This window comes from Leisingera sp. ABD4_442 (assembly GCF_056160905.1).
Window position 1 is genome coordinate 1 of sequence record NZ_JBSWYB010000004.1, and the last position, 208844, is coordinate 208844.

The following is a 208844-nucleotide window of genomic DNA, read 5'->3' on the forward strand; positions in this document are numbered from 1 at the left end:
CTCGGTGAAACGGCTCTTACGCATTCGTCTGCTCCTACATAGGTTGGGCAGACTCTACTTCATGGTGAGGGATTTTGCGGGGGGCAGGTCAACTTGTTTCGCAGGGTGCCGAGTCTTGTCTACTTCCTTTAAGTGAACAGCTTTTATGGCCTCCGCTTCATCGGAGTCTGCTTTGAAAAACTGAATGGCCGTGTCGGCAGCACTCTCTCTTTGCTTTACAATCGGCACAAAGGCGACCCGATAACGATAGGCTGGATCGCCATATTCTGCTTCCGTAAGTGTTGCCTCGAAATTGTCAATCGAGGCCTCAATGTTTTGAGGGAGATTCGATGCGCGCTTCAATGCTGCACGTTGACTAGGGTCGAAGGTCACAAATTGGAGAGCGATTGGCAAGCGCTTTTCCAAACCATATTGTATGCCAAACCACTCTTTGATAGCGTCATTGAAATTTAGGCAGGAAGCTTGGAGCTTTGCACTTAAGTAACTGTCAATGCGTGACGTTGAGCGGTGCTCGATTTCATGGCGAATTTCCAATAAAAACTCCAAATTTTTTTGAGCACCCGAGTCCACCGGTGAATTCGCATGCCTTAGGCAGGCGCCAAGTTCTAAATATTTATCAGCCCCCTCCTTTGTTTTTTGCACCTCACCACCTATGAAATGTCGATATTCAATGCCTTCGCGCTTAAACCAAGCGTGAAGCAAGTAAGTCCAAGCAATGATGCTAGTGACGATAAATATTTCACTTCGAAATGTTAGACCTGCGCCATTGAATGTGTGCACAGCGGCGATCATGGCTTCCCGAGCTTTGATTAAGAGCTCATCACCTTCTGAACTTAATCCAGTCTCAGGGTCCAGATTCGGCCAAAGGGAAAGGAACTGCTGAAGCTCTTCTTCGGAAGCGGTTACCACCAATTTGTGCTTTGTTTTGTCCCTAATTTCCTTAATACGAGCGTGATTAACTGTTCGCGTTGGTCTTGTGAAATAGGACTGAATATCCTGATCATTGTAGCGATCCGATTCAATCATCGCCTTGACGATGCTAATTTCCCACCGCTTCAATTTGTTACCACGCCTTCTCGTCACCATAAATCACAACCTTCCATAAATTAGTTTTTTGTCCAAATCTACATGCAATGACACACAATTGCAGGGCTTCATTTTGACAACTCATATCGTTACCCGAACCCCATTTTCAAAAAATACCTCCAAAGGTGCACTAAATTTACTTCGGTGGAGTAATAATGTTGTCGCTATTTCTAACAGCTACAAAATCAGGATCGTTTTTTCCAATTTCCCAAGCTTGCCGAACATGCAAGTTTCTGCTCATAATAACACTCTCCAGCAAGAGTTCCGGCTTGCCGCCACTCTTTGACATCACAGCGGGAGCCAAAAAGAACATGCCAAACTTTTCGAATTGCTCCAAAAATCCCTCCAGATTCTTTGAGCTAGCAGGCTCCATAGTATTCAAACGCGACACACATATTACTGTTTTCGACGGATCGAGAGATCCATCGCGCTCATCAATCGATTGCATAATATGGACGCGGTAGTGATGAGGATCATCCGCGCTTATCCCTCTGACAATGGAAATTCTAATTTTGTCATTTTCGTCAACGCGACCAAACTTTTCGTTCCACTCCGAAAATATAGACAAGGCCATTTCCCTACTTTCGAAAGACAGTCCAAGCAAGGGAGGTTGAGTATCTTGAGGGCCCATATGAGCATACAAAACCCCCATCCAACCAGCTTTGTCCCACAGATGAGTGTTGATAACACTGCTTACAGCTAGATCACTATGCCGACTGGGAGGCGAATACTCATGTTCATTAGGCTTGTTTTCATTGCTGACTGGTTTGGAAATCGTTTCTTCGCTACCCCCTTTGACATCCAACGGAACTACCGTGGGCAATGGTTCAACTGGTGGATATGAACGCGACACAAGGTGGGACAAATCGTTTAGAGAAGAAAGGTAATTTCCAAAAACTCGACTTTGGGCAAAATGTGAAAAACTAAAAGATACGGTTCTCTCTAGAAGACTCTCTTTTGTGATCATGTGTTCGAAAGATGCTTCTAAATCTGGGAGAGCTGCAATTGCACCCATCGCATGCGTGCAAAACTCTATCAGGTATTTTCCAAAACCTGCCACCGCCGACGCATCCAACAATGAAGCTCCCTTAGGCCAAGCAAGGTTAAGCGTCATTGACACTGGATCAAATTCAAACTCAGGCTCAGAAAGGCCATCTCTTATTCCCACACGAACCTTTAAATTTTCAACTTTTGGCCAAACTCTATTCGAAAATGCCGTAGCAAAGAAACTCTCAATCGCAGTCACACACGCCTCGCAAAGAACGATATCCTCTACGGAATCGCCGCCGCTAATTTCCACCTGAACTCCAATTATTGACGTCAAAGTCAAAAACTCCTGACTTTGATTGACAACAGGAGTTCTTGGAAGGTTAGAGCTAGCAGGCTGTGATGCAGCAGCATTGACCATGTTTGCCAACTCTGAAACATCCGCCCCCTCTGGAATTAAGCCATGCTCATCCAACTCAGTCGCACGGCCTAGGCGGTACATAAGAATTATTTGAGAGCTAAATAATCCCAACGCTTCAAGCATGTCGGGTACATCTGCAAGTAAGAAAAGAGACTCACCTTCAACACCAGCAATGAAACATGAGGTCAATGCGTCTAACTCTTGAATCTTTTCGTCAAGGCGCAGTTTGCTCGCTTCATCTAGTGGAAGTGAGTGTTGCAACCCCCGCATCCAGAAAACACACAACAACAGGTCAGAGACACGCCCCATCTGCAAAGAGAGAAGAGCCAACAGGGAAACGGTTGGTATCGTTTCGATTTTTGTTTCGGCATCTTCAGCAGAGATCGCATTAGCTTGTACTAGTGCCGCAAGGCAAGCTGCCCGAGCGGCCCAAAGCAAACCTGCACCACGGTATGCTACTGCCAAGCAATATAGCGTCTCAAACTGCTCTTCCTTGTACTCGTCTTTCATGAAACAGATAGACGCTTTCCCTAGCCAGCTAACAGCTTCGATAGGCAATTCGTGATCCAGTTTTTGACTGCCCCTACGTAGATAAATCTCACCTGCCTTCCCTTCTTTTTGCCGTTGCCCCATGAATTCAGCCAGATTTTCAGCTAAATCATCCAGAGCCACGCTCTCGGGAACCAGCGAGGACATTGCATCAACAACTTGGTCAACTAATTCGGCAGGGAACTCCCCGAGCCCCTCTGCTCGATCAATGATCCCTGACAAATCCCCCCAAACTTCATCCAAAGCTTGCTCGTTGCCCTTAACATCTGTTTCGGTCAACCTGCTGATCACCAAAAGTGTCTCCGCATATAGGGCGTTATTTGGACGGGATTTATCGTGACTCAGATCAGATAGTTTTTGCCTCATGCGCTTTCTTCTAGCATCTAAGCATAGATGATCAGAAGTCTCCCATCCTTGAAAAACGCGTGCTGCCAACACCTGCAGAAGGTTGCAAAGTTTTGAAATATTCGCCGCGTGATCAAATTTTAAAGCAGTTTCTTCTATATCCTCGTACGTTTCGTTTATTGGCTCGATATCATCGTGCCACCAAAGCATTGTCCATGCATACTCATACTTTGCTCTAAGTATCTGATCGTGAGATCCGTTTTTTTTGCAACATCGATTGCGCGCCTAAACCGTCCCTCAGTTTCGAATCGTGGGCGTTCTAACTCTCGCGACAACCTCGCAGCTTCGTAGGCATCCGATACAAGTTGGGTTTGATCACTTTGTTCGCTGCCCAACCGCAGTATGCGCTCCTCGATCTCTTCCAACTCTTGATTGCGACCGTGATCGCGCGGCCCGAAAATGAGCTTACTTGGATCATGGCTACCAGCCCGAAGATCATTGAACGCGAGATCTTCAAAACCGTTATCAATAGTCTTCTCGATGATCCATTCACGATCCAAGATGGTGACGGGGACGCCGTATTTTTCGGTTAGCGCTCGCTCTTCGTCATGACATTTGTTCGCTTTCACAGGTCGACTAGTCAGAAAGTAGATGCGATCGTATTTGCGACCCGTTTCAATAATGCCCTTTACATCACTGCGAACTTTTGGAGCCCATTTCTCTTTAGTACTTACAGCAAAACCCCAGCGCTCCTTTCCCGCGTTGGCTTCTCCAACGAACCAACGTAGAGCGATTTCATCGGATACGGCATAGGTCTCAGTATCAACCTTTCCGTCTCCACCACCTTCAGGACCTGTTTGTGTTCTCAGATTGGGACACAAAACTCTTTCGCAAAGATGGCGGCAAAAAATCTCAAAATCTTTGTGCTGATTCCGTTCAGTCAGCGTATCCAAGAAGTGACTGAACTCTGATCGACTAAGTGAATAGGCACCAACCTTGGAGCTATCAGAATACAAGTACGGCCGCTTTGCTCTCATTATTTCTGACGGCTTAGGAAAATCACTCATTGTCACCTCCTGTTATTAAGGAGAGACTATCTTCAAAACAGGAACATTCCAAGAACTTAGAAGCATTTTTCCCCATGAGAATCCTCCCTGCAAACTCAATGTTCACTGCTGGTTGCCTGCGAGATGCTATTTCATTGGTTGAGCAAGCTAGTGGCAGCTCTCCTGTTGTGGAATGTTGCCTTGAGATCGTTGTAAGTAAAGAGTTTTTTGCAACCTTCAACGGTAGAATACTAAGTGTTTCTTCTGGGCTGGTTGAGAGGCTTGATGACTGGAAAAAATTGGTTTCTGGCGAATACAATCTACGCTTCGCGTACACATGGCTTTTCCTGCACGAGCTATCGCACTGCACTCTTCGCCACTTTGGTTTGGCGGATGTGACTTGCCTTGTCCGACGCGCATCGCACACCCCCAATCCAATGGTACTCTTACCACCAGAACTGCGCGCGCTTGCCCCCCTATGCTTAGAGATGCAAGCGGATCATGAAGCGTCGGAAATGTGTCTGGGGGCTTACTCGAAGGAAGGGTGGCAGGAGCTGCGCCAAACTGTCTTAGCAGTTTCAAGCATAATGGTTCTCATCGAACTTGAAGATACCAAGAATTGCGCTGAAGGGCGAACGCACCCCAAGGCTGCGACACGGATTTTCCAACTCCTAGCGCATCTAGCAGAGATGCCTTTGATCCAAGCACAAGTTCAACAGGATAACTCGCTCATACCGTCAGAGGACGAACTTCAGGCCTTTGCCCGTGACGTGACTATCCCCTGCTTCTTTGACGCGATCCAACTGGCACAGGCCGCTAGGGCAGTATCCATCGCAAACGACCTCGGCAGTCCAGAGGATTTCTTCAAGGATTTGGAGATAGTCAAACTGGGCGATCCATCCCGATACGACGAACTCAAAACCGAAGGCGCTCGAGAGTGGGCAAAGCTATGGCCGTGTAATGAAGCGCTCAAACCAATCTTGGGCGTTCATTTTATGACTTGAACCCTAACGCGATGCAGCTCGCATCTGTTGCCTGCGACCCAAGCGATGAGGCCTTTTACTTCCACGGGTATGTTTCCTGTTGGCGCTGTGACCAATACAAACTCGTGCAGTCCTTCATCATGACTTTCTGTTAGCGGATCAAGCTGTCCTCCACTCAATCGCGGCAAGTGGTTTGCGCTTCCTTGGATCGGCGCACTGGCTTCACCATCTGGGCCAAGGGGAATGTTGTGCCATTGCCCTCGCACGCCCTGCAAAGCGATCACGAACCCCTCTTCCTCGCTCTCCACCTCAAAGCAAAACCGCTCGCCTAACCGTATGGTCGTGTCGACTGACTTCAACTGACTTTCCCGTTCAAGAATGCCCATGACCAGAGGAACCTGAACAAGCCTGAATTTGTCGGTTCTGGCGCGTTTATTGAGGATCGCCTGCCAACGTTGTTCTGTAGTTTCTGGGAAGACTTCAGCCGCAAGGCGGTGTGCTAACTCGAAGTGATTATCTACCAGCCATTGGTGGATCAGCGTAGCATAGGTTGCCGCTATCTCCCCTCTTCGCATGTTGCGCACGTAATCCTGCCCCCGCGCTACAGGATGGCCAATAGCGTCATCCATAAGCAGTTCTGGCGTCTTGGTGGGATCAAGTTCGGACAGTGCTTTGAGCACGGGATACAGCTTTGCCTTGTCGGCCTTATTCTTTGGATCAAATGACACTTGCTAGTGCAAACACCAAGCAATACCAAAACCACTCATTGCGTACCTTCAGTGAGTGCCGACGGGTTTTCACATTTTATAGCTGCGCAGAGCAATTCAAAATCAATTTTTTGTTCTGCACCTCCACCAAAAAAGGCTGTTGCTTGAATCAAAAAACCACCTACAGCACTTAGCGAAGCGAGAATAGCAAACACTCCGACCCAGAAACCGAAAGTTCTAATCTCACTTGGTATCGAAGCTTCTAACTTGAGACGTTCACCTCGCCAATAAAGGTTGTTGTTACTGTCTAAAGACATCTGGTGAGATTCACCGTCAAATGGGCGATGCCCATCAGGCAATCGATATGGATCACTTTGGGACATTTTTCATGGCTCTAATAAGTGTATCAATTTTTTCTTCAATTCTATTTACATCCTGTTTTCTCGCCATCTCTGTTTGGACGGTGTGCATAGTAGCGTCCAATTCAGATGTTGCAAAAACATTTGACGTCAACCTCGGAAGGACTGATTTCTCTAATACTTTTTTCACATACTCCTCTACATTCTCCATGCGCCTATTATAACGACCAACATCTGATTTATGGCGATGGTATTCATCTATAAATTTTGAGATAGAATTTGCATCTATTTTAATACAATCAGTCACACTACCATCTACATGATCTTCTGTCAATTCATCAAACTTTGTTCGCAATTCTTTGCCTAGCAGCTCATCAAGAGTAAATGCTGCAACAATTATCTGATTTCTGATCGTCGCGTAAGTTTCCGTAAAAACAGAATGCCGAATTGCATCGAAAAGAGTGGATGCAGCAAGTCTTCCGCCAATCTCAGCATTCTTGTCCAAAAGGTTCTTTATTCGTGATTGAATTACTGGATTTTTGTAAAAGGCGCAGGCCGCGTACTCGACTTCCACACGCAACACTTCACTTTCAATATCTAAAACTTTGCTCCGTAATGGATCTGTCAACCACCTAACTGCGAGTAGAAGATTATCTACTTCAAGTTCTCGCGCATCCACCTTAATTGCAATATTTTGCATTAAATCCAGTCCACTTTCTTGGCTTATCAAAGAGCCTCTACCGAAATCGCAGAAGTAGCACCGCTATGTGCTTAGCATCAAGCCCATCTGGCAACCTCGCCCGACCTTTTGACAATCTGTTGCCTGTGGGCGTCCTTCATTTAGAAAAAATGTGGCCCCCAATCACGGTTTAGCCTTCAGCTCAGGATAGAGCTTTGCCTTGTCGGTCTTATTCTTTGGATCAAATAACATGTTTTTTCCATACACCCGTATTCCCCCTCTGAACACCCGAGATAGGCACAGCCCCAAAGTGCTACTCACAGGGTAAGCGCATGGGATAACAGGAATATTTTCCTTGCGTGATCGTAGGAGGATGTGTTTCAATGTTCCATATTTGTTCCACACGTGCGCTGCCGAACATCTGGCGACGTGAGACACACATTTTCCAAAAACCTATTTAAAGAAAGGAGTGCGCGCATGACCTGTCCGCCCGAACCATTTGATATGCCTACCCGCCCCAGCCTCTCCGTTGACTGGGAGGTTTACGCAGCCATGCTTGATACGAGCGATATGCCGTTGGATCAGCAAAAGGAGCTGATCGAAACCCTGTGGTCGATTGTCGTGATGTTTGTCGATCTCGGCTATGACCTGAAACCCACCACGCAAAACTGTGGAGAAGATCAGGAAGCATTGGATCAGGATTCTGCTGATTTGGTATCCTTGCTGAACAGAGAATGGGCACAGACCCGTTCAGAAGAGGAGAACCAATGGCAGGAGTAAGCAAAACAAGACCAAACAAAGCAGTGATCTACTGCCGCGTTTCTGGGGCAAAGCAGGTGCGCGAAGGCGATGGCCTCGCGTCTCAAGAAAACCGTTGCCGCGAATACGCCACCTACAAAGATTATGACGTGGTGGAAGTGTTCAAGGATGACATGTCGGGCAAATTTGAACGCCGCCCTGCCATGGACAGGATGTTAGCGTTTCTGCGCCTGCACCCCAAAGGCAATGTTGTTGTCATCATCGACGATATCAGCCGCTTTGCCCGCAATGTGCAGGCACATATCGCTTTGCGCGAAACATTGAGCGATGCAGGCGGCGTCTTGGAAAGCCCGTCGATTGAATTTGGCGAGGACAGTGACTCGCGCCTTGTCGAGCACATGCTGGCCTCTGTTGCACAGCATCAGCGCGAGAAGAATGCAGAGCAGACCTCCAACCGCATGAAAGGTCGGATGATGAACGGCTATTCCGTCTTCGCTGCACCCGTTGGCTACACATACAAAAAGACAAAGGCGCACGGGAGACTGCTCACCCGAGATGAGCCTGTTGCCTCCATCGTGAAAGAAGCTTTGGAAGGTTATGCCTCTGGTCGGTTCTCTGGGCAGGCAGACATCAAGCGATTTTTGGAAAGCCAGCCTGAGTTCCCAAAAGACCTGCCGAACGGCCTGATCCGTCAACAGAAGGTAACGAATATCCTCAACCGTGTGATCTATGCAGGATACATTGAGCATGAACCATGGGGTATCACGCGCCGCAAAGGCCATCATGAAGCTTTGATCTCTTTGCAGACTTACGAGATCATCCAAGAGCGAAGAAACGGCAAAGGCATCGCGGCCAAGCGGCCTGATATCAATGAAGACTTCCCTCTGCGTGGATCTGTTGTCTGCGCTTGCTGTGACAAGCCAATGACGGCGTATTTTGCACGCAGCGCCACAGGTAAACGCTACCCCTACTACAACTGCCAGACCCGCGATTGCTCAGAATACCGCAAAGGTATCCGCGCTGAGAAGATCGACACGGGGTTTGAGGCGATCCTGCGTGCCATGGCACCCACAGAGAAAATGCTCTCTATGGCAACCTCGATGCTTCACGATGCGTTAGGGCAAAGCAAGGAACAGGTAGCACAGGCTAAATCTGCGCTTAAACGCCAGATCAAGGAGCTGGATAAGCAGCAAGATGCTTTGGTTGAGCGTTTGGTTGAAACCTCGAATCCAAAGGTCATTACCGCGCTCGAAACTAAGGTCGCCAAACTGGAAAACGACAAGCTCCTGCTGAACGACAAACTGTCTCAGGAGACACAATCGGTTTTCCCCCTAGGTGAAATTATCGAACTCTTGAGAGATTTCCTGTCAAACCCTTGGAATATTTACGAAAAGGGTTCGCTCTTGGTACGCAAAACCATCCTGAAAGCAGCCTTCAAAGCACCATTAGCGTACGACCGTAAAAACGGTTATCGAACTCCGCAAGTATCTGAAATTTTTGAGTTTTTGGGGATATTCACATCAAAATGTGAAATGGTGCGGTCGAGAAGACTCGAACTTCCACTCCGGTTAAGGAACAGCGACCTCAACGCTGCGCGTCTACCAATTCCGCCACGACCGCACTGTCTTAGGCTTGGTGTAGCGGCGTATAGACCAGCCTGCCGGGGATGTGAAGCTGAAAAATGCTGGTGAGAGACAGAATATTTTCCGGCGGCAAACCGGTCGGCACAGGTCAGGCTGACAGGCGGGATTCACACCGGAAGACAAGCATGATTCACGCTGGTATCAGCAATGATGGCTGGCTGACGCGAAACCTGATGCAAAGCGGGAAACGAACCTTTTGAACGGTTCACCCTGGGATCGCGCACCGCATGGGATGGGCTCAGATGCCGCATTCCAAGGCCTGCAAGTTCACAATCTGAGAAAAGCACTCGCCACGCCCACGGTCTCCGTTGCAGACGGCGCAATAATATATTTAAATCACCACCTCATCCCAAATGTTGTGCGATCCCTGCCAAAACTGGCATTGAAACTTGCTAAATAATATATTATTCAAATGCCAGTCCAAAATTTTCAGGAACCTTCGATGGCCCGGAACTGCGCACCTTTGATCAACGGCACCTGGCAACAGCCAGAGGGCCGTGACGTTAGAAACAATCTGTGCCCGTCTACAGGTGAACCCATAGGAACCGTCGTCTGCGCCACTTCCGACGATGCGCGATTGGCAGCCGGCGCAGCGGCTGAGGCTTTCCCTGTCTGGTCCGCCCTGCCGCCGGACCAGCGGGCACGGTTTCTGGGCGGCATTGCGCAGCGGTTGCAGGACGTGCACGAGGACATCTCCTCCCTGATCACAACCGAACAGGGTAAGCCGCTGGCTGAGGCGCGGATGGAGATGGACGGGGTGGTTGAGATGTTTGAGCATTTCGCCTCTGTCGCTGAGACCATGCCGTTCCGGTATGAGCGCCCCGGCAAAAACACCAGCCGCACCATCGATATGATCCCGACCGGGCCGGTGATCATCATTACGACCTGGAATTTTCCCGTGGAGACTGCCGCGGTGCATCTGGCTCCTGCGCTGGCTGCAGGCTGTACGGCGGTTGTGATCGCCAACAACTCCACCCCGGCCTCCGTCGCCCGGCTCGTTGGAATCATGCAAGAGGCCGGCCTGCCGCCGGGTACAGTGAACCTGCTGATGGGGTCGTCGGCGATGCTGTCGGAGACACTGATCAAACACCCGGCCACCCGGCATCTGTCTTACACCGGCTCGGTCCGGGTGGGGCGCCAGCTGGCGGCGCAATGCGGCGCCGAGATCATGCGCTGCACGCTGGAGCTGGGCGGCAACGCACCCGCTATCGTGCTGCCTGGCACGGATGTGGAGGCGGCAGCCAAGGCACTGATTTCCAAACGCTTCTGGAATGCGGGCCAGGTCTGCACCGCCCCCAACCGGATCTTTGTGAACCGGGCCCAGCATGACGCCTTTGCCGCGGCCGCAGGCAACTATGCGCGCAATCTGGTGCTGGGCAACGGGCTGGAAGACGGCACCACCATGGGGCCGCTGGCGACCACGGAGCGGGTCGCGTCGATGCAGCGCATTGCCGGGGATGCGGTGGCAAAGGGGGCCGAGGTTATCGTCGACGATCCAGTGGCACAGAACGCCGGCAACTGGGTCACGCCCAAGGTCTTTGCCAATGTGCCCTGGGACGCCTTGGGCCTGCGCGAGGAGATCTTTGGCCCGATTGCCTGCATCACCCCCTATGACGACCTGGAAGCAGTAATTGCCGAGGCCAACAATTGCGAGCTGGCGCTGTCCGGCTATGTCTATGGCCCCGACCAAGGCGAGGCCGAAGCCGTAGCTGCCCGGCTGCAGGTTGGCAGCGTCGCTGTCAATCAGCTGACGACTGCCTATATCGACGTGCCATTTGGCGGCATCAAGCAAAGCGGGCTGGGCTGCGTCGGCGGCGAGGCGGCGGTGCAGGAGTATCTCTTCCCCCGGCTGACAGCGGCTGCGCAATAGGCCGGATACTCCCCCGACTGGAAAGGGCGCCCAAACGGGCGCCCTCTTTTTTCGCCTAGCGCTGGGAACTGAACAACTGAACCGCCCGGCTGATAGGGCGGGCAGCACCCGGCCCTCCCGTTTTGCCATAGGCAAACCTGCGGTTTGACGGGAGGCTGCTCCGCCCCCACCCAGGGTCGGGCAAGCCCTCTGCAAATTAACCGGCACAGCTGAGCACTCTAGCGCTGGGAGGTCTCCCAATTCGGATCGCTGTAATAGGGCAGGTTCGATGGCGGCAGCGGGTCCTTGCCGGCGATCATGTCGGCGGCCTTCTCGCCAATCATCATCGACGGACAGTTGAGGTTGGCCGAGGGGATGATGGGCATCACCGAGGCATCCGCCACCCGCAGGCCCTCGACGCCATGCACCCGGCATTCCGGGTCGACCACCGCCATTGGATCGCCGCCCATCTTGCAGGTGCCGCAGGGGTGATACGAGGAATGACAGGTTTCGCGCAGCCAGGCTTCCAGGTCCGCATCGCTTTCGACTTTTGAGCCGGGGAAGATCTCCTTGCCGGTAAAGGCCGTCAGCGACGGCTGCTGCACCAGTTCCCGGCTGAGGCGGAAACCGGCCTTCAGCTCCTCCACGTCCTCCGGGTGCTCAAGCAGGTTGAACCGGATCCGCGGCGCGGCGAAAGGATCGTTTGACGCCAGCCGCACATAGCCACGGCTTTGCGGGCGCTGGTTGGCGAATTGCAACTGGAAGGCGTGTTCCTTGACGAAATCTGCCGACCCCTCGGCCACCGCGATCTGGAACAGGGCAATCTGCAGGTTGGGGAAGCGCACGCCTGCCTTGGTGCGCACAAAACCGACCGCGTCGAAATGGTTGTTGGCCAGCAGCCCCTTGCGGGTCAGCAGCCAGTCCAGCACGCCCTTGGCCTGCGAGAACAGGTTCAAGTGCTTGTAGAGCGTTACCGGCTGGGTGCAAGCCACCTGCAGCGAGGTCAGCGGGTGGTCCATCAGGTTTTCGCCTACACCCGGAAGGTCGTGCAGCACCTCAATCCCCTGCTCGCGCAGCTGCGCCGCCGGTCCGATGCCGGAGTGCATCAGGATCATCGGGCTGTTGAAGGCGCCCGCCGACAGGATCACCTCGCGGTTGGCCTTGACCGTCACCTCCTGGCCGTTCTGCACCATCCGCAGGCCTGTGGCCTTGCGCCCCTCCATCATGATGTTGCGCACGTGGCAGCCCGTTTCGATAGTCAGGTTGGCCGGCGGGTTGCGCAGGTAGCATTGCGCGGTGGAGGAGCGGCGGCCATCGGCTACGTTCTTGGGCAACAGCCCAAAGCCATCCTGCTGGCCGCCGTTCACATCATCGGTGCGCAGGTATCCCGCCTCGCTGCCTGCTTGCAGGAAGGCCTGGGTCAGCGGATTGTCCGCCCCCATCGTCGAAGCGCGGATCCTGCCCTTGCCCCCTCGGTAATCGCTGGCGCCATCCACCCGGGTTTCCAGCCGTTTGAAGTAAGGCAGCACATCGGCATAGGACCAGCCGCGCGCGCCCGCCTCGGCCCAGCCCTCGTAATCCATCGGGTGGCCGCGCAGGTACAGCTGGCCGTTGATCGAACTTGAGCCGCCCAGAACCTTGCCGCGCGGCTGCACCAGCACCCGGTTGTTCAGGTAAGGCTCCGGCTCGGTCTGGTAATTCCAGTTGTATTTCGGGGCATTGTAGGCATAGCGCATCGCCGCCGGGACATGGAACAAGGGGCTGCTGTCCCTTGGCCCCGCCTCCAGCAGCAGGACAGAGACCGAGGGGTCTTCCGCAAGGCGTGCAGCAATGATGGCGCCAGCACTGCCGGCTCCCACCACGACATAGTCGCAGGTCTTCATCTGTTGTCTTCCCTGTTGAGGGCTTTGTCAGCCCTTGGTCGCTTTCGCGGCGGCGCTGCCCGCAGCCGGGCCCGCCTCCACCGCTTGGCTCAGCTCGTGCTTGGCACGCACTGTTGCGTGATCGATATGGCGGGTCATCAGCACCACCGCCTTTTCCACATTGGCCACCCGGACCGCATCCAGGATCGCCTCATGCTCGAAGTTATGCTTGCCGACCATGCCGCCGTGATCGACCACCCGGAACTGGGTGATGCGGGCGATGCCGTCATACTGGTCGCCAATGATCGCCAGCGAGCGCTTCATGATCGAGGGTTCCAGCAGCGCCAGATGGAACTGGCGGTTCAGTTCCACCTTTTCCCAAAGGTCGGTGGAGCGCTCGTCCTCTTCGATCAGCGCCTGGCAGGCGGCGATGGTTTCATCGGTATGGCGCGGCACCGCATCGGCCAGCACAATGGGTTCCAGCGCGCCGCGGATTTGGTTCATCTCGATCAGCTCGCGCTCATTCATCTTGGCGATGATCGGGCTGCGGCGGGGGCGCAGCTCCACCAGGCTTTCGGCCGCCAGCATCCGGATCGCTTCGCGCAGCGGCACAATGGAGATGTCCATCTCCTTGGCCAGCGGCATGATCTTCAGCTCCTCGCCGGCTTTCAGCTCACCCGCGATGATCTGCTGTTTCAGAACCTCATAGATCGCCTTGGGGCCATCACCGTAGTTGAGGATGTTCTTCATTCTGAAACCTCCCAAAGCCCGGATCCGGGCAGGACTGCTGCACGGACGGCGGCAGAAACAGCACGCTCTGCCCCCTTATGCCCGTAGGACATCGAAAAGCCTGGTGCAAGACGCTCGCTCATCCGGCCTCCAGCACTTTGGACAGGAACTGCTGCAGCCGCGCGTTCTGCGGGTTGTCGAACAGCTGCCCCGGCGCGCCCTGCTCGACCATGCGGCCGCCGTCAAAGAAGCACACCCGGTCAGACACTTCCTTGGCAAATCCCATCTGATGGGTGACCAGCAGGATGGTATAACGCCCCGATTTGGCCAGATCACGGATCACTTCCAGCACCTCGCCGACCATTTCCGGGTCCAGCGCCGAGGTCGGCTCGTCGAACAGCAGCACCTCGGGGTGCATTGCCAGGGTGCGGGCTATTGCCACCCGCTGCTGCTGGCCGCCCGACAGCTGGCTGGGATAGTGGCCCGCCTTGTCGGCCAGCCCGACCATGGTCAAAAGGCGCATCGCCTCCTCAGTGGCCTCGGCCTTTGATTGGCCCAGCGTATGCACCGGCGCCTCGATGCAGTTTTCCAGCGCCGTCATATGCGGGAACAGGTTGAAGTTCTGGAACACCATGCCGATTTTCGAGCGGATCCGGCGCACATGCGCGGTGCTGGCATCGACCAGCGTGCCGTTCTTCTGCATCCGGTTCAGCGGCTCGCCGTCCACATACATGGTGCCGCCCTGGATGCCCTCCAGCGTCATCAGAACCCGCAGCACCGTGGTCTTGCCCGAGCCGGAGGGCCCGATGATCGAGACCACCTCGCCCTTGCCGACGCTGAAATCGAGATCTTTCAGAACCTGCAGCGCGCCATAGGCTTTCAGCACCTTGTCGAATTGGATCATGGGATGGGTCAATGCAGGATGCTCCTCTTGACGTAGTTCTCCACCAGGCGGATCAGGAAGGCGGCGATCAGGCTCATCACCAGGAAGAAGATCCCGGCAATGGTGACGGCTTCGGTAAAGCGGTAGTATTCCGCGCCGATCAGCTTGGAGATTTGCATGATTTCCGCCACGGCCACAAAGGACAAGAGCGGCGTTTCCTTGAAGATCGCCACCAGGTAATTGCCCAGCGCCGGCACAATGGGGGGCAGCGATTGCGGGATGATCACATCCCGGAAGGTGCGGTAGGTCGACAGGTTAAGCGCAATGCAAGCCTCCCACTGGCCCTTGGGCACCGCCTGGAACCCGGCCCGGTAGACCTCAGCACACAGGGCAGAATTGTAGATGCCGATGGCCAGAATGCCCGTGGTCAGCGGCGGCAGTGTGATGCCGAAGTCTGGCAGCAGGAAGAACATGAAGAATATCTGCACCAACAGGGGCGTTGCCCGGATGAACTCGATGAACTCAGTGGCCGGCCTGCTGATCCAGGGCGAGCGGTGCGTCTTCAGCAGCATCAGGATCAGCCCGCCGATCAGCGCCAGCCCAAAGCTCGCGACCGTGGCCCAGACAGTGACGCCTGCGGCTTCCCACATTTTGGGCAGCACCACGTCGAATGTGAAATCCCATCTCCAGTCCATGGCTCAGACCCTCTTGCTCAGATGGCGGGAGAAGCGCTCTTCCAATGCGTCGCCGCCAAAGCGCACGAACTGGGCAAAGCAGTAGTAAAGCATCAGCGTGATCGCGAAGATCTCCACGGTGCGGAAATGCAGCTGGTTCTGCTGCACGCTGGCATAGGTGATGTCGACCAGGGTAACGGCAGAGACCAGCGCCGTGGCCTTGATCAGCTCAATGGTGAGGTTGACCATGCCGGGGATCATAATGGCGATGGCCTGCGGCAGGATGATCCGCACCATCCGGTTCCAGGGCGAGATATTGAGGGCAATCGTCGCCTCGGTCTGACCCTTTGGCACTGCACCGATGGCGCCGCGGGCGATCTCTGCACCATAGGCACCGAAGTTCAACCCGATGCCGAGCACACCTGCCAGAACCGGCGACATGGTAAGGCCGAATTCGGGCATCACAAAGAACAGCCAGAACAGGATCACCAGCAGCGAGGTGCCGCGGAAGATCTCGATATAGCCAACCGCCAGCCACAGCACCGCACCCGAAGCCTTGGCCCGGGCAACACCGGCAATCAGCGACATGGCCATGAAGACAAGCCAGGACAGCACCGAGATTTGAACCGTCACCACCGCGCCTTTCAGGATCGCGGGCAGAAACATCTTCAGCTCGGCAAAGGTCGCCACCGACAGGCCCGCCAAAAAGGCAGCCAAGCCAATGACAATGGCAATTCTTGGTACCATCCGGCCCTCCCCATCCGTCATGCCTCCCCCGGGTCCGGAGCCGGAGGAGACTGTTGGTTTCAGCTGCCGCAGAGTTCGGCAGTGGCGCTGATCGGCAGTTCGTCGGCAGTCATGCCGTGTTCCTGCAAGAGCGCGATATGCGCGTCGGAGCCGATGAACTTGGTCAGCTCGGCATTGAAGGCTGCGACGAAGTCAGCATCCGCCGGGCGGAAGGCAAAGGCGCCGTGCGAAACCGCTGCCTGGCCTGCCACCTCGGCAAAGGGCGCGGTGGATTCGATCGGCGCATCCGGCAGGCTTTCGATGATCTGACGCACGCCGGGGGCCGAGACCGCCCAGGCATCAATGCGGCCCGCGCGCAGGGCAGCCACCCCGGTCGGGTTGTCGGGCAGCTGCGAGATGCTGGTGTCGGTCAAACCGACGGCCTCGGCATAGCCTTTCTGGGCAGAGCCCGATACCACGCCGATCTTCAGCCCCTGTTCGGCCACGGATTCATAGTTGGTGACGCCCTTTGGGTTGCCCTTGGCCACCACCATCGCCTGCTGGATGCCGAAGGTCGGCTCAGAGAATTGCACCTCTGCGCAGCGCTTGGGGGTGACGAACATGCCGGCAGCCACGACGTCGAAACGGTCGGCCTTGACGCCGGGGATCAATGCGCCCCAGTCGGTGGACTTGGCCTCGGCGATCTTGCCGCCCATGGCGTCCAGAACCGCGCGCAGGGTTTCGACGTCAGTGCCGGTAAGATTGCCGCTGTCGTCCTGGTAAGCATAGGGTTTGAAGTTGTAGAAGGCGACGCGCAGCCCCTCACCCTTGGCGCGGTCCATCAGGCTGCCGGCTTGGGCCGCCATCGCGGGCAGCATTGCCACGCTTGCCGCCAGGGCGCCTTTCAGCACGGTTCTGCGGATCTTGTTGAATGTCATGTTTTTTCTCCCTGTATTATTGTGTTGTCAGTCCGGTGTTCCGCGGAGCAGCCGGCCATAGCCCGGCACCCCTCCCGGCACCCCCAGCGAGGCCAGGACATCCCAGGCCATTGCCTGGTTGCTGGACACCGCGGGAATGCCGGTCACTGTCTCAATCCGCTCCAATACCCCCAGCGACTGGAAATCCGTGCAGGAGACAAAAGTAGCCTCTGCCCCGTCGCCGCCCAGCCGGGCGGCAGCTTCGAGGATGGCTTCAGGCCGGACCCGGCTGATGTCCGCGGAGGCAGTGATGCCGAAGTCGAACCTGCGGTTGATGGAAAAACCCGCCGCCTCGAACTGCGCCGCCATGCGGGCCGCGATTTCCGGCTCGTACGGCGTCACCAGGTTGATGCGGCCTGCGCCCAGGTGGCGCAGCGCGCCTGCGGCGGCCTCCACCGGGTTCACCAGCAGCGCACCGGGCCGCACAGTTTGGATGGCATCGCGGATCACGTCCGGACCAATGGCAAGGGTGCCGGATGTGCAGCCAAAGATGACCGCATCCAGCGCCACCTCCGGGTTCAGCAGCTGCGCGGCCTCCGCCAGCTGCGGCGCCATCTTGGCCAGCTGCTCCACGGTGCAATCGCCGGCAAAGGCAATGCGGGTGGTGAAGGTCAGCACGTTCCGAGGCAGAAGCAGCCCCAGGTCGCGTTCGATCACCTGATCATTGGCCAGCGCCAGCACGCCCACCCGGAACGGGCCGGGGCTTTCGCCCAGCACGGTTTCGGTCAGCGGGATCTGGTCTTGCGTCGTCATCGTCCGGCCTTGGGCAGTGAGGGAACGGGAGCCGGGGAGGCCCCCTTCCGGGTTAGCCTTTGCAAAGATCGGCAGTGCTGCGCGAGGGCAGCTCGCTGGGTTGCAAACCATGCGCCTCCATGATCTTCAGATGTTCCGGCGTGCCGATGAACGCGGCCAGCTTGGCGTTGAACGCCGCGACAAAATCCGCCTCATCCGGGCGCACCGCATAGGCGCCATGCGGACTGGCTGGCTTGCCATCCACCTCGGCAAAGGGCTGCAGCATTTCAAACGCACCGTCTTCATTGCCGGCCACCGCCAGCCGCGCCCCTGGCGCATCAATGGCAAAGGCATCGGCCCGGCCGGCGCGCACCGCTGCCAGCCCGGTCGGCGTATCCGGCACCTGCATGATGCTGGCTTCCTCCACGCCGACGCTCTTGGCCCAATCGACCTGAGCAGTGCCGGAGATCGCCGCCATGGTCACGCCCGCCTCGCGCACGCTTTCATATGCGGACAGACCCGCAGGGTTGCCGCTTTTCACCACCAGCGCCTGCTGAATGCCGAAGGTAGGTTCGGAAAAGGCGACTTCGTTGCAGCGCTTGGGCGTCACGAACATCGCTGCCGCCACGATATCAAACCGGCCCGCCTTCAGCCCCGGGATCAGGTTGCCCCATTCGGTCGAGGTTTCCGAAGCAATGCTCAGACCCATTTCGCCCAGAATATGGCGCAGGATTTCCACCTGCTCGCCGATCACCTTGCCGTCGCCATCGACATAGGCAAAGGGGGCAAAGTTGTAATAGGCGACCCGCAGGCCATCCGCTTTGCCGCGCTCTTCCAGCGTTTCGGCCATGCCCAGCGCGGGCACCCCGGCCAATGCAGCTGCCGCCACTGTCTTGAGCAATGTCCGGCGCAATCTGTTGAGTTTCATGTTGTCCTCCCTTGGTGCGGCACCGCGGATTTCCCCGCGGCGCCCATGGTTCACTTCCTCATCAGGCTTCGATGACCGGGATCTCCCATTCGGCAACCGGTGCCGACAGCAGGTCCGGCTCGCCTTCCGTCACCGCCCAGTTGTCCTCAGCGTTGATGAAGCCCAGCTCATTCGAGAAGTTGGGGTTGCAGGCAAAGACATTGCCAACCTCGAACTGGATGTCCTCAAACGCTGCCAGCGACGGGTATTCGGTGGTCTCGATGCCGACACCGTGGCCGACCCGGCCCACGCCCATGGTCTTGAGGCCCCGTTCAGCCAGGTATTTGTCGACCACCTCGATCACATGTGCAGGGGTATTGCCCGCGGTCAGCTGCATGTTGCAGTCATGGCGCAGCTGCATGGCCCAGGTGTAAAACTCGCTCAGCGCATCCGAGGGTTTGCCGATGGAGGCGGTCCGGGCCAGGTCGGACCAATAGCCCTTGTAGCTGACACCGACGTCAAACCCGAGGGTCTCGCCCTTCTGGATCACCCGGTCGGTCGGCAGCAGCACGATGCCCTTTTCATTGGCCCCCGACAGCACGCACAGAAGCGAGATCTTCTCGGCACCGTTGGCTATCAGGTTCTGGCGCAGGATCTGGGCAACCTCGTTTTCGGTCATGCCCGCGCGCACCTCCTGGAAGGTCTTCTTCTGCGCTTCGGCGGAGATGATCGAGGCGCGGCGCAGGTATTCAATTTCCTGCGGCGACTTCACGTTGCGCACCTTCAGGATAATGTCGGCGGCATCGATGAAATCCGCCTCGGGCAGGCCTTTCATCACTTCCTGCAGGCCCAGGTAGGAAATGCCCAGATACTGCTCGCGGCCCAGTTCGGCGCCGATGCGGGCCTTGGAAAGGCCCAGATCCTTCAGCACACCGATGATGAACTCCGGGTGGCCCATCAGCCCGCCGGTGGTGCGGATATCGGTGATGAAGGAGGTCTGCTCCACCTGTGCCACTTCAAAGGGCATGGTGATCAGGGTCGGGTCGCCATCCTTGGGCAGGATGAACATATAGGAGCGGATCTTGTCCACGGCGCACTGCTCAGAGCGGTGGCCAGTGTAATACTGATAGTTCAGACGTTCGGTGATCAGCATGGCGTCGAGGTTCTTCTCGGCCATCAGCGCACGGGTTTTGGCGTAGCGTGCTTCGAACTCTTCTTTGGTGAAATCTGCGTATGGGGCTGTCATGTCGTACCTTACACGAGCTGTGTTTGCGTGCCGCCATACTAGATAATATATTATTCAGGGCAAGAATTTTCTGCGAATTAGACAGACGCAGTATCCGCACGGGGTCAATCGCCCAAGAAAACAGGGGTTCTCAGCGCCCCACAGTCCCAGCCCTGCCATCGGTTGAATCACATCACGCCCAAGGGAATCACAATATTGAATCCCCAATCCGGCAAGGCTGATTCTCAAAACGGCATCACAGCCGCAATGGCAGCAGAACCGCCGCCCGGCCTTGCTGCGCAGGGCCAGACCGGTGCTTTTACGCGGGCCGTCACAACGCTTGACGCCGCTTGATACTAGATAATATATTATCCCACAAAACCGGCAGCGGGAGGATAGCCAGTTGAAATTCTTCACCGACAGCGACATGCAGGCCGCCCTGCCCTGGGAGGCGCTGATTTCCGAACTGAAAGGGGCATTTGCCAAAGGCGTCTCGCAGCCCCTGCGCACCGCGCATGCGGTGCCGGTGCCGGGCGAGCCGGATGCCACGTTCCTGGCGATGCCCGCCTGGGAGGAAGGCGGCAAGCTGGCAGTGAAGATCCTGTTCATCGCCCCCGGAAACTCGGCCCGCAACCTGCCCGCGGTGAACGCCAGCGTGATGGTGTTCGACGCGGTGACCGGCCAGGCGGAGGCGGTGATGGAAGGCGGCGAGCTGACCGCGCGCCGTACTGCCGCCACCTCTGCGCTTGCTGCCGATCAGATGGCGCACAAAGATGCAAAATCGCTGCTGATCGTCGGCGCCGGCACCATCGCTGCCAACCTGATCCCGGCCCACCGCGCCGTGCGCAGCTATGAAACGGTCAGGATCTGGGCCCGCCGCCCCGAACAGGCCCAGGCGCTGGCCAATCAGTTCGACGAGGCCGTCACCGTCGCCGCTGACCTCGACGCCGCCGTCGCCGAAGCCGACGTCATCGCCGCCGCCACCATCACCAACGATCCGCTGATCAAGGGCGCGCTGCTGAAAGAGGGCGCGCATCTGGATCTGGTTGGCGGCTTTACAACTGAGATGCGCGAGGCCGACAGCGAGGCGCTGAAACGTGCCGCGGGCGGCATCATCGTAGACACCTATGACGGCGCCATGGCCGAGGCCGGCGACATCACCCAGCCGCTGGCTGACGGCACCATCACCCGCGCCGACATCGCGGGTGACATGGCCGAGCTGTGCCGCGGCGAAGCGCAGCCCCGCACCTCAGACAGCCAAATCACCGTTTTCAAATCCGTGGGGGCCGCGATTGAGGACTTCGTCGCCGCCCGCATGGCCGCCGCATCCTGAACCTGACTGGAAAGACAATGACTGATTTCAGATTCGCCCGCCGCTCTGCCATTCTTGGCAAATCGGTGTTTGACCACGCGCCGGGCACCATCGCCCTGAATTCCGGCGCCGCCTACCCGCCCTGCCTGCCCGACGTGGTGCGCGAAGCGACCGAGGCCGTGGGCCCCCTGCGCGAAGAAGCCATGCAGTATGCGCCGCTGATGGGCCTGGATGACCTGCGCGACGAGATCTGCAACTTCGTCGCCGAGGACGGCATCAAGGCCAGCCGCGAGAACGTGCTGGTCACCTACGGCTCCAAAAGCGCCTTTGATCTTGCCCTGCGCACCTTCTGCGAGGCCGGCGACACCGTGATCGTCACCCGCCCGACCTATATGACCGCCGTCCACATCATGCGCACCCACAACGTGCGTTTCCTGGACATCGGCCAGGACGGCGAGGGCTTCTGCGCCGATGAGCTGGAAGAAAAACTGCAGCGGATGGAAAACAACGCCGAGCAGATGCCCAAGCTCTTGTTCGACGTGCCGGACTTCCACAACCCGACCGGCGTCACCACCTCGCTGGCACGGCGCAAGAAGATGCTGGCGCTGGCGCAGCGCTATAACTTCGTGATCTGCGAGGACGACCCTTACCGCCGTATCCGGTTCGAGGGCGAAGTTATCCCGTCGATCAAATCCATGGACACCACCGGCCATGTGATCAGCCTCGGCACCGTCTCCAAGATCCTCGCCCCCGGCCTGCGTGTCGGCTGGGCGATCGGTGATGCCGGCGTGATCCGCCGCATGGCGATGCAGAAGGCCGATGGCGGCTCCAACGCCTTTGCCCAGCGCATCGTGGTGCAGCTGATGCAGTCCAACAAGATGGCGCATCACATCGACGAGATGATCCACCAGATGCGCATCCACCGCGACGCGATGATCGAAGCCTTCGCCGAGCACATCCCCGAAGCCAAGATCCGCGCGCCCCATGGCGGCTATTTCCTCTGGGCGACCCTGCCCGAGGGCACCGACGCGGAACGTCTGGTCGAACTGGGTATTGAGGAAGGCGTCGAGGTTTCCTCCGGGCGGCTCAGCTTCCCCAATGACGATCCCGGCAACTGCATCCGCATGGCCTACAGCTTCATCACAGTAGACGAAATCAAGGACGGCATCGCCAAGCTCGGCGCGGCCTGGCGCAAACTCCAATCCACAGCACAAGCGGCATAAAACAGAAGGAATTAACCCATGCCCTGCCCCAAAGTCTCCCTCGCCCCCAGCTGCGAGATCGATCTGGACGCCGAAGGCAAACAGCACGGCTACGTGCGTATCCAGTTCTCCTCGGACCGCTCTGCCTATGGCTGGCTGCCGATGCCGATCATGTCGATCAAGAACGGCGACGGCCCCGTTGCGGTGGTGATCGGCGCCAACCATGGCGATGAATACGAAGGTGTCTCGATCTGCAACGGCCTGTACCAGGAGCTTGAACCCGAAGACATCAAGGGCCAGATCATCTTCCTGCCCGCGGCCAACGCCCCGGCCTTCTATGCCGGCCGCCGCACCTCGCCGCTGGACTGGACCGGCGAAGCCAACCTGAACCGGATGTTCCCGGGCAACCAGTACGGCTCCCCGACCGAGATGATCGCCTGGTACATCACCAACCACATCGTGCCGCGCGGCGATGCGTTCTTTGACCTGCACTCGGCCGGCAAATCCATCGACCACCACCCCTCGGTCAAAATCCGTCTGATGGGCGACGCCCAGAAAGACGCGATGCAGATGAAGTTCCTGGAGCTGTTCGGCGCGCCGCTGGGCATCGTCGGCGACCGGGTGCATGAAACAACCCTGTCGGGCGAGATCCTGCCGCAGGACAAGATCTACCTGTCCACTGAACTGGGCGGCGCCGGCAAGATCCGCCCCTGGATCCGCGAATTCGGCTTCAACGGCATGAAGCGCTGCCTGCGCGAGCTGGGCGTGTTCACCAAGGACGAGCACCTGCCCGACCCCGAGCACAAGGTCTCGCTCAAGGCGATGCAGACAGGTGACCATTACATCTTTGCAGGCAAGGACGGCATGTTCGAGCCGGTTGTGAACTTGGGCGACGTGGTCGAGGACGGCCAGCTGGCCGGCTACATCTGGAACCTGAAAGAGCCCTGGGAAAAACCGGAAGAGCTGCGCTTCAACAAGGGCGGCGTAGTGTTCTGCAAACGCACCCCTGCTTTGTGTGAAATCGGCGATACGCTGTTCTTCACCCTCAGCGATTATGAAGGCTGACCGGCCCCTCTCTGCACGGCCCCCTGGCTCCTTGGGGCCGTGCGCAGCTGGAAGCGCTAGGCCTGGCACAGGCCGCGGGCGGGCGCCCTCCCCCTCTCTCCCCGGGAGCCTGCCCCAAAAAACCTTTGCATTTTTCTTTCTGCCCGGCGCTTCCATGCTCAGCTTCAGCTCCGCAATCGAGCCCTTGCGGATTGCCAATCAGCTGGCGGCAGCGCCGCTTTACACCTGGCACACCCTGTCCGAAGACGGCGGCGGCGTAACCTGCTCCAACGGAACTGAACTGGCCGTTGACGGGCCGCTCTCGAATGCGCCGCGGGCCGACTATTCGCTTATCGTTGCCGGCCCGGCCGTACAGCATTTGCGGCAAACTCCGGTCGTCAGCTGGCTGCGGCGCAAGGCGCGGTTTGGCGGCACGGTTGGCGCCGTCTCTGGCGGGACCGGACTGCTGGCTGAAGCCGGGCTGCTGAAATCCGGCGGTTTCACCCTGCACTGGGAGGACCGGCTGGGGTTTTGCGAACGCTTCCCGGAACTGGCGCCGCTGGACCAGCTGTTCTGCGCGGATGGCCAGGTCCTGACCTGCAGCGGCGGCACTGCGGCGCTGGACCTGTCGCTGCATCTGATCGCCAGCCATCACGGCCAGCGCTTTGCCCGCACCGTGTCGGACATGTGCGTCCACACCGGCCTGCGCAGCAGCCAGGACCGGCCGCAAAGCTCGCTCTCCTACGTGCTGGGCAGCCGCAGCCCGCATTTGGTCAAGGCAGCCGGCATCATGGCTGAAAACCTGGAAGACCCCCTGCTCCTGCAGGAAGTCGCCCGGCGCGCGGCCATTTCACGCCGCCATATGGAGCGGCTTTTCAGCTCCTATACCGGGCGCACGCCCGCGCAATACTACCGCGACCTGCGGCTGGAGCGCGGCCGCAAGCTCTTGAGCGAAACCGACTACCGGCTGCCGGCGATCTCCGCCGCCTGCGGGTTCTCCAGCACCACCACCTTTGTGCGCAGCTTCAAAAGGAAATTTGGCATTGCTCCAGTCGAATACCAGTCCCGCAGGCAGCCCGGCAGCCGCCACGCCTGATGCCCCGTCAGTTTACGCCCTGCCGGAGATCGCGCTCAATCCCGATGGGTTCGGTGATTGGACCGGTCTGCTGGGGCTGTTGCGCCATGCCTTTGCCCATACCGTCGGCAAGGTCGATCCACCCAGCACTGTTTATAGCTGCACTGCGGCCGATCTGGCCCGGCGGGCTGAGTTCGAACATCTTATGATCGCAAGAGATCGTGCCCGCCTTGCCGGATGCCTGTTTCTGAAAGAGGCAAAGGACGCGTTGTTTCTGGGCCGGTTTGCCATCCGCGCCGAACACAAGGGCAGCGGCTTGGCCCGCGGTATGATTGAGCAGGCCAGCGCTTTGGCCCGCCAGCGCGGCAAGTCCTGCCTCGTGCTGGAGACCAGAACAGCATTGAAAGAGAACCAAGCCAAGTTCCGTGCCATGGGGTTTGAGATCACCGGCGGCCGCGCACATGCGGGCTATCGCGGGATCACAACCTACCGGATGGCGCACCGGCTGCGCTCTGCCGCAATCCTTGCGTGAATGCTGATGGGCATTATCGCTTTACCTGCGTATCCTGACCCCAGCATTCAATACCCGTCTTCAAGCGAGTTGCTAAGGGGGCTGCACGCACTCAGAACATTACTGGTCTGGTGCCTCTGTAAGTATCTTCGCCGGATTAAGCATAGATTGGGAATCAAAGGCTGCTTTCAGTTGCCGCATCGCTGCGAGAGCAGCTCCGGGCCGGCTGAGCGGCAAATGTGCGCGTTTCTCCAGCCCGATACCGTGTTCCGCTGAAACCGTTGTGCCGGGAAAGTTCTGCAGCGTGCCATAGACCGCGCCGTCGATTGCGGCGTGGCCGGCGGGATCGGGGGCTGGCCCTGCCATGATGTGCAGGTTGCCGTCGCCCATGTGGCCGAAGACATAGCAGCTGACGCTGGGGCAGTCCGCGGCGATCCGCTCCTGCAGCTGATTGACGTAGCCCGGGATATCGCTGAGGCGCAGGCCGACGTCGTAGGACAGGCAGGGGCCGTTCAGGCTTTCGATCACATCCGCGTCCTCGCGCAGCTGCCAGATGGTGCGGCGCTGGCTTTCGGATTGGGCGGCGACGCCGTCCAGCAGGAGGCCGTCTTCGAAACATTGGGCGAGGAAGGCTGTCAGGGCCTCTTCCTGTTCCGAGCCGCCCCATTGGCCGGTTTCGATCACCCCGTAGATGCCGCATTCGGATGATACCAGGCTGCTGCCGAGATGCGCGGCAATTTGGCTGAAGAACTCCGGCCACATGGCCTCAAACGACAACAGGCTGCCGCCAAAGGTTTTGCGGGCCTGAGCGAGCACCTCGAACAGATCTGCGGGTCCGGCGCAGCCGATCAGCGCGGTTTGCACCGAGGACGGGCGGCTGTGCAGGCGCAGGGTGAGTTTGGTGATGATGCCCAGCGTGCCTTCCGAGCCAATGAACAGCTGTTTCAGGTCATAACCAGCGTTATTCTTGAGCAGCGTGTTGTTGAGGTCCAGGAGAGTGCCGTCGGCCAGCACCGCCTCCAGCCCCAGGATATTGTCCCGCGCCATGCCATAACGGATCGCCTGGATGCCGCCGGCATTGGTCGAGGCGATGCCGCCCAGGGTGCAGCTGCCGCGCGACGGCAGGTCGACACCGGGGGCGAGGCCGAGGGGTTCGGCGGCGTCGATTACCTGCTGCAGGGTGGCGCCGGCCTCGGCGGTGACGACGCCCTGCACCGGATCGAGGTCCAGAATGCGGTTCATCTTTTCCAGCGACAGAGCCACCTGTCCGGATGCGGTAGCGGTGCCCTGCACCAGGCCGGTGAGACCGCCCTGCGGCACGATTGCCAGGCAGTGTGCAGCGGCCAGGCGGCAGATCTCGCTGACCTGCTGCGCCGTCTCCGGCGTCAGCAGCACGCCGCCGTCATAGCTCGCGGCGCAATAGCCGGTGTTTCGCAGGGCGAGCCGCTCTCCGGTGATCACGTTCTGGGCGCCGGTCACCGGGGTGAACAGAGCGGAAATCTGGTTGATGTCCATTAGGGGTGCTTTCGTTTCGCCCGGTCTTAGCTGCCGGACTTGCCTTTGCGGTGCTCGTGCAGGGTCTTGGCGACGATGGCGATGGTGGTCAGCACCATCAGGATCACCGAGACTGCGGCAATGATCGGGTCGACGTTCAGCCGCAGCCCGTCCCAGATCCGTTTCGGCAGGGTGATCACGTCGATACCGCTGACAAACAGGGTGACGGCGATTTCCTCCCAGGACAGCACCAGGCTGAGAAACCAGGCCGAGAACAGCCCGAATTTGAGGTTCGGCAACACCACCCAGAAGGTGGTCTGCATCCGCGACGCACCTAGGTTGCGGGAGGCGAGTTCGAGCGATTTATCCAGCCGCGAGGTGGCGGTCAGCATCACGATGACCGCAAAGGGCGTCACCATAATCACATGGGTCAGGATCAGCCCCGGGTAGGTGTCGATCAGGCCGATGCGGGCCTGCAGGAAATAGATGATCACCGCCGAGACCACCGGCGGCACCGCCATTGGCAGCAGCGCCAGTCCGACCAGCGCGCCGCCATAGCGGGGCTGGCGGAACCACAGGCCAAGCGCAAAGGCGGCGGCTAAGACGGTGGCAATCACGCTGCTGGCCAGTGCGACAAGGATGCTGTCGGAGATGCTGGCAAGCCAGGCCTCATCCGTCAGCAGCGCCTGGTAGTGGCGCAGGGACCAGTCGCCCTTGGGCAGCGACAGGAAGCGCTTGGGGGTGAAGGAGACCGGGATCACCGCCACCAGCGGCATCAGCATGAAAAGGCCGGTGAGCACGGCAGCAAGTTTCAGCAGCCAGCCTTGCAGGTTCAGGGGCTTGCGCATCATTTGACCAGCCTTTCCGGGCGGATGACTTTGAACAACAGGCCCGCCATGGCAGCGACCACCGCCAGCACCCCGATGCTGAGCGCGGCGCCAAATCCCCAGTTTGAGGTCTGGAACATCTGAATATAGATGTATTCGGCAATCATCACGATCTTGCCGCCGCCCAGGATCGCCGGCGTGATGAAGAAGCCGAGCGCAAAGACAAAGACGATTATCACCGAAGCCAGGATGCCAGGCACGGTGAGCGGCAGGAACACGTTCCAGAAGGTGAAGGCGAGGCTGGCGCCCATGCCGCGTGAGGCCAGGAGCACCCGGCTGTCGATCTGGCGCATCACCGAGGCGATTGGAAAAACCGCAAAGGGCACCAGGAAATGCACCATGCCCAGGATCACCGAAAACTCGGTGCGCACCAAGGTTAGCGGCTCTGCTATGGCGCCGATGGATAGCAGGCTCTCGTTCAGAATGCCCTTGTTGCGCAGGATCACCACCCAGCCGAAGGCGCGGATCAGAACCGAGATCCAGAAGGGGATGAAAATGCACAGCTCCATGAACAGCTTGCGCGCCGGAGATCCGAAGACCCAATGATAGGCCAGCAGATAGGCCAACAGCACGGAAATGCCGGTGACTAGGATGCAGACCCGTGCGGTGCGCAGCATGATGTTGAGTGCATCGGCATCCGTCAGCATCCGCACATAGTTCTCGGCGCCCGGCTCCGGCCGGGAGACGGACCAGCCGAAGACGCCCAGAAGCGGTGCCAGATAGACCGCCAGGAACAGGGCGGGCAGCAGCCACATGGCTACGGTGTGTATATTGAGCCGTGCGGCCATCCTGCTGCTCCTCCCCAAGTGGTTTAGCTGCTGACCAGGGCCAGATATTTATCCAGCGCGGTGCCGTAGTGGTCGGCGTACCATTCCGCCTGCAGCACGATCTGGCGCTCCAGGTTTTCCTTGGAGCTGGCATCCACCGGCTTCATCTCTTCCGAGACCAGCGCGTGGGCGGCAGGGTTGGCCGGGCCGTTGCCCAGCTCGTTCAGCAGCGTCACCTGATTGTCCGGGTTCTGGGCCAGGGCGATGAACTCCATGGCGGCCGCAGCACCGGCGGGATTGCCCTTGATCACGGTCCAGCCTGAAGGCGAGACCAGACCCTGGTCAAAGGTCCAGTCGACCTCGCCTTCGGTATCCTGTTTGGTCAGGTTGGCGCGGGTGTGCCACAACAGGCCCATCGAAGCCTCGCCGTCGCGCAGCAGCTGCTGGCTTTCGGCACCGGAAGACCAGAAGCTGACAATATGCGGCTTCAGCGCTTCGATCTTGGCCAGGGCGCGGTCCACGTCTAGCGGGTAAAGCTCGGCAGGGGCGACGCCATCGGCCAGAAGTGCGGCCTCCAGCACGCCGGTCATCCATTTGTAAAGGGTACGCTTGCCCGGGTATTTTTCCAGGTTCCAGAAATCGGCCCAGGTGCTGGGCGCGTCACTGCCAAAGCGGGTGGCGTCATAGGCGATGACGTTGCTGTAGAAATAGGAGGGAACGTAAAATTCGCCGTCAAAGCCCGGCTCGATCTTGCTGCGGTCGACGATGGAATAGTCGATCTTCTCCATCATGCCTTCGCGGCCCAGGCGGATCGCGGAATAGGGTTCTGCGTCGCAGACGTCCCAGCGGACCGAGTTGCTTTCGAACTGGGTTTTCATTGAGCCTTCAAGCGGGCCGGAGCCGTCGATTTTCAGCGTGTTGCCGGTGGCGGCCTCATAGGCTTCGGCAAAGGCAGCGGAGTAGGCGTCGATCGCATCGCCGCCCCAGTTGACCACCACCAGTTCTTGGCCCGCGGCGCGGGCGCCAGGTGCTGCCACGGTGGCGGCACCCAGTGCCACCAGCCCGGTCAGAAAGCCGCGGCGGTCCAGCTTGCCGGAGCGGAAGCGTTCGGCCAATAGCTCGCAGCAGTCTCGTTGAAAGTTGTTCATGATCTTCTCCCTGGTCAGTCGTCGCCGGGTCCGAAGGCCGCCTTGCGCGGTCCGGCCCGGGTCTTGTTAATCGGCAATCACGATGCTGTTTTCGGGCGACCAGCCGACCCACAGGTCGCTGCCAACCGATGGCAGCGCGCCATTGGCGCTGTGGGTCGAGGCGCTGATGCTGTGGCCTTGCGGCGTCTGCAGCACCAGGTCGCTGTGGGAGCCCTGATAGGTGGTCTGGATCACCCGGGCGGGCAGCACATTGGCCTGATCCGCGGGGCGCTCGGCGCTGAGGGTCATATGCTCGGGGCGCACCGCGATGCTGGCGGTGCCGTTCACAGGGTTTCCAGGGTTGGCGGCCGACAGGGTGGTGCCGTCCAGATTGCCGCGCAGGAGCCCGCCGTCCATGCCGGGGCTGGCCACCGGGAAGATGTTGATCTGGCCCAGGAATTCCGCAACGAATCGTGAGTCTGGCGCGTTGTAGATCCGGTCAGGCGTCGCCAGCTGCATCAGCCGGCCCTTATTGAAAATGGCGATCTTGTCGGACATCGCCAGCGCCTCGCCCTGGTCATGGGTGACAAAGACAAAGGTGGTGCCGGTTTCCTCATGCACCCGTTTCAGCTCGCTCTGCATCTGTTCGCGCAGGTTGCGGTCGAGCGCCGAGAGCGGCTCATCCAGCAGCAGCACATCCGGCTGGAACACCAGCGAACGGGCCAGCGCCACCCGCTGCTGCTGACCGCCAGACAGTTGCGAGGGTTTCTTGTGCGCATGTTCGGCAAGGCCGACGGTTTCGATGATCCGCCCCACCTTCTGTTTGCGCTCGGCGCTGCCCATCTTGCGCACCCGCAGCGGGTAGTCGACGTTCTGCCAGACGGTCATATGCGGAAACAGCGCGTAGCCCTGGAACACCATGCCGAAATTGCGCTCTTCCGCGGCCATCCGGCTGATGTCCTGGCCATCCTTCATCAATGTGCCGGAGGACTGTTCGGTAAAGCCTGCAAGGATCATCAGGAAGGTGGTCTTGCCGGAGCCGGAGGGGCCCAGAAAGGTCAGGAACTCGCCCTTGCTGATCTCCATGCTGACGTCGTGCAGCGCCTTGAAGTCGCCATAGGACTTGCAGATGCTGCTGGCCGCGATTTGTGACACTGACTGGCTCCCCGTCGTTCCTGGCCCGGGCAAGGCCCTAGGCATTGGCGGGAGGATTGCAGTCAGTTTTTTTCACGTCAAATGAAAGTAATTGCCGTGTTATGGTGAAAATTTCTCACGATTTTGCGGCAGTCTAACCCTGTGTTTGCAGCGTGTATTCCTGGAACCAGCGCGACAGCCAGTCGATCGCCAGCTGGCAGACCCGGCGCTGCATCCGCTCTTTCTGGGCAACGATGTAATAGGCGTGGGGGCCGCGGATTTCGGTGTCGAACAGCCTCACCAGCTTGCCCTCGCTCAGCGCGTGGCGGCCCAGGATGTCGTCGCCGATGGCAATGCCGGCGCCGGCAATGGCTGCGTTCATGTTGTGGGTCACATCCGAGAACACGATGCCCTTGCTCAGCTCAAAGCTTTTCTTGCTGGCGGCGGACAGCCAAACCACCCAGTCGCTTTGATTGCGGTGGTGCAGCAAGGGCAGCTTCACCAGGTCCTCGGGTGTGCGGATGCGGCCGTGGCGCTCCAGAAAGGCAGGCGAGCAGACCGGGAAGGCGCGCGGTGTGAACAGGTGCTGAACGTGTTTACCGGGCCAGGCGCCGTCGCCGTAGATGATCGAGAAATCGGTTTGATCGTTCAGGATATCGTTGCGGTCGGTCTCGTTGGTGATTTCCAGATCGATGTTGGGAAACAGATCCAGGAACTCGGTGATGTGGTAAGCCAGCCAATAGCTGCCCAGGCCGGACGCGCAGTTGATGCGCAAGGGGCCGAAGGGCTCGCTGTCGCCCAGCGGCGCATTGGCACGTTCGACGATTTCCAGCGCCTTGCGGATGTCCTGCACATAGCGGTTGCCGGCCGAGGTCAGCTCCACCTTGCGGCCCGCGCGGCTGATCAGCTTGACCCCCAGCATTTGCTCCAGGTTGCGCAGCTGGTGCGAGACCGCGCTGGGGGTCACGAACATCGCCTCCGATGCCTTGTGCAGGCTGCCCAGCCGCGACACCGCCTCCAGCATCCTCAGCGCCGTCATCGACGGGTAGACACGGCGGGCGTCGCTTGCGTCTCTTTCGGCCATGCTGCCCATGTTCGGACCTCTCTGTGCGGGTTTGCCGGCAGACTACATGAGAAAAATTGGGAAATGCATCCGAATTTCTTTCATTTGACGTGAGAAATTCTGCGTTCTTACTGTGCCCGGACAGGTGCGGGGCTTGGCCTCGCGGCAGGGAAAGGACAGACGCATGGTTTCGAGCGCCGGAATCCGGTCGACCAACACACCCGAGGGGCTGCCTGCGGCGGATATGGTGCTGCGGAACGGGCGGATTTACACCGTCGACGCGGATCAGCCCTGGGCCGAGGCGGTGGCGATCAAGCACGGGCGGTTCATGGCGGTGGGCAGCAATGCCGAGATGGAGCCGCTGATTGCGGATTACACCCATGTGCATGACCTGAATGGTGCCTTTGCCATGCCGGGCCTTTATGACATGCACACACATCCCGATTTGGCTCTGGGTCCGAAATACTCCGACTATCTGGATGTGGGGCTGGAGACACCCACCCCGGATCAGGTGCGCGAGGCGATCCTGCGCTATGCCGCGGAAAACCCGGACCGCGAGTGGATTTTCGGCAAGCATTTTGTCCACTACGCCTTTCGCAAGGCGGGGCTGAAGCCAGGGCGCGACTGGCTTGACAGTTTCATTCCCGACCGGCCGGTTGCGATCATGGACCGGATGTGGGGCAGCTGCATGGCCAACTCCAAGGCGCTGGAGCTGGCGGGGGTCAGCAAGGACACCGTCGACCCCAACAACGGCTACATCGTGCGCGATCCACTGACTGGAGAGCCGGACGGCATCCTGGTGGATGGCGCCTATGCGCTGATCATGGCAGCAATGCCGCCACCACCGATGCACGCGCTGACCCGCGCCTACCGCGAAGGCGCGCGGTTCCAGTCCGCCCGCGGGGTGGTGGCAACGAAATACGTGCATGTCTGCGAACAGCGTCTGGATGCGCTGCGCGCCATCGACCTGGCAGGTGAGCTGCCGGTGCGGGTCGAGGCCGCAATCAGCTGGCAGGACGACATCTTTCCGGTGCGCCGCCGCTGGGAACTGCTGGCGGGGGAGCGGCATTACTACCGTTCCAAGCGTCTCAATGCGAATGCGGTCAAGTTCCACTTTGACGGCACCGCCGAACCGCGCACCTCTTACCTGATTTCTCCCTGGCCGAACGAGAAGACCTGGCAGGGCTCGCTGAATCTGACGCCTGAGCATATCTATGACATGGTTGCGGAAATGGACCGCAAGCGGATCCGGGTGATTGCCCATTGCACCGGTGACGGGGCATCGGACATCTTCCTGGATGCGGTGGCTGAGTGCCGCCGCCGCAACGGTCCCGGTGGCATGCGCCACCAATGCGCCCATTCCACCCTGCTGGACGAGGGCAACCTGGCCCGGTTCGCCGAGCTGGACGTGATTGCCGAGTTCTCGCCGGTGGGCTGGTTCCCGTCCGAGTTCACCATCGGCGCGCGGTCCTCGTTCGGAGAGCGTCTGCAGGAGGCCTATAACGTCCGCGGGGTGCTGGATGCGGGCGGGGTTACGGTGATGGGCACTGACTGGCCGGTTAGCAGCATCGACCCCTGGTTCGGGTTCGAAACGCTTGTCACCCGCGAAAACCCGCGCGGCGAGATGGAGGGCAAGCTGGGCCAGCCGATCACACCTGAAGAGGCGATCCGGATGCTGACCCTCAACGGCGCCTATGCGATGGGCTGCGAGGATGTCTCGGGCTCGATCACCGCGGGCAAGACCGCCGATCTGATCGTACTGGACCGCAACCTGCTGGAGGTTGAGGCCAAGGGCAATTGGCACAAGACGCAGGTGCAGCTGACCATAGTCGATGGCGAGATTGTGCATGACCCCGATGGCTGGATGCAGGGCACGGAGTTTGAAGCCCGCATCACCTCTCCGGTTCCCGATTTCACGCCAAAGGACATCTGATGGACACGCGCGTTCCGGTTACAATCGTTGCGGGCTTTCTCGGCTCTGGCAAAACCACGCTGATCAACACCCTGCTGCAGGGAGATCACGGGCTGAACATCACCGTGCTGGTCAACGACTTCGGTGCGGTCAATATCGACGCCGACCTGATCCTGAAGCGCGAACGCGAGGTGATGGAGCTGTCAAACGGTTGCGTCTGCTGTTCGATCCAAAGCGACCTGGTAGCGCAGTTGCAGGCGCTGTTCCGCTCTGGCAACCCGCCCGAGTATCTGCTGATCGAGGCCAGCGGGGTGTCCCAGCCCGGCCGGATCGCCTCTGTCTTTGGCTATCCGCAGCTGCGGAATTATGCCCGGCTGGATGCAGTGGTAACGCTGATTGACGCAGCAAATACGGAAAACCTGTCAGCCTCATGCCGGCTGCTGGTGCAATCTCAGATCGAAGCGGCGGACATTGCTATCCTGACCAAGACGGACCTGGTGACGCCCCTGGATCTGGAGGCGTTCCGGGATCAATGGCTGTTTCCGGATCTGCCAGTCTATGAGGCAATCCAAGGCCAGGTGCCTTTTGAGGTCCTTCTGGACACAGGGCGCCATTCGCAGGAGGGCAAAGAGCTTCTGCTTTCTCACCCAGGCACCGGTTTCTGTTCCGCCAGCTGGAGCACAAGCGAAGCACATACCTATGAGCGTTTCCGCAAAGCCCTCAGCGCCTTGCCCAAAGCGGTTTTCAGAGCAAAGGGAATTCTGTTCTGCTCCGATTTTCCCGATACCCCAATTATCTTCCAAAAAGTTGGCAGCAGGATGAATTTCTCAAAACAAGGCACCTGGGGCAGCGCTCCGGAAACCCGGATTGTTGTTATTGGGGAAAACGCTCAGTGCGCGGATGGCTACAGCAACGAGAGTGCCCAAGACTGGATTCGGGACCTGATGTTGAACACTGAAGCTCTGCCCGAATAGACGAAGGTCTCAACCAGGCGCGCGTCAAGGACGGAGCGGTCTCGCACCATATCGCAAGCAGCCTCAAATCTTGCTGCTTCGTGGGGGTGGCGGCGCTATGAGGGCAGTGTGCGCTCCGGGCAAGCACGCCGGCCCGCTGCACCCGCTGTTTCTTTGACGGCGCTAGTCCCTCTTGCCGCCCTGCTCTACCGGATGCACACCTGCGTGTGGTGGCGGGATGCCTGCTTTACCGCTGAACCTGTTGGCAAAAAGGCCAGCGCAATGCCATACTCTGAGGAGGAGTGTGTCATGAAACCCAAGACCGAAAGTACCGCATCGCCCGGCAAACTGACGCCGCCCCCGCAGGACATGCCCCAGATTAATAGGCTGTCCGCTGGTGATATCACGGCATCGCTGCAGGCCGGGTTTTCAGACTTTCTGGCGCGCCCTTTCATGAGCGCATTCTTCGGCCTGTTCTATGCGGTTTTCGGGCTCTTGTTTGTCTGGTGCCTGGTTTGGCTAGGCAAGATCTGGATGATCATTCCCGCCGCTGTGGGTTTCCCGCTGGTCGCACCTTTCGCTGCGGCCGGCCTGTATGAGATGTCCCGCCGCTTGCAGGAAGGAGAGAGTTTCAGCTGGTCGGAAATCCTCACAGTAATGGCCAATCAGCGCCAGCGCGAAATGGGCTGGATGGCTTTTGTCACCCTGTTCATTTTCTGGGTATGGATCTACCAGGTCCGGCTTTGGCTGGCGATCATTTTGAAAGATGCGTCCTTCTCGGATTTTGATGGTTTCCTGAACATCGTATTCTTCACGCCGCAAGGCTGGGCCTTTCTTGCAATCGGCACCTGCGCAGGCGCATTTCTGTCAGCGGTTCTGTTCTCGGTGACTGTTGTTGCCATGCCCATGCTGCTTGAGCGGGAAACCAATTTCATTTCAGCCATGCTGACGTCCATTCGCGTTGTCACGGAAAACCCGGTGGTCATGCTCACCTGGGCAGCAGTTATTTCAGTGACCATGCTGCTGTCGCTGGTTCCGGCGTTTCTGGGCCTGATCTTCACCTTGCCGATCCTTGGCCACACCTCATGGCACCTCTACCGGCGGGCCGTACAACCAGCTGAAGCATAATCGCCCGGCCGTTCACCGCCGCCCAATAAGACCTATCGGGAATATTCGGCCGTCAGAAGCAGAGGCCAATTTCTATGCAGCTATGGAAATTGAGAAAGGAGCCGCGCAATTTGCTGAAGCTATGCCAATACTGCACGCCTTCGAAAGCCGTTTTGCACTTAGGAGAAGCGACTGATCGCTCAACTCAGCCTTCATCCCTTGGCGCCAAGCGGGACAGAGCCCCCCTTACCGTGCCGCCCTATACTCAAACACAGGCACAAAACTAGCCGGCGCCAATGACTGCTCCAGGATATCAGCGTCCAGCGTGCTTTGATCAAAAATCCGGATTTCAGGGCCTGCGTGTTTTACGCGAAGCTTACCTTCAATCGCGCGCACTGCCATTTCGATGGCCAGTCTCCCCTGCAGCACAGGGAAATCTGTTGGCGCTGCTACAATACGATCCCGCAAAACGCCCCGGTAGACAGCATGGGTCATATAGTCCGAGACAATCTGAACTTTGCTTTGCAGGCCCCGGGCACGCAGAACCGACACAGCTGCCTCGGCCGCAGGCGCTGATCCGGCGATATAATCCAGGTCCTGTTCCTCGTCCAATGCATCCTCAACGAGCCGGACCTGGATTTCCCGGCCGGTATCGCCGTATTTTGTCACCGCAACAATTGCGGAACTTTCCGCTAAGGCTGCGTGGAATCCTTGTTCTACAAACTTGACCCACCCTGCTTTTGCCGGACCTGGAAACCAGGCGACCTTCACCGGCGGCGTGCCCTTGGGGTGGCGTGCCGCGATAACCCGTCCTGCATTGGCCCCCATTTCCACCCAGGAAACCCCCACTTTGGCAGTAATTCCGGCATCGGCGATGTCATTCACTGCGGCAATCACCGGCAACGAAGCCGAAATCCGTTCCACTGTGCTTGTGAAGCCAGCAAAGGAAACTGTTCCAAGGACCAGGGCATCGGCGCCCGCTGCCACGCACTCTTCGACTTGACCGATTTGGCGCTGCAAATTCGGATAGCCGCCGGCCTCAACCAGCTGGAAAGACACTCCAAGCCGGTTGGCTTCGGACACCATTCCATAGTTGACGCTCAGCCAATAGGCATCCTTCAGATGCGGGTAGGCGATGCACAGCTGCCAGTCTTGCGACGCCCTATTTAGCGGCTGGTACCCGATGGTTTCGTATCCGCTGCCATAGTCGAACGGGATCCGCGGTGCTTGCAAGTGCCAGATCTCCGCAGCCGCAGCGGTGCTAAGAAACGCGAAAATCATCAGCCAGAATGCACGCATAAACTCCCCTTTCCGGGACGGAGAATAGGCAGCAGGATGCAAAAGGGAAATTCAAAATTGCGCTGCGCCCGAATGCGCGCGAAAGTTCGGGAATGATAGGAAAGCTCGGCCTTGGCGGAAAGTTGAGCCTCGCATTCATCGTGATTGCGGGTTTGCCAACCCTTGCAGGTATCCTTGGGCTGGTTGAACTGCGGATACTGGCCCGGCGTCAGGCCGAAGTGATCAGCCAGACAATTCCCGCCATTGCTGAAGTGCGCGGCATGGCTGAAGAAAGCACACGCATCATTGCCATCGCTCCTGAGCTGGCCGCGGTGAACAGCCAAGCTGAACGGAAGAACCGCGCGAAGTTCCTGTCTGATCAGGTTGAGGCGCTGACCGAGAGGCTGGAAGCATTGGAACAGGCTGGTGGTACCGGCTCCGCCCGGCTGCGGGAAACTGTTTCCGAAGCATCCCAGGTTCTTTCACTACTGAATGATCTGGTGGAGAGCCGTATTGCCTTGCGCAGTCAATTCAAGGAGCTGACTGACCGGAATCTCGCGGCTGCGGGCAACCTCCTGAGCATGGCAGATACCCTGGTGGCCAATGCCGAAATGGGCACGACTGCAGTGATCTCCAGTCTCTATGGCCCTGGATCCTCGCCGGTTGAGGAGCAGGCCCGCACCGATACTCTGGACAAGCTGCTCGAGGTAGATCTGTTTCAGCTGGGTCTGATGTTCGAACTGCGCTCGCAAACCGCTGAAATCGGTTTGCTGATCAACCGGATCGAAGACGTCGGCAGCGAAATCGAGCTGGGCGAGATCGAGGCTTCGCTAATCAGCCGCCTATTGATTGTGGCACGCCGGATCAAGGCGATCCGCGATCCAGGCCGCCGCCAGCAGGCCGAAGGCTATGCGGCGCAACTGCGGACTGTTCCTAACGAAAATGAGGGATTGTTCGTGCTGCGCGACCGGATCCTGGCCACCGAAAAACGCATTACCGCGCTGCAACAGGAACTGCAGGACGCCGCTCTGCGTCTTGGTGATGAAGCCGCCGCGGTAGCTGATCAGGCACAGGCCAGGGCAATTTCCTCCGGAAATGCCGCTGCCCTTGATGTACGGACAGCGCAGCGGCGCAATGGCTTCGCTGCCCTTGCTGGGTTTCTCCTGTCGCTGGCGGTCTTGTGGTTCTACGTCCGCGGCAGCATTACCAGCCGTCTCAACCGGCTTTCAGGCATCATGGCGGCCCTGATGCGGGGTCAGCTGGACCGGCGGCTGCGCCCCGAAGGCCAGGACGAGATTGCCCGGATGGAAGCAGCCGTTGAGGTGTTCCGCAAGCAGGCCATTGAAAAACTGGAGCTGGAACAAGTTCGAGACAGGAACGAACTGGAGCTCCGCGAGCACCGCAACAACCTGCAAAACCTGGTTGATGAGCAGACCGAACGCCTGCGCGAGGAAGTTGAAGCACATGACGAGGCCCGGCAAAAAGCCGAGGCAGCGGATCAGGCTAAATCTGAATTCCTCGCCATGATGAGCCACGAAATCCGCACACCGATGAACGGAGTGCTGGGGATGCTGCGCAGCCTGTCTGATGACGGGCTGCCGCCCCGGCAGATGGAACGGTTGCGGGCGGCGCTGGTCTCGGGCCAGAACCTCTTGAAGATCCTCAACGACATTCTGGACTACTCGAAAATCGAAAGCGGCGCGCTGCAGGCGGAGGAAACCACCTTTTCGCTGCATGGGCTGGTGCGCGATATCGTCGTGCTGCTGCGCCCCGGCGCGGATGCCAAGGGCGTGCACCTCTGGCTTGACACCCCCGCTGACCTGCCCGACGTGGTCCGGGGCGACGCGGCCAAGCTCAGGCAAATCCTCTTTAATCTGCTCTCCAATTCGCTGAAGTTCACCGAGGAAGGCGAGGTCATCCTGCGGGTCCGCACCAATGGTGAAAGCGATGGACGCCACCAGGTTGCCTTTGAAGTCAGCGATACTGGCATGGGTATTTCGGACGAGGCAAAAGGCCGGATATTCGAGGCCTTCGAGCAAGAGGACAGCGATACCGCCCGCAGGTTCGGCGGCACCGGGCTGGGATTAGCAATCAGCAAGCATTTTGCCGGGACCATCGGCGCCCGGCTCTCGCTGGAAAGCGCACAGGGCATCGGTTCGGTTTTCACCCTAGCCCTGGAGCTTGAAAGGGGTAATCCCGCCGAACTGGATCCGGAAGAAACCCCGGCCCCGGTGCAGAAGGCGGAGACGCCGTTGTCCGTCCTGGTCGTGGAGGACAACGAGATCAACCAGATGGTTGCCCAGGGCTATCTGGAGCGTATGGGCCATTCCTGCCTATGTGTTGCCAGCGCCGAAGAGGCACTGGAACTGCTGCCAGGCTCCGGGTTCGATCTAGTACTGATGGATGTGAACCTGCCCGGCATCAGCGGAACCGAGGCCACCCGCCGCCTGCGCGCCCTGCCCGACCCGAAACTGGCCAGCCTGCCGGTCATCGGCATCTCCGCACATGTGCAGGAAGAGCAGATCGAAACCCATCTGCAGGCCGGGATGAACGGCTTTGTCGCCAAGCCGGTCTCGCCCGAGCGGCTTGCCAAAGCGCTCGACAGCGTCACGCAGGGCCGAAAGGGTGCGATCTACCTGTCTGCGCGGCAGGCCGCGGCTGAACCGCCTGACCGCTACGCCAGCCTGCGGCAGCAGATGCAGGAAAACATCCGGGACCTCGGGGAAACCCAGGCTCTGGACATCGCTCGGATGTTCGAACGGGAACTGCCTCATAGTCTCGCACAAATGAAAGCGGCGCTTGAAGCGCAAGACTTCACGGCCCTCGCCAAGGAGGCGCACAGGGCCAAAGGGGCTGCAGCGACATTCAGCCAGAAAGATCTGGCGGCGCTGCTGGCAAGCTTAGAAGCCCGGGCCGGAGACGGCGGCCGTTCGGGTGCTGCGGAGAAGCTGGGCGCGCTCAACCGGCTGGCACCGCAAATCCTCGAGGCGCTTGCCGTGGTGCTGCGGGAGTGCGAGGCCGTCAGGTCAAAGGCGCGGTGAATACATAGCCTTCGCCATGCACGGTGGTAATCACCCGCGGGTTGGCCGGGTCTTCCTCCAGCTTGCCGCGCAAACGCCGGATCAGCACATCAACAGTGCGGGGATTGGCGCCATACTGCCGGTGGGTGACCCGGCTCATCAGCGCATCGCGCGTGGCCACTTCCCCTGCCCGGCTCACCAGCATATCCAGCACCTCGAACTCGGCCCGGGTCAGCGAAATACTTTCGCCTTCCGCGGTCTGAAGATGCCGGGCGGCCACGTCGAACTGGAACTTGCCAAACTTGTAGATCCGCCGCGACAGCCGCCGGATGTCCTGTGTCCGCCGCAACAGATTTTTCAAACGCGCCAGCAGTTCCCGCCGGTTGAACGGCTTGCAGACATAATCATCCGCACCCAGCTCCAGCCCGACAATCCGGTCAATCTCATCATCCCGTCCGGTCACCAGGATGATCCCGATCTCCGATTTGGCGCGCTGCTCGCGGGTGATCTGCAATCCATCCTTGCCGGGCAGGTTGATGTCGGCCAGAAGCAGGTCAACCTCCTGCTCCTCCAGGATTTTCTCCGCCTCTTCCGCGGTTTCGGCCTGCGAGACATCATAGCCCTGCGCATCCAGGTAACTTGCGAGCGTGGCCCTGGTGACCGGCTCGTCCTCGATGATCAGAATATGCGCCATGAACGCTGTGCCCCTTCGCGAAATATTCCTATCGGTTAACAAATTTTAACATCACTGACCAGCCTGTTCATCCCGCCGGGCTGACCTGTTCACATCTGCTGCCTAGCCTCTCCCCCGAAAGCACGCGCTTTCAATACGCGAAAAGCTCAGGCCATCCGGACCCGGGCTGCGACAACAGGGAGACACACATGAAATACCGGCAAACCCTTTTGGCCAGTGCAGCGGCCATCGCCATGACAGCCCCGATGGCAATGGCAGAAGACTCCTCGGACCCCATCATAATCCCGGTCCACAACTGGTCCAGCCAGATCGTGATGAGCCACGTTGTCGGCCAGATCTTCGAGTCGATGGGCAACAATGTCGAATACGTCTCGACCGACAGCCAGGCGGTTTACGAATCCGTGCGCCTGGGCGACGTGACGCTGGAGCTGGAGGTTTGGGAAGGCGCTTTTGGCAAATCCTTCAACGAGGCGCTGGCCAAGGGCGGCCTGCACGACGCGGGCGACCACAACGCGGTAACCCGCGAGGACTGGTGGTATCCGGCCTGGACCAAGGAAGCCTGCCCGGGTCTGCCGAGCTGGGAAGCGCTGAACGACTGCGCCGCCGTCTTTGCCACGCCTGAAACCGGCGACAAGGGCCGTTTCCTGGGCGGCCCGGTGGACTGGCTCAAGCATGACGCCGAGCGGGTCGAGGCGCTGAACATGAACTTCACCGTGGTGAATGCAGGCTCGGCCTCGGCACTCTGGGCCGAAGTGGCCGCGGCCGAGAAGACCAAACGGCCTGTCGTGATCTTCAACTGGACCCCGAATTTCGCCGAAGCGGTCTGGCCCGGCGAGTTTGTCGAATTCCCAACCTGGGTCGAGGGCTGCGACAAGGACCCCTCGGTCGGCCCGAACCCGGATGCCACCTATGACTGCGGCAACCCGGCCAATGGCTACCTGAAAAAGGCTGCCTGGGACGGCATGAAGGACAAGTGGCCTGCCGCTTATCAGACGCTAACCGAAATCAGCTTCACCAATCCGCAGATCGCCGAGATGGCCAAGCTGGTCGACATTGACGAGATGGAGCCCGAGGACGCCGCCGCCGAATGGCTGGAGGCCAATGAGGATCTCTGGAAGCCCTGGACCGGCTCCTGAACCCTGCATTCCTCTCCAACTCGCCGGGGCGGCCTGCTGCCCCGGATTTTTACTAACGAAAGTAGACCCATGACCGCCGCCACCCCCGTCATTTCCTGCAAAAACGTCTGGAAGCTGTTTGGCGCCAATCCGGAACAGTACCTGAAGTCGCTGACCGGCAACCCGGGCTTTGATGAAATCCGCCAGGCCGGCTACATCGCCGCGGTGCGCGACGTTTCCCTGGATATTGCCAAGGGGGAAATGCTGGTGATCATGGGGCTCTCCGGCTCCGGCAAATCGACCTTTGTGCGCTGCCTGTCCCGCCTCATCGACATCACCGGCGGCGAGGTCCGTGTCGAGGGCCAGAACATCGGCGATATGTCCGAGAAAGAGCTGATTGACCTGCGCCGCAACAAGATGGGCATGGTGTTCCAGAGCTTCGGCCTGCTGCCGCACCGCACCGTGCTGGACAACGTTGCCTTTCCGCTCGAGATGCGCGGCCAGGACCGCCACGAACGCCGTGCCCGCGCGCTGGAGGTGATCGAGCTGGTGGGACTCTCGGGCCGCGAAGATTACTTCCCGCGCGAGCTGTCCGGCGGCCAGCAGCAGCGTGTCGGCATCGCCCGCAGCCTAGCAATCGAGCCCGACATCTGGTTCCTGGACGAACCCTTCTCCGCCCTTGACCCGCTGATCCGCCGCGAGATGCAGGATGAATTCCTGCGCCTGCAAGAGATGCTGGGCAAAACCATCGTCTTCATCACCCATGACTTTGACGAGGCCCTGCGCCTTGCCGACCGCATCGCGATAATGAAGGACGGCGTGGTCGAGCAATGCGACACCCCCGACCAGATCGTGCTGAACCCGGCCACCGAATATGTCGCCAAATTCACCGAGGATATCGAGAAATCCCGCGTCGTCCATGCCGGCGTTCTGGCACGCGAGGTGAACGGCCACAGCCTGACAGGCACCCCGATCGGCGAGAAACAGACCATCTCGGAACTGGCCCGGCTGCTGGTTAATGACAACCGCGACTTCCTGCCCGTGGCCAACACCGCCGGCAGCCTGATCGGAGCCATGAGCCGCCAGGAGGCGCTCGACGTGCTTCTGGGAGAGGCGTCATGACAGACCAAACCATGACACTTGCCGGAAAAACCCACAGTTGGACACGGGCCAAGACCGGCTGGGCGATCCTGGCCGCAGCCTGCTTGCTGGCCATTGGCAACTCCGTTCTGCCCGCGGGGCTGGTGCGGCCGCCGGAATGGCTGGTGCTGCCCTTTGCCGACTGGATCAATGCCATCTTTGCCTTTTTGCGCGATGACCTGGGCCTTCTCTACCTGACCCGCGCCTTTGCTGATGGTGTCGAATGGCTGCTCGATGTGACCGCCAACCTGCTCTACGGCAAGAACCGCTGGCCCCGCATCGGCCCGGTCCCCTGGACCGTGATTGCCAGCATCGGCTTTGTCATCGGCTACGCGCTGCAAGGCTGGCGCCTGTCGCTGCTCACTGGCGGCACCTTTGTCTGGATCGCCGTCATGGGGCAGTGGAAATGGGCGATGGAGACCCTTTCGGTCATCGTCGTCACCGCCCCCTTCTCGATCCTGTTCGGCCTGGTCATGGGCATTTGCGCCTGGCGGTCCAAGACGTTCGAGCGGATCCTGAACCCGATCCTCAACATCGCGCAAAGCCTGCCGCATTTCGCCTATATGATCCCGGTGGTTGTCTTCATCGGCGTCGGTCCCAAGGCAGGCGCCATCGTCACCATCATCTTCTCGGTGCCGCCGATGATCCGCATGTCCCTCCTCGGCCTGCGCAAGGTCCCGCATGAGGTGATCGAAAGCGGCCACATGTGCGGCTCCACCCGTTGGCAGCTGCTGCGCTACGTGCGCATTCCCACCGCCCGGACTGAGATTCTGGTGGGCGTGAACCAGGTAATCATGCAGTGCCTCGCCATGGTGGTTCTGGCCAGCTTCATCGGTATGCCGGGGCTCGGCCAGAAGCTGTTGCAGCTGTTGCAGGCGCTGAAGATCGGCCGCTCGGTTGAAATCGGCATCACCATCGTGCTGCTGGCGGTCATGCTGGACCGCTGCACCAAGGCCTGGGCCACCAAACAGCCCGAGCATTTCGAAAAAGGCACCTCATTCGCCGTGCGCAACAAGTTCCTGTTGCTTGGCGCCGGCCTGTCGCTTGCCTGCCTGGTGCTGGCGCAGTTCGTCCCGCTGCTGGACCAGATCGGCCGCCGCGACGCCTTCACCATTTCCAAGCCGATTGACGCGGTTGCGGACTGGTTCATCGTGCTGATCGACCCGATCACACAATGGCTGCGCTGGTTCCTGATCACCTGGGTCCTGATTCCGATCCGCGATGCCTTCCTGTGGATGCCCTATGCCGCGGTGCTGGCACTGCTGGCGGCGGTCGGCTGGGCCATCGGCGGCTTGCGCTCTGCCCTTGTCTGCCTCGCCTTCTTCGGCCTCATCGCCATGTCCGGCTGGTGGGACCGCGCGATGATCACGGTCTATACCGTGGTGGTTGCCGTCTCGATTGCTGCCGTGATCGGCTTCCCGCTGGGCATCTGGGGCTCCATCCACGAGAAACGCGCCGCCCTCGCCCTGCTGATCTGCGACACGCTGCAAACCTTCCCCAGCTTCATCTACCTGATCCCGGTGGTGATGCTGTTCGGCGTGAACGACGTGGCAGTGATCGGCGCCGTGGTCCTCTTCGCCGCCGTGCCGCTGGTGCGCTACACCATCGAGGGCCTGCGCCAGGTGCCGGAAACCCTGATCGAGGCCGCCGATATGTCCGGCGCCACCCGGGCACAGACCCTGTGGAAGGTCCGTCTGCCGATGGCCCTGCCCACCATCATGGTCGGGGTGAACCAGTCGGTCATGTTCTCGCTGTTCATGGTCATCATCGCCGCCTTCATCGGCACCCAGGACCTGGGGCAGGAGATGCAGCGCGCACTGTCCTCCACCGATGTGGGCAAAGGGCTGGTCCTTGGCCTTGCCGTCGCCTTCATGGGGCTGATGGTGGACCACCTGGTCACCACCTGGGCAAAGACCAAGAAAGAAGCGCTGGGGCTGGAGTAACAACCATGACCATCCATTCAAACGACTTCGGCCCCGCCCCCCACACCCGCATAGGCTTTCTGCTGTTTCCAGGCTTTCCCATGGCCTGCCTGACCTCGGCAATGGAGCCCTTGCGTGCCGCCAATGAAATCGCCGGGCACCAGGTGTTCTCCTGGTCCCTGGTGAGCGAAACCGGCGCGGACGCAAAGGCTTCTGCCGGGGTCCTTTTTCCAGCGGAAACCAGCCTGGCAGAGGCCGAAGGGTTCGACTGCCTGTTCCTTCTGTCAGGTCCGGAAGCCGAATTTGAAGACCCGGTCTCCAGTCCCGGCAGGCTGCGCTACCTTGCCCGCCACGGCGTAACCCTGGGCGCGGTGTCCGGCGGGGTCTTCCCGCTCGCCCGCAGTGGCGTGCTGGCCGGGCGGCGGACGGCGGTAAACTGGTGCTACCGCAGCGCCTTCGAGGCAGCTTTTCCGGACTGCACAGCCGTCGACCGGCTGATCGTGCGTGACGGCAATATACAGTCTGTTTCAGGCGCTACGGCGATGTTCGACCTTTCGCTTGAGCTGATCGGCAACGCCCTCGGCGCGGATGCGATGAACGAGGTGGCTTGCTTGTTCCAGCATCCGGTCATCCGCAGCGGCAGCTCCAGCCAAAAGGTTCCGGTGCTGCAAAGCGACCGTACAGTCGATCAAATGCCTCCTGCGGTGAAAGAAGCCATACGCATTTTCTCGGAAAACCTCGAAACACCGCATGGCATCCGCGACGTGGCCCGTATGGTCGGCATTTCGCCGCGCCAGCTGGAACGCAGTTTTCAGGCTGCGACCAGATTGAGCCCCGGCGAATACTACCGGAAGAAAAGGTTGCAAGCCGCCCGGCAGATGGTGCTGTTTTCCTGGGACAGCATTTCGAGCATTGCACATGCCGTTGGATATGCCAGCTCCTCCACCCTCACGCTGCACTACCGCAGGCTATACGGCCTTACTCCCATTCAGGATCGCAAATCAGCTTTCCGGCAGGCCACAACGCAATTTGGAGAAGCCAGGCTGCAGGGGCAGGTTACATAACCGGCTTGCACTTGAAATTGTGCCCCCACAGACGCCGCTATGCCTAACTAAAACACTGACAGGCTGGGTATCTTCGAGAAAACAATCACATCATCGGCGAGGGAATGAGGACCGAGAAGAGCCTGGATCCTGGAACCTGAGCACTGACCGAACTGACGTTTTTCCCCGCTGCGTTGTATATTGGGAAGGCAAGCTTGCTGCCGGCCTCTTGCACATGGACACGCTCGGCCGCACACCTGGCAGAACGGACAAGAAGACCCAGCCGCTCACTGCCGCCCGTCTTAAGGCTCCGCTGCGGGCGGGGAACAATTCTAGGCTAGCCACTGCCTCTCATCGTCCTGCAAGGTGTTTTCTCTAAGCAGGCCAGCAGCTTCAGCCAGACGCATGCCAGTATCGGCCACGACGGCCACAAGCCAACGCATTTCTTCGTTGATCTGACGGCATTCCCGCTGAAGGGCAAGGATGACGCCCTCGGAGATAGAGCTAGCCCCGACACCCTTGCGTTGCAGTAGTAATAGACGTTTGCGAAGAGAGACATGATCGAAAGCCCTTCATCCGCCACAGCAAAGTTCTATACGGCACTGGCGGTGCCGAAGATCCGCGGGAACCCTGCGGGTGAAGCAGAAGATGCCTTCCTTCACGAAGACATAGCTGCGCGAAATGTTCTCCAAATTATTCTGCGCCTCGCCTGGCCATATGCAAAATCTGATGCAGAACAATACTTTAGGAAAGTTGATGGTGCGCTCTACCGGACAAAGTTCGAACCAGCTTTCTGCTGTTTTTGATGAGCTGTCTCGGTGGGATGTAGTGCTAAGGGACACCAGCTTGAGCAGTAAGCGGCCCTCTCCCTAGCATCTCCGTTTCTTGATTTTCCTGTAACTTTAAACCCAGCGCATGCAGCTTAGCCAGTTGCATGTGCTCGCACACGTTCCCTTATCATCATGCCAAATCAATCTTTATCGTCGCGCAAGTCGCGGCCTGTCTCTGTACGACTAACGCCGGAGGAGCGAGCTGCGCTAGAACGCGAGGCCGGATGTGCCTCCCTAAGCCAGCACATCCGCGCCAGCCTGTTTTCAAATGCCGCATCTTCGACGCCCCTAACACGACTTTCACCGGAAATGCGTCAAAAAATGCTGGCGGAGATTCTCTCCCAGCTGGGCAGCATGAATGCAGGAAAGAACCTTCAGGAACTGGTTGAACTCGCTCGTCTTGGTTTGCTGGAAATGACACCAGAAACAGAAAACACCTTGCAGAATATCCAGCTGGAGTTTCGAGACCTTCGCCACGACCTGCTTAAAGCTCTCGGTCTGCGCCCAAACAAAGGTAGTGAGCGATGATATTGAAGGCATCCCAACGCGGCGGGGCAACAGCACTTGCGTTGCATCTGCTCAATGCAGATGACAACGAACATATAGATGTACACGCGATCAACGGCTTCATGGCTACTGATGTGCACGGTGCTTTGCAGGAAATCGAAGCTATCGCCCGTGCTACCAAGTGCAAACAGCCGCTGTTCTCGCTTTCGCTCTCACCGCCAAAAGACGCGATAGTATCCAATCAAAACTTCGAAGATGCGATTGATCAGGCAATTGCCCGCACTGGTCTTGCTGGGCAGCCATATGTGGTGATCTTCCATGAAAAACATGGCCGCCGTCACGCGCATGTCGTGGTCAGCCGGATTGATACGGATGCAATGAAGGCCATAAACCTGTCCTTCTTCAAGGATCGGCTGATGGAACTATCGCGCGAACTCTACATCACGCACGGCTGGAGTATGCCGAAAGGCCATGAAGACCGGACGCTTTCCGAGGCACTGAATTACTCACTTGAAGAATATCAGGTGGCGCAGCGTGCTAAGCGCGATCCCCAGGTTGTGAAGGCTACATTGCAGGCGGCGTGGGCTCAATCGGATAGTAAGTCAAGCTTTGGTGCCGTACTACAGGAGGCTGGGTTTGCACTGGCGCGCGGAGATCGGCGAGGGTTCGTCGCCATTGATGCAGACGGAAACATCTATTCTCTGAGCCGTTGGCTTGGGGTGAAGACCAAGGATCTGAAAGCACGTCTTGGCGACCCGGCTCAGCTACGTTCGGTGGAAGAGGCTGCCGCTTCTCTTGAAGCTGGGCCTGCTGTTCATTCTGATGACGACCGCGCCGCTCGGTTATCGGCTATCGAAATCCGCATTCAGAAGCTAACTGAAGAAAAGGTCTCGGCGATCAGGCAACACCGTTCCGACCGATCTGTTTTGAAAGCCAAACACGACACGGAAGTTGCCGATCTCATCCGTTCCTTTTCCCATTCACAAAGATCTCTGCGCGGTTTTTTCAATCTGATCTCAGGCAAGCGATCGCAGGTCATTGCCTCTCATAAAGCGGAACTGAACGCTCTTCGCGAAAAACATGATCTCGCAGACCTGGCTCTTTCCGCCCGGCAATGTGCGGCAGTTCGATCCCTCCGTGAAGACATCAAAAGGCTGGAACGCCAACGTGATGAATTGACTGGCACTACAACCGAAGCGCAAAACTTCGACCTCGTTCGCCCGCGCAACAACAGCGCGCTATTTACTGCTGCACAAATACTAAAGAAGCCGCAACGTATCCTGGAGGTACTGACCGATACAAAGGCCACGTTTTCAAAGAACGACATTCGCTGGGAATTGACGCGCTTCATCTCAAACTCACATGACCAAAAAGCTGCTCTTGACGCAGTCATGACCTCACCGCAACTGTTTGAGTTGGATGCTGACTTGTTCACCTCGATAGCCTTCCATGAACTGGAGCGTAGTCTATTGGCACGTGCCAAGTCGATGACTGGCACCAAAGCATTCGGAGTCAACGTGGCGCACCTGAAGGGAGCCATCGAACGCCAAAATCAGACGTTACAATCATCGGTCGGGGCAAACCTCAGCGACGAGCAATGCAAAGCCATAGAACATGTCCTGAATCGCCGCCAACTTTGCGCCGTGGTCGGCTATGCGGGTGCCGGAAAAAGCACAATGCTGGCAGCCGCTAATGATGCCTGGACCAGGCAAGGATATCGTGTCGTCGGCGCGGCATTGGCAGGTAAAGCGGCGGATGGATTGCAGGAAGCCTCTGGCATTCCGAGCCGCACCCTCGCTTCCTGGGAAATGAGCTGGAAGAACGGACGCAATTTGTTGCGGCCCGGGGATGTGCTTGTTGTCGACGAAGCCTCAATGGTTGGTTCTGCTCAATTGTCTCGTGTGATCAAAGAGGTGCAGAAGCGCCAAGCAAAATTGGTGCTTGTTGGTGATCCCGCACAGCTGCAATCAGTCAACGCAGGCACGCCATTCGCAAACATTGTCGCACATGTTGGAGCCACACGACTGACCGAAATCCGTCGTCAGAAACTGGGTTGGCAAAAGCGGGCTTCAATTGATCTGGCTGAAGGTCGGACCGATGACGCAATGCAGGTTTACGAAAAGCACGGTGCAGTCTCTCATGCGGCTTCCACTGACGAAGCCATTGTAGCTCTTGTTGAAGCTTACATGGCTGATCACGAACTTTACGGCGCTGAAAAATCCCGCCTAGCATTGGCGCAAACGCGCGTAGATGTGCATGCGATCAATGAAGCTATACGGCACGCACGAAAATCAGCAGGTGACTTGGTGAATGAGCATGTTATCGAAACGATCCATGGACCTCGCGCCTTCGCTCCCGGAGATCGAATTGCATTCACCAAAAACAATCCTTCCCTAGGCCTTAGAAATGGCTCTCTTGGAACTGTCATATCGGTGGAAAAGGGGAATGTGCTTGTAGACTTGGACACATCGGAAGTGAAGAGTGTTGATTTAAGTGAATACAATTCAGTGGATTACGGCTACAGCGTTACTATCCATAAAGCCCAAGGTATAAGCGTAGACAGTTCCTTCGTGCTCCTGAACAATCGAACGAACGACGCGTTGAGGTATGTGGCACTGACCAGGCACAGGGAAAAATGCGTCGCGATCCAAGCTAAACCTGATGATCGAAGCGCTGTGAGTGGCTTTGGTTTGCAGCCTCGGTCTGAAACGCACTGTAGAGAAAAGGAACGCGCTCAGGAACAAAATGTGCTTTCCGTATGACCGTCCTGCAAATACCGTCCACCAGTGGTTGCTGCACGCGACACTTTGTAAGCGACTTGTCCAACCTTCACCCAACCGCTAAGCTCGAGGGGTTTCCGAAAGCAGAGGCGTCGCCTTGACCGAAGAGCGCTCAGTCGCAGGACTTTTTATTCGTCGTGACCTGGTGTATGCGACAAAGTCTTGCGAGGATTTTGGCCCTAGGACGACCACAAAGCACCAAATTTCTGCTGCAGCCCTTGCGAAAGCCGAACATGCGATCTTTCCGGTCGACCCCGATGCACCTCTTGAAGCGATTAAGGAAGCCTGCGCTTGGATAAAAGAAGAGGCGAATTGCCCCGTTACTATTGGCATCGCTTCCTACGGGCCGTTCAAATCGCTCCGGTTCGCTTCTAGAGATCATGATGGCCATGACTATGGTTATGTAATTGGACACGATACGGGGGGACCAATTGGCGATATCTCTCTGCGGGGATTGGTAGCGGAACAATTCGCAGAATTTTCCGCTCCTCCTCTTGTAATTGTGCAAACTGATGTTGCCGCGTGTGGTCTAGGAGAGTTCTATTATCGCGTTTCGAATACGGCTGACCCAATTCCCTCTGAAAGACTAAGCATCCAAGATACACTGATTTTTCTGAACTTCACTGAGGGTGTTGGTGGCGCAATCATCACAAAAGGGAATGTGATGGGAGGTCGGCACCACTCAGAAGTCGGACAAATATCTGTGACCCCTCACGTCGATGACATTAGCGAAGCTAACCCCCTAACATACTTCGATGCGCGACTTGAAGAGCTCGCATCAATGCAAGTGTTTCGGACACGAATGTCAGATGCACGAGAAGATCAGTATGCAAAAGATGTCGCTCGTACGGTCCAAGCCTTCTACATTGCGCAATTGTGTTTGGCAGTCAGCTACATTGTCGCTCCGTCAAAAATTGTTGTTTCGCTGGACTTGGAAGAAAATGATCTTCTCAAGAGGACAAGAATAATATTTCGAAAGTTCCTTAAAAGGAATAGTCTGCGCGAAGGATGGTACGAAGCGCTAACTAAAGGTAATTCGGAGTTCATTCAAAGCCCTGCATTTGGGTCAGGGCCAATGGGAGCTTGTGGTGCAGGTGCTGCGGGAACGTTATGCCTAGCGGCTTATGCGTACCGGAAGGCACTTAAACCAGGGGAGTAGATCATGCCAATCAATGCAGACATACCGCCTGAGAACCCTGCCACGTCTTTCAAGTCGAAACTCGAAAAGACCTGGAGGCAACTCGAACTCGATGAAGATCAATGTGCGCAGGAATCGACCAATTCACCCAAAGTTGACAAATCGGGAAAATATGTCAATAATGCTGACCATAATATTGATGAACAACTCGATAGAGAAATATCGGAGATATTGGGGGATGCGTTAGACGCACCTCTTATTTCGCCTGTAATTTTAGACGAACCCTCCTTGTTAGGAGGCGAAAGAGAAGGAAACATAGAGGAAGAATTATCCGAAAGGCACGGCGATCAACATGACGCGGAAATTCAAGCTGCGCAGCGCCAAATAGTGGACGAGTTTTCGAAGGCATTGGTAGCTGAGGGGCTTTCTCTCGAACAGCTCAAGAATATGGCCATGGACATTGCAGAAACCCGTTTGGCCGGGCGCTTTCTTCAAGTGTCGGAATACTTCGACGAACTTGCACAACTTCCTCCAGCACGCGCACCGGAATTGTGGCCAGGCATGGAGGCGTCAAACGAAACTCCTGCAACCTTCATCGAGCGTGTGTACGAAAGGTGGTTGTCCACGGAGCGCATGCACCGTGGAGCACTCCGCAAAATCGACAAGCAGCTTTCTATCGATTTTGTCAGTTGGAAACGTTCGAATGAAGTGTCTCCTGAACTCGAAGAGAATTTACCCACAATTCAGGATTATAACACTCGCCAGATTGAAAAGCGAAAGCAGTTAAAGGGACAGGAGGCACGGCGGGTCGCTCGTGTCGCGGCCGATCGAAAACACACAATGTAAAAAAACGAACTCGACCGTAGACATCACCTCAACCTGTTCCTATATTTCTTCTACAGCCAACCCATCTTGAGTGACCTGAGCGCTCATGCATCTGCGTTCGCAGGGCATGATCAGGTGAGGTGTATTTTGTGGAAGGAAAGATGATGCAGAGAGATCATTGTGTTGACTGCTGTTACCGTAACGGTGGGGCTAAGCCTGCTCGCGGAGTGATTGCCGCAGAAGACCTTGTTGCTTTGATTAAGCTTGTGCGTGAGCCGGGCGCTATTGCCGGACTTTACGCAATGTACAAAGAAAAGCAGGATAGCGAAAAATTGCTGGCCGCGGTGTTTGGCCCCTCTATTGAGGAGGGCCCGAAGTGAACATTCAAACTTTTCAAACCTCGCGTAAGGCGTCGAATGATCCCGTAGGTGACCACACTGTACGCACCATTCGCTTGGAATTCGAGAACATCCATACGGGACTGAGGCTGACGAGCTATAGCCCCGAGGAAGACCTGCGATGTCTTGAAATGCAAATGCAGCAATTCGATAGAACAATGGCGGGAGAAGATCGAAAACACCTGATCAGGTACAAGCCGCAGGATCTTTTCGAAAACGCCGCACATTGCATTGTAGCTGAGCATGAGGGGCAAGTTGTAGGATCAATGTACGCGCACCTGGATGATGCTAAGCTTCTCTGGATCAAGGGAGTTACAGTTGATGCGGGACGCTACCGGGGCAACCGTATCGCTTCGGCAATGGCTGCACTGTCAATACTTCACGGAACAATTGCGTCGCCGAGCATAAGGGGCGCCACCTGCGCCTATCGAATCCAAGCCGACGGCACGGAGAACCACGCCTCTGCGAAATCGCTCTCAAAAGTCGGGTTCCACCGGTCAGATGAAATTGGCTTCACCAAAATTTCCGGAACCTATAAAGACAGACACCTAGCTGAATTCTCAGAGCATGGTTCGTCCGGTCCGTTCTTTCGTTACCGCCGGATGTTCGCGACAAAGCGAAGCGTCTTGTCGAGCATGTTTTTTCTGCAAAACTGGTGCAACCACGTTTTGCCGATGCATCAGGCCTGAAGTTACCAAACTCACCTGGGCAAAACGCCGAGAAGGAGTCTAGCGAGCACTCTCTAGTTCACCTGCCGCGTCAGAAAATCCTCTTCGATGACGTCGATCAGCTTGCTTGCGTTGTCGGAGAGGTGTGCCCCCACCTGATCGCTAAACTCGATCAGCACCTTTAGCCCTTCATTTTTTTCGATCTGCTTCAGAAGCACGCTGATTGCCATCCGCGCCAGATCACTGCTTTCGATCTCGTGACGGGATTTCAGTTCAGAAAATGTAGCGAACAACTCGCCTTTCAGCCTGTCTCTCGGGTCGGCGGATGCGCCTGAGTATGGGTCACTTCTATCCAGCATCTGCAATTCCTTTCTCTGAAATATGGAGTGAAACAATGCCTGACAAGGATACCAAAACCGATGGCCTCAACGCAAAAATAACCGGCCTGATTGCCCAGGAGTTTAATGAGGACAATCGGTTAGGGGCAGCTATAGCCAATGCCAGCCCCGAAGCTCAGCAAGAAATTCAAAAGCAGATACGTCTCGCTGAACGGGTGCTGGAAGACAAGATCAAGTGGCAGAGAGAAACCCGCGGAGACCGTCTCACGAAAGAGCGCACCCGCATGCTGGAACGGTATATGAACGATCCCGCGCCGCGTCCGAATACGGCGGAAGCCCGTCAGAATGATATGAAGATCATAGAAGAACAGGCAGAACGAAAGATAACTGAGCGGGATGATTTCAGCCTAGAGAACACCAAGCGGGAAGCGAAGTCTTATGTCTATCAGATCTTGCGGAATGACCGTCAGCAGGCGCAGGAGCAGTCCCAAGACTACGATCACAGTCAGGGCTATTGAGGATGGGCCGGGCCCCGACACCTACTTTGACCTTGATTTCAGCGGTATTGTGTTGGGTAACTTCCCGCGTCCTCGATATCTGGGGAGTGGGAGAACTCACTACCGGACTGTTTCAGCTCTTCTTTTGGTTTTGCATTGCCATTGTAGGGTTGGAGCTCGTCAGAAGCCTGCGATTGTGGCGGATAATCCAGACAGCTATGCGCCCGACCGGACTACACGGGCGCACTTATCTGCCTTCGGTCAACACCGATCACGAAAGCACACTCAGCTTTGACAACAGCGATGGCGATGGCATTCCGCTGGGTCTCCTAGACAGCAAAATCCTCTACTGGCGCGGCAAAGGACATGCCTCTGTGCGCGCCCCTACGGAAGCAGGCAAGTCGGAGTCGTTTTCTGCGGGGGTCGGATTCAGCCTTGGTGCGCACCGGAACCTGATTACCACGGCAAAAGGGCCAGAACTTGCTCTTTTGACCACGCCCTACCGACGAGATGTTTTGGGTCAGGACGTGATCTGCATTGATCCCTGGCGAGCACTGAAGGGCACCGATCTCAAGAGTTATGACTTCAACCCCTGTTTCAACCTCATTCGCCTAGCCGAACAGGGCGATCACGAGATTTTCGACGAGGCACGCGGCATTGTTCATGCCCTCAAACCTGAGATGAATGCTGGTGGTGAGAACGCGATCTTCCGCTCACAAGGCAACGACTTCCTAGTCGCCAGTCTGGCCTTCACAGCTACTCAGGAGGCCGAAACCGGAGAACTGGTTTGCAACTTCGCCCATGTGGGTCGCGTTGTTAGCGGATCACTCGAAGAGGTCGAAGATTTCCTCTACGAGATGTGCCAATGCTCAGATTTTGACGGCGAGATTGCGCGCATGGGGCGGCGGTTCCTGAGCAAGATTAAAAACGTTCCGAAATTCGCCGAGTCCTTCATCACCGAAGCCAGCGATGCCCTGAAAGTCTTCACCACTGGGCCACTTGCCAAGAGCATCGAATATACAAACTTCGACCCCAGGACCCTGAAGCGCCCGGGCAAGGGTATAACTATCCATATAGTCATCCCCCCGGAAAAGCTCCTGACCCACGGTGTCTATGGCGGCCTTGTCTTAAACGCGCTGGCGATGCTGTGCATCCGCGCCAGTTGCTTCAATCCTCGGGTCACCATGCTTTGTGACGAGTTCGAGGCGCTGTGCAATGGGGCCAGTCTTCCCTTTGTGATGCCCGCGCTCAAAGTTGGCAGGTCACTGGGGCTGCAAGTGATAACCTTGGTGCAAGATACCCAAGGATATCGAACCTGCTTTGGCGATGACGCAACGGCCTTCACGACCCAAGCAGAAACCGTCATGGCCTGGGGAATCCGCTCATACGAAGACGCGCTAACCTATTCCCAACGCATCGGGCCTAAGTCGGTGATCACGGAATCCGCGTCGATACCGATGCTGGCAGATAATCAGGGCGGGCACAGCATCTCATCAAATGAGACCGGCGTTCCGGTTTACCGGCCTGACGAACTCATGCAGATGCCCAAATACACAGCAGTCCTGTTCCATCAGAACGATCCAGGGCGGCTGATTGACCTTCTAAGCTATCGCAGTGTTGATCCATGGGTGAAGCTGGCGGGTGAAGTACCAGGGGCGCCGCCCAAATCCAAAATGCGCGTTCGCTTCAAGGTCTGACGCGCGGGCTCAAACGCGTCTTTCCCTAACGATCAAATTCTTAAAATCAACCAGCATTGGAGAGAAACCATGCGCTTTTTCCGGCGCGGGGAGCCCCGCGTTGAAACAACTCCGCATCTGCGGCGCAGGCTCAAAAATAACCCTCTGACGATGCTGATCAAGCTGGCAATGGTGCCGCTGATCCCGCTTGTTCTGCTGTGGTGGTTCGGCAGTCCGGCACTGCTGACCACTTACAAATACTACGGATCACGCGCTGATCCGGTGATGAGCAAGTGCAATTACATCGCACTTGACGGCTGGCATGTCGTGACCCCGCGTTATGGGACCCGCCGTTGCCCTTACCTCACCCTGCTTCCCATTGATGTCAGAGTCTTCGTGGAGAACTTGCTATGATCGGTGCCAAGACCAGAGCCACAATTTCTGCTGCTGCGGCTGTTTCTGGGCTGCTGACCTATTCTGGTTTCACTTTGGATGCCGCTGTCGATGACTGGTATTTCAAGACGGTTTGCGCGTTGACAGCCATCGTGATCTCACTGGCGATGTCGACATTCTGGGCACATGCCTTTGGGATTATGCCTTACCTGAGCAAAGGCCGGGCGCGCTGGTCGGGATGGTCAACGACGCTTTCCGGTGTTCTGCTCATTCTTGCCTTCTCCACATATTGGAACCTCGTTTTTTTGTCGGGGGGCATAATCTCACAGGAAATGAGTAAGGGAGTTACAGCGCGCGCGGAGGCCGCGCTGGCCCTGTCAGCGGAACGCAGCAACCGTTTTGGAAGTTATTTGACTGACCTGCGGGCGTTTGAGAATGCCACCAAGTCCATCCGCCAGCGCGAAATCCGGGGTCAGGGTCTTAGTGATGTCCCAGGCGAAGGGCCGCTGTCGGATTTCATGGGCCAGGCGGTGGATGCGATCTCGACGGTACTGGCCTCGGTGCAAACCGCCACCGGGACGATCAACGCGTTGCAAGCCGAAGGAGAAACCTGCCTGTCTGATCTGAGGCGTCACTTGAGTGTATCTGACATGGAAGCTGCCGGTAGAGCGCTGACCTGCGTCAATCGCACGATTTCCGGGATCGCCGGGCAGGATGTGCTGGCATCAATCGAGCGGTCGTTGCGCAATCTGACCTCGGGCATTGTCGTGCCTTCTACGATCCGCACGGCATCGCAGAGACAGAATGTCCGAAACTTCATTGCAAAACGGCAGGCACAGGCAAACCGGATCGCGGATCAGATTGCGGCGGAACCACCGATTGCCATTCCATCGCTGAGCCTGCAACGCGACAGTCTGATGAAGGGCATTCTGACCCATTGGTCGTCGATCATTCCGCAGATTGCCACGGCGACCTCTGTAGATTTGTTGCCGCTAGTCCTGCTATTCTTCCAGACCGTTCGTGGCGACGATCAGCGAGGCCGTGGTAAGCCGCGTCAGGTCTGGACCGCCGCTGATCTGGAAGATGCGCTGCTGCAAATGGACTCTCTGCGTGGGACGCGGTCGGCCAATCCCATGCTGGACCTGCCGGAAGACGGTTTTATCGATCTTGGCGAGGGTGAGTATGAAGATGTCGATGTAACCGCGCGGGCCAACGACAGCGATGATCGGGGGACGTCGTGACACGCGCGGCGTTTCTCTCCCACTGGCAAGATGCCCGGACGAAAGCCCGGTCGTCTTACCTGATGCAAAAAATCGCATCCGCTCTTTACGTCACTCTTGGCGCGGCGGTGGCGGCCACAGCCATCGCTCTACTGGTGTATGATGTTCTGCGTGGTGGTGACTTCGGCCTGCCGTGGGACGACCGGGCGGCAAAAGGTGAAGACAGCCCTGAAGCAGCAGGAGAAATCCGCCATTATTCGGAGTTCGTCACGGTTAAGCATACATCGCTCAACTTCAATATCACCACGGGCATCAGGTACGACAACTCGGCGGATCAGAACATTGAAGCGCAGTGGTGCTATGCCCAGAAGAACAAGAGCGGCGGCGATGGGTTTGCCGTTCAGCTTACAATTCAGGAAATCCGCGCTGGCAAAGCCCTGACATACGCGCCTTTCTCAGTACAGACTTTGCGCGAATTTGGCCTGACGCAGGCCCAGGCCAAAGGGCTGGTGGGTTATTGCCGGTTTAGGTAGCGGCCGTCTTCCTCATCCGCGTTTCGTCACCAGGTGCCGCCAAAGTCATCTTCTGTCTCCCTCTCCTTTCGCCTTCGATTTGAATTGACTGCCTCATTTGATCGGGCGGTCCGGAGGAAGCTCCATGCCAACATTTTCCAAGTATCTAAGACGGTTCACTTTGTGTCTGGCATCGATTGCCGTGCTCCCAGCACTTGCCGAGCCCAAATATGAACCGGTTCATGACTACCACCCCACATCGATCTTTGCGCAGGTCGGGCAACCAGTAGGTAGATTGAGAGTAAGAACAGATCGCGGCGCGAGTGGATGCACCGGCTTTTTGATCTCATCGCGTCACATGATCACTAATGAGCATTGTGTTGGTGGGCGGTACTGGAACCGCGACAGCGAAGAATGGCTGCCTCGTCAGGTTCTAGACGTCACATTTGAGATGGGAGTTGTCGATCCCAACGACCCGCAGCGTATCGAAACCTTTGCTGTCCATATGCCTCCGGTGGAAATGGATGAGGCTTTGGACTATGCGATTTTGACCATTGCGGGAAGTCCAGCGGAAACATTCGGGTTTTTGTCGATTTCCGCTGAGACTCCGCAATTCAAAACACCGCTCTGGATCATCGGGCACCCCAAACTGAGAGTGCAGCAGATCAGCCGCCTGCATTGCAGGGTGATTAAGCACCCAAGACCGCATCCGCGCCGACTGCATCACACTTGCCCAACAGAGGGTGGGAATTCAGGCTCGCCGGTATTTGACGCCTCAACCGGCGACGTCATCGCAATCAACAACGCGCACTATTCTGCAGAAGTTCGGGACATCGGCCTTGCTGTGCCCTTTTCCCTGATTGCTGAGCAGTCACCCATCCTGCGCTCCATCATAGATGGTCAATAAGTTTCCCTGGCAGCGACCATCCTTTGGTCTCGCAGGACCAGGTTTCAATCTCACTCCAAACTCAAGACAAAAGAAAGGACAGCTATGTTCGACACTCTTCTGACGCGCCTGTTTCCGCCAGCTATACTGGGTGGAGTTGCTCTTTATCTGTTAGTGACGGTGATCTGGCTTCAGCCGCTCGTGGAACGGCGCATGGCAGAAATCCAGCTTATCCCAGCCTGTGAGGCAGCCTTGGCGAGTGATCACGCTGAAGCAATGGGACGAAGGAATCAAAGCAAGTCCGAAGCGCAAATCGCACTGGGCATTCTGGATCAGGTTCTTAGGGAAACCGGCTTGGATCAACTGCCTGCTGTTGATGACACGCTGGATATGGCCAGGCAGGTGGCCGATAACGGTAAACCCGCACCACCGCGCATGTCGGCGTTAGACAAATCCTCGGTTTGCGGATGCAGCGTTGATCTGGCCTACTCCGATCTTGGGTTTGCGCTCACGCTGCATGTTGCCTCTGCCAGAACCTATTCCGGCTCAAGAATCAACGCTCTGCAGCAGTCGGTACTCAGCAAAGCCTATTCTGGTCAATGCGGTGAACTCCCATGGAGGAAAGGATAAGAGATGGCGGAAACCATATATTTTGAACGTGGCAAAATCCGTGTCACAAACACGTCGCTGAGTACCCGATTCAAAGACGAACCGCTGCTTGCAGATCAATCAGTGATCGTCGGGCGCGATCCTGTTTGGATGAGCGCCATTGTCGCTGTCGGACTGATGCTCTATGCAATCAGCTTTGGCGACTTGCTCTATGGCTACGAGCAAGCCTTGCTGATCGGATGTGGTCTGCTTGCTGTTCTGGTCGGCGCATGCACAGCCACGTTGCAGATTGGTCAATATATGCGGGAACGTACCGTGTTGGTCTCTACGATTTGGACCGTGAACAAGGTGCGCCGCGCAATCGCGAAAGCCAAAGCCGAAAACCCCAGACAAGTTGCGCGGTCAGTCATACCTGACGACGCAGAAAGCTAGATCGAATTATTTGATCCTATTGAAGCTGTGCCGGTGCCGGGGAAAGAGCCTCGGCGCTTCGCGTCTGCAGTCCAGGCAACCGACCTGTTTCATGAGGCGGCGCAGAAAGATCTGGATCGGGTTCCTGAGGCTCTAGCCCAGCATGTTGTCGCACACGCTCAGGCATGTCATCCAGAATACCCGTTTCCAGCTCTTCCAAGTCAGCCTCAGTTATCTCACCGTCATCAACTTCGCTACGCGCCGCATCCAGTCGCTCCTGGAATTCCAGTAGTTCGGTGCGTTCAGCGATCAGCTGTTCTTCGAGTTGAAGACCGGCTGAATAGTCTTCCCAGGTTGGGCGGTGATCTTCGATCAGCGCTGGATCAAGAACATCTGCCGAGACTTCGGCCCCATGTTCGTCAAAGACTTGCGTTCCATCTTTGGTCTTAAACACACGACGCCCGTCTTCCATGACATATGCACGGTCCAACATGCCTTCAATCCTGGCACGTGCGGCATCAAGAAGCTCCTGGTTTTCCATCAACGCATTCACCGTGGCAGTGTCGTATCTATCCAGCTTCAGCTTGAACTCTCTGATCTGCGCGTCTGATGCGACGGCGGTTGCTGCAGCAATAGACGACATGGAATCTTCTGCTTGGTCTGCCAGTTTCTCGCGGCGCTGTTGATCGTGCCTTGCCCGAATGAACCATTTGCGCTGACGCAGCCATTCCGAATGGCGTCCACGTTCGTCGCTCGCAAAATGTTCACGCAGTTGCACCATCTATTCCCCGCATTCCTTTCTGATCATCGCAAATATCAACGCATCGACATGCTTGTCCCTGTGCCGTCCAAACCAGTCGTAAAGCTTTTTCTTCTGAGCGGCATCCTGGGTATAAAACCAATCAAAGATGCATTGTGTTCCACTCTCGTCCGGCTTGTCAGCCCGCCACCGCGCGAACGCAAAGCCATCGACGAGCCCGGACAAATAGCCATGTCGCTGCTCGCTCGACATTTTAGTCAGCACATCATCGGCTGTCAGCGCGGCTGCTTCTTCTGCGGAAGATGCAAACATCGACGCCGACAATACCATCGCAGAAAATTGTGAATATTTCTTTAATCTTAACGATTTGTGCGTGCGCATAACCGACCGGTTATGTGAAATTTGCGCTCTCTCTATCAGATTTGGTAGAATGGACAAAGAAGTTTGAAAAAACAGTAGCTTGGCAGAATTGTCATAGGACAAAAGGCAAGCTCGCAGCCTCAACGCAGAAAGGGTCGGTTTCGTGCATTCAAGTGCGTGGCCGGCCAATTCTGGTAAGGCACTGAAACAGAATGAAAATAGGGTATTTACGCGTCAGTACGAAAGATCAGTGTGAGGATCGGCAGATCGATGCCCTTCGGCCCATTTGCGACGAGTTGCACATAGAAAAGCTGCCCGCCACTGCCGAGGCGCGGCCTGTCTATAAAGACGTGCTCGCAAAGTTACAGCCTGGCGATGTCTTCGTGGTCTGGGATTTGGATCGGGCGTGGCGTTCAGCGATGGATGCACTGGTCGAACTGCACGAGCTTCGTCGGTGTGGGGTAGAAATACAGATTGCGAGCATGAATATCGACACCAGCACACCGATTGGAAAGTTGCTTTTCACCTTTATCAGCGGGCTTGCCGAGTTCGAACGTGACACACTCCGGCAGCGAACCAAACAAGGGCTGGAAGCCGCCCGCAGGCGAGGCAAACGCATCGGCAGGCCTCCAAAGGTTAGTGAGCGGCAGGTCCGACGCGCACAAAAAAAGCTGGAGAACGGCGAAGCTAGCGTTGATGAACTAGCGGCGATGCATGGAATTCATCCGTGGACGTTGCGGAGGCGGATCAGCGAGCTGGAGACTGAGGGCACCTAGTTTTGACAAAGATTGCCAATTCATGTCATACTAAGAATATGGAGGATCGAGACGTGGCAACAATGAATGTATCCCTGCCAGACCCAATGAAGGAATGGGTGGAGGCACAAAGTCAAACCGGACGTTACAGCAATGCCAGCGACTATGTGCGTGATCTGATCCGGCGTGACCAGGAGCGCAGCGACAAGATCGCCCAAATACAAAGGCTGATCGACGAGGGCCTAGTCAGCGGGATCAGCGACAAAAGCGCGGACAAGATATTTGACGAAGCGCGCGCGCGAGTTGAGGCGCGAAACAACGAGTCATAATGGGATACCGCCTTACGCGAGACGCAGAACGTGACATCGGATCAATCGCTGAGATCGGCATTGAACTTTTTGGCACGGAGATAGCCCGCGCCTATCATATGGCATTATTTGACGTCTTCGATTTGATCGCTGACAATCCCCGCTTGGGACGCGAACGAACGGAACTTACTCCACCGGTTCGGGTGCATCCGTTTCGTTCCCACATCATTCTCTACAAGATCGAAGAAGCCGACGTACTGATCATCCGGGTGCGCCATGCGCACGAGGACTGGATCAGCAGTCCAATGTGACAGAATCGCCAAAGCAAAGTGAACAGATCTCCTTGCTTGGCCAATGTGTTCAACCTGTGCAAGTTTGAAAAGTCGCTAAGCAATAATAGACTTCACGCGGACAACTCCACCCGGGCCGCCGCGGCACCGCCGAAAGGCAATAAGGCACGCGGCAATTCTCTTTGAAAGGAAATAGGCCAGATGGGCTCAAACGGTTGTCACAACAAGACTCTGGAAGAAGATGCGACGATTAGCATTCCAGAATGAAGTAAGTATTTTAACATTATAACTTTTCGCAAAAAGTTACAGCGACATTTCTAGGCCTGGACTCGTGAGGGCTGGACCTTGCTGGTTCAGGCAGTAACCCCCCAGTTCGAGAATGTTCGCCCATTGTGCTGCCCACCATATAACCGTGGTTGGGCCTCGCTTCATGAGCTACTGATGCAAATCCCCTTGCGTCATGAAAATGGTCAACCACCGCATATTCTTGAAGTGAGCCAGGTTCTCGCTGCCCCTCTGGATCGATACCAGTACCGCCATAATCAATACCTCTGAGAAAACGTCCGTAAGCTGACTTATAGTGGCTCCAACCCTTTGGGCAGTTTTTCGCGCCAATCTCACCTTCCCCACCAGACGTAGAAAACGCCATAATCGCTCCGGGAGGGGTAACAAAGTAAGTGTCGACAACTGGAATCGCTGAAAACGCGAAAGAAGTCACAGAAGTGTTTACTTTAATTACTCCAAGGTCGTAAACGAGTTTCACAGGATCATTTGGGGATTGAGCGGGAGGAGTATTACGGGAACAGTCTATCTGGGCATTCGAGCTCCTAATAGAAATAGGCTTTAGCAACGCATTTTCAAATCCGGGTGTATTGGTCGGGGACTTCGCGCTATGTGTAATTTCTTCGTTTTGGTCTTCATCGTAATGAGAAATAGAGCACACGTACCCACTCTGCAGAACGGATAAGAGGTGTATTGTTGCATCAAGAGTTGAATCCACTTCAAAGGAGACGAAGCTATCATCTGGCGCAAAAGATTTCAAAGCAATATTCACAGATTTTCTAGCGGCTTGTTGACAAGAATTCCAAGCTTTTCGCCCTTCAGCGCTGGCATCTACAACTTCACTTAGAACATCCTGCGTAAACAGTCCAAGCTGCTCCTGCTCTGAGCACCAACTAGTGAGTGCTTTCCGCGTTGCTAGAGTGCTCCCGGAACCACTGCCTGAGATTAACCCCGGAATACTCGCTTTCGCCGACGAAATCATTGACTCTGACATCTCAGAGGATTCCATCCGGCAATACTCACTAAAATAATAGGCAGTCCTGTGAAGAGCGGAGTTTTGCCGAGATACCGTCTGCGCTCCATATTCTAGGTATGCATTGCAGTGATCGAATTGACCCGACTGCGCTAACGCCAAATTCGGTTGCAGCAAAAGAGCTAAAATACATACCACCCACCTCATAACCAACTCCTGATGACTCAAGCGAACTCATGCTATTGGGTCAGAACCCTCTTTTATACTATCATAAAAGTAGATTCTCCCGAAGGAATTTCCTCCTAGATCAGGCTCAACCAAAGATCGAGGGAGTTGCCAATGCACGGCCAGAACTGGAAGGGAGGCCCTGGTCTTGCTCAAATTTTTTGTTCAGCCGCTATCATCACCCGTCCAGGCAGGATCGCCTTAGGGCGTGCGCTCAACCGCGTCAACCACCGAAACCCACGTAGGGGCACAATCCACGGTGATGCCTAGAGAGTGACCCACAAGCTCACAGAACGCACGACTTTAACGAAAACCGAAGGTGACGTGTTCATTACATTTGAAATGTCTTAATTGGCCACTTCTCCTTAACCCCTCACGTTCCTTTGCCCTTCGCAACCCGCTGAGATTCAAAAAAACAATCCCTCCAATTGGCCGCACCTCTACTGAGTTTAGAAAACTCCGCTTCGAGGAATAGGAGGTATTTTTGACCAGGATAAGATTCCACAGCCTTCGAAACAAACTCCTTAGCTTTGTCCAAGTTGCCTTCTTTGTGGCTGATTTCTGCAACGCTGATGAGCATTGTGGCTTCGATTCTCTGTGAGAATTTCAACCCATTTTTGTGATGCCGCTGGGCTACATACATCTCCCAGTACTGCTCTGCTTTATTGAGGTCGCAGTATAAGATCATTTTAATAACCGCCCCAGCTGAAAAACACTCGAGCGTATGGTAAGCCGTATCCCCGTATCGCTCATCAATGATCCTAACTGTCTCATTAAATTTTGGGCTTCGAAATTCTTCTGCGAGGCTAAGGTTATAGGCTAGGTAGTGAGCGACCATGGGGCCTCTGTCTTCAGCTTTGGTCAGGTTGGGCAAGAAGTTTTCAATCTTCCGCATTACTTCAGTTTGGTCTGTAATCGCAGCGCCATCCTCGATGTTGCATTGGAAAATTTGATCTAAACACGCAGAAAGGTTGCGCCTCGAGATATTAGTACCATACCCATCTGCGCTGTGAATCCAGTAGTGTGACGCCAATCTCCTAACAGAAAGGCATGGCAGATCGCCTCTGTAATCGAATTGCTGCTTAGTATGTTCTGCAGATTTTCTTACCCTCTGACCGATCACATGCCTGACGAGGCGAGCTAGTCCTTGAAAAGTCAGATGACTATCACCAGCAGCCCAATCAGTCTCGGCGAAACCATGGGGGTGCCGGAGATTGTTATCAAGTTCCTTTAAGCGGTGGACATATTGAGAGCGCACCTGATAGGCGTTCTGTAGCAGTTTCTTAAGGTCGAGCCTCGAGGGTGGCATGATAGCAGACTGAGCTTCTGATCTAAAATATTCCGGGGAAACATTAGATAAAACGAATTCTCTAAACTTTGCTGACGCCTTCACCTTCTCTGTGTCGCAAATCGCAGATCGCACATTCTTTGCCACGTCTGGGCTACACCCCTCAAGAGCGGCATCAACTTTAACTCTCTTGCTTTCCTCAATATCTACCCATTCAACCTCTGCATTATTGATGTTTTGTTCTATAGACTCAACAGCCATAACAAGAAGGGAATATGCCAAGCTCGGTTCATCCTTCATTCTATGGGTCGCCAGAACATAACGGCGCATGCCGTTTAATATTGCTCTAAATTCGCCTCGTTCTAGAAGCCACATCTTCTTGATGAAGGCTCGAAGCCCATCTACATCCTCATCGCTAACATGAACACTTTCATCGAATGTTCGAATGAGGAACTTATTACTGGGGAGCCCCCCGAGATCAGAAGGTTGGGTGGAGATTAATCTATTTAGGCTTTGTTCACTCGTGGTAAATGTCAGGTTCAATACAAATGAGAGAACAACAGCGAGGTCGGCAGCGATATCTGTTCCCGCAGTCGAAACAAGAACTTCCTTTTGCCCGCTAGGGGTCACTGCCTCAAGGGTTTCAGTTGATTCACCAACCCAAGCTTTGGCGGGGTTCCCAACGCTGGCAGGCATAAGGTTCCCAAAGGCGGTTTCGATTGTCGGAGAGCCAAATCGAACGGCATTTGTGTAGAGGACATATCTGTGTTTTGTCGATGTTAATTCAACATTTCTCGAAAATTTACCTGTTGCTATTTGAAGCATGTTTCTATCCAAAAAAACCTAATTAGTCGCGCAAGCTTCAATGCTGATCGCTAGCATAACCGTTACTATATCACTGTAGCGACAGTAAGAAAGAGGAAGAACCTCTGCCATCTTTTCAGTGATTTTAGTCGCCTGGCAGGCGTTCCTACCGTTGTCGGGCGACGGCGAGCCATCCCCCCTTTTTTTCTGAAGTTCGTTGCCCGGGTTCCGATCTCGCTTCAACGTATTGGCTTAGCCGAAATTTGAAGCTGCAGGACGCTGCGAGCTTATACAGCTGGTCACAGCCTGAAAGGGTTGTTGCTTCAGTTGTACCCCTTCGACGCGCAAACGAACCCTTAACGAGCCACCTCAGGGCTACTTTTGGGGCTCATTTTCGAGTATTATCTCTGATCGAAACACACTGCCTATGGTCATTGTTGCAGACCGTTCCTCGCCTTTTAGCATGCATCGTCCAACGCCTGCCTCCCACTCTACGCCGGATTCGGAAATGAACTCTTCTATGGTTGGTCTTTCTTGCAACTCTTCTAGGGCTGCCTCGAGAAGCCCCTGTCTTACAATCACACGATGGACCAAAGTATCGCCAACGATCACAGGCCGTGGCAATGAGAACTGACGCTCGCGGCCAAAAAAACGCTCTCCAAAACGAAGGGTCCGCGCTCTACTTCTTAGCTCATCTCGGGCACGCTCGTTTCGTTCATGTACCGCCTGCACTCGTTCGTCTTCCAATTTCTTTGAATATCTCTGCCTTGCTCGAAGTGATCTTCCATATGGTGAAGCGGTTGCTTCGGCAGCCGTTTCATAACCTGCTTGGCGCAACGCTTTTGACATAACACATCGCGTGGCTGCATCGTCCGCAAGTTTCAGATCCTGCTCTTCCACTATAAACGGCTTCTCTGGATCAGGATCGATAAAGGTTAAATGACTTGGTTTCCCAGCCTCAACGCCAATCTGAAGCCCACTGACAAGGCGCTGCCCTGTATGGCCCGTTGGAAAAATAATTGATTGCTTTTGTGCAATCCCCCGGGTCGGAGGAGGCCCAACTTCCCCTAACTGTCTTTCGCTGTATTTGCGCCCAGATTGGGTGCCCTTGCATTCAATTACGTGCCAGTCGCCCCTGATATCGCGAGCCACAAAATCTGGGGTCTTGTTAGGGCCGCGCTTAGCGGTCTTCTGTTGAGCTGCTCCAACTGAGGCCGCGATGTACTCTACGAAGTATCGCCCATCTACTATCCGGTCTAAATCTAAGCGTTCATTCAGCCAAAGGAGCGGCGCACCCATTCCAAAATCATCACTTAGAATAGTCTTTTGATGCGCGTCCAGGTCTGAGAAACTATTGGTCAGCCGAAGATCAGGATCAGGAGTGATGGCAGAAAGGTATCTCACCCAGGCCCAGAACTCGCTCAATGAAACCCCTGTCGTAGTGGTTGGTGTTGTGAGGTAGCCGATCAAGAGTAACATTGCGGGAAAATCAATGTCCCATGTCCGAGTTCCCTTGTGAAAGGTGCTTGGGAATGTGGGGATATGTCCTGGTCCGGGCCAGGTCGAGTCTAAAACCTCGACGGAAAGAGTTCTAATCACAATATCAATCCTTTAAAGAGATTTTCTCTGAGCTCAGGGTATCGCGTCCGCTGCTAAGCTTATCTTTGGATCTGCGATGTGCAATACTAGGGCAAATGCGCCTCAATGTGGTCCGGCTCTTGGCAATTGCTGTGAAAACGGGTGTCAGGCGGAAGAAAGTGCTTTCTGCATAGAGCTGATGTTTTGAGCGCGAAAGGACAATTGAAGTTTATCTGGTAGGGCTACGACACTAAAAAAAGTCAACATAGAGCCCACCGGCGTCACGGTCGGCGGGCTGTGTCTTGAGAGCTAAGCTGGGCCACTTGGCTTTTGGCTGAGCTTCTCCGAATTTGGTTGGCGTTCGTCATTGACAGTCCGAAGGACAAGTCTTCCATCAACCGGCAGCGCATCCATTTGCACCTCGAACCCCTCGCCATCTTTGTGAGCCCAAGCCGCAGCAATCTTGCTCCAGTAGGAATTTTTTCCATCCTTGCTGTTTCTGACAGTATATCCGAGCATGTAGGGCTGGCTGAAGCCCGGCGCTTTGTTGTAGTCTTCTTTTAGAGTAGTATCTTTTTTCATAATTCCTCCTTTTTTTCAATTATTTACATCTGAAGCACATCCTCTGCCCTTCTGCAAATCCTAACCTCTTTGTCCATACAATCGTAGCGCAAAGGAGATACGCCAACTTGATGCCAAGCGCCTTACCCCTCAGGTTGCTCGGTAGATTAGGCGCTCACCACAAACCTCTGTCGGTGAATATTCCATCGCCAAATCGCGGGCGATGGCATCATAGTCGATATAGAATTGCAGGTTCTCCGGGATCTCCCCAAACAGGCCTTCCTTGACAAACTGCTCTGCCAGTTCCCGCATGGAGGCGACGTGATAGAGGTCAATTCCGTAGTGATCAGGATCGACCTGCGGATCGAAGCCATAACCGCACTCGCGAACTGCAATGATTACATTGATCTTCTGCCAATCTTCCCACGTCTCAACGCATTCAAAATAGTCGCAAAAGTTCGCTAGGTTGACACCTATTGCCTTGGCCAGATCGCAATCGATGCGCTCACCATCGATGAACTGGATCTCAAACTCTTCAACCGTGTCTCCGTAGCAGTTCGTCAGCTCAGCAACCTTGTCGCCATACTCTTCGGCACTGGTAAAATGGAAGCCCGTCGCACTAAAGTCATAGGGCTGGGCGTAAAGGGTAGTCGTCACATCGTCCTCGCTTTCTCTTCAAAGGCAAAGCCGTCACTTAAACTCCGCGCTTGAACCTCTGCCCAGCGGCGAGCGTCCAACTTCGGCATCCGTGACGAGCCCTGCGAGGAGAGGGTTGGACGTTCGATCAAACTTTCCGGGGATGGCTCAACATCTTCTCGGGAGACCGCAAAAGCGGCGGAAGATGATTGACCCACAGCATCGCGTCACCGGATTTGATGTACGCTGTAAAAACAGGTTCCTAGCGTGTGAAACACACGCACAGATCGTCTGCCTCTGCTGTAGAGCCGTGTGGTTGGTATAGAGAAAGCTAACTTTCCCATACAAGCATTCGTGTCAAAAATTTCGCCTGGCTGTTTGCTATAGATGCAGGGAAATTAATGACTTCGATCGAAATGCTGGAATAGCTTTATGCCACTATGGGCTATAGCGTGATTTGCCAGATAGATTTCGAGTCCCTTTGCAGTGCGGATAGCCGGAACAACCCCAGAACTGCCCGCCCGCATTTGGTCCTCTTCGTGCGGTTCGCTTCACCATGGATTTGCCGCAGAAAGGACAATCCGGCACAAGAGCTACACCAGTATGTTGCGGGAGGGACGTCGTTGTAACGGGCGGTGCTTTGTGTGGCTGCGGGGCTGAGCGCTGTGGTGGTGTTACCGTCAATGCCACCGTGGATGGGGGAACAGAAACCCCCAGTTCTTTCAAATCACGTTCGGCCTGTGCCCTTGCGGCAAGTGCCTCAGTAAGCGCCCTGTCGCTCTTCGCGCGTGCAGGCAATGTGTCTAATTTTGTCCGTGTGTTTCGAAGAGTGCCCAACCCACTGCGGATCGTGGATTCCAGCTTGGCTTTCTCAGTGGCGAACCGCCCACGTAATGCCCTTTCGTCGGCAACGTCCTGAGCGTTTGGCGTCCGGTCATACTTGAACCGAGACTCGTGCCTGCGCCGCCATGCCAATAGTTTGCCGGTCATCACATCGCCAAAGCCGGGAACCCGTAGAACTGCAGGACGGTTTACATCAGCTGCGGTTTCGATACCGAAAGAAATCAGCATCGCTGTCTTCGCAGGTCCGATACCAGAGATGTTCGCACGACGTACCGAGAAGCTATCAAGATACGCCTGTCGCTGACGCGCCTCACGGTTGGACTTGAGTATCATCACCTCGCGCGCAAGCGTGTCGTCATGCCTTTTGTAGGCGGAGATCGCGGCGTCCAGATCACCACGTACTTTCACAACCTCAGTCAGTCCATTACGCTGTACAAAAGCGTTCAACTCGCGCTGCACCTGTTCATCGGTATCTTTGTAAGCCTGAACAAACCGGCTAGATGACACCTCACGATCATTGAACGTAAACCAACCCCAGATTGCCAATCCAATCCAAACGTAGAATGCTGGCGCAGCGTATATGAGCCCCACAACCGCTCCGCTCATCATGAGCAAACCAAAAAGCGCGCGCCCACGTTTACTACCCTTAGCCTCGCGCAGAGCCGCACTGGTGCCACGAACCGAAGTCGCAGGGAGCAATTCGCCAACTGTCGGGAAGCGGAACGCCAAAATTTCGCGAATGGCTTGTTCGGTGCCCCTCGAATCGGTCGGAATATTCGGGGTAACCGCCGACAGGTCCGGGAACATGTCCAGACCACTTTTGGCGGTCAGCTTGCACCATACGCAACCCTTGGCAGCACTGGGATAGTAGTGTGTCTTGACCTTGCTACAACGGCTCAGAGAGCCTTCCAGCTTCGACAAGGCGCGTATCCAGTCCAGCGCGCTAGGACGCGCGCCCGGTGACAGTCCGAATGCGTCTTCGAACGCCTTTGAAACCGTGTCTGGAAACAGATCGAGTGTTAGGGCGCCGGGCGGCGGTTTGGTCTGTGTTTGAGATTGCCGCAACTGCGAGTAGGCGAACCGGTTCTGGGCAATATCTTCGCCCATTGACGTTTCGGGGCCTTTACGGATTCCGGCGTACGGGTGCTTTCCCATCAAAAGCAAATGGAAAATCGCCACCGCCAATCCAAAATTGTCATGTGCAAGTGTGCGCTCCACTGTCGCTAGGTTTTTTCCGTGAAGCTCTGGTGGTGTGAAATCCGGTACGCCAACGACACAGGGGTAGGACGTGCCATTCAGGCGAAACTGAAAACTGTCGGCATCAATCAAGGCAACAGTTGCATCGGGCGCGACAAGAATGCCGGAATGGTTCAAATCTCCGATAACACATCCCGTTTGGTGGACCTTCCCAACGGCACGTGCAACGTTCAGCGCTGCATGTATCAGAAACCGATAGTCCGCCTTCGGAAAATGCCGCATCCGTGATTTGGGGCTGTATAGCTCGTGCAGCGGTCGATAGCCCGAAACGAGCCGCATAACAAAGCCAAGGAAACTCCCACTTTGGTCGGTTACAACTTCACCAGGGTACGCGATCAGATCAGTTTTAAAGGCAAGGCCTTCGCCCACCATCGCTCGCACTTTGTCTTCCCGCTTTGAGCGAAGATCTGCGTTATAAATTTTGACTGCTTGCCCGGCCCGCCCCTTGATCGCATAGACTTCGCCTTCTCCGCCTTTGCCAATCTGTTCAGCGACGGAGACACGGTCCTTCCCGATGACGATATCTTGCAACGTCATGCTCCCGAAATGAGAATGAGCGTTTTGTCATCGTCAGTACGTTCACAGATAGTCTTTCCTGAAAGGTAGGATCCTAGCTTCGCTGACAACTCAGGAAGCCGCCCAGCACCCGGTGCGTTATCAACTGGCCGCAACATAGGATTGAAGAACTGAGGCGATGCCGATTGGTCTAAGTGCGATAGCGCCAAGTCGCCGATACCGTCAGAAAACAGTGCGAAGGCGTCATGTGACCGCGTGTAACGCGAGATATTTAGACGGGGCTCAGGATCATCGGTCACAAAGTATGTGGTTGACGCGTATTCACCGTTTTCAGGCCAACAAAGAACATCCCATTCTTCAGTGCGGCGCGCTACGACGGCACTGTCTCCGACATGCAAGGTCAATGTTTCGTCCGGCGTTGAAACAACTGCGGCCAATGTAGATGCGAATTGGCGAGGTGCTCTTTCTCGCTTCTCCGCAATTGCCGCAATCCTGTCGCGAACTTCATCTATCCAATCTGCAAGCAATTCATCACTCGGCAAGCCCGAATTGTCATGGAACCAATCACGAAAAAGTACCTTCAACGTTCGGCACACAAGCCATGCCCCGCAAGCGCCAAACTCAGCACTTCCAGCACCATCTGATACAATGGCAAACACACAATCGCCCCGCATCACCGAGACGGCATAGGCATCTTGCAGCCTTTCCCCGCTCCGAATATGGGACGTGCCGACTTCCGAAGCAGCCGCCCACCGCCAAGCCATGGGGTTATTCCGCTACTGCCCAGCCATCCGGGGCGGTGGGGTTTACGAGCGGCACGGCATCGCCAGGGTTGGATTGCGAAACTGCGCTAAGGGAACTGGAAAGCCACTGGAACAGTTCTTTGAAGGCCAGCCCTTTTAGCTTCAGGGGCTGACGCGTGGCGATCTGCCCAAGTACACCCATGTCCGCCTGCTCAACGCCCACAGCATAGAACATGAACTCTTTGCGTTCTTCGCCCTCATGGACCCGCCGTTTTGCTTCGCCCCAGCTATCAGTTGGTGCGCCGTCAGTAATGAGGAACACCCAAGGGCGGAAGATTTTTAGCCCGTTCTCACGGATATGATCCTTTCTACCGCGCAACATATCTAGGCCAGCTGTGATCGCTTCGCCCATTGGCGTAGCTCCTCCAACTTCCAGAGTTTCGGGAAAAAAGTTGTCAACGGTAGTGAACTCATTTCGGGTTTCAACTGGGCCGAATGTAATGATTGCCAACTCTACACGCTTTGCAGCAAGCGAGTCTGACGTGAGCTCCTGTCGAAGTGTAGCCAACCCTTCATTAAGTTCTGAGATTGGAGCCCCATTCATCGAATATGATGTATCTAGCAGCAGCAATACTGGGCATCGCGGCTCTGGGTTCTCCATCAGTTCGGCGTCAACAAATGGTTCTTGTTCAAATTCGTTCATGCCTGCCCCTCAAAAATAGGATTTCGTCGCGGTATCACGTTTAGGCTGAACGCACTACACAGGACACGCGCCAAAAGGTCCATAGGCTTGATGAGACAAACACTCTTGTCGGGTCGGTTACGCGAGGATTGGCCCGATCCACTGAACACGCCACCATCTCAGTAAGGGTCAACTTTTGCGAAGTTACTTTATAGAAACGGCAGATCGGTCTGGGCCGAGGTGGTTCACACCTTTTTTGCCCAGGGGATGCAACGGGGGTGCGCAGCGACCCCCTTGCCAAGGGGGTGCGGTGTCATACACCCGCACACATCTTGCGGAACGTATCTTTTCTCTTTCTCAAATTGCCGTCACTTGCCAACTCTCACGCCCCCGACGCCTCATGAACCGAGATTAGATCTTCAACGGTTTCGCCGCGAATTCACACTGAGCCCTTGGCGAACCTTGATCGCTTGCCAGGCCTTCGCGCGCAGCACGTCGTGAACGGCGCTATAGGCAGGACGCCGTCTGTAAGCTTTGGCATCGCCTCCGCTGAAACCTGTCATAGCAGCAATTCTCTATAACTGATCGAACTGGCATAACGTAATCGGTCGGCTTGTTGTGGCGTCAATCTCGTCTGTTGCGACGCGCTATTATTTCGGCTGTTGCCTATCGGCTGAGTCTCAGTCAAGCTCCCCCAAAAGTAAAGAAATTACGTTCGCACGCAAGTAGAGGTTTAAGGAATTGGTTGATCAGTATGCCTGAAATCATCAGCTTCCAGCAAGCGATTGAAGCCACAGAAGGTGACGACAAGGCTCTCCTGATCGGCAACGGCTTTTCCGCGCAATACTTCAACTACGCGAACCTTCTGGCGGAGGCCCAGCTAGACGACGGCAGCCCCGTCAAAGCGCTGTTTGACCAACTTGGCACCGTGGATTTCGAAGCGGTTATCCGCGCTTTGGAAGACGCAACCATCGTCGAGCGAGCCTACGGAAACGACGTTCATGCAGGCGAACTCGAAGCCGACGCTCAAAGGGTAAGGGAAGCCCTCGTCACCGCCGTCAACGCGACCCATCCCGCCCATCGGGAAGACCTCGAACTCCAATATGAAAGCGCGGCGGCGTTTCTGAAGCACTTTAGCAAAGGGCAGGTCTTCACGTTAAACTATGATCTGCTGCTCTATTGGGTGAATTTGGAAAAAAGTCTTTTGACCGATGGGTTTGGCCTTGGCGAAAACGTGGAAGATGGGCGTTTCAAAGGCCCGTTCCAAGAAGGCGCATACTGCCGAACTTTCAACCTGCATGGCGGCTTACACCTTTTTCAAGACAGAGTCGGCGATGTTTACAAGGCTCTGAACGATGGTGATGGTGTCATAGCGAACATCACGCACGAGATCGCGAACAACGGACGCCTTCCCCTGTATGTAGCCGAGGGCACTTCGACATCGAAGCTGCGCAAGATCAACTCCGTCGAGTATCTCCGCCATTGCTATCGCACGTTGCAGGAAACCACTGCCGCTGTTTTCGTGTTCGGGCACAGCGCAGATCCAAACGACGCTCACATTTATGATGCAGTTTTCGGTTCAAAGGCTAAGCACGTCTATTTCGGCGTCTTCCAGCCGAACGGCGACAAGGTCACGGCCTTGGATGCCGAACTGGCTAAGTACAAGAAGCTCGGAGGAAATGGCGTCCCGTACAGTTTCTTTGACTCTGAGACCGCGCGTGTCTGGGGCGGGCCGCCAGAAGGAGAAGAAGATGCAGGCTGACGATCATGCGGTCGAAGAAATACTGGCTGAGGGACGCCGCTTCATGGTGCCGCTCTATCAGCGAAAATATCAATGGCACGACACACAGCTCATTCCATTCTGGGAGGACGTCGAAGCCAAAGCCATCGAGGTTCTGGAGGGCGAGAGCCGGTTTCAGCACTACATGGGGGCGCTGATTCTGGCCCCTATTGGAGAGGCCGCCCAGATCGGGGTGACGCCCCGTGTGCAGATTGTGGATGGCCAGCAGCGTCTGACCACCTTTCAGTTGTTCCTCGCAGCCTTGCGTGAAGTTGCCCGCAAGCACGAGTTTGAAGACGTGGCCGAGCATGTCAGCGACTACTTGTTCAACAAACTGAAGTCAAAGGACACCGACAAGCTAACCCGGTTCAAACTTACCCCGACGCCTTCGGATCAGGAGATCTTCCACGACATAGTTGAAGAGAAATACAGAACAATCAGAAGCCGGTACGGAAAGCACTACTGGGGAGGCCGCGTTCCAAAGAACACCCAGTTCCGCGCGCTTCGTGCCTATGAGGAGTTCTATCGGCTGATCGATCATTTCGCTCAGTTCGGGTCGGCTGAGTTGAGTGAAGACGATGAGTTGGACGGAGAGAACCCGACCATCGGGGATGAAACCGATACCAACGAGGCGATTCAAGCGCGCCTGGAGGCCATGCTCACTGCTCTTTTGAACCGGATGAAGCTGGTTGTTATCACCCTGGGCGAGGACGACGATGCGCAGGTGATCTTCGAGACGCTAAATTCCAAAGGTGAGCCGCTGCTCGCTATGGACCTCGTGCGCAACAACATATTCTATCGCGCCGAGAAAGAAGAGGCTGAAGTCGAAGATCTTTACCACAAACTCTGGGATCCGTTTGATCATGCTTGGTGGAAGGAGCGCGCGCCCTTTGCCCGTCCCACAAGGCCCCGGATCGACCATTTTCTGACTCACGTGTTGGCCGCTGAGACGGGGCAGAAAATCTCGATGCGCGAACTCTATGCCGAATACCGGGCGTTCGCCGTTCCAAAGGGTAAATCGCGGTTCGACAAGGTCGAGGAAGAACTCCAACTTCTTGGTAAGTACTCGCCGATTTACGAAACCCTCGAAGGTCGTTTGGTCGAGGACAAGGATCTTTACTGGCTCGGGCGCAAACTGGCGGCTTGGCAAGTCACAACGGCCTATCCCGTCGCCTTACAGGTAAATACCGCCGAAATCGAAGAGCATGAGAAGCGCCAACTATATCTCCTGATCTATTCCTATATCGTGAGACGGGCCTTGTCGGGACTGACCGCGAAGAATCTCAACCGGGTGTTTCAAGGCCTTTCTCAAGCGTTTCTTGAAAGAGCCCCGTCGGTCGAAGAGTTTGAGGAATACTTTGGTCAGCGCACCGGCGACAGCACACGTTTTCCCGGCGACCAAGAGTTTCGCCAAGGAATACTCTCGAAACCTGCATACACATTGGCCCCGCAAACGCGGATCAAGGACGTGTTATGGGAATTGGAGGAAGCCAGCCGCACTAAGTTCTCTGAAAAGACAGCTATGCCAGACGGGTTGTGGACGGAGCATGTCCTGCCTGTGTCATGGACAGCGGAATGGCCTTTCGGAGACGAGGAGTTCGTCGAACGCTGGTCCAGCGATCCCAAAGCTGAAAACCGCAACAGGGTGCTTCATACTCTCGGAAATCTGACGCTATTGACGGGCAGTCTGAATATCTCGTCTGGCAACAAAGGATTCATAGAGAAACGTGAAAAGTTGAATGAGCACACTGGTCTATTTTTGAACAAATGGTTTCTTAAAGAGGAAAACTGGAACGAGGCCTGCATAAGGGAGAGAAGTGAAGCGTTGGCGGATAAGGCGTTGGCTATCTGGCCACCGCTTTCAGTTACCGAACAGACCGCCTGATAAGCCAAGCTTTAGACAGTAATCGGTGCACTTCGCACCGACCTCAAGCAGCGTCTAGTGCACGATCGGAGCTCCAGGCTTACCGGCAGCTATTCGATCGTGAGCAAAGAGTATTTCCGACTCACCGCGAATAACTGAGAGAATACATGCAATTTATTGCCAAAGGCCCGGACGTTCCTGATGAACTGCTAATGGCTCATGAAGAAGGCAAAGTGGTTTTCTTTTGCGGAGCAGGCATCTCCTATCCTGCAGGACTGCCCGGTTTCCGTGGCCTGGTAGAAGACATCTACAAAATTGTTGGCACGCCTCCTCTGCCCATCGAGCAAGAGGCATTTGATCGTGGTCAATTTGACGCAACACTAGACCTGCTGGAGCGGCGAGTACCTGGACAACGACTGACTGTCAGGCGCGCTCTTGAAAAAGCGCTAAAGCCTAAACTCCGCCGCAAGGGGGCCACCGATACCCATTCAGCCCTACTAACACTTGCTCGTAGCCGCAGTGGAGCTGTGCGCCTAGTTACAACAAACTTTGACCGTCTATTCGAAACCGCGGCAAAACGCACAGGGCAAAAGTTTGAAGCTTATTCGGCGCCCATGCTGCCGGTTCCCAAAAACAGCCGATGGGACGGTCTGATCTATCTGCATGGACTTTTGGCACAGAAAGCTGATGGTACAACCTTGAACCGTTTGGTGCTCACCAGCGGAGACTTTGGACTGGCCTATCTAACGGAGCGTTGGGCGGCCCGCTTCGCAAGTGAGCTGTTTCGAAACTATGTCGTTTGCTTCGTGGGTTATAGCATAAACGATCCGGTTCTCCGCTATATGATGGATGCGTTGGCTGCTGATCGTATGTTGGGGGAAAGTACACCGCGTGCATGGGCATTCGGCGACTACGAACCGGGGCACCTCGAGGAAAAAACCACAGAATGGGAAGCTAAAGGAGTTACCCCGATCCTTTATGAAGTTCCCGCAGGAAGTCCCAATCACTCAGCGCTTCATAAGACATTACATTCTTGGGCTGCTACTTACCGCGATGGAATCCTCGGTAAGGAGCAGATTGTTGTTAGCCATGCTCTCGCAAGACCGTCAGCTAGCACGCAACAAGACGATTTTGTTGGCCGAATGCTCTGGGCGTTGTCGGATAAGACAGGGCTTCCGGCAAAGCGCTTTGCCGATTTCAACCCTGCGCCCTCTTTGGAGTGGTTAACGGCAGCGTTTTCGGATGAACGCTATAATCACAGTGATCTTCACCGCTTTGGCGTGCGACCGCATAACGATGACGACAGCGGGCTCCAGTTCAGCTTGATCCATCGCCCCGCTCCTTACAACCTCACGCCACCAATGACTTTAGTTTCAAACGGCAAGATGGGCTCACAGTGGGACGATGTAATGTTCCACCTATCGCGCTGGCTGTTACGCCACCTAAACGATCCAGAGTTGGTTATTTGGATCGCTCAATGTGGGGGGCAACTGCATGATCGTTGGTCATGGTTGATCAAAAACGAACTTGATCGGCTTGCTCTCTTGGAGCACGAAGGCAACTCTACAGAGTTGGATGCAATTCGTGCCGATGCGCCCAACGCCGTACCCACCCCACCAATGCGATGCCTGTGGCGTTTCTTATTGTCCGGGAGGGTGAAAACTCATTGGTCACGCTCAGATTTGTTTGCTTGGAAAAAACGATTAGCTAGGGACGGACTCACCGCAACTGTGCGTTTGGAACTAAGAGACATCCTGCAGCCGAAGATACGATTGGAGAAGCCGTTTCGATGGGGCACCGAGCAAGGCAGTGGTGACGAACCAACTCAAGTTGGACAACTCGTCAGTTGGGAATTGGTTTTGGCAACAGATCACGTTCGCTCGACGCTTAGAGATCTGACAAGTGAACATTGGTCAGTAGCTTTGCCATTGCTAGTAATGGACTTTCAGCAGTTGCTGTTGGATGCGCTAGATCTACTTCGAGAATTGGGTGGCGCTGACGATTACCGTGATGGGTCTGTATGGGCTTTACCTTCTATCAGCCCGCATTGGCAGAACCGAGGTTTCCGTGATTGGGCCACGCTGATTGAACTGTCGAGGGATGCCTGGTTAGCGGTGTTCGGGCATGACCTTGCCCGTGCCCGCCTTATCGCTAAGGCTTGGTTTGAAATTCCCTACCCAACATTCAAACGACTGGCATTATTTGCAGCGAGCCACGACGACTGCATCCCACCCAATCAGTGGGTCGGTTGGCTTTTGGCGGATAGTGCATTGTGGCTTTGGTCTTCAGATACAATGAGGGAGACGCTCCGCTTAATGGTTCTGCAAGGGCAGAGCTTGACGCCCTCAGCACAAGAAAGGCTTGAAAAAGCTATCTTGGCGGGCCCGCCGCGCGAGAGGTTTGGTGACAACCTTGAGCTAGACCGATGGCTAGATCTTAGGGATCACGCAGTTTGGCTTCGTTTGGCAAAGTTGAGTTCATCCGGCCTGAAGTTGGGAACAAGTGCGGCGAAGCGTTTGGCGGAACTGTCCGAAGCGCACCCCATTTGGCAATTGGCGAACAACGAACGCGATGAATTCTCCATTTGGAGCAGCGGCACAGGCGACCCTGACTACGAAGAAAGTCGCAAAGTAGATATTGCGCCTCGAAAACGACGCGAATTGGTTGAATGGCTAAAGCAACCATCAAGCGATCAGAGCCCTTTGTTCGAAGACACTTGGCGGGACAGCTGTCGCACAAGGTTTTTTCATAGTCTGTTCGCGTTGTGCGATCTTGCTCTTGAACGTGAGTGGCCGGTTCAGCGTTGGAACCAGGCATTGCAAACTTGGTCAGAGCGGGATGTCGCACGTCGCTCTTGGCGGTACGCTGCGCCCCTAGTCAAAACTATCCCGGATGAAGTGTTGTCGGAAATAGCCCCCACGCTTGCCTGGTGGCTCGAAGCAGTTTCCAAAGCAACAAAACGGCACGAACCGATCCTATTGGAGTTGTGCCGACGAGTGTTGGAATTACCACTTGAAACTGACTTGAGTGCTGTGGGTGAGGATGATCTAATTACGGAGGCGCTTAACCATCCGATTGGGCATGTCACTGGCGCATTAATCAATCTTTGGATGAAGCGAGAGCCAAATGACAATGATCAGCTTCCCGAGGACATTAAACCTTTCTTCTCAGAGCTTTGCGATACAACCGCTAGCCAGTTTGGCCACGGCAGGCTGTTGTTGTGCTCGAGAGCAATCGCTTTATTCCGTGTTGACCGGGGTTGGTCTGAGAAATGGTTGCTACCGCTTTTTGATTGGAAGCGAAATGAGGTAGAAGCCCGGGCGGCCTGGCAAGGTTTCCTTTGGTCACCGCGGATTTTTCCGCCACTGATGACAGCGCTCAAACCACAGCTACTAGAGACTGCCCCTCACTACGACGACCTGGGTGAGTGCGCCCGCCAGTTCGCAGCTCTTCTTACCTACATGGCCCTGGAACCTATCGAAGACTACGAGGTGGAGGAGTTTCGCACTGCCATTGCTGCGCTGCCTAAAGAAGCATTGCGGGAATGTGTACAGACACTTACGCAAGCGCTTGAAGGAGCTAGCGGTCAAAGAGAGGATTATTGGAAAAATCGAGTGCTACCTTTCTGGCAGCACATCTGGCCCAAGTCATTCCATCTTGCTTCACCATCACTCGCTGAACGCCTTGCACAATTGAGTATAGCTGCTGGGCTTGAGTTCCCTTCGGCCCTTGCTTCAGTTTCTGATTGGTTGCGCCCAATTGAACACCCAAACTACGTTGTGCATCAACTTCACGAAGCTAAGCTTTGTAGTCAATTTCCAGAGCAAGCATTACAGCTTCTGAGTTTGATCATTGACGACCAGCCCTGGCCCCCCAGTGAACTAAGAAACTGCTTGGACGAAATCGCACGTGCTGCTCCCAACTTAGCCGAGAACACAGATTTCCAAAGGCTTGACGGATATCTTAGGAGGCGTGATGGTTGAATGCACAGGATTTAGACGGGCAAATCGGCTTGGAATTGTGTGCCGTAAATCCTCACCTCTCCGACCTGCACCACAGCACTTCCTGCGGCGAATGTCTGCTCGCCGCCACTCGCATTTGGAAAGTCATAAATTGCAGTGATTTGTAGCTTCTGCAGTGAAGGTCCGGTTTTCCCGACACCCGTTCTTCGAAAGTACGAGACTGTAAGTGTGCTTTAGTCATCTGAGTGATATTAGGTAAGAAACGTTGACATTTGGGGAGTTTTGTGAGACTTTATTTCTATCAACGCCATGAAAGCGTTTGGACTTTCTTGAAATCGCGCTGACAATCACCAAATAACAGCAAGCTACTGTGCAGACCCCAATCCTGCAGTAAGAGCCTTGCACGCCAAAGCGTCGAGCCATGTGTTCCGCTGTGCGTATTTTCAACCAGAAGCACACTGAGAGGCTGACCGCACTGTTGCGGTCAGGAAGCGTACCTGCATGCCACCACATCTAGCCAAATACAGAAAGCACCTTGCTCCGTTTGGGCTGAGCGAGGCACGTGAAGAAGAGATTATCCACATGGTTTACAATGCCATGGACAGCTTTGTCAGCCGGGCCTTTGAGGATGATCCCACACAAATCTGTATCGAAGGTCAGGTGGAGAAAAATGCATTGGCGGAGCCTACTATGCTAAACTCGGCAGGTCATGCTGTCGCGCCGCAGAACTTGTCCGAAACATTCAACGCCACGAAAGGAACACGATAGATAATGCCAAAACAAAAACTACAAAAAGCTGTCATCTATTGCCGTGTTTCAGGCACCAAGCAGGTACGCGAAGGTGATGGTCTAGGGTCACAGGAGACAAGGTGTAGAGAATTTGCAGGCCACAAAGGCTACGAAGTGGTCAAAGTATTCAAGGATGACATGAGCGGCAAGCTAGCTGCACGTCCCGCCATGATGGATATGCTGCAGTTCCTGCGCAAGAACCGCAAAGCTGGCACGATTGTCATTATCGACGACATAAGCCGTCTGGCACGTGGGCTGGAGGCGCATTTGCAGCTTCGGGCCTCACTGGCGAAAGCGGGAGGAAAGTTGGAAAGCCCCTCGATTGAGTTTGGCGAAGATTCAGACAGTCTCCTGGTCGAAAACCTCCTTGCCAGTGTTGCTCAGCACCAGCGTGAGAAGAATGGCGAGCAAACCAAGAACCGCATGCGTGCCAGAATGCAGAACGGGTATTGGGTGTTCGGTGCACCTCTTGGATACAAATTCGAAACCAAATCGGGTCACGGCAAAGTCCTTGTCCGTGATGAACCTGTCGCGTCTATCATCGCAGAAGCAATGGAGCGGTTTGCTTCGGGGCGCTTACAATCAAAGACCGAGGTCACGCGCTTTCTGGAAGGAAAACCGGCATTTCCAAAGAACCGGGCGGGTAATGTTCACCTGACGCGTGTCATAGAACTGTTCAATCGCCTGATCTATGCAGGGTATATCTCGCACGAAGATTGGGGATTGCATCTGGTTCCGGCAAAGCATGAAGCTCTTGTCAGTTATGAGACATTCCAGGCGGTGCACAAGCGGCTCAACGAGGCAGCATGCGCTCCAGCACGAAAAGACTTGAACGAAGACTTCCCTTTGCGTGGATTTGTCACCTGCGGGCATTGTGAACAGCCCATGACCGCGTGTTGGTCCAAAGGTCGGAGCGCCAAATACCCATACTATCTGTGCGACACAAAAGGCTGTGTCGAATATCGAAAGTCCTTCCGCAGGGAAAAGCTCGAAGGCGAGTTTGAACTTCTGCTCCAAGATCTGCGGCCAAGCGCAAACCTGATTGCCATGGCGTTCGCAATGTTCCGAGACTTGTGGCAGGCGCGCCTTCAATCTGCCGAAGACGAAAGGCAGTCGATGCGGAAGCAATTGACCCAACTGGACCGCAAGTCGGCCCAGATTCTTGACCGCCTGATCGATACGAACAGTGCCACGTTGATCAATGCCTATGAGGAACGACTGCGTGAGATAGAGGAACAAAAGACATTTCTGGCTGAAAAAATCCAGAAATGCGGCAAACCCATTGCCCCCTTCGACCAAGTTTATCGAACCGCTTTCGATTTCCTCGGAAACCCCAGCAAACTATGGGCTTCTGAGCGCTTTGAGGACAAGCGCGCGGTACTGAAATTGGTCTTTGCGGAGAGGTTACCCTATACCCGAAATGAGGGTTATCGAACCGCTCAAACCTCCTTACCTTTCAAGGCTTTGGAGGACTTTCGCCTGGGAAAGTTTGAAATGGTGCCCCCACACGGACTCGAACCGCGGACCTACTGATTACAAATCCCTGACAGAAAATCATCCTAAGGTGATCCGAACTCGTCCATAAACTTCCAGTGGCATCCATTTTTTCATTTGTTACAATAAATTTGACCATCGCGCCTGCTGCAGATCGAAGGAAGCCGCATCCATCAACGTCCGGAAACGTCCGACATAATCTGGGCAATTTTGTCCCCCAATTGTCCCCCAGAGCTCATGAAACGAGAACTGACAGACAGATACCTCAAATCGCTGGTGCCTCCCGAGGCCGGGCGCATTGAGGTTTCCGACACCAAACGCCCCGGCCTGCGGTTTCGATTGTCCTATACGGGCCGGGCAGTCTGGATGTTTGAAAAGCGGGTTAGGGGCGGGCCCAAAAGGAAGCACACACTGGGCTCGTGGCCCGAGCCGGTCAGCCTTTCTGAAGCAAGAGCCATAGCACTTGAGCTGGAAGCAGAAGCCGCCAAGGGAATTGATCGAATTGCCGAAGCAGAAGAAGAGCGCCTCCTGAGCGAAGCAGCCAATGCTGAAATTCTGACTGTACAGGAAGCGATCGAAACATATTTCGACCTTCACCTGGCCAGCCTGAGAACTGGCCGGGAACGGCGCCGGCAAATTGAAACTGCGTTGCGCGAACATGTAGGCAGAAAAATAACCGAACTCAGCCGCACCATTCTCCAGCAGGCTGTGGATGCCAAGGCACGAGAAGGGCGTCTCGTGTATGCAAACCGGATCCGCGCTGCGCTAAAGGCTTTTTCCAGATGGTGCTGGAACCGCGGCTACATCCACGAAGACGTGGGCTCTGGTATCGGGCCAGCTGCGAGAGAGAAAGCCCGCGAAAGAGTTCTTTCCATAACCGAGGTCAGAGCCATTTGGGCAGCAACCTTTGACATGGGCGCACTGTGGGGACCGTTCTTCAGGATTCTGTTGCTCACCGCCCAACGCCGCGGAGAAATCCTCGCGCTCAGGCGCTCTGAGATCAGTGTTGAGAAGGCGCAAATCGTGAAACCTGGCTCAACGACTAAGAACGGCAAGACACATACGACACACTTGTCCGCCGCCGCTCTGGAGGAGATTAGGGCAATTTGCGACGGGTTGCCCGACAGCAATTCTACCGCATTGTTGTTCACGACGACTGGCGTTACCCCCGTGTCAGGAATTAGCCGCGCTAAAGCTCGGCTAGACAGATTGCTGGGGGCCGATTTTGAGCCATGGCGGATCCACGACATCCGGACTGCATTTGCAACCTCGATGGCTGAGGCCGGGGTTCCAGAGGCCGTTGCCGACAGAGTTCTGAACCATTCCGCCAGCGGCTCGGCTCCTAGTGCTGTAGCCCGCGTCTACAATCAGTCCGAGCTCCTGCCGCAAAGGGCGCACGCTTTAGACAAATGGGGCGCTCTGGTTGTTGGCGGTTCATCTAACGTTGTCAGGCTGGAGGCGTCTCAGTGACCAGTGAAAGAGAACACGTTCATGTTCACAATGTGCTCCAAAAAATCGACGATCTTCTGGATGGGGCGCTGCCTAGTGGCGAAAAGATCATCGATGGCTATGTAATCGATGCAGAAAATAACAAACATCCTTCGCCACCATCCATCGGGGTTACAAAAGATCTCAAAAGTGATGGATTCATCTGGCGCGCCAGCGCGGACCTGATGTGGGCAATTTGCGAAAGAGTCGACGCGCTTATCGTAGCCAAACCTGGTGAAAAATGCAGAAAAGTGCTCACTCGCGACTTTGGCTGCCCACCAGCCCCTGGCAAATTAAGAAATCAGTACTTCGACATCTCGACCGCCAAGACTATTGCAGAGGAGTTCGTCGTTGTGTGCCAAAGTGGTTCTCGAAGCGGAAGCATTGGAGAGAATGTCTTTCTTCACTCAAAAGACTTCAAAAAATATCTACCTGCCCTTGCCCATTGTGAGGGTTTGGATCGGCTACCGTATTTGGATTCTGCAAGGATATCAGCCTGGATGCAGGACCAAGACTTTGAAAAGTCTCCGCAAGAGCTAAAGCGGCTGGTGGGCGTTGCCCGCGAGCGTGAAGCTACAATAATAATTGTCGAGGCTGCCGACACAGGTGGTGAATTCAAGAAAGAGATAATGGAAGCGCAGCTATCAGACCTTGGACCACAATCCTTTAAGCGCGCTTGGGAACGTGCCAGAGAACTCCGCCCCTGGATCGGAAATGCTGGGCGGAAACCGAAATCGTGACACCTTAATCGTGACACCAATTTAATCGCAGCATCTATTTCACATAGATTTTACCACCGAATGTACTCGCACATCCAACAATGTCTGCGAGGACAAGATGACCAAGCGTTTCTACAAAATCACCGAAGCCGTCGAATACTGCGGCCTTAGCCGCAGCGTGCTTTACGAGGCCCATAAGCGCGGGGAACTGGTATTTACCAAGTTCGGCGGCGCGACCCGGATCGAGCGCGCCGACCTGGACGACTACCTCAATCGGAAAGCCAAAAAGGTCGCCACCTAAGGAATGCCCCCACTTACCCGATCGGGTCAGCAGGGGCTTCTTCACTTAGATTTGCGTCCCTAAGATATCTTTCTCTGCCCGGTTTTTCAACTTTGGAAGACCAATCATGCAACAGCCAGATCCAAACAACCGCCAACGGCGGGTGGCTCATTTGCGCCGCCGGTACGGCTTCTCGGAGCATCTCGCACGCCTCGTAGCTGAGCTTCTTTATGGGGAGTCGCCGGAATGACAACAATCACCTCTGATAGCGCCAAATTCCAAGAACCTGTGCAGGCTCCGCGCTTGCCCAGTTCAAAGCAGCAGACCTGCCTCGCTGTTTGGAAACGCAGGAACCTTTCCACTGCGGCCAGACAAGCGCCTCCTGCGAAAGCCCTTTCAGTTTCCAAGCGCCGCGACTTCACTGCTGCTGCGCTCAGGATTCCATATGGTGACAAAACTCATCTCACCCCAAGAAGTGGAACAACCGTTCCAGATATGCCCTTAGGCTGTAGGGCGGTCAGATGAGCGGCCCGGCTAGAACTTCTTCTCTTTCCAACCCAGAGACACGCGCATCTCACCCGCATCACGAGACGGCGGATGCTTATTCGAGAGTTGTTGCGAAACTGAACAAACGCTGGCGTTTGGTCGTTTGCAAGGATGGCTTGCAGTGGATTCTGCAGCGTAGACGCGGTCTGAGATGTGGCCGGGCGCGTTGGACGGGCCGTTCCTACTTCATCACCCGGAAGGCGCTGATCAAAGTCAGCCACGCCTTGTGCGGAGAAATTGCTCCTGAAGCGCTAGCCCTGATCCAGGCGCTTCCCGAGGTTTTTCCGCGGGTCGACCGGACAAGCAAATGAGCCCGCAATCAAACCCTGGCTCGACCGGCAATGGGAAGCCACCGGCTGACGTTATGGCAAAACTTGCCTCTAATGGGTTCAGCCTACTCCCACTCGGCGGCGGAGACGACGGAAAGTCACCGCTACTGGAGTTTTCCCAAAAGCCGCGAATCCCGCTTCGGCAGGTTCTCGGTCCGATGTTCGGGTGTAACTCAGGCTGCTTTGGAATTCGGCTTGAAGGGCTGACAGTCCTGGACTGCGACATTGACGATCTGGACACTGTTAAGATGCTCGAAACCCGTTTCGGAGAGTCCGCCTGCCACGTGAAGACCTCCCGCGGCCGCCACCTCTACTACCGCGGGCAATTGGACGTGAGGCCAAGCCTGCGCGAAGAGGGATTGCCTGTTGATGTCAAATCCGGTGTGAACAGCTATGTGGTTGGCCCTGGATCGCTGCGCCCCGATGGCGGCCGCTACACTATAGTAAAGGGCCGTCTATCGTTGGCTGAGCTCAGCAGCATCCGGCAGGTGAACCCAAGAACGCCAGCCATCAGGCCAATTGCCTGTGGCGAGAGGCATGTGCGGTTGACGAAGGAAGCGCGGGCGATGGTTGAATTCGTGGACACTGCAGAGGAGCTGGCGGCCAATTTGCTGTACATCCGGGATGAGCAATGCGAGGAGCCCGGCACGATGACTGACGCAGAGGTCCAAAAGATCGCCGAATGGGCCTGGCAGAAGCGCCTTGAAGGCAAGCTCTACAGTCCCCAACAGAACGAACTGCGCATCAGGAGACAGTCTCTTGCCGTACTCCGTGAACTCCCCAGCTTTACAGATGCCATCAGCCTCTACGTGACCCTGCTGGAATGCCATGGCCATATCCCAGGCAAGAGGTTCGCACTAAACCACCAGAGAATGCGTGTAACGCGACGGACCGATCTTTCCCGTGAGCGGTTTCTTTCCGCGCGCCGCGCTCTTCAAGAAACCGGGTTTCTTGTAGTTGCCAGCAAGGCCGTAACAGGAGAGAGAGCAACCTTGTACCAGCTAGCTAATCCAATTGCATCTGGCCTGCCTTCTACAATCCTGCGCCACCAGTTCCGCTAGAAAAAGGTCTTTAGTTACATTAGTGGACGGGATCCCGTTCAACGGCATTACCCGTTCCAAATGGCATTCAGCGCATCATGGGACAAGGGCGGAGCCTCCAAATGAAGGCCACTTTTCCTTTTGACAGCCAACGGTGGTCGAAACTCGCACATAGCAGTGGCAGGTTCGTCATGCTGTGGGCGGGGCAACCGGGCCCGATCCGCGATCACGTCGTCGAGGCTGTTCCACATCGACTTCCCCGTGGCATCAGACCCGGCGCGCTATCGATACCTGGGTCTTGCCGGCACCGCCCTGGTCCGCTGCTCCCGGCTTCGATCCCGCAGCTTGGCCAGCGTCTCGCAGGGGCCCGCCGTGTCACGGATCAGCTTCGTGGCGACATGTGTGTAGCGTTCCGTGGTCTCGAGTTTGGCATGCCCGAGCAGCACCTGGCTCACCCGCACGTCCGTCCCGGCCTCCAGAAGGTGCGTCGCGAAGCTATGCCGCAGCGTGTGCAGCGTGCTGCCCGGCTTCTTGATCCCCGCGATGAGATTTGCCGAGCTGAAGGCGCGGTGGAGCTGGCGCGACGAGAGGGGGTTGATCTTGGGCTTGCCCGGAAACAACCCGCCCTCGGGCCGCACCTCGCGCCAGTACTGGCGCAGCAGGTTCAGCAATCCCGGCTACAGGCCGAAGGTATCAACGTAGATCGGTTCGCCAGTCTCATACATCTTCTACTTCGCTGCGTTTGCTGCCTCGATTTGCAGAAGGGCTGCGTCGCGGTCCGTCCACAGGAAACCATCCGACGCATCATGCCCGACACCATGGCGATCTTCTTGATGCGGTGGTCGGTCACGGCTGCCGATGCGATGATTGAACCGCCTTGGCAGAGCCGGATGGTGATCTCTGAGCTTCTGCGCGATCTGGATCGCTCACGCGCCTTCTTTGCCGAAAGCGCCACGCATGACTATCCCGTTACCCAGCTTGTTGCCGACGCGATGAAGGCCGGCACCCTTCGTCAGGCCGACCCAGCATTTGCAACGGGTCAACTGCTCGCCCTTGTAAAGAACTTCTTCTTCTGGCCCGAGTTTCTGTTGGGCGAAAAACAAAAGTCCGATGGCATCATGAAGGAATGCGTGGCGATGTTCCTGTCGCATTATGGGAAGCGAGGATAGAGCGTTCTTGCGAAACGTGTCTCGCTACAGAACCGGCCTTGGTGGAGGCCGCAGCGAAGGTTCAGAACCCATCAGTGCTGCTTTCCGCTATGATCACAAAGCTCGCACAGCGGCCATTCAAACCCAAAACTTAAAATGTCCGTTTGGTCCCGCATTGCAGTTGTTCACGCCGGGCGGTTTCTGGACTCTTGGCTGCGGAAGTCAACGAAGGGCCGCAACGGAGCCCATAGCTGTCCTTGATGGCTTCCAGGTATTTGCGCGCGCAGCAGGTTGCGAACGGGACTATTTTGTTGAAAAACTCTTGGTTGATCGGGGCGTAGGTCACTGATTCAATTCGTCCTGTAGGGAGGGATTGGCGATGATGGGACCGTGGCAGGAAGCTCAGGCGGCGCTGTTCTACGAATTCTCGCTGGAAGATCATGTGCCGCAGGATCACCTATTGCGCTCGATTGATCGGTTCGTCGATCTGAGCAGCATCCGCACCCATCTGGCGGACTTCTACAGCCATACGGGCCGTCCTTCGGTCGATCCGGAATTACTGATCCGGATGCTGTTGATTGGCTATTGCTTCGGCATCCGATCCGAGCGGCGGCTCTGTGAGGAAGTGCATTTGAACCTCGCCTACCGGTGGTTCTGCCACCTTGATCTGAATGACCGAGTGCCGGACCACTCGACGTTTTCCAAGAACAGGCACGGCCGTTTCCGCGAGAGCGAACTGCTGCGCCACTTGTTCGAGACGACGGTGGCGCGATGCATCGAGGAAGGTCTGGTCAGCGGCCAGCGCATGGCGATTGATGCCAGTCTGATCGAGGCGGATGCTAACAAGCAGAACTCGACGCCGAAGGAAGATTGGGACGCATCGAGCATCGATCCCACCGATGCGCCTCGCGCTGTCCGCGAGTATCTCGACACGCTGGATGAGGCCGCGTTTGGCGCGGCCAGCGAGGTGCAGCCGAAGTTCACCTCGCATTCTGACCCGGCGAGCCAGTGGACAGCAGCTCGCAAAGGCCCAGCATTCTTTAGCTATTCCGACAATTATCTGATCGACACTGACCATGGCGTGATCGTCGATGTGGAAGCAACCAGATCCATCCGGCAGGCTGAAGTAGGGTCGACCAAGACGATGTTGAAGCGCGTGAAGGAGAGGTTCGATCTACATCCTGAACGGCTGATCGCCGACACCGCTTACGGCACTGCGCCGCTTCTGGGCTGGCTGGTCGACCGCGAGATCGCGCCGCACATTCCGGTCTTCGACAAGTCAGGCCGCAACGATGGCACCTGGACCCGTGCCGACTTCGATTGGGATGCACAGAACGATCAGTATATCTGCCCGGAAGGTCATGCCCTCAAGAAGTTCCGCCGCAATTACTCCGACCCGAACCGCGGGCCGACCGGCAAAGGCACCGCTCGATACCGCGCTTTGAAGGACGTCTGCCAAGCCTGCCCATCGAAATCTAAGTGCTGCCCCAATGCCGATGCACGCAAAATCACTCGCGAAGAACATGAAGACGCCCGCCAGGTTGCTCGAGACATCTCCAAGACGCGCCAGTATGACATCTCGATGAAACTCCGAAAGAAGGTCGAGATGCTCTTCGCCCACCTCAAACGCATTCTCGGCCTGGGCCGTCTTCGATTACGAGGCCCATGCGGCGCAAACGACGAATTCCTCCTCGCCGCCACAGCCCAAAACCTCCGCAAACTGGCGAAGATCTTTCCCGCACCGCAGCAAACGCGCAAAGCCTGATCAGAAAGGAGCTCGAACTGAGTTCAGCGCGCTAAATTCTGCGGCAGCAACACGTTGTTTTTCCACAGAATCGGACCCTTGCTGCCGTTCGCCGCAGGTGCAGCTTGGACATCAAACTATGTCCGCTTCACTGCACATAGAGGCCTTTGCAAGGTTGTTGGAGTGCCCCGGAAGCCGACACTGGTGCCGTCTACGTTGGACAGATGATCTGAGCCTGCGATTGCTGGTTATTTTCTGCCTGGACACTTCACGCTAGCCGGGTGCCTTTAGGCATAGGCCGCTTCCACGGCCGTGGCGAATGCGCGAGCTGCGGCACTGATGTAGTCTCTGGGTGGAAATACCGCGTAGACGCCAAGAACTTCTACAGCCACTTTTGGAAAGAGCGCGACCAAACGGCCTTCCCGCAGTTCCTTTTCAACAAACAGATCGGGCAGGTAGGCAATTCCCAGTATCGTCCTTAAGCGCGACGTCGTTTAGATCGCACAAGAACAGCTCCCCTTGGACAGGGGCACGTGCCTGTCCATCAGTTCCCCTTCACCGCTTTTGATAGGGTGTTCAGAACCATGCCGTCAAAAGCCGCTGCGCTTCTTCTTTTGACAGCAGAACCATGAACACCCAACCAACGCTATGCGTGAAGGTGACTCGACGGACAGGCACTTTGCGATTCCAATATCAGTTGCCGCTTATGGGCTTACTATGGGCGTGGTGTGCTCTGAGCTCTAACCTTGGACCGCCCCTATGAATAGGAAACGGAGGAGAACTAGCAGGGAAACCCGCAAAGAAATAGGGGCGGTTCACCGCCCCTATTCTGCCTCATACCTGTGAGATGTTAGTGTTGTAGGCTGTTACTCTGCATCACAGCAGGAAGTCACCGGCATCCCATACTGTTCCGTCCGCAAAGATGAATTCTTCAATGTGCTGACCTTTGTCCGCCAACTCGATTTCCCCTTTGCGGCCATCAAGATCCCATTTGAGCAATAGGGATCTGCCGTTCAAGGCAGTGCCGTTATTTGAATCTGAAACGGTCTCAACGACTAAATCGTCCGCGACCAGATCCTTGAACACAATGGTATCATGTCCTTCGCCCGAATACTCGCCGCTGCGCTGGATCCAATTGTTGCCGCTGTGGCTTGAAAGCAGATAGACGTCGTCTCCTTCGCCCCCTGCAAGGTTGTTGTACTGGCCATCAGAGGCAGCGATCAGATCGTTTATGGCGCTGCCATTCAAGTTCTTCGTGGTTGGCGCGTAGACAAAGTTATTGATCGTCTTGCCATCCGCGAAGACAAATTCTTCAATGGCGTCACCCATGTGAGCAACGCGGAATTCCCCGCCATTGCCGACAATGCGCAATGCGATACCATTTCCGTTCGAGTAATCGTGAGTCCCAAGTGTGATATTGCTGACGGTCAGGTCGCCGAATTCCACACGGTCATTGTCGCCGTCAGAGATTTTTTCTCCGCTGGAGGAAACGAACAGCTTTTTGTCATGGGCCGCGTCAAAGAGATAGGTATCGCTCCCGTTCTCACCAGAAGCATACTGCCAGCTTCCTGTACCGCTCCCAGTGTCCAGAAGATCGTCGCCTTTCCCACCATACAGGCGGTCATTGCCGCTTCCCCCGTATAAGCGGTCATTGGCTGTACCGCCAGTAATGGTGTCATTGCCGGCTCCGCCATACATGTCGTCGCCGTTTGCTTGATGCGAGGCACTAGTGCTGCCAGTTTGGCCCGAGACTAGTACATCATTACCGAACCCGCCTTTTAGCGTGTCTTTATCTGCTGTGTTGTAGTCGTTACCGCCATTGATGGTATCACTGCCATTGCCGCCAGTCAGGATCTGGCGCCCATTGACACCATAGAGCACATCATTTCCGTTCCCACCATCAAGCGTGTCAAACCCATGGTCATTGTTGCCATCTGACGCGGCATAGAGAGTATCATTTCCGTCTCCGCCCTTCAGGAGGTCTGTACCTTTACCGCCCGCGAAGTAGTCGCTTCCTGCTCCGCCATAGAGTTCATCGTCTCCCCATTGACCGTGCACGGTATCGCCTTGTGGCGTATCACTTTGGTCGGCTGCAAAAAACTGATCATCGCCCATGCCCAGAACTGCTGTATCATTGCCAAGCCCGCCCCAAACACGGTCGTTCCCATCGCCCGCTACAATACTGTCGTTGCCATCACCGCCAGCGAGATTGTCGTGGCCGTCCTCGCCGTACAGGGTGTCGCTTCCGCTGCCACCCTCTAGAGTGTTGTCGATGTCGTTACCTGTAAGGCGATCTGCATGATCAGAACCGACGAGGCTTTCGATTTCAGTGAGCGTGTCTCCCTCGGCATGGCCACCTGAAGCGGTTGCATTGGTGAGATTTATGGTAACAGACGCCGACGAACCCTCGTAGTTTGCAACATCCAGAATACCGCTGCCGCCATTCAGGCTATCAGCCCCTGCACCACCTTGAAGAATATCCCGACCGTTTCCACCAATGAGTGTGTCATTCCCTATTCCGCCAATAAGCTGGTCATCGTCTTCACCGCCTGCAAGGGAGTCATTACCGCCTTCGCCATATAGAGCATCGAAACCATCGCCGCCGGTGATGGTATCGTCACCATCGCCGCCCTTCAAACTATCGTGGCCTTCTGCACCAGCCAGGCTATCAGCACCTTCGTTGCCGTAAAGACGATCAGATCCAGTACCTCCGTTCAGCGTGTCGCTTCCGTTTCCACCAAAGAGGTCGTCGCTCCCTGCCTCTCCATTCAGAACGTCGGAATCGGAACCGCCACTCAGCATATCGCCGCCGCTGCCGCCATAAATTACGTCACTGCCATCTCCGCCCCAAAGCAAGTCGGCACCTTCGTGGCCCTTTAGAGTGTCGTTACCATTTTCACCTGACATGATGTCGGCGCCGGAACCGCCAAGCAGACTATCGTTGCCATCACCACCGAAGACACCATCTGAACCCGTTCCACCGCTCAATGTGTCGTTGCCGCCGTAGCCACCGAGGGTGTCGTCTCCTTCGTGCCCATGGCTGAGACCCGCAGTGTTGTTTCCGGACAGGAAGTCGTTTCCGTGCCAGCCATCCAGTGCAGGGCCTTCCCATCCAAGGGTTGATCCGCTGAAGTAGTGAATCCCATCAGCACCGGTCGTGAAACTGTTATCAGCTAGCCAAATGTTATAATTATGCCGGATATAGGCATCGCTCGTATCGGCATCAGCATCGGTGCTGAGGGTAACGACTGTACCATCAGAAAAATGTATATTTTCAATATCTTGCAAGTCAATGGCATTCGGATGGTTGACCAATTGCCATTGGTTACCTCCAACTTTTTCCAAAGAGTAATCGCTTCGAGAACCGTTCACATAAACGGTGTCGTTGCCTTTACCTCCTTGTAGGATTGCCCAGCCCTCTTTTGCGCTTCCACCATATTCTGCTGTTTTCTCGACGCGGAAGATATCATTGCCATCACCACCTTCCAGAAGGTCATCCCCTCGCCAAGTGTACAGCGTATCACTTCCTGCCCCCCCGCGCAGTGTATCATCACCATTGCCGCCGTTCAGTACATCGTTGCCGTTGCCACCATCCAAGGTGTCGTCATGGCTATTGCCGTACAACGTATCGTTTCCATTCCAGCCAGAGATATAGTCGTCACCGTTTCCTCCACTCAAATGGTCGTGGTTACCGCCTCCAAGCGCGAAGTCATCACCATTCCCGCCTGTCAGTGTATCGGCTCCAGCACCACCTGAGAGGAAGTCATCACCGTTCCCGCCATTAACCTGGTCACGGCCATCGTCTCCTCTAAGGTAGTCATCGGCACTTCCGCCAGTAATCGTATCATGGCCGCCGCCGCCAAAGATCGGCAGATCATCCAGCATTCCCGCACCTGAGAGAATGTCATCTCCCTCACTGCCTTGGGCCGCCTCGACTCCGTGGTCTATGAGAACTGCATTTGCTCCCGTATCGCCGGTAACGATAAGCGTATCGATACCGTCGCCACCATTTACATTGCCGCTAATCAAATCTTCAGCGTCAACAAACAAGAGATCATTGCCGCCATGACCGCGAATATCGTCAGAACCGGAATCTCCTGACAATACATCGTCATTATTGCCGCCCCAAACGCTGTCATTGCCAGCGCCACCGAAAACCAGTACTGAACGTGAATGGCCAGCAGCATCCAGTTTGTTTACGTTTTCGTCCCCAAATGCACCGTCAAGAGCCAGGTCATTCAAGTTAATGTTTGAATGACCCTCATCGCCTACAACAGCGTACTTTAGTACGCCGCCTTCCTCAGACTCAATTTGATAGCCTGTCTCGGTTTCCACAAACTTCCAACCATTTTCGGTTGTTGCAAAGGAAACATCTGCAACGCCGCCAATCACCAGCTCATTGTCCCTGACGTAAGATGCGTTGCCGTAAACGACGGCTCCATCAAGCTCCAGGTCATCACTGGTATTCGCGAACCCCAGACCATTATCGTATCCCAAGTTAATTTGAGAAATTCCAAGCTGCTCCAAAGTAAACAGCTCACCCTGATCGGTGATGCCGTTTTGGTTCTGGTCTCTCCAGACCCTCAACTCCCCCCAAGAGGCATCGCGATTGTCAAGAACTTGGACTTCACGCCCACCTATGGTGACAGTTGATTGATCAGTGTTGAAAATGAAATCACCGTTTTCATCTTTAGCTGTTGCTAAAGCCTGAAGGTCCGTTCCGTTACCCCATTGCGAAAAGGCTAGCTCTCTCGATTGGTCGATAACGCCGTCTCCCTGGCCCCGCGTACCATCAGCATTCAGGTCAATGACAAGCATACCATCGTCGGGAGCGACCCAGGAAGTTTGCTCCCTGAACCCATCACCATCCACATCAAAGGTGACAGTTCCGGTGCCATTTATCTCGACACCGTTGCCATTAAGGTCAATGAGAACAGGCCTGATACTCGGTGGTTCCCCTGCGGTGTCTGCGTCTCCAGTTGCGGTTCCGCCAGTTGCGACCCCACTTTCAGCTCGGTCAACCAAATCCTTAAGGTCTCGGACCTGAGAGGGGTTCAATTGATCACTATTGGCAATGTCATTCAAAGCATCTCGAACAGAAGTTTCTGACATGCGCTCCGGATCATTAGAATTTAGAGCGTCCTCCACAACTTGAAGATCTTCAATGAAGTCATGCTTGGCAAGTTCATTGTTATTATGGGATTGAACTAAGCCATAGGCTGTCGCGGCTGCAGTAAGCCCAAGTCCAACTGCAAATGGGATTGAAAAAATTGGAAAGGACAAAACTAGGCCAATTACTGTAATTCCAGTAATAACCCCACCTAGTATAGCGTTTGTTTGACCTAAAGCTTCTTCCGAAAATGCTGGCGCACTTACACCATACCTTTCCTGAAGGTCAATTGGTTCGGGAGCAGGTGTGCCGCCGCCCCCTGAACCACCCTCCTCGCCATTAGGATCACCCCCTCCTTCGTAGGGGCCGACAACGATCTCACCAAGATCAATTGGATCATCTGGGGTACCAGTACCGCTGAATCCTCCAGATCCTCCAGATCCTCCAGAAGGCGCACCGAAAACCATTCTCTCTTTGAATGAATAAGTTGAAATATTAAACATCAAGTCTTTCCAGGTTAGTGAGTATCGCAAAACATGGTTGGTAGGAGCGAGGCATCCCGACGCCAGCTAAAAGTGTAAAGCCTCAGAATGCCAGTGATTAGGTTAAACGTTGCTGAGAAGTTATGAGCTTGCCGTTTCGCCTTTCCAAAGAGACGATTTTTGTGACCTTCATTTGGTGGTCCCTGCGAATATAATTTACCCTTTCGTACGGGAATCTGGCCGCGAGTTTTGGCAGCAACATGCGCGGCTTTATACCATGGCCGATCAAACTAATGATCCAAAACTGGCTGCCTGACTGCCACTCTTCGAACGCAAGGGGGACCTTATTCTCAACATGCTTGGCCGCGGTTCTTTCGTTCAAGAAAGCCCATGTGATTGCACCAAACTGACTTTCACCTCTGAAAAATCTGTACTGCTTGTAACGGATCGGTGGTATTAGCATGGTGTTGATGTCTGCTAGTACATATTTGCGATGCACCGGGCAGACTGACATTGCTCTGCAGAGTGCCGCTAAGGCTAAATCATCATTTACAGACATTTTTTGCAATCATATTGCTTAGATCAATTCTTGCGATCAATCTAAAATGCTTTCGATTGGTTTATTTTGCGCGACATGGTGATTGTGAAGATTCGTGGACGCAGGCAACTGCAGTTGATCGCTCTCTATTCTTCCGAAAGGTCAAGTCTTTGTGACATTTGCAGTAGCACCTGGCAGCAGATAAAGAATAATGTTAATTGAACGGTCTCAAAAGCAACGTCCGCATAAAGGGAAATGTAATCAGACTGGATTAGCAATCCAGGTCGAGGTGTAGCTGTGAAATACATCGTTGCAGTCAAATAAGTTCCAAGGCTAAGTCTTGACCCTTTGATTATCTTATAATCCATAATGCCAGCCCTCTTTGAAGCAATCTCCGCAACCGTTGCTAGTGCCGACACTGCACAGAGCATCGCAACGCTACCGGCGGGTGTTGCGAAGACTAAATTGTCCAAGATGCTGAGGGTTAGTGATAATGATATCGCTACAACAATATTAATCACGTTATGCTTTCTGTAAATGTTTTTCTGGATAATTGAGAATGTTGGTTTGGGCGTTAAGGATTATTTATTTAAAATGGCCCTGCCTTCTTGTCTCCATAAGGGAGCAGAGTTTAGTAGTCAAGTGTCCGTCGTCAGGGATATTGGGACAGATGGCTGTCTGAGCTAAGAGAGGATCTGGCTCATCTGGTCGTTGTGATTATGCGGCGGATTTGCGGTGAAGCAAGCGCCGGGTTTCGATGGTTTTCCTTTTGATCCTTTCTCTTTGTTTCAAAATGGCCTGGCCGCGGCCGAAGTAGACGTCTGCGGGCGTGAGGTTCTGCAGGCTCTCGTGATAGCGCCGGTGATTGTAATGGTCGACGAAGGCGCCAATCTGTTGCCTGAGATCACTGGGCAGGTAGTAGTTTTCCAGCAGGATGCGGTTCTTGAGGGTCTGGTGCCAACGCTCGATTTTGCCCTGAGTTTGCGGGTGATATGGGGCACCGCGGACATGATCCATCTGCTGATCTTCCAGCCACTAACCCAGCTCAGCAGAGATGTAACTCGACCCGTTATCGCTCAGCAGCCGTGGCTTGTGCCGTACGGTTGCCTGATCGCAGCCCGAGGCCTGCAACGCCAGATCCAGCGTGCCGGTCACGTCACCCGCTTTCATCGTCGTGCAGAGTTTCCAGGCGGTGATATAACGGCTGTAATCGTCGAGGATCGTGGACAGGTAGAACCAGCCCCAGCCGATGACCTTCAGGTAGGTAAAGTCGGTCTGCCAAAGCTGCTTCGGCCGTGTGGTCTTGTCACGGAACTCGTCAGAGGCGGACAGAACCACATAGGCAGGGCTGGTGATCAGGTCGTAGGATTTCAGGATGCGATACACGGAAGCCTCTGACACAAAATACTTTTCCGCATCTGTGAAGCGCACGGCCAACTCGCGCGGCGACAGCTCGCTTTCCTGCAGGGCGAGGTCCTTGATCTTCTCTCGCACTGGCTCGGGAATGCGGTTCCAGACCCGTGACGGCTTGGGACTGCGATCCTCAAGCGCCTCGGGGCCACCCCACAGATACCGACCATACCAGCGATAGAAGGTCGTCCTGGGGATGCCGAGCTTGTCCAGCGTGCGCCTGGTCGGCAGATGCGATCTTTCGACGACGCGGATGATCTCCAGTTTCTCGGATGCGGGATACCTCATTCGTCGTCGCCCCCATCCGCGATCATGCTTTTTTTGAGAAGCCGCAGTTCAAGCGCCTGTTCGGCCGCGACTTCTTTCAGGTCGCGGGCCTCTCGGCGCAGATCCTTGACCTCGCTCGACGTCGCCGCACGTGCCGTATCACCCGCCAGGCGCTTCTTGCCGGCTTCCAGAAACTCCTTTGACCAGCTGTAATACAGGCTTTGGGCAATACCCTCGCGGCGACACAGCTCTGCAATACTGTCCTCGCCTTTCAGGCCGTCCAGCACGATCCTGATCTTCTCCTCAGCCGAGTACTGTTTGCGGGTGGCGCGACGGATGTCCTTGACGACCTTCTCGCCGTGGCTCTGCTTGGTTCCGGGTTTCTGTCTCATCTCCACTCCTTGGTGGTTACGATGTGCCAGAAACCCTCTCCTATCAAATCACCCTAAACTGTCCCATTGGCGCTGACGTCAGACACCCCAAACCGGCCGTTGGTACACAGTGCAGCATTTCTGGAACAGATCGCGGGACGCAGCTGCCGTTCGCTGCGGGTGCGGCCTCGGCTATCCCGCAGGGCCGCTTCTCGCAAGAAAGCGGACTATGAAAATATTTAAACCCGTAAAGCGCAAATGGATTGATCAAATCAATTCCAGAAAGATAAAATTGCGTTTGCACCTCTCTTTACAAAAGAAGCTTTCTCGAGTCGACAAAGACTAGGGGGCTTCCAACCAGATTGTGCAAAGGCCTGAGTGTTGCGGTTGAGACCAATAGTAAATTAGCGGTGATAGAACTTCTGGCTAGCAAGCGCGTATTTGAGATGCACCACCTATATTTCTCGCGAAAAGTATCTCAAAAACGTTAGTAAGAAATATAGAATCATCAAGCGCGCCAAAAGGAGAAAAATCGCGGCCATTGTGCCGAAACGGTCTTAGAATATGAAGTTTCCCGGATCCTGGAGGTCGGACACCAATGCTCCTTCGATCTCGATCTCTACGTTGCGGAACGAAAGCACCACATCATCACCATCCTGATCGAAAGTGAGCTTTCCTAGATTGGATGCACCGTTGGCGATATGGATCTTGTCTACTCCGATTTCAAAATCAGAGATTTTGTCCAGCCCGTCGCCTTTTGCGAAAACAAAAATGTCACTTCCTTGCCCTCCGATTAGAAGGTCATTTCCCTTCCCCCCGTCAAGTACATCCCTTCCGTTGTCTCCAAGCAGAACGTCTTCACCGCGGCCTCCCCAAAGCGTATCGTGACCTGCTCCTCCGCGGAGCTCATCATTGCCGCCTTTACCATAAAGCCTGTCACGGCCTTTTCCTGTTTCTAGCTGGTTCGCTTCACCGTTGCCGGAAACGCTATCATTACCGCTACCTGTCCTGACCCGCTCGATTCCGATTAACCGATCACTTCCATAGCCTGTGTTCTGTGCCTTAGTGCTGCCCAAGCGGACTACAGCATCTTCCGTACCTGTGAAAAGGGCCAGGTCGCTACCATTTCCACCGCGCAGCACGTCATTCCCAGCCCCTCCCTTAAGACTGTCGTTGCCCTGCCCGCCGTTAAGCGTGTCGTTCCCGGCCAGCCCAAAGAGCTTGTCCTTGCCTCCGTTACCTTTGAGAACATCGGCGATGTCGCTGCCATTGAGCTGGTTATTACCAGCATCCCCAGTAGCCCGATTGACAATCTCCAAGATAGTTCCTCGAATTGCGTCACCATCTGAGTCTCCGCGTGAATCGGTCCAGGATACAACCAGCGACCCATCAGTTAATGCGGCCAAGCTGGGGTCAACTGCGTCTGATTGACCGCTAGAAACCAGCAAAGCGTCTGACTTTGCAGTACCTTTCTGGTCATAAATTCGTACGTAAACGTCAGATTGACCATCAGACTCAGATGTCCAACTAACGACAACCCAACCATTAGGGAGAGCCGTGACTTCAACATCGCTTTCGGTCGCGGCGAAGTTGGAATCCGCTCTTACAGTGATGCCGTCCGGATTGTTGTCTAGGTCATCAAAAATTCGCAGTGTCACCCCTGTCCCGTTCTCATAGGTGCTGGCATAGGCCAGAGCGAAACCTTCACCGGGTAATGCTGCAAGCTCAATTTCTTCATCATCATCTGATGGGCCAACAGGATCGATTACAAAGAAGGCACCCTCAGACAGTCCTGATGATTGACGAAATTGGAGATGGATTGGATTCGTGCCATCGTCGCTCACTTCAGTTGCGGCAATTAGCATCTTCCCATCAGATAGAGCTGCGATATCAACGTTTTGATAGTTTACAAATCCGCTAGCAACAGAGAAGATATTCAGATGGGAACCATCTTGCGTTTTAACATTTAAGTACAGAGATTCAAAAACCTCATCCTGAAGTATTGTATGCTGTTGGCCGTTGGCACCAACCGCGAGCGCCGCGTTGCCAAAAAACAAGGTGTTGCTGACAAGAGATTGCGGCCTTTCGATTGCCCCGTCGGAGGAGACGGAAGCGGTCATCAGAACCTTATCCTGCCACGAACTATTGTCGCTAATCCAGCGCAGCAGGATACTTCCGTCGGAATTCTCGGCAATCAAAGGCTCACCGTACATCTGCACCCCGAGAGCGGAACCTGAGTAAGGCAGAGTGTAGGCTCCCGATTCTGTCTCCACTGGCTCTCCATCAGCCGAAAAAATCGTGAGCGCCAAAGAGTCTGTGCTACTGAAGTGATTGCCATAAACAATCGCAAAACCGCCGCCTGAGAGCGGAAGCAGTGAGGCGCCGTACTGGTCGCCACTTTCAAAACCATTCATTTGGAATTCATCAGTTTTGGAAGAAACAATAGTGCGATTGATGACAGTCATTTGGCAACTTTCAATAGATGGTTCCGGTGAGTGATGACCGGAAAAATTGTTAAGCTTGAAACAATAAAACTTTGGTGAAGTCAAGTTGTGGGAGTAAGGCCACTTCAACGAGACTGAGTTCTTTGGTAGCGATTAGCCAGTCGCATGCGGTGCACTGACGTCTCTTTAGCTCGGTTTGCGACGCACTGCTCCAGCGAAAGCCTAAACCGTGTTCAATGTCGTGTGTGGATGGGCGAGCGGCCTGGTGCGTCTGCAGCATCCTTGCAAGGCGTCGATGGCGGCTTTGGGCTCAATCCCGCCGTCCGCTGCAGTACGGACTGGTGTCCGGTTCGAGCCCTTTGCGGACCTTGAGTTGCGGCTAGGAAGCCCGGCCATTTGCGGAAGGAAAGGTTGTCATTGGATGTCCGCTCTTCGGAAAATCCAAAGCCCTCCTTTATTGGACTGTTTGCCCGCCGCCCCATGCAGATCAGCGTCGACGTCGAGAACTACGCGCTGTAACCTTTGCATCCACAGCCTGAAGTGAGTATCGCCGACAACCAAAACCGAAACCCCAGCCTCAACATCTTCAAACATCGATTCGATCCAAACACCAAAACCATCATTCCGATCAGAAGCTCCTATAAGGTCTCCCTCGTGACCGATACCGCCTTCGTGGACCAATGTGTTTCGAAGCAACCTCAGTCGATGCAGGTCACTCCATTCTCTGTCCCATTGCGCCGAGTTGCAGGCACGCGCTTCGGATTGAATAGCGAATTGCACCTTGTATAGTTTCGCGACCCTTCCAGCGCCTAGCTGATAGGCCTGCCTTACTTCTACGTCTCCCGCCCGCAGTTTAGGCGCCAAGCCAACAATGGCTGCCTCAGCAATCGAATACGCTGAACAAATCAGGGCAGAACGCATCTGGCGAAACAGCAGCCGGTCTTCCAGCTCTTCGCACCGCCGCTCAGCCCCTCAAGCCGCGAACTCAACGGGTGAACCGGGAACGTGATATCAGGAACGACGTTCTGACAGGGAAGTCCCGGCAAGTGCCGGGCTCTTCCTTGTTCTAGTGGGCATACAGCGCTGCCTGGCACTTGCAACGGTCAGTCAGCCCTACGCTAGGGAGTGGCAACTCCTTCCGGATTAATGCCATGAGCAGCGAAGAAAATCTCCTGGTCAATGTACCCGCCGAGCTCATCGACTGGAGCACCAAACAGCTTCAGAAAATCCTGCTTACCGAGAATCTTTTCACAATCGATAAAAATGCTCCGAAGCAATGTGTTGAAAGAAGCAACATACTCTTTCGGGCCAATCTCACCGGCCTGAAAACGCTCCAAAAGGCGCTCCTGCTTCTCATGGAGTTGCGTTTGCAGCTTCTCCACCTCCAGCAGTCTCGTGTCGCTGTACTCATCACCCAAAAAGGTTTCGGCCATGGCTCTGAACTCTCTCCGCCTAAAGTCAGTCGCGCTGCCGCCCAGATTTAAGCGCTCTTTCGCGCCGCTTTTATAGATCTCAGCTATCTTCTTATCAAAAATGTCGAATTTATCCAAATCAACCTCCATCACTTCAATGCTGGTGGCTTAGTTGACAAGTCACAAGCTCTGGCCACGGAACTCCATCTTTCCCGAAGTGTCCCCACATAAATGCGGACCCCAGGTAGCCTTTGGCTCTGGACACGGTTTTCCCGGACGGACGAAGAATCCGGTTTGATGTCTGGTGACACACTCCCGTGGTCCCATAGTCGATACCGGCTTCCGACCGCGGCTGTGACAGGCAATCAGCCGTGTCGGCATTGCCAGTTCCGGAACAAACCTGCCTGCCGCCTGAACTGCGTCCCCAGCAAGGCCAAACATGCCCTGCACTGCTGGTTACATAGGTGTGGTCTGCTAATCCCCCCATTGTGGGAATAGCCCATCCCTTAAGTGTATCTGTCACCTCACCCCCCCCATGAAGAGCAAACAACTTCATCGGAAAAATAGTAAACCGGACACGAAAGATAGCAAATTGCCAACAAGAATCATACCCAGCACAAAATTTAGGGCAAAAAACCCCGGTGCCAACCGCGTAAATCTACGTCTCTGAGGGTAGTATTGCTTACATCGACCGCATTACGCCGGAGACCAACACCGCGCCGATGTCGCGGCAGTCAGAAAGACAAACGGGAGTTACATGCTGACACCAACACACACGCTGTGCTAGTATATCTAATGTGTCTTTAGCGATTATAGCGAGGGTTAGGTATGCGTAAGTTCCTTCTCACATCAGCAGTAGTACTTGCTGTAACTTCTATTCCATCTCTCTCATTTGCACAGGCAGTATCGATAGAAAGTGCAGAAAAAACCGTAGATTCATTCATGATCGATGCATTCGAAGGAATGAAGGTGGGAACTTTCGGAGCTGCTTGTCCTGCCCCTGGAATAATAGCCGCCAAGTTTGTAACCGGCGAAATTGGGCTGGATGATGCAAAAAGGGCGATGATTCCTGCGATTCTTCGCGATAAATCCACCATGATGGCAGAAGTCATGTCTGGAGGGACGATTTCTGAAAGCTACCAAATAACTCTTCGAAAGAAAGAGGTTGTAACTCAAGCCGAACTTGACGAGTTGATCAAGTTCGCAATTTCCTACATTCAGGAAAACTGAAGCCAACCTGACGACAATGAAAAAGCTAATGCCCCGGCGCTGGCCGGGGCTTCCTGCATTTCTGAGGGTCAGAAGACTGGTGTTTCGCTTGGCGAGGTGAACGCTCCGTTCAGATCTGGCAGTAACCCGGCTGCCGCCCCGGAAATGGTCCCGCGGCCCGCTGCACATCTATATAGGCACCCTGCGGATCATAGCGCGCGCACCTGCCGCACTCGCCGCCGCATATCAGTACCGCCCCAATGTCCCGCCCATCGGGCAGAGAACAGCGGCCTACTTCCCGGTCATAGGTCTTCTCTCCAGTCAGGCGGCAGGAGACCGCGTGGCCGCGTACTAGCCTGGAAACGGCACGGGTTGCCCGGTCCCCGAGAACAGTCCCGCGCTCATCACAAGTCGGCCCCTGCAAGCGCACAGGGACGCCGGACACCTCCAACGTGTCTCCGTCGCGCAATGGGTCACTGGCCCGTTCAGATCGCCGCTGAGGGGCGGTTTCTGGACTCTTGGGCTGATCTCTTTCCACAACTCAGTGTCAACCAGCGTGTCGATTTTGATCTCCTTGCCGCAAGACTGGCACTCGCACATCCCCCTGCTGCTCCTTAGTTGGACGGCTACTAGCTTCACATTAGTTGATGAGAACCTTGGGGATATCAGAGTAGTTAATGTGTGCCAGGATAGGGCTTCCCAACTGCATTGTTTCCACAAACACCGGTATGGGCTTAGTTTCGTCTTGTGTCCTTAGTTCAGCGGGGCTCATAGCTACGGACAGGACGCCAAACAGTTGACCCGGGTAGTTCGAAAGAACACACCTAATCTTTCTGTGTGCACCGTCGGGCACGGTTTTTATGTCGTAGTTTACGGGGTACTCTGATCCACCAACGACAATCACACCAGCACCGGACATTTCAAAATTTTTCACACACTTCTCCTTGGTTTCCCTCATAACGAACGCTAGGTTCCCATCCTTTTTTAGGTAAGAACTTGGCCCTCGCCATCTCAATTTAAGACTATGTTTCTGCGCCAATTTAGAGGCCAGCGCTTGCCTCCTTTTATGGGTGAACTAGGAGTTCATCGTCTTGTACGCTCCGCTAAACAGGCCGCCCAAGAACTCGCCGGCCTTTGCGGCATCCCACCCTCCGCTTTGGGCCTGCTTCACAGCCTGTGGCATAGGTAGGCTCTTGCCGCCGATCTCAACTTTACGGCCCAAGAGGTACATGCCCTTTGACGTTAACCGGCAGCCAACCCAACGGCCTTCGCCCCTGCAGCTTTCAACTCTAAGAATCTCCTCTTGGATCAACCATGTCATGCAGTTAATAAGGAGGGGAAATTCCGCGTCACCACTTGCTATGACTCTCCCGTCAATTGACACGGGCTCAATTCCAACGGGCTCGAAAATTTCGAGGATTTTACCAATCATTGCGGATTGCTTCTGGTATCTGTCAGTCAAAGCCATCCCTCCTCAGCTGAACTTTGGCCTTAAACGGCCTTCGCAAAAGTCGGTCTTCAGAATGAAGACCCCCTCTTCATCGGTGCTGCCTTTAGCCATGAACTGTTTTGCAGCCGCAATGATCTCCTCCTGGTGTTCCCAGAAGTTCTTTTCCGCCTGATCCTTCGTGTCCTCCGTCTCCAGGCAATCGGTTAAGGCCTCCCTTGTGATCGCGAACAAGAACCCCACGCCTTCAATATTCAACCGAAACTTGAAAATCTCGCGCGAGGGCTCGTAGTACAGGCCGTAACCTTTATCAAAATCACTCATAGCTGTTTTCCTGTTTCGAACGATAATTCGGCATATACAACGCTTTCTGGTGTCGCTTCACTCGCTCGATAATATCGGTTGTGTCGGCCTCAGGTTCAACAACCACAGAGCCACCACTGACGATATTTTTTTGCACCCGTCGGCTCACTTCCCCGAGGAACCACCTCACATCCGCTTCTGACAGGCCCAGGCACTCCCCCCCGGCCACAACCAGCGTATCGCCGGACTGCAGGAAGCTGATCAGGTTTGTCCGCTTAATCAGGACCGACTAGGGTCGCGTGGTTTTCTTCTTCACCACATCCCAGAAATAGCGTGCCTCCTCGCCAATGGTGCGCGATCCGCGTGAACTGAACCTTTCCAACAAAGTCCAGGAAGCGGACTTTGGCTAATTCTGGCTGCCGCTGATCAGAAGCACAAATTTTCATCCGCAGCGAATGGCCGGATAGTCCCGCCACTCTCTTTTGTTGGCGGTTCTATCAGCGGCCGCTTAGCGCCGTTCTCCACGTGCTGCACACGCGAGGGGCAACCTTTCGGTCAACGGCAGCAGGTTCATCCCACCGCTACCGTGGTCGACTTTCTCACCGCTGCTCTCAAATGCGCTGTGATAGGCGTGCCGCAACCGGGTTTCGGCCTGCTCTCCTTCAGTGCAGCCATTCCGCCGGGATTTCTAAACTTCGAAGCATCCGGCGTGTCTTTGCAGAAAACTCGTCGCAGGAAGAAGGCAACTGAACCCGCTCAACAACTCTCCGGGCGATAAATTCCTCTTGCGCATCCCAGTCATCCTCAACACTGTTGCAATCCAATAGTTTCTGCCAGTCCGCCTCGGCCTCACTGTCAACAGCCTCATACTCAGCGTGGCCCAAAGAACCGAAACACAGCCACATATGGCCCAGCCAAGGGTGTTCTGCCAATTCAAGCATTAGTTTGCTGAATGCCGCTGAAAAGCACCTCCTGTTCAACGCCAGATCAAATACGCGCTTACCACGGCCGGTTCTGACAATGCGTAGATGACATTGGTCCTGCTCTTTCAACGCGCGGACAGCAAACCAGGTCGTCAAATCGTCGGCCAGAAACGCGTGGGGCTCGCCGCCCGCTTTCAAGCATGCGGCAAAGCGCGCCCAAAGCACGAGCGAATCTTCTACATCGTTTAGAACGAGTTCTATCTTTTCTTCTTCGAACTTCACATTGACGCTGATCCACCCGTTGATCACCTGTGCAAGCTCAAAAGATATCTCCACTGGCGTAAGCTCAGCTTGGGGCAGCGGGAAAGGCTCATCAAGCCGAACCCAGGAATTGGAGCCCAAAATGCAGCTCCAGCCTTTTAGCTTGGCCAGTCCGAACTGGGCGAGTTCCAGATACTCTGGCGTCACATTAAGTACACTTAAACAGTTGAACTCGGCTTTCTTGAAAGCTGCCAAGTCAGCCTCCAACTTGTCGCGCTTGCCTTCAACTGCGCTGACTCGCCAATGCGCGTCACCCGGCCAGCGCCAGGAAACAAGAGTGTATGTTTTGAGATCGTGAACCAAACTATTAACCGTGAGAACCGGATTTCCATCTGCCGGAAACGCGAACCTGGCTGGGTTTTTGCAAGAACTTTCCGCGGCAGATGGTCAAAGGGTGTTCAGGTCTTGCCCCAAGTGCACGAGGCGGTGAAAGAAGAAGAATCTTATCGTCCTGCAGCAGTTTCAACTGGCGCCAATCGGAAGATTATCTCGGCAAGAATGTCCATACGACCACAATAGGTGATACTGCCCCCGCGGTCCATATTTGCCGCTCAACTTCTATTTTGGCGAAGCGCCCGCGACGCGGCATCTGCAGGCTGGTTGCCGCCGTAGAGCTGGTTAGCAAAGGTAGACCATTGATAATTCGGAAACAAAACCAGATCGCATTTTGCCGAGATAGGGCCCCAGGCAGAGTTAAGGAAGCAAGAGATGCGGCACTGTAGACACCAAGACTTATCAGATTAGATCAATGACAAAAAATCATTAACATTCCGACACTTACGGAACCTTGAGCAAGGCCGCCCGGAATGACCGTCTTCCGGAATATTGTGCAGGAAGCATGTCTCAGTAAGTCGAAAATAGTGCGGATACATGCGCGCGCGTGCGCGAAGGAGACGGATCTGGTGCTCAATCCAATAAGCAATCAGGAAAAAATGGCACCAATATGGCTGACTAGCCTGTGTTGAGCCTCGTCGAACAAATAGGCAAGCCTGCGTGGCCGCGCTAGAATGTCAACGAGGTATAAGCCCCCTATCCAGGCAAGCAAAAGGCTAGGAAGAGAAGATTCGCAGCACCGCTACTCTTGGCTGAAACGCTTTGTGGACTGAGGCCTAAAGATCGCGCGACAAGTGCCGCGAGGGAGAAATCCGTCACGAACGCAGCGTTTTCGCAAGCCCGATGAAAATGTCCCCCATACGTCCCCCAAGAAGGACAAGCGGGTCAATGGATTCGCTGGAAGCCCACTAACTTATTGAAAAGATGGTGCCCCCACACGGACTCGAACCGCGGACCTACTGATTACAAATCAGTTGCTCTACCAGCTGAGCTATAGGGGCACACACAATTGCAGGTTTTCGGCGAGACGCCAGGCAACCGCCCAATCAAGCCGTTTAGGGCAAAGGAAACGCCTCGGCCCGATCTGCCCGCGTCTGTTACTAAAGTCTGCAAAAGGCGTCAAGCGTGTATGGCACCCGGAATCATCAGTTTAGGCACATTTCGGGGATAGTGCCCCTGGCAAATGCCCCCGCCCGGATCTGCCGCCGCATTTTAACAGCTGCACTTGAAACTCTGCGGAACTCAAACCCGCCAGGAAACAGTGCTTCAAGCACAGGTTTGACCTTGCTGCGGGGCCGAAGTAGGTCTGATTGTAAGAAACCCGTAAAAACAGGCCAGGTCATGCAGGTCATTATCCACTGCGGAGCGCATGCGACGGAGGAAGACCTTCTGCTGAAAGCTCTGCTGAAAAACGCGGACGGTTTGTCCACGCAGGGCACGGCCGTTCCAGGCCCTGGGCGGTACCGGACCCTGCTGAAGGACTGCATTGCCGCGATGAAGAATGGATCCGCCGCGGAGGATGCGCCTGATCTGCTGTGGGATGCGATCCTGGGGGACCATCAGGCCGACCGGGTCATACTGTCCAATCCGCATTTCTTTGGCTCGCCCAGGCACGCACTGCAGGAAGGGCGGCTTTATCCGGAAGCCGGCACGCGGCTGCAAGCGCTGCAGGCACTGTTTCCTTACGACGCACCCGAGGTCTTCATGGCGCTGCGCAACCCGGCAACCTTTCTGCCGGCACTGTTTGCTCGATCCAGCCGGGCCATTAAAAACAAGGCGCTGCAAGGCTGTGACCTGCGGCAGCTGCGCTGGTCGCAGCTGCTGGAACAGATGCGCAAAATGGCGCCCAGCATGCCCGTCACGGTCTGGTGCTATGAAGATCTGCCGCTGACCTGGGAGCAAGTGCTGCGCGAGCTGGGAGGGCTGGAGGCCGGCACCGGCCTCAAGGGCGGAATGGATCTTTTGGCGGCGCTTCTGCAACCGGAAGGGCTGGAACGGTTGCGCGCCTATCTGGCGGCCCATCCCGGCCTTACGGAAATCCACAAGCGCCGGGTTTATGCGGCCTTTCTGGACAAATTCGCCCGCGAAGAGGCACTGGAAGAGGAACTGGATCTGCCAGGCTGGACAGCCGGGCTGGTGGACGAACTGAGCGAACTTTACGAAGAAGACCTCTTTCGCATCCAGCGGATGCCCGGGGTAGCTCTGATCGCCCCCTGACGCTTGCGGTCTGCCCGGCCCGTTCTTGGGTCAGCCCCCATTATTCCAGCGGCTGGCCGTCGCGGCCAAAAATCAGGCTCTCGGTGCTCAGATCATCATAGGTGATTTCCACTGCGACCTGCTGAAGCGAGCCTAATGGATAGCTGCGGTAGGGCATCCCATCCTCTTCCTTGATCATATTGGGGAACCCCTCCTCCAGATGGCAGGCGGGCAGCGGCCAATCCTGCGGCGCCTGACCGTTTACCCCCAGCCTGATCCCGGCGAGGCCGCAGCGCCATGACCAAAGATGCGTGACATAAAGCAGGTCCTGTCCGTCGAACTCGCGCACATGGATCCAATTGGTCCGGGTGGCCGCCAGGATCGGCTTGACTTCAAGCGCGGTAGTAAAGCGGCCGGTGGCCTCTTGCGGCTCTGCGGCAAGCGCCGCCTGCTGCGCAGCCGGTTCTGCCGTTCCGGCGGCGGCCGTGCCTGCCCCTTTCGGCTCTCCCGGTTGAACCGATGCCGCCAGAATGGCAAGGAACACGTCGATCATCTTTTCTTCTCCCCGGTCTGCGCCCGGCACGGCACAGACCCGTTGGTAATTGCCGCAGGCCGGTTGCGCCGCGCCCTGCAGGCTAGTAGCTACTCTATCAGGCAGTCCTATCCGCCCGGAAGAGACGGAAAACGGGGAAAACAATGGTAAATGCCCCCTTCAATGTGATGATCATCGGCCAAGCTGGCCGGCTGCAGTATGAAGCCGTGCTGTTTGCCGCCTCGCTGCGCCATTGCTCACCGGGCTTTGCGGGCCGGCTTTTTGTGGCGGTGCCTCAGCCTGGCCCCTTGTGGGACAAGGATCCCAGCATCCGCAACGCAGAGGTTCTGCAGGCGCTGGCGGATCTGGGGGCCGAGATCCTGCCGTTCGAGAGCAAGGTGTTTGGCGCTTCCTATCCTTACGGCAATAAAATCGAAGCGCTGCAGGCAATGCCCAAGGGCGAACCTTTTGTGTTCTTCGACACTGACACGCTGATCACGGACGAGCTGGCGGACGTGCCGTTTGACTTCTCCCGCCCCTCCGCCTCGCTGCGGGTTGAGGGCACCTGGCCGAAACCGACGCTTTACGGTCCCGGCTACGGCGGGATCTGGCAATCTCTTTACAACCGCTTTGGGCTGGATTTCCTGTCCAGCCTCGATCCCAGCCAGCCGGATGAATACTGGAAACGGTATCTTTATTTCAACGCCGGCTTCTTTTACGGCGCCTGCCCGCGGGCCTTTGGCAAGCGGTTTCTGGTCTACGCGCAGTCGGTGCTGAACGATCCGCCTCCGCAACTGGTTTGCCAGGCCTTGGATCCTTGGCTGGATCAGATTGTGCTGCCGCTGGTGATCCACTCTTTTGGCGGCGGCCGCGACGGGCTGCCTGGCGGCTATCTGGATGGCAGGACCAGCTGCCACTACCGATTGTTCCCGCTGCTTTATGCACGCGAAAGCGACCGGGTGGTGGAGCTGCTGCATGAAATCACCGCGCCGAACCGGATCAAGAAGGTTCTGAAAGGCTATGAGCCCATAAAGCGCATGGTCTATCAGGGCCGCGGTGAAAAGGTCCGGGCGCTGTTTGATCAGGGCAATCTGCCCCGGCGCGAACAGGCGATCCGCAACCGGATCAAGTCTGAAGGCTTCTGGATGCGCTGACGGCGGCCGGCTGCCCCTCTCGTGACCGGGCGCTCCCGCCTGTTCCCGGGCATCCGCCGGATGCCTCTCACAGTTGGGCCCGGCGCCGCGCGATGCGCGGCGCGCGCCATGCGCAACATGGCGCCAGGCCCAACGGGAGCGGCTGCCGTCAGGCGGCCGGCGACGGGCGGGAGGCCTCTGCTGCGGCATTCACGTGATTGCCTTTGGCACGCAGCCATGCTGTGGTGCGCGCGAGACAAAAGACCTTTCAGGGAGACCACCTCATGTCAGACGCTCCGTCCTATGGTTTCGACACATTGCAGATCCACGCCGGCGCCAAACCGGACCCGGCCACCGGCGCGCGGCAGACGCCGATTTATCAAAGCACCGCCTATGTTTTCCGTGACGCCGAACATGCAGCCGCGCTGTTCAACCTGCAGGAAGTCGGCTTTATCTATTCGCGCCTGACCAACCCCACCGTCGCGGTTCTGCAGGAACGCCTGGCAACGCTCGAAGGCGGCGTTGGCGCGGTGTGCTGCTCTTCCGGCCATGCGGCACAGATCATGGCACTGTTCCCGCTAATGGGGCCGGGCTGCAACGTGGTGGCCTCGACCCGGCTTTACGGCGGCACCGTCACCCAGTTCAGCCAGACCATCAAACGCTTCGGGTGGTCGGCAAAATTCGTCGACACCGACGACTTGGACGCAGTGAAGGCGGCGATCGACGAAAACACCCGCGCGGTGTTCTGCGAATCCATTGCCAACCCCGGCGGCTATGTAACCGATATCCGGGCGCTGGCAGATGTCTCCGATGCTGCGGGCATTCCGCTGATCGTCGACAACACCTCTGCCACACCGTACCTGTGCAACCCGATTGCCCAGGGCGCTGCTTTGGTCGTGCATTCGACCACCAAGTATCTGACCGGCAACGGCACCGTGACCGGCGGCTGTGTGATCGACAGCGGCAAGTTCGACTGGTCTGCCAATGACAAGTTCCCGTCGCTGTCGGAGCCGGAACCGGCCTACCACGGGCTCAAATTCCATGAGACCTTCGGCCCTCTGGCCTATACGTTCCACGGCATCGCCATCGGCCTGCGCGATCTGGGCATGACGATGAACCCGCAAGCGGCGCATTACACGCTGATGGGGATCGAGACCCTTTCCCTCAGGATGCAGCGCCATTGCGAGAATGCCCGCAAGGTGGCCGAATGGCTCGAAAACGATGATCGCGTCGACTATGTGACCTATGCGGGCCTGCCGTCCTCGCCCTATTACGAGCGCGCTCAGGCGTGCTATCCCAAGGGCACCGGCGGCCTGTTCACCTTTGCCGTCAAGGGCGGGTACGAGGCCTGCGTCAAACTAGTGGATTCACTGGAGATCTTCAGCCATGTGGCCAACCTTGGCGACACCCGGTCGCTGATCATCCACTCGGCCTCCACCACCCACCGCCAGCTGTCTCCGGAGCAGCAGGAAGCTGCGGGCGCCGGCCCCAATGTGGTGCGCGTCTCCATCGGCATCGAGGATGCGGATGATCTTATCCGCGACCTGGATCAGGCCCTGGCCAAGGCCTGCGGCTGAGGTCTCCCGCCGTTCAAGTCAGAAAGACCGGGCGCCCTGCCCGGCCTTTTCCATTTCCGCCGGGCCTATTCGCCGCCCGGCGCCATCATGTCAAAGACAACCGACACGGTGTGGGTAAAGGTCAGCTCACCCGCCTCAATGGGCATCGCATCGCTGCGGGCCATTTCCATCGCCATCATCGGGCGGCCGCCGCCGTTGCCATGCTCACTGATCGTCCGCACCGGCCCCAGCTTCATCCCCGCGGCTTCAGCCAGCTGCTGGGCTTTACGGATGGCGTCCTTGACCGCCTCGCCGCGAATCCTGTCAGTCACCGCCTCCGGATTTTCCACACCAAAGCTCAGGCCCTGGAACTGATTGGCACCGGCGCCGAGCACCGAATCCAGCACCGGACCAAGCCGGTCCAGTTCGCGCACCCGCAGCATCAGCGTGCTGGAGGCCTGGAAACCGGTGATCTCGCGGCGGCCGCCGCTGTCATAAGAGCGGTCCTGAGACCAGACAGGATGCATGGCAATCTGCCGGGTCTGCATATCCGCCGAAGCAATGCCCGCGTCCTTGAGGCGTGCAATCACCGCCGCCATCGAGTCCGAGACCGCGGCCATTGCAGCGGCGGCTTCTTCCGCCTCTTCGGTCACACCGAGGGTGATGGTTGCCAGCTCAGGCGCCACCTGCGCCATGCTCTCACCGTTCACGGTGATCTGCCGCAACGCCTGTGCCTCGTCCGCCGCCATTGCCGCAGTGCTCACCGACAGCATCAGCGCCGCTGCCAGAAGTTTCTTTGCTTTCATGCTCAATAGCTCCTTTTGGAATGCCCTCTAGATGGGGGCGGCGAACTGCCGCCCGCAAGCCCCCGCAGCGGTCTTTTCCTTTAACCCGGCAGGTTTCTGCTTTAAGGTCCGCGGCAAAACACCGGGCGCGCCAAGCGGCCCCGGGCAGTATGGATTTTGAGGGTTTGACCCAAAGCATGAAACCGGCATTTGCACTTTCGCTTTCCTCTGATGGTATTGAGTTGATCTATCGCGCCGGCGACGGCTGGCGCAGCGTTGCCCTCACGCCATTCGATGCCGGCGACCTGCCCGCCGCGCTGGCGGAAATGCGCGAGGCAGCGCTGCGGCTTGAACCGGAAGGCGTCTTTTCCAAACTTATCCTGCCCAACGACCAGATCCGCTATTTGCCCGTCGAGACCGGTGATCTTCCGGCTGATGCCCGAATTGACACTGCCCGGCAGGCGCTGGTTGGGGCGACCCCCTATTCCGTGGATGAGCTGGCCTTTGACATCTCAGCCGATGGCAGCATCACCCATGTCGCGGCCGTGGCACTGGAAACACTGGATGAGGCAGAGACATTTGCCGTTGAACACGGGTTCGGACCGGTCAGCTTCGTTGCGGTTCCGGACGGCAGCGGGTTTCTGGGTGAGCCGTTCTTTGGCACCACACGGGCGATCCGCGGCACTGAGGTGGAACCGGACAGCGAAGCTGTTGCGGTGGCAGGGCCGCTGGACCTTCCGGTTTCTGCCAAAGAACCAGCAACTGCCAGTGAAGATGCCGCTGCAGACGCGGCGGAGGCGGCAGATGATCCAGCCAAGGACGAAGACAGCACTTTAAACGCTGCAGTGCTGGACGACCCTCTGCCGGATCATGCAGACCAGGCAGAGCAGCCAGAACCTGCCGCTCCTGCAGTGGCGGCAGCACAGGCTGGCCCCGACGCTGTTTCCAAGCCTGCCCCCGCCGGACACGACCAGCCCCTGGCTGATGCGCCTCAGACAGGCCCCGCGGCGCCATCTGCAAAACCCTCGAGCCTGCCGCCCGCTCCGCCGGCCGCCAATACCGCCACTGCACCCGCTGAAACCGCCGAAGATGACAAGAGCACCGCGTCTCCCGTACCGCTTGTTGCCGCCCCCAAACGCGGCGCAGAGACGGCCGCAGCCATACCGCTGGGCGCGGCACAGCCGGCCTTGGTTCTGGACACGGCAACGCTTGCTGCACCCCGCCCGTCAATTCCCCCTGCACCGGCCGCCCTGCGGGAAACCGCATCAGAAGCGCCCGGCGCGGTCCAGGCAAAGCCTGCAGCAGAGGCACAAGAAAACAAGACCGTAACCAAAGGCAAGCCGCGGCATCTGGGGCTGATCCTGACCGCAGTCTTGCTGCTGTTCCTGGCCGCTGCGGCTGTCTGGGCTGTGCTGGGCGAAGAAGCTTTCCTGACCTCCAGCCCGGAACCGGATCAACGTCTGTCCCCCGCCCCCGAAGTTAACGCAGCAGACGGCGGCACGGCGCAAAACTCTGGCCCGAATGACACGCCGGCTGTGCTGGACCACCCCAGCGAAGAGGCCGATCCGCAACCGATTGCCCCGCAGGTCAGCGTGCTTGCAGAACAGCCTGATGCCGGAGCAGCAGACACCGGCGCGGATGCAGCTGAGAGTTTTGAGGAAGGCAACCCGGAACTGGCCGGGACCGGCGCCGCTAATCTGCACCCGTCTGTCGCGGATGAAGCCGCCGCAGACGGTGTGGACTTGCCGGAGGAAGGCACTGACACGGCCTTCCTGGAACCGGAAACATTGCAGCCCGGCAATATCAGCCCGCCGCAAAACACCGCGGCGGAGCAGCCGCTGGACCCGCTGGCCCAGGCTGCGCGCTATGCAGCCACCGGCGTCTGGACGGTTGCACCGGATCTGGGGCAGTTCCCCGCTGGCGCCGGGCTGGACGAACTTTACACCGCTTCCATCGACCGGACCGGATCAGCCCCCGATGCCGTGGCGCTGCCGCAGCCGGATAGCTTTTCCAACGATCTGGAACTTGCCCCTGTCGCCTCCCCCGCCGCCGCCGGGAAAGCGTTTGATCTGGACGGGCGCGGCCTGGTCAAGGCGAGCCCTGATGGCACGCTCAACCCCGATGGCATCATGATTTTCAAGGGCCGCCCCAAGGTGGTGCCGCCGCCCGCACCTGACCGCAGCGACCCGGCGGCCGAGGCCCTGGCCGAGGAAGTCGCGCGCAACCAAGTCTTGTCGCGCAAACGGCCAAAGCCGCGGCCTGCAGATCTGGAGGAACAGGTGGAGCGGGCACAGCTTGGCGGCCTCAGCCGGGCAGAGCTGGCCTCCTTGCGGCCGCGCAAACGGCCTGCGAGCCTGAAATCCGCCGAAGAGGAACAGCTGCCGGTAACGGAACTGGCCGTTGCCGCATCGGTGCAGCCCCGTGGCCGGCCCGCCAACTTCGCCAATCTCGTCGACCGCGCCCGCCGCAATTCCCAGAATCAGGTGCAAACCGCCGCCGCGGTGCCTGCCGCCGCAGCGGCCGCCGCACCGCGCATTCCAACAGCGGCTTCTGTTGCCCGCCGCGCCACGGTCAATAACGCCATCAACCTGCGCAAGCTGAACCTGATCGGCGTTTATGGCACTGCCTCCGACCGCCGCGCCCTGGTCCGCCTGCCCTCCGGCCGATACAAGAAGGTGCAAGTCGGCGACCGCATTGACGGCGGCCGGGTGATCGCCATCGGCGAAAGCCAGCTGCAATACCAGAAAGGCGGCCGCAACCGCACTCTGACCATGCCCAAGGGCTAAGACCAGCCCGAAGAAAAGCCGGGCCTGCGAGGCAAACCCGGCTTAGCCTGCTTTCCTGACAGACTATTCTGCGGCCTGAATCTCGCCGTTTTCAATCTGCTCGCGCTCGATCGATTCAAACAGCGCCTTGAAGTTCCCCTCGCCAAAGCCGTCATCGCCCTTGCGCTGGATGAACTCGAAGAAGATCGGCCCAATCACGGTTTTGGAGAAGATCTGCAGCAGGATGCGGGTTTCGCCGCCGTCCACCACACCCTCGCCGTCGATCAGGATACCGTGTTTCTTCATGCGGTCCAGCGGCTCCTCATGGCCGTGCACCCGTTCCTTGGACAGCTCATAATAGGTGTCATTCGGGCCAGGCATGAACTTCAGGCCCTTGCCGGCAATCGCGTCGGTGCTGGCATAGATGTCCTCGGTGCCGACTGCGATGTGCTGGATACCTTCGCCGTTGTATTTTTTCAGATAGGACACGATCTGACCGGTCTCGCCCCGATCCTCGTTGATCGGGATCCGGATGCGGCCGCAGGGCGAGGTCAGCGCGCGGCTGAACAGGCCGGTGTACTTGCCTTGGATATCGAAGAAACGGATCTCCTTAAAGTTGAACAGCTCCTCGTAGAACCTGAACCACTTGTCCATGTTGCCCTTGTAGACATTGTGGGTCAGGTGATCGAGGTAATAGAACCCGTCGCCGCGCGGCTTGGACTGCTTCAACCACTCGAATTCGCCGTTGTAGGGCGAGGTGTCGTAGTACTGATCGATGAAGTAGATCAGCGACCCGCCAATGCCTTTGATCGCAGGCACATCCATCACCTTGCCCGGCCCATCATAGGCCTCTGCGCCCTTGGCAACCGCATGATCGAATGCCTTTTGCGCATCCGCCACACGCCAGCCCATCGCCGGGGCACAGGGGCCGTGCTCTTCCACGAACTTTGCGGCAAAGCTCTCAGGGTCGGCGTTCAGGATATAGGTCACATCGCCCTGCTGCCACAACTCCACCAGCGGCTGGTCCTTGCGGTGCCCCACCAATTCATAGCCCATGCGGGTAAACAGCTCCCGCAACTCTTCCGGCTCGGGGCTGGCAAATTCAACGAATTCAAAGCCATCGGTGCCTGCGGGGTTCTCAGTCGTGATTTCGGATTTCGGGGCATTATGCGGGAACGGGCCCATTGCGCATCTCCTTGAGATCATGGGGAAACAAGTGAATTCTTGCATCAAGAATACCGCATATCGCATGCTTGTTTTCCGCATTGTTTCGCACCCACGCCTTGATCCGCGCGCAATTTCCGCGAGAATAGTTAAAAGTATGGAGATTTTCCGCATGCTAGACACAACAGACATGAAACTTCTGGCAGCGTTGCAGAAAGACGCGCATCTGACCGCACAGCAACTTGGTGAAATGCTCAATCTCTCGCCCAGCCAAGCGGGACGGCGACGCCAAAAGCTGGAGGCCGACGGTTATATCCAAGGCTATTCGGCACGGCTGGACCCAGCAAAACTGGGGCTGGCGGTCCAGGGCTTCGTGCAAGTGCATTTGGGCAGCCACGGGCCGGAGCAATCCAAGGGATTCGCCCGCCTGGTGGCCAGCCAGCCGGAAATCACCTCTGCCTGGACGATGACCGGCGAGGCCGATTACCTGCTGCGTGTCTACTGCGCCGACCTGGAGGCGCTGAATACGCTCATTCACGGCATTTTACTGCCGCATCCCGCCGTCTCCAGGGTCCAAAGCCAGATCGTAATGGCACAATTAAAACGCGATGCACCGCTGCCGACTTAACCAGCTGGGAAGGATTTCGGCGTAAAGATGCAGTAACGACTACTGTAACCCAAAGTGGAATGTGCCGTGTCTTTTGTTGACCGCCGCGTCGAAACGCGCCCCACCAGCGGCGAGGCCCCGTTCGCCCTCAATGAAGTGTTCTTCTCCAGAACCGACAGCCGGGGTGTGATCCAGGCCGGCAACTATGTCTTCCGCCGCGTCGGCGCATATCCTTGGGAAGAGCTGATCGGCGCCCCGCACAAAGTAATCCGCCATCCGGATATGCCCAAGGGCGTGTTTTCGCTGTTCTGGGACACCATCCAGCGCGGCGAATCGATGGGGGCATACGTCAAGAACAAGTCCAAGGACGGGCTGTACTACTGGGTGTTTGCGGTGGTGGTGCCCTGCCAGGACGGGTATCTGTCCGCCCGTATCAAGCCCAGCAGCGAACTGTTTGACCAGGTGCGCAGCCTCTACGCCAAGATGCTGAAGCGGGAAAAGGACGAAGGCGTCAATCCCGCGGACAGCGCGCAGTATCTCCTCGATTGGCTGAACAGCCAGGGGTATGAAGATTACCACCAATTCGCCGCCCACGCGCTGAGCCAGGAGCTGATTGCCCGCGATCACGGGCTGGGCCAGCAGCCGCACGCCCGCGTCCAGGAGCTGACCAGCATGCTGCGGGACGCGGAGACCTTGGTAGAGGAAACCGAAGGGCTGATTACCGACTTCGACGCGATGCATACCATCCCGCATAACCTGCGTGTGCTGGCGTCGCGGATCGAACCCTCGGGCGGTCCGGTGACCGTTCTGTCACAAAACTATGGCTCGATGTCGCGCGAAATGTCGGACTGGTTCGCCGCTCATGTGATGGGAAAGAACAGCAATTTCGCCAAGATCAAATCTTCGGTGAACAACAGCCTGTTTGTCGAAGGCATGGCGCGCATCCTGATCGAATGCGACAACCAGCTGCAAAAGGAGCGCCGCGACCTGGGCAATGTCGATATGGAGGCCGAGCGCAAGATTCTGGGCGACCTGGTCAAGGCGCAGGTCAAACGCTCGGAGGACGGCATGAAAGAGGTCGATGAAGAAGCCGTGCGCATCACCAGCGCTTGCCAAGTTATGCACCGCCACTTCCTGGGCCTCAGCTCCACCCGTGTCCTGCTCAAGATTGAAAGTGCCCGGCTGACTGATTCCGGCGAAACCCTGGCCGACATCATCGACCAGCTGGGCGGTTTTCAGGAGCGGATCTCCCGGCGGCTGGACCGTATTGGCAAGCTAAGCGAAGAAATCCGCATTCTGGAGCACTAAGACCGCCCGCAGCGGTCCCGGCAGGCGCCGGATTGCCAGCGCCTCAGCCTTTCGCTGCCAAAATGATTGCCAAGGCCCCGGCCTGCTTGCGATACCTTCTACATGGAAGAGTTTTTTTATCAGGCAACCATTTACCTGGGGGCCGCCGTCATCGCCGTTCCCCTGGCAGCCCGGCTGGGGCTGGGTTCTGTGCTGGGCTATCTGGCTGCAGGCATCGCCATTGGCCCGGTCCTGGGCCTTACCGGCGCCGAAACCGAAGATCTGCGCCATTTCGCCGAATTCGGCGTGGTGATGATGCTGTTCCTGATCGGGCTGGAGCTGGAGCCGCGCGCGCTTTGGGCGATGCGGGACAAGCTGATCGGACTTGGCGGCATGCAGGTTGCCGCTTCCACCGTTGTTCTGATGGCGGCGGCCATGGCCGCGGGCCAGCCCTGGCACGTCAGCCTTGCGGTCGGGCTGGCGCTGTCGCTGTCTTCCACCGCAATTGTTTTGCAGACATTGTCGGAAAAAGGATTGATGCAAACCGGCGGCGGGCGCTCTGCCTTCTCGGTGCTGCTGACCCAGGATATTGCGGTCATTCCGATCCTGGCCTTCCTGCCGCTGCTGGGCACCTATGCCATTCCGCAATTCGCCTCCGACGGCTCCATCAGCCGGGAGGGCGCAGGCGGCCATGGCGGCGGCCACCACTCGCTGTCTTTGGTCGACGGGCTGCCCGGCTGGGCAGTGGCGCTGGTCACGCTGGCCGCGATTGCCTTTATCATCCTGGCAGGCATCTATCTGACCAGGCCGCTGTTCCGTTTCATCCACGCCTCCAACCTGCGTGAAATGTACACCGCCCTGGCGCTGATGATTGTTGTCGGCATCTCCTTCCTTATGACCCTGGTGGGCCTGTCGCCGGCGCTTGGCGCCTTTCTGGCGGGGGTGGTGCTGGCCAACTCTGAATTCCGCCACGAGATGGAAAGCGACCTCAACCCCTTTAAGGGGCTGCTGCTGGGCCTGTTCTTCATCACCGTCGGCGCAGGTATCAACTACCGCCAGTTCCTGGCCGACCCCGGCGACCTGATCGGCCTGGCCTTGCTGGTGATCTTTGCCAAGGGCGCAGTGCTGTTTGCGGTTGGCCACGCTTTTGGCCTGCGCCGCCGCCGGCTGTGGCTTTTCACCCTTAGCCTTGCCCAGGCCGGCGAGTTCGGGTTTGTGCTGCTGGCGTTTTCCACCCAGCTGAACGTCATCCCGCCGGCCCTGTCCGAAAAGCTGCTGCTGGTAATCGCCCTGTCGATGCTGATCACCCCGCTGCTATTCATCCTCTATGACTTCCTGTCAAAACGCATGGGAGAACCGCTGCAAGCCCACGAGCCGGATGAAATCGACGAAGAAGGCCCGGTAATCATCGCCGGCATCGGCCGGTTTGGCCAGATCGTCAACCGGCTGGTGCAGGCCAGCGGGTTTAAGACCGTGGTGCTGGACCACGACATGGAGGCGGTGCAGCTGATGCGCCGCTTCGGGGTCAAAAGCTTTCTGGGCGACCCGACCCGGCCGGAACTTCTGAAGGCCGCGGGCATCGCCAAGGCCAAGGTCTTTGTGGTGGCGCTGGATGACCCGGAGGGCGTGGTCAAGATGGTCAAATATGTGCGCCGCTCCTATCCCGATCTGCACATCATCGCCCGCGCCAAGGACCGCAACCACGTCTATGAGCTGTACCAGGCCGGCGCCGACGACATCGTGCGCGAAATGTTCGACAGTTCGGTCCGCGCCGGCCGCTACGTGCTGGAGAACGTGGGCCTCAGCGAATATGAGGCTGCGCAGGCCGCGCAAACCTTCTATGCCCATGACCGGGCCAACCTGCGCGATCTGGCCCAGCACTGGATCCCCGGCGTGCCCGCCAGCCAGAACCCCGCCTATATCGAACGGGCGCGGGAGCTGGAGAAAGCCATCGAAAGCGCGATTTTTGACATGGCCGAACGCAAGCGCAAGAAATCCTCCGAGGCCGCCGAATGAAACAGCCCCGGCGCAGTGCCGGGGCCTAGAATTCGATCCGGAGAACAGCCGCCAGGTTCAGCTGTCTGAAACCCCTGCCTCGGCAAAGGTGGCCATGCCGCTGTGGCAGGCGATGGCGCCTTTTAGCACCTGGATCGCCAGCGCCGCGCCAGAGGCCTCTCCCAGCCGCAAGCCCAACGACAGCAGCGGCTGCTTGCCCAGCTTCGCCAGCAGCGCCGGATGGGCGCCCTCCGCGCTTTGATGACCCGCCACTGCGTGGTCCAGCGCGCCATCTGCAGTCTTCGCCAGGCAGGCTGCGGCAGCGCAGCAGATGAAACCGTCCAGGATGACCGGAATATGCAGGATCCGCGCTGCGGCGATGGCGCCGGCCATGGCGGCAATCTCGCGCCCGCCCAGGCAAGCCAGCGCGTCCAGGCCGTCCCGGATTACCTCCTTGTGCAGGGCAACGCCTTCGGCCACCACGCGGGTTTTGTTTGCAAGGCCGGCATCATCCACACCGGTGCCGCGTCCGGTCCAGTCTGCGGCTTCGCCGCCAAACAGCGCACAGGCCAGCGCCGCCGCAGGGGTGGTGTTGCCAATGCCCATTTCGCCTACCACCAGCAAATCGGCACTGGGGTCCACTGCCGACCAGCCAGCCTGAAGCGCCGTCAGCAGTTCGTCCGCACTCATGGCAGGCGCTTGGGTAAAATCGGCAGTGGGGCGGTCCAGCTCCAGCGCATGCACATCCATGCGGGCACCAGCCAGCCGGGCCAGCTGGTTGATCGCCGCGCCGCCATGCTCAAAGTTGACCACCATCTGGGCCGTCACTTCTGCCGGAAAGGCCGAGACCCCCTGCGCCATCACCCCGTGATTGCCGGCAAAGACGATCACTTGCGGTGCGGTGATCTCCGGCCGGTCGCTGCGGCGCCAGCCACCGTACCAGATCGCCAGGTCCTCCAGCCGGCCCAGTGCTCCCGGCGGCTTAGTCAGCTGCGTATTGCGCGCGGCGGCACCATCCAGCGCGGCCTGGTCCTGCGCAGGAGCGCCAGCAAGCGCGGCGCGGAAATCATCAAGGGAGGAAAGCTGTGGCAGCATGGCATTGCCTCGTTGCATCTGAGTGGGTGACGCGGATAAAGCGGTTGCAGACTGTTTACCCGCTGGCCGCAACGCCGCAAGCCCTCCAATAGGCCCGCAGATGCGAAAAAACGACATTCAAGCTAAAGACATGACGCTGGCACTGGTGCTGCTGACCCGGCTGCCGCTGCCGCACCTGCCCGTTGACGCCTTCCAGCGTCAGGCCAGGGCAGTCTGGGCCTTTCCGCTGGCCGGGCTGGCGGTGGCCTTGCCTGCCGCGCTGCTGGCGGCGCTTGCGCTGGCCGCAGGGCTGCCCGCCATGGTGGCCGCAGGGCTTGCCCTGGCGGCGCAGGTGATGCTGACCGGCGCCATGCACGAGGACGGGCTGGCCGATACCGCCGACGGGCTCTGGGGCGGCTTCACCCGCGAACGGCGGCTGGAGATCATGAAGGACAGCCATATTGGCGCCTATGGGGTAATCGCGCTGATCCTCGGCTTCGGCCTGCGCTGGAGCGCCCTGGCGGCACTTTTCGGGACCGCCGGGCCCTGGATCCTGCCGCCACTGGCCATGCTGAGCCGCGCGGTGATGCCTGCCTTGATGGCGTCGCTGCCCAATGCACGAAGTGCCGGATTGTCCCAAACCGTAGGCCGCCCCCGCGTTCTGCCCTGCTTGCTGGCCGCCCTGCTGGCCATTGGCCTGTCACTGCCTGTGCTTGGCGCCGCGGCCCTTGGCATGGCCCTGGCCATGGCCATGGCCGGGGCTGGACTGGGCCTTCTGGCCAAGGCCAAGATCGGCGGCCAGACTGGCGACATTCTAGGCGCCTCGCAGCAAGTGGCAGAGATCGCGGGCCTTTTGGCGCTGCTTGCAATCTGCGCCTGACCCTGGCTCACTCACAACGAAAAAGGCCGCGCCCGGCAGGCACGGCCTTTACTTTAAAGCGGAGCGCCGGATCAGGCAGCGCGGGAGGTCAGCACCTCGTCCACCTGCTTGGCGGCTGCGATCTCGTCATTGCCGGACACGGCAGCCACTTCGCGGGTCAGCCGCTCCAGCGCCGCCTCGTACAACTGGCGCTCGGAGTAGCTCTGCTCGCGCTGATCATCGGTGCGGTGGAGGTCGCGCACCACTTCAGCGATTGAGATCAGGTCGCCGGAGTTGATCTTCTGCTCATACTCCTGCGCGCGGCGCGACCACATGGCGCGCTTCACCTTGGCCTTGCCCTTGAGCGTTTTCATCGCTTGGGCGATCACGTCCGGCGAGCTGAGCGAACGCATCCCCACTTCGGTGGCCTTGTTGGTCGGCACCCGCAGGGTCATCTTGTCCTTTTCAAAGGTGATCACGAAAAGCTCCAGCGCAAAGCCGGCCACTTCCTGCTCCTCGATCGAGATGATCTGGCCAACGCCATGCGCCGGGTAGACCACGTAATCATTGGGGCGGAATTCGAGCTTCTTCGACTTGGTCATACAGGTTTTTCCTCACTCACAGCCGGGCGGCACCGGCACTATGGCGAACAAAACTCCCGGATCCGGTCAGTTCATCGTGACCAGCCCCCAGGACATCTTCTCCGCAGAAATACCGCCCAAAATGCGCAACGCTGCAGGCGTGCGCCGGGGGCGGACTCCGATTGTTTATGTCTTTTGTGCTTCAATCATACCATAAAAAAGGGCCGCCCGAAAGGCGGCCTGCTGGCACGGGTTCGTAAAATCCCGTGATAATGCGGCGTTTCTCCGCACAATTGCGGCATCGCGGCGTGCGGCAGAGAATCAGCCGCCTTCGCCAGGCGCCTCAGAGAAATACTTCTCCATCTTGCCCTCTTCGCCGTCGCGTTCCTCGTAACCCGGCATCGGGTCTTTCTTGGACACGATCACCGGCCACAGCTCAGCGTATTTGCGGTTGAACTCAACCCATTTGTCCATATCCGGCTCAGTGTCCGGGCGGATCGCGTCAGCGGGGCATTCCGGTTCGCAAACGCCGCAGTCGATGCATTCGTCGGGATGGATCACCAGGGTGTTTTCACCCTCATAGAAGCAATCCACCGGGCATACCTCGACACAGTCGGTGTATTTGCAGGCAATGCAGTTTTCCGTCACGACATAGGTCATTGTACCGAGTCCCGTTTTCCGTTTGCGCCTAGCTAATCCAGACGCGGCTGCACTTCAAGGCGTCAAAAGCCCTCGGGCTTGCGGGTAAGATCAAGCGCCCTGCGGGCTTTTTTGTCCGGACGGCCTTTTCCCTCGAACTTCGGATTGGCAGGAATTTTTTCCTGTTTTTCGGTCATATCAAAGTACAGCGCCTGCGCCTCAGGCGCCGGTCCGCGGCGTTCGCCTATGGCTTCAACCCGCACCACGCGGATCACATTGCCTTGAGCAAAGGTCAGAACATCACCAAGGGTGACGTTCTGAGCCGGTTTCAGCGCCTTGCTGCCATTGAGGCGCACATGGCCCGCACTGACCTGCTTCGCGGCCAGGCTGCGGGTCTTGAAGAACCGCGCATGCCATAGCCACTTGTCAATGCGGATCTTGGGCGCCCCCTCAGTCATGGCCGGGTCAGTCGCCCTGTTTCAGCCCCATCAGCGCAGCTGCAAAGGGATTGTCCGGGTCGATCTGCTTTTCCTTCCTGGCAGGGCGCGCGGAATAGGTCTTGGCCCCCTGGTCCTGGCGCGGTCCGCCCTTGCGGCCCGGCTTGCCCCGGCCGCCCTCGCGGTCGCCGCCTTTGGCGCCGCGCGGCTTGCCTTTGCTGCCAGGTTTGCCGTCGCCCTGCGGGCGGCGGTTCTGCTGGCGCTGGCCGCCGCCCTGGCGTCCGCCGCGGTTGCCACCCCAGGTGAAAGTGAAGAACACTTCCATTTCCGGTTCCGCATCAGCAGGGGCTTCAGATTTGGCTTCTGCTGCCGCTTCCGCAGGTGCCGCTTCGGCTTCGGTCGCCGGTGCTTCGGCAGCCACGTCTTCAGCAGGAACCTCTGCCGGCGCCTCTGCAGCTTCCGCCGCGGGCGCTTCAGCCGCAGCCTCTTCTGCCGCAGGTTCTTCTACAGCCGCTTCAGCAGGCTTCGCTTCCGGCTCAGCCGCCACCGGCTTCACCTTCTCGCGCTCGCCTTTCTCGGCCTTATAGCCCAGACCCTGCATCAGGTCCGCGAACTGCTCCAGCGTCATGCCAGTGATCGACAGCATATCCGCCTTGGCTTCAAAACCACCGCGGCTGTCCTCGGAACGCAGCATATCGGCCAGGCGCTCCAGCATGTCGATGCGGATCATCCGCTCGCCCGCGGCGCGGTAGCCGGACATGGTATCATAGCCTTCGGGCGCGTCCTTGACCGACGGCACGGTGACCAGGCCCGGCGGCGGTGCCTCGGGAAAGTCCTGCAGGCCATTTGCCAGCGACCACAGCACCAAGCGCAGACGGGTCGGCGCCGGTTTCAGCAGCAGAGGCATGAAGATGGTGAACTGGCCAAAGCGGATGCCATGCTTGCGCAGCGCACCGCGAGCATCCTGATCCAGATCCTTGACCTCCTGCATCACGCCTGCGCGCGGCAGCACGCCGAGGTTCTCGACCATGCGGAAAGCAAAACCGCGCGCGAGGCCGGTCAGTTCCTCATCCTTCTGCAGGTTCAACAGCGGTTCGAACAGCGCGTTGATCTTGCGGGTGATGAAATGCAGCAGGCGGCGCTCGACCTTCTGGGCCACATCCGGGCCTGCGGCCTCATCTACAAACACCTCGATCTGCGGGTTCAGCGCATCGGCGCCGGCAACCAGCTTGCCCACCGCATGCTCGCCCCACATCAGGCCGCCCTGTTCGGTAAAATCGATCTCGGTATCGGGCGCGTTATAGAACCGGTCCGCACGCAGATGGAATTGCGGCGCCAAAGCCTGCAGCGAGGCCGCCTTGAGGGCTTTTGCCTCAGTGCCTTGCGCAGCTTTGTCCGGGCTGAACCGGAACCCCTCCAGACGGCCGACGAATTCGCCTTCGACCGTCACTTCACCCTTGTCATTCACTTCGGCCAAAAGGGCCTCCTTCTGTTTGAGCCGCCGCAACAGCACAGACGTGCGCCGGTCCACAAATCGCTGAGTCAGCCGCTCATGCAGAGCATCCGACAACCTGTCTTCTACAGCGCGCGTCTCCCCGCGCCAATGGCTTTCGTCACGCAGCCAGCCATTCCGCTGCGCGACATATGTCCACGTCCGGATAAATGCCAGACGTTTGGACAATGTGTCGATGTTTCCGTCAGTGCGGTCAATCCGCTTTATCTGGCGAGCCATCCAATCGTCCGGCACCACCCCGCCGCCGTGCAGATGCTCGAAAATCACCCCCAGAAGCGAGGCGTGCTCGGCATGGGAAATACCGCGGAAATCGGGTATCCGGCAGACATCCCACAACAGTTTCACCGATTGCGCGTTGGTGGTGCGCGAGATGACGGCGGATTCCCGCGACAGCATCTTCAGCGCGCCAAGGTCATCCGCTTCGCGCGCCTTGATCAGGTTCTCGTTCGAGGGGCTTGATTCGAGCGAGTTGATCAGCGCCTCAACGGTGCCGAACTGCAGGTTAGCCGATCGCCAGTTCAGCTTCTTCAGCGGCGTGAACTGGTGGTTCATGATTGCCGAGGCGGTGCCCTCGTCCAGCGGCCTGGCGTCGCCGGTGACGCCAAAGGTGCCTTGGCTCATCCCCCGGCCTGCGCGGCCTGCAATCTGCGCCAGTTCATTGGGCGCCAGTTCGCGCATCCGGCGGCCGTCGAACTTGGTGGTGGAGGAAAACGCCACATGGTCGATGTCGAGGTTGAGCCCCATGCCGATGGCATCGGTGGCCACCAGGTAATCGACCTCGCCATTCTGGTAGAGCGCCACCTGAGCATTGCGTGTCCGTGGGCTCAGCGCCCCCATCACCACTGCCGCCCCGCCCTTCTGGCGGCGGATCAGCTCAGCAATCGCATAGACATTATCAACAGAAAACCCGACGATTGCCGTGCGCGGCGGCATCCTGCTTATCTTTTTCGAACCTGCATACGCTAAATCGGACATCCGTTCGCGGCGCACAAATTCAACACCGGGCACCAGCGCTGAAATCGGACCGCGCATGGTGTCTGCTCCCAGAAACAGCGTCTCATGGGTGCCACGGGCGCGCAGCAGCCGGTCAGTGAACACATGGCCGCGCTCTGGATCGGCGCAAAGCTGGATCTCGTCGATGGCCAGGAAGTCGCAGCCCATGCCCTCCGGCATCGCTTCAACCGTGCAGATCCAGTACTGCGCCCGCGGCGGCACGATGCGCTCCTCACCGGTGACCAGCGCCACAACGGACGGCCCGCGGGCCGCCACCACCTTGTCATAGACCTCCCGCGCTAAAAGCCGCAGCGGAAAGCCCATGACACCGGTGCGGTAGCCCAGCATCCGTTCAATTGCATAATGGGTTTTGCCGGTATTGGTCGGGCCCAGGACGGCCACGATCCGCGATGCGCTTGCCATGATTTCAGCCCCCGCGCCCCAACGGGGCTTACAGTTCCCTGCCCTCGACCGAGGATTTCAGACGTTCGAGGGCGCTGCTTACTTCCTCGTGGTGCGGATGTATAGCCTTGGCACGCTGGTAGGCCTTATACGCATGTTCCGGCTGTCGGAACTGCTCAAACACCACGCCCAGCGCATAGATCGCGTTGTAGTCCTGCGGATTGAGCGCCAGTGACCGCTCCAGATCCGCAACCGACGGGCCATAAAGCCCGATCTCGAAATAGACCCGCGCGCGTGTGTACCAGCCGCGGGCGAAATCCGGCGCGTGATCGGTCAGCGCGGTCAGGTGCTCCACCGCCTCCTGCAGGTCGCCCCGTTCCATCGCGTCACGCCCCCGCCGCAGCAGCAAATCCATGGCAGGCGAACCGCTCTTGGCCCACAGCGCCTGCAACTCGCGGTCTATTGCCGCAGCCTCCGCCGGCGCCGCTTGCGCCAGGTCCTGCAGCAGCACATCAGCAGTCAGCGCTTGCGCGGAAACCTGCGCAGGCAGGGAATACGTGACTGTGACCGCCGTTGCCGCCACGATAGCTTTGAGCTTTGAGTGAATTGCCAGCATGATGCCCCCAGTGTAATCCCGCGCGCGGCATTTTCCAGTATTGGATGCAAATGCTTCACAGGTTTGTGCTATGAAGCGCGCAAAGCAGATTGAGGACCGATATGAGCGATACCCTTGGACAGGCAGCAGAGGCCCTGAACGAAAAGCTGGACGCAGGCGCCTTTGACGCGTCCGCCAAGTTCGAGATCGAGGGCCTGGGCGCCATCGTGCTGGACAGCGACGGCGCGCGGGTCAGCGACGAAGACGCCGATGTGACCATGACTGCGGACGCCGATACGTTCCAGTCGATCCTGGAGGGCGACCTGAACCCCACCGCCGCCTTCATGTCGGGCAAGCTGACCATTGACGGCGACATGGGCACCGCGATGAAACTTGCATCGGCCTTGTCCTGATGGACGGCGCCCAAATGGACCTGCAGCCCGCCCCCCTGTTCGCGGATATCGCCCAGGGGCCTGCGGGCGGCCAGGCCCATTGGGTGCAAGCCTCTGACGGCCTGCGCATCCGCGCGGGCCACTGGCGCCCCGAAGGCGCGGCACAGGGCACTGTCCTGCTGTTCCCCGGGCGCACCGAATATGTCGAGAAATACGGCCTGGCCGCGGCGGAGTTCGCAGACCGCGGCTTTGCCACACTCACTGTGGACTGGCGCGGCCAGGGTTTGGCAGACCGGATGCTGGCAGAGCGCCGCCTGGGCCATGTTGAAGACTTCACCGACTTTCAAAAGGACGTCCAGGCCCTGATCCGGCTGGCAGAACAGCTGGAGCTTCCCAAACCCTGGTTCCTTGTGGGCCACTCCATGGGCGGCGCCATCGGCCTGCGCGCGGTGATGCAGGGGCTGAAGGTCAAGGCCTGCTGCTTCACCGGTCCGATGTGGGGCATCCAGATCCCGCCGCTGCTGCGCCCTTTTGCCAGTTTGCTAGGCGGTATTGCCCCCTATCTGCATCTGGATAAGCTGCTGCTGCCGACAACGGCGCTGGACCAATACGTGCAGATCACCCCGTTTGAGGGCAACACTCTGACTACCGATGCCGATATGTACCGGATGATGCACGCGCAGCTGGCGGCGCAGCCCGATCTGGCGCTTGGCGGGCCGACCATCCAATGGCTGCGCGTCAGCCTGCAGGAATGCGCCTGGCTGGCGGAACAATCCTCGCCCGCCCTGCCCTGCATCACCTTCCTTGGCTCGGATGAACAGATCGTCAACACGGACGCCATCCACGATCGCATGAACCGCTGGCCCGGCGGCGAACTGGACCTGATCAAGGGCGGCCAGCACGAGGTGATGATGGAAACCCCGGAAATCCGGGAGCACGTTTTCAACAGCATGTGCCGCCTTTTCGAGCAGCACCGCGGCTGACCCCGCCGTTGCCTCTGCGGCGTACGCTGCATTTACCCCGTTCTTACCTGCATCTGTCATTCTCTCCCGGTTCCGCGACCCTCGGCTTGTGATCCCTGAAGCCCGCCCTTAGATGTTGGGTCAACGCATTTTTCATGACAGGAGCCCCCATGTTCCAGCTTCCCTTCCCCGTCCGCGACGCAAACGCCACTGCCGGTTCCGGCGGCCTTGGCAACCTGCCGGAATGGGATCTCAGCGATCTCTATGCGTCTGAGGACGCCCCCGAACTGGCCCGCGACCTGGACTGGCTGCAAGAGGAATGCGCCGCCTTTGCCGCCGATTACGAGGGCAAGCTGGCGGATCTGGATGCGGACGGCCTGCTGACCTGCGTGCAGCGCAATGAGAAGATCAACAACATCGCCGGCCGCATCATGTCCTTTGCGGGCCTGCGTTACTACCAGCTGACCACCGACGCCGGCCGCGCGGCCTTTCTGTCCGACTGCCAGGAAAAGGTGACCATTTCCACCACCCCGCTGGTGTTCTTCACGCTGGAACTGAACCGGATCGACGACAGCGTGATGGACTCGCATCTGGCCGCCAACGCTGAACTGGCGCGCTATGACAGCGTGTTCCGCCGCATCCGTGCAATGAAGCCTTACCAGCTGTCGGACGAGCTGGAGCGGTTCATGCACGACCTGGGCATCGTCGGCGACGCCTGGGAAAAGCTGTTTGACGAGACCATTGCAGGCCTCACCTTCACCGTGGATGGCGAAGAGCTGAACATCGAGGGCACCCTGAACCTGCTGACCGAACAGGACCGCTCCAAACGCGAGGCTGCCGCCCGCGAGCTGGCGCGTGTGTTCGGCGAGAACATCAAGACCTTTGCCCGCGTCCACAACACGCAAGCCAAGGAAAAGGAAATCATCGACCGCTGGCGCGGCATGCCCAGCCCGCAAACCGGCCGCCATCTGTCCAACGATGTGGAGCCCGAGGTGGTCGAAGCCCTGCGCGAGGCGGTTGTTGCCGCCTACCCCAAGCTCTCCCACCGCTACTACGAGCTGAAGCGCAAATGGCTGGGCCTCGACGTGATGCAGGTCTGGGACCGCAACGCACCGCTGCCGCTGGAGGACACCTCGGTCGTCAGCTGGGCAGATGCCGAAAAGACCGTGATGGAGGCCTATAACGCCTTTGATCCCCGCATGGGCGAGATCGCCGCACCGTTTTTCTCCGATGGCTGGATCGACGCCGGCGTGAAACCCGGCAAGGCGCCCGGCGCCTTTGCCCACCCCACCGTCACCAACGTGCATCCTTACGTGATGCTGAACTACCTGGGCAAGCCGCGCGACGTGATGACACTGGCGCATGAGCTGGGCCACGGCGTGCACCAGGTGCTGGCGGCGGAACAGGGCGAAATGCTCTCCTCCACCCCGCTGACTCTGGCGGAAACCGCGTCTGTCTTTGGCGAAATGCTCACCTTCCGCAAGATGCTCGACAAGGCCGAATCCAAGGAGCAGCGCAAGGTGCTGCTGGCCGGCAAGGTCGAGGACATGATCAACACGGTTGTGCGCCAGATCGCCTTTTATGACTTTGAATGCAAACTGCACGCCGCCCGCGCCGAGGGCGAGCTGACCCCGGATGACATCAACGCCATCTGGATGTCGGTGCAGGCTGAGTCGCTGGGCGAGGCGTTTGAGTACATGGAGGGCTACGAGACCTTCTGGGCCTATATCCCCCACTTCGTGCACTCGCCCTTCTACGTCTACGCCTATGCCTTCGGCGACGGGTTGGTGAACGCGCTCTACTCGGTCTACGCCTCAGGCGCTGAGGGTTTCGAGGACAAGTATTTCGAGATGCTCAAGGCAGGCGGCTCCAAGCACCACAAGGAACTGCTGGCCCCCTTCGGCCTCGATGCCACCGACCCCAAGTTCTGGGGCAAGGGTCTTTCCATGATCTCCGGCTTCATTGACGAACTGGAAGCGATGGAGGACTGATGCCTCTCTCCCTGCGCCCGGTTGCCCGCAGTGAGTTTGACCTGGTCTCCCGCATTCAAGTGGAGGCAGACCAGGTCCGCTACTCCGGCACCGTGACGCAGGCGTTCCAGGAAAATGAGGAGGGCGTGGATTTTCATGCCATCCTCGACGGCTCCCGCGCTGTGGGGTTCTTCAAGATCGACCGGCTGTATCATGAGACCTACAGCTTTGCCGCAGCGGATGAGCTGGGCCTGCGCGCTTTCATGATTGATCGCGATGAACAGGGCAAAGGCTATGCCACGGCTGCGGTGGCCGCTCTGAAAGCCTATCTGCCTGCGCACTATCCGGGCCGGTGCGCGGTTGTGCTGACGGTCAACATGCAGAACCTTGGCGCCATCCGCTGCTACCGCAGGGGCGGATTTGAGGACACCGGCGGCATCAACACGCATGGGATCGCCGGCCCGCAATATGTTCTGCGGATGGCTCTCGCCGGGCAGCCGGAATTTTGCGAAAATTCCGGCTAGGAAAACACGTGTTTTCCTAGCCGTTTCCCGCGCCGGGAAACGGCGCGGGGGGGGCCTAACGGGCCTTACTGATGCGGGAAGTAGTCCTCGCAGTCGCCGTCGCGGTAAACATCCGCCGTGCAGCAGTGCAAGCCGCCGCCAAAGGCATAGGCGTCGCGCAGCTCGACCTCGACCACTTCCATACCCAGCTTGTCCATCTGCTCCGCCTGGTAGACCTCGGATTTCTCGACGCAGACGGTTTTGGGGTCCAGAACCAGCACATTCATCGACAGCCAGGTCGAGGAATAGCACAGCGGCGGCGGGGTGTTGTGGGCGGGCTGCGCCGCATCAACAATGTCCCAGCCGTTCTTGTTGAACATCTCGCGCTGCTCATCCGGCAGGCGGCGCTGCGGGTTGTTCAGGATCAGCCCCGGGCGCAGCGGGGTGAAGGTGGCGTCAATGTGGATCGGGTACGGGTCGCCCGGGAAATTCACCGTATGCACGCGGTGATCCGGGAAGTGGCGGCGCAGCCATTCGATGCCTTTGAGGTTGGTGGTGAAACCATGCTGCACCACCAGGTCCTTGCCAAAGCGCAGCACGTCGGCGGCGTCGAACAAGGGTTCTTCCTCGGTGGTGACAAAAAACTTCTCCGCCGCCCATTCCAGCCGCTTGGCCTCGCCAATCTTGTCGCTGAGGTAATCCGGGTGGTAATCCGCATCCGTGAGGCGTGGCTTGGGGGCTGCCTCGTGCCGGAAGTTCGGATCTTCCTCCCAGTACTGCTTCAGCAGCGGCCGGTAGTTCAGGTACTCGAACCAGCGGCAGCGGTAGGACATGGTCGCTTCCAGCATCTCATGGCCGACAGTCAGCAGCACGTCGCGTGGCGGCATGCAGCCGAATTGGCTGTCGGTGTGGAAATCCGGCGTGGTGACGGGCTGCGCATGGTCGATTGAGACCGGACGGTCGACACGGATGCCGCGGCCGCGCAGCTGATCGGCGAAATTGTCCAGCAGCTCATTGGCGCGGTCGATGGTTTCCTGCGGGCGGCGGCCCCACTGGCCGCGCATGTCGCTGTCTTCCGGCACCTTGGCATCCAGCGCGGGCTCTTCCGGCGGGATGTGGCAATCATCCGCACGCCCCACGATCACATGGCGCAGCGTGTCCCATTCGTTCCAGCTTTTGACTTCGGTTTTTTCCGGCGACCAGGCCATGGATGCCTCCTCATTTTCTGGGAGACAAGGCGGGGCCTTCAATCTCCCGATTGAAAGTCCCGGCGTACAGGAGCGTGGGTTTTGGGCGAGAGCAAACCGCTCTCCAGCGACGCCATCGCCTGTGAGCCCGGCGCCCGATATAGCAGCCAAAGGAGGTGCGGGGAAGACGATTCAGACGCAGCAGAGGCTTGCGTCATTTCAGCTGGCTGTCCTTGGAGCCGCGCCGGTTGATGCCGCCGCGCGCCTGTTGGGCGCCGTCGCGTTCCTGCTGGCAGTCGATGCAGAGCTTGACGCCGGGAAGAGCAATGCGGCGTTTCTCCGGGATCGGCTCCTCACATTCAGCGCAATGGGTCAGGCTTTCGCCGACGGGGCGCCTCACGGCCTTCATCCGCGCCAGCTCGTCATTGATCGAGGCTTCGATCTGTTCATTCACCGCGCCGTCCTGCGCCCAGCCGCCTGCCATGGCTCCTCCTCCTGTGCCAGAGACCTGAGTTTAATCCCGCGCCGGCGCCCTGGCCAGCCCGGCATTGCGGCAATATCCGAGTAAATCTATCAACTATTTGATTTCATTACATTTTCCATTGACCTGCACCCGCAGACTGCATAAACAGAATACAGAAATTGCAAGCAAGCCAGAATCACCAGGCCGCAAGCAGCCAGCGATCCAGCCCTCCTTCGGGACAGCCAGACAGCTAGCACCGCCAGCAACCAGAGTGATTTCAGCCAGCCGCGCTAAAGCGACCGTGCCAGCGTTTCTGCCAGCCCCCTATCCCGCCGCGCACCCAGCGATTTGCCAGGCCCGTGCCAGACAGGTTTACAGCCAGTATCCGCCAGCCGTTCAGGTCAGCACCGCTGACCCAATGTTTCGCGCGCGAAACATTACGGCAGAACCACTGCCGTAAAGCCAGCATCATTGTCAGGTGACAAAAAAGGCGGTGCACTGCACCGCCTTTCATTCGTTCTATTGCGTACCGGATCAGGCGCCGGTCAGCATGCCTTTTTCCATCGCCAGCTCGCGCATCTTCTTCTGCAGCTTTTCAAACGCCCGCACCTCGATCTGGCGGATGCGTTCGCGGCTGACATTGTACTGCGTGCTGAGCTCCTCCAGCGTCACCGCCTGATCCATCAGGCGGCGCTGGGTGAGAATGTCCTTTTCGCGGTCGTTCAGCACGTCCAGCGCAGCAGTCAGCAGCTCGCGGCGGGCTTCCAGCTCATCACGGGCTTCATAGTCGCCAGCCTGGTCGGCGTCTTCATCCTCGAGCCAGTCCTGCCATTGCATGGTGCCCTCGCCCTCGGATCCGACGGTGGCATTGAGCGAGGCATCGCCGCCGGACATACGGCGGTTCATCGAGATCACCTCATCCTCGGTCACGCCAAGGTCGTTGGCGATCTGCGCGACGTTTTCCGGGCGCAGGTCGCCCTCCTCCAGCGCGCCGATGCGGGCTTTGGCTTTACGCAGGTTGAAGAACAGTTTCTTCTGCGCCGAGGTGGTGCCCAGTTTGACCAGCGACCAGGACCGCAGGATATATTCCTGGATCGAGGCGCGGATCCACCACATGGCATAAGTTGCCAGGCGGAAGCCCTTTTCCGGGTCAAAACGCTTCACCGCCTGCATCAGGCCGACGTTGGCCTCAGAGATCACTTCGGCCTGCGGCAGGCCATAGCCGCGGTAACCCATGGCGATCTTGGCCGCGAGCCGCAGATGGGACGTGACCATCTTGTGGGCAGACTGCGCATCCTGCTCCTCGACCCAGCGCTTGGCCAGCATGTATTCCTCTTCCGGCTCCAAAAGCGGAAACTTGCGGATTTCCTGGAGATACCGGTTCAGGCCGCCTTCCGGTGTCGGGGCAGGCAGGTTTGCATAATTCGCCATATAAAGTGTCCCTCCCAAAATGTATAAGGACTTAACATCAGCGCATATGTGTTAGCGCCAAATCCTTTTCAAGGACCACACAGGGAATTCTTCTAGTTTAGCCCGACTCATTTCGTCTGTGAATTGCATCACAGGCAGGAACACGCTGATTTGCTGGTAGTTTACCGGGGATGTTCCGGCACCGTCACTGCGCGGTTTCGTTCCGCAAAGCTGTTAGGAGATCCGCCATGTCCGGCGGCAGCGGCGCCTCAAAGCGCAGCGCTTCGCCGCTAACAGGGTGGTCAAAGCCCAGCACCGCAGCATGAAGCGCCTGGCGCGGGAAAGCCTGCACTGCTGCCTGCCCGGCTTCATTCAGCGCCTTGGCGGCCAGCTTGCGGCGGCCGCCATAGGTGGGGTCGCCGATCAGCCCGTGCCCGGCATGGGCCATATGCACCCGGATCTGGTGGGTCCGGCCGGTCTCCAGCCAGCATTCGATCAGCGCAGCGCAGGGCGGGTTGCCAAAGCTTTCAATGATGCGCGCGCGGGTCACCGCATGGCGGCCGCCCTGGAACAGCACCGCCTGCTTCTGGCGGTCGGTCTTGTGGCGGGCCAGCTGGGTGGTGAGCTTGAGGATATTGCCAGGCTCGAAACTGGCGCCCTTAACGCCGCGCAGGCGCGGGTCGTTGCCGTCCGGCACACCGTAGCAAACGGCCTGGTAGTAGCGCTCAACCGTGTGTTTCTCGAATTGCGCTGCCAGCCCCTGGTGGGCGGCGTCGGACTTGGCCACCACCAGGAGGCCGCTGGTCTCCTTGTCGATGCGGTGCACGATGCCGGGGCGTTTGACCCCGCCCACGCCCGACAGATTGCCGCCGAAATGGTGCAGCAGCGCGTTGACCAAAGTGCCCGAGGGCGAACCCGGCGCCGGATGCACCACCATGCCCGCGGGCTTGTTGATGACAATCAGATCCTCGTCCTCATAGACGATTTTCAGCGGAATATCCTCAGGGCCAATATGGCTGTCCTCGGCCTCTTCCACCTCGATGGCGATCTGCGCGCCCTCTGCGACGCGCGCCTTGGCGTCCTGCACCACGATGCCGTCCACCATCAGCGCGCCCTCATCGATCAGCCGCGCCAGCCGGGTGCGCGACAGCGACGCCTCCTCTGGCACATCGCGCGAAACCGCTTTATCAAGCCGCTTAGGCGGGTTTTCCGCGATGACAAACTCAATCCGGCGGCTGCCCATGACTGATCCTTCCGAGACCGAAACCAATGTGGAACCGCCGCAGATCCGGTTCCTGCGGCGGCTGGTGACCACGCTGACCGTGGTGATGATTGGCGGGCTTGTAGTGATTATCTCGCTGCTTGTCATCCGCTTGCAGTCCGGCGATGCGCCGCTGCCCGCGGAAATCACCCTGCCTGCGGGGGTGGAGGCCGATGCGGTGACACTGGGGCGCGGCTGGATTGCAGTCGTCAGCCGGGACAACCGCATACTGATCTTTGACCGCGAGACCGGTGCGCTGCGCCAGGAAGTTCAGATCCAGCAATAGGCCGGCGGCTCAGGACCGCAGCAGCACCTTGTTTGAATCAATGGCTGCGGCGATCTGCGCGTATTGGCTTTGCCGCTCCCGCGCGGTCTCGGCGCTGCGCAGCAAAACAGTGGCTGCCTCCTCGAAAATCCGGGCGGCCTGCTGATTGACTGCCGCCTGTGCGGAAGGGCTGACAGGTGTCAACGGGCGGCTGGTACGCACCGAGGGATCGGCAGAGCTGGTGACGCTGACCCGGCCGCGTCCCGGATCACTGTTTTGCCGGGCCAGGCGCCTGAGCTTGGCAGACGTGTCCTGCAGGACGCTGCGCACCTCATCATAGTCCGTTCCCTTGGGAATACCGCCTGCCGTGGCTTCCAGCCGTTCGGACAGGCAATCCACCTGCAGCGCCGAATCGCCGGTGGCACGGCAAAAGGCCTTGGCTGCGGACAAGGCGGCCATCAGCTCCGCCAGAAAAGCTGCCGACCCGAATTCCCCCGCGGGCACCACAACCGTGTAGACCAGAGGCGCCGAGCCTTGCGCCAGCACCGGTCCGGCAGCCAGGCCGAGACAGGACGCCCATGCGGTCAGGCTTTTGACAAAAGTGCCGTTCATAACATTTTCCTCGCAATAAACCAAAATCCGCTCATGACATCCGGCAGTTGCGCGGCATACTGCCGGAACCCCGCCGGGCAATACGCAGCATATTGTCCGCCAGACGCAGCTTCACTACCCTCAAACTGTTCCATAGCATAAGGTTGTTTTCCCATGCCTACCAGCATCTTGCAGGCAGTGTCCCTGATTATTCCGCTCACCCTTGCCGGCCAGGCTGCCTTTGCCCAGGCCGGCAACCCCGCGCTGGACGAGGCCAAGCGGCGGCTGGCCTGCGGTGCTGCGGTGCCTGTCGCCGCCAGCTATTTGCCAGACGGCACCCTGCAGGTGACCTGCCAGGCACCGGGCGCCGAAGCTGTCTCCCAAGCCACCACCGACGGCCTGCCGCAAACCGGGCTGTCCGCGGGTGCCACGGCTGGCGTTGTCGCGGGAACCCTGTTCCTGGTGCTGGTGGCGGATGACGATGACGCGACCTCGACGACGACAACCACAACAACCAGCACCACAGACTGAGGATGGCTGCGCCGGGCAGTGCCTGCAGGCAAACGCGGCCGTGACGCCCCTGCAGGCCTGCCTCTGCAGCACAAAATCTGAGCCCCTGCCGGGGCTCATTTCCGTACCCGCACCACTCGAAATACAAGGCCCGGCAGCAAAGCGGGCCAACGGCAGACACCGGCCGGATGCTGGAACTGCAAAATGGTACCCCCCGGCGTGAACGGGGCACCTGTGGATCAACAAATCTCACCCTAGATTATTACATTTTTCCACAGCCCGCGATTCGCTCACTTACCCTGATCAAACATTGCCTTGGTTAAAAATCAGGCCTTCGATCGCTTTCATGCCCTGCCTGCATTTGGCTGTTGTATCGCTACAGTGGAGCCCGCGAACCATGACCCGAACACCTCTCAATGCGAAGATGGTCTCGGAACTCTCCATCCCTGAATAAGGGTGCAAAGCGCCTGGAACACAATGCTGCGCGGCTTTGAAAACAGGCTCACCACGGCGCCCAGAACTTACCTTTCTGCAGCTCGTGTTAAGTGTAGAAAGCGGCAGGCAACAACTGGCCGCCCCGATGCGCTGATCACTCAAGAGGTGCGGCGCGAAGCAAAGAACTTCTTGGTTTACACCCCCTGCAGAGGGCACGTACGAACGATCCGCCGCCTCATACTACGGCCACCGATCCGACCCACGTCAACGCTTGTTAAAAGCGCCAAAGCAACGCACTTGCGAGTTGGTGAGCCGGGCAAACCCACACCTCGCACAGCCGCTCAACCAATGGCAGGAATGTTCCGCGGAAAGACTGAGAAAAGTATCAACCCAAAGCAACTTGGCTGCCTGGTTCGGCCAGCTGAGGATTGGCCGAGCGAGAACTCATGGACCAACGCCGCTGGCGCTTTCCGCCTCGGTTTCATCGTCGCTGCTCCCCGCAATCCACACGGGAATTGAATAAGCGAGCTACCCCTCGATCAAGCCAGAGTTTTTAACGAAACAGGCTCGAACCGGCCGTCTGTTCTCAGTGCGGCGAGCGACCGGGTTTAGCCCCGTATGCTGAATGCTGCGCGGTGCTTTAGGGACCGTTTTATACAAAAGATTCCGTTGCAATGCCGCAGATTGCGCCCCCCCCTTCGGAACCTGACCGGCCCTGAGCCGGTCTTGGAGAACATTGTTTCGCCACGTGGCAGCTGCCCAGAAACCGCCATCCACATACAGGTCCGGCACCGGTGCCGGACCTGCTTATGCGAGAGCTTAAAAAGGCAAGCCGGCAATATGCGCAGCCTATTGTTTTTGCAGCCATTCAGAGAATGCACGGACAGCTTCCCGCGAGACAGCTTTGCGCGGGTGGACCAGAAAGTAGCCATAGTCCTGCAGCATATGCGGTGACAGACGGAACAGCTTCTCCTCTTCCAGCTCCCTTTCGATCAGGGTGTCCATCAAGGCGACACCCTGACCATCGATCACTGCCTGTACACGCACGTTGGGGTCAGGGATGATCAGCGTATCCCGCCGCGTCCAGTGCGGCAGCGCCGCGGTATTCAGCCAGTCTGTCCAAGCATCGCTGTCATCATGGTCACGCAGCAGCGTAAAGGTTGAAACCGCTTGCTCCCAGCCCAGCCGCTCCACCGTTTCCAGTGCTGCAGCATTGCCTGCGGGAAAAGCCGGGCACGGCAGAAACGGCGTAACGTCGCCATCCCCCCATTGCCCGCTTCCCCAACGGATCGCGATATCAACACCCTGCGCTTCAAGGTCGAACAGCCGGATCATCGGTTGCAGCCGAAGCTGGATATCCGGATGCTCCTGCATGAAGGACATCAGCCGCGGCGACAGCCAGCGGGCGGCGAAATAGGTGGAGATGCCCACCGTCAATTTCCTGGCAGAGAACCCCTTCAGAGCCAGGATCCCAGCCTCGATCTCTTCATAATGGTCTTGGCAGGCAGCCAGCAGCTTGAGTCCGCCGGGCGTCATCTCCACCCCGCGGGCGTTGCGCTGAAACAGCGCAAACCCCAGATCCGCCTCCAGTGTTTTGATCTGATAGCTCACCGCACCCTTGGTCATGTTCAACGCCCCAGCCGCATCTGAAAAACTGCGGTAGCGGGCGATCTCAGCAAACAGGCGCAGGCTGTCATGATGGCGGAATTCTACGGGCACGATACAAACGTATAAATTTTCTGAACACTGAGGGCAAATAATATCGATTGTTGGCGTTTCAAATTCTGAAAATATGAACCACGGAACTTACCTTCAGGAGTTGCATCGTTGGGAAATATGAACGCAAAGACCCATATCACCCAGCGCGGCAGGTCGCGCCAGGGGCGGCTGACCCGGCACAATGCACCTCAGGCTGCACCGGTGTACAGGCGCCGTCAGATCCCTGCCTACGATCTGCTGGACGAGACCGCGCTCCGGCGCATCGAAGCTCAGGCGGACTGGATCCTGGAGCATATCGGCGTTGAATTCCGTGGTGACGACACAGCACTTGCTCTGTTTGCCGCAGCCGGAGCACGCGTTGACGGTGTCCGGGTCCGCTTCGAGCCGGGCCATGTGCGCCAGTTGTGCAAATCTGCGCCCGCAGAATTCCAGCTGCATGGCCGCACCCACGCCCGCACCGTGGCCCTGGGCGGTGACAACCTGGTGCTGATGCCCGGCTACGGCTCGCCCTTTGTCACCGACCTGGAGCAAGGCCGCCGCTACGCCAGGCTGGCGGACTTTGAGAAATTCGTAAAGCTATCGCATATGTCGCCTGCCTTGCACCATACCGGCGGCACCGTGGTTGAACCGACCGATGTGCCGGTGAACAAGCGGCATCTGGACATGATGCTGGCCCATCTCACCCTATCGGATAAACCCTTCATGGGCGGCGTCACCTCAGCCCAGGGCGCACAAGACAGCGTTGAGATGGCCCGGCTGGCCTTTGGCGCGGAGTTTCTCGACCAGAACGCGGTGATGCAGGCCAATATCAACGTCAATTCACCGCTGATCTATGACGGCGTGATGTCCGCCTCCCTGCGCATCTATGCTGAGGCCAACCAATGCGTCTGCATTTCACCCGCCATCTTTGCCGGCGCTATGGGGCCGCTCTCACCGGCAGCGGTTGCCGCCCAAACCCTGGCAGAGGCGATGGTGGGCATCGCCCTCACCCAGCTGGTGCGCCCTGGCTGCCCGGCCGTCTTCGGCAGCTTTCATTCTTCCATGAACCTTCGCAGCGGCGCGCTGACGTTTGGCTCCCCGGAGGCGAACCTCACCACCATGGCGCTGAGCCAGCTGGGCCGCAGGCTGGGGGTGCCGGTGCGCTCCGGCGGCGGCCAGGTCACAGCCTCCAACGCCGCCGACGGCCAGGCGATGCAGGACAGCACTGGTGCGATGTGGGCAACTCTCCTGTCCGGCGGCCATCAGGTCTGGCACGCGGCGGGCTGGCTAGAAGGCGGGCTGGTGATGTCCTACGAGAAGTTCGTAATGGACCTCGACCATTGCGGTGCCATGCTGAAGATGCTGCAGGGGTTCACCACCGATGACGAGGCCTTTGGCCGCGACTCCTACGCCGAGGCGGGCCCGGGTGAGAACTTCCTCTCCACCAGCCACACTCTGCGCCACTACACGACCGCCAATTTTGAACCGCAGGTGCCCGAAGGCGGACCCTATGAGACCTGGGATGAGAACGGTCGCCTGACCGCTGATAAGCGCGCCGCGTCCCGCTGGCGGCAGATGCTGGCGGAGTATCAGCCTCCCGAAATGCCGGAACACACCCGTACAGCCCTGAATGATTTCGTGGCGGCGCGCAAAGCCGCCATGCCCGACGAATGGTATTGAGAAAGGACCAACGAGAATGACAGAAGAACTGAGCCGCACCTCGGCGCTTGCCTCCCGCCACACTGCCCTGGGCTCGGGACTGGAAGACTGGAACGGCATGGGCACAGCCTGGAGCTACAGCACCGATCCGAACGACGAACACGACGCGGTGCGTGAGCGTGCTGGCATGTTTGACATGTCGCCGCTGAAGAAGGTGTTTGTCCGCGGCAAGGATGCGCAGGCCGTGCTGGATCACCTGACCACACGCGATCTGTCTAAACTGGCGCCGGGCAAAGCGGCCTACCTCTGTGTGCTGACCGAGGCCGGCGGCATTGCCGACGACGCCATTGTCTCGAACAACGGCGGCGATGAATGGATGATCGTGCATGGCTCCGGCAATACTATGGCATTGCTGGAAGCCTCCGCAGTAGGCCGTGACGTCTGGCTGGAGTTCACCGACGACCTGCACGACGTCTCGGTCCAGGGTCCGGCAGCGCTGGACATCCTGAACGCCCTTTGCAACATCGATCTTGCCCGGCTGGGGTATTTTGAACACGCACCCGCCGTCCTGTTTGGCCACCCCTGCCGGATCTCACGCACCGGCTATTCAGGTGAACGCGGCTATGAGATCTTTGCCAGCGCCGCAGTGATAGCAGATATCTGGGACAAGCTGGCAGAGGCTGGTGTCATGCCCTGCTCATTCACCGCGCTCGACAAGGTGCGGATTGAAGCGGGACTGCTGTTTTACGGTTATGACATGACCGAAGCGCACACCCCGTGGGAGGTCGGCCTGGGGTTCACAGTAAGCGCCGCTAAGGGCGATTTCCGCGGCAAGGAAGCAGTGATGGCGGCGAAAGGCCGGGAGAAGATTTCCAATGTCTGCCTCGATATTGATCATTCTGACATGGTGGAGGGCGGAGAGACCTTGCTGCTGGATGGTGAGGAGATCGGGGTGATCAACAGCCCATGCTATTCGCACCGGATGAGGAAGTCGCTGGCGTTGGCACATGTCCGCCCAGGGGTCGCGGCCGGGGCGGTTCTCACGGTCAAGGGCGATGCGCTGGAAACCACGGCTATTGTGGTTGAAAGCCCGGTCTATGATCCGCAAAAGCTGCGACCTCATCAGTAAGCCAGCCAAAAGCAGAGCGGCGGCCTCAGAAACGCACGCTTTGATTGGCTGCTAGGCCGCCAGTTCGAGGGGGGGGGGGAGGACGGGCCTTTGCAAGAGCCCAGCCAAGAGATTTGAGGTTTTCGGCAGATTGGGTGTCTGCCAAGACGCAGGGCATTGCCAAACTCAGGCATGCAAATACTTGCATAAACCGTCGGAGCCAGAGCAACTCGCCACTATGTGCTGAGCACCTCTGTAGCTGTCTAAAGCGTTCGGATTAGCAATGGCTGCACATTGGCTACACATCGGGACAGGCCGCAGCGCATGCACTTCTCAGAGGTGGCAAAGTTTCATTTTACTGAGGGTTTATGGTACCGCCTCCCCGGCTTGAACGGGGGACCTCTGGATCCACAATCCAGCGCTCTAACCAACTGAGCTAAGGCGGCACTGAGGGGGCATTTATAGCACGCTCCAGAGCCGTGCAAGAGGTTTTTTTGCCTTCTGTTTCAGAAACCGGCCCTCTGCCGGCTGATGACGGACAAAGCCTGAACATGACGGCAGGCTATGCGGAAACTTATCCACAAGCATTTGCAAACACGTCAGAATCTTCCCGTCAAGGATGCGTGAGCAATCCTCGCTCCTAAGCGTGCTCCTCAACAAAGGACAGGCGCCAGGTCTGCTCCACAAGATCCTGCCCGTAGCTGTGCACAGGGCGGCTTCCTTCCAGCTCCCAGCCAAAGGCCCGGTACAGCGCACAGGCTGTGCGATGGCTTTCGTGGGTCTTCAGCATCATACTGCCGTAACCCGCCGCGCGGGCAAACGCCATGCACTCGCGCAGCAGACGCTTTCCCAGCCCCTTGCCGCGCGCCTTGGGTGTCAGCAGGAACAGCCGCAGCTGCGCGGTTGCCTCGTCCTTTTTCATGCAAAACACGGTGCCCAGCCGTTCATTCCCGCTCACCGCCATCCAGCCCCGCTCGCAGGCCGGATCATGGCCGGCGCAGAAGCTGTGCAGGATATCGGCAACCAGCGGCCCGAAGGTTTCGTCAAACCCGGCCTCGCGGGCATAAAGATCCTGGTGGCGGGCCACCAGCCACTGCATGTCGGTCGGGGCGAATCGGCGCAGGGTCACATCCGTCATGCCCCAGTGTAGCGCAAACCCGGCTTGCCTTTCAGCCTGCGGCGGGCTAGCACCGGCTGCAATCCGCTGACCGGCTTGGGAGTGCAAGATGAGTATCAATACCGAACGCGACATCGAGGCAAACCTGCAAATCGGCCCGACCGATCAGGGCATGGTGCGAATTTTCATCGAGGCCGGCGGCACCGAAATCCCAATGGACTTCGACCCGGAAGAGGCCGAGGAGATCGCCGACGAGATCCGCGCCGCAGCCCAAGCCGCGCGCAGCGTCAAGTAAGGCAGAAACATCGCACACAAGGGGCTGAGACGGCAGTGCCGTCCGCAGCGCACCGCAGCTGCGCTGCACAGCCCAAGGCTGCCAGGAGGCACCGGCGCAGCCGGGGCATCCGCTGGCGCGGGAGCACCGCCGGATCACTAGTCCGGCGGCTCATCCTCAGCGCCGCCCAGCAGCATCCCATCCTTGCCCGGACGCGGATCGCGCAAGGCTTGCAGGCGGCGGGCAGCATCCATGGCAAATTTCTGCACCAGCTTCTTGCGCCGGGCCGGCGCCAGCTTCTCCTCAGGCGCCATGCGGATGATTTCCGCATCATAGGAATCAGCGATGATCAGCCCGGTTTCATCAGGCAACAGTTCCACCGGGAACTCCGCATCCACTGCCCAGAAGTACCGGTCACACCATTCCAAGTAGCCTTGCCATTTGCTGTCGGACTGGAAATCGGCGCGGCTGGACTTGCACTCGATCACCCAGATCTCTCCCTTGGGCCCCAGCGCCATAACATCCAGCCGCAGGCCGCGGGCCGGCACAAATTCCTCCAGCGGCGCATAGCCGAGCGAACGCAGATACCGCGACACCCCGCGGGCGAGTTTCTGTCCGGGCTGCAGATCGTCCATCATGACGGCAAATGTGAACAATTGGGGAACAAATTGCAATCCCGCAGTTTTTTCCGGATTTCACGGAGCAGCTTTGCACGCCCCTTGTAACGGCGGCCCTGGCGGATTACTTACGGGCTTGGCGGGTTCTGCCCTTCTCGTGACAGGCAGCATTCCGGTGGCCTTAAGCAATTCCGAGGGAGCTGGCTCTGTCCGGATCCTGGTCCGTTTACCTGGCGCCCACCTGTATATACAGGTCCTCGGGAATCAAAGCCGCACGGTTGACTGGTGGTCCCGCCGCTTTTCCTCCCTCCGCAAAGAAAAACCGCGCCTTCCGGGGTGGAAAGCGCGGCGGAATGTTTCAGCGTCTTTGACCTTTCAGCGGCGGCGCAGCTGGCGGTCCTGCTGCGAATGCGCCTCAGCCTGCACGCGCACCGGCTGGAACTGATGCGCCACCGGGGTGCCGCCGCGGGGGCCCTTGTCCTTTTCTGCCATCGCCATGACCGCCCAGGCAAACTGCACGCCGGCAAAGACAATGCCATGCATGAACCACAGCAGAAACACTGCCAGCAGCCCGGCATCGGAGGTGGAGACGAGAGACCAGAGGTTCATCACATTGGACCACAAGAGCATGGCGACAAAACCGCCAGCGATTCCAAAGCCAATCACGACATTGCGGATGTACATCTTCACCAGTTCAGGCATCACTGACCTCCAGAATTTCAAGAGGAGGTTAGCAGTCTTTACAGCGCCGTCCAGCGCTTCTTTGCCGCATCGGCGGAATTTGCCGAAGTCTTTGCGAAACCTTTGTTTAAACACAAAAAGCGCGCCCAAAGGCGCGCCTTTCATCTCTCAACACCGGTTCTGAATGCCTCAGAACGCTTCCGGCCGCGCCTCGCGCGCCATGTGGTCGAGAACGGCGTTGACAAACTTCGGCTCTTTGCCTTCCGGGAAGAAGGCGCGAGCGATGTCCACAAACTCGTTGATCACCACCTTGGGCGGGGTGTCGGACTGCAGCAGCTCGGCACCGGCCGCGCGGAACAGTGCCCGCAGGGTTGGATCAATGCGGGCAATCGGCCATTTCGCCACCAGGGCGCGGTCGGTCATCTGGTCGATCCTCGCCTGATGATTCACCGCCTCGCGCACCAGATTGCGGAACACCTTGGTGTCGCCTTCCGCCATCTCATCGCCTTCATAGACAGCGCCAAAACGGTGGTCCTCAAATTCGACGATCACCCTGTCAAAGGTGAGGCCGCTGTGTTCCATCTGGAACAGCGCCTGCACGGCGTAAAGCCGCGCTGCCGATCTCATCTGATTCTTGCCGTTGCCCTTGGGGCGGCTGTCCTGGGTGCTCATGCGCTGGTGGATCCGTTGTCTGTACCGGCAACCTGGTAGGCCCCTGCGGGCGCCTTGAAGCCGATGCCTTTGGTCTGGGCGCCCCACTTACGCGTGAGTGCGATCAGATGCAAGGCCGCAGCCGCAGCACCGCCGCCTTTGTTCTGATCGGCAGTATCGGCGCGCACTTCGGCCTGTTTGCGGTTTTCCACGGTCAGGATGCCATTGCCGATGCACAGGCCCTGCAGCCCCATCAGCTGGATTGCGCGGGAGCTGTCGTTGCAGACAGTCTCGTAATGGGTGGTCTCGCCGCGGATCACGCAGCCCAGCGCCACGTAGCCGTCGAAGTTCGAAGTCCGGTCGGCGATGGCAATCGCAGTCGGCACTTCCAGCGCGCCCGGCACTTCGACGATTTCATAAGTGCCACCTGCGGCTTCGATCTCCGCCGCGGCGCCCGCCACCAGATTGTCGGCGATATCCTTGTAGTAAGGCGCCACCACGATCAGCAGCTTCACCGGCTTATCGAATTCCGCGCGCGGCAGGGTGTAGTGGGTTTCATGTCCAGCCATATCAAGCGTCCTTCAGAATGGGGCGGCTGCCGGTGATGGAAAGGCCATAGGCGTCCAGCCCGACGTATTTGGTCGAGGGCGAGTCGGTCAGCAGGACCAGCTTATGCAAGCCCAGGCTCGACAGGATCTGGGCGCCGATGCCGGTCTGTTTGATGGTCACCGTGCGCGGGCCTTCGTCCTCGTTGGCATAAAGCGCATTGCGCGGCTGGCGGAACAGCGTCACGACGCCGCGGCCTTCCTCGGCGATGATCTCCATCGCGCGCGGCAGCTGGCGGGCGGATTTCGGGCCGAGACCCAGAATATCGGTTGCCTCATGCAGTGCGTGGGTGCGCACCAGCACCGGTTCCGGCGTGGTGATGTCGCCCTTGATCATCACCACATGCTCGATGCCGTGGGTCTGGTCGGTGAACAGCCGCATTTCCCACTCACCGCCGATTTCGGAGTTGACGGTCTCGCGCGAGGTTTCCACCACCAGGTTGTCGTTGCGGGCGCGGTAGGTGATCAGGTCGGAAATGGTGCCGATCTTCAGCCCGTGTTTCTGCGCATATTCCACCAGGTCAGGCAGACGCGCCATGGTACCGTCTTCCTTCATGATCTCGCAGATTACGGAGGACGGGTAATGGCCCGCCAAACGGGCAACATCGCAGCCGGCCTCGGTGTGGCCCGCGCGGACCAGCACCCCGCCCCGGCGCGCCCGCAGCGGGAACACGTGGCCGGGCGTGGCGATGTCGGCGGCGGTTTTCTCCGGGTCGATGGCGGTGGCGACAGTCAGGGCGCGGTCGGCAGCAGAGATGCCGGTGGAGACGCCTTCGCGCGCCTCAATGGAAACGGTAAAGGCGGTTTCGTGGCGCGAAGAATTGTGCATCGCCATCATCGGCAGGCCCAGTTCCTCGATCCGTTCGGCCGGCATGGTCAGGCAGATCAGGCCGCGGCCATGGGTTGCCATGAAGTTGATCGCAGCCGCATCGGCAGCTTGCGCCGGGATCACCAGATCGCCCTCATTCTCACGGTCCTCGTGGTCGACCAGGATGAACATGCGGCCCTGGCGGGCCTCTTCGATGATCTCTTCAATCGGGCTGATGGCATCGCGCAGTTGCGCTTCTACCGGCCCCGGTGTTTCAAAGCTCATGTGGCAGCCTTTCAGTGGGCTTGGGGCAGTACGCCTGGCACTGCGGGTTCTTTCCTTGCCAGATAGCCCAGAGATGCAGCAAATGCCAGTCCTGCAAACGGCAACAAGGGGTCTGGACGCGCCTTGTGCATCCGTGCACAAGTTATTTTGGATCCAATCATGGATCCAGGGTTTCAAAGGGTTGGGAGGACCAGACATGCGCGCATCCCGCATCATTCAGGCGGTCGAAGCTCATGCAGAAGGCGAACCGGGGCGGGTGATCACTGGCGGCATGCCCCTGCTGCGGGGCAATTCGGTGTTCGAGAAGATGCAGGACATGGCCGCTAACCATGACGAAATCCGCCTGCAAATGCTGCGCGAGCCGCGCGGCAACCCGGGTCTGTGCGGCAATGCCATCGTGCCCCCCTGCCATCCGGAGGCGGACGCCGGATTCATCATCTTCGAGCAGTCGGAATATCCGCCGATGTCGGGTTCCAACACCATCTGCGTGGTGACGGTATTGCTGGAGACCGGCATGGTGCCGATGGTGGAGCCGGTCACCGAGCTGACCTTGGAAGCTCCTGCCGGGCTGATCCGGGTGCGCGCCGCGTGCAAGGACGGCAAGGTAACGCGGGTGGAGTTCAAGAACGTGCCCGCCTTTGCGGTGCATCTGGATGCACAGGTCGAGGTCGCCGGCCTGGGCACGGTCACCGTGGATGTGGCCTGGGGCGGCATGTTCTTTGTGCTGGCAGAGGCGGAAAAGCTGGGGATCCCGCCCGATGCAGACAATGGCGCGGAAATCGTGCGGGTGTCCGAGGCGATCCGCCACGCCACGGCGGAGCAGCTGCCGGTGGTGCATCCCGGGAACCCGGAGATCACCGGGCCGACGATCACCAATCTTTGGGGGGCACCGGTGGCGGAGGGCACCCACGGGCGCGGCGCCATCACCATCTCGACCGGCCCCTTCGATCCGGCGCGCCCCGAGGACGCCAGCGGCATCCTCGACCGCTCGCCCTGCGGCACCGGCACCTGCGCCAAGATGGCGGTGCTGCACGCGCGCGGGCTGCTGGGCATCGGCCAGAACTATGTCAATGCCGGACCGCTGGGTACCACCTTCACAGGCCGCATTCTGGAGGAGACGCAGGTGGGACCGTACAAAGCCATTGTCCCCGCCCTGTCCGGCCAGGGTTGGATCTACGGGCTGAGCCATTACACGCTGGACCCCAGCGACCCTTTCCCGGCGGGCTACACCGTTGGCGACATGTGGTGACACGCGCCGCGCCAGCGGCGCGCCTGGCCCAACGCCTTGGGCGGCATCTATAATGCCGGTCGAGGGGGCGGGAGCGTCTGGCCGAGAGGGGATGAGGGGCGCTGCCCCTCGGCCCTGGCGGGCCTCACCCCGGAGTATTTTCAACCAGAAAGAAGCCGAAGGGCGGTTGGTCAGCCGGCCTCGTGCAGGCGGGCGACATAGCGGGCCAGGGTATCGATTTCCAGGTTAATGCGGTCGCCGGTCCTTACATCGCCCCAGGTGGTCACATCCTTGGTGTGCGGGATGAAATTGATACCAAAATCGCAGCCATCCACATCGTTCACTGTCAGCGACGTGCCGTTCAGCGCCACCGAGCCCTTGGGCGCGATGAAACGGGCCAGCGCCTCCGGTGCGCGCAGGGTGACCCGGGTGCTGTCGCCCTCGTCTTCCATCTTCACCACTTCTGCAACGCCGTCCACATGGCCGGAGACTATATGGCCGCCAAGCTCGTCGCCCACTTTCAGCGCGCGCTCCAGGTTCACCCGCTTGCCCACGGCCCAGCTGTCGAGGTTGGTCTTGGAGACAGTTTCGGCCGAGATCTGCACATCGTACCAGTCTTCGCCCAGGGCAATCACGGTCAGGCAGACCCCGTCAGACGCGATCGAGGCGCCAATGTCGATGGTGGCGGTGTCATAGGCGGTGCGGATGCGGGCGCGCAAATCGCCCTGCTGCTCCAGCTCGGCAATGGTGCCTATGTCGGTGATGATGCCTGTAAACATGGGGCTGCTCCTTGCCGGTGCTATGACAATCCTGCCGCAGAGGTAGCCAAGCTGCGCTGCCGGCACAAGCCCCGGCTTGCCCTGCCCGCCCCTGCGGCCATAGTTTCGCCCCAGTCGGGTGTTAACAAAACCTTGAGCCAGCCAGCCTTATCTTTGCGATCGTAATGCCGAACCTTCCCAAGACACAACGCAGCTTTCTGTTTCTGCAGGGCCCGCACGGCCCGTTTTTCGCCGCCCTTGGCAAGATGCTGCAGGCGGCCGGCTGCGAGGTGGCGCGGGTGGGCTTCAATGCGGGCGATCAGGCCTTCTGGCGCTGCAAGGACAGTTACATCCCTTTCAACGGCCGCCAGGATACATGGCCGGAAGCTCTCGCCGGGCTGCTGGAGCGCCGCGGCATCACCGACATCGTGCTCTATGGCGATACCCGGCCGATACATGCCGCCGCCGTTCAGGCGGCGCAGCAGCGCGGCATAACCGTGCATGTGTTTGAGGAAGGCTATCTGCGCCCTTATTGGGTGACCTATGAGCGCGGCGGTGCCAATGGCCATTCGCGGCTGATGGAAATGAGCGTTTCAGAAATGCAGCAAGCGCTTGCGCTGTCGGATATGGAGGCACCGCTGCCGCCTGCCCACTGGGGCGACATGCGCCAGCACGTGTTCTACGGCGCGCTCTACCACTGGTTCGTGATGTTCCGGAACCGCAAGTACAGCAATTTCCGGCCGCACCGGGCGCTTACCGTGACCAAGGAATTCCGGCTCTATCTGAAACGCCTGCTGCTTATGCCCGCCCAGGCACTGGACCGGCGGCTGGCCGAGCGGCGCATCCGCAACGGCGGCTTTCCTTATCATCTGGCGCTGCTGCAGCTGGAGCATGACAGCTCCTTTCAGATGCATTCGCCGTTTTCCAGCATGGGCGATTTCCTGGATGAGGTAATCAGCGGCTTTGCCGAGGGCGCCCCCCGCCATCACCATCTGGTGATCAAGGCGCATCCGCTGGAGGATGACCGCGCCCAGGTGCGCCGCACGCTGCGGAAACTGGCGCGCGCGCATGGCATTGCTGACCGGGTGCATTACGTGCGCGGCGGCAAGCTGGCGCAGCTCTTGAACGAGGCCCGCACAGCGGTGACGGTCAATTCCACCGCCGGGCAGCAAGTGCTGTGGCGCGGCATCCCTCTGCGGGTGTTCGGGCGCGCTGTCTATGCCAAGCCGGAGTTCGTCTCGCAGCAGCCCCTGGCGGAATTCTTTGCCGCCGCCAGCCGGCCCGACAGCCGCGCCTACAAGGATTACCGCCGGTTCCTGCTGGAAACATCACAGGTGCCGGGCGGGTTCTACTCCCGCGAAGGCCGCCGCCAGCTGCTGCGCCAGGTGGCCGATATGATGCTGGCAGACGAGGACCCCTATGACGCCTTGCGCCTGGGCACAGCGGCACCGCGGCAACAGTTGCGGCTGGTGACCTGACAGCATTTCGCCCAAAGACTGGATTTTTCCCTTCCATCCGGTTAGGTTGCCCCTAAAACTTGAGGCAAACAATAATTGGTCGAGGAGACCGAGCAGTGAAATCCGTTCCCCTTCGCTGGGCGCGTCCGGTGGCAATGCTGGCAGCATTGGCCCTTGCGGCCTCCTGCGGCCTGCCCAAGGTCGGCCCCAACAAACGCCAGATCTTCGCAGGTTCCGTGCAGCGCGAAGGCGACGCCTTCATCGTCTCGGTGAATGACCGGGTCGCCCGTGCCACCGCGGTGGTGCCCGCGCTTGGCTTTTCATCCGGCTTCACCTCTGCGGGCAGGCTGACCTCCGACACGATCCGCCCCGGCGATGTGCTGGGGCTGACGGTCTGGGAAAACGTCGACGACGGGCTGCTGGCAGCCGAGGCCACCAACTCCACAGTGCTGGAAGAGGTGCAGGTGGACAGCGCCGGCTATATCTTTGTGCCCTATGCAGGCCGCCTGCGCGCCTCCGGCAACACCCCGGATCAGCTGCGCGAGACCATCACCCGGAAGCTGGAAGACCAGACTCCCGACCCGCAGGTGCAGGTGCGCCGCCTGGCGGGCGACGGTGCGACCGTCAGCCTGACAGGCTCCGTCGGTGCCCAGGGTGTTTATCCGATCGAACGGCCGACACGCACCCTGTCCGCGATGCTGGCGCAGGCCGGCGGCGTCACCATTCAGCCGGAAATCGCCCAGGTGACCGTGATCCGGGGCAGCGAAAAGGGCAAGATCTGGTTCCAGGATCTGTTCGACCATCCGGAACTGGATGTCGCCTTGCGCGGCGGAGACCGCATCCTGGTGGAAGAGGACACCCGCTCCTTTACCGCACTGGGCGCCACTTCTGCCCAGGCGCGGGTGCCGTTTGAAAGCCAGGATCTGTCAGCGCTGGAAGCCATTGCCCAGGTGGGCGGCCTGATTTCCACAGCATCGGACCCCACCGGCGTGTTCGTGCTGCGCAACGAGCCGGCCGAGATTGCCAACCAGGTGCTGGGGCGCGACGATCTGATCGGGGCACAGCGCATGGTCTATGTGCTGAACCTCACTCAGCCGAACGGGCTGTTTGTCGCCCGCGATTTCGTAATCCGCGACGACGATACGCTCTATGTCACCGAAGCGCCCTATACCCAGTGGACCAAGACCATCTCGCTTCTCGTAACGCCGGTCGGCTCGCTGTCGAGCGTCTCCACTGCACTGGATGGCTAACCCCTCATGTGCCTGACAACAGGCCAGCACAAAGCCGGGAGCGATGCGTCCCGGCTTTTTGTTTTCAATGGCGGATTTCTGACCCAGCGCCGGGTGCGGCGGATCTTGCAGCTGGCTGGGTACGACATCCGGCTGGGCCTTCCCCGGCCGGAGGATCTGGTAGGAATTTGGGGCGCCTCCCCGACGGCGCACCGCGGCCGGGCGGTGGCACGGCAGCGCGGCTGCGGCTTACTCAGGGTCGAGGATGCCTTTTTGCGATCAATCCACCCGGGCCGGGCCGGGGAGCCGCCGATGGGGCTGCTGCTGGACCGCTCCGGTGTGCATTTCGATGCCGCAGCGCCTTCGGAACTGGAGCAGCTGCTCGCCGGCCATCCGCTGGATGACGCGCATCTGATGCGCCGGGCGCGGGACGCAATTGCCAGGCTCAGGGAGGCGCATCTCAGCAAATACAACGCCTTTGACCCCGAAACCCCGGCACCTGAGCCCGGTTATGTGCTGGTTGCGGATCAGGCCCGGGATGACGCCTCTGTCACGGCCTCCCGGGCGGACCGGGCGCGGTTCCTTGAGATGCTGGCCTTTGCCCAGGAAGAACACCCCGGTGCCCGGGTGCTGATCAAGACCCACCCAGAAACACTGCGCGGCTTCCGTGCGGGATATTTCGATGCAGCGGACGCGCAGGGGCGCGTCACCCTGTTCACAGGCAGCGTCTCCCCCTGGGAATTGCTGGAAGGTGCCGTGGGGGTTTATACTGTATCCTCTCAACTGGGGTTCGAGGCGATCCTGGCAGGTCACAAACCGCGGGTCTTCGGACAGCCGTTCTACGCTGGATGGGGGCTGTCCCTGGACGATGCCCCGCCTGCCCGGCGCCAGCGGCAGCTGACCCGGGCGCAACTGTTTGCGGCGGCGATGATCCTCTATCCCAAATGGTACGACCCGTTCAGGGATGAGCTGTGCCAGCTGGAAACCGTGCTGGACAATCTGGAGGCCAAGGCAAGGGCCTGGCGGCAGGACCGTCACGGCTGGGCGGCTTCCGGCATGCGGCTGTGGAAGCGCAAGCCGCTGCAGAAGTTTTTCGGTGCCGAGAAGCGGGTGCTGTTCACCGAAGACCCTGCCAAGGCACAGGCGGGAGCGCGCCGCCGGATGATCTGGGCAGGCAAAGCCACAGAGGCCCATGGCAGTGCCGTACGCGTGGAGGACGGCTTCTTGCGGTCCCGCGGGCTGGGTGCGGAACTGGTGCCACCGCTGTCGCTGGTGACGGACAGCAGCGGCATTTACTATGACCCGCGCCAGCCCTCTGACCTGGACCGGCTGATTGCCCGCCGCACCGCGATGACAGAGGCGCAGGAGCTGCGGGCGGAGCGGCTGGTGCAATCGCTGATCCGGGGCGGCCTGTCGAAGTATAATCTTGGCGGCCAGGCCCCGTCGCTGCCAACGGGGCACCGGATTCTGGTGCCGGGGCAAGTGGAGGACGATGCCTCAATCCTGTGCGGAGCGGGGATGGTGCGGACGAATTTGGACCTGCTGCGCGCGGCGCGCAGCGCCAACCCGGAGGCCGTGATCATCTACAAGCCGCATCCGGACGTGGAGGCCGGGTTGCGCAAGGGACAGGTGGCTGCCGGGGATTTCGCGGATGCCGTGGCGGCGCATGCGGATCCGGTTGCGCTGCTGGACGAGGTGCAGGAGGTCTGGACGATGACCTCTTTGCTGGGGTTCGAGGCGCTGCTGCGCGGGGTTCGTGTCACCACGATGGGAACGCCGTTCTATGCCGGCTGGGGCCTGACCGCCGACATGGCGCCGCCACCGCCCTGGCGCCAGGCTCCGGTGCCGCTTCTGGGTCTCGTTCATGCCGCCCTGATCGACTACCCGCGCTATTTCGACCCGGTCACCGGACAGCCATGCTCTGTTGAAACCGCCGTTATGCGGCTGCGCGACGGACGCTTGCCGCACCCCGGCCCCGGCAACCGGCTGCTGTCAAAACTGCAAGGCCTGTTTGCCACCTATGCCAGCCTCTGGCGCTGAAAGTTCCGGTGCCCTCCCGCGCCCGCGGGATGCCCTGGCTATGCCAGCGCATCCCTGGCGGCCAATGGGAGCGGAGCATGACACATGCTCCTGCGACGGGCGGGAGCGCCCGGCTTCTCAGTCAAAAGACCGGCAGCAAAATCGGATCAGAACCCAGCAGTTCCGCACCACTGGCACCAAAACCGCAAAATTCCAGAGGCTTGGCAAGCCCCGGGAAAGGCAGCGCCATTTGCATACAGGCCGTGCCGCTGAAATGCAGCAGTTTTGGCGTCCTGCGGATTTGGCGGATTTTCAGCCAGGCAGCGTTACAGGATCTTAGAAATCAACCAGATTTCCTGCACTCCAGTGCCTTGTCAGACAGAAAATCTTCCAAACCAAAGATCCGCGATTACTAGCCCCTGCCCCTAGCGCAGCGCGCGGGTCCAGCGGTGCAGAATATCCTTGCCCAGCGGGCGGGTTTCGACCAGATCGAAGCGCGGCGCCTCTTCCAGGCGGCCGATGCCCAATGCACCAATCGAGGGCAGGCCTTCGGCCCCGATGCCCAGACCTGCGGTAAACCCGATCAGCTCATCCACCAGGTCAAAGGCCAGGAGAGACGCCGCCAGCGCACTGCCGCCTTCGCAGAATACCCGGGTGAGCCCGGCGGCACCCAGCTGCTGCAGGATATCGCCCGCGTCCAGCTGCACGCCGTGAGACGCGCAAGGGATCAGCCGGGCCCCCAGCCCTTCCCAGGCCTGGATCCGTTCATGGTCAGCGCCATGACCATGGCACAGCCAAACCGGCACCTCCCTGGCCGTGCGGGCCAACTGACCCATCAGCGGCAGATCCAGATGGCGCGAAATCACTACCCTTACCGGCTGGCTCTCCACCCCCAGATCACGCACTGTCAGCGACGGATCATCCGCCCGTGCGGTGCCGCCGCCGACCATAACCGCATCATGGCGGGCACGCATTGCATGCACGGCGCGGCGGGCCTCCGGTCCGGTGATCCATTTGCTTTGCCCCGATCCGGTGGCAATCCGCCCGTCAAAACTGCTGGCCAGCTTCAGCGTCACCAGCGGGCGGCCCTGTTCGGTCTTCAGAAAGAACCCCGCATGATCGCGGGCGGCCTGGGCGGCCCAGACCCCGGTTTCAACTGTGATGCCCGCATCGCGCAGCATCTGGAAGCCCTGGCCGGACACCCGCGGATCGCTGTCCTCCACAGCGGCCACCACGCGGGCCACGCCTGCATCAATCAGCGCTTGCGAACAGGGCGGCGTCTCACCCTGATGTGCGCAAGGCTCCAGGGTCACATAGGCGGTAGCTCCGCGGGCTGCATCCCCTGCCTGCGCCAGCGCTTCGGTTTCGGCATGCGGGCGGCCGCCCGGCTTGGTCCAGCCGCGGCCGGCCACCCGGCCGTCCTTCACGATGACACAGCCCACAGCCGGGTTCGGCCAGCAATTGCCCTGCCCCCGCCGCCCCAGGGACAGCGCCAGCGCCATAAATCGGTGATCTGCGTCCATTATTCTTCCGGCGCCACCGGCGGGCGCAGCTCGTGGACGAAGTCCTCAAAGTCGTCTGCGGCCTGGAAATTCTTGTAAACGCTCGCAAAACGCACGTAGGCAACAGTGTCGATCCGGGCCAGCGCTTCCATCACGATCTCACCGATCTTCTTGGAGGGAATATCGGTTTCGCCCATGCTTTCCAGCCGACGTACAATACCGGAAATCATCTGGTCGATGCGCTCCGGCTCAATCGGGCGTTTCTGCATTGAGATGCGGATTGACCTCTCCAGCTTGTCACGGTCGAAATCTTCGCGCTTGCCGTTGGTCTTGATCACCACCAGGTCGCGCAGCTGCACCCGCTCATAGGTGGTAAAGCGGCCGCCGCAGGCCGGGCAGAACCGGCGCCGCCGGATCGAAACATGATCTTCGGCGGGACGTGAATCCTTGACCTGAGTGTCGATATTTCCGCAAAATGGGCAGCGCATCCGCCTGCTCCCTCAATCCTGTCAGCCTATTCTTTGTGCCGGAGTTCTCCCGGTTATCCACAACTATAGGCTACCCTCCAGAATTTGGGTAGAGGTGTTTTTTTGCCGCTAGATGAAGAGGTTCAGGCCAGGTGCGCTGCCACCTGGCGCCGATGCGGCGCGTCGCGGTGTTCAAACAGGTAGATCCCTTGCCAGGTGCCTAATACCGGCTTGCCGCGGTCAACCGGTATGGACAGGCTGACCGGCATCATCGCCGCCTTGATATGGGCCGGCATGTCATCGGGCCCTTCATAGGTATGGCGCAAGTAGCTCATGGATGGGTGGGACGACGGCGGGACCAGCCGCGCAAAGAAGGCGCGCAGGTCGCTCTGAACGTCGGGATCCGCGTTTTCCTGGATCAGCAAGGAACAGGACGTGTGGCGCACGAACAGCGTGAGCAGCCCGTCCTGAACACCGCTGGCAGCCACCCAGGCCTGCACGTCGCCGGTAAACTCATAGAGCCCCTGGCCGCGGGTCGGAATAATGAAGCTGTCTTGCATTGGGCCGTTGTGGCGGAAACCCTATGTTCAGGCAACCCGGAAATCTGCAAACGCCTTTGTTTAGGGCCACCAAAGGTCACGCCCGGGCAGACGGTCAAAGCAATAGTTCTGCGCCGAAGTCACCCGCAGGCTGTCTCCCGCTTCGCGCACATTCAGCGACAAGCCGCCAGAGCGGTCTGGAACCCCCGGCGGCATTCCAAAGGCAAATTGCACTGCTTTGCGCCCAGGCCGGTTTACCGACGGCCCCTCCCCACGCCAGACATAGATCCTCTGGTTCACCGGCGCCCGCAGCTGGCGGATGGCGTAGTCTGCGATGCTGCACCAATAGTCCTGTGCGCCCGAGCGGCTCCCGGCAACCACTTCCCAAACGCCCTCGGAAACTGGCAGCACCTCATTCCGGTTTATCGCACGCCATGCGGACGCAGGCACAGGAACCGACAGAACTACTGCCAGAATTCCTTTCAGAAACAGTGCTTTACGGATCATTTCAACCTCCTTCCCTGCGGATTCCGGAAGGCCGCGGCCTAAAACACACTCACGGCCGCCCGAAGGGCTCAAAGCAATAATCAAAGGCTTTCTGAATTCTCATTGTATCACCAGATTGCAGACTGTTAACAGACTTGTATCCGCCAGCCCGAGTGTCTGCCGTCAAGTTGGCATCCGTCGTGAACTGTACCGCTGAACGGCGCCCAGTAGTTTCGCTGGGACCAAGCCCGCGAGTAATGCGCAAATTTGCATTCCAGGGCGCCCTAAGCACGCGATGAGCATAGTCCGCGGCACCGCACCAGAATAAAATTCCATTACCGGTTCCTGGAATGACTTCGAAGACGCCGTCGGACACCGGGTTAACACGGATATTGTAGCGGCTGGCATTGGCCTCCAGGCTGGCAGGGATCGTCAAAATTAACGATGCAGAGGCGATAGCGGCGGTTGCAACAAGTTTCATGGAAGCTCCTTTTCCTCAAAGCAGGGCAGACCAATGCCCCACCTCTAGGTTAGAGAGAATAAGCACACGAGCCACTCAAACTGCCGTGCGGTGGCTGCGCGCCTTTCTCCTGTCCCGCGCAATTGGCCGCCAAAGACGCAAACGGTTCTAAAATAATATAATTTTCAGACACTTAAGGCATTTTCAATACTGAGGTCGCCTCGCTGCACGTCACGCAGAAAACTGTTGCGACCGCTCGTTTGAACCGACGGGGCACTTCCCCTGTCCTGCGGAAGCACCTTGCCGTGACCTTCCGTGAACTGTTGACTGTGTTCAGAAGGCGTGTCGAAAAGACTGCCCGCTAACTCAGGCAGGATCAGCGCCATGATTTTCATGCACTACAAAACCGGCTCGTTCACGCAATACCCGTAGCCTTGCTGCACCGACATGCTCTCGCCCGGGCGGAAGCCCAGCGACAGCCAGCCCGTTTTGGGGGCAATACCGCGGCGTTCGGGGAAGAGCGTGAACTGTACCGAAGAGCGGCGGCCGGTGGTAACGCTGACGCCACGGCCCCGCACCACATAAAATCGGTCGGTCCAGCCCGCCCCCAGCTCGCGGCGGGCGTATTCAGCGGCGGCGCACCAGTATTCCCAGGTTCCCCCAGCCCCGCGCGGCACCACTTCATATACGGTGTCATCAACCGGCAGCACCCGCACGCCGCGGGTGGTTGTAAAAGCATCTGCAGAAGGGGCTGATAGAGCGGCCAGACCGGCCAGGCCCAAGACGGAAAAAAGCTGTTTCATTCGGAAATATCCCTGTGTTCAAACTAACATAGGGAGTCCGCCGGCGCGCTCCAATAGGTCCGGCAGCTTTCTCACGGCCTCTCGCAGATCTGTGAACGAAGGCTCACGCGCGGGCAGGAAAGGGAATGATTTCGGCGCTCTGCTGCTGCTCGCCCAGCACCTGTTCCAGAATTTCCAGTGCGGCGGCATTCGGTGCGGCGCCGGTGTCAGGGTGGAACTTGTCGCGGGCCTGGCGGCGCAGCATGTCACGGGTTTCCGCGGCGCCCATCTGCTTCAGTTCCTCGCCCTGGCTGGACAGCACATCAACCATGAAGTGGTTGGCGGTCACCAGGTCATTCAGCGACTTTAGCTTGTCCGTCAGCGCCTGCAGCGCCTCATCCATGTTGGTATGTGCAGACATCTTCTTCCCCCCGGAAGTACATGAGCGATGCCGCCATTTTAGAGGCCAGGGCAGTTCGGAACAACAACAGGGTTAGCAAATGGTTAACGCCTGAGATCCAGTTCCGGCAGCACGATATGGCCGTGGTACCGCACCAGCAGGCCAACCCGCGGCAGGCTCGCGGAGATGTCAAAACCGATGTGGCCGTCAGGTGTTTCAAATTCCACGGAGGCACTCTGCGGGCAGAGCACGCGCGGCAGCGGCACACCGAACAGGCGCGCTTGCTCCACCGCAACCGTCAGGGCGCCTTGGCGCGCGGTCACGCGGAGTTCCAAGTCGATAGGGCCGAACCGTTCCAGCACCCTGCCGCCCGCCGGATCGTAGCGCAGCAGTGAGCGGGTCTGATGCCTGCCGAAACGGCGGCGCCATACATGGCCCTTTCCCTGTGGCGCGACATCCAATTGGAACCGCGACGGCGGCATCGGCGGCGGGAAGCCTGCAAGCGCGGCCAGCAGCCGCCCCCAGCGGCTGCCGCCCTCGACACTCACGACCCCGCGGCAGGTGCCAGGCGGCTCTGCATGGAACCTCAGCAAGGCAGGCGGCACATCAAGCTTTTGCGCGGCAATGACCTCGCCAAAGGCATCCCTCATGCCTGATATCCCCCCGGGGCAAACCGCGCACGCAGTTCGGCGCCGGGGACCATGCAGCGGTCATGGCGGCCGAACAGACGGTGCCGGTTCCGGGCGATGCTGAAGTAGAGAAAATCCTTCAGCCGCCGCGGCAGAAAACGGCATGCAGACAGCAGCGGCCAGGGAAAGGGCAGTGCCCGCAGGGCCGCTGCAACCGCATCGAGCCGCTGATAGGTGCGGCCGTTAACGATCACCAGGTTGGTTTCAAAGTTGTCCGCAGGCAGGCCGAGCTCCCGGTAAAGCCGCTGCCCTAAAGGCGACTGCGCAGTGGCAAAGGCAAACCGCCCTGCCCGGTCATGCCGCAGCATGAAGCGGAAGAAGCCGGAACACAGCACGCATTCGCCGTCGAAGACGATGAGGTTCTGACGCGTGTCACTCGCAATCATGAAACGGCCTTTCCAAATCTTGCTCCTGCGATGCTCAGCGCTCGGGATAGATATCCGTATCAGGCCCAAACACAACTTCATTGCCGGATGCATACAAGAAGCAGCGCCTCCGGTTACCATCATTTTCTTCACATTTTCTAAGCGCGGCTTGCTCCGCCTCACGCCTTGTCAGCCGTCCGGACGCAAAGGCCCAGGCACCGTTGCGGCTCAGCGCTATGGCTTTGGTGCGCCGGGCCGCAGAGTAGCGGGCGGCGACATCCCGGCCGCGCAGATCCGCCACGAACGGAATAGTGTCCGGGCCGACCCTTTCCGCATAAACCATTGAAGGCACAGCCTGCCAACCAGGCAAATTACGCCCCTTTGCTATCGCCAGGCCGCAAGGCTGGCCGGCAAGGTGCTCACATTTCTGCAATACGGCACTGGTGATCGTCGATGACAGTTTATTGCCGCTGCAGCGGGACGCCCAATGACCATTGGGCGACACTGCCACCATATAGGTTTGCTTGCAGCGAACCCGCTCATAGTCCCTTTGAATACTGGCGCTGGCGACATCCGAAAGGAACGGGACTTTATAGAAATCCGGGGCCTCCGCCTGCGCGGATACCGTGCTGGCTGCCAAAAGGGCAAATACGATCCTGAACAACATAATCTAAAATTCCCAAGCTGTTATGGCGCGGAGAATACATGTCAATCAGGCAAGAAAAAGGCGCCCCGCGGGGCGCCTTTTGATTACTGGTCCAGGAAGCTGCGCAGCTTGCGCGAGCGGCTGGGGTGCTTCAGTTTCCGCAAGGCTTTCGCCTCGATCTGGCGGATCCGTTCGCGGGTCACGCTGAACTGCTGGCCGACTTCCTCCAGGGTGTGGTCGGTGTTCATGCCGATACCGAAGCGCATCCGCAGAACCCGCTCTTCACGCGGCGTGAGGGACGCCAGCACCCTTGTGGTGGTTTCCTTGAGGTTTTCCTGAATGGCGCTGTCCAAGGGCAGCACGGCATTCTTGTCCTCGATGAAATCGCCCAGCTGCGAATCTTCCTCGTCGCCGATCGGGGTCTCCAGCGAGATCGGCTCCTTGGCGATCTTCATCACCTTGCGGACCTTCTCCAGCGGCATCTGCAGCTTGTCCGCCAGTTCTTCCGGGGTTGGCTCGCGGCCGATCTCGTGCAGCATCTGGCGGCCGGTGCGGACCAGTTTGTTGATGGTCTCGATCATATGGACCGGGATCCGGATGGTGCGGGCCTGGTCCGCGATGGAGCGGGTGATCGCCTGACGGATCCACCAGGTTGCGTAGGTCGAGAACTTGTAGCCGCGGCGGTATTCGAACTTGTCCACCGCCTTCATCAGGCCGATGTTGCCCTCCTGGATCAGGTCCAGGAACTGCAACCCGCGGTTGGTGTATTTCTTGGCGATGGAGATCACCAGGCGCAGGTTGGCCTCGACCATTTCCTTCTTGGCCTGACGCGCCTCTTTCTCACCCTTCTGAACCTGCTGCACGATGCGGCGGAATTCAGAAATGTCCAGGCCGACATACTGGCCTACCTGGGCCATATCGGCGCGCAGCTCTTCAACCTTGCCGGTGGAGCGTTCGATGAACATCTGCCAGCCGCGCCCCGGTTTCTCGCCCATGTCGGCCAGCCAGTTCGGGTCCAGCTCGCGGCCGCGGTAGGCGTCGACGAACTCGCGGCGGTTGATGCGGGCCTGGTCGGCCAGCTTGACCATCGAGCTGTCGATCTGCATCACACGGCGGTTGATGCCATAAAGCTGGTCGATCAGTGCCTCGATACGGTTGTTGTGCAGGTGCAGGCCGTTCACCAGCTCGACGATTTCAGACCGCAGCGACTGATAGCGCGCCTCGTCATCAGAGCTGAAGGAGCCGTCCTCGTTCAGGGTGGCCGAAATCCGGCTGTCCTGCATTTCGCTGAGTTCGGCAAAGTCGGTGGAGATCCGCTCCAGAGTGACCAGAACCCGGTCCTTAAGCGCGGCCTCCATCGCGGCCAGCGACATGTTGGCCTGATCGTCCTCATCGTCGTCATCATCGCTGGCAATCGGATTACCATCGGCATCCAGCTCCGGGCCTTCATCCTTGGCCGGCTTGGCAGCCGCCACGGCGGAGGTGTCGACAACCGGCTCTTCCTCCTCGCCGTCCTCGTCCATCTGGTTGCCAAAGGTGGCCTCCAGGTCGATGACGTCGCGCAGCAGAATGTCCTCGGACAGAAGTTCGTCGTGCCAGATGGTGATCGCCTGGAAGGTCAGCGGGCTTTCGCAAAGCCCCTGGATCATGGTGTTGCGGCCCGCCTCGATGCGTTTCGCAATTGCGATCTCGCCTTCGCGGGACAACAGTTCGACGGAGCCCATTTCGCGCAGGTACATGCGCACCGGGTCGTCGGTGCGGTCCAGCTTCTCAGTTTGGGCGCCGGCCAGGGCAACCTCGCGCGGGCCTTCGGTGGTCACAAGGTCGGTGGTGCCCTTGTTCTCTTCTTCCTCGGCCTCTTCGTCCTCGATGATGTTGATGCCCATCTCGCTGAGCATCGACATCACGTCTTCGATCTGTTCCGAGCTGACCTGATCCGGCGGCAGAACCTGGTTGAGCTGATCGTAGGTGATGTAGCCTTTCTCGCGGGCCTCCGCGATCATCTTCTTGACCTGAGCCTGGCTCATGTCGAGGGAGATTTCGGCGTCCTGATCGTCAGGTTTGCGGTCGTCGGTGTCTTTGGCGGCCATTCAATGCTCCTACTCAGGGGCTGCGGGGCGGTTCGAATCACGCGAATCATTAGCGCGATCATCCGATTCGTCACCCCGTTTACCCAATTTTCCTGTGCTCTTCCTTAGCAAAACGCAGAATCACTCCCGCGTGTTACTTCTCGGAAAAGCCGATCCGGTCCAAAAGGGCACCGAAGGCATCGCGCTCATCCCGGTTGAGCCGCGCGCCATTCTTGCCCACGTCATACGTTGCCTTATCCTCATTTTCGCTGCGCACGGCCTTGTTCTTGGCCTCTGCCGCCTGCCGCAGCCGCCAGGTCAGCGCCTCATCCGCTAGGCCATGCAAATCCTCTTCGGCTTCTGCCAGTTCCGCATCCAGCCCGCGCAGCGTTTCGAGTTTTGCGAGTTCTTCCGCCAGGGTCATGCTGGCCAGTTCGGTGTCGCCGGGTTTGCGCAGGCAGGGGATGATTGCGACATGGCGAAGGGCAAAGAGGTTTTCAAGGGCATGGGGCCCCAAAGACCAGTCGATTTCCTCGCGCAGCCGCTCCGGTGCACTGATGCCGTGACGCAGCACCATGTCGCGCAGCGCCGCCAGATCCGGGTCGGCGCACTGCAGGCGTTCCAGGCTGGTCTCGAATTCCGGAATCACCTCCGGCGTGGTGATGGCTGTCGCCAGGATCACCGCCTCGCGCATTGCAGCAAAGGATTCATCATCGGACCCGGCCACCAAAGAGGCCCTGGTGGTTGCCCGCGGCTGAGGGATCGGGCCAAAGCCCTTGCCCGGTTTCCACGGCGCGCGGGCGCCATCGCGGAACCCGCCGCCCTTGCCACCGCGCTGCTGGAAGCCGCCCCCTCCGCCATTACTCTCACGGCCACCGCGGAACAGCTGCCAGCGCATTTCCTTGACATCCTCGCCATAGTGCTTGCGGATCGAGGGGTCACGGATCAGCTTGATCTTTTCGCGCAAGCTCTTGTCCAGCGCCGCTTTGCGTTCTGGGCTGTCAAAGACCTTGCCTTCGGTCTCACGCTGCCACAGCAGCTTGACCATCGGCATCGCCTGATCCAGCACCGCCTGCACCGCCTCCGGGCCTTCGCTGCGGATCATATCGTCCGGGTCCTTGCCCTCAGGCATGATGGCAAAGCGCAAGCTCTTGCCCGCCTCCAGCAGTGGAAGCGCCAGGTCGATCAGCCGCATGGCCGCACGCAGGCCCGCAGTATCGCCATCCAGCGCGATGATCGGCTCATCCGACATCCGCCACAGCATCTGCAGCTGATTTTCGGTGATGGCGGTGCCGAGCGGCGCCACGGAGGATTGGAAGCCGCCCTCCGCCAGCGCGATCACATCCATATAGCCTTCGGCCACCACCAGCGTGGAGCCGCGCCCCGAGGCCGCCCGTGCGGGCCCGTGATTATAAAGACTGCGGCCCTTGTCGAACAGCTCTGTCTCGGGCGAGTTCAGGTATTTGGCGTTGTCGTTCGGGTCCATCGCCCGGCCGCCAAAGGCAATCGCCCGCCCCCGCGCATCGCGGATCGGGAACATGATCCGGTTGCGGAAGGTGTCATAGGGTTTGCCGCCCTTGTTCGACGGCTTGGCCAGCCCTGCGCCGATGATCAGATCCTCTGGCACGTTCTTGCCGCGCAAAGCATCCCACAGGTTCTGCCAGCCGTCAGGGGCAAAGCCGATTTCCCAGCGGTCCAGCGCCTGCGCCGTCATCCCCCGGCGCTGCAAATAGGCGCGGGCATCCTGCGCCGCCCCGGTTTTCAGTTGCAGACGGAAGAACTGCACCGCCTGCTCCATCACATCGGCCAAGAGCGCCCGGCGGTCCTGTTTCTCCTGCGCGCGCGGGTCGCGCTTGGGCATCTCCATGCCCGCTTCCCCTGCCAGGATCTCGACTGCCTCCATGAAGCCGACGTTCTCGGTCTCCTGCACAAACTTCAGCGCGTCACCTTTGGCGTGGCAACCGAAGCAGTAATAGAAGCCCTTGCGGTCCTCGACGTGGAATGACGCAGTCTTTTCGTGGTGGAATGGGCACGGCCCCCAAAAGTCGCCCTTGCCTGGCTGCGACTTGCGCTGGTCCCACATGACCTTGCGCCCGACAACATCAGAGATGCTGACGCGGGTGCGCAATTCATCCAGAAAACCGGGCGGCAGCGACATATCAGTTCGACTTCAGCTGCTGCTGCATCGCCTGGATCTGGTCCCAGTTTTGCAGGCACTGCTCCTCAAAAGCCGCGCCAAGGTCCACGCCCTTCAAGTCGCGCCGCTTCATCGCGTAGACGTGGGAGGCCAGCTGCGGGATCGCGTTGGAGAAGGCTTCGGGCCATTCCGGTTCACTGTCCAGAATGACCTGCTCCACCTCTTCCTGCTTTACCCGGTCCAGCCGCGCCTGCTGCACCGCGGCCATAACCTGGCCCTGGTATTTGCAGCTTTGCTCTTTGGTTTCAGAAGCATAGGCCGGAGCCGCCAGCAAGGCGGCTGCAAAGGCGATGCGGATCATAGATGCGCTCCGGGAATCAGTTGGTGATTCCCGAAAGATTACCCCCGCGCCGCCACGGCTTCCATGGCTGTTTTCAAATCATGCACAAGCGTTTTCGCCATCGAGCGGAACACCATCACCTGAAACGCCTGCGGGCCAGTGCGGGTGACAGAGGCCATCATGTGCTTCAGCTCCGCCCGCACAGTATGGCCGCGCTTGAAGACCTCAGGCCGCAGATCCACCGGCACCAGCCGCGCCAGCACGTCCTCGGCGCCCTTGCCTTCCAGCTTCACCACTGCCCAGGCGTCGCTCTGATCGGTCAGCGCCGCGTGCTCCGCCAGCTTGGCATCCGGCACAGGCCCCATCAGCAGCGCCATGTCCCGGCCGAACCAGACTGCACGGCTGCCCGCCTTGCCGGTCGCCCGGTTTGCCGCCGGGAACGCCATGCCATGGGCGGCTTCCAGCGCCTTGCTCAGCTTTTCTTGCCGGCCTTTGAACGGCGCCACCGCCCACATGTTGCCGGGATGCTCTTCGGTCAGGCTCATGCCGCCGATACTTGCCGGAACCAGCCCTTCACAGGGGCTTTTTGCAATCAGTTCAGCCACGGGCACGCCCTCCTTCCGGGTCAAAGAACACAGGCGAAACAACCTCGCACAACGTATCCACACCGCGCATATGGTCGACCAGCCGTACGGTTTCACCGATCCTGTCCGGCCCCTCCTTGAGGAACGCCAAGCCGATGGGGTGCCCCAAGGTCGGCGAATAGCCTGCCGAGGTTACATAGCCCTGATCATAGATCCGCTCGACCGGGTCGCCCGGCGTAAACAGATGCGCACCTGCAGTGATTTCCTTGGCAGCGCCCACCGGTTTCAGCCCCACCAAGCGCATCCGATCCTCAGCCATCAGCCCCTCGCGGGTGGACATCGCCTTGCCCAGAAAGGCCTTCTTCTTGGACATCATCCCCTGAAGCCCAAGGTCAAATGCAGTCACGGTGCCGTTGATCTCGGCGTGGGTAATCAGGCCCTTCTCGATCCGCAGCACATTCAGCGCCTCCATGCCATAGGCGCCGCCGCCCATCGCTTCGGCCCGCTTCAGAAGCTCCCGGAACAGCGCCTCGCCATAGCGCCCGGGCACGGCAACCTCATAGGCATGCTCTCCCGAGAAGGAGATCCGGAACAGCCGCCCCTTGACGCCCAGCACGGTCGCCTCGCCGCAGCCCATGAACGGCCAGATCTCACCGTTCACATCCTCGTCCAGCAGGCCGTTCAGCAGCTCCTGCGACTTCGGCCCGGCGACAGCAAACTGCGCCCATTGCTCGGTCACTGAGGTAAAGCGCACATCCCATTCCGGATAAAGCGCCTGGGACACGAACTCCATATGCGCCATCACCTGCCCCGCGGCGGCGGTTGTGGTGGTCATGACATAGTGGTTTTCACCCAGCCGCGCGGTAGTGCCGTCGTCCATGACAAAGCCGTCTTCACGCAGCATCAGCCCATAGCGGACCTTGCCCACCTTCAGCGTGCTGAAGGTATTGGTGTAAAGGAAGTCGAGGAACTTGCCCGCGTCCGGACCCTGGATGTCGATCTTGCCCAGGGTGGACACATCGCAGATGCCCACCGCGTTGCGCACCAGCGTAACCTCGCGGTCGCAGGACTGGCGCCAATTGGTCTCGCCCGGCTTGGGGTAATAAGCCGCCCGGTACCACAGGCCCACCTCCAGCTGATGCGCGCCGCGGTTGTCGCTCTCGCCATGCGACGTCAGGAACCGCTGCGGCTTGAAGCCCTCATCGGTGGCCCCTGCCCCCATTGCCCCCAGCGACACCGGTACAAACGGCGGGCGGAAGGTGGTGGTGCCGGTCTCAGGGATTGTCCGGCCAGTGGCATCCGCCAGCACCGCCAGTGCGGCCACGTTGGAGTTCTTGCCCTGATCGGTCGCCATGCCCTGCGTGGTATAACGCTTCATATGCTCGACCGAGCGGAAGTTTTCGGTGGCCGCCTGCTTCACATCCTTGACGGTCACGTCGTTCTGGAAGTCGAGCCAGGCGCGGCCCTTGCCTGGCACGGCCCACAGCGCAGCGATGCAGTAGGGATCATCCTCGGCGTCCGGCAGGTCGGCAGCCGCGGATTTCAGGCCCAGCGCCTCCAGCACCTTGCCGGCCGCTTCAGCGCCTTCACGCAACGCACCTGCGGTGGAGAAGGTGCCGTTACAGGCACCCGCCGTCACCATCCCCGGCACCGCGCCCTCAGTGGGCACAAATGCCAGTGCTTCACGGTTCCACTGCGGGCGGCTGTTCAGATGGCAGGTCAGATGCACCGAGGGGTTCCAGCCGCCGGACATCGCCAGGCAGTCGGTCTGGATCTTCTCCTCGCCCTTCACCGAGCGCACGGTGATGCTCTCGACACGCTGGCGGCCTGCGCTGTTGCAGACCTGCGCCCCCTTGATCACCTGATAGGGGCCATCGACCGGCGCATCATGGCGGCTGTCGATCACGGCGGCGATATGCACGCCCGCGTCATGCAGATCCCGCGCCGTGCGGTGGGCCTGGTCGTTGTTGGCAAACAGCGTCACCCGCTCCCCTGGCGCCACCCCCCAGCGGTTCAGATAGGCGCGCACGGCGCCCGCCATCATGATGCCGGGCCGGTCGTTGTTGCGGAATGCCACCGGACGCTCGATCGCGCCTGCCGCCAGCACCGCGTGCCTGGCCGCAATCCGCCAGAAGCATTCGCGCGGCAAATGGCTGCCCTTCAGCGAATGCCGCCGCGGCAGATGGTGCGAGACCCGCTCCAGCGCGCCATAAGTGCCCTGATCATAGGCGCCGGTGACAGCGGTGCGGGTCATCAGCCGCACGTTGTCCATCGCCTCCAGCTCAGCCAGCACCTCGGCGGCCCACTCATAGCCCGACTTGCCGCCGATGTCCTCGCGCTCGGCCAGCAGGCGCCCGCCCATGCGGCTGTCTTCCTCGGCCAGGATCACATCCGCACCAGCGCGGCCTGCGGTCAGTGCCGCCATCAAACCCGCTGGGCCGGAGCCGATCACCAAGACATCGCAGAACGCAAAAGCCTTCTCATAAGTATCGCGGTCCGCCTCGCCAGAAAGCGCGCCAAGCCCTGCCGCATTGCGGATCATCGGCTCATAGACCTTCTCCCAGAAGGCCGCCGGCCACATGAAGGTCTTGTAGTAGAACCCCGCGCCAAAGAACGGCGCCGCTAGGTCGTTCACCGCCATCACGTCGCGTTCTACAGACGGCCAGCAATTCTGACTGCGCGCCTCCAAGCCTTCAAACAGCTCCTGCTGGGTGGCACGGATGTTCGGGTCCTGCTCGCCGCCGGTGCCGACAGTCACCAGCGCATTCGGCTCCTCGCTGCCTGCGGTCAGCACCCCGCGCGGGCGGTGGTATTTGAACGACCGCCCCATCAGATGCACATCATTGGCCAGCAGCGCCGAGGCCAGCGTGTCGCCTTCCAGCCCCATCAAATGGCGGCCATCGAAGCCGAACGTGATGGGCTTTGCGCCCTGGTTCAAACCTTTGCCGGGAAGTCTCATTTCTCACCTCCCAGCCCGGCCTCTGAGGCCAGCTGTACATCCAGGATCTCATGGGTCGCAGTATTGCGGGTGACCTTCAGCCAGGAATTGCAGCCCATCTCATGATACCACAGTTCCTCCAGCGGCCCCGCCGGATTTTCCCGCAGGTTCACATACTCATGCCAAGCATCCAGATCCGCGCCCTCTGCCGGACGCACCAATGCGGCACCTTTGTAATAGAATTCGCGGCGGTCCCTCTCGCCGCAGACCGGACAAGTGATCCTCATGACCAGCGCCCTTTCAACTTGCAGAAAATACTCCCGCCGGAGGCAAACCCGGCGCACTCCAAACGCTTAGTGCAGGTTATGCTGCGCACCGGTCCCCTCCTCATCCATCAGGCCCACGCCGCTGCGGAAGCGGTCCAGCTTCAGTTTCGTGGCTGCGCCATGCGGCCGGTCTGTCGCGATCAGATGCGCATAGACATGGCCCGAGCCCGGCGTCGCCTTGAAGCCGCCGTAACACCAGCCGCAGTTCAGGTAGAGGCCGTCGATGGGCGAATGGTCGATGATGGGTGATCCGTCCGGCGTCATGTCCATGATGCCGCCCCAGCTGCGCAACAGCCGCGCCTTGCTGAGCGCGGGCACCATCGCCACAAAACTCTCCATCGTGTGCTCCACCATCGGCAGGTTCCCCCGCGCGGCGTAGGAGCTGTAGAAATCCAGGTAGCTGCCGAACACCATGCCGCCCTTGTCGGACTGGCTGATATACAGATGCCCTTCGGCAAAGGTGATCACGTGGTCGACAATCGGCTTCAGCCCTTCCGAGACAAAAGCCTGCAGCACATGGCTTTCGATCGGCAAGGTCAGCCCCGCCATCGCCGCCACCTGGCCGGAGCGCCCTGCTGCGGCCAGCGCCACCTTCTTGGCCCGGATCGGGCCGCGAACGGTCTGCACACCCACAACCTTGCCGTTCTGCACGTCGATGCCGGTCACTTCGCAGTTCTGGATCAGATCCACCCCGCGCATATCGGCGCCGCGGGCATAGCCCCAGGCCACCGCGTCGTGGCGCGCGGTGCCCGCCCGGCGCTGCATCAGCCCGCCCATGATCGGGAAACGGTTGTTGTCGAAATTCAGAAACGGCGCCAATTCGCGCACCTGCTCGCGGCTCAGGATCTCGGCATCGTCTCCCTGGTTGACGATCGAATTGCCCCGGCGCACCGCGGCATCGCGCTGGCCGTCATTGTGGAACAGGTTGATGATGCCGCGCTGGGACATCATCGCGTTGTAGTTCAGGTCCTGCTCCATCCCCTCCCACAGCTTCAGCGAGTGGGAATAGAATTCCGAGTTGCCTGGCAGATAGTAGTTGGCGCGCACGATGGTGGTGTTGCGCCCGACGTTGCCGCCGCCGAGATAGCCCTTCTCCAGCACCGCAACATTGGTGATGCCATGCTCCTTGGCCAGGTAGTACGCAGTGGCCAGCCCGTGGCCGCCGCCGCCGATGATCACCACATCATATTCGGATTTGGGCTCAGGGTCCCGCCAATGAGGTTTCCACCCCTTGTTTCCGGTGAGCCCCTCTTTGAGCACACGCCAGCCCGAAAACCGCATGTCGTCCCTCCCCGTCAAATCGCTTTCCGCTGCCCGGAAAATCTGCGGCCCGGGCCTTGGCGGCATTGCTAACTGCTTTCGCCTGCCGCTCCTAGCCCCAAGGTTCAATTTGCGGCAGTTCAGCAGGGCTTTGCCGCAAGTCTCACGAACTAGTCACCTCTGTCTAGTAATATTTGCGACACCGGATGCCGTATTGCACGCCGCGCACAGAAAAGGGGCAGAGAGTTTCCTCTCCGCCCCCAGATACCCGCCAGAGCCGACCCCGGTCAGAGTCCCTTGGCGTGATAGCTCTTGGCCACCTTGTCGATCGACACCAGATAGGCGGCGGTGCGCAGGTCGGTGACGTCGTCGCGGCTGTGCCAGACTTCGCGCATCGACTGATAGGCCACCCGCATGGTGTCATCGAGGCCCGAGCGCACCAGCTCCAGCTCGCCCGCGCCCTTCAGGTACTTGTCCTTGAAGTTCGGCGACATCGACCAGGTATCACCCATCACATCGTCCAGGCGCTGCAGCTCGTCGATCACCAGCTGGTGGCGCGCCTCTTCCTGGCGGCGCTGCATCCGGCCAAACCGGATGTGGGAGAGGTTTTTGACCCACTCGAAATAGGACACGGTCACGCCGCCTGCGTTGGCATACATGTCGGGGATGATCACACAGCCCTTCTTGCGCAGGACCTCATCCGCGCCAGCCGTGACCGGGCCGTTTGCGGCCTCGATGATCAGCGGCGCCTTGACGCGGTCCGCGTTGGAGAGGTTGATCACCCCTTCCAGTGCCGCCGGGATCAGGATGTCGCACTCCTCCTCCAGCAGCAGCGCGCCATCTTCCAGGAATTGCGCGTCCGGATAGCCGGAAACGCCGCCATGCTTGACGATCCAGTTGCGAACAGCCTCAACGTCAAGGCCGTCCGCGCTGTACAGCCCGCCGTCCCGTTCGATGATGCCAATGATCCGCGAGCCATCTTCCTCGGAAAGGAACTTGGCCGCGTGATAGCCCACGTTGCCAAGGCCCTGCACAATGACCCGCTTGCCATCCAGCTTGCCGCTGAGACCCGCCGCCGCCTTGTCTTCCTCATGGCGGAAGAACTCCTGCAGCGCGTATTGCACCCCGCGGCCCGTGGCCTCGACCCGGCCCGAGATACCGCCGGCGTTCAGCGGCTTGCCGGTGACACAGGCCTTGGCGTTGATGTCGGTGGTGTTCATCCGCGCGTACTGGTCTGCAATCCAGGCCATCTCGCGCTCGCCGGTCCCCATGTCGGGCGCAGGCACGTTCTGGGAGGGGTGGATCAGGTCGCGCTTGGCCAGTTCATAGGCAAAGCGGCGGGTGATCAGCTCCAGCTCATGCTCCTCATACTCCCGCGGGTCGATGCACAAACCGCCTTTGGAGCCGCCGAACGGCGCCTCCACCAGGGCGCATTTATAGGTCATCAGCGCCGCCAGCGCCTCGACCTCATCCTGATTCACCCCGGTGGCATAGCGGATGCCGCCCTTCACCGGTTCCATATGTTCGGAATGGACAGATCTGTAGCCGGTGAATGTATGCATGGCGCCGCGCAGGCGCACACCGAAACGCACCGTATAGGTTGCATTGCAAACCCTGATCTTCTCTTCCAGCCCAGGCGGCAGGTCCATCAGTTTCACGGCCCGGTTAAACATCAGGTCCACGCTCTCGCGGAAGCTCGGCTCTGTGCGGCTGGTCATCTAAAATCTTCTCCGTGATCAAACATCGACTCGCTGCCGATGATGCCCTCACTCTATGCAGAGAAGATTAAGGAGTGCGACCTTTTTGACCATTTCCTATCAAAAAGATTCGCATTTTAGCCGAAAGCTCACGATTCGCAGCCTGCTCGCACGCATTGTCGCCAGGTCCGCGACAACCCTGCCGGATGCGGGGAAATTGGCAACTCAGACCGCTGCAATCGCAGCTTTTTAGGCCCAAATCCGCCCCAATTCCGCCACGTTCGCAGACCATTAATTATGTGTAAATTTCGCTGCTGAAGCCGGGCTGACCTACTCAGGTTCCGGCGGGGGGTGTTTAAATGAGTAGACGGCACAAGAATTCAACGGCGCTGAGCAGCCCGCTCACCCTGCGCTGCCTGGCCAAGGGGAAATCCTTCCTGCGGGAAGAGGACGGGATGCTGGCCAAGCCGATGATCGGCACATTTCTGGCAATGCTGGCTGTTGGCGGCATCGGCGTGGATCTGATGCGCATGGAGCGCGACCGCACCATGCTGCAATACACCCTGGACCGGGCTGCATTGGCAGCAGCTGACCTTGACCAGCAGCACTCGCCCGATGCAGTGGTGCGTGACTACCTCGCCAAGTCGGGCTTGGAAGACTATTATCAGGCTCCCTGGTGGGAATCGGGGCTTGGCTTTAAAAAAGTGCAAGCCACCATCGACACCACTTTCCCGACCCACTTGCTGAAATTTGCCGGCGGCGGCGACCTGCCTCTCTTTGCGACTTCGCGTGCCGAAGAAAGCATCGACGGGGTCGAGATTTCATTGGTTCTGGACGTCTCCGGCTCCATGACCCGCAACAGCCGCCTGACAAACCTCAAAATCGCGGCCAAGGAATTCGTCGACACCATGGTGGCGAACACCACCGACGGTAAGATGTCGATCTCCATCGTTCCCTATGCAACGCAGGTGTCCGCACCTGAAGAGCTGTTGAACCAGTACAATCTCGACAGGCTTCACAGCTATTCCAACTGCGTGAATTTTTCCTCCTCAGACTTCACCTCGGCAGGTTTGTCGACCACCGCATCGCTGGAACAAACCATGCAATTCTCCCCGTGGGACCGCTGGGATGACCGGCCGGACCTGGTCGGATCTCCGATTTGCGAGGAGCACGCGCACCGGGAAATGATGCTGTTCCAAAAAGACGCGACGACACTCAAGAACTTCATTGACGGTCTTGTCGGGCGCGGCAACACCTCCATCGACATTGGCATGAAATGGGGAACCAGCCTGCTTGACCCCTCCTCGCGCCCGGCCGTCAGTGCACTGTCCTCCGGGCCGGACGCCATTATTCCTAACGATTTTTCCGCGCGTCCCTCGGAATATACCGACACCGATACTGTCAAGGTCATCGTGCTGATGACGGATGGCCAGAACACATCGCAGTACTATGTCGAGAGCGACCACCGCGAAGGCGACTCTAACGTCTGGTACCACGCCTCCAGCGGCGTCTATTCGACACTGAACCCGTCCACAGGCAAATTCCGCCGGGACGGCTACTCCTACTGGCACGACACACCCTATGGCGATGACGCGGCTGAGCGGCTGAGCTATGTGGATCTTTTCGCCAAAACACCGCTCAAGTACCTCTACTATAACCTTTATGCCGACTGGATGGGCAGCTCTGCCGCCCGCAGTGAATGGTACTACGGCGTCTACGACTATTTTGGCAACTCGACCAAAAACGCGCGGACCCGCAGCATCTGCCAAGCAGCCAAAGATCAGGGCATCATTGTCTATACCATCGGCTTTGAAGCGCCCAGCGATGGTGTGGCTGTCCTGCAGGATTGCGCCAGCTCTGACTCCCATTACTTCGACGTGGAAGGCCTGGAGATTTCCGACGCCTTTGCCTCGATCGCAACATCCATCCGTCAGCTGAGGCTCACCCAATGATCTGCCGTATCACACACGCACTGCGCCGTTTCAGGCAGCGCGAGGATGGCAACTCCACTGTGGAATTCGCCATCGTCATTCCCGCCTTCCTGATGATCCTGATGTCCACCGTCGAACTGGGCATGATCAACCTCCGCCACTCCCAGTTAGAAAGGGCTTTGGACGAGACGGTCCGGATCATCCGTCTGGGCACCGGCGGCGATATGCAGCACGATCAGCTGCGCGACGAGATCTGCAACCGCTCCGGCTTCATCGATGAGTGCAGCACATCGCTGCGCCTGGAGATGCTGCAGATCGACCCGTACCAATGGACAGCCATTGATCCGACACCGGATTGTGTGAACCGCGTTGAAGACGTCCAGCCGGTCCGGTCATTCGAAAACGGTCAGTCAAATGAGCTGATGTTCATCCGCGCCTGCATGAAGTTCGAGCCGATCTTTCCCACCTGGGGCCTTGGCACGAACCTGACCAAGGATGAGGACGGCCGCGTCAATCTGATTGCGTCTTCCGCCTTCGTCCAGGAACCGAGGTAACGCCATGCTGACACTCTTTTCCCGCCATTTGAGCCGGCACCTGCCGGCACCGGCCCGCCGCTTTCTGGACAGCACCCAGGGCAACGCAGCCATCGAGTTTGCCTTCTACGCGCCGCTTCTTCTGGGATTGTTTGCGTCTATTTACACCTTCTTCGACGCCTTCCGCCAGCAAAGCATCAATCTGAAGGCAGCCTATACCGTCTCGGACCTGATCTCGCGCGAAACCAATTTCGTGAATGACGACTATATCGACAGCATGCACGCGCTAACGTCGGAACTCGTGCGCAACGACACCACGTTGTCGACCCGGATTTCTGTCGTCCGCTGGGACGAAGATGATCAGAACTACTATGTCGACTGGTCCGAGGTCCGCGGTGCTGCATTTCAGCCCTGGGCGGATGGCACCATCAATACCGTCAAGGAAAAGCTGCCGGATATGCCCGATCAGGAGCGTGTGATCCTCGTGGAAACCTGGAACGAGGTGAGCCCAGCCTTCAACGTCGGTATTCCGCTGATGGATGTGAAGAACTTTGTCTTCACCCGGCCCCGCTTTGCTCCGCTGGTCGCCTTTGAAGGCAGCGCCACTGGCTCAGGCAGCCATGACGATGGCGGTGAAGCAACCGACTGACCGTTCAGTGAACGCAGATCTTACTGGCCGCGCTGCACCAGCATCGCGGCCAGTATTTCCGACATCGCCTTGCCCTGCGCCCCAGGCGTCACCCCGCCAATGCCGATCCGGCGCCCCGAGCGCCACCACAGCCCCGGCATCCAAGCCCTGGCGCCCTGGCTTCCGGTGCGGATCAGAAACCCGTTTGACGGTTTGAAGGCAAAGAAGCCGCGGTCGATGGCTTCGATATCCTCGACCCGCGCAATCACCTGCCCGTCCGAACAGCGCAGCTCCTCCGCCGTCAGTTCGATCCGGTGAACGGTTGCCTGCCACATCCGAACAGCCAGCCACAGGGCGCCTGCACCAACTGCGACCAGGAATACCAGCCAGGCCGGCGAGGGCGGCGCAGCAAAGGCGACATAGACCAGCAGGCAGCCGGTCAGCCCCAGCATCACGGTGCCCATCACCCGCCGGCTGGCCGAGGCCTCAATCGTCGCCAGAACTTTGTTATTCATCCGCTGCTCCCCGTTTCTGCTCTGCCGGGCATAAACCGGATCAGCAAAAGAAAACAGCCCCCGCCAAAGCAGGGGCTGAATGCAGCCGTACAGGTTGGGGAAACCTATTCCGCAGCAGCGCGGCGCACGACAACCTCGTAGCCGGGCTCCTCCGGCTCATCGTCCAGCATTTCCGCCGGGAAGCCCGGCGCGGTAATGTCCAGCCCGGTGGCGTCCTCCAAGCGGCGGATGATGTTGGGGGAATATTCCCGCTCGCCGTATTTGGCGATGCCATCATCAAAGATATTGATCATCACCGGGTTCAGCTCCAAAGGCACATTGGCGCGGTCGGCAACTTCCTGGAACAGGCCGATATCCTTCTTGACCAGGTCCATGGTAAAGGAAATGTCGCGCGACCCGTTCAGGATCACCTGGCTTTCGGTTTCATGCACGAACGAATTGCCCGAGGAAATCCGCATCGCCTCAAACGCCACGTTCAGGTCCATGCCGGCCGCCTTGGACACCGTCAGCGCCTCCACGCAAGAGATCAGGTTGGCGGTCGCCAGATAGTTGGTCACCACCTTCAGCACCGATGCCGACCCCAGCCCGCCGGTGTGCAGGATGCGGCGGCCCATGGTAGTGAGCAGCGGCAGAATGGTTTCAAATGTCTCGCGGTCGCAGCCCGCGAAGATCGAGATATTGCCCGTCGCCGCCCGGTGGCAGCCGCCCGAGACCGGGCAGTCCACCGCGCGGCCGCCCTGCTCGATCACCATCGCGCCCAGGCGTTCAACCTCGGCGGTGTCGGTGGTCGACATCTCCATCCAAATCTTGCCTGCGGTTACCTCCGGCAGCATTTCCCGCATCACCGCATCGGACGCGGCAGGCGACGGCAGGCAGGTGATCACCGCATCGCAGTCGCGCATCAGCTGCGCCGGGTCTTCCGCCCGCTTGGCGCCTTTGTCCACAAAGCTTTGCACCAGATCAGCATTCAGGTCATGCACGGTCAGGTCCACGCCATTGCGCAGCAGGCTGCCGGACAGTTTGCCGCCGACATTGCCAAGACCGATGAAGCCGACTTTCAAAGTGGTTCCCATTGCAAATTTCTCCTCCCGGGGTGTCCGTCTGCCCCTATGGCTAGCTTGACCTTTGCTGAAACAAAAACGAATAATAACGCGGCCTGACCCCAAAATTTTTTGCAACACACATGTCCGATCTGCCAAATCTCGTCTGGCTGCGCGCCTTTGAGGCCGCCGCCCGCCTGCAAAGCTTCACCGCCGCCGCCGAGGAATTGGGCCTGACCCAGGCCGCCGTCAGCCATCAGGTGCGCAGCCTGGAGAAAAGCTTTGGCATCACCCTGTTCATCCGCCGTGCCCGCCATCTTGAGCTGACAGAGCTGGGGCACGCCTATTACCCGTCGGTCGCCCAGGCGCTGACCGACATAGCCTATTCCACCCGCGGACTGCTGGGCCATGTGCAGACCCGGACCGTGACGATCCGCGCGCCGGTTTCCACCGCGGTTCTCTGGATCGCCCCCCGGCTCGGCACATTTCATCAGGCCAACCCGCATATCCGCATCCGGCTGATTTCAGCCGTCTGGGCCGACAGCACCCAGGACGAGGACGTGGACATCGACCTGCGGCTTGGCCCCTCCGGCTGGTTCGACCGGCGCGCGCATCTGCTCTCCACCGAAAGCGTGATCCCCGTCGCGCAGCCGCAGCTGGCACGTCGGCTGCAATCGGTGGACCAGCTGTTTGACCAGACGCTGATCCATATCCACGGCTACCAGGATCATTGGCTGCGGCTGTCGGAACAGGAAAACGTGCCGCTCAAGGACCGCGCCGCACCGCTCTATGTGGACACATCATTGGCAGCGATCGAGATGGCCGCCTCAGGCGCAGGCGTGGCGATGCTGATGCGCCGATATGGTGATCTGCCGCTGCTGCAAGGACGGCTGGCGCCGGTGCTGGACGCCGAGATTCCCATGGGCCAGGGCCACTACCTGCTGCCCGCCGCGGGCGACGCCCCGAACAGCGCCGAGGTGGCTATGGTGCGGGACTGGATCGTCTCCTTGTTCTGTTAAATAACCCTGCGCGATCCCTTGCCCGCGCGCGCTTTGCCCGATAGCGTCCGGCCATGCCCTGGCCACAGAACACCCCGCCTCAGCGCGACGGCGATGCAGCCGCAGGGATCGAAGTCACCGATGATTTCGAGCGGTTCTCGCAGCGCAACGACATCTTCACCCGCGCCTTCTGGGATGAACGGGTCAAATCCAAGCACACTGCCAAGTTCTTCTCCTCCTACCGGATGGAGGCCGCCCCGCGCCGCGGCGACGGTTTCTCCCAGCGCGACTTTGCCCTGCGCAATGCCGCCTGGCTGATCTCCGACGTGGTCTCCGGCCGCAGCGCGCATGAGGGCATCCGCGAGGGTTTCCAGGCCGCGATCCGCCCCGACACGCCGGTGGCCAAGGACGCGCTGGAGATCGGCGACCCCGCCAAGATGTCCGCCGAGGTGAAGCGCATTGCAAAATTCTTTGGCGCCAACCTCTGCGGCATCACCGACATGGACGAACGCTGGCTCTACACGTCCCGAGTCGATGCCCGCGACATGTCGGAGGCGCCGCATGATCTGCCGGACGGGCTGAACAGCGTCATCGTGCTGGGCCATGAGATGGACAAGGAACTGGTCGCCACCTACCCCTCTGCCCTGGCCGGTGCCGCGACGGGGCGCGAATACAGCCACGAGGCCTCTATCGTGATGCAGCTGGCCGCCTATATCCGCAACCTCGGCTATGAGGCGGTGCCGTCGATGAACGACACCGGACTGGTGATCCCCTATGCGGTGAAGGCCGGGCTTGGCGAATACGCCCGCAACCAGATGGTGATCACACCGGAATTCGGGCCGCGCCTGCGGTTTTCCAAGATCTTCACCAACCTGCCGCTGGCCCATGATGCGCCGCAGCCACTGGGGGTGAGGGCGTTTTGCGGCATCTGCACCAAATGCGCCGATGCCTGCCCGGTGAAGGCACTGCCTTACGGGCCGCCCTCAACGGACACTGCCAATATCTCGGCCATCAAGGGCGTCAGAAAATGGACCTCGGATGCCGAGAAATGCTTCTCCTTCTGGGCCAAGATGGCCTCTGACTGCGCAATCTGCATGCGGGTCTGCCCGTTCAACCGCGACTATTCCAAGCGGCGCAACCGGCTGTGGCTGAAGCTGGCGCTGAGCCCCTTGCGCAAGCTGGCGCTGCGGCTGGCCGGCAAACATGGGCAGCGCATCAAACCGTCCGAGTGGTGGAACAAGGCCGCCGGTTCCCCGGCAGAGTGAGGGTTACCCAGAACGGGCTCACCGCGCGGGGATCGCAAACACCTCTTCCTGCGTTTGCAGCCCTTTCAGGCTCTGCGCGCCCAGTGAGCGCCCCGCAAGCCCTGCCCGTTTCCTGAACTCCGACGACACCAGCAGCACCTCCTCCTTGGAACCGCAGAGCCCGGCCACACGCGCCGCCAGGTTCACGTCACGTCCGATCACCGTGTAGTCAAGCCGCATACCGGAGCCGACGTTGCCAAAAGCGACCTCGCCGAAATGCAGCGCAATACCAACCTCGAAGCCCGGCGCACCAGTGCAGGCAGCCACCCGCGCCAGCCCCTCGCGCGAGGCCTCCAGCGCCCGGGCGCAGGTCTGCACCCCGTCCCCTTCGGCGCGGAAGATCGCCAGAATACCGTCGCCGATGAATTTCAGCACCTCGCCGCCGGCGTCCTCGACGGGCGGCACGATGCAATCGTAATAGGCATTGAGCAGGCTGGTGGCCTCCTCTGCACTCATGCCTGCGGTCAGTTCGGTAAAGCGGCGCATGTCGGCAAACAGGATGGCAGAGCGGATATGCATCACCTCGCCCCGGTGCACGTCGCCTGAAATGATCCGCCGCTGCGGCTCCTCGCCGACATAGATCCGCAGCACTTCCTGCATGGCGCGGGCGGTGGTGAGGATCTCCTGGCAGGCCGAGAGCGCCGGGAAGACGGCCCGCAGGAAGGTGATGTCTTCGTCCGAGAACCCCTCGGGTGCCTGGGTTGCAAAGCTGAAAGTACTGGCCATGCCGCTGCGCATGAAGACCGGCGCCATGATGTAATGGGTGTAGCCCTCTGTTTTCAGCTCCGGCACGATGCCGTAACGCTCGTCCGGCGTGTCCGGCAGCCACAGGACCACCCTCTCGCCGGTCCGGTGCACATCGGCGGCGGGTGAATGGGCATAGCCCTGGCCGCTTGCCTCGTTGAAGGGAAACAGGTAGCTGCGCGCGCCCTTGCCGCGCTCCCAGAAACGCGCGCTGGCCACCGCCTCGGCATGCAGCAGCGGCACGATGGAGGTGGCCCGGTCCAGCGGCACGCCGCCTGCGCGGATCAGCTCTGACATCCGGGTGAGCACATCGTCGGCATCAGTGGCGGCACGGGCCTCACCCAGCATGTAGGTGATCACACGCAGGGCGCCTTGCAGGCGCTCCGGCGGCAAGAGCGGCAGCAGATCAGGTGCTTGTGTCATGCCCTTACGCTACCCCGCCTGCGCTGCGCCCGGCAACGGGGGAACTCCCGCCCGTCCTTGGCGCCTGCAGCACCGCGCCCCGTTGGGCCGCGCAGCCCCGCGGGCTGCGGGGCGCTCTGTTCATCAGCGCACAGCACACGTGGCCCACAGCCGGTTTTCCGGCGCCGCCGCACATCCTATTTTACCCGCAAGCAACGGAAACCAGGAGACAGGCCCATGTCCCTCAGACCTATCATCGAAACCCGCCGCGCCCAGCCCCACACGGAGGGCGCCGGGGTCAAGCTGCACCGCGCCTTCGGCTTTCAGGATCCCTCGGAGCTGGACCCGTTCCTGCTGTTCGACGACTTCCGCAACGACAATCCCGAGGACTACCTGCGCGGTTTCCCCTGGCACCCGCACCGCGGCATCGAAACCATCACCTATGTGCTGGCAGGCTCGGTCGAGCACAGCGACTCACTGGGCAATGCGGGCACCCTGGGCGCGGGCGACGTGCAGTGGATGACCGCCGGATCGGGCATCCTGCATCAGGAGATGCCCGCGGGCAACGCCAAGGGCCAGATGCACGGCTTCCAGCTCTGGGGCAACCTGCCCGCCAGCCAGAAAATGACCGCGCCGCGCTATCAGGACATGCGCGGCACCGACATCCCCGAGGTCATCGACGATGACGGCACACGGGTGAAGGTGATCACCGGCGAATTCTGGGGCAAGCGCGGCCCGGTGGACGGCATCGCCGCCGATCCGCAGTATCTGGATGTCTTTGTGCCTGCTGGCGTGAAGAAGACCCTGCCCATCGACACCTATCGCCGTGCTTTTGCCTATGTGTTTGAAGGCCAGGCAGCCTTTGCCGACGCCTCCGCGCCCCAGGGCGTGCTGCTGGAAAAGGAAGTCGCGGGCCAAGAGGTCAATATCCGCGATCTGTCGGGCGACCGCACCCTGATCCGCTTTGGCACCGGTGACGAAATCACCGTGCAGGCGGGCCCCGAAGGCGTGCGCTTCCTGCTGATCTCCGGCGCCCCGATCAATGAGCCGGTGGCCTGGCACGGGCCGATCGTGATGAACACCCAGGCTGAGCTGCACCAGGCCTTCCGCGACCTGCGCAACGGAACGTTTATCAAGCCCGCGCACTGACTGGATTGGCCCGCCCAAACGGGCCATTGATATGCTATACTCCCCCTGTCCAAAGACCGATGGGGGGAGTGATGATTATCCGGGTGTTCCGTGCCACCGTCCGCGACGACAAGATCCAGGACTTCAAGACTTTTCTGACCGATACCGCGGTGCCGCATGTACGCCGCCAGCCGGGTCTGGTCTCGGTCACTGCCGGCCTGCCGCGGCCGGAATCGCCTGCAACCTTCTGCGTGGTCATGGTTTGGGAAAGCGTCGAGGCGCTGCAGGCCTTTGCCGGCGAAGACTGGGAGCAGCCGCATGTGCTGCCCGAGGAGGACCCGATGGTGCTGAGCCGCCAGATCGACCATTACGACATGATCGGACTGCTCAGCTGACCCGGTGTCAGCCGTCCGCGCGCCAGCTGTAGACAGTCTCGGCGCCTGCTGCCTTGGGCGCAAACCCGGCTTTCTCCAGCACCCGGGCAGAGGCCGCGTTCTCCTGCATCACACCGCCGCTGAGGATCACGCCGCTGCCGCGGAACTGGACCTGCAGCCCGGTAATCAGCTCGCTGGCCAGCCCCTGCCCCCAGGCAGCTTCGGCAAACAGATAACCCAGGTTCCGGGCGGCCCCACCCTCTTCGGCAAACGACAGGATCACAAGCCCGATCCCCTGCCCCGCCGCGTTGCGCAGGGCAATTACCTCGGCCTGCTGCGACACCGCTTCCAGAAACGCCCGGCGCGCCCGGCCGTCTGCCGGCGACTGGAACCCGGCGGGCAGCCATTGCACCACCTTTGGCGCAAACAGATCCGCCAGCTCCGTGTCCGTCAGGTCCTGCCAGGGGGCCGCCCGCAACCGGCTGGTTTGCAGGTCCAGCAGCCTCATGCGCTGACCGCTTTCTGCACCATGCCCCAGTAAACGGACTCCACCTCGTCCAGCGACAGCCGCCCTTCGGAGCGGTACCAGGTGTTGACACCGTTCAGCATCGCAATCACCGCCAGGGTGGCGATCTTGGTGTCCGGGATAGCAAACACCCCCTGCTCCACACCTTCCTTCAGAATTCCTTCCACCCCGTTCTCATAATCGCGGCGCAGGGATTCGATGACGGTGAAATTCTCCTCCGTCAGGTTGCGCAGCTCCATGTAGGCAATGAAGACCGCATCCGGGCGCTCCAGGTGAAACCGGATGTGGAAACCGGTGAAGGCGCGCAGCCGCTCCAGCGCGCTGCCGGCCCGCGGCACCGCGTCCCAGGCCGCCTGCAGCTCCACCATGTGGGTTTCCATCAGGTTGAACAGCAGGCTCTGCTTGTCCGGCGTGTAGTTATACAGCGCCCCGGCCTGCACCCCCACCTCCTTGGCAATCTGGCGCATCGAGACCGCGGCATAGCCCTGCTGCGCAAACAGCCGCAAAGCGGCTTCGCGGATCTTGGGGCCGGTGATACCGGAATGGGAACCTTGGGTACGTGCCATGAGGTGACCGTAACTGAACATATGTTCAGAAAAAAGGGTGAGAATGCCCGAAAGCCAGCCCGCCCTTTACCTGCGTGGCCGGGCCAAGCCAATCCCCTGCGTCCCGGCGGGAATTCAATTGTGCCGCGGCGCCGGACGCCTTAGAACCGGCACCATAGGGGACAAGGGCTATTTCAATGCAGGTTTGGACACGGATCGCTTTTCTTCTGGCCATGACGGCTGCCGCCGCCTGCACCCGCGTGCCTGAGCTGGAAGACCGGCTGACCCCGGACCTTCGCGGCGCGGGATACCCCGAACTGCTGCCTCTGGACAGCGCGCTGGAACCGCTTGACCCGCCGCAACAGGCCAGCACGGAACTGCAGGAAGAGCTCGACGCCCGCAGTGCCAGGCTGAAACGCCGCGCCGAGGCGGTGAAAAACGCCGAATTCTGACCCGTTCCCGGCTTTACCGCCTGCATCACCATTCCTTGCCCCGCAGCAGCGTTGCACGCCCGCGCTGAACCGGCTAAGGCGGGGCTGAGAATTTTGGAACAAAGGACCTCCAGCTATGACAGAACCGCTTCGTCTTGGGATTGCAGGTTTGGGCACGGTTGGCATCGGTGTGGTGAAGATCATCCGCCGCCATGCTGCGCTGCTGGAGGCACGGACCGGACGCCCCGTGGTAATCTCGGCGGTCTCCGCCCGCGACGCAAGCAAGGACCGTGGCGTCTCGCTCAAGGACTACGCCTGGGAGACCGATCCGGTGGCGCTGGCGGTGCGCGATGACGTGGATGTGTTTGTCGAGCTGATGGGCGGCCATGAAGGCGCCGCCAAGGCCGCAACCGAGGCCGCACTGGCCGCGGGCAAGGACGTTGTCACTGCCAACAAGGCACTGCTGGCCATCCACGGCCAGGCGCTGGCCGAACAGGCCGAAGCCGCAGGCCGGGTGATCCGGTTTGAGGCGGCCGTTGCCGGCGGCATCCCGGTGATCAAATCGCTGACCGAGGGCCTGGCCGGCAATGAAATCACCCGCGTCATGGGGGTGATGAACGGCACCTGTAACTACATCCTGACCCAGATGCAGGCCACCGAGCAGGGCTATAACGCGCTGTTCGAGGAATGCGGCCGCCTGGGCTATCTGGAGGCCGACCCGAACCTGGACGTGGGCGGCATCGACGCAGGCCACAAGCTGGCGCTGCTGGCCTCCATCGCATTCGGCACCAAACCGGCCTTTGACAACGTGGAGCTGGAAGGCATCCAGCGCATCCAGCTCGAGGACATCCACGCCGCCGCCGACATGGGCTACCGCATCAAGCTGCTGGGCGTGGCGCAGCGTACCGCCCGCGGGCTGGAACAGCGCATGTCGCCCTGCCTGGTGCCTGCGAACTCGCCGCTGGGCCAGCTGGAAGGCGGCACCAACATGGTGGTGATCGAAGGCGACTCGATTGAACAAGTGGTGCTGCGCGGCCCCGGCGCGGGCGAAGGCCCCACCGCCAGCGCGGTGATGGGCGACGTCCTGGACCTCGCGCGCGGCCTGCGCATCGCAACCTTCGGCCAGCCTGCCGAAACCCTGCGGGAGGTTCCGGCCGCCCAGACCGGCCTGCCCGCCCCCTTCTACCTGCGCATGGGGCTGCTGGATAAACCCGGTGCGCTGGCCAAGGTGGCCGCGGTTCTGGGCGAAGCCGGCGTCTCCATCGACCGGATGCGCCAGTACGGCCATTCCGCCCCGGTCGCGCCGGTGCTGATCGTCACCCACAAATGCACCCGCGCCACGCTGGACGCCGCGCTCGAAGGCCTGGCTGCCACCGATGTGGTCGACGGCGATCCGGTCGCGCTCCGCATCGAAGAGCTCTGAGCCGCGCCAACCGGCGGAAATGCGCAACATACTGCGCTGCGGCGGGGCTTTCCTGCCGCGGCGAGCGCTATCGGCCCTTGCGAGCAAGCCCCGCCCCGCGCTATTCGGCGTGAAACGCCCATTCACATCTTTCCCGTTGAGACAGGATTTCCGGTATGACTTCGAACACCTCTGACGCGCCCTTTCATGACCGCATGCTGTCGCTGGGCCTGGCCCGCGTTGCTGAACAGGCCGCGCTGGCTTCCGCTTCGCTGATCGGCCGCGGCGACGAAAAGGCTGCCGACCAGGCCGCCGTGAACGCCATGCGCGAGCAGCTGAACCTGCTGGACATCAACGGTGTGGTGGTGATTGGCGAAGGCGAGCGCGACGAGGCGCCGATGCTGTACATCGGCGAAGAAGTCGGCACCGGCAACGGCCCCGGCGTCGACATCGCGCTGGACCCGCTGGAAGGCACCACCCTCACCGCCAAAGACATGCCCAACGCGCTGACCGTAATCGCCATGGGCCCGCGCGGCTCCATGCTGCACGCACCGGACACCTACATGGACAAGCTGGCGATCGGCCCGGGCTATGAAGACGGCGTTGTGTCGCTGGACATGTCCCCCCGCGAACGCGTCGAGGCGCTGGCCGCCGCCAAAGGCTGCGCGCCCTCGGACATCACCGTTTGCATCCTGGAGCGCCCGCGCCATGAGGCGATGATTGCCGAAGTGCGCGAAACCGGCGCCTCGATCCGCCTGATCACCGACGGCGATGTGGCCGGCGTCATGCACTGCGCCGAATCCGAGACCACCGGCATCGACATGTACATGGGCCAGGGCGGCGCACCCGAAGGCGTGCTGGCAGCGGCAGCCCTGAAATGCATGGGCGGCCAGATCTTCTGCCGCCTGGTGTTCCGCAACGACGACGAAAAAGCCCGCGCCGCCAAGGCAGGCATCACCGACCTGGACCGCATCTACACCCGCGACGAGATGGTCACCCAGGACGTGATCTTTGCTGCCACCGGCGTGACCGGCGGCTCGCTCTTGCCGCGTATCAAGCGCGAGCCGGGCTGGGTGGAGACCACCACCCTGCTGATGCGCTCAAAAACCGGCTCCGTGCGCCGCATGACCTACCGCACGCCGCTGGCGCCGCATCAGGACTAAGCGTTGCGCCAAGCTGCGGCTTGCGCCGCTGCCTCCGGCGGGGATATTTAGAGCCAGAAGAAGGGCCGGGTCCGTATTGGGTCCGGCCTTTGCATATGAGGGCAGAAGATGAGCTTTTTGGGTGTTGAACAGTCCTTGACCGGGCGCCGCTGGGTGGGTCCCGGGGTTGAGGTGGACCGGGCGTCAGAGATGATGGCGCAGCAGACCGGCCTGCCCCGCTCGGTCTGCCAGGTGCTGGCCCGCCGCGGGGTGCCCGCGATGGAGGCCACAGGGTTTCTGGAGCCCAAGCTGAAAGAGCTGCTGCCCGACCCGCGCGAGATGAAGGACATGGAAGCCGCCGCCGCACGGTTCCTGCAGGCGGTGCAGTGCAAGCAGCGGATCGCGGTCTTTGCCGACTACGATGTGGACGGCGGCAGCTCTGCCGCGCTGCTCTTGGTCTGGCTGCGGCAGATGGGGCTGGAGGCCACGCTCTATATTCCCGACCGCATCGACGAGGGTTACGGCCCCAATGTGCCCGCCATGCAGGAGCTGGCCGCCGCCCACGACCTGATCATCTGCGTTGACTGCGGCACCCTCAGCCACGAACCCATCGCAGCGGCCAAAGGCGCCGACGTCATTGTGCTGGATCACCACCTGGGCGGCGAAACCCTTCCCGATTGCGTCGCGGTGGTGAACCCGAACCGGCAGGATGAGAGCGGCGACCTGGGTTATTTCTGTGCTGCCGGCGTGGTGTTCCTGATGCTGGTGGAGGCAGGCCGCCAGATGCGCGCAGCCGGCGCGAAGGGGCCGGATCTGATGGCGCTGCTGGATCTGGTCGCACTTGCCACCGTGGCGGATGTGGCGCCGCTGATCGGGGCCAACCGCGCCTTGGTGCGCCAGGGGCTGAAAGTCATGGGCGCACGCAAGCGTCCCGGTCTCGTGGCGCTCTCGGATGTTTCCCGCATGGATTCAGCTCCCTCCGCCTATCACCTCGGATTTCTTCTGGGGCCGCGTGTCAATGCCGGCGGGCGCATCGGCAAAGCCGACCTCGGCGCACGGCTGCTGTCGACGGACAACCCGCACGAGGCCGCCGCCCTGGCCGAGCGGCTGGACGAGCTGAACACCGAACGCCGCGACATCGAAAACGCGGTGCGCGCGGCAGCCCTGGACCAGGCCGAAGAGCGCGGCCTGGAGGCGCCGCTGGTCTGGGCGGCAGGCGAAGGCTGGCACCCGGGCGTGGTCGGCATCGTTGCCTCCCGCCTCAAGGAAGCCGCCAACCTCCCTGCCATCGTAATCGGCTTTGACGGCGAAGAGGGCAAGGGCTCCGGCCGGTCCGTCTCCGGCGTCGACCTTGGCGCCTCGATCCAGCGGCTGGCGGCCGAGGGCCTGCTGGTCAAGGGCGGCGGCCACAAGATGGCGGCTGGCCTCACAGTGATGCGGGACAAGCTGGAACCGGCCATGGAACGCCTCACGGAGCTGCTCGCCAAACAAGGCGCCGGCCAGGGCGGCCCCGCCGATCTGAAACTGGACGGCGCGCTGATGCCCTGCGCGGCCTCGGTGGATCTGATTGAACAGATCGAACAGGCAGGCCCCTTTGGCGCCGGCGCCCCTGCCCCGCGCTATGCGCTGCCGGACCTGCAGGTGCGCTTTGCCAAGAAGGTCGGCGAAAGCCACCTGAAGCTCTCGCTCAGCGACGGCATGGGCGGCGGTGTGGATGCGATCTGCTTTGGCGCTTTCGACACCGCGCTGGGGCCGAAGCTGCTGGAGCACGGCGGCTCCCGCTTCCACTTTGCCGGACGGCTGGAAGTGAACACCTGGGGCGGCCGCCAAAGCCCCCAGCTGCGCCTGGAAGACGCCGCCGAAGCCTGAGATTTCAATCACTTGCGCCCTGCGGATAAGAAATTTCACAAAACCGTACTTTTTCTCTTGCGGGTTCCGGCGCTTACAACTAAATACCCGCTCACGCACTGAGTGGCCCGTTCGTCTATCGGTTAGGACGCCAGGTTTTCAACCTGGAAAGAGGGGTTCGATTCCCCTACGGGCTGCCACTTTTCCCCGACAGAACCGCAGTTTCCATTCAGGCCTTGCAGGCTGCTGTGCCGCTGCGGTGAAGGGCGGGTTTCCGGCGCACAAATTAAAAGGGCGGCAGTCTTGACCGCACGCCCGTATTGACTTGACTAATACACTCTCTCTTCAGACCGCCGGGCCGCGGGCCGCAGCCTGGGCCGGAGCTGCTGCTGCGGCACCGCCTGCATCTTCTTTCTCCATACCCTCGCGGTAGAAGAAATGCTGCGCCCTGCCCGCACGCTTGGCTGCATAAAGCGCCAGATCCGCCTGGTTCAGCAGCTGCTGTGCGTCCGGTGTCTTTTGCCAGGTGGACAGAGTCGTGCCCGCGCTGGCCGAAATCCGGCAGGTCTGGCCGCCAAAGGGAATCGGCTCCTCCAGCCGCTGGATCAGCCGTTTTGCTATGGCCGCCAGCCGGGCGGTATCCAGCACCCCCTCCAGGATCATCACAAATTCATCACCGCCGACCCGCGCCACGGTGTCGGACTGGCGGGTGCATTCCACCATGATCCGCGCCGCCTGCTGCAGCACCGCATCCCCCGCCGCATGGCCCAGGGTATCATTGACCTGCTTGAAGAAATCCAGATCCAGATGCATCAGGGCAAATTCCCGGCCGCTGCTGATCAGCCGCCCCAGCACGTGATCCATTGCACGGCGGTTCTTGAGACCGGTCAGCGTATCAGTGAACGCCTGCTCCTCCGCTGCAATCTTGGCCCCCTGCAAGCGGGTGTTGAGCTGCCGCGATGCCTCCATCGCGGCGGATTTCGCCTCCACCAGGTAGAGCATCTCGATGGTCAGGTCAGTGGGGGAAAAATCAGCGCTGGTCAGATCGTAGTCACGCACGGCTTCCAGCACGGAAATTCCGAACGAAAGATTGATAAACGCCCCCTGCCCGTCGGGCATCGGGGTGCAGACGCCCTTCAACCCGGTTTGCGGGCTGTCGCGGAATTGCAGATGCAGCTTGCTGCCGGATGTGCGCAGCAGATCCTCCACCGAACGCACGGAACGCGGGCGCGACAGATCAAACACCCGGAAGAACCGGCGCCCTTGCCAGGCAAGGTCAGGGCGCAGTTTTTTCAGCGTCGGACCAACAGAGGTAATCCGCCCCTTGGCATCAACAATGGCATACATCGGGCAGATCACGCCCGCCATCCGCGTCAGGTGATCAATCATCATAGGGAATGCGCCCCCAAATCGAATTCGCGCCCGGCCGCGAATTTGGTCTCAACCAGCGTGACCGAAATCACCTCCGCCTCGGCCTGCGTGCCGCTGTGATCCAGGAACACAAGATCCCCGTAATCATCCGCCATGGCACGCAAAACCCCCATCATGACATGCGCATAGCCCGGCAATCCGGGCTGGCAGATCAGCTGAAACTGGTCCGGTGCCTGCTCCACCAGCTCAAGCCCGGGCAGCTGCAGGTCAGAGACCGCCAGCCGCGCCCGGTCGGGCAAATCATCCAGGGAATGAAGGAACTCAACGTAGTTGACCCCGCCAAACCGCAACAGGCGGCGCAGCGCCTCCACCTGCGGGTTGGAGACCAGGAACGTGCCCATATCCTCCAGCATCTCCGCCAGGGGGCGTGCCAGAACTTTCTCCATCGAGGCAAGCATCTGGCCGGATTGCTCGTCGGTATAGTAGAGCATCGCTTCGAACTCGGTAAAACCGAGCCCTGCGTCTTCCATAACCTCTTCCCAGCGGTCCGCCCCGTAGGTACTGGTCACAAAAGCCTGAATCGCCCTGTTGATCAGACCGTGCATACAATGGCCCCTCTTTGCCTTTGAGCCAGTCTTGAAGCATTCAGGTTAAAAAACACCCAACAAAACAAATCTGCACGGTGAAACGCAGCAATTTCCCTTGTCAGCCTAAACGCTTGCACTACGCCTGAACCCTCAGCAGCGAAACCCAGCCTCCAGGGTGGCCGCAGCCGGCTGCCAGGCCCTTTGCACCTGCCCCTTCGACCATTTGCACCCAGGCACCCCGGCTTTGGAACACCCAGTTTCCTCACTAGTGGACCGCCAGGCGCCCGGAGGCAAGCCCGCGGGCAAGCCGGAGCCGAAACCGGCAGTTTCCGACCCGCAGGCCGCGGCACAAAACAGGCTGCCGCACAAAAAAAGCGGAGGCTTCCCTCCGCTGTTTCTGCTGGACGACGGTTGACGCCTCAGGGTCAGAAGTCGGTTGGCGCCCCGCCCTCGGCTTTGCGCCTGGCGACAAAATCCGCCAGCTCATCACGGATCGCGGCATCCATTGGCGGCTCCTCAAAGCTGCCGGTAATCTCCTTGAACATCTTGTGCGCGCGTTCGGCAGTCCAGGTGGCACCGGCTGCCTCCCAGGCTTCATAGTTGCGCCAATCGCTCAGGAACGGCTGGTAAAAGGCCGTGGCATAGCGGTCCTGGGTGTGCTGAATGCCAAAGAAATGGCCATCATTGCCCACCTCCCGGATCGCATCGAGCGCAATCTCCTCAGGCCCGGTGGCGGCGATCTGCGGCTCCATATAGCGTTGGATCTGCTGCAGGATCTCACAGTCCATGATGAACTTCTCGGGGCTGGCGATCAGCCCGCCCTCCAGCCAGCCCGCCGCATGGTAAACCATGTTGGTGCCCGACTGCACCGCGGCCCACAGCGAGTTCGAGGTTTCCCAGACCGCCTGCCCGTCCGGCACGTTCGCCGCGCAGACGCCCGAGGACCGCATCGGCAGCCCGTAGAACCGTGCCATCTGCCCGGTCATCTGGGTCGAGCGCATGTACTCTGGCGTGCCGAACGCAGGCGCACCCGATTTCATGTCCACATTCGACGTAAACGTGCCAATGACGCAGGGCGTGCCGGGGCGCACATACTGGAACAGCGCAATCGCGCAAAGGCTCTCGGCAATCGACTGCGCCACGGCGCCCGCCATGGTCACCGGCGCCATCGCGCCCGCCAGCGTGAAAGGCGACACCACAATCGCCTGGCCGCGCCGCGCCAGCCGCAGGCAGCCGTCGATCATCGGAAAGTCATGCTTCAGCGGCGAGGTGGAGTTGATGTTGGTGTACATATGCGGCTGGGCTTCGAACTCCTCATGGCTGAGCCCGCCCGCAATCCGCACCATCTCCATCACATCCTCGACCCGTTCCTTGCCAAGCGAATAGGCGTGCATCGCCTTGTCGGTGAGTGTCAGCTTGTCATAAAGCACATCCAGGTGGCGGACCGAGGCATGGATGTCCACCGGCTCCACCGGGTAGCCGCCGGCAAAGTGGATGCAGTTGAAATACTGGGTCAGCTTCAGCAGGTCGCGGCACTGCTCGCGGTTGCCGGCCACCTTCTTGTTCAGCTCCATATCCCAGTAATTCGGCGGCGAGGACACATTGCCGAACAGGATATGATTGCCGCCCAAGGGGATCGCCCGGTCCTTGTTGCGCGGGGTGATCGAGAACTCGCGGGGCGCCTTGCCCACCATCTCCATCACGAAGTCCCGGTCCATCCTGACCAGCTCGCCCTCGACCTTGACGCCGGCCTGCTTAAAGATCTCCAGCGCCTCGGGGTTCAGGAACACCACGCCGATCTCTTCCAGGATGCGCATCGCGCCCTCGTGGATCGCCTGAACGCCCTCCTCGCTCAGGGGTTCTGTCGGGCGGTCGATGTTGACCGGGATCTGCCAGGGCATCTGCTCCAGCACGGCACTGCCGCGCCGGGCCGCTGCGCCTGCCCTGCCCCCGCCCCGCCGCTTGCGTGCGCCTGTCTCTGCCATGCCGGTCTCCCCTACGTCTGCATTTCGCCTGAGCTGATAGCCATTCACTGTGCCAATCCGGTCAGCCCGAACCTGTCCGTTCCCGACCATAGCTGTCGCTTTTGCCATGGATTGCGCCGGTCCGGCCGATTTCTGTACACTTGTGCCCAGTATGTCGCAGCAAAAACCGGCGCACAAGGGTGTGCGCCGGCGAAACAGCCGCAGCCAGACAGGCCAGGCAGAGAATCAGCGTGTTGTCAGCGGTCCAGCCAGCCGGGAATATGGCCGATGTCCGGCAGCACGGCATCCGCATGCGGCAGCAGCTCTTCGCGCAGGGCCATGCCGGTCAGCACGCCGATCCGGTGCATGCCAGCGGCAGCGCCTGCCTCCAGGTCGTGGCGGCTGTCGCCCACCATGGCCGTGCGCCCGGGCTCGACACCTGCCGCCTTGCAAAAGGCCAGCAGCGGGTCCGGGTCCGGCTTGGCGCCATGGCCGCTGTCGCAGCCTGCCACAAAGGCAAAACGGTCCAGCACCCCTGCCCTGCGCAGCTGGCTCTTGGCAGAAATCTCGGCGTCGTTGGTCATCACCCCCAAGACTTTGCCGCGCGCCAGCAGACTGTCCAGAAACTCCGCCAGCGGCACCGCCGGGGCCAGCTCCGCATCCGACGCGCTCTGCGCCAGGTAATCCGTCAGTTCAGCCAGGCTCATATGCGCCACATAGGGCATCAGCGCCTCTGCCACCTCATCGTTCGAACTGGCAATCACCAGGCTGTCGGGATTGAAGGCAGCACGCTCCAGATCATAGCTGATCGCCTTGGCCATCGCCTCTTTGGCAGTCTTATCCCCGCGGGACAGTGTTTCCAGAAGCTCTGCGGCCCAGCCGTTCCAGGTGGCGGCAAAGTCGAACAGGGTTCCGTCCTTGTCGAACAGGAAAGCATCAACTGGCATGGCGGGTCCTTTTTCCGCGGGATTCGGGCGGGACCCTAGGCACAGGACGGGCCGATCTCAAGTCCAGTTCACCTGCGAACCGCCCGGAAGCGACATCCGCGCATACATTGGCATCTCATAGGCCAGCCCCGCGCTGTCGCAGAACTGGATCACCCAGGCATCATCCATCGTTAAGAAATCGAGCACCGAACCCAGGAACTCCGGCTCCGCGGCCCGCGCCCGCAAATCCGCCTCGCAGGCCCCGGTGGCCCCCAGAAACACCGGCAAAAGCTCATCATTTCCGGCCAGCCAGGCCAGCGCTTTCAGCGCCAGGGTCTCTGCCGCATCGGCGGAAATCTGCATGTTCCCCACTTTCCTGCCGCATTGCGGCCAATTTAGTAAAAATCCGAAAGGGTTTCTTAACCAGTCTCAGCAAAATTGGAAGGCATAGGATTTGCAAGGGGCGAAAGGATACCGCGTGCAAGGCACTATCCTGGTCATCGACGGCGTCTCCACCAACCGCATCATGCTGAAGGTGCAGCTGGCGGCTGCCTATTACGATGTGGTCCAGGCCGGCAGCGTGGCTGAGGTGCTGCAGGCCGCGCGCCGCCACCGCCCCGATCTGGTGCTCACCGCAATGTCCCTGCCCGATGGCACCGCCGCCGATGTTAAACGCGAACTGGCGGCGGATGAAACCCTGGCCGACCTGCCGGTGATCGCAGTCTCCGACTGGGAGGGATCCAAGGCCCGGCTGGCGGCACTGGCCGCTGGCATCGACGATGTGCTGCAGCAGCCGGTCGACGACGTGATCCTGCAGGCCCGCATCCGCAGCCTGCTGCGCGCCCGCAGCGCCAACGAGGAGCTGAACCTGCAGCGCGACGCCTCGCACGGCTTCATCCTGCCGCTCAGCGACCGCGCCTGCGCAGAGGATCTGCGCAAGGCCACCGTTGCTCTGGTCGCCCAGGATCCGCGCACTGCCATGGCCTGGCGCGACCGGCTGGCGCCGCGGCTGCCTTATGCGCTGCGCACCCATCCGATCAGCGACATCCAAGGGCTGATGCAGGCCCCGGTGGCCGACGCCATCATCATTGAGCTGAACGAGGCTTCGGCCGGCCCCGGCCTGCGCCTGCTGGCCGATCTGCGCGCCCGCGCCGCCACCCGCCAGTCGGTGGTGATTGCGGTGCCCAATCCCGCCGACCCCAATATCGCTGCCGAGGCGCTCGACCGCGGCGCCCATGACGTGCTGCAGACCGGTTTCGATGTCGAGGAGCTGGAACTGCGCCTCACCGCCCAGCTGCAGCACAAGATCCGCAAGGACCGGCTGCGCGACAGCGTCCGCAACGGCTTGCGCGCGGCCGTCCTGGACCCGATGACCGGCCTCTATAACCGCCGCTACGCCAGGCCTTTCCTGGACCGCGTGGCCCACTCCGCCGCGGAAACCGGCGAGAAATTCGCGGTCATGCTGGCCGACCTCGACCACTTCAAGCGGATCAATGACCTCTATGGCCATCCCGCAGGCGACGCCGTTCTGATTGAGGCCGCCCGCCGCATGCAGGCGGTGCTGGGCCCCGCGGATCTGCTCGCCCGCGTCGGCGGCGAGGAATTCATGGCCGTGCTGCCCGGCGCAACCGAGGCGCAGGCCGCCCTGGCCGCCAGCGCCCTCTGCGACGCCATCAACAGCACCCCCTTCCAGGTGCCCGGCGCCGCTGAGCCGGTCCAGGTCACTATCAGCATCGGCGCGGTCATGGGCGGCGGCGGTCAGGAGACCAGCACCGCGGCGCTGGTCGAAAAAGCCGATCAGGCGCTCTACAACGCCAAGGATGCAGGCCGCAATCAGGTCACCCTCTCGCCGGACTGCATCCAAGCAGCCTGAGCCCCGCATCCCCCGCCGCTCTCTCGCAAAAAAAGAGGCAGCCGAACCGGCTGCCTGCAGGTGAATGGAGGTCTGAAAACCGATGCCGCGGCGGCCTAGCTGCGCCCGTCCCGGCGCTGATGCCAGCGCTCGCGGCGCCGCTCCATGCGCTCTTCCAGGCGGTCGGCAAACTCCGCACGCTCTTGCGCCGTCATCCCGGCCACCTTGTTCACCCAGGCCTCCTGCACCTTGCTGTGAAACGCATGGCGCGCCTCAGCCTGCCCCTGCAGCACAGCCAGCAGGGCGGCTGCATCAAACGCTTCGCTGCGCAGCGCCTCGATCACCGCCTTGCCCTCTGCGTGGCGGCGCTTGACATAGCTGCCGTGGCCGCCGCCCGCCTCCCGCCGCAGCGCCTTGCGCGTGTCCCGGTCCAATTCACGGAAGATCACCGCACCGATCTCCGGCGGCCTCTGCCAGTGTTTCTCCTTGCCGGAGAACCGCCAGGCCGCCCCGGCTGCGATGCCAATAACAGCCAGGTTCAGCGCCAGCGACCCCGCCAGCAGCAGTTTCAGCCACAGCTTCATTGCAGGCTTGCCTTCCGCACTCATTGCAGGTCCTCGCTCAGCACCACGGCCATGTCGTAACTGTCATAAGGGACCGCGGAACTGCCGTCCTCATACCCCGCCAGCGCCACCGGGTCCGGCACAAAGGAGGGCGGCGCAACCCCGATCCACAGGCCCGCCGCGCTGGCCGCCGCCAGCCCGCCCATGGCCGGCCAGCCGCCCACCGCCTCGATCAGCTGCCGCCACAGCGGCTGCCGCGCGGCCCGGGCCGGTGCTGCGTGAACCAAGCCCGCTTGCTCCCGCGCCGCGTCCGCCAGGATGGCAGCCCTCAACGGCTCCGGCACCGCAGGGCGCGCGCTGCGCGCCGCGGCAAACAGATCGTCCAGCTCCTGCAGTGTTTTGTCCGTGTCAGCCATCGTTATACCCCAACTCTTCGCGCCGCCCGGCCAAAGCCGCGGCCAGCGCCCGTTTGCCCCGGGCGGTCAGACTTTCCACCGCCTCGACGCTGATGTCCATGATCCCGGCAATCTCCGGGTTGGACAGTTCCTCCAAATGCCGCAGCACCACCGCCTGCCGCTGCCGCTCCGGCAATTGCATCAGCGCCGCCTGCAGCGCATCGTGGCGCGCGCCCTCCTGCATCTCCTCAGCAGCCGAGCGGCCCGGATCCGGCGGCTCCGGCACCGCGTCCAGATCCACATACCCGCCGCGGGCGCGCCGCTTGCGGTCGATGCACAGGTTCATCGCCACCCGGTAGAGCCAGGTCGAAACCTGCGCCTCGCCGGGACGCCACTGCGGCGCCATCTTCCACAGGCGCAGCATCGCCTCCTGGGTCACGTCCTCGGCCTCGGCGCGGATCCCCATCACCCGCATCGCCACACCAAAGACCCGCGGCCCCAGCCGCGCCGTCAGCTCCGCCGCGGCCCGGCTGTCGCCATTGGCATAAAGCACCAGAAGCGCATCGTCAGAGACTTCCTCTGCCGCTGCCTTCATGGCTGCCGGACCCGCAGCAGGGGTCCGGCGCCGCGATATTTCCGCGTTATGCAGCACGCTTCAGCGATCAGTTCTGCTCCGTTTCATCCCCATGCCTGTGGCGGTGCTTGCCGCCATGATGCATCCGGGCCTCTTCGAATTCCTGTTTCGAAATCCCGCCGCTGCCGTCTGCATCCATCCGGTCAAACATCTTGCCCGCCCGGCGCGGCTGCGGCAGCTCATCCTTACTCAACGCGCCATCGCCGTCCTTGTCAAAGCGTTCCAGCATCCGCGCCGCCCGCTCACCTGCATGCTGCTGCGCCCGTGCCTGCATCTCCTCCAGCGTCAGCTTGCCGTCGCCATTTGCATCCGCCTTGGCAAAACGCGCGTCCTTCATCGCCTGGATCTCGGCCTTTGTCACCTCGCCATTGCCATCTGTGTCAATTTCCTCAAAGGACATCTTCGGCCCGTGATGGCCAAAGCCCTTGGCCAGCGCCGCGCCACCCGCGGTTACAGCAGCGGCAGCAACAACTGCGGCGATGAACTTGACGTGTTTCATATCGGCTTTCCTTTTCCTGCGGCAGCCCCTTGCTGCCCGATGCACAGGAAAAACGCTCCAGCCCCGCAGATCCGTCGCAGAAATCCGAAAAAAATTCACCCCCCGTCCCGTTGCGGCAAACCGGCGCAGAAATTGGCCTTTCCCCTTTCGCCCCCTCCTGAAGCGCGCAAAGATACGCCCAGCACACAGGATATTTTCATGACCGAGTCCCCCGCCGTTACCCCCTCGCAAGACGACCGCCCCACTATGCCCGCCCTGGCCAAGGGCTGGCGCTGCAAATGCCCCAGCTGCGGCGAGGGCAAGCTGCTGCATTCCTATCTCAAGGTGAACAGCAGCTGCAGCCACTGCGGCCTCGACCTGACCCATGCCCGCGCCGACGACGGGCCGGCCTACCTCACCATCCTGATTGTCGGCCACCTCATGGCGCCGCTGATGCATGTTGTCTACTTCTCCTGGCGGCCGGAGCCGCTGGTGATGTTCACGGTATTCACGATTGGCTGCGTTGCCTCTTCCCTCTATCTTCTGCCGCGAATGAAGGGGATCGTCATCGCCTACCAATGGGCGCGGCGGATGCATGGCTTTGGCAAGGACACCCCGGCAGGACAAGGGCAGTAAGAACATGAGCGAGACGTATCTCTGCGGTGAGACCACCACCGACAAGACCGCAATCCGCAACGCGGCCACGGTGATCGCGATGCGCGGCCGGATGTCGGAGGACCCGCAGGTCCTGATGGGCCAGCGCGGCGCCAAGGCAGCCTTCATGCCGAACAAATTTGTCTTCCCGGGCGGTGCGGTGGATGTGGCGGATGCGGACATTCCGCTGGCCTCGCCGATCTCCCCGGTCTGCCAGGACCGCCTTGCAGACAAGGCGCCCGCAGACGTGCACCACGCCCTCGCCGTCGCCGCGGTGCGGGAGTTGTGGGAAGAAACCGGCCTGATCCTGGGCGAACCGGGCGCCTGGGCCGGTGACGTTCCCGAAGACTGGCAGAGCTTTGCAGCCACCGGCCACATTCCTTCAGCCCGCGCCATGCAGTTCGTGTTCCGCGCCCTGACCCCGCCGGGCCGCCCGCGCCGCTTTGATGCGCGTTTTTTTCTGGTCGATGCCGATCAAATCACCGGCGACCTGGATGATTTCTCCCGCGCCGCGGATGAGCTGTCGCACCTGCAATGGATCCCGCTCAGCCAGGTGCGGGAGTTTGACCTGCCCTTCATCACAGAGGTGGTGCTGGCCGAAGTCACCGCCCGCGTCCGGGACGCAGAGCCGCCGCAAAGCGTGCCCTATTTCCATAATAATGACGAGGCCAGCCTGTTCCTGCGCCTCAAAGGCTACCCGATGCCCGCAGACGGGTAACGTTTCCAAGGCTGGAAACGTCCCGGAAAACACGTGTTTTCCGAGCCGGAATTATCGCATAATTCCGGCTGCCCTGACGCAGGCGGCACCTTTCAAAGGGCCAGCACCAGCACCAGGATCGACACCACCAGCAGCCCCATGCCCGCCAGCTCGCGGCCCGTGACCTTCTCCTTGAAGAACAGCACTGACGCCAGCAGCGACAACAGCAGCTCCACCTGCCCCACCGCCTTTACATAGGCGGCGTTTTGCAGCGTGAAGGCCCAGAACCAGCAAAACGAGCCGCCCATGCTGGTCAGCCCGACCCAGACCGCAACTTTGCGCGCCTGCCAGACCCGGGCGATCTCACCCTTCTCGCGCAGGCCCAGCCACACAAGCATGAACAGCGTTTGCAGGCTGACCACCGCGGCCAGCGTCACGCCCGCGCGGAACATGGGCTCCAGCTCTGCCAGTTGCAGCGATGCCCCGCGGTAGCTGACTGCGGAAAAGGCAAACAGCACCCCCGACCCCAGCCCCAGCTGCGAGGCCCGGTTGGTCAGATGCCGCCACCAGGGGCCTGCCGCATCCGGCGTCTTCGACAGCACCAGCACCGCGGCCAGCCCGATCAGGATCGCCGCCCAGCCGCCGATCGACACGGAATCGCCCAGCACCGCCAGCCCGACGATGGCGGTCTGAATGACTTCGGTCTTCTTGAAGGTGATGCCAACCGCGAAATTGCGCTGCTTGAACAGGGCGACAACACAGACGGTGGCCAGAATCTGCGCCGTGCCGCCAATAGCTGCATAAGTCCAGAACGCGGGCGGCAAAGGCGGCAGGCTCCGCCCCGACACCGCCAGATAACCCGCCAGCCCGGCCAGGATGAAGGGTGCGGAATAGAAAAACCGGGCGAAGGTGGCTCCGCCCGGCGACAGCGTCACGCTGCTCAGGACCTTCTGCAGCATAAAGCGCACGGTCTGAAAGCTGGCAGCGGCGATGGAAACGGGGATCCAGGCAAACATGCCCCCGCTTATGCGGGTTTATTCCCCCTGCTGCCAGAGCGGATGCGGCACCGGATCCTTGGCGCGCAGCAGGTAGTTGCGGAAAATCTGCAGGTAGTTGCGGTAGACATAGCCGTCATTGGCCGCCACGAACTCCGGCTTGCGGGCGCGGTAGAGCCGCGGCAGCGCGTACCAGGGCACGCCCGGATGCATGTGATGCACGATGTGGTAGTTGTTGTTCAGGAACAGCAGCGCCCAGAACCCCTTGTCCTCGACCACTACGGTGCGGCCCCGGCAGTCCTCATGGGCGCGGTGCTCCAGGAAAGTGCGCACCTTGATCAGCCCCAGCCCGGTATAGGCGGCCAGAACTGCAGCCCACAACGGCGCCGGCGATTGCACAACCACCCAGATCACCGGCACCAGGCCCATGGCATGCAGCCCCCAGTCGCGGACAATGCCCGGTTTGCCGCCACGGGCCAGCTTCCAGTCGCCCGCCATGAAACAGATCTGCCCGATCACCGGCCCCAGGATCACCCGCCCCAGCATGGTGTTGTTGATCCGCAAAAGCCGCTGGCGCCAGGCCGGCAGCCGCGCCCAGACCGCCGGGTCCTGGAAATTGGCTTCCGGGTCGTCATAAGGGTCGGTCAGCAATTCGTCCCTGTGGTGGTCCAGATGGGTATCGCGGAAGCGGCCATAAGGAATGAACAGCGTCAGCGGCAAGAACATCAGCGCTTCATTCAGGAACCGGCTGCGGAACGGATGCCCGTGCAGCGCCTCATGCGTGAGCGAAGAATGCAGCGCCGCCATCAGCCCCATCACCGCAATTGCCAGCACTAGGCTGACAGCGGGCAGCAGCCACAAGGCGGCCAGCCACACCGCATAACAGCCCAGCATCAGCGCCAACGTGCCCCATTCGACGCTGCGGGGCATGTAGTCGCGGCAGCTCTCAGACATGGCGCCGCCCCCAGTTGATCTGCGCCCAGACCCGCTCGTAAACTAGGTAGATGGTGAAGCCGATGCCGGTATTGACCAGCGCCATCACCCCGCCCGCCTTGACAGACCCGGTGGCCGCAAGCCCCACCAGCGTCATGGAGACCAGCCCCATGATGTTCCAAATCACCGCCTTCACAATGGAGCGCTTGCGCGTTTCCATACTGCCTCCTGAAATTCTTGGATAAGTGCTTGAAACCAGAGTAGCTTACGCAGCAGCTGTGCAGAATTCCGAATGCAGTTAACAAAAACCATCACTTATGATATTTCGAAACACATGTTAGAAAACATCGACAAACGGGTGCGGGCAGAGCAGTTCCGGCAAAGGCTGAACAAGGCCCTGCGCGACAGCGGCCTCAGCCAAAGCGCATTGGCCCGCGCCGTCGGCGTCGACCGCTCCACCATCTCGCAGCTGCTGACGGATGACGGCGCGCGGCTGCCGAACGCCCATGTGGTCGGCGCCTGCGCCGGCGCGCTGGGGGTCTCCGCCGACTGGCTCCTCAGCCTGTCGGACCGCCCCGAAAGCGCCGCTGAGCTGCTGGCATCCAGCCTCACCCTGACCGAGGCGCCCCGGGCATTGGTCGATGAGCGGATCTTCGAATGGCATCAGGAGGCGCTCGGCTACAAAATCCGCCATGTGCCTGCCGCCCTGCCCGACATGCTGAAGACCCGCAGCTTTCTGGAATGGGAATACTCCCCCCACCTGGGCCGCACCGCCGATCAGGCCATCGGCGCGTCTGAGGACCGCCTCACCTGGATGCGCCAGTCGCCGTCGGATTATGAAATCGCCATGCCGCTCTATGAGCTCGACAGTTTTGCCCATGCGGCAGGCTACTACGAGGGCCTGCCGCTGGAGATCCGGCTGGAGCAGCTGCAGCAGTTCGAACGCCTCTGCGAACAGCTCTACCCCCGCCTGCGCATCTACCTGTTTGATGCCAAGCGGCTGTATTCTTCACCGATCACCATCTTCGGCCCGCTCCTGTGCGTGTTCTACGCGGGCACCCATTATCTGGCCTTCCGTGACAAGGAACGGATCGCCACCTTTACCAGCCATTTCGACAATCTGGTGCGCGAGGCCGATATCACCGCCCGGCAATTGCCCGGACGGCTGCGCGCGCTCAGGGCAGCGATTTCCTGACACGCCCAGCTGGTGGGCAAATTGCCTACCCTACACCGAAATGCCACTAAGGGCGGCGCCCGGCCCGGCGGGGTGGAAAGCGAAGCGCCCGCCCCGTGGGGGGCGGGACGGGCGCTGCCCGGTCTGGCGACCCGGCGGAACAGTTTTCAGCAGGGTGGGCGGTTCCGCCCACCGCTCAAACCTCAAACCTTCGGATCCGGGTTCTCCGTATGACCGTCGACGGCAATCACCTGCCCCGACACCAGCCGCGATGCGTCTGAGCCGAGGAACACCGCCATATTGGCAATGTCGCTGGCCTCGACAAACCGCCCCATCGACGTCCCGGACGCATAGCCCGCATAAACCTCGTCCCGGGTCATGCCCTTGGCCGCCGCCTCGCGCTCCAGCACCCCTTCCATGCGCGGCCCTTCCACCGCTCCGGGGCAGATCACATTGGCGCGGATGCCAAAGGGGCCCAGCTCCATCGCCAGCGTCTTCATCAGTCCGATGACGGCCCATTTCGCCGACGCATAAGGCGCCCGGTTCGGATAGCCGTACTGGCCCGCGGTGGAGGATGTCACGATGATAGACCCAGCCTTGGCCGCCTTCATCAAGGGGGCCGCATATTTCGCAGCCAGAAAGCAGCCCTCCAGGTTGACGCTCACACATTTGCGCCAGTCCTCCAGCGCAATATCCTCGATCAGCGCCGTCGGCCCGGCAATCCCCGCATTGGCACAGAGCACATCCAGCCCGCCCCAGACCTCAGCGATCTCTGCAAACAGCGCCCTGACGCCCGCCTCATCGGTGGCATCCACAGCCGTTGTGCGCCAGCCCTCCGGCACGTCTGCCAGCGCCACCGCGCTGACATCCGTGACCCAAACCTGATGCCCGGCGGCGGCAAAGCCCTCCGCCATGGCGCGGCCGATGCCGGACCCGCCGGCGGTGATCAGAACCCGGCGCATCCCTTCAGCGCTCATCGCGGTGCACCAATTGCGCGGCCCAGCCCCTCCGGCGCCGGCAGCGCCGCATGGGCCTCCGCCAGCTTGACCAGATTGGCCTCGATATGCGCAGCCGGCGGCGCCGAGCGGCGGGTCGCAAGATCCACATGCAGCAGCATATGCTCGCCGGTCGCCAGCAGCCGCTCGCCACAGAACATCTCGTGCCACAGGTGCATCTTCTTGCCAGCCCCCATAATCACCCGGGTGCGCACCTGGATCGGATCGCCCGCGTGCACCTCGTCGATGTGGCGGATATGGGTCTCGGCGGTGAAATAGCTGCCGCCGTTGGCGATATACTCCGCATCGCAGCCGATGATCATCATCAGCCGGTCGGTGGATTGCGCGAACGCGTCCAGATAGCGGCTCTCGGTCATGTGGCCGTTGTAGTCGGTCCAATCCAGCGGCACCACGCGGCTCTGGGTCAGCACCGGCTGGCTCAGGTCGTCTAGGTCCCCGATCGCGCGCACCAGCCCGGCACCGCCCTCGCGGTTCAGGTCATGGGCGTTCTGCAGTTCACCCGCCCCCCAGTTGTTGCTGCCCAGCGCCCGCATCATGCCCACCAGGTTATCATCGCGGATCCGCTCCATCTCGCGGATGTCCAGATGGCCCGACTGCGCATCCGACTGGCCTGCGATCAGGTCCACCAGCTCATCGGTGAACTCCGGCACATCCATCAGCTTGGTCCAGGGCCAGCTGAGGCACGGCCCGAACTGCGCCATGAAATGGCGCATGCCGGCCTCGCCGCCGGCCACCCGGTAGGTGTCAAACAGCCCCATCTGCGCCCAGCGGATGCCAAAGCCATAGCGGATCGCGTTGTCGATTTCCTCAGTGGTGGCAATACCGTCCTTGACCAGCCACAGCGCCTCGCGCCAGACCGCCTCCAGAAAGCGGTCGGCCACATGGGCGTCGATCTCTTTCTTCAGATGCAGCGGGTACATGCCAATGGCGCTGATGATCTCCTTGGCACGCTCAATCACCCCCGCCGGGTTGGCCCCGGTTGAGACCAGCTCCACCAGCGGCAGCAGGTAAACCGGGTTGAAGGGATGGGTCACCACGATCTGGCCGGGGTTCTCGCGCCCGTCCTGCAGCTGCGACGGCTTGAAGCCCGAGGTCGAAGACCCGATCACCGCATCCGGCGCGCAATGGGCCTGCATCTCGCCATAGACCTTCTGCTTCAGATCCAGCCGCTCCGGCACGCTCTCCTGAATCCACTCCGCACCCTCCACGGCCTCGGCAACGGTCCCGTGAAACGTCAGCCGCCCTTCCGCAGGCAGCGCCACATTGCCAAGCCCCGGCAAGGAGCGGCGCGCATTACCCAGCACCTCGCCGATCTTGCGTTCCGCTTCCGGGTCCGGGTCGAATACCTGCACGTTCCAGCCGTTCAAAAGGAACCGCGCGGCCCAGCCGCCGCCGATCACCCCGCCGCCGATGATTGCTGCTGTTTTCATCTGATGTCCTTTTCAAAACGCCCGGCACTTCTTCTGGCCGAAAATATCCTGGGGGTTTGGGGGCCAGCCCCCAATCTGCCCTGTTGCCGCAGCGCGGCGGTGCACAGAGGGTGCACAGGGGGTGCACGCATAGCACCCCCTGTTCCGAACGCTTACTTCGCCGCCGGCGCGCGTTTGGTCAGCCCCAGCTTCTCGCGCACTTCGGCGGGGCCGATCACCCGCACGCCCATGTTCGACACGATGGTGTTGGCGCGCTCAACCAGCTGCCAGTTCTCAGCCAGCTGGCCCTTGCCCAGCCACAGGTTGTCCTCCAGCCCAACCCGCACGTTGCCGCCTGCCAGCACCGCAGCCGCGGCATAAGCCATCTGGTTGCGCCCCAGCGAGAAGGCCGAGAAGGTCCAGTCATCCGGCACATTGTTGACCATCGCCATGAAGGTGTTGAGATCATCCGGCGCGCCCCACGGCACCCCCATGCACAGCTGCACCAGCGCGTTCGGTTCCAGAATTCCCTCTTTCACCAGCTGCTTAGCAAACCACAGATGGCCAGTGTCAAAGGCCTCGATCTCCGGCTTCACACCCAGATCCGTCATCATCTGCCCCATCGCCCGCAGCGCGCCGGGGGTGTTGGTCATCACATAGTCGGCCTCGGCGAAGTTCATGGTGCCGCAGTCCAGCGTGCAGATTTCCGGCAGGCACTCGGCGATATGGGCAACCCGCTCGGTGGCGCCGATCATGTCGGTTCCTTCGACAGGCGGCAGCGGGTTTTCGACCCCGCCAAAGACAATATCGCCGCCCATGCCCGCGGTCAGGTTCAGCACCACGTCCACCTCCGCATCGCGGATCCGGTCAGTCACTTCGCGGTACAGATCCAGACGGCGCGACGGCACCCCGGTCTCCGGGTCACGCACATGGCAGTGCACAACAGCAGCGCCGGCCTTGGCCGCGGCGATGGCGCTGTCGGCAATTTCCTTGGGCGAGCGCGGCACATGCGGGCTGCGGTCCTGAGTGCCGCCAGAGCCCGTCACGGCACAGGTGATGAAGACTTCACGGTTCATTTCCAGAGGCATTTCGCTTTTCCCTTCGATGTACAGGGTTTTGCCACGGGTTATCCCCAGGCTCCTCCCCAGATTCCGATTTGCGCTGACAGCGACTCTGCCGCAGCCTTTTACGGCACAGTTTACACCAGGCGAATCGAAGTTGATGAAATCCGCAAAAAACATCCTGCAGCCCGAGAACCGGCCGCTGAAAACAGCGGTGCTGGTTCTGGATGAATGCAACACGCTGTCCTTTGCCGCCGCGGTGGACCCGATGCGCGCCGCCAACCGGCTGGCGGGCCGCGCCGCCTTTGACTGGGATTACGTCAGCGCCACGCATGAGCCGCCGATGCTGACCAGCGGCCTCACCGTGCCCAGCTTCCCGCTGGCGCGGCTGGAAGGCTGCGAGCTGCTGATCATCGTGGCCGGTTTCCAGTTGGCCCGCCATGCCACCCCCAGCCTGCTGGCAGGCCTGCGCCGCATTGCCGCCAGCGGTGCCACGATTGCAGGCATCGACGGCGGCCCCTGGCTGATGGCCGAGGCCGGGCTGCTGGACGGGCACCCCGCCACCACCCACTGGGAAGACCTGGAAAACTTCTCCGCCCGCTTTCCGGAGGTGGATGCCCGCAATGACCGCTTCACGGTGTCGGACGCCCGCCTGACATCCGGCGGCGCAACGCCGGCGGTCGAAATGATGCTGCACATCATCGGCGCCCGCCATGGCGCGGGCTTTGCCTCCCGGGTCGCCGGGCTGTTCCTTTTCGACGGACCCGCCGCGCTGCCGCGTCCGCAAAGCCGCCTGGGCGGCCACAGGCACAGTGCGCTGACCGCCAAGGCCAATGCGCTGATGGAGTCCTCTCTGGATGAGCCGCTGCCGCTGGCGCAGATCGCCGAGACCCTGGGCACCAGCCCGCGCAGCCTGCAGCAGCAGTTCCGGCTCAAGCTCAACACCACGCCGCAGGACCACTACCTGCAGCTGCGCCTGGCCGAGGCCCGCCGCCTGGTGACCGACACCGCGATGCCGCTGATGGATGTGGCGATAGCCACCGGCTTCACCTCGCAATCGAGCTTCGCCCGCGCCTTCCGCACCGCACATGGAACCTCGGCCCGCGACCTGCGCCAGGAACACACCCGCCCGACCGCGCATTGACCGCCAGCCCGGCCCCGCGGGTCAAGGGCCGCAAAGCGGCGGTGCGCAGCACCGTTCACACTTGACGCGCACCCCTTGAACAGAATTGCAAGGGCGCTTCAGGGGCAAACCTGCCCCTGAAGCGCCTCTCAGCAGAACCTTCGGCGCTGCGACAGCAGCGCCCGGCCCAACCGGCCCGGGGCATGTCAATGCCCTCAGGACGGGCGGGAGCCCCGCCGCTCCTTAGTAGGGCATCGGATGCGCCCGGTGGGCGGCGTTGATCTCGTCCAGAACTGCCTGGCTCAGCTCCAGATCGACCGATTGCAGCAGATGCTCCAGCTGCGCCAGACGGGTGGCGCCAAAGATCGCCGAGGCCATGAACGGCCGCGTCCGGCACCAGGCCAAGGCCATATGCACCGGGTCCAGCCCATGCCGCTTGGCAATCTCCAAATAAGCCTCCACGGCATCATAGACCCGGGGGCTATGGCGCCCGCCCAGCTCCGGATTGATCGCCTTGCGCGAGCCTTCCGGCACCGCCCCGCCCTGGTACTTGCCGGTCAAAAGTCCGGTGCCCAGCGGCGAAAATGCCATCAGCCCAACGTCCTCGTTGACGCTCAGCTCCGCCAGATCGGTGTCATACATCCGGCAGAGCAGAGAGTATTCGTTCTGGATCGACGCCACCCGCGGCCAGCCGCGCTCCTCCGCCAGCCGCAGCCACTGCGCAGTGCCCCAGGCGCTCTCGTTCGACAGGCCAAAAGCACGGATGGTGCCGCGCTCCACCTCGCGCTGCAGCGCCTCCAGGCAATCCTCCATATTGGCCAGGGTCTCTTCGCGGTTCTGGCGGGAGGGATCATAAGTCCAGTTCTGCCGGAACATGTAGCTGCCTCGGTTCGGCCAGTGGAACTGGTAGAGGTCGATATAATCCGTCTTCAGCCGTTTCAACGAGACCTCCACGGTGGGCGCGATGGTCTTGGAGGAAATCGGCGCCCCGTCGCGCACATGCCGCATGCCCTCGCCCGAGTGCTTGGTGGCCAGGATATACTCCCCCCGCCGGCCGGTCTTTGCGTTCCAGGTGCCGATGATGCGCTCGCTGTTGCCCAGGGTTTCTGCGCTGACCGGGTTCACCGGGTACATCTCGGCGGTGTCGACAAAGTTCACACCGTTCGCCAGCGCCATATCAATCTGTGCATGGGCCTCGTCCTCTGGTGTCTGGGTGCCAAAGGTCATCGTGCCCAGGCACAGTTCCGACACCCTCATGCCGGTGCGTCCCAACGGGTTCATTTTCATCTTGCGCGCTCCTGTTCGGGATTAGCCTGCGACCCTAAGGGTCCATCCAGGAAGTTCAAGCCGCTTGCGCCGCCTGCAGTGGAAAGCACAACGCTAAGGGCTAATTCTCTAGAAGCTGCACACCTGACAGCTGCAATTCCCCAGCCGCCAGCAAAGGGAACCCCAGCTGCAAACCCACGGAGGCTGAATCCGATGCCCGCTTATTTGAAAACCGGCAAATTCGGAATTGCCGGCGAACAATCCTATATGGAGGACCGCCATCCGGTTGAAAACGAGAAAGGCTCCGGCAGCCGGAAGTGCAGCTGCTGCAACAGCTGGCTTGCCCATTGGCAGAACAACGCCAGAACGAAACGCCTCAAATGCGTGTATCTTGGATGCAAATCCAAACCTGCACACGGCGCCCATGTCAAATTCATCGACATGGACAAGCGCCGCAAACTCGGGAAATCATGGATCATCCCGCTATGCGAGCGGCATAACAACCCCGGACACAAAAACCCGTTCTACATAGATGCGCGGGTTGAGCTTATCCCTGAAAGCAAAGGCAAGCACTGCATCAAGGAAGACCCCAAACGGAACCGGAACAATAACTTCGTAATGAAAGTCATCAAGAAGCCGGCCAAGCTCAGCTGCCAGTGCGGCTCCTTGTCAAACCACTATTTAAACAACAGCAAGTCAAGCCGCACCCGCTGTGTGGCCAGCCCGTGCGGCAAGAAAACCCGCTATTTTGGCCTGCTGCGCTCTGTGGACAAGCGGACAGACAAGGACATCTGGATCGCCCCTCTCTGCCAGAAGCACAAGTCCTCCTCCGATCCGGTCTATGTCGAAAGCGTCGCCTGGCTTGTTCCGCTGGGTAAAAGCCGGAAATGCCCGTAGGTGCAGAGGGGCCAGGCATTGCCTGCCGCTGCGAACCGTCGCAAGGTGGGTCCCATCAGCGCATTCTGTCCGGGAGCCCCTCATGCCGCAAACCATCACCAAGGGCGTCAAGGCGCTTCTGACCGAGGCAAACAGCCTGGTGGAAACCATGGCCGTTGAAGAGGCCAAGCAGAAGGTTTTGGACGAGAACTACGTCTTCATCGACCTGCGCGACATCCGCGAGCTGCAGCGCAGCGGCATGATCCCCGGCGCCTTTTCCTGCCCGCGCGGCATGCTGGAATTCTGGATCGACCCGGACAGCCCCTATCACAAACCGGTGTTCAACCAGGACAAGACTTATGTATTCTACTGCGCCAGCGCCTGGCGCTCGGCGCTGAGCGCCAGGGCGGCGATGGAGATGGGGCTGAAGCCGGTGGTGCATCTGGAAGGCGGCTTTACCGAATGGGCCAAACAGGGCGGCCCGGTTGTCCCCCGCGAGGGCTGACCAGCAGGCGGCCCCGGAATGACCAGAGCCGCGCCTGCACCCCGGCTGCATGGCCCCCCGCCCGCGGCTGCAGCTCTGCTGCACGGCGGCCCCGGTGCTGCGGGAGAGATGGCGCCCGTCGCGCAGGAACTGGCGGCCCGCGGCTGCAGCGTACTGGAACCCTGGCAATCGGAGCGCTCCGTCGCGGGGCAACTGCGCGAGTTGCACGCCCAGATGGCCTCCGCCTGCCCCCGGCCCGTGGCACTGGCGGGCTTTTCCTGGGGCGCCTTGCTGGCCTGCCTGTTTGCGGCCCGGCACCCGGGCCTGGTTTCAAAACTGGTGCTGATTGGAAGCCCGCCCTTCTCCGCGGAATATGCCGCCGGCATTGAAGCCGCCCGCAAGGCCCGGTTGCGGCCGGGCGAATGGCAGGAACTGCGGGCGCTGTTCGCTGACGGCGCGGTGGGTACGGAGGCAGGCCTGGAGCGGGCATTGCAGCTGCTGGAGAAAGCGGAGGCCTATGCCCCGCGCCGCGGCAGCCCTGCAAAAATCTCCTTTGACCGGAGCATTTTTGAACACGTCTGGCCGGAAGCTGCCGCATTGCGCCGGTCCGGCGCGCTCCTGCGCGAAGCCGCCCGCCTTCGCTGCCCGGTGCTGGCCATTCACGGCAGCCATGACCCGCACCCCGCCGCAGGTGTTGCCCGGCCGCTGCAAAAGATCTTGCCGGATTTCAGCCTCTGCCTGCTGCAGCGCTGCGGCCACAAGCCCTGGATTGAGCAACATGCCAGAGAGGATTTCTTTCAGGCACTGGGCAGCGCTCTGTCCGCGAACTGACCGGAAGGTCAGCCTGCGCCTGGACCGGAGCGGGCCATGACCCGCACCCCGCCGCCCGGTTGAGAACAAATTATGAACATACTATGCTTCCTTCATGCCGACTCACCTGCTCACCCGCCGCCGCCACCGGCCCCGCCCGGCGCTTTCCCTGACAGAGGGGGTCGCGCTGGAGCATGGCCGGGCGCATGAAGCCTGCGGCCCCGCCCGCCACAGTTTTGCGCTCTGGCTGGCTGCGGCAGCCCGCACCGCCGCGCCGGACCCGCTCCCGGCGCCCGTGCTGTGGCTGTCGCCGCCCCAGGCCGGCAAGCAGCTGAACCCGGAAGGCATGGCGCCCTTTGCCAGCCCGGCCCGTTTCCTTTTCGTGCAGGCCGCCCGGACAGAGGATCTGCTATGGACCATGGAGGAAGCCTTGCGCAGCGGCACAGCACCGCTGGTGGTGGCCGAACTGCCCGTGCCCCCGGCGATGACCCCGGTACGGCGGCTGCATCTGGCGGCAGAGGCCGGCGGGCGTTTCGGCCCGGCGCCGCTGGGCCTGCTGCTCACCCCCGGCGCCGGCGGCGCCCAGGGGATCGAAAGCCGCTGGCACCTGTCCCATGCGCCCTGCCCCTCCAGCAGCAGCCCGCCCGGCAGCCCCCTGCCCGGCCGCGCTTCTGCGGGCAGCAAATGCTGCTGGACATTGCAGCGTCTGCGCGCCCGCACCCTGCCGCCCCGCAGCTGGCAGATCACCCAAGCCTGTGCAGGCAGCCCGCTGCAGGCCGCGCCGCTGCCGCCCGGTACGGCCAGCCAGCAGACCGCGCGCCCGGCGGCGGCTGGAGGGCTCCCGCACCCGCAGGCGGCCCTGGCTGCACCAGCACCGCCTTAGCGGCTTTGGGCCCGGCACCGGGCATCGCC

The 208844-nt window shown here is 59.4% G+C and carries 194 protein-coding genes, 4 tRNA genes and 3 pseudogenes; 89 read left to right on the forward strand and 112 right to left on the reverse strand.

The features are described 5' to 3' along the window. Nucleotides 1-54 precede the first annotated feature (54 nt). From ACXAHG_RS04830 to ACXAHG_RS04840, 3 genes are all read right to left on the reverse strand, one after another. A complete protein-coding gene (locus ACXAHG_RS04830) occupies nucleotides 55-1026 on the reverse strand; it encodes a DUF3644 domain-containing protein (RefSeq protein ID WP_475056162.1) in 972 nt (323 codons plus the stop codon). Nucleotides 1027-1222: 196 nt separating this feature from the next. Continuing rightward, on the reverse strand, nucleotides 1223-3598 hold the full coding sequence (locus tag ACXAHG_RS04835; protein ID WP_475056163.1) for a hypothetical protein: 2376 nt from the start codon (nucleotides 3596-3598) through the stop codon (nucleotides 1223-1225). After that, entirely contained in the window at nucleotides 3565-4455 is an 891-nt protein-coding gene (locus ACXAHG_RS04840) for a hypothetical protein (RefSeq protein WP_475056164.1), read from the reverse strand. The genes ACXAHG_RS04835 and ACXAHG_RS04840 overlap by 34 nt, the downstream gene beginning before the upstream one ends. On the opposite strand from ACXAHG_RS04840, the gene ACXAHG_RS04845 reads away from it, so the two are divergent. Continuing rightward, the gene (locus ACXAHG_RS04845; RefSeq protein ID WP_475056166.1) at nucleotides 4455-5438 is read left to right on the forward strand and encodes a hypothetical protein; all 984 of its coding nucleotides are present in this window, start codon (nucleotides 4455-4457) and stop codon (nucleotides 5436-5438) included. The genes ACXAHG_RS04840 and ACXAHG_RS04845 overlap by 1 nt on opposite strands. Here ACXAHG_RS04845 and ACXAHG_RS04850 read toward each other — a convergent pair. The 3 genes from ACXAHG_RS04850 to ACXAHG_RS04860 are packed head-to-tail and all read right to left on the reverse strand — an operon-like array spanning nucleotide 5423 to nucleotide 7183. Continuing rightward, a complete protein-coding gene (locus ACXAHG_RS04850; RefSeq protein WP_475056167.1) occupies nucleotides 5423-6145 on the reverse strand; it encodes a hypothetical protein in 723 nt (240 codons plus the stop codon). The two genes, ACXAHG_RS04845 and ACXAHG_RS04850, sit on opposite strands and share 16 nt — an antisense overlap. A gap of 35 nt (nucleotides 6146-6180) precedes the next feature. Next, a complete protein-coding gene (locus ACXAHG_RS04855; protein ID WP_475056169.1) occupies nucleotides 6181-6507 on the reverse strand; it encodes a hypothetical protein in 327 nt (108 codons plus the stop codon). Next, the gene (locus ACXAHG_RS04860) at nucleotides 6494-7183 is read right to left on the reverse strand and encodes a hypothetical protein (RefSeq protein WP_475056170.1); all 690 of its coding nucleotides are present in this window, start codon (nucleotides 7181-7183) and stop codon (nucleotides 6494-6496) included. The genes ACXAHG_RS04855 and ACXAHG_RS04860 overlap by 14 nt, the downstream gene beginning before the upstream one ends. Before the next feature lie 456 nt (nucleotides 7184-7639). Here ACXAHG_RS04860 and ACXAHG_RS04865 point away from each other — a divergent pair, with 456 nt between their 5' ends. Beyond that, the gene (locus tag ACXAHG_RS04865) at nucleotides 7640-7942 is read left to right on the forward strand and encodes a hypothetical protein (RefSeq protein WP_475056172.1); all 303 of its coding nucleotides are present in this window, start codon (nucleotides 7640-7642) and stop codon (nucleotides 7940-7942) included. Next, nucleotides 7930-8904 (forward strand): annotated as a pseudogene (locus tag ACXAHG_RS04870) (recombinase family protein); the annotation flags it as partial. The gene ACXAHG_RS04865 and the pseudogene ACXAHG_RS04870, both read left to right, overlap by 13 nt. A gap of 550 nt (nucleotides 8905-9454) precedes the next feature. Here the strand turns inward: ACXAHG_RS04870 and ACXAHG_RS04875 are convergent. Continuing rightward, nucleotides 9455-9541 (reverse strand) — tRNA-Leu (locus ACXAHG_RS04875). Between the two features lie 465 nt (nucleotides 9542-10006). Between ACXAHG_RS04875 and ACXAHG_RS04880 the strand changes: the two genes are divergently transcribed. After that, nucleotides 10007-11434: an aldehyde dehydrogenase family protein gene (locus ACXAHG_RS04880; RefSeq protein WP_475056174.1), complete on the forward strand. Its 1428-nt coding sequence runs from the start codon at nucleotides 10007-10009 to the stop codon at nucleotides 11432-11434. A 218-nt stretch (nucleotides 11435-11652) separates the two neighbouring features. Here ACXAHG_RS04880 and ACXAHG_RS04885 read toward each other — a convergent pair whose 3' ends face one another. The 9 genes from ACXAHG_RS04885 to ACXAHG_RS04925 all read right to left on the reverse strand — a co-directional run bounded on the left by ACXAHG_RS04885 (nucleotide 11653) and on the right by ACXAHG_RS04925 (nucleotide 20149). Then, a complete protein-coding gene (locus ACXAHG_RS04885; protein ID WP_475056176.1) occupies nucleotides 11653-13296 on the reverse strand; it encodes a choline dehydrogenase in 1644 nt (547 codons plus the stop codon). 27 nt (nucleotides 13297-13323) lie between these two features. Further along, nucleotides 13324-14025: a GntR family transcriptional regulator gene (locus tag ACXAHG_RS04890; protein WP_475044313.1), complete on the reverse strand. Its 702-nt coding sequence runs from the start codon at nucleotides 14023-14025 to the stop codon at nucleotides 13324-13326. Nucleotides 14026-14143: 118 nt separating this feature from the next. Then, complete coding sequence (gene ehuA / locus ACXAHG_RS04895) at nucleotides 14144-14920, reverse strand: ectoine/hydroxyectoine ABC transporter ATP-binding protein EhuA (RefSeq protein ID WP_475044315.1); 777 nt, start codon at nucleotides 14918-14920, stop codon at nucleotides 14144-14146. Beyond that, complete coding sequence (ehuD, locus tag ACXAHG_RS04900; protein WP_475056178.1) at nucleotides 14917-15582, reverse strand: ectoine/hydroxyectoine ABC transporter permease subunit EhuD; 666 nt, start codon at nucleotides 15580-15582, stop codon at nucleotides 14917-14919. The genes ehuA and ehuD overlap by 4 nt, the downstream gene beginning before the upstream one ends. A gap of 3 nt (nucleotides 15583-15585) precedes the next feature. Further along, nucleotides 15586-16308, reverse strand: coding sequence for an ectoine/hydroxyectoine ABC transporter permease subunit EhuC (gene ehuC, locus ACXAHG_RS04905; protein ID WP_475034574.1), 723 nt, complete (start codon nucleotides 16306-16308; stop codon nucleotides 15586-15588). A 59-nt stretch (nucleotides 16309-16367) separates the two neighbouring features. Next, complete coding sequence (gene ehuB, locus ACXAHG_RS04910) at nucleotides 16368-17225, reverse strand: ectoine/hydroxyectoine ABC transporter substrate-binding protein EhuB (RefSeq protein ID WP_475056180.1); 858 nt, start codon at nucleotides 17223-17225, stop codon at nucleotides 16368-16370. Between the two features lie 27 nt (nucleotides 17226-17252). After that, nucleotides 17253-18017 carry a maleate cis-trans isomerase family protein gene (locus ACXAHG_RS04915; protein WP_475056181.1) on the reverse strand — a complete coding sequence of 255 codons (765 nt, stop codon included), beginning with the start codon at nucleotides 18015-18017 and terminating at the stop codon, nucleotides 17253-17255. A 52-nt stretch (nucleotides 18018-18069) separates the two neighbouring features. Next, nucleotides 18070-18924 (reverse strand): ectoine/hydroxyectoine ABC transporter substrate-binding protein EhuB, encoded by an 855-nt coding sequence (gene ehuB, locus ACXAHG_RS04920; protein ID WP_475056183.1) that lies wholly within the window; start codon nucleotides 18922-18924, stop codon nucleotides 18070-18072. Between the two features lie 61 nt (nucleotides 18925-18985). Then, entirely contained in the window at nucleotides 18986-20149 is a 1164-nt protein-coding gene (locus ACXAHG_RS04925) for a M24 family metallopeptidase (protein ID WP_475044324.1), read from the reverse strand. Between the two features lie 382 nt (nucleotides 20150-20531). On the opposite strand from ACXAHG_RS04925, the gene lhpI reads away from it, so the two are divergent. The 5 genes from lhpI (at nucleotide 20532) to ACXAHG_RS04950 (ending at nucleotide 25293) form a co-directional block, all read left to right on the forward strand. Further along, complete coding sequence (gene lhpI / locus ACXAHG_RS04930; RefSeq protein ID WP_475056185.1) at nucleotides 20532-21461, forward strand: bifunctional Delta(1)-pyrroline-2-carboxylate/Delta(1)-piperideine-2-carboxylate reductase; 930 nt, start codon at nucleotides 20532-20534, stop codon at nucleotides 21459-21461. A gap of 17 nt (nucleotides 21462-21478) precedes the next feature. After that, a complete protein-coding gene (locus ACXAHG_RS04935) occupies nucleotides 21479-22663 on the forward strand; it encodes an aminotransferase-like domain-containing protein (RefSeq protein ID WP_475044327.1) in 1185 nt (394 codons plus the stop codon). 18 nt (nucleotides 22664-22681) lie between these two features. Then, nucleotides 22682-23707, forward strand: a complete 1026-nt coding sequence (locus ACXAHG_RS04940) for a succinylglutamate desuccinylase/aspartoacylase family protein (protein WP_475056186.1) — start codon at nucleotides 22682-22684, stop codon at nucleotides 23705-23707. 154 nt (nucleotides 23708-23861) lie between these two features. Further along, nucleotides 23862-24782, forward strand: a complete 921-nt coding sequence (locus tag ACXAHG_RS04945; RefSeq protein ID WP_475056188.1) for a GlxA family transcriptional regulator — start codon at nucleotides 23862-23864, stop codon at nucleotides 24780-24782. Next, the gene (locus ACXAHG_RS04950; protein WP_475056190.1) at nucleotides 24730-25293 is read left to right on the forward strand and encodes a GNAT family N-acetyltransferase; all 564 of its coding nucleotides are present in this window, start codon (nucleotides 24730-24732) and stop codon (nucleotides 25291-25293) included. The genes ACXAHG_RS04945 and ACXAHG_RS04950 overlap by 53 nt, the downstream gene beginning before the upstream one ends. Before the next feature lie 99 nt (nucleotides 25294-25392). On the opposite strand, the gene ACXAHG_RS04955 is transcribed toward ACXAHG_RS04950, so the two are convergent. The 6 genes from ACXAHG_RS04955 to ACXAHG_RS04980 all read right to left on the reverse strand — a co-directional run bounded on the left by ACXAHG_RS04955 (nucleotide 25393) and on the right by ACXAHG_RS04980 (nucleotide 31774). Then, nucleotides 25393-26787: an FAD-binding oxidoreductase gene (locus ACXAHG_RS04955; protein WP_475044334.1), complete on the reverse strand. Its 1395-nt coding sequence runs from the start codon at nucleotides 26785-26787 to the stop codon at nucleotides 25393-25395. 26 nt (nucleotides 26788-26813) lie between these two features. Next, nucleotides 26814-27617 carry an ABC transporter permease gene (locus ACXAHG_RS04960; RefSeq protein WP_475044336.1) on the reverse strand — a complete coding sequence of 268 codons (804 nt, stop codon included), beginning with the start codon at nucleotides 27615-27617 and terminating at the stop codon, nucleotides 26814-26816. Then, nucleotides 27614-28441, reverse strand: a complete 828-nt coding sequence (locus tag ACXAHG_RS04965; protein ID WP_475044337.1) for an ABC transporter permease — start codon at nucleotides 28439-28441, stop codon at nucleotides 27614-27616. Before ACXAHG_RS04965 ends, ACXAHG_RS04960 begins: the two co-directional genes overlap by 4 nt. 23 nt (nucleotides 28442-28464) lie before the next feature. Next, nucleotides 28465-29568, reverse strand: coding sequence for an ABC transporter substrate-binding protein (locus ACXAHG_RS04970; RefSeq protein WP_475056192.1), 1104 nt, complete (start codon nucleotides 29566-29568; stop codon nucleotides 28465-28467). A gap of 66 nt (nucleotides 29569-29634) precedes the next feature. After that, nucleotides 29635-30702: an ABC transporter ATP-binding protein gene (locus ACXAHG_RS04975; RefSeq protein WP_475044341.1), complete on the reverse strand. Its 1068-nt coding sequence runs from the start codon at nucleotides 30700-30702 to the stop codon at nucleotides 29635-29637. Nucleotides 30703-30835: 133 nt separating this feature from the next. Beyond that, nucleotides 30836-31774, reverse strand: coding sequence for a LysR substrate-binding domain-containing protein (locus ACXAHG_RS04980; protein WP_475056193.1), 939 nt, complete (start codon nucleotides 31772-31774; stop codon nucleotides 30836-30838). A gap of 154 nt (nucleotides 31775-31928) precedes the next feature. On the opposite strand from ACXAHG_RS04980, the gene ACXAHG_RS04985 reads away from it, so the two are divergent. The 3 genes from ACXAHG_RS04985 to ACXAHG_RS04995 all read left to right on the forward strand — a co-directional run bounded on the left by ACXAHG_RS04985 (nucleotide 31929) and on the right by ACXAHG_RS04995 (nucleotide 35737). Continuing rightward, nucleotides 31929-33677 carry an amidohydrolase gene (locus ACXAHG_RS04985; protein WP_475056195.1) on the forward strand — a complete coding sequence of 583 codons (1749 nt, stop codon included), beginning with the start codon at nucleotides 31929-31931 and terminating at the stop codon, nucleotides 33675-33677. Beyond that, on the forward strand, nucleotides 33677-34630 hold the full coding sequence (locus ACXAHG_RS04990; RefSeq protein WP_475056197.1) for a CobW family GTP-binding protein: 954 nt from the start codon (nucleotides 33677-33679) through the stop codon (nucleotides 34628-34630). The genes ACXAHG_RS04985 and ACXAHG_RS04990 overlap by 1 nt, the downstream gene beginning before the upstream one ends. A gap of 288 nt (nucleotides 34631-34918) precedes the next feature. Continuing rightward, a complete protein-coding gene (locus ACXAHG_RS04995; protein ID WP_475056198.1) occupies nucleotides 34919-35737 on the forward strand; it encodes a DUF2189 domain-containing protein in 819 nt (272 codons plus the stop codon). 225 nt (nucleotides 35738-35962) lie between these two features. On the opposite strand, the gene torT is transcribed toward ACXAHG_RS04995, so the two are convergent. After that, nucleotides 35963-37015 carry a TMAO reductase system periplasmic protein TorT gene (gene torT, locus ACXAHG_RS05000; RefSeq protein ID WP_475056200.1) on the reverse strand — a complete coding sequence of 351 codons (1053 nt, stop codon included), beginning with the start codon at nucleotides 37013-37015 and terminating at the stop codon, nucleotides 35963-35965. A gap of 122 nt (nucleotides 37016-37137) precedes the next feature. On the opposite strand from torT, the gene ACXAHG_RS05005 reads away from it, so the two are divergent. Then, nucleotides 37138-40035, forward strand: a complete 2898-nt coding sequence (locus ACXAHG_RS05005) for a response regulator (RefSeq protein WP_475056202.1) — start codon at nucleotides 37138-37140, stop codon at nucleotides 40033-40035. Here ACXAHG_RS05005 and ACXAHG_RS05010 read toward each other — a convergent pair. After that, nucleotides 40016-40708 carry a response regulator gene (locus ACXAHG_RS05010; protein ID WP_475044349.1) on the reverse strand — a complete coding sequence of 231 codons (693 nt, stop codon included), beginning with the start codon at nucleotides 40706-40708 and terminating at the stop codon, nucleotides 40016-40018. The two genes, ACXAHG_RS05005 and ACXAHG_RS05010, sit on opposite strands and share 20 nt — an antisense overlap. A gap of 188 nt (nucleotides 40709-40896) precedes the next feature. Here ACXAHG_RS05010 and ACXAHG_RS05015 point away from each other — a divergent pair, with 188 nt between their 5' ends. The 11 genes from ACXAHG_RS05015 to ACXAHG_RS05065 all read left to right on the forward strand — a co-directional run bounded on the left by ACXAHG_RS05015 (nucleotide 40897) and on the right by ACXAHG_RS05065 (nucleotide 53095). Beyond that, nucleotides 40897-41844 carry an ABC transporter substrate-binding protein gene (locus ACXAHG_RS05015; protein ID WP_475056204.1) on the forward strand — a complete coding sequence of 316 codons (948 nt, stop codon included), beginning with the start codon at nucleotides 40897-40899 and terminating at the stop codon, nucleotides 41842-41844. Nucleotides 41845-41913: 69 nt separating this feature from the next. Then, entirely contained in the window at nucleotides 41914-42945 is a 1032-nt protein-coding gene (locus ACXAHG_RS05020; protein WP_475056206.1) for a quaternary amine ABC transporter ATP-binding protein, read from the forward strand. Beyond that, nucleotides 42942-44906, forward strand: a complete 1965-nt coding sequence (locus tag ACXAHG_RS05025) for an ABC transporter permease (protein WP_475056207.1) — start codon at nucleotides 42942-42944, stop codon at nucleotides 44904-44906. The genes ACXAHG_RS05020 and ACXAHG_RS05025 overlap by 4 nt, the downstream gene beginning before the upstream one ends. 5 nt (nucleotides 44907-44911) lie before the next feature. Next, nucleotides 44912-45949 carry a GlxA family transcriptional regulator gene (locus ACXAHG_RS05030; protein ID WP_475056209.1) on the forward strand — a complete coding sequence of 346 codons (1038 nt, stop codon included), beginning with the start codon at nucleotides 44912-44914 and terminating at the stop codon, nucleotides 45947-45949. Nucleotides 45950-46485: 536 nt separating this feature from the next. Next, nucleotides 46486-46734 (forward strand): hypothetical protein, encoded by a 249-nt coding sequence (locus ACXAHG_RS05035; protein ID WP_475056210.1) that lies wholly within the window; start codon nucleotides 46486-46488, stop codon nucleotides 46732-46734. 156 nt (nucleotides 46735-46890) lie between these two features. Then, entirely contained in the window at nucleotides 46891-47286 is a 396-nt protein-coding gene (locus tag ACXAHG_RS05040; RefSeq protein ID WP_475056211.1) for a hypothetical protein, read from the forward strand. After that, a complete protein-coding gene (locus ACXAHG_RS05045) occupies nucleotides 47283-50027 on the forward strand; it encodes an AAA family ATPase (protein ID WP_475056212.1) in 2745 nt (914 codons plus the stop codon). The genes ACXAHG_RS05040 and ACXAHG_RS05045 overlap by 4 nt, the downstream gene beginning before the upstream one ends. A gap of 115 nt (nucleotides 50028-50142) precedes the next feature. Further along, nucleotides 50143-51204, forward strand: coding sequence for a hypothetical protein (locus tag ACXAHG_RS05050; protein WP_475056213.1), 1062 nt, complete (start codon nucleotides 50143-50145; stop codon nucleotides 51202-51204). Nucleotides 51205-51207: 3 nt separating this feature from the next. After that, nucleotides 51208-52029 carry a hypothetical protein gene (locus ACXAHG_RS05055; protein ID WP_475056214.1) on the forward strand — a complete coding sequence of 274 codons (822 nt, stop codon included), beginning with the start codon at nucleotides 51208-51210 and terminating at the stop codon, nucleotides 52027-52029. A gap of 140 nt (nucleotides 52030-52169) precedes the next feature. After that, on the forward strand, nucleotides 52170-52388 hold the full coding sequence (locus tag ACXAHG_RS05060; protein WP_475056215.1) for a hypothetical protein: 219 nt from the start codon (nucleotides 52170-52172) through the stop codon (nucleotides 52386-52388). Further along, a complete protein-coding gene (locus ACXAHG_RS05065) occupies nucleotides 52385-53095 on the forward strand; it encodes a GNAT family N-acetyltransferase (RefSeq protein WP_475056217.1) in 711 nt (236 codons plus the stop codon). The genes ACXAHG_RS05060 and ACXAHG_RS05065 overlap by 4 nt, the downstream gene beginning before the upstream one ends. Before the next feature lie 53 nt (nucleotides 53096-53148). Here the strand turns inward: ACXAHG_RS05065 and ACXAHG_RS05070 are convergent, their stop codons facing one another. Then, nucleotides 53149-53439 carry a hypothetical protein gene (locus ACXAHG_RS05070; protein WP_475056218.1) on the reverse strand — a complete coding sequence of 97 codons (291 nt, stop codon included), beginning with the start codon at nucleotides 53437-53439 and terminating at the stop codon, nucleotides 53149-53151. Between the two features lie 29 nt (nucleotides 53440-53468). Here ACXAHG_RS05070 and ACXAHG_RS05075 point away from each other — a divergent pair, with 29 nt between their 5' ends. The 8 genes from ACXAHG_RS05075 to ACXAHG_RS05110 all read left to right on the forward strand — a co-directional run bounded on the left by ACXAHG_RS05075 (nucleotide 53469) and on the right by ACXAHG_RS05110 (nucleotide 59637). Further along, on the forward strand, nucleotides 53469-53930 hold the full coding sequence (locus ACXAHG_RS05075; protein WP_475056219.1) for a hypothetical protein: 462 nt from the start codon (nucleotides 53469-53471) through the stop codon (nucleotides 53928-53930). A 26-nt stretch (nucleotides 53931-53956) separates the two neighbouring features. Continuing rightward, a complete protein-coding gene (locus ACXAHG_RS05080; protein WP_475056221.1) occupies nucleotides 53957-55606 on the forward strand; it encodes a type IV secretory system conjugative DNA transfer family protein in 1650 nt (549 codons plus the stop codon). Between the two features lie 69 nt (nucleotides 55607-55675). Beyond that, the gene (locus tag ACXAHG_RS05085) at nucleotides 55676-55999 is read left to right on the forward strand and encodes a hypothetical protein (RefSeq protein ID WP_475056223.1); all 324 of its coding nucleotides are present in this window, start codon (nucleotides 55676-55678) and stop codon (nucleotides 55997-55999) included. Further along, nucleotides 55996-57219 (forward strand): hypothetical protein, encoded by a 1224-nt coding sequence (locus ACXAHG_RS05090; protein ID WP_475056224.1) that lies wholly within the window; start codon nucleotides 55996-55998, stop codon nucleotides 57217-57219. Before ACXAHG_RS05085 ends, ACXAHG_RS05090 begins: the two co-directional genes overlap by 4 nt. Nucleotides 57220-57281: 62 nt before the next feature. Further along, the gene (locus tag ACXAHG_RS05095) at nucleotides 57282-57731 is read left to right on the forward strand and encodes a hypothetical protein (protein WP_475056226.1); all 450 of its coding nucleotides are present in this window, start codon (nucleotides 57282-57284) and stop codon (nucleotides 57729-57731) included. 124 nt (nucleotides 57732-57855) lie between these two features. Next, nucleotides 57856-58617, forward strand: a complete 762-nt coding sequence (locus tag ACXAHG_RS05100; RefSeq protein WP_475056227.1) for a trypsin-like serine peptidase — start codon at nucleotides 57856-57858, stop codon at nucleotides 58615-58617. 84 nt (nucleotides 58618-58701) lie between these two features. Next, a complete protein-coding gene (locus tag ACXAHG_RS05105; protein WP_475056228.1) occupies nucleotides 58702-59226 on the forward strand; it encodes a hypothetical protein in 525 nt (174 codons plus the stop codon). A 3-nt stretch (nucleotides 59227-59229) separates the two neighbouring features. Then, a complete protein-coding gene (locus ACXAHG_RS05110; RefSeq protein ID WP_475056229.1) occupies nucleotides 59230-59637 on the forward strand; it encodes a hypothetical protein in 408 nt (135 codons plus the stop codon). A gap of 16 nt (nucleotides 59638-59653) precedes the next feature. Here ACXAHG_RS05110 and ACXAHG_RS05115 read toward each other — a convergent pair whose 3' ends face one another. Then, nucleotides 59654-60397: a hypothetical protein gene (locus ACXAHG_RS05115; RefSeq protein WP_475056231.1), complete on the reverse strand. Its 744-nt coding sequence runs from the start codon at nucleotides 60395-60397 to the stop codon at nucleotides 59654-59656. Beyond that, the gene (locus ACXAHG_RS05120) at nucleotides 60398-60688 is read right to left on the reverse strand and encodes a hypothetical protein (RefSeq protein WP_475056232.1); all 291 of its coding nucleotides are present in this window, start codon (nucleotides 60686-60688) and stop codon (nucleotides 60398-60400) included. A 260-nt stretch (nucleotides 60689-60948) separates the two neighbouring features. Between ACXAHG_RS05120 and ACXAHG_RS05125 the strand changes: the two genes are divergently transcribed. The 3 genes from ACXAHG_RS05125 to ACXAHG_RS05135 are packed head-to-tail and all read left to right on the forward strand — an operon-like array spanning nucleotide 60949 to nucleotide 62110. After that, nucleotides 60949-61512 carry a recombinase family protein gene (locus ACXAHG_RS05125; RefSeq protein ID WP_475056233.1) on the forward strand — a complete coding sequence of 188 codons (564 nt, stop codon included), beginning with the start codon at nucleotides 60949-60951 and terminating at the stop codon, nucleotides 61510-61512. A gap of 38 nt (nucleotides 61513-61550) precedes the next feature. After that, nucleotides 61551-61820, forward strand: coding sequence for a type II toxin-antitoxin system ParD family antitoxin (locus ACXAHG_RS05130; RefSeq protein WP_475056234.1), 270 nt, complete (start codon nucleotides 61551-61553; stop codon nucleotides 61818-61820). Continuing rightward, complete coding sequence (locus tag ACXAHG_RS05135; protein WP_475056236.1) at nucleotides 61820-62110, forward strand: type II toxin-antitoxin system RelE/ParE family toxin; 291 nt, start codon at nucleotides 61820-61822, stop codon at nucleotides 62108-62110. The genes ACXAHG_RS05130 and ACXAHG_RS05135 overlap by 1 nt, the downstream gene beginning before the upstream one ends. A 262-nt stretch (nucleotides 62111-62372) precedes the next feature. On the opposite strand, the gene ACXAHG_RS05140 is transcribed toward ACXAHG_RS05135, so the two are convergent. The 8 genes from ACXAHG_RS05140 to ACXAHG_RS05175 form a co-directional block, all read right to left on the reverse strand. Further along, nucleotides 62373-63551: a hypothetical protein gene (locus ACXAHG_RS05140; RefSeq protein ID WP_475056238.1), complete on the reverse strand. Its 1179-nt coding sequence runs from the start codon at nucleotides 63549-63551 to the stop codon at nucleotides 62373-62375. Nucleotides 63552-63942: 391 nt separating this feature from the next. Beyond that, nucleotides 63943-65682 (reverse strand): hypothetical protein, encoded by a 1740-nt coding sequence (locus tag ACXAHG_RS05145; protein ID WP_475056239.1) that lies wholly within the window; start codon nucleotides 65680-65682, stop codon nucleotides 63943-63945. Between the two features lie 354 nt (nucleotides 65683-66036). Further along, the gene (locus ACXAHG_RS05150) at nucleotides 66037-67086 is read right to left on the reverse strand and encodes a hypothetical protein (RefSeq protein ID WP_475056240.1); all 1050 of its coding nucleotides are present in this window, start codon (nucleotides 67084-67086) and stop codon (nucleotides 66037-66039) included. Between the two features lie 462 nt (nucleotides 67087-67548). Next, nucleotides 67549-67821, reverse strand: coding sequence for a hypothetical protein (locus ACXAHG_RS05155; protein WP_475056241.1), 273 nt, complete (start codon nucleotides 67819-67821; stop codon nucleotides 67549-67551). Nucleotides 67822-67950: 129 nt separating this feature from the next. Further along, nucleotides 67951-68457 (reverse strand): antirestriction protein ArdA, encoded by a 507-nt coding sequence (locus ACXAHG_RS05160; protein ID WP_475056243.1) that lies wholly within the window; start codon nucleotides 68455-68457, stop codon nucleotides 67951-67953. A gap of 417 nt (nucleotides 68458-68874) precedes the next feature. Next, complete coding sequence (locus ACXAHG_RS05165; RefSeq protein WP_475056244.1) at nucleotides 68875-71073, reverse strand: topoisomerase DNA-binding C4 zinc finger domain-containing protein; 2199 nt, start codon at nucleotides 71071-71073, stop codon at nucleotides 68875-68877. Further along, nucleotides 71070-71816 (reverse strand): PP2C family serine/threonine-protein phosphatase, encoded by a 747-nt coding sequence (locus tag ACXAHG_RS05170; protein ID WP_475056246.1) that lies wholly within the window; start codon nucleotides 71814-71816, stop codon nucleotides 71070-71072. Before ACXAHG_RS05170 ends, ACXAHG_RS05165 begins: the two co-directional genes overlap by 4 nt. A gap of 4 nt (nucleotides 71817-71820) precedes the next feature. Then, nucleotides 71821-72498 carry a vWA domain-containing protein gene (locus tag ACXAHG_RS05175; protein WP_475056247.1) on the reverse strand — a complete coding sequence of 226 codons (678 nt, stop codon included), beginning with the start codon at nucleotides 72496-72498 and terminating at the stop codon, nucleotides 71821-71823. Between the two features lie 733 nt (nucleotides 72499-73231). Between ACXAHG_RS05175 and ACXAHG_RS05180 the strand changes: the two genes are divergently transcribed. The 9 genes from ACXAHG_RS05180 to ACXAHG_RS05220 all read left to right on the forward strand — a co-directional run bounded on the left by ACXAHG_RS05180 (nucleotide 73232) and on the right by ACXAHG_RS05220 (nucleotide 86789). Further along, nucleotides 73232-74239 (forward strand): DUF4917 family protein, encoded by a 1008-nt coding sequence (locus ACXAHG_RS05180; protein ID WP_475056249.1) that lies wholly within the window; start codon nucleotides 73232-73234, stop codon nucleotides 74237-74239. Further along, the gene (locus ACXAHG_RS05185) at nucleotides 74229-76142 is read left to right on the forward strand and encodes a DUF262 domain-containing protein (RefSeq protein ID WP_475056251.1); all 1914 of its coding nucleotides are present in this window, start codon (nucleotides 74229-74231) and stop codon (nucleotides 76140-76142) included. The genes ACXAHG_RS05180 and ACXAHG_RS05185 overlap by 11 nt, the downstream gene beginning before the upstream one ends. A 146-nt stretch (nucleotides 76143-76288) precedes the next feature. After that, a complete protein-coding gene (gene dsr1, locus ACXAHG_RS05190; protein WP_475056252.1) occupies nucleotides 76289-80104 on the forward strand; it encodes an anti-phage defense-associated sirtuin Dsr1 in 3816 nt (1271 codons plus the stop codon). A 480-nt stretch (nucleotides 80105-80584) separates the two neighbouring features. Then, nucleotides 80585-80851, forward strand: a complete 267-nt coding sequence (locus tag ACXAHG_RS05195; RefSeq protein WP_475056254.1) for a hypothetical protein — start codon at nucleotides 80585-80587, stop codon at nucleotides 80849-80851. A gap of 3 nt (nucleotides 80852-80854) precedes the next feature. Beyond that, on the forward strand, nucleotides 80855-82405 hold the full coding sequence (locus tag ACXAHG_RS05200; RefSeq protein WP_475056255.1) for a recombinase family protein: 1551 nt from the start codon (nucleotides 80855-80857) through the stop codon (nucleotides 82403-82405). 198 nt (nucleotides 82406-82603) lie between these two features. Continuing rightward, nucleotides 82604-83836: a tyrosine-type recombinase/integrase gene (locus tag ACXAHG_RS05205; protein WP_475056257.1), complete on the forward strand. Its 1233-nt coding sequence runs from the start codon at nucleotides 82604-82606 to the stop codon at nucleotides 83834-83836. Next, nucleotides 83833-84594 (forward strand): hypothetical protein, encoded by a 762-nt coding sequence (locus ACXAHG_RS05210; RefSeq protein ID WP_475056259.1) that lies wholly within the window; start codon nucleotides 83833-83835, stop codon nucleotides 84592-84594. The genes ACXAHG_RS05205 and ACXAHG_RS05210 overlap by 4 nt, the downstream gene beginning before the upstream one ends. A gap of 97 nt (nucleotides 84595-84691) precedes the next feature. After that, entirely contained in the window at nucleotides 84692-84874 is a 183-nt protein-coding gene (locus ACXAHG_RS05215) for a helix-turn-helix domain-containing protein (RefSeq protein ID WP_475056260.1), read from the forward strand. Nucleotides 84875-85763: 889 nt separating this feature from the next. Next, nucleotides 85764-86789: a bifunctional DNA primase/polymerase gene (locus tag ACXAHG_RS05220; protein WP_475056357.1), complete on the forward strand. Its 1026-nt coding sequence runs from the start codon at nucleotides 85764-85766 to the stop codon at nucleotides 86787-86789. Between the two features lie 260 nt (nucleotides 86790-87049). On the opposite strand, the pseudogene ACXAHG_RS05225 reads toward ACXAHG_RS05220, so the two are convergent. Next, a pseudogene (locus ACXAHG_RS05225) lies at nucleotides 87050-87445 on the reverse strand (tyrosine-type recombinase/integrase); the annotation flags it as partial. Nucleotides 87446-87574: 129 nt separating this feature from the next. Between ACXAHG_RS05225 and ACXAHG_RS05230 the strand changes: the two are divergent. Both ACXAHG_RS05230 and ACXAHG_RS05235 read left to right on the forward strand, forming a co-directional pair. Beyond that, nucleotides 87575-87937, forward strand: coding sequence for a TetR/AcrR family transcriptional regulator C-terminal domain-containing protein (locus ACXAHG_RS05230; protein WP_475056261.1), 363 nt, complete (start codon nucleotides 87575-87577; stop codon nucleotides 87935-87937). 358 nt (nucleotides 87938-88295) lie between these two features. Beyond that, the gene (locus ACXAHG_RS05235) at nucleotides 88296-89681 is read left to right on the forward strand and encodes an IS1182 family transposase (protein ID WP_475056263.1); all 1386 of its coding nucleotides are present in this window, start codon (nucleotides 88296-88298) and stop codon (nucleotides 89679-89681) included. A 266-nt stretch (nucleotides 89682-89947) separates the two neighbouring features. Here ACXAHG_RS05235 and ACXAHG_RS05240 read toward each other — a convergent pair whose 3' ends face one another. From ACXAHG_RS05240 to ACXAHG_RS05275, 8 genes and pseudogenes are all read right to left on the reverse strand, one after another. Then, nucleotides 89948-90133, reverse strand: coding sequence for a LysR substrate-binding domain-containing protein (locus tag ACXAHG_RS05240; protein WP_475056358.1), 186 nt, complete (start codon nucleotides 90131-90133; stop codon nucleotides 89948-89950). 403 nt (nucleotides 90134-90536) lie between these two features. Continuing rightward, a complete protein-coding gene (locus ACXAHG_RS05245) occupies nucleotides 90537-95273 on the reverse strand; it encodes a hypothetical protein (RefSeq protein ID WP_475056264.1) in 4737 nt (1578 codons plus the stop codon). A 97-nt stretch (nucleotides 95274-95370) separates the two neighbouring features. Then, nucleotides 95371-95811 carry a toxin-activating lysine-acyltransferase gene (locus ACXAHG_RS05250; RefSeq protein WP_475056265.1) on the reverse strand — a complete coding sequence of 147 codons (441 nt, stop codon included), beginning with the start codon at nucleotides 95809-95811 and terminating at the stop codon, nucleotides 95371-95373. 125 nt (nucleotides 95812-95936) lie between these two features. Continuing rightward, the gene (locus ACXAHG_RS05255; protein WP_475056266.1) at nucleotides 95937-96311 is read right to left on the reverse strand and encodes a hypothetical protein; all 375 of its coding nucleotides are present in this window, start codon (nucleotides 96309-96311) and stop codon (nucleotides 95937-95939) included. 196 nt (nucleotides 96312-96507) lie between these two features. Further along, a pseudogene (locus ACXAHG_RS05260) lies at nucleotides 96508-97859 on the reverse strand (IS3 family transposase). Nucleotides 97860-98395: 536 nt separating this feature from the next. Further along, complete coding sequence (locus ACXAHG_RS05265; RefSeq protein ID WP_475056267.1) at nucleotides 98396-100303, reverse strand: calcium-binding protein; 1908 nt, start codon at nucleotides 100301-100303, stop codon at nucleotides 98396-98398. 393 nt (nucleotides 100304-100696) lie between these two features. Continuing rightward, a complete protein-coding gene (locus ACXAHG_RS05270; protein WP_475056269.1) occupies nucleotides 100697-101203 on the reverse strand; it encodes a hypothetical protein in 507 nt (168 codons plus the stop codon). A 197-nt stretch (nucleotides 101204-101400) separates the two neighbouring features. After that, a complete protein-coding gene (locus ACXAHG_RS05275; protein ID WP_475056270.1) occupies nucleotides 101401-101832 on the reverse strand; it encodes a hypothetical protein in 432 nt (143 codons plus the stop codon). A 690-nt stretch (nucleotides 101833-102522) separates the two neighbouring features. On the opposite strand from ACXAHG_RS05275, the gene ACXAHG_RS05280 reads away from it, so the two are divergent. Continuing rightward, nucleotides 102523-102924: a hypothetical protein gene (locus tag ACXAHG_RS05280; RefSeq protein WP_475056272.1), complete on the forward strand. Its 402-nt coding sequence runs from the start codon at nucleotides 102523-102525 to the stop codon at nucleotides 102922-102924. Between the two features lie 619 nt (nucleotides 102925-103543). Here ACXAHG_RS05280 and ACXAHG_RS05285 read toward each other — a convergent pair. From ACXAHG_RS05285 to ACXAHG_RS05305, 5 genes are all read right to left on the reverse strand, one after another. Further along, nucleotides 103544-103861 carry a hypothetical protein gene (locus ACXAHG_RS05285; protein ID WP_475056274.1) on the reverse strand — a complete coding sequence of 106 codons (318 nt, stop codon included), beginning with the start codon at nucleotides 103859-103861 and terminating at the stop codon, nucleotides 103544-103546. 117 nt (nucleotides 103862-103978) lie between these two features. Then, nucleotides 103979-104365 carry a hypothetical protein gene (locus ACXAHG_RS05290; RefSeq protein ID WP_475056276.1) on the reverse strand — a complete coding sequence of 129 codons (387 nt, stop codon included), beginning with the start codon at nucleotides 104363-104365 and terminating at the stop codon, nucleotides 103979-103981. A gap of 12 nt (nucleotides 104366-104377) precedes the next feature. Next, nucleotides 104378-104674, reverse strand: a complete 297-nt coding sequence (locus ACXAHG_RS05295; protein ID WP_475056277.1) for a hypothetical protein — start codon at nucleotides 104672-104674, stop codon at nucleotides 104378-104380. A 641-nt stretch (nucleotides 104675-105315) separates the two neighbouring features. After that, a complete protein-coding gene (locus tag ACXAHG_RS05300; protein ID WP_475056278.1) occupies nucleotides 105316-106200 on the reverse strand; it encodes a hypothetical protein in 885 nt (294 codons plus the stop codon). A 955-nt stretch (nucleotides 106201-107155) separates the two neighbouring features. Then, nucleotides 107156-107231 (reverse strand) — tRNA-Thr (locus ACXAHG_RS05305). A gap of 493 nt (nucleotides 107232-107724) precedes the next feature. Here ACXAHG_RS05305 and ACXAHG_RS05310 point away from each other — a divergent pair. Then, nucleotides 107725-108447: a hypothetical protein gene (locus ACXAHG_RS05310; RefSeq protein WP_475056280.1), complete on the forward strand. Its 723-nt coding sequence runs from the start codon at nucleotides 107725-107727 to the stop codon at nucleotides 108445-108447. A 40-nt stretch (nucleotides 108448-108487) separates the two neighbouring features. On the opposite strand, the gene ACXAHG_RS05315 is transcribed toward ACXAHG_RS05310, so the two are convergent. Next, the gene (locus ACXAHG_RS05315) at nucleotides 108488-108979 is read right to left on the reverse strand and encodes a hypothetical protein (RefSeq protein ID WP_475056281.1); all 492 of its coding nucleotides are present in this window, start codon (nucleotides 108977-108979) and stop codon (nucleotides 108488-108490) included. A 143-nt stretch (nucleotides 108980-109122) separates the two neighbouring features. Here ACXAHG_RS05315 and ACXAHG_RS05320 point away from each other — a divergent pair, with 143 nt between their 5' ends. Beyond that, nucleotides 109123-110112 (forward strand): hypothetical protein, encoded by a 990-nt coding sequence (locus ACXAHG_RS05320; RefSeq protein ID WP_475056282.1) that lies wholly within the window; start codon nucleotides 109123-109125, stop codon nucleotides 110110-110112. A 263-nt stretch (nucleotides 110113-110375) separates the two neighbouring features. Beyond that, nucleotides 110376-111668, forward strand: a complete 1293-nt coding sequence (locus tag ACXAHG_RS05325; RefSeq protein ID WP_475044418.1) for an O-acetylhomoserine aminocarboxypropyltransferase/cysteine synthase family protein — start codon at nucleotides 110376-110378, stop codon at nucleotides 111666-111668. A 65-nt stretch (nucleotides 111669-111733) separates the two neighbouring features. On the opposite strand, the gene ACXAHG_RS05330 is transcribed toward ACXAHG_RS05325, so the two are convergent. After that, nucleotides 111734-112453, reverse strand: a complete 720-nt coding sequence (locus tag ACXAHG_RS05330; RefSeq protein ID WP_475044420.1) for an SIMPL domain-containing protein — start codon at nucleotides 112451-112453, stop codon at nucleotides 111734-111736. A 176-nt stretch (nucleotides 112454-112629) separates the two neighbouring features. On the opposite strand from ACXAHG_RS05330, the gene ACXAHG_RS05335 reads away from it, so the two are divergent. After that, nucleotides 112630-115218, forward strand: coding sequence for a hypothetical protein (locus ACXAHG_RS05335; RefSeq protein ID WP_475056284.1), 2589 nt, complete (start codon nucleotides 112630-112632; stop codon nucleotides 115216-115218). A 63-nt stretch (nucleotides 115219-115281) separates the two neighbouring features. Here the strand turns inward: ACXAHG_RS05335 and hppD are convergent, their stop codons facing one another. Continuing rightward, nucleotides 115282-116382, reverse strand: a complete 1101-nt coding sequence (gene hppD, locus ACXAHG_RS05340) for a 4-hydroxyphenylpyruvate dioxygenase (protein ID WP_475056285.1) — start codon at nucleotides 116380-116382, stop codon at nucleotides 115282-115284. Nucleotides 116383-116533: 151 nt separating this feature from the next. On the opposite strand from hppD, the gene ACXAHG_RS05345 reads away from it, so the two are divergent. The 3 genes from ACXAHG_RS05345 (at nucleotide 116534) to ACXAHG_RS05355 (ending at nucleotide 120271) form a co-directional block, all read left to right on the forward strand. Next, complete coding sequence (locus ACXAHG_RS05345; RefSeq protein ID WP_475044423.1) at nucleotides 116534-116989, forward strand: Lrp/AsnC family transcriptional regulator; 456 nt, start codon at nucleotides 116534-116536, stop codon at nucleotides 116987-116989. A gap of 66 nt (nucleotides 116990-117055) precedes the next feature. Continuing rightward, on the forward strand, nucleotides 117056-118276 hold the full coding sequence (locus tag ACXAHG_RS05350; RefSeq protein ID WP_475044425.1) for a PAS domain-containing protein: 1221 nt from the start codon (nucleotides 117056-117058) through the stop codon (nucleotides 118274-118276). Between the two features lie 102 nt (nucleotides 118277-118378). Next, nucleotides 118379-120271, forward strand: a complete 1893-nt coding sequence (locus tag ACXAHG_RS05355) for a cation:proton antiporter domain-containing protein (RefSeq protein ID WP_475056287.1) — start codon at nucleotides 118379-118381, stop codon at nucleotides 120269-120271. A 57-nt stretch (nucleotides 120272-120328) separates the two neighbouring features. Here ACXAHG_RS05355 and cobT read toward each other — a convergent pair whose 3' ends face one another. Further along, nucleotides 120329-121345 carry a nicotinate-nucleotide--dimethylbenzimidazole phosphoribosyltransferase gene (gene cobT / locus ACXAHG_RS05360; protein ID WP_475044429.1) on the reverse strand — a complete coding sequence of 339 codons (1017 nt, stop codon included), beginning with the start codon at nucleotides 121343-121345 and terminating at the stop codon, nucleotides 120329-120331. A gap of 100 nt (nucleotides 121346-121445) precedes the next feature. Here cobT and ACXAHG_RS05365 point away from each other — a divergent pair, with 100 nt between their 5' ends. After that, nucleotides 121446-122204: an adenosylcobinamide-GDP ribazoletransferase gene (locus ACXAHG_RS05365; RefSeq protein ID WP_475056288.1), complete on the forward strand. Its 759-nt coding sequence runs from the start codon at nucleotides 121446-121448 to the stop codon at nucleotides 122202-122204. 71 nt (nucleotides 122205-122275) lie between these two features. Here ACXAHG_RS05365 and ACXAHG_RS05370 read toward each other — a convergent pair whose 3' ends face one another. The 5 genes from ACXAHG_RS05370 to ACXAHG_RS05390 all read right to left on the reverse strand — a co-directional run bounded on the left by ACXAHG_RS05370 (nucleotide 122276) and on the right by ACXAHG_RS05390 (nucleotide 127364). Then, nucleotides 122276-122785, reverse strand: a complete 510-nt coding sequence (locus ACXAHG_RS05370) for a CarD family transcriptional regulator (protein ID WP_019294694.1) — start codon at nucleotides 122783-122785, stop codon at nucleotides 122276-122278. Nucleotides 122786-123085: 300 nt separating this feature from the next. Continuing rightward, nucleotides 123086-123424, reverse strand: coding sequence for a ferredoxin FdxA (gene fdxA / locus ACXAHG_RS05375; protein ID WP_019294695.1), 339 nt, complete (start codon nucleotides 123422-123424; stop codon nucleotides 123086-123088). A 62-nt stretch (nucleotides 123425-123486) separates the two neighbouring features. After that, the gene (locus tag ACXAHG_RS05380) at nucleotides 123487-123861 is read right to left on the reverse strand and encodes an RNA-binding S4 domain-containing protein (protein WP_475056290.1); all 375 of its coding nucleotides are present in this window, start codon (nucleotides 123859-123861) and stop codon (nucleotides 123487-123489) included. 7 nt (nucleotides 123862-123868) lie between these two features. Further along, entirely contained in the window at nucleotides 123869-126769 is a 2901-nt protein-coding gene (locus ACXAHG_RS05385) for a helicase-related protein (protein WP_475056291.1), read from the reverse strand. Between the two features lie 28 nt (nucleotides 126770-126797). Then, the gene (locus tag ACXAHG_RS05390; RefSeq protein WP_475044436.1) at nucleotides 126798-127364 is read right to left on the reverse strand and encodes a tetratricopeptide repeat protein; all 567 of its coding nucleotides are present in this window, start codon (nucleotides 127362-127364) and stop codon (nucleotides 126798-126800) included. A 101-nt stretch (nucleotides 127365-127465) separates the two neighbouring features. Here ACXAHG_RS05390 and ACXAHG_RS05395 point away from each other — a divergent pair, with 101 nt between their 5' ends. The 4 genes from ACXAHG_RS05395 (at nucleotide 127466) to ACXAHG_RS05410 (ending at nucleotide 131191) form a co-directional block, all read left to right on the forward strand. Further along, nucleotides 127466-127756, forward strand: a complete 291-nt coding sequence (locus ACXAHG_RS05395) for an SCP2 sterol-binding domain-containing protein (protein WP_475056293.1) — start codon at nucleotides 127466-127468, stop codon at nucleotides 127754-127756. After that, nucleotides 127756-128718 (forward strand): alpha/beta hydrolase, encoded by a 963-nt coding sequence (locus tag ACXAHG_RS05400; RefSeq protein ID WP_475056294.1) that lies wholly within the window; start codon nucleotides 127756-127758, stop codon nucleotides 128716-128718. The genes ACXAHG_RS05395 and ACXAHG_RS05400 overlap by 1 nt, the downstream gene beginning before the upstream one ends. A gap of 149 nt (nucleotides 128719-128867) precedes the next feature. After that, nucleotides 128868-130688 (forward strand): M3 family oligoendopeptidase, encoded by a 1821-nt coding sequence (locus ACXAHG_RS05405; RefSeq protein ID WP_475056295.1) that lies wholly within the window; start codon nucleotides 128868-128870, stop codon nucleotides 130686-130688. Next, on the forward strand, nucleotides 130688-131191 hold the full coding sequence (locus ACXAHG_RS05410; protein WP_475056296.1) for a GNAT family N-acetyltransferase: 504 nt from the start codon (nucleotides 130688-130690) through the stop codon (nucleotides 131189-131191). Before ACXAHG_RS05405 ends, ACXAHG_RS05410 begins: the two co-directional genes overlap by 1 nt. A 65-nt stretch (nucleotides 131192-131256) precedes the next feature. Here the strand turns inward: ACXAHG_RS05410 and ACXAHG_RS05415 are convergent, their stop codons facing one another. From ACXAHG_RS05415 to ACXAHG_RS05430, 4 genes are all read right to left on the reverse strand, one after another. Continuing rightward, complete coding sequence (locus tag ACXAHG_RS05415) at nucleotides 131257-132378, reverse strand: serine/threonine protein kinase (RefSeq protein ID WP_475044444.1); 1122 nt, start codon at nucleotides 132376-132378, stop codon at nucleotides 131257-131259. A gap of 193 nt (nucleotides 132379-132571) precedes the next feature. Beyond that, the gene (locus tag ACXAHG_RS05420) at nucleotides 132572-132841 is read right to left on the reverse strand and encodes a DksA/TraR family C4-type zinc finger protein (RefSeq protein WP_475044446.1); all 270 of its coding nucleotides are present in this window, start codon (nucleotides 132839-132841) and stop codon (nucleotides 132572-132574) included. A 513-nt stretch (nucleotides 132842-133354) separates the two neighbouring features. Continuing rightward, the gene (gene rpoH, locus ACXAHG_RS05425; RefSeq protein ID WP_475044448.1) at nucleotides 133355-134251 is read right to left on the reverse strand and encodes an RNA polymerase sigma factor RpoH; all 897 of its coding nucleotides are present in this window, start codon (nucleotides 134249-134251) and stop codon (nucleotides 133355-133357) included. 184 nt (nucleotides 134252-134435) lie between these two features. Further along, on the reverse strand, nucleotides 134436-135473 hold the full coding sequence (locus ACXAHG_RS05430) for an RluA family pseudouridine synthase (RefSeq protein WP_475056298.1): 1038 nt from the start codon (nucleotides 135471-135473) through the stop codon (nucleotides 134436-134438). Between ACXAHG_RS05430 and ACXAHG_RS05435 the strand changes: the two genes are divergently transcribed. Next, nucleotides 135472-135777 (forward strand): DUF6476 family protein, encoded by a 306-nt coding sequence (locus ACXAHG_RS05435; RefSeq protein ID WP_475044451.1) that lies wholly within the window; start codon nucleotides 135472-135474, stop codon nucleotides 135775-135777. The genes ACXAHG_RS05430 and ACXAHG_RS05435 overlap by 2 nt on opposite strands. A gap of 9 nt (nucleotides 135778-135786) precedes the next feature. Here ACXAHG_RS05435 and ACXAHG_RS05440 read toward each other — a convergent pair whose 3' ends face one another. Then, nucleotides 135787-136368 carry a hypothetical protein gene (locus ACXAHG_RS05440; RefSeq protein ID WP_475056299.1) on the reverse strand — a complete coding sequence of 194 codons (582 nt, stop codon included), beginning with the start codon at nucleotides 136366-136368 and terminating at the stop codon, nucleotides 135787-135789. A 177-nt stretch (nucleotides 136369-136545) separates the two neighbouring features. Between ACXAHG_RS05440 and ACXAHG_RS05445 the strand changes: the two genes are divergently transcribed. Beyond that, nucleotides 136546-136878: a hypothetical protein gene (locus ACXAHG_RS05445; protein WP_475056301.1), complete on the forward strand. Its 333-nt coding sequence runs from the start codon at nucleotides 136546-136548 to the stop codon at nucleotides 136876-136878. 1263 nt (nucleotides 136879-138141) lie between these two features. Here the strand turns inward: ACXAHG_RS05445 and ACXAHG_RS05450 are convergent. Continuing rightward, nucleotides 138142-139011, reverse strand: a complete 870-nt coding sequence (locus ACXAHG_RS05450) for a LysR substrate-binding domain-containing protein (protein ID WP_475056302.1) — start codon at nucleotides 139009-139011, stop codon at nucleotides 138142-138144. Between the two features lie 117 nt (nucleotides 139012-139128). Here ACXAHG_RS05450 and ACXAHG_RS05455 point away from each other — a divergent pair, with 117 nt between their 5' ends. Further along, a complete protein-coding gene (locus ACXAHG_RS05455) occupies nucleotides 139129-140670 on the forward strand; it encodes a trimethylamine methyltransferase family protein (protein WP_475056303.1) in 1542 nt (513 codons plus the stop codon). Between the two features lie 16 nt (nucleotides 140671-140686). Then, nucleotides 140687-141778: an aminomethyl transferase family protein gene (locus ACXAHG_RS05460; RefSeq protein ID WP_475056305.1), complete on the forward strand. Its 1092-nt coding sequence runs from the start codon at nucleotides 140687-140689 to the stop codon at nucleotides 141776-141778. 348 nt (nucleotides 141779-142126) lie between these two features. Here the strand turns inward: ACXAHG_RS05460 and ACXAHG_RS05465 are convergent. Both ACXAHG_RS05465 and ACXAHG_RS05470 read right to left on the reverse strand, forming a co-directional pair. After that, nucleotides 142127-142203: transfer RNA gene (locus ACXAHG_RS05465), tRNA-His, on the reverse strand. Nucleotides 142204-142397: 194 nt separating this feature from the next. After that, the gene (locus tag ACXAHG_RS05470) at nucleotides 142398-142895 is read right to left on the reverse strand and encodes an N-acetyltransferase family protein (protein WP_475056306.1); all 498 of its coding nucleotides are present in this window, start codon (nucleotides 142893-142895) and stop codon (nucleotides 142398-142400) included. A gap of 88 nt (nucleotides 142896-142983) precedes the next feature. Here ACXAHG_RS05470 and ACXAHG_RS05475 point away from each other — a divergent pair, with 88 nt between their 5' ends. Next, a complete protein-coding gene (locus ACXAHG_RS05475; RefSeq protein ID WP_475044461.1) occupies nucleotides 142984-143169 on the forward strand; it encodes a DUF6324 family protein in 186 nt (61 codons plus the stop codon). Nucleotides 143170-143306: 137 nt separating this feature from the next. Here the strand turns inward: ACXAHG_RS05475 and ACXAHG_RS05480 are convergent, their stop codons facing one another. From ACXAHG_RS05480 to ribB, 5 genes are all read right to left on the reverse strand, one after another. Continuing rightward, nucleotides 143307-143786: an MmcB family DNA repair protein gene (locus tag ACXAHG_RS05480; protein ID WP_475056360.1), complete on the reverse strand. Its 480-nt coding sequence runs from the start codon at nucleotides 143784-143786 to the stop codon at nucleotides 143307-143309. Nucleotides 143787-144140: 354 nt separating this feature from the next. Beyond that, nucleotides 144141-144467 (reverse strand): hypothetical protein, encoded by a 327-nt coding sequence (locus tag ACXAHG_RS05485; RefSeq protein WP_475056307.1) that lies wholly within the window; start codon nucleotides 144465-144467, stop codon nucleotides 144141-144143. Nucleotides 144468-144635: 168 nt separating this feature from the next. Continuing rightward, nucleotides 144636-145118: a transcription antitermination factor NusB gene (gene nusB / locus ACXAHG_RS05490; protein WP_475044465.1), complete on the reverse strand. Its 483-nt coding sequence runs from the start codon at nucleotides 145116-145118 to the stop codon at nucleotides 144636-144638. Continuing rightward, on the reverse strand, nucleotides 145115-145666 hold the full coding sequence (locus ACXAHG_RS05495; protein WP_475056308.1) for a 6,7-dimethyl-8-ribityllumazine synthase: 552 nt from the start codon (nucleotides 145664-145666) through the stop codon (nucleotides 145115-145117). The genes nusB and ACXAHG_RS05495 overlap by 4 nt, the downstream gene beginning before the upstream one ends. Nucleotide 145667: 1 nt before the next feature. Next, nucleotides 145668-146795 carry a 3,4-dihydroxy-2-butanone-4-phosphate synthase gene (ribB, locus tag ACXAHG_RS05500; protein ID WP_475044469.1) on the reverse strand — a complete coding sequence of 376 codons (1128 nt, stop codon included), beginning with the start codon at nucleotides 146793-146795 and terminating at the stop codon, nucleotides 145668-145670. 196 nt (nucleotides 146796-146991) lie between these two features. On the opposite strand from ribB, the gene ACXAHG_RS05505 reads away from it, so the two are divergent. Continuing rightward, nucleotides 146992-148044, forward strand: coding sequence for a proline racemase family protein (locus tag ACXAHG_RS05505; RefSeq protein WP_475056310.1), 1053 nt, complete (start codon nucleotides 146992-146994; stop codon nucleotides 148042-148044). Between the two features lie 170 nt (nucleotides 148045-148214). On the opposite strand, the gene ACXAHG_RS05510 is transcribed toward ACXAHG_RS05505, so the two are convergent. Beyond that, nucleotides 148215-148802, reverse strand: a complete 588-nt coding sequence (locus ACXAHG_RS05510) for a riboflavin synthase (RefSeq protein ID WP_475056311.1) — start codon at nucleotides 148800-148802, stop codon at nucleotides 148215-148217. 164 nt (nucleotides 148803-148966) lie between these two features. On the opposite strand from ACXAHG_RS05510, the gene ACXAHG_RS05515 reads away from it, so the two are divergent. The 3 genes from ACXAHG_RS05515 (at nucleotide 148967) to ACXAHG_RS05525 (ending at nucleotide 153507) form a co-directional block, all read left to right on the forward strand. Then, nucleotides 148967-150259: a capsule biosynthesis protein gene (locus ACXAHG_RS05515; protein WP_475056312.1), complete on the forward strand. Its 1293-nt coding sequence runs from the start codon at nucleotides 148967-148969 to the stop codon at nucleotides 150257-150259. Nucleotides 150260-150354: 95 nt separating this feature from the next. After that, nucleotides 150355-151488: a polysaccharide biosynthesis/export family protein gene (locus ACXAHG_RS05520; protein ID WP_475044477.1), complete on the forward strand. Its 1134-nt coding sequence runs from the start codon at nucleotides 150355-150357 to the stop codon at nucleotides 151486-151488. Nucleotides 151489-151494: 6 nt separating this feature from the next. Next, a complete protein-coding gene (locus ACXAHG_RS05525; protein WP_475056313.1) occupies nucleotides 151495-153507 on the forward strand; it encodes a capsular polysaccharide biosynthesis protein in 2013 nt (670 codons plus the stop codon). Nucleotides 153508-153911: 404 nt separating this feature from the next. Here ACXAHG_RS05525 and ribD read toward each other — a convergent pair whose 3' ends face one another. The 19 genes from ribD to ACXAHG_RS05620 form a co-directional block, all read right to left on the reverse strand. After that, nucleotides 153912-155009: a bifunctional diaminohydroxyphosphoribosylaminopyrimidine deaminase/5-amino-6-(5-phosphoribosylamino)uracil reductase RibD gene (gene ribD / locus ACXAHG_RS05530; protein WP_475044482.1), complete on the reverse strand. Its 1098-nt coding sequence runs from the start codon at nucleotides 155007-155009 to the stop codon at nucleotides 153912-153914. Then, nucleotides 155009-155476: a transcriptional regulator NrdR gene (nrdR, locus tag ACXAHG_RS05535; RefSeq protein WP_019294728.1), complete on the reverse strand. Its 468-nt coding sequence runs from the start codon at nucleotides 155474-155476 to the stop codon at nucleotides 155009-155011. The genes ribD and nrdR overlap by 1 nt, the downstream gene beginning before the upstream one ends. 122 nt (nucleotides 155477-155598) lie before the next feature. Continuing rightward, entirely contained in the window at nucleotides 155599-156015 is a 417-nt protein-coding gene (locus tag ACXAHG_RS05540; protein WP_475044483.1) for a secondary thiamine-phosphate synthase enzyme YjbQ, read from the reverse strand. Between the two features lie 60 nt (nucleotides 156016-156075). Then, nucleotides 156076-156501, reverse strand: a complete 426-nt coding sequence (locus ACXAHG_RS05545) for a hypothetical protein (RefSeq protein ID WP_475044485.1) — start codon at nucleotides 156499-156501, stop codon at nucleotides 156076-156078. 49 nt (nucleotides 156502-156550) lie between these two features. Then, complete coding sequence (locus ACXAHG_RS05550; protein WP_475044486.1) at nucleotides 156551-156961, reverse strand: hypothetical protein; 411 nt, start codon at nucleotides 156959-156961, stop codon at nucleotides 156551-156553. Between the two features lie 164 nt (nucleotides 156962-157125). Then, nucleotides 157126-157326 carry a hypothetical protein gene (locus ACXAHG_RS05555; protein ID WP_475044488.1) on the reverse strand — a complete coding sequence of 67 codons (201 nt, stop codon included), beginning with the start codon at nucleotides 157324-157326 and terminating at the stop codon, nucleotides 157126-157128. 12 nt (nucleotides 157327-157338) lie between these two features. After that, nucleotides 157339-157743: a hypothetical protein gene (locus ACXAHG_RS05560; protein WP_475044490.1), complete on the reverse strand. Its 405-nt coding sequence runs from the start codon at nucleotides 157741-157743 to the stop codon at nucleotides 157339-157341. A 103-nt stretch (nucleotides 157744-157846) separates the two neighbouring features. Beyond that, nucleotides 157847-158143 (reverse strand): hypothetical protein, encoded by a 297-nt coding sequence (locus tag ACXAHG_RS05565; RefSeq protein ID WP_475044492.1) that lies wholly within the window; start codon nucleotides 158141-158143, stop codon nucleotides 157847-157849. Nucleotides 158144-158226: 83 nt separating this feature from the next. After that, nucleotides 158227-158772 (reverse strand): DUF4166 domain-containing protein, encoded by a 546-nt coding sequence (locus ACXAHG_RS05570; protein WP_475056314.1) that lies wholly within the window; start codon nucleotides 158770-158772, stop codon nucleotides 158227-158229. Beyond that, a complete protein-coding gene (locus tag ACXAHG_RS05575) occupies nucleotides 158769-159197 on the reverse strand; it encodes a thiol-disulfide oxidoreductase DCC family protein (RefSeq protein WP_475056315.1) in 429 nt (142 codons plus the stop codon). The genes ACXAHG_RS05570 and ACXAHG_RS05575 overlap by 4 nt, the downstream gene beginning before the upstream one ends. 34 nt (nucleotides 159198-159231) lie before the next feature. Beyond that, nucleotides 159232-159843 carry a hypothetical protein gene (locus ACXAHG_RS05580; protein WP_475044498.1) on the reverse strand — a complete coding sequence of 204 codons (612 nt, stop codon included), beginning with the start codon at nucleotides 159841-159843 and terminating at the stop codon, nucleotides 159232-159234. A gap of 83 nt (nucleotides 159844-159926) precedes the next feature. Continuing rightward, nucleotides 159927-161912 carry an RNA polymerase sigma factor RpoD gene (rpoD, locus tag ACXAHG_RS05585; RefSeq protein WP_475056317.1) on the reverse strand — a complete coding sequence of 662 codons (1986 nt, stop codon included), beginning with the start codon at nucleotides 161910-161912 and terminating at the stop codon, nucleotides 159927-159929. A 133-nt stretch (nucleotides 161913-162045) separates the two neighbouring features. Then, nucleotides 162046-164049: a DNA primase gene (dnaG, locus tag ACXAHG_RS05590; protein ID WP_475056318.1), complete on the reverse strand. Its 2004-nt coding sequence runs from the start codon at nucleotides 164047-164049 to the stop codon at nucleotides 162046-162048. Nucleotide 164050: 1 nt separating this feature from the next. After that, complete coding sequence (locus ACXAHG_RS05595; RefSeq protein ID WP_475056319.1) at nucleotides 164051-164389, reverse strand: hypothetical protein; 339 nt, start codon at nucleotides 164387-164389, stop codon at nucleotides 164051-164053. A gap of 38 nt (nucleotides 164390-164427) precedes the next feature. After that, nucleotides 164428-164973, reverse strand: coding sequence for a sarcosine oxidase subunit gamma (locus tag ACXAHG_RS05600; protein WP_475056320.1), 546 nt, complete (start codon nucleotides 164971-164973; stop codon nucleotides 164428-164430). Beyond that, nucleotides 164966-167911, reverse strand: a complete 2946-nt coding sequence (locus ACXAHG_RS05605) for a sarcosine oxidase subunit alpha family protein (protein WP_475056321.1) — start codon at nucleotides 167909-167911, stop codon at nucleotides 164966-164968. The genes ACXAHG_RS05600 and ACXAHG_RS05605 overlap by 8 nt, the downstream gene beginning before the upstream one ends. Next, the gene (locus ACXAHG_RS05610; RefSeq protein WP_475044510.1) at nucleotides 167908-168177 is read right to left on the reverse strand and encodes a sarcosine oxidase subunit delta; all 270 of its coding nucleotides are present in this window, start codon (nucleotides 168175-168177) and stop codon (nucleotides 167908-167910) included. Before ACXAHG_RS05610 ends, ACXAHG_RS05605 begins: the two co-directional genes overlap by 4 nt. Nucleotides 168178-168243: 66 nt before the next feature. Continuing rightward, nucleotides 168244-169497, reverse strand: a complete 1254-nt coding sequence (locus ACXAHG_RS05615; protein WP_475056322.1) for a sarcosine oxidase subunit beta family protein — start codon at nucleotides 169495-169497, stop codon at nucleotides 168244-168246. 266 nt (nucleotides 169498-169763) lie between these two features. Further along, nucleotides 169764-171194, reverse strand: coding sequence for a Glu/Leu/Phe/Val family dehydrogenase (locus ACXAHG_RS05620; RefSeq protein WP_475044514.1), 1431 nt, complete (start codon nucleotides 171192-171194; stop codon nucleotides 169764-169766). Nucleotides 171195-171532: 338 nt separating this feature from the next. On the opposite strand from ACXAHG_RS05620, the gene ACXAHG_RS05625 reads away from it, so the two are divergent. From ACXAHG_RS05625 to ACXAHG_RS05635, 3 genes are read left to right on the forward strand one after another with little or no spacing between them, the layout of a single operon-like run. Then, a complete protein-coding gene (locus ACXAHG_RS05625; RefSeq protein WP_475056324.1) occupies nucleotides 171533-173125 on the forward strand; it encodes a pilus assembly protein TadG-related protein in 1593 nt (530 codons plus the stop codon). Further along, nucleotides 173122-173658, forward strand: a complete 537-nt coding sequence (locus ACXAHG_RS05630; RefSeq protein WP_475044518.1) for a TadE/TadG family type IV pilus assembly protein — start codon at nucleotides 173122-173124, stop codon at nucleotides 173656-173658. The genes ACXAHG_RS05625 and ACXAHG_RS05630 overlap by 4 nt, the downstream gene beginning before the upstream one ends. A gap of 4 nt (nucleotides 173659-173662) precedes the next feature. Beyond that, the gene (locus tag ACXAHG_RS05635) at nucleotides 173663-174286 is read left to right on the forward strand and encodes a TadE/TadG family type IV pilus assembly protein (protein ID WP_475044520.1); all 624 of its coding nucleotides are present in this window, start codon (nucleotides 173663-173665) and stop codon (nucleotides 174284-174286) included. Nucleotides 174287-174306: 20 nt separating this feature from the next. Here the strand turns inward: ACXAHG_RS05635 and ACXAHG_RS05640 are convergent, their stop codons facing one another. After that, entirely contained in the window at nucleotides 174307-174780 is a 474-nt protein-coding gene (locus ACXAHG_RS05640) for a hypothetical protein (RefSeq protein ID WP_475056325.1), read from the reverse strand. A gap of 104 nt (nucleotides 174781-174884) precedes the next feature. Further along, nucleotides 174885-175841, reverse strand: coding sequence for an NAD(P)-dependent oxidoreductase (locus tag ACXAHG_RS05645; RefSeq protein WP_475045321.1), 957 nt, complete (start codon nucleotides 175839-175841; stop codon nucleotides 174885-174887). A 122-nt stretch (nucleotides 175842-175963) separates the two neighbouring features. On the opposite strand from ACXAHG_RS05645, the gene ACXAHG_RS05650 reads away from it, so the two are divergent. Both ACXAHG_RS05650 and ACXAHG_RS05655 read left to right on the forward strand, forming a co-directional pair. Beyond that, nucleotides 175964-176839: a LysR family transcriptional regulator gene (locus tag ACXAHG_RS05650; protein ID WP_475056327.1), complete on the forward strand. Its 876-nt coding sequence runs from the start codon at nucleotides 175964-175966 to the stop codon at nucleotides 176837-176839. Between the two features lie 53 nt (nucleotides 176840-176892). Next, a complete protein-coding gene (locus tag ACXAHG_RS05655) occupies nucleotides 176893-178083 on the forward strand; it encodes a reductive dehalogenase (RefSeq protein ID WP_475056329.1) in 1191 nt (396 codons plus the stop codon). Between the two features lie 18 nt (nucleotides 178084-178101). Here the strand turns inward: ACXAHG_RS05655 and ACXAHG_RS05660 are convergent, their stop codons facing one another. Then, nucleotides 178102-179289 (reverse strand): adenylate/guanylate cyclase domain-containing protein, encoded by a 1188-nt coding sequence (locus tag ACXAHG_RS05660; RefSeq protein ID WP_475056330.1) that lies wholly within the window; start codon nucleotides 179287-179289, stop codon nucleotides 178102-178104. A 216-nt stretch (nucleotides 179290-179505) separates the two neighbouring features. On the opposite strand from ACXAHG_RS05660, the gene ACXAHG_RS05665 reads away from it, so the two are divergent. Further along, on the forward strand, nucleotides 179506-180417 hold the full coding sequence (locus ACXAHG_RS05665) for a pirin family protein (protein WP_475056332.1): 912 nt from the start codon (nucleotides 179506-179508) through the stop codon (nucleotides 180415-180417). 71 nt (nucleotides 180418-180488) lie between these two features. After that, nucleotides 180489-180791, forward strand: a complete 303-nt coding sequence (locus tag ACXAHG_RS05670; protein WP_475056334.1) for an antibiotic biosynthesis monooxygenase family protein — start codon at nucleotides 180489-180491, stop codon at nucleotides 180789-180791. A 7-nt stretch (nucleotides 180792-180798) separates the two neighbouring features. Here the strand turns inward: ACXAHG_RS05670 and ACXAHG_RS05675 are convergent, their stop codons facing one another. Together ACXAHG_RS05675 and ACXAHG_RS05680 are read right to left on the reverse strand one after the other, a co-directional pair. Next, complete coding sequence (locus ACXAHG_RS05675; RefSeq protein ID WP_475044532.1) at nucleotides 180799-181278, reverse strand: GNAT family N-acetyltransferase; 480 nt, start codon at nucleotides 181276-181278, stop codon at nucleotides 180799-180801. Beyond that, the gene (locus tag ACXAHG_RS05680) at nucleotides 181275-181862 is read right to left on the reverse strand and encodes a TetR/AcrR family transcriptional regulator (RefSeq protein WP_475044534.1); all 588 of its coding nucleotides are present in this window, start codon (nucleotides 181860-181862) and stop codon (nucleotides 181275-181277) included. Before ACXAHG_RS05680 ends, ACXAHG_RS05675 begins: the two co-directional genes overlap by 4 nt. Before the next feature lie 176 nt (nucleotides 181863-182038). On the opposite strand from ACXAHG_RS05680, the gene ACXAHG_RS05685 reads away from it, so the two are divergent. The 5 genes from ACXAHG_RS05685 (at nucleotide 182039) to ACXAHG_RS05705 (ending at nucleotide 186864) form a co-directional block, all read left to right on the forward strand. Further along, complete coding sequence (locus tag ACXAHG_RS05685) at nucleotides 182039-182293, forward strand: hypothetical protein (RefSeq protein WP_475044536.1); 255 nt, start codon at nucleotides 182039-182041, stop codon at nucleotides 182291-182293. A gap of 115 nt (nucleotides 182294-182408) precedes the next feature. Beyond that, the gene (locus ACXAHG_RS05690) at nucleotides 182409-183695 is read left to right on the forward strand and encodes a homoserine dehydrogenase (RefSeq protein ID WP_475056335.1); all 1287 of its coding nucleotides are present in this window, start codon (nucleotides 182409-182411) and stop codon (nucleotides 183693-183695) included. 155 nt (nucleotides 183696-183850) lie between these two features. Further along, nucleotides 183851-184837, forward strand: coding sequence for a class II fructose-bisphosphatase (gene glpX / locus ACXAHG_RS05695; RefSeq protein ID WP_475056337.1), 987 nt, complete (start codon nucleotides 183851-183853; stop codon nucleotides 184835-184837). 108 nt (nucleotides 184838-184945) lie between these two features. Continuing rightward, nucleotides 184946-186685, forward strand: coding sequence for a single-stranded-DNA-specific exonuclease RecJ (gene recJ / locus ACXAHG_RS05700; protein WP_475056338.1), 1740 nt, complete (start codon nucleotides 184946-184948; stop codon nucleotides 186683-186685). Nucleotides 186686-186789: 104 nt separating this feature from the next. Continuing rightward, nucleotides 186790-186864 (forward strand) — tRNA-Glu (locus tag ACXAHG_RS05705). 145 nt (nucleotides 186865-187009) lie between these two features. On the opposite strand, the gene ACXAHG_RS05710 is transcribed toward ACXAHG_RS05705, so the two are convergent. The 5 genes from ACXAHG_RS05710 to ACXAHG_RS05730 form a co-directional block, all read right to left on the reverse strand. Further along, entirely contained in the window at nucleotides 187010-188056 is a 1047-nt protein-coding gene (locus ACXAHG_RS05710; protein WP_475044542.1) for a diguanylate cyclase domain-containing protein, read from the reverse strand. Continuing rightward, entirely contained in the window at nucleotides 188053-188640 is a 588-nt protein-coding gene (locus tag ACXAHG_RS05715) for a heme NO-binding domain-containing protein (protein WP_475044543.1), read from the reverse strand. Before ACXAHG_RS05715 ends, ACXAHG_RS05710 begins: the two co-directional genes overlap by 4 nt. 407 nt (nucleotides 188641-189047) lie before the next feature. Then, nucleotides 189048-190607, reverse strand: a complete 1560-nt coding sequence (locus ACXAHG_RS05720; RefSeq protein ID WP_475044545.1) for a trimethylamine methyltransferase family protein — start codon at nucleotides 190605-190607, stop codon at nucleotides 189048-189050. A gap of 236 nt (nucleotides 190608-190843) precedes the next feature. After that, nucleotides 190844-191533 carry an HAD family hydrolase gene (locus ACXAHG_RS05725; protein WP_475044546.1) on the reverse strand — a complete coding sequence of 230 codons (690 nt, stop codon included), beginning with the start codon at nucleotides 191531-191533 and terminating at the stop codon, nucleotides 190844-190846. A gap of 57 nt (nucleotides 191534-191590) precedes the next feature. Further along, nucleotides 191591-191875, reverse strand: coding sequence for a DUF3572 domain-containing protein (locus ACXAHG_RS05730; RefSeq protein ID WP_475056339.1), 285 nt, complete (start codon nucleotides 191873-191875; stop codon nucleotides 191591-191593). A gap of 115 nt (nucleotides 191876-191990) precedes the next feature. Between ACXAHG_RS05730 and ACXAHG_RS05735 the strand changes: the two genes are divergently transcribed. Further along, nucleotides 191991-193385, forward strand: a complete 1395-nt coding sequence (locus ACXAHG_RS05735) for a diguanylate cyclase domain-containing protein (protein ID WP_475044549.1) — start codon at nucleotides 191991-191993, stop codon at nucleotides 193383-193385. Between the two features lie 95 nt (nucleotides 193386-193480). Here ACXAHG_RS05735 and ACXAHG_RS05740 read toward each other — a convergent pair whose 3' ends face one another. From ACXAHG_RS05740 to ACXAHG_RS05755, 4 genes are all read right to left on the reverse strand, one after another. Beyond that, nucleotides 193481-193972, reverse strand: coding sequence for a periplasmic heavy metal sensor (locus ACXAHG_RS05740; RefSeq protein ID WP_475044551.1), 492 nt, complete (start codon nucleotides 193970-193972; stop codon nucleotides 193481-193483). Next, entirely contained in the window at nucleotides 193969-194343 is a 375-nt protein-coding gene (locus ACXAHG_RS05745) for a hypothetical protein (RefSeq protein ID WP_475044552.1), read from the reverse strand. The genes ACXAHG_RS05740 and ACXAHG_RS05745 overlap by 4 nt, the downstream gene beginning before the upstream one ends. Continuing rightward, the gene (locus ACXAHG_RS05750; RefSeq protein ID WP_475056341.1) at nucleotides 194336-194917 is read right to left on the reverse strand and encodes an RNA polymerase sigma factor; all 582 of its coding nucleotides are present in this window, start codon (nucleotides 194915-194917) and stop codon (nucleotides 194336-194338) included. The genes ACXAHG_RS05745 and ACXAHG_RS05750 overlap by 8 nt, the downstream gene beginning before the upstream one ends. A 67-nt stretch (nucleotides 194918-194984) precedes the next feature. After that, nucleotides 194985-195455 carry an EF-hand domain-containing protein gene (locus ACXAHG_RS05755; RefSeq protein ID WP_475056342.1) on the reverse strand — a complete coding sequence of 157 codons (471 nt, stop codon included), beginning with the start codon at nucleotides 195453-195455 and terminating at the stop codon, nucleotides 194985-194987. 198 nt (nucleotides 195456-195653) lie between these two features. Between ACXAHG_RS05755 and ACXAHG_RS05760 the strand changes: the two genes are divergently transcribed. Together ACXAHG_RS05760 and ACXAHG_RS05765 are read left to right on the forward strand one after the other, a co-directional pair. Further along, nucleotides 195654-196070 (forward strand): DUF983 domain-containing protein, encoded by a 417-nt coding sequence (locus ACXAHG_RS05760; protein WP_475056343.1) that lies wholly within the window; start codon nucleotides 195654-195656, stop codon nucleotides 196068-196070. Nucleotides 196071-196074: 4 nt separating this feature from the next. Further along, nucleotides 196075-196806 carry an NUDIX hydrolase gene (locus ACXAHG_RS05765; protein ID WP_475056345.1) on the forward strand — a complete coding sequence of 244 codons (732 nt, stop codon included), beginning with the start codon at nucleotides 196075-196077 and terminating at the stop codon, nucleotides 196804-196806. Between the two features lie 92 nt (nucleotides 196807-196898). On the opposite strand, the gene ACXAHG_RS05770 is transcribed toward ACXAHG_RS05765, so the two are convergent. From ACXAHG_RS05770 to ACXAHG_RS05780, 3 genes are read right to left on the reverse strand one after another with little or no spacing between them, the layout of a single operon-like run. Beyond that, a complete protein-coding gene (locus ACXAHG_RS05770) occupies nucleotides 196899-197801 on the reverse strand; it encodes an EamA family transporter (RefSeq protein ID WP_475044560.1) in 903 nt (300 codons plus the stop codon). 18 nt (nucleotides 197802-197819) lie between these two features. After that, nucleotides 197820-198734 (reverse strand): fatty acid desaturase, encoded by a 915-nt coding sequence (locus ACXAHG_RS05775; protein ID WP_475056346.1) that lies wholly within the window; start codon nucleotides 198732-198734, stop codon nucleotides 197820-197822. Continuing rightward, nucleotides 198727-198933, reverse strand: coding sequence for a DUF2061 domain-containing protein (locus ACXAHG_RS05780; protein WP_039134240.1), 207 nt, complete (start codon nucleotides 198931-198933; stop codon nucleotides 198727-198729). Before ACXAHG_RS05780 ends, ACXAHG_RS05775 begins: the two co-directional genes overlap by 8 nt. A 114-nt stretch (nucleotides 198934-199047) precedes the next feature. Here ACXAHG_RS05780 and ACXAHG_RS05785 point away from each other — a divergent pair, with 114 nt between their 5' ends. Beyond that, nucleotides 199048-199908 carry a helix-turn-helix domain-containing protein gene (locus tag ACXAHG_RS05785; protein ID WP_475045322.1) on the forward strand — a complete coding sequence of 287 codons (861 nt, stop codon included), beginning with the start codon at nucleotides 199048-199050 and terminating at the stop codon, nucleotides 199906-199908. A 182-nt stretch (nucleotides 199909-200090) separates the two neighbouring features. Here the strand turns inward: ACXAHG_RS05785 and ACXAHG_RS05790 are convergent, their stop codons facing one another. The 3 genes from ACXAHG_RS05790 to bcoG form a co-directional block, all read right to left on the reverse strand. Beyond that, complete coding sequence (locus ACXAHG_RS05790; RefSeq protein WP_475056347.1) at nucleotides 200091-200864, reverse strand: SDR family oxidoreductase; 774 nt, start codon at nucleotides 200862-200864, stop codon at nucleotides 200091-200093. Beyond that, nucleotides 200861-202333, reverse strand: coding sequence for a carnitine 3-dehydrogenase (locus ACXAHG_RS05795; protein ID WP_475056348.1), 1473 nt, complete (start codon nucleotides 202331-202333; stop codon nucleotides 200861-200863). Before ACXAHG_RS05795 ends, ACXAHG_RS05790 begins: the two co-directional genes overlap by 4 nt. 152 nt (nucleotides 202334-202485) lie before the next feature. Further along, nucleotides 202486-203400 carry a 3-dehydrocarnitine:acetyl-CoA trimethylamine transferase BcoG gene (gene bcoG, locus ACXAHG_RS05800; protein ID WP_475044566.1) on the reverse strand — a complete coding sequence of 305 codons (915 nt, stop codon included), beginning with the start codon at nucleotides 203398-203400 and terminating at the stop codon, nucleotides 202486-202488. Nucleotides 203401-203533: 133 nt separating this feature from the next. Here bcoG and ACXAHG_RS05805 point away from each other — a divergent pair, with 133 nt between their 5' ends. Beyond that, nucleotides 203534-204517, forward strand: a complete 984-nt coding sequence (locus tag ACXAHG_RS05805) for a GlxA family transcriptional regulator (protein ID WP_475056350.1) — start codon at nucleotides 203534-203536, stop codon at nucleotides 204515-204517. A gap of 222 nt (nucleotides 204518-204739) precedes the next feature. Here ACXAHG_RS05805 and ACXAHG_RS05810 read toward each other — a convergent pair whose 3' ends face one another. After that, nucleotides 204740-205783: an aldo/keto reductase gene (locus tag ACXAHG_RS05810; RefSeq protein ID WP_475056351.1), complete on the reverse strand. Its 1044-nt coding sequence runs from the start codon at nucleotides 205781-205783 to the stop codon at nucleotides 204740-204742. A gap of 78 nt (nucleotides 205784-205861) precedes the next feature. Here ACXAHG_RS05810 and ACXAHG_RS05815 point away from each other — a divergent pair, with 78 nt between their 5' ends. From ACXAHG_RS05815 to ACXAHG_RS05830, 4 genes are all read left to right on the forward strand, one after another. Further along, entirely contained in the window at nucleotides 205862-206659 is a 798-nt protein-coding gene (locus ACXAHG_RS05815) for a hypothetical protein (RefSeq protein ID WP_475056352.1), read from the forward strand. An 82-nt stretch (nucleotides 206660-206741) separates the two neighbouring features. Next, nucleotides 206742-207143: a rhodanese-like domain-containing protein gene (locus tag ACXAHG_RS05820; RefSeq protein WP_475044572.1), complete on the forward strand. Its 402-nt coding sequence runs from the start codon at nucleotides 206742-206744 to the stop codon at nucleotides 207141-207143. Between the two features lie 18 nt (nucleotides 207144-207161). Continuing rightward, nucleotides 207162-207953 carry an alpha/beta fold hydrolase gene (locus tag ACXAHG_RS05825; RefSeq protein WP_475056354.1) on the forward strand — a complete coding sequence of 264 codons (792 nt, stop codon included), beginning with the start codon at nucleotides 207162-207164 and terminating at the stop codon, nucleotides 207951-207953. Nucleotides 207954-208047: 94 nt separating this feature from the next. Beyond that, nucleotides 208048-208815, forward strand: a complete 768-nt coding sequence (locus tag ACXAHG_RS05830) for a hypothetical protein (protein ID WP_475056355.1) — start codon at nucleotides 208048-208050, stop codon at nucleotides 208813-208815. Nucleotides 208816-208844 lie beyond the last annotated feature (29 nt).

Excerpts from the sequence above, each read along its gene's own strand:
- ACXAHG_RS04830 (WP_475056162.1), bottom strand. The coding sequence starts at position 1,026 with ATGATTGAATCGGATCGCTACAATGATCAGGATATTCAGTCCTATTTC.
- ACXAHG_RS04835 (WP_475056163.1), bottom strand. The coding sequence starts at position 3,598 with ATGCTTTGGTGGCACGATGATATCGAGCCAATAAACGAAACGTACGAG.
- ACXAHG_RS04840 (WP_475056164.1), bottom strand. The coding sequence starts at position 4,455 with ATGAGTGATTTTCCTAAGCCGTCAGAAATAATGAGAGCAAAGCGGCCG.
- ACXAHG_RS04855 (WP_475056169.1), bottom strand. The coding sequence starts at position 6,507 with ATGTCCCAAAGTGATCCATATCGATTGCCTGATGGGCATCGCCCATTT.
- ACXAHG_RS04860 (WP_475056170.1), bottom strand. The coding sequence starts at position 7,183 with ATGCAAAATATTGCAATTAAGGTGGATGCGCGAGAACTTGAAGTAGAT.
- ACXAHG_RS04865 (WP_475056172.1), top strand. The coding sequence starts at position 7,640 with ATGACCTGTCCGCCCGAACCATTTGATATGCCTACCCGCCCCAGCCTC.
- ACXAHG_RS04880 (WP_475056174.1), top strand. The coding sequence starts at position 10,007 with ATGGCCCGGAACTGCGCACCTTTGATCAACGGCACCTGGCAACAGCCA.
- ACXAHG_RS04885 (WP_475056176.1), bottom strand. The coding sequence starts at position 13,296 with ATGAAGACCTGCGACTATGTCGTGGTGGGAGCCGGCAGTGCTGGCGCC.
- ACXAHG_RS04890 (WP_475044313.1), bottom strand. The coding sequence starts at position 14,025 with ATGAAGAACATCCTCAACTACGGTGATGGCCCCAAGGCGATCTATGAG.
- ehuD (WP_475056178.1), bottom strand. The coding sequence starts at position 15,582 with ATGGACTGGAGATGGGATTTCACATTCGACGTGGTGCTGCCCAAAATG.
- ehuC (WP_475034574.1), bottom strand. The coding sequence starts at position 16,308 with ATGGTACCAAGAATTGCCATTGTCATTGGCTTGGCTGCCTTTTTGGCG.
- ehuB (WP_475056180.1), bottom strand. The coding sequence starts at position 17,225 with ATGACATTCAACAAGATCCGCAGAACCGTGCTGAAAGGCGCCCTGGCG.
- ACXAHG_RS04915 (WP_475056181.1), bottom strand. The coding sequence starts at position 18,017 with ATGACGACGCAAGACCAGATCCCGCTGACCGAAACCGTGCTGGGCGAA.
- ehuB (WP_475056183.1), bottom strand. The coding sequence starts at position 18,924 with ATGAAACTCAACAGATTGCGCCGGACATTGCTCAAGACAGTGGCGGCA.
- ACXAHG_RS04925 (WP_475044324.1), bottom strand. The coding sequence starts at position 20,149 with ATGACAGCCCCATACGCAGATTTCACCAAAGAAGAGTTCGAAGCACGC.
- ACXAHG_RS04935 (WP_475044327.1), top strand. The coding sequence starts at position 21,479 with ATGACTGATTTCAGATTCGCCCGCCGCTCTGCCATTCTTGGCAAATCG.
- ACXAHG_RS04940 (WP_475056186.1), top strand. The coding sequence starts at position 22,682 with ATGCCCTGCCCCAAAGTCTCCCTCGCCCCCAGCTGCGAGATCGATCTG.
- ACXAHG_RS04945 (WP_475056188.1), top strand. The coding sequence starts at position 23,862 with ATGCTCAGCTTCAGCTCCGCAATCGAGCCCTTGCGGATTGCCAATCAG.
- ACXAHG_RS04955 (WP_475044334.1), bottom strand. The coding sequence starts at position 26,787 with ATGGACATCAACCAGATTTCCGCTCTGTTCACCCCGGTGACCGGCGCC.
- ACXAHG_RS04960 (WP_475044336.1), bottom strand. The coding sequence starts at position 27,617 with ATGATGCGCAAGCCCCTGAACCTGCAAGGCTGGCTGCTGAAACTTGCT.
- ACXAHG_RS04965 (WP_475044337.1), bottom strand. The coding sequence starts at position 28,441 with ATGGCCGCACGGCTCAATATACACACCGTAGCCATGTGGCTGCTGCCC.
- ACXAHG_RS04970 (WP_475056192.1), bottom strand. The coding sequence starts at position 29,568 with ATGAACAACTTTCAACGAGACTGCTGCGAGCTATTGGCCGAACGCTTC.
- ACXAHG_RS04980 (WP_475056193.1), bottom strand. The coding sequence starts at position 31,774 with ATGGGCAGCATGGCCGAAAGAGACGCAAGCGACGCCCGCCGTGTCTAC.
- ACXAHG_RS04985 (WP_475056195.1), top strand. The coding sequence starts at position 31,929 with ATGGTTTCGAGCGCCGGAATCCGGTCGACCAACACACCCGAGGGGCTG.
- ACXAHG_RS04990 (WP_475056197.1), top strand. The coding sequence starts at position 33,677 with ATGGACACGCGCGTTCCGGTTACAATCGTTGCGGGCTTTCTCGGCTCT.
- ACXAHG_RS04995 (WP_475056198.1), top strand. The coding sequence starts at position 34,919 with ATGAAACCCAAGACCGAAAGTACCGCATCGCCCGGCAAACTGACGCCG.
- torT (WP_475056200.1), bottom strand. The coding sequence starts at position 37,015 with ATGCGTGCATTCTGGCTGATGATTTTCGCGTTTCTTAGCACCGCTGCG.
- ACXAHG_RS05010 (WP_475044349.1), bottom strand. The coding sequence starts at position 40,708 with ATGGCGCATATTCTGATCATCGAGGACGAGCCGGTCACCAGGGCCACG.
- ACXAHG_RS05015 (WP_475056204.1), top strand. The coding sequence starts at position 40,897 with ATGAAATACCGGCAAACCCTTTTGGCCAGTGCAGCGGCCATCGCCATG.
- ACXAHG_RS05020 (WP_475056206.1), top strand. The coding sequence starts at position 41,914 with ATGACCGCCGCCACCCCCGTCATTTCCTGCAAAAACGTCTGGAAGCTG.
- ACXAHG_RS05025 (WP_475056207.1), top strand. The coding sequence starts at position 42,942 with ATGACAGACCAAACCATGACACTTGCCGGAAAAACCCACAGTTGGACA.
- ACXAHG_RS05030 (WP_475056209.1), top strand. The coding sequence starts at position 44,912 with ATGACCATCCATTCAAACGACTTCGGCCCCGCCCCCCACACCCGCATA.
- ACXAHG_RS05035 (WP_475056210.1), top strand. The coding sequence starts at position 46,486 with ATGATCGAAAGCCCTTCATCCGCCACAGCAAAGTTCTATACGGCACTG.
- ACXAHG_RS05040 (WP_475056211.1), top strand. The coding sequence starts at position 46,891 with ATGCCAAATCAATCTTTATCGTCGCGCAAGTCGCGGCCTGTCTCTGTA.
- ACXAHG_RS05045 (WP_475056212.1), top strand. The coding sequence starts at position 47,283 with ATGATATTGAAGGCATCCCAACGCGGCGGGGCAACAGCACTTGCGTTG.
- ACXAHG_RS05055 (WP_475056214.1), top strand. The coding sequence starts at position 51,208 with ATGCCAATCAATGCAGACATACCGCCTGAGAACCCTGCCACGTCTTTC.
- ACXAHG_RS05060 (WP_475056215.1), top strand. The coding sequence starts at position 52,170 with ATGATGCAGAGAGATCATTGTGTTGACTGCTGTTACCGTAACGGTGGG.
- ACXAHG_RS05075 (WP_475056219.1), top strand. The coding sequence starts at position 53,469 with ATGCCTGACAAGGATACCAAAACCGATGGCCTCAACGCAAAAATAACC.
- ACXAHG_RS05085 (WP_475056223.1), top strand. The coding sequence starts at position 55,676 with ATGCGCTTTTTCCGGCGCGGGGAGCCCCGCGTTGAAACAACTCCGCAT.
- ACXAHG_RS05090 (WP_475056224.1), top strand. The coding sequence starts at position 55,996 with ATGATCGGTGCCAAGACCAGAGCCACAATTTCTGCTGCTGCGGCTGTT.
- ACXAHG_RS05095 (WP_475056226.1), top strand. The coding sequence starts at position 57,282 with ATGCAAAAAATCGCATCCGCTCTTTACGTCACTCTTGGCGCGGCGGTG.
- ACXAHG_RS05100 (WP_475056227.1), top strand. The coding sequence starts at position 57,856 with ATGCCAACATTTTCCAAGTATCTAAGACGGTTCACTTTGTGTCTGGCA.
- ACXAHG_RS05105 (WP_475056228.1), top strand. The coding sequence starts at position 58,702 with ATGTTCGACACTCTTCTGACGCGCCTGTTTCCGCCAGCTATACTGGGT.
- ACXAHG_RS05110 (WP_475056229.1), top strand. The coding sequence starts at position 59,230 with ATGGCGGAAACCATATATTTTGAACGTGGCAAAATCCGTGTCACAAAC.
- ACXAHG_RS05115 (WP_475056231.1), bottom strand. The coding sequence starts at position 60,397 with ATGGTGCAACTGCGTGAACATTTTGCGAGCGACGAACGTGGACGCCAT.
- ACXAHG_RS05120 (WP_475056232.1), bottom strand. The coding sequence starts at position 60,688 with ATGTTTGCATCTTCCGCAGAAGAAGCAGCCGCGCTGACAGCCGATGAT.
- ACXAHG_RS05125 (WP_475056233.1), top strand. The coding sequence starts at position 60,949 with ATGAAAATAGGGTATTTACGCGTCAGTACGAAAGATCAGTGTGAGGAT.
- ACXAHG_RS05130 (WP_475056234.1), top strand. The coding sequence starts at position 61,551 with ATGGAGGATCGAGACGTGGCAACAATGAATGTATCCCTGCCAGACCCA.
- ACXAHG_RS05135 (WP_475056236.1), top strand. The coding sequence starts at position 61,820 with ATGGGATACCGCCTTACGCGAGACGCAGAACGTGACATCGGATCAATC.
- ACXAHG_RS05140 (WP_475056238.1), bottom strand. The coding sequence starts at position 63,551 with ATGAGGTGGGTGGTATGTATTTTAGCTCTTTTGCTGCAACCGAATTTG.
- ACXAHG_RS05145 (WP_475056239.1), bottom strand. The coding sequence starts at position 65,682 with ATGCTTCAAATAGCAACAGGTAAATTTTCGAGAAATGTTGAATTAACA.
- ACXAHG_RS05155 (WP_475056241.1), bottom strand. The coding sequence starts at position 67,821 with ATGAAAAAAGATACTACTCTAAAAGAAGACTACAACAAAGCGCCGGGC.
- ACXAHG_RS05165 (WP_475056244.1), bottom strand. The coding sequence starts at position 71,073 with ATGACGTTGCAAGATATCGTCATCGGGAAGGACCGTGTCTCCGTCGCT.
- ACXAHG_RS05170 (WP_475056246.1), bottom strand. The coding sequence starts at position 71,816 with ATGGCTTGGCGGTGGGCGGCTGCTTCGGAAGTCGGCACGTCCCATATT.
- ACXAHG_RS05175 (WP_475056247.1), bottom strand. The coding sequence starts at position 72,498 with ATGAACGAATTTGAACAAGAACCATTTGTTGACGCCGAACTGATGGAG.
- ACXAHG_RS05180 (WP_475056249.1), top strand. The coding sequence starts at position 73,232 with ATGCCTGAAATCATCAGCTTCCAGCAAGCGATTGAAGCCACAGAAGGT.
- ACXAHG_RS05185 (WP_475056251.1), top strand. The coding sequence starts at position 74,229 with ATGCAGGCTGACGATCATGCGGTCGAAGAAATACTGGCTGAGGGACGC.
- dsr1 (WP_475056252.1), top strand. The coding sequence starts at position 76,289 with ATGCAATTTATTGCCAAAGGCCCGGACGTTCCTGATGAACTGCTAATG.
- ACXAHG_RS05195 (WP_475056254.1), top strand. The coding sequence starts at position 80,585 with ATGCCACCACATCTAGCCAAATACAGAAAGCACCTTGCTCCGTTTGGG.
- ACXAHG_RS05200 (WP_475056255.1), top strand. The coding sequence starts at position 80,855 with ATGCCAAAACAAAAACTACAAAAAGCTGTCATCTATTGCCGTGTTTCA.
- ACXAHG_RS05205 (WP_475056257.1), top strand. The coding sequence starts at position 82,604 with ATGAAACGAGAACTGACAGACAGATACCTCAAATCGCTGGTGCCTCCC.
- ACXAHG_RS05215 (WP_475056260.1), top strand. The coding sequence starts at position 84,692 with ATGACCAAGCGTTTCTACAAAATCACCGAAGCCGTCGAATACTGCGGC.
- ACXAHG_RS05220 (WP_475056357.1), top strand. The coding sequence starts at position 85,764 with ATGGCAAAACTTGCCTCTAATGGGTTCAGCCTACTCCCACTCGGCGGC.
- ACXAHG_RS05230 (WP_475056261.1), top strand. The coding sequence starts at position 87,575 with ATGCCCGACACCATGGCGATCTTCTTGATGCGGTGGTCGGTCACGGCT.
- ACXAHG_RS05235 (WP_475056263.1), top strand. The coding sequence starts at position 88,296 with ATGATGGGACCGTGGCAGGAAGCTCAGGCGGCGCTGTTCTACGAATTC.
- ACXAHG_RS05245 (WP_475056264.1), bottom strand. The coding sequence starts at position 95,273 with ATGTTTAATATTTCAACTTATTCATTCAAAGAGAGAATGGTTTTCGGT.
- ACXAHG_RS05250 (WP_475056265.1), bottom strand. The coding sequence starts at position 95,811 with ATGTCTGTAAATGATGATTTAGCCTTAGCGGCACTCTGCAGAGCAATG.
- ACXAHG_RS05265 (WP_475056267.1), bottom strand. The coding sequence starts at position 100,303 with ATGACTGTCATCAATCGCACTATTGTTTCTTCCAAAACTGATGAATTC.
- ACXAHG_RS05270 (WP_475056269.1), bottom strand. The coding sequence starts at position 101,203 with ATGCGTTCTGCCCTGATTTGTTCAGCGTATTCGATTGCTGAGGCAGCC.
- ACXAHG_RS05280 (WP_475056272.1), top strand. The coding sequence starts at position 102,523 with ATGCGTAAGTTCCTTCTCACATCAGCAGTAGTACTTGCTGTAACTTCT.
- ACXAHG_RS05285 (WP_475056274.1), bottom strand. The coding sequence starts at position 103,861 with ATGAGGGAAACCAAGGAGAAGTGTGTGAAAAATTTTGAAATGTCCGGT.
- ACXAHG_RS05295 (WP_475056277.1), bottom strand. The coding sequence starts at position 104,674 with ATGAGTGATTTTGATAAAGGTTACGGCCTGTACTACGAGCCCTCGCGC.
- ACXAHG_RS05310 (WP_475056280.1), top strand. The coding sequence starts at position 107,725 with ATGAAGAATGGATCCGCCGCGGAGGATGCGCCTGATCTGCTGTGGGAT.
- ACXAHG_RS05315 (WP_475056281.1), bottom strand. The coding sequence starts at position 108,979 with ATGATCGACGTGTTCCTTGCCATTCTGGCGGCATCGGTTCAACCGGGA.
- ACXAHG_RS05320 (WP_475056282.1), top strand. The coding sequence starts at position 109,123 with ATGGTAAATGCCCCCTTCAATGTGATGATCATCGGCCAAGCTGGCCGG.
- ACXAHG_RS05325 (WP_475044418.1), top strand. The coding sequence starts at position 110,376 with ATGTCAGACGCTCCGTCCTATGGTTTCGACACATTGCAGATCCACGCC.
- ACXAHG_RS05330 (WP_475044420.1), bottom strand. The coding sequence starts at position 112,453 with ATGAAAGCAAAGAAACTTCTGGCAGCGGCGCTGATGCTGTCGGTGAGC.
- ACXAHG_RS05335 (WP_475056284.1), top strand. The coding sequence starts at position 112,630 with ATGAAACCGGCATTTGCACTTTCGCTTTCCTCTGATGGTATTGAGTTG.
- hppD (WP_475056285.1), bottom strand. The coding sequence starts at position 116,382 with ATGGGCCCGTTCCCGCATAATGCCCCGAAATCCGAAATCACGACTGAG.
- ACXAHG_RS05345 (WP_475044423.1), top strand. The coding sequence starts at position 116,534 with ATGCTAGACACAACAGACATGAAACTTCTGGCAGCGTTGCAGAAAGAC.
- ACXAHG_RS05355 (WP_475056287.1), top strand. The coding sequence starts at position 118,379 with ATGGAAGAGTTTTTTTATCAGGCAACCATTTACCTGGGGGCCGCCGTC.
- cobT (WP_475044429.1), bottom strand. The coding sequence starts at position 121,345 with ATGCTGCCACAGCTTTCCTCCCTTGATGATTTCCGCGCCGCGCTTGCT.
- ACXAHG_RS05365 (WP_475056288.1), top strand. The coding sequence starts at position 121,446 with ATGCGAAAAAACGACATTCAAGCTAAAGACATGACGCTGGCACTGGTG.
- ACXAHG_RS05370 (WP_019294694.1), bottom strand. The coding sequence starts at position 122,785 with ATGACCAAGTCGAAGAAGCTCGAATTCCGCCCCAATGATTACGTGGTC.
- fdxA (WP_019294695.1), bottom strand. The coding sequence starts at position 123,424 with ATGACCTATGTCGTGACGGAAAACTGCATTGCCTGCAAATACACCGAC.
- ACXAHG_RS05380 (WP_475056290.1), bottom strand. The coding sequence starts at position 123,861 with ATGACTGAGGGGGCGCCCAAGATCCGCATTGACAAGTGGCTATGGCAT.
- ACXAHG_RS05385 (WP_475056291.1), bottom strand. The coding sequence starts at position 126,769 with ATGGCAAGCGCATCGCGGATCGTGGCCGTCCTGGGCCCGACCAATACC.
- ACXAHG_RS05390 (WP_475044436.1), bottom strand. The coding sequence starts at position 127,364 with ATGCTGGCAATTCACTCAAAGCTCAAAGCTATCGTGGCGGCAACGGCG.
- ACXAHG_RS05395 (WP_475056293.1), top strand. The coding sequence starts at position 127,466 with ATGAGCGATACCCTTGGACAGGCAGCAGAGGCCCTGAACGAAAAGCTG.
- ACXAHG_RS05400 (WP_475056294.1), top strand. The coding sequence starts at position 127,756 with ATGGACGGCGCCCAAATGGACCTGCAGCCCGCCCCCCTGTTCGCGGAT.
- ACXAHG_RS05405 (WP_475056295.1), top strand. The coding sequence starts at position 128,868 with ATGTTCCAGCTTCCCTTCCCCGTCCGCGACGCAAACGCCACTGCCGGT.
- ACXAHG_RS05410 (WP_475056296.1), top strand. The coding sequence starts at position 130,688 with ATGCCTCTCTCCCTGCGCCCGGTTGCCCGCAGTGAGTTTGACCTGGTC.
- ACXAHG_RS05415 (WP_475044444.1), bottom strand. The coding sequence starts at position 132,378 with ATGGCCTGGTCGCCGGAAAAAACCGAAGTCAAAAGCTGGAACGAATGG.
- ACXAHG_RS05420 (WP_475044446.1), bottom strand. The coding sequence starts at position 132,841 with ATGGCAGGCGGCTGGGCGCAGGACGGCGCGGTGAATGAACAGATCGAA.
- rpoH (WP_475044448.1), bottom strand. The coding sequence starts at position 134,251 with ATGGCGAATTATGCAAACCTGCCTGCCCCGACACCGGAAGGCGGCCTG.
- ACXAHG_RS05435 (WP_475044451.1), top strand. The coding sequence starts at position 135,472 with ATGACTGATCCTTCCGAGACCGAAACCAATGTGGAACCGCCGCAGATC.
- ACXAHG_RS05430 (WP_475056298.1), bottom strand. The coding sequence starts at position 135,473 with ATGGGCAGCCGCCGGATTGAGTTTGTCATCGCGGAAAACCCGCCTAAG.
- ACXAHG_RS05440 (WP_475056299.1), bottom strand. The coding sequence starts at position 136,368 with ATGAACGGCACTTTTGTCAAAAGCCTGACCGCATGGGCGTCCTGTCTC.
- ACXAHG_RS05455 (WP_475056303.1), top strand. The coding sequence starts at position 139,129 with ATGAACGCAAAGACCCATATCACCCAGCGCGGCAGGTCGCGCCAGGGG.
- ACXAHG_RS05460 (WP_475056305.1), top strand. The coding sequence starts at position 140,687 with ATGACAGAAGAACTGAGCCGCACCTCGGCGCTTGCCTCCCGCCACACT.
- ACXAHG_RS05470 (WP_475056306.1), bottom strand. The coding sequence starts at position 142,895 with ATGACGGATGTGACCCTGCGCCGATTCGCCCCGACCGACATGCAGTGG.
- ACXAHG_RS05475 (WP_475044461.1), top strand. The coding sequence starts at position 142,984 with ATGAGTATCAATACCGAACGCGACATCGAGGCAAACCTGCAAATCGGC.
- ACXAHG_RS05480 (WP_475056360.1), bottom strand. The coding sequence starts at position 143,786 with ATGATGGACGATCTGCAGCCCGGACAGAAACTCGCCCGCGGGGTGTCG.
- ACXAHG_RS05485 (WP_475056307.1), bottom strand. The coding sequence starts at position 144,467 with ATGCCTGAACTGGTGAAGATGTACATCCGCAATGTCGTGATTGGCTTT.
- nusB (WP_475044465.1), bottom strand. The coding sequence starts at position 145,118 with ATGAGCACCCAGGACAGCCGCCCCAAGGGCAACGGCAAGAATCAGATG.
- ACXAHG_RS05495 (WP_475056308.1), bottom strand. The coding sequence starts at position 145,666 with ATGGCTGGACATGAAACCCACTACACCCTGCCGCGCGCGGAATTCGAT.
- ribB (WP_475044469.1), bottom strand. The coding sequence starts at position 146,795 with ATGAGCTTTGAAACACCGGGGCCGGTAGAAGCGCAACTGCGCGATGCC.
- ACXAHG_RS05505 (WP_475056310.1), top strand. The coding sequence starts at position 146,992 with ATGCGCGCATCCCGCATCATTCAGGCGGTCGAAGCTCATGCAGAAGGC.
- ACXAHG_RS05510 (WP_475056311.1), bottom strand. The coding sequence starts at position 148,802 with ATGTTTACAGGCATCATCACCGACATAGGCACCATTGCCGAGCTGGAG.
- ACXAHG_RS05515 (WP_475056312.1), top strand. The coding sequence starts at position 148,967 with ATGCCGAACCTTCCCAAGACACAACGCAGCTTTCTGTTTCTGCAGGGC.
- ACXAHG_RS05525 (WP_475056313.1), top strand. The coding sequence starts at position 151,495 with ATGTGCCTGACAACAGGCCAGCACAAAGCCGGGAGCGATGCGTCCCGG.
- ribD (WP_475044482.1), bottom strand. The coding sequence starts at position 155,009 with ATGGACGCAGATCACCGATTTATGGCGCTGGCGCTGTCCCTGGGGCGG.
- nrdR (WP_019294728.1), bottom strand. The coding sequence starts at position 155,476 with ATGCGCTGCCCATTTTGCGGAAATATCGACACTCAGGTCAAGGATTCA.
- ACXAHG_RS05540 (WP_475044483.1), bottom strand. The coding sequence starts at position 156,015 with ATGCAAGACAGCTTCATTATTCCGACCCGCGGCCAGGGGCTCTATGAG.
- ACXAHG_RS05545 (WP_475044485.1), bottom strand. The coding sequence starts at position 156,501 with ATGATCCGTAAAGCACTGTTTCTGAAAGGAATTCTGGCAGTAGTTCTG.
- ACXAHG_RS05550 (WP_475044486.1), bottom strand. The coding sequence starts at position 156,961 with ATGAAACTTGTTGCAACCGCCGCTATCGCCTCTGCATCGTTAATTTTG.
- ACXAHG_RS05555 (WP_475044488.1), bottom strand. The coding sequence starts at position 157,326 with ATGGCGCTGATCCTGCCTGAGTTAGCGGGCAGTCTTTTCGACACGCCT.
- ACXAHG_RS05560 (WP_475044490.1), bottom strand. The coding sequence starts at position 157,743 with ATGAAACAGCTTTTTTCCGTCTTGGGCCTGGCCGGTCTGGCCGCTCTA.
- ACXAHG_RS05565 (WP_475044492.1), bottom strand. The coding sequence starts at position 158,143 with ATGTCTGCACATACCAACATGGATGAGGCGCTGCAGGCGCTGACGGAC.
- ACXAHG_RS05570 (WP_475056314.1), bottom strand. The coding sequence starts at position 158,772 with ATGAGGGATGCCTTTGGCGAGGTCATTGCCGCGCAAAAGCTTGATGTG.
- ACXAHG_RS05575 (WP_475056315.1), bottom strand. The coding sequence starts at position 159,197 with ATGATTGCGAGTGACACGCGTCAGAACCTCATCGTCTTCGACGGCGAA.
- ACXAHG_RS05580 (WP_475044498.1), bottom strand. The coding sequence starts at position 159,843 with ATGTTGTTCAGGATCGTATTTGCCCTTTTGGCAGCCAGCACGGTATCC.
- rpoD (WP_475056317.1), bottom strand. The coding sequence starts at position 161,912 with ATGGCCGCCAAAGACACCGACGACCGCAAACCTGACGATCAGGACGCC.
- dnaG (WP_475056318.1), bottom strand. The coding sequence starts at position 164,049 with ATGTCGCTGCCGCCCGGTTTTCTGGATGAATTGCGCACCCGCGTCAGC.
- ACXAHG_RS05595 (WP_475056319.1), bottom strand. The coding sequence starts at position 164,389 with ATGATCCGCATCGCCTTTGCAGCCGCCTTGCTGGCGGCTCCGGCCTAT.
- ACXAHG_RS05605 (WP_475056321.1), bottom strand. The coding sequence starts at position 167,911 with ATGAGACTTCCCGGCAAAGGTTTGAACCAGGGCGCAAAGCCCATCACG.
- ACXAHG_RS05610 (WP_475044510.1), bottom strand. The coding sequence starts at position 168,177 with ATGAGGATCACTTGTCCGGTCTGCGGCGAGAGGGACCGCCGCGAATTC.
- ACXAHG_RS05615 (WP_475056322.1), bottom strand. The coding sequence starts at position 169,497 with ATGCGGTTTTCGGGCTGGCGTGTGCTCAAAGAGGGGCTCACCGGAAAC.
- ACXAHG_RS05620 (WP_475044514.1), bottom strand. The coding sequence starts at position 171,194 with ATGACCAGCCGCACAGAGCCGAGCTTCCGCGAGAGCGTGGACCTGATG.
- ACXAHG_RS05625 (WP_475056324.1), top strand. The coding sequence starts at position 171,533 with ATGAGTAGACGGCACAAGAATTCAACGGCGCTGAGCAGCCCGCTCACC.
- ACXAHG_RS05630 (WP_475044518.1), top strand. The coding sequence starts at position 173,122 with ATGATCTGCCGTATCACACACGCACTGCGCCGTTTCAGGCAGCGCGAG.
- ACXAHG_RS05635 (WP_475044520.1), top strand. The coding sequence starts at position 173,663 with ATGCTGACACTCTTTTCCCGCCATTTGAGCCGGCACCTGCCGGCACCG.
- ACXAHG_RS05640 (WP_475056325.1), bottom strand. The coding sequence starts at position 174,780 with ATGAATAACAAAGTTCTGGCGACGATTGAGGCCTCGGCCAGCCGGCGG.
- ACXAHG_RS05650 (WP_475056327.1), top strand. The coding sequence starts at position 175,964 with ATGTCCGATCTGCCAAATCTCGTCTGGCTGCGCGCCTTTGAGGCCGCC.
- ACXAHG_RS05655 (WP_475056329.1), top strand. The coding sequence starts at position 176,893 with ATGCCCTGGCCACAGAACACCCCGCCTCAGCGCGACGGCGATGCAGCC.
- ACXAHG_RS05660 (WP_475056330.1), bottom strand. The coding sequence starts at position 179,289 with ATGACACAAGCACCTGATCTGCTGCCGCTCTTGCCGCCGGAGCGCCTG.
- ACXAHG_RS05665 (WP_475056332.1), top strand. The coding sequence starts at position 179,506 with ATGTCCCTCAGACCTATCATCGAAACCCGCCGCGCCCAGCCCCACACG.
- ACXAHG_RS05670 (WP_475056334.1), top strand. The coding sequence starts at position 180,489 with ATGATTATCCGGGTGTTCCGTGCCACCGTCCGCGACGACAAGATCCAG.
- ACXAHG_RS05675 (WP_475044532.1), bottom strand. The coding sequence starts at position 181,278 with ATGAGGCTGCTGGACCTGCAAACCAGCCGGTTGCGGGCGGCCCCCTGG.
- ACXAHG_RS05680 (WP_475044534.1), bottom strand. The coding sequence starts at position 181,862 with ATGGCACGTACCCAAGGTTCCCATTCCGGTATCACCGGCCCCAAGATC.
- ACXAHG_RS05685 (WP_475044536.1), top strand. The coding sequence starts at position 182,039 with ATGCAGGTTTGGACACGGATCGCTTTTCTTCTGGCCATGACGGCTGCC.
- ACXAHG_RS05690 (WP_475056335.1), top strand. The coding sequence starts at position 182,409 with ATGACAGAACCGCTTCGTCTTGGGATTGCAGGTTTGGGCACGGTTGGC.
- glpX (WP_475056337.1), top strand. The coding sequence starts at position 183,851 with ATGACTTCGAACACCTCTGACGCGCCCTTTCATGACCGCATGCTGTCG.
- recJ (WP_475056338.1), top strand. The coding sequence starts at position 184,946 with ATGAGCTTTTTGGGTGTTGAACAGTCCTTGACCGGGCGCCGCTGGGTG.
- ACXAHG_RS05710 (WP_475044542.1), bottom strand. The coding sequence starts at position 188,056 with ATGATGATTGATCACCTGACGCGGATGGCGGGCGTGATCTGCCCGATG.
- ACXAHG_RS05715 (WP_475044543.1), bottom strand. The coding sequence starts at position 188,640 with ATGCACGGTCTGATCAACAGGGCGATTCAGGCTTTTGTGACCAGTACC.
- ACXAHG_RS05720 (WP_475044545.1), bottom strand. The coding sequence starts at position 190,607 with ATGGCAGAGACAGGCGCACGCAAGCGGCGGGGCGGGGGCAGGGCAGGC.
- ACXAHG_RS05725 (WP_475044546.1), bottom strand. The coding sequence starts at position 191,533 with ATGCCAGTTGATGCTTTCCTGTTCGACAAGGACGGAACCCTGTTCGAC.
- ACXAHG_RS05730 (WP_475056339.1), bottom strand. The coding sequence starts at position 191,875 with ATGCAGATTTCCGCCGATGCGGCAGAGACCCTGGCGCTGAAAGCGCTG.
- ACXAHG_RS05740 (WP_475044551.1), bottom strand. The coding sequence starts at position 193,972 with ATGAGTGCGGAAGGCAAGCCTGCAATGAAGCTGTGGCTGAAACTGCTG.
- ACXAHG_RS05745 (WP_475044552.1), bottom strand. The coding sequence starts at position 194,343 with ATGGCTGACACGGACAAAACACTGCAGGAGCTGGACGATCTGTTTGCC.
- ACXAHG_RS05750 (WP_475056341.1), bottom strand. The coding sequence starts at position 194,917 with ATGAAGGCAGCGGCAGAGGAAGTCTCTGACGATGCGCTTCTGGTGCTT.
- ACXAHG_RS05755 (WP_475056342.1), bottom strand. The coding sequence starts at position 195,455 with ATGAAACACGTCAAGTTCATCGCCGCAGTTGTTGCTGCCGCTGCTGTA.
- ACXAHG_RS05760 (WP_475056343.1), top strand. The coding sequence starts at position 195,654 with ATGACCGAGTCCCCCGCCGTTACCCCCTCGCAAGACGACCGCCCCACT.
- ACXAHG_RS05765 (WP_475056345.1), top strand. The coding sequence starts at position 196,075 with ATGAGCGAGACGTATCTCTGCGGTGAGACCACCACCGACAAGACCGCA.
- ACXAHG_RS05770 (WP_475044560.1), bottom strand. The coding sequence starts at position 197,801 with ATGTTTGCCTGGATCCCCGTTTCCATCGCCGCTGCCAGCTTTCAGACC.
- ACXAHG_RS05775 (WP_475056346.1), bottom strand. The coding sequence starts at position 198,734 with ATGTCTGAGAGCTGCCGCGACTACATGCCCCGCAGCGTCGAATGGGGC.
- ACXAHG_RS05780 (WP_039134240.1), bottom strand. The coding sequence starts at position 198,933 with ATGGAAACGCGCAAGCGCTCCATTGTGAAGGCGGTGATTTGGAACATC.
- ACXAHG_RS05785 (WP_475045322.1), top strand. The coding sequence starts at position 199,048 with ATGTTAGAAAACATCGACAAACGGGTGCGGGCAGAGCAGTTCCGGCAA.
- ACXAHG_RS05790 (WP_475056347.1), bottom strand. The coding sequence starts at position 200,864 with ATGAGCGCTGAAGGGATGCGCCGGGTTCTGATCACCGCCGGCGGGTCC.
- ACXAHG_RS05795 (WP_475056348.1), bottom strand. The coding sequence starts at position 202,333 with ATGAAAACAGCAGCAATCATCGGCGGCGGGGTGATCGGCGGCGGCTGG.
- bcoG (WP_475044566.1), bottom strand. The coding sequence starts at position 203,400 with ATGCCTCTGGAAATGAACCGTGAAGTCTTCATCACCTGTGCCGTGACG.
- ACXAHG_RS05805 (WP_475056350.1), top strand. The coding sequence starts at position 203,534 with ATGAAATCCGCAAAAAACATCCTGCAGCCCGAGAACCGGCCGCTGAAA.
- ACXAHG_RS05810 (WP_475056351.1), bottom strand. The coding sequence starts at position 205,783 with ATGAAAATGAACCCGTTGGGACGCACCGGCATGAGGGTGTCGGAACTG.
- ACXAHG_RS05820 (WP_475044572.1), top strand. The coding sequence starts at position 206,742 with ATGCCGCAAACCATCACCAAGGGCGTCAAGGCGCTTCTGACCGAGGCA.
- ACXAHG_RS05825 (WP_475056354.1), top strand. The coding sequence starts at position 207,162 with ATGACCAGAGCCGCGCCTGCACCCCGGCTGCATGGCCCCCCGCCCGCG.
- ACXAHG_RS05830 (WP_475056355.1), top strand. The coding sequence starts at position 208,048 with ATGCCGACTCACCTGCTCACCCGCCGCCGCCACCGGCCCCGCCCGGCG.